Annotated in this window: 209 protein-coding genes, 3 tRNA genes and 5 pseudogenes (2 of these 217 only partly in view); 112 read left to right on the top strand and 105 right to left on the bottom strand. The window is 66.1% G+C overall.

Annotated features, from left to right (window positions below; genetic code table 11):
* The 4 genes from HNP02_RS27300 to HNP02_RS27285 form a co-directional block, all read right to left on the bottom strand.
* Positions 1-325 carry the 5' portion of a nucleoside deaminase gene (locus HNP02_RS27300; protein ID WP_184443746.1) on the bottom strand. Its footprint begins 122 nt before the window's first position, so 325 of the gene's 447 nt are visible here — the first part of the coding sequence; its start codon is at positions 323-325; its stop codon lies beyond the left edge, outside the window.
* Entirely contained in the window at positions 322-1,716 is a 1,395-nt protein-coding gene (locus HNP02_RS27295; protein WP_184443745.1) for a cytosine permease, read from the bottom strand. Before HNP02_RS27295 ends, HNP02_RS27300 begins: the two co-directional genes overlap by 4 nt.
* 45 nt (positions 1,717-1,761) lie before the next feature.
* Positions 1,762-3,009: a threonine/serine exporter family protein gene (locus HNP02_RS27290; RefSeq protein WP_309241705.1), complete on the bottom strand. Its 1,248-nt coding sequence runs from the start codon at positions 3,007-3,009 to the stop codon at positions 1,762-1,764.
* A 90-nt stretch (positions 3,010-3,099) separates the two neighbouring features.
* Complete coding sequence (locus tag HNP02_RS27285; RefSeq protein ID WP_184443744.1) at positions 3,100-3,732, bottom strand: DsbA family protein; 633 nt, start codon at positions 3,730-3,732, stop codon at positions 3,100-3,102.
* A 97-nt stretch (positions 3,733-3,829) separates the two neighbouring features.
* Here HNP02_RS27285 and pepN point away from each other — a divergent pair, with 97 nt between their 5' ends.
* Positions 3,830-6,412 (top strand): aminopeptidase N, encoded by a 2,583-nt coding sequence (gene pepN, locus HNP02_RS27280; RefSeq protein ID WP_184443743.1) that lies wholly within the window; start codon positions 3,830-3,832, stop codon positions 6,410-6,412.
* Between the two features lie 93 nt (positions 6,413-6,505).
* Positions 6,506-6,868: an HNH endonuclease gene (locus HNP02_RS27275; protein WP_184443742.1), complete on the top strand. Its 363-nt coding sequence runs from the start codon at positions 6,506-6,508 to the stop codon at positions 6,866-6,868.
* On the opposite strand, the gene HNP02_RS27270 is transcribed toward HNP02_RS27275, so the two are convergent.
* The 3 genes from HNP02_RS27270 to HNP02_RS27260 form a co-directional block, all read right to left on the bottom strand.
* Positions 6,861-7,682 carry a hypothetical protein gene (locus HNP02_RS27270; RefSeq protein WP_184443741.1) on the bottom strand — a complete coding sequence of 274 codons (822 nt, stop codon included), beginning with the start codon at positions 7,680-7,682 and terminating at the stop codon, positions 6,861-6,863. The two genes, HNP02_RS27275 and HNP02_RS27270, sit on opposite strands and share 8 nt — an antisense overlap.
* Positions 7,683-7,727: 45 nt before the next feature.
* A complete protein-coding gene (locus tag HNP02_RS27265) occupies positions 7,728-8,426 on the bottom strand; it encodes a hypothetical protein (RefSeq protein ID WP_221318063.1) in 699 nt (232 codons plus the stop codon).
* Between the two features lie 128 nt (positions 8,427-8,554).
* Positions 8,555-10,888: an EspA/EspE family type VII secretion system effector gene (locus HNP02_RS27260; protein WP_184443740.1), complete on the bottom strand. Its 2,334-nt coding sequence runs from the start codon at positions 10,886-10,888 to the stop codon at positions 8,555-8,557.
* A 365-nt stretch (positions 10,889-11,253) separates the two neighbouring features.
* Here HNP02_RS27260 and HNP02_RS27255 point away from each other — a divergent pair, with 365 nt between their 5' ends.
* Complete coding sequence (locus HNP02_RS27255) at positions 11,254-11,394, top strand: hypothetical protein (RefSeq protein WP_184443739.1); 141 nt, start codon at positions 11,254-11,256, stop codon at positions 11,392-11,394.
* A gap of 86 nt (positions 11,395-11,480) precedes the next feature.
* On the opposite strand, the gene HNP02_RS27250 is transcribed toward HNP02_RS27255, so the two are convergent.
* Genes HNP02_RS27250 through HNP02_RS27240 form a run of 3 tightly spaced genes read right to left on the bottom strand, consistent with a single transcriptional unit; the run spans position 11,481 to position 12,845 of the window.
* Positions 11,481-11,951 (bottom strand): DUF5130 domain-containing protein, encoded by a 471-nt coding sequence (locus tag HNP02_RS27250; protein ID WP_184443738.1) that lies wholly within the window; start codon positions 11,949-11,951, stop codon positions 11,481-11,483.
* The gene (locus HNP02_RS27245) at positions 11,938-12,168 is read right to left on the bottom strand and encodes a hypothetical protein (protein ID WP_184443737.1); all 231 of its coding nucleotides are present in this window, start codon (positions 12,166-12,168) and stop codon (positions 11,938-11,940) included. The genes HNP02_RS27250 and HNP02_RS27245 overlap by 14 nt, the downstream gene beginning before the upstream one ends.
* Positions 12,169-12,194: 26 nt before the next feature.
* Complete coding sequence (locus HNP02_RS27240; protein ID WP_184443736.1) at positions 12,195-12,845, bottom strand: HNH endonuclease; 651 nt, start codon at positions 12,843-12,845, stop codon at positions 12,195-12,197.
* A gap of 142 nt (positions 12,846-12,987) precedes the next feature.
* Between HNP02_RS27240 and HNP02_RS27235 the strand changes: the two genes are divergently transcribed.
* The 3 genes from HNP02_RS27235 (at position 12,988) to HNP02_RS27225 (ending at position 15,226) form a co-directional block, all read left to right on the top strand.
* Positions 12,988-13,383 (top strand): globin, encoded by a 396-nt coding sequence (locus HNP02_RS27235; RefSeq protein ID WP_184443735.1) that lies wholly within the window; start codon positions 12,988-12,990, stop codon positions 13,381-13,383.
* A 19-nt stretch (positions 13,384-13,402) separates the two neighbouring features.
* Positions 13,403-14,971: a glycoside hydrolase family 13 protein gene (locus tag HNP02_RS27230; RefSeq protein WP_184443734.1), complete on the top strand. Its 1,569-nt coding sequence runs from the start codon at positions 13,403-13,405 to the stop codon at positions 14,969-14,971.
* Between the two features lie 96 nt (positions 14,972-15,067).
* The gene (locus HNP02_RS27225; RefSeq protein WP_184443733.1) at positions 15,068-15,226 is read left to right on the top strand and encodes a hypothetical protein; all 159 of its coding nucleotides are present in this window, start codon (positions 15,068-15,070) and stop codon (positions 15,224-15,226) included.
* On the opposite strand, the gene HNP02_RS27220 is transcribed toward HNP02_RS27225, so the two are convergent.
* From HNP02_RS27220 to ssb, 5 genes are all read right to left on the bottom strand, one after another.
* A complete protein-coding gene (locus HNP02_RS27220; RefSeq protein WP_184443732.1) occupies positions 15,223-15,912 on the bottom strand; it encodes a hypothetical protein in 690 nt (229 codons plus the stop codon). The two genes, HNP02_RS27225 and HNP02_RS27220, sit on opposite strands and share 4 nt — an antisense overlap.
* Positions 15,909-16,322 (bottom strand): thioesterase family protein, encoded by a 414-nt coding sequence (locus HNP02_RS27215; RefSeq protein WP_184443731.1) that lies wholly within the window; start codon positions 16,320-16,322, stop codon positions 15,909-15,911. Before HNP02_RS27215 ends, HNP02_RS27220 begins: the two co-directional genes overlap by 4 nt.
* Positions 16,319-21,181, bottom strand: coding sequence for an NAD-glutamate dehydrogenase (locus tag HNP02_RS27210; RefSeq protein WP_184443730.1), 4,863 nt, complete (start codon positions 21,179-21,181; stop codon positions 16,319-16,321). The genes HNP02_RS27215 and HNP02_RS27210 overlap by 4 nt, the downstream gene beginning before the upstream one ends.
* 136 nt (positions 21,182-21,317) lie before the next feature.
* The gene (gene ettA / locus HNP02_RS27205; RefSeq protein ID WP_184443729.1) at positions 21,318-22,991 is read right to left on the bottom strand and encodes an energy-dependent translational throttle protein EttA; all 1,674 of its coding nucleotides are present in this window, start codon (positions 22,989-22,991) and stop codon (positions 21,318-21,320) included.
* Between the two features lie 75 nt (positions 22,992-23,066).
* On the bottom strand, positions 23,067-23,534 hold the full coding sequence (gene ssb / locus HNP02_RS27200; protein ID WP_184443728.1) for a single-stranded DNA-binding protein: 468 nt from the start codon (positions 23,532-23,534) through the stop codon (positions 23,067-23,069).
* 169 nt (positions 23,535-23,703) lie between these two features.
* On the opposite strand from ssb, the gene atzF reads away from it, so the two are divergent.
* Positions 23,704-25,329: an allophanate hydrolase gene (atzF, locus tag HNP02_RS27195; protein WP_184443727.1), complete on the top strand. Its 1,626-nt coding sequence runs from the start codon at positions 23,704-23,706 to the stop codon at positions 25,327-25,329.
* An 89-nt stretch (positions 25,330-25,418) separates the two neighbouring features.
* Here atzF and HNP02_RS27190 read toward each other — a convergent pair whose 3' ends face one another.
* From HNP02_RS27190 to HNP02_RS27175, 4 genes are read right to left on the bottom strand one after another with little or no spacing between them, the layout of a single operon-like run.
* On the bottom strand, positions 25,419-27,434 hold the full coding sequence (locus HNP02_RS27190) for a cytochrome c oxidase assembly protein (protein ID WP_184443726.1): 2,016 nt from the start codon (positions 27,432-27,434) through the stop codon (positions 25,419-25,421).
* A 34-nt stretch (positions 27,435-27,468) separates the two neighbouring features.
* Positions 27,469-29,811, bottom strand: a complete 2,343-nt coding sequence (locus HNP02_RS27185; RefSeq protein ID WP_184443725.1) for a glycerol-3-phosphate 1-O-acyltransferase — start codon at positions 29,809-29,811, stop codon at positions 27,469-27,471.
* A complete protein-coding gene (locus HNP02_RS27180; RefSeq protein WP_184443724.1) occupies positions 29,808-31,496 on the bottom strand; it encodes an HAD-IB family hydrolase/lysophospholipid acyltransferase family protein in 1,689 nt (562 codons plus the stop codon). Before HNP02_RS27180 ends, HNP02_RS27185 begins: the two co-directional genes overlap by 4 nt.
* Positions 31,493-32,980: a wax ester/triacylglycerol synthase family O-acyltransferase gene (locus HNP02_RS27175; protein WP_184443723.1), complete on the bottom strand. Its 1,488-nt coding sequence runs from the start codon at positions 32,978-32,980 to the stop codon at positions 31,493-31,495. The genes HNP02_RS27180 and HNP02_RS27175 overlap by 4 nt, the downstream gene beginning before the upstream one ends.
* A gap of 134 nt (positions 32,981-33,114) precedes the next feature.
* On the opposite strand from HNP02_RS27175, the gene HNP02_RS27170 reads away from it, so the two are divergent.
* The 4 genes from HNP02_RS27170 (at position 33,115) to HNP02_RS27155 (ending at position 36,780) form a co-directional block, all read left to right on the top strand.
* Positions 33,115-33,804, top strand: coding sequence for an HAD family hydrolase (locus tag HNP02_RS27170; protein ID WP_184443722.1), 690 nt, complete (start codon positions 33,115-33,117; stop codon positions 33,802-33,804).
* An 83-nt stretch (positions 33,805-33,887) separates the two neighbouring features.
* Positions 33,888-33,960 (top strand) — tRNA-Arg (locus HNP02_RS27165).
* 664 nt (positions 33,961-34,624) lie between these two features.
* Complete coding sequence (locus HNP02_RS44135; protein ID WP_184443721.1) at positions 34,625-36,229, top strand: exonuclease domain-containing protein; 1,605 nt, start codon at positions 34,625-34,627, stop codon at positions 36,227-36,229.
* Entirely contained in the window at positions 36,226-36,780 is a 555-nt protein-coding gene (locus tag HNP02_RS27155; RefSeq protein WP_184443720.1) for a hypothetical protein, read from the top strand. The genes HNP02_RS44135 and HNP02_RS27155 overlap by 4 nt, the downstream gene beginning before the upstream one ends.
* Before the next feature lie 148 nt (positions 36,781-36,928).
* Here HNP02_RS27155 and HNP02_RS27150 read toward each other — a convergent pair whose 3' ends face one another.
* Positions 36,929-37,165 (bottom strand): hypothetical protein, encoded by a 237-nt coding sequence (locus HNP02_RS27150; RefSeq protein WP_184443719.1) that lies wholly within the window; start codon positions 37,163-37,165, stop codon positions 36,929-36,931.
* 344 nt (positions 37,166-37,509) lie between these two features.
* On the opposite strand from HNP02_RS27150, the gene HNP02_RS27145 reads away from it, so the two are divergent.
* Both HNP02_RS27145 and HNP02_RS27140 read left to right on the top strand, forming a co-directional pair.
* Entirely contained in the window at positions 37,510-37,830 is a 321-nt protein-coding gene (locus tag HNP02_RS27145; protein ID WP_184443718.1) for a hypothetical protein, read from the top strand.
* A 773-nt stretch (positions 37,831-38,603) separates the two neighbouring features.
* Positions 38,604-39,329, top strand: a complete 726-nt coding sequence (locus tag HNP02_RS27140) for a chitin-binding protein (protein ID WP_184443717.1) — start codon at positions 38,604-38,606, stop codon at positions 39,327-39,329.
* A gap of 82 nt (positions 39,330-39,411) precedes the next feature.
* Here HNP02_RS27140 and HNP02_RS27135 read toward each other — a convergent pair whose 3' ends face one another.
* Positions 39,412-40,893: a cytosine permease gene (locus HNP02_RS27135; protein ID WP_184443716.1), complete on the bottom strand. Its 1,482-nt coding sequence runs from the start codon at positions 40,891-40,893 to the stop codon at positions 39,412-39,414.
* Between the two features lie 141 nt (positions 40,894-41,034).
* Between HNP02_RS27135 and HNP02_RS27130 the strand changes: the two genes are divergently transcribed.
* The 5 genes from HNP02_RS27130 (at position 41,035) to HNP02_RS27110 (ending at position 47,225) form a co-directional block, all read left to right on the top strand.
* The gene (locus tag HNP02_RS27130) at positions 41,035-42,291 is read left to right on the top strand and encodes an MFS transporter (protein ID WP_184443715.1); all 1,257 of its coding nucleotides are present in this window, start codon (positions 41,035-41,037) and stop codon (positions 42,289-42,291) included.
* Between the two features lie 107 nt (positions 42,292-42,398).
* The gene (locus tag HNP02_RS27125) at positions 42,399-43,193 is read left to right on the top strand and encodes a DeoR/GlpR family DNA-binding transcription regulator (RefSeq protein WP_184443714.1); all 795 of its coding nucleotides are present in this window, start codon (positions 42,399-42,401) and stop codon (positions 43,191-43,193) included.
* Complete coding sequence (locus tag HNP02_RS27120) at positions 43,193-44,623, top strand: FGGY family carbohydrate kinase (protein WP_184443773.1); 1,431 nt, start codon at positions 43,193-43,195, stop codon at positions 44,621-44,623. The genes HNP02_RS27125 and HNP02_RS27120 overlap by 1 nt, the downstream gene beginning before the upstream one ends.
* The gene (locus HNP02_RS27115) at positions 44,575-45,990 is read left to right on the top strand and encodes an NAD(P)/FAD-dependent oxidoreductase (protein ID WP_184443713.1); all 1,416 of its coding nucleotides are present in this window, start codon (positions 44,575-44,577) and stop codon (positions 45,988-45,990) included. The genes HNP02_RS27120 and HNP02_RS27115 overlap by 49 nt, the downstream gene beginning before the upstream one ends.
* Positions 45,990-47,225: an NAD(P)/FAD-dependent oxidoreductase gene (locus tag HNP02_RS27110; RefSeq protein ID WP_184443712.1), complete on the top strand. Its 1,236-nt coding sequence runs from the start codon at positions 45,990-45,992 to the stop codon at positions 47,223-47,225. Before HNP02_RS27115 ends, HNP02_RS27110 begins: the two co-directional genes overlap by 1 nt.
* A 95-nt stretch (positions 47,226-47,320) precedes the next feature.
* Here the strand turns inward: HNP02_RS27110 and HNP02_RS27105 are convergent, their stop codons facing one another.
* Entirely contained in the window at positions 47,321-47,557 is a 237-nt protein-coding gene (locus HNP02_RS27105) for a hypothetical protein (RefSeq protein WP_184443711.1), read from the bottom strand.
* Between the two features lie 136 nt (positions 47,558-47,693).
* Here HNP02_RS27105 and HNP02_RS27100 point away from each other — a divergent pair, with 136 nt between their 5' ends.
* Both HNP02_RS27100 and HNP02_RS27095 read left to right on the top strand, forming a co-directional pair.
* Positions 47,694-47,945, top strand: coding sequence for an epoxide hydrolase N-terminal domain-containing protein (locus HNP02_RS27100; protein WP_184443710.1), 252 nt, complete (start codon positions 47,694-47,696; stop codon positions 47,943-47,945).
* 5 nt (positions 47,946-47,950) lie between these two features.
* Complete coding sequence (locus tag HNP02_RS27095; protein WP_184443709.1) at positions 47,951-48,349, top strand: salicylate esterase; 399 nt, start codon at positions 47,951-47,953, stop codon at positions 48,347-48,349.
* Here the strand turns inward: HNP02_RS27095 and HNP02_RS27090 are convergent.
* Positions 48,315-50,048, bottom strand: a complete 1,734-nt coding sequence (locus tag HNP02_RS27090; protein WP_309241704.1) for a hypothetical protein — start codon at positions 50,046-50,048, stop codon at positions 48,315-48,317. The two genes, HNP02_RS27095 and HNP02_RS27090, sit on opposite strands and share 35 nt — an antisense overlap.
* 379 nt (positions 50,049-50,427) lie before the next feature.
* On the opposite strand from HNP02_RS27090, the gene HNP02_RS27085 reads away from it, so the two are divergent.
* Both HNP02_RS27085 and HNP02_RS27080 read left to right on the top strand, forming a co-directional pair.
* Positions 50,428-50,754, top strand: a complete 327-nt coding sequence (locus tag HNP02_RS27085) for a sugar-binding domain-containing protein (RefSeq protein ID WP_184443708.1) — start codon at positions 50,428-50,430, stop codon at positions 50,752-50,754.
* Positions 50,755-50,777: 23 nt separating this feature from the next.
* Positions 50,778-51,539 carry an SDR family oxidoreductase gene (locus HNP02_RS27080; protein ID WP_184443707.1) on the top strand — a complete coding sequence of 254 codons (762 nt, stop codon included), beginning with the start codon at positions 50,778-50,780 and terminating at the stop codon, positions 51,537-51,539.
* 6 nt (positions 51,540-51,545) lie between these two features.
* Here the strand turns inward: HNP02_RS27080 and HNP02_RS27075 are convergent, their stop codons facing one another.
* From HNP02_RS27075 to rhaI, 5 genes are read right to left on the bottom strand one after another with little or no spacing between them, the layout of a single operon-like run.
* Positions 51,546-52,544 (bottom strand): LacI family DNA-binding transcriptional regulator, encoded by a 999-nt coding sequence (locus HNP02_RS27075; RefSeq protein WP_309241708.1) that lies wholly within the window; start codon positions 52,542-52,544, stop codon positions 51,546-51,548.
* A gap of 11 nt (positions 52,545-52,555) precedes the next feature.
* A complete protein-coding gene (locus tag HNP02_RS27070; protein ID WP_184443706.1) occupies positions 52,556-53,791 on the bottom strand; it encodes an alpha-hydroxy acid oxidase in 1,236 nt (411 codons plus the stop codon).
* A 1-nt stretch (position 53,792) separates the two neighbouring features.
* Complete coding sequence (locus tag HNP02_RS27065; RefSeq protein WP_309241703.1) at positions 53,793-55,235, bottom strand: rhamnulokinase family protein; 1,443 nt, start codon at positions 55,233-55,235, stop codon at positions 53,793-53,795.
* Positions 55,236-55,257: 22 nt separating this feature from the next.
* Positions 55,258-57,306: a bifunctional aldolase/short-chain dehydrogenase gene (locus tag HNP02_RS27060; protein ID WP_184443704.1), complete on the bottom strand. Its 2,049-nt coding sequence runs from the start codon at positions 57,304-57,306 to the stop codon at positions 55,258-55,260.
* 1 nt (position 57,307) lies between these two features.
* The gene (gene rhaI, locus HNP02_RS27055; RefSeq protein WP_184443703.1) at positions 57,308-58,456 is read right to left on the bottom strand and encodes an L-rhamnose isomerase; all 1,149 of its coding nucleotides are present in this window, start codon (positions 58,454-58,456) and stop codon (positions 57,308-57,310) included.
* A 238-nt stretch (positions 58,457-58,694) separates the two neighbouring features.
* Between rhaI and HNP02_RS27050 the strand changes: the two genes are divergently transcribed.
* Positions 58,695-59,540 carry an oxidoreductase gene (locus tag HNP02_RS27050; RefSeq protein WP_184443702.1) on the top strand — a complete coding sequence of 282 codons (846 nt, stop codon included), beginning with the start codon at positions 58,695-58,697 and terminating at the stop codon, positions 59,538-59,540.
* Positions 59,541-59,588: 48 nt separating this feature from the next.
* Here HNP02_RS27050 and HNP02_RS27045 read toward each other — a convergent pair whose 3' ends face one another.
* Positions 59,589-59,984 (bottom strand): tautomerase family protein, encoded by a 396-nt coding sequence (locus tag HNP02_RS27045; RefSeq protein ID WP_184443701.1) that lies wholly within the window; start codon positions 59,982-59,984, stop codon positions 59,589-59,591.
* 159 nt (positions 59,985-60,143) lie between these two features.
* On the opposite strand from HNP02_RS27045, the gene HNP02_RS27040 reads away from it, so the two are divergent.
* From HNP02_RS27040 to HNP02_RS27010, 7 genes are all read left to right on the top strand, one after another.
* Entirely contained in the window at positions 60,144-60,464 is a 321-nt protein-coding gene (locus tag HNP02_RS27040; protein WP_255506982.1) for a hypothetical protein, read from the top strand.
* A 643-nt stretch (positions 60,465-61,107) separates the two neighbouring features.
* Positions 61,108-62,706 carry an iron uptake transporter permease EfeU gene (gene efeU / locus HNP02_RS27035; protein ID WP_184443700.1) on the top strand — a complete coding sequence of 533 codons (1,599 nt, stop codon included), beginning with the start codon at positions 61,108-61,110 and terminating at the stop codon, positions 62,704-62,706.
* A complete protein-coding gene (gene efeO / locus HNP02_RS27030; protein WP_184443699.1) occupies positions 62,666-63,937 on the top strand; it encodes an iron uptake system protein EfeO in 1,272 nt (423 codons plus the stop codon). The genes efeU and efeO overlap by 41 nt, the downstream gene beginning before the upstream one ends.
* The gene (locus tag HNP02_RS27025; RefSeq protein WP_184443698.1) at positions 63,937-65,241 is read left to right on the top strand and encodes a Dyp-type peroxidase; all 1,305 of its coding nucleotides are present in this window, start codon (positions 63,937-63,939) and stop codon (positions 65,239-65,241) included. The genes efeO and HNP02_RS27025 overlap by 1 nt, the downstream gene beginning before the upstream one ends.
* 60 nt (positions 65,242-65,301) lie before the next feature.
* On the top strand, positions 65,302-65,742 hold the full coding sequence (locus tag HNP02_RS27020; RefSeq protein ID WP_184443697.1) for a DUF6653 family protein: 441 nt from the start codon (positions 65,302-65,304) through the stop codon (positions 65,740-65,742).
* Between the two features lie 173 nt (positions 65,743-65,915).
* Complete coding sequence (locus HNP02_RS27015) at positions 65,916-67,232, top strand: HAMP domain-containing sensor histidine kinase (RefSeq protein WP_184443769.1); 1,317 nt, start codon at positions 65,916-65,918, stop codon at positions 67,230-67,232.
* On the top strand, positions 67,229-67,603 hold the full coding sequence (locus HNP02_RS27010; RefSeq protein WP_184443696.1) for an EthD domain-containing protein: 375 nt from the start codon (positions 67,229-67,231) through the stop codon (positions 67,601-67,603). The genes HNP02_RS27015 and HNP02_RS27010 overlap by 4 nt, the downstream gene beginning before the upstream one ends.
* Positions 67,604-67,948: 345 nt before the next feature.
* Here HNP02_RS27010 and HNP02_RS27005 read toward each other — a convergent pair whose 3' ends face one another.
* On the bottom strand, positions 67,949-68,365 hold the full coding sequence (locus HNP02_RS27005; RefSeq protein WP_184443695.1) for a hypothetical protein: 417 nt from the start codon (positions 68,363-68,365) through the stop codon (positions 67,949-67,951).
* A gap of 170 nt (positions 68,366-68,535) precedes the next feature.
* Here HNP02_RS27005 and HNP02_RS27000 point away from each other — a divergent pair, with 170 nt between their 5' ends.
* The 13 genes from HNP02_RS27000 (at position 68,536) to HNP02_RS26940 (ending at position 80,375) form a co-directional block, all read left to right on the top strand.
* Entirely contained in the window at positions 68,536-69,777 is a 1,242-nt protein-coding gene (locus tag HNP02_RS27000; protein ID WP_309241701.1) for a DUF1116 domain-containing protein, read from the top strand.
* A gap of 34 nt (positions 69,778-69,811) precedes the next feature.
* Complete coding sequence (locus tag HNP02_RS26995) at positions 69,812-71,167, top strand: glutamine synthetase family protein (RefSeq protein WP_184443694.1); 1,356 nt, start codon at positions 69,812-69,814, stop codon at positions 71,165-71,167.
* Positions 71,164-71,844, top strand: a complete 681-nt coding sequence (locus HNP02_RS26990) for a gamma-glutamyl-gamma-aminobutyrate hydrolase family protein (RefSeq protein WP_184443693.1) — start codon at positions 71,164-71,166, stop codon at positions 71,842-71,844. Before HNP02_RS26995 ends, HNP02_RS26990 begins: the two co-directional genes overlap by 4 nt.
* Positions 71,845-71,871: 27 nt before the next feature.
* Positions 71,872-73,389, top strand: coding sequence for a cytosine permease (locus tag HNP02_RS26985; RefSeq protein ID WP_184443692.1), 1,518 nt, complete (start codon positions 71,872-71,874; stop codon positions 73,387-73,389).
* 59 nt (positions 73,390-73,448) lie between these two features.
* Positions 73,449-74,465 (top strand): LacI family DNA-binding transcriptional regulator, encoded by a 1,017-nt coding sequence (locus HNP02_RS26980; protein WP_184443691.1) that lies wholly within the window; start codon positions 73,449-73,451, stop codon positions 74,463-74,465.
* Positions 74,466-74,526: 61 nt separating this feature from the next.
* Positions 74,527-75,222: a flavodoxin family protein gene (locus HNP02_RS26975; protein WP_184443690.1), complete on the top strand. Its 696-nt coding sequence runs from the start codon at positions 74,527-74,529 to the stop codon at positions 75,220-75,222.
* Between the two features lie 157 nt (positions 75,223-75,379).
* Complete coding sequence (locus HNP02_RS26970) at positions 75,380-76,393, top strand: phosphotransferase (protein WP_184443767.1); 1,014 nt, start codon at positions 75,380-75,382, stop codon at positions 76,391-76,393.
* 32 nt (positions 76,394-76,425) lie between these two features.
* On the top strand, positions 76,426-77,157 hold the full coding sequence (locus HNP02_RS26965) for an HAD family hydrolase (RefSeq protein ID WP_184443689.1): 732 nt from the start codon (positions 76,426-76,428) through the stop codon (positions 77,155-77,157).
* A 185-nt stretch (positions 77,158-77,342) separates the two neighbouring features.
* On the top strand, positions 77,343-77,588 hold the full coding sequence (locus tag HNP02_RS26960) for a hypothetical protein (RefSeq protein WP_184443688.1): 246 nt from the start codon (positions 77,343-77,345) through the stop codon (positions 77,586-77,588).
* 80 nt (positions 77,589-77,668) lie between these two features.
* Positions 77,669-78,394 carry a Crp/Fnr family transcriptional regulator gene (locus HNP02_RS26955; RefSeq protein WP_184443766.1) on the top strand — a complete coding sequence of 242 codons (726 nt, stop codon included), beginning with the start codon at positions 77,669-77,671 and terminating at the stop codon, positions 78,392-78,394.
* A gap of 149 nt (positions 78,395-78,543) precedes the next feature.
* Entirely contained in the window at positions 78,544-78,780 is a 237-nt protein-coding gene (locus HNP02_RS26950) for a hypothetical protein (protein ID WP_184443687.1), read from the top strand.
* A 60-nt stretch (positions 78,781-78,840) separates the two neighbouring features.
* Entirely contained in the window at positions 78,841-79,863 is a 1,023-nt protein-coding gene (locus HNP02_RS26945) for a cupin domain-containing protein (protein WP_184443686.1), read from the top strand.
* 101 nt (positions 79,864-79,964) lie between these two features.
* Positions 79,965-80,375: a nuclear transport factor 2 family protein gene (locus tag HNP02_RS26940; RefSeq protein WP_184443685.1), complete on the top strand. Its 411-nt coding sequence runs from the start codon at positions 79,965-79,967 to the stop codon at positions 80,373-80,375.
* A gap of 17 nt (positions 80,376-80,392) precedes the next feature.
* Here HNP02_RS26940 and HNP02_RS26935 read toward each other — a convergent pair whose 3' ends face one another.
* From HNP02_RS26935 to HNP02_RS26925, 3 genes are all read right to left on the bottom strand, one after another.
* The gene (locus HNP02_RS26935; protein WP_184443684.1) at positions 80,393-81,064 is read right to left on the bottom strand and encodes a response regulator transcription factor; all 672 of its coding nucleotides are present in this window, start codon (positions 81,062-81,064) and stop codon (positions 80,393-80,395) included.
* On the bottom strand, positions 81,057-82,589 hold the full coding sequence (locus tag HNP02_RS26930) for a GAF domain-containing protein (RefSeq protein WP_184443683.1): 1,533 nt from the start codon (positions 82,587-82,589) through the stop codon (positions 81,057-81,059). Before HNP02_RS26930 ends, HNP02_RS26935 begins: the two co-directional genes overlap by 8 nt.
* A 196-nt stretch (positions 82,590-82,785) precedes the next feature.
* The gene (locus tag HNP02_RS26925) at positions 82,786-83,523 is read right to left on the bottom strand and encodes a VIT family protein (protein WP_184443682.1); all 738 of its coding nucleotides are present in this window, start codon (positions 83,521-83,523) and stop codon (positions 82,786-82,788) included.
* Positions 83,524-83,925: 402 nt separating this feature from the next.
* Between HNP02_RS26925 and HNP02_RS44130 the strand changes: the two genes are divergently transcribed.
* On the top strand, positions 83,926-84,579 hold the full coding sequence (locus HNP02_RS44130; protein ID WP_375373714.1) for an MIP/aquaporin family protein: 654 nt from the start codon (positions 83,926-83,928) through the stop codon (positions 84,577-84,579).
* Positions 84,576-85,175, top strand: coding sequence for a glycosyltransferase (locus tag HNP02_RS26915; protein WP_221318061.1), 600 nt, complete (start codon positions 84,576-84,578; stop codon positions 85,173-85,175). Before HNP02_RS44130 ends, HNP02_RS26915 begins: the two co-directional genes overlap by 4 nt.
* Before the next feature lie 504 nt (positions 85,176-85,679).
* Here HNP02_RS26915 and HNP02_RS26910 read toward each other — a convergent pair.
* Positions 85,680-86,405, bottom strand: coding sequence for a response regulator transcription factor (locus HNP02_RS26910; protein ID WP_184443680.1), 726 nt, complete (start codon positions 86,403-86,405; stop codon positions 85,680-85,682).
* A 267-nt stretch (positions 86,406-86,672) separates the two neighbouring features.
* A complete protein-coding gene (locus HNP02_RS26905; protein WP_184443679.1) occupies positions 86,673-87,305 on the bottom strand; it encodes a TetR/AcrR family transcriptional regulator in 633 nt (210 codons plus the stop codon).
* An 87-nt stretch (positions 87,306-87,392) separates the two neighbouring features.
* Here HNP02_RS26905 and HNP02_RS26900 point away from each other — a divergent pair, with 87 nt between their 5' ends.
* The 3 genes from HNP02_RS26900 (at position 87,393) to HNP02_RS26890 (ending at position 89,688) form a co-directional block, all read left to right on the top strand.
* Entirely contained in the window at positions 87,393-88,334 is a 942-nt protein-coding gene (locus tag HNP02_RS26900; RefSeq protein WP_184443678.1) for an oxygenase MpaB family protein, read from the top strand.
* On the top strand, positions 88,331-89,092 hold the full coding sequence (locus HNP02_RS26895) for an O-methyltransferase (protein ID WP_184443677.1): 762 nt from the start codon (positions 88,331-88,333) through the stop codon (positions 89,090-89,092). Before HNP02_RS26900 ends, HNP02_RS26895 begins: the two co-directional genes overlap by 4 nt.
* A gap of 101 nt (positions 89,093-89,193) precedes the next feature.
* The gene (locus tag HNP02_RS26890) at positions 89,194-89,688 is read left to right on the top strand and encodes a YceI family protein (RefSeq protein ID WP_184443676.1); all 495 of its coding nucleotides are present in this window, start codon (positions 89,194-89,196) and stop codon (positions 89,686-89,688) included.
* A gap of 242 nt (positions 89,689-89,930) precedes the next feature.
* On the opposite strand, the gene HNP02_RS26885 is transcribed toward HNP02_RS26890, so the two are convergent.
* The gene (locus tag HNP02_RS26885; protein ID WP_184443675.1) at positions 89,931-90,599 is read right to left on the bottom strand and encodes a TetR/AcrR family transcriptional regulator; all 669 of its coding nucleotides are present in this window, start codon (positions 90,597-90,599) and stop codon (positions 89,931-89,933) included.
* A 56-nt stretch (positions 90,600-90,655) separates the two neighbouring features.
* On the opposite strand from HNP02_RS26885, the gene HNP02_RS26880 reads away from it, so the two are divergent.
* The 5 genes from HNP02_RS26880 to HNP02_RS26860 are packed head-to-tail and all read left to right on the top strand — an operon-like array spanning position 90,656 to position 95,074.
* Positions 90,656-91,261 (top strand): pyridoxamine 5'-phosphate oxidase family protein, encoded by a 606-nt coding sequence (locus tag HNP02_RS26880; protein ID WP_184443674.1) that lies wholly within the window; start codon positions 90,656-90,658, stop codon positions 91,259-91,261.
* On the top strand, positions 91,258-91,935 hold the full coding sequence (locus HNP02_RS26875) for a class I SAM-dependent methyltransferase (protein WP_184443673.1): 678 nt from the start codon (positions 91,258-91,260) through the stop codon (positions 91,933-91,935). The genes HNP02_RS26880 and HNP02_RS26875 overlap by 4 nt, the downstream gene beginning before the upstream one ends.
* Positions 91,935-93,071, top strand: a complete 1,137-nt coding sequence (locus HNP02_RS26870; protein WP_184443672.1) for a VOC family protein — start codon at positions 91,935-91,937, stop codon at positions 93,069-93,071. The genes HNP02_RS26875 and HNP02_RS26870 overlap by 1 nt, the downstream gene beginning before the upstream one ends.
* A gap of 31 nt (positions 93,072-93,102) precedes the next feature.
* On the top strand, positions 93,103-94,041 hold the full coding sequence (locus tag HNP02_RS26865; protein WP_184443671.1) for a fumarylacetoacetate hydrolase family protein: 939 nt from the start codon (positions 93,103-93,105) through the stop codon (positions 94,039-94,041).
* A gap of 13 nt (positions 94,042-94,054) precedes the next feature.
* Positions 94,055-95,074: an enoyl-CoA hydratase/isomerase family protein gene (locus tag HNP02_RS26860; RefSeq protein WP_184443670.1), complete on the top strand. Its 1,020-nt coding sequence runs from the start codon at positions 94,055-94,057 to the stop codon at positions 95,072-95,074.
* Positions 95,075-95,088: 14 nt separating this feature from the next.
* Here the strand turns inward: HNP02_RS26860 and HNP02_RS26855 are convergent, their stop codons facing one another.
* The 3 genes from HNP02_RS26855 to HNP02_RS26845 form a co-directional block, all read right to left on the bottom strand.
* Positions 95,089-96,207 carry an FAD-dependent monooxygenase gene (locus tag HNP02_RS26855; protein WP_221318060.1) on the bottom strand — a complete coding sequence of 373 codons (1,119 nt, stop codon included), beginning with the start codon at positions 96,205-96,207 and terminating at the stop codon, positions 95,089-95,091.
* A 442-nt stretch (positions 96,208-96,649) separates the two neighbouring features.
* Entirely contained in the window at positions 96,650-97,582 is a 933-nt protein-coding gene (locus HNP02_RS26850) for an alpha/beta hydrolase (RefSeq protein WP_184443669.1), read from the bottom strand.
* A gap of 146 nt (positions 97,583-97,728) precedes the next feature.
* Entirely contained in the window at positions 97,729-99,369 is a 1,641-nt protein-coding gene (locus HNP02_RS26845) for an NAD(P)/FAD-dependent oxidoreductase (protein ID WP_184443668.1), read from the bottom strand.
* A 529-nt stretch (positions 99,370-99,898) separates the two neighbouring features.
* Here HNP02_RS26845 and HNP02_RS26840 point away from each other — a divergent pair.
* The 4 genes from HNP02_RS26840 to pcaD all read left to right on the top strand — a co-directional run bounded on the left by HNP02_RS26840 (position 99,899) and on the right by pcaD (position 104,145).
* Positions 99,899-100,990 carry an alcohol dehydrogenase catalytic domain-containing protein gene (locus HNP02_RS26840; RefSeq protein WP_184443667.1) on the top strand — a complete coding sequence of 364 codons (1,092 nt, stop codon included), beginning with the start codon at positions 99,899-99,901 and terminating at the stop codon, positions 100,988-100,990.
* A gap of 27 nt (positions 100,991-101,017) precedes the next feature.
* On the top strand, positions 101,018-102,427 hold the full coding sequence (locus HNP02_RS26835) for an aldehyde dehydrogenase family protein (RefSeq protein WP_184443666.1): 1,410 nt from the start codon (positions 101,018-101,020) through the stop codon (positions 102,425-102,427).
* Between the two features lie 153 nt (positions 102,428-102,580).
* The gene (locus tag HNP02_RS26830) at positions 102,581-103,366 is read left to right on the top strand and encodes an enoyl-CoA hydratase-related protein (RefSeq protein ID WP_184443665.1); all 786 of its coding nucleotides are present in this window, start codon (positions 102,581-102,583) and stop codon (positions 103,364-103,366) included.
* A complete protein-coding gene (gene pcaD / locus HNP02_RS26825; RefSeq protein ID WP_184443664.1) occupies positions 103,351-104,145 on the top strand; it encodes a 3-oxoadipate enol-lactonase in 795 nt (264 codons plus the stop codon). Before HNP02_RS26830 ends, pcaD begins: the two co-directional genes overlap by 16 nt.
* 24 nt (positions 104,146-104,169) lie before the next feature.
* Here pcaD and HNP02_RS26820 read toward each other — a convergent pair whose 3' ends face one another.
* The 5 genes from HNP02_RS26820 to HNP02_RS26800 form a co-directional block, all read right to left on the bottom strand.
* Entirely contained in the window at positions 104,170-105,405 is a 1,236-nt protein-coding gene (locus HNP02_RS26820) for a CaiB/BaiF CoA-transferase family protein (protein WP_184443663.1), read from the bottom strand.
* Complete coding sequence (locus tag HNP02_RS26815) at positions 105,406-105,597, bottom strand: ferredoxin (RefSeq protein ID WP_375373711.1); 192 nt, start codon at positions 105,595-105,597, stop codon at positions 105,406-105,408.
* Positions 105,598-105,652: 55 nt separating this feature from the next.
* The gene (locus tag HNP02_RS26810) at positions 105,653-106,849 is read right to left on the bottom strand and encodes a cytochrome P450 (RefSeq protein ID WP_184443661.1); all 1,197 of its coding nucleotides are present in this window, start codon (positions 106,847-106,849) and stop codon (positions 105,653-105,655) included.
* A 20-nt stretch (positions 106,850-106,869) separates the two neighbouring features.
* Positions 106,870-107,658, bottom strand: a complete 789-nt coding sequence (locus tag HNP02_RS26805; protein ID WP_184443660.1) for an SDR family oxidoreductase — start codon at positions 107,656-107,658, stop codon at positions 106,870-106,872.
* A gap of 99 nt (positions 107,659-107,757) precedes the next feature.
* Entirely contained in the window at positions 107,758-109,422 is a 1,665-nt protein-coding gene (locus HNP02_RS26800; protein ID WP_184443659.1) for an FAD-dependent monooxygenase, read from the bottom strand.
* A gap of 212 nt (positions 109,423-109,634) precedes the next feature.
* On the opposite strand from HNP02_RS26800, the gene HNP02_RS26795 reads away from it, so the two are divergent.
* From HNP02_RS26795 to HNP02_RS26775, 5 genes are all read left to right on the top strand, one after another.
* Positions 109,635-110,702 carry a cupin domain-containing protein gene (locus tag HNP02_RS26795; protein ID WP_221318058.1) on the top strand — a complete coding sequence of 356 codons (1,068 nt, stop codon included), beginning with the start codon at positions 109,635-109,637 and terminating at the stop codon, positions 110,700-110,702.
* On the top strand, positions 110,699-111,577 hold the full coding sequence (locus HNP02_RS26790; RefSeq protein WP_184443658.1) for a fumarylacetoacetate hydrolase family protein: 879 nt from the start codon (positions 110,699-110,701) through the stop codon (positions 111,575-111,577). The genes HNP02_RS26795 and HNP02_RS26790 overlap by 4 nt, the downstream gene beginning before the upstream one ends.
* A 23-nt stretch (positions 111,578-111,600) precedes the next feature.
* A complete protein-coding gene (locus HNP02_RS26785) occupies positions 111,601-112,725 on the top strand; it encodes a PrpF domain-containing protein (protein WP_221318057.1) in 1,125 nt (374 codons plus the stop codon).
* A gap of 32 nt (positions 112,726-112,757) precedes the next feature.
* Positions 112,758-113,957 carry an NAD(P)/FAD-dependent oxidoreductase gene (locus HNP02_RS26780; protein WP_184443657.1) on the top strand — a complete coding sequence of 400 codons (1,200 nt, stop codon included), beginning with the start codon at positions 112,758-112,760 and terminating at the stop codon, positions 113,955-113,957.
* Between the two features lie 93 nt (positions 113,958-114,050).
* Entirely contained in the window at positions 114,051-114,839 is a 789-nt protein-coding gene (locus HNP02_RS26775; RefSeq protein WP_184443656.1) for a FadR/GntR family transcriptional regulator, read from the top strand.
* 58 nt (positions 114,840-114,897) lie between these two features.
* Here the strand turns inward: HNP02_RS26775 and HNP02_RS26770 are convergent, their stop codons facing one another.
* From HNP02_RS26770 to HNP02_RS26760, 3 genes are all read right to left on the bottom strand, one after another.
* Entirely contained in the window at positions 114,898-115,737 is an 840-nt protein-coding gene (locus HNP02_RS26770; protein ID WP_184443655.1) for an oxaloacetate decarboxylase, read from the bottom strand.
* A gap of 33 nt (positions 115,738-115,770) precedes the next feature.
* Complete coding sequence (locus HNP02_RS26765; protein WP_184443654.1) at positions 115,771-117,114, bottom strand: amidohydrolase family protein; 1,344 nt, start codon at positions 117,112-117,114, stop codon at positions 115,771-115,773.
* 62 nt (positions 117,115-117,176) lie between these two features.
* Positions 117,177-117,746, bottom strand: a complete 570-nt coding sequence (locus HNP02_RS26760) for a flavin reductase family protein (RefSeq protein ID WP_184443653.1) — start codon at positions 117,744-117,746, stop codon at positions 117,177-117,179.
* 243 nt (positions 117,747-117,989) lie between these two features.
* On the opposite strand from HNP02_RS26760, the gene HNP02_RS26755 reads away from it, so the two are divergent.
* Positions 117,990-118,745 (top strand): FadR/GntR family transcriptional regulator, encoded by a 756-nt coding sequence (locus HNP02_RS26755; protein ID WP_184443652.1) that lies wholly within the window; start codon positions 117,990-117,992, stop codon positions 118,743-118,745.
* A gap of 81 nt (positions 118,746-118,826) precedes the next feature.
* Here the strand turns inward: HNP02_RS26755 and HNP02_RS26750 are convergent, their stop codons facing one another.
* The 4 genes from HNP02_RS26750 to HNP02_RS26735 all read right to left on the bottom strand — a co-directional run bounded on the left by HNP02_RS26750 (position 118,827) and on the right by HNP02_RS26735 (position 125,471).
* Complete coding sequence (locus tag HNP02_RS26750) at positions 118,827-120,293, bottom strand: aldehyde dehydrogenase (protein WP_184443651.1); 1,467 nt, start codon at positions 120,291-120,293, stop codon at positions 118,827-118,829.
* A 131-nt stretch (positions 120,294-120,424) separates the two neighbouring features.
* Positions 120,425-121,681, bottom strand: a complete 1,257-nt coding sequence (locus tag HNP02_RS26745; protein ID WP_255506973.1) for an oxidoreductase — start codon at positions 121,679-121,681, stop codon at positions 120,425-120,427.
* 251 nt (positions 121,682-121,932) lie between these two features.
* Positions 121,933-123,180, bottom strand: coding sequence for a zinc-binding dehydrogenase (locus tag HNP02_RS26740; protein ID WP_184443650.1), 1,248 nt, complete (start codon positions 123,178-123,180; stop codon positions 121,933-121,935).
* Positions 123,181-123,878: 698 nt separating this feature from the next.
* The gene (locus HNP02_RS26735; RefSeq protein ID WP_184443649.1) at positions 123,879-125,471 is read right to left on the bottom strand and encodes a FadD7 family fatty acid--CoA ligase; all 1,593 of its coding nucleotides are present in this window, start codon (positions 125,469-125,471) and stop codon (positions 123,879-123,881) included.
* A 254-nt stretch (positions 125,472-125,725) separates the two neighbouring features.
* Between HNP02_RS26735 and HNP02_RS26730 the strand changes: the two genes are divergently transcribed.
* From HNP02_RS26730 to HNP02_RS26720, 3 genes are all read left to right on the top strand, one after another.
* The gene (locus HNP02_RS26730) at positions 125,726-126,949 is read left to right on the top strand and encodes a S1C family serine protease (protein WP_304611019.1); all 1,224 of its coding nucleotides are present in this window, start codon (positions 125,726-125,728) and stop codon (positions 126,947-126,949) included.
* 80 nt (positions 126,950-127,029) lie between these two features.
* Complete coding sequence (locus tag HNP02_RS26725) at positions 127,030-127,422, top strand: DUF202 domain-containing protein (RefSeq protein WP_184443647.1); 393 nt, start codon at positions 127,030-127,032, stop codon at positions 127,420-127,422.
* Positions 127,419-127,742 carry a DUF202 domain-containing protein gene (locus HNP02_RS26720; protein WP_184443646.1) on the top strand — a complete coding sequence of 108 codons (324 nt, stop codon included), beginning with the start codon at positions 127,419-127,421 and terminating at the stop codon, positions 127,740-127,742. Before HNP02_RS26725 ends, HNP02_RS26720 begins: the two co-directional genes overlap by 4 nt.
* A gap of 211 nt (positions 127,743-127,953) precedes the next feature.
* Here the strand turns inward: HNP02_RS26720 and HNP02_RS26715 are convergent, their stop codons facing one another.
* From HNP02_RS26715 to HNP02_RS26705, 3 genes are all read right to left on the bottom strand, one after another.
* On the bottom strand, positions 127,954-130,302 hold the full coding sequence (locus HNP02_RS26715) for an FdhF/YdeP family oxidoreductase (RefSeq protein ID WP_184443645.1): 2,349 nt from the start codon (positions 130,300-130,302) through the stop codon (positions 127,954-127,956).
* A 17-nt stretch (positions 130,303-130,319) separates the two neighbouring features.
* Complete coding sequence (locus tag HNP02_RS26710) at positions 130,320-131,168, bottom strand: aldo/keto reductase (RefSeq protein ID WP_184443644.1); 849 nt, start codon at positions 131,166-131,168, stop codon at positions 130,320-130,322.
* Between the two features lie 121 nt (positions 131,169-131,289).
* Entirely contained in the window at positions 131,290-131,814 is a 525-nt protein-coding gene (locus HNP02_RS26705) for a tat pathway signal sequence (protein WP_184443643.1), read from the bottom strand.
* A 176-nt stretch (positions 131,815-131,990) separates the two neighbouring features.
* On the opposite strand from HNP02_RS26705, the gene HNP02_RS26700 reads away from it, so the two are divergent.
* Both HNP02_RS26700 and HNP02_RS26695 read left to right on the top strand, forming a co-directional pair.
* On the top strand, positions 131,991-132,143 hold the full coding sequence (locus HNP02_RS26700) for a hypothetical protein (RefSeq protein ID WP_184443642.1): 153 nt from the start codon (positions 131,991-131,993) through the stop codon (positions 132,141-132,143).
* Positions 132,140-133,408 (top strand): FAD-dependent monooxygenase, encoded by a 1,269-nt coding sequence (locus HNP02_RS26695; protein ID WP_184443641.1) that lies wholly within the window; start codon positions 132,140-132,142, stop codon positions 133,406-133,408. Before HNP02_RS26700 ends, HNP02_RS26695 begins: the two co-directional genes overlap by 4 nt.
* 43 nt (positions 133,409-133,451) lie before the next feature.
* Here the strand turns inward: HNP02_RS26695 and HNP02_RS26690 are convergent, their stop codons facing one another.
* Positions 133,452-134,276 (bottom strand): MarR family transcriptional regulator, encoded by an 825-nt coding sequence (locus HNP02_RS26690; protein WP_184443760.1) that lies wholly within the window; start codon positions 134,274-134,276, stop codon positions 133,452-133,454.
* A gap of 102 nt (positions 134,277-134,378) precedes the next feature.
* Here HNP02_RS26690 and HNP02_RS26685 point away from each other — a divergent pair, with 102 nt between their 5' ends.
* The 5 genes from HNP02_RS26685 (at position 134,379) to HNP02_RS26665 (ending at position 138,255) form a co-directional block, all read left to right on the top strand.
* Positions 134,379-135,524: a dihydrodipicolinate reductase gene (locus tag HNP02_RS26685; RefSeq protein WP_184443640.1), complete on the top strand. Its 1,146-nt coding sequence runs from the start codon at positions 134,379-134,381 to the stop codon at positions 135,522-135,524.
* Positions 135,525-135,580: 56 nt separating this feature from the next.
* Positions 135,581-136,018, top strand: a complete 438-nt coding sequence (locus HNP02_RS26680) for a cupin domain-containing protein (protein WP_184443639.1) — start codon at positions 135,581-135,583, stop codon at positions 136,016-136,018.
* Between the two features lie 146 nt (positions 136,019-136,164).
* Positions 136,165-136,770, top strand: a complete 606-nt coding sequence (locus HNP02_RS26675; protein WP_184443638.1) for a M15 family metallopeptidase — start codon at positions 136,165-136,167, stop codon at positions 136,768-136,770.
* 102 nt (positions 136,771-136,872) lie between these two features.
* A complete protein-coding gene (locus HNP02_RS26670) occupies positions 136,873-137,493 on the top strand; it encodes a bifunctional 2-polyprenyl-6-hydroxyphenol methylase/3-demethylubiquinol 3-O-methyltransferase UbiG (protein WP_184443637.1) in 621 nt (206 codons plus the stop codon).
* 9 nt (positions 137,494-137,502) lie between these two features.
* Positions 137,503-138,255, top strand: coding sequence for an enoyl-CoA hydratase (locus HNP02_RS26665; RefSeq protein WP_184443636.1), 753 nt, complete (start codon positions 137,503-137,505; stop codon positions 138,253-138,255).
* Between the two features lie 74 nt (positions 138,256-138,329).
* Here the strand turns inward: HNP02_RS26665 and HNP02_RS26660 are convergent, their stop codons facing one another.
* The 4 genes and pseudogenes from HNP02_RS26660 to HNP02_RS42995 all read right to left on the bottom strand — a co-directional run.
* Positions 138,330-139,475 carry a dihydrolipoamide acetyltransferase family protein gene (locus HNP02_RS26660; protein WP_184443635.1) on the bottom strand — a complete coding sequence of 382 codons (1,146 nt, stop codon included), beginning with the start codon at positions 139,473-139,475 and terminating at the stop codon, positions 138,330-138,332.
* Positions 139,472-140,515 carry an alpha-ketoacid dehydrogenase subunit beta gene (locus HNP02_RS26655; RefSeq protein ID WP_184443634.1) on the bottom strand — a complete coding sequence of 348 codons (1,044 nt, stop codon included), beginning with the start codon at positions 140,513-140,515 and terminating at the stop codon, positions 139,472-139,474. The genes HNP02_RS26660 and HNP02_RS26655 overlap by 4 nt, the downstream gene beginning before the upstream one ends.
* A 1-nt stretch (position 140,516) precedes the next feature.
* The gene (gene pdhA / locus HNP02_RS26650) at positions 140,517-141,614 is read right to left on the bottom strand and encodes a pyruvate dehydrogenase (acetyl-transferring) E1 component subunit alpha (RefSeq protein ID WP_184443633.1); all 1,098 of its coding nucleotides are present in this window, start codon (positions 141,612-141,614) and stop codon (positions 140,517-140,519) included.
* A gap of 100 nt (positions 141,615-141,714) precedes the next feature.
* Positions 141,715-141,840: pseudogene (locus HNP02_RS42995) on the bottom strand (CoA ester lyase); the annotation flags it as partial.
* 277 nt (positions 141,841-142,117) lie between these two features.
* Here HNP02_RS42995 and HNP02_RS26645 point away from each other — a divergent pair.
* Both HNP02_RS26645 and HNP02_RS26640 read left to right on the top strand, forming a co-directional pair.
* Entirely contained in the window at positions 142,118-142,432 is a 315-nt protein-coding gene (locus tag HNP02_RS26645) for a hypothetical protein (protein WP_184443632.1), read from the top strand.
* 44 nt (positions 142,433-142,476) lie between these two features.
* Positions 142,477-142,827 carry a heme-binding protein gene (locus tag HNP02_RS26640; protein ID WP_184443631.1) on the top strand — a complete coding sequence of 117 codons (351 nt, stop codon included), beginning with the start codon at positions 142,477-142,479 and terminating at the stop codon, positions 142,825-142,827.
* Here HNP02_RS26640 and HNP02_RS26635 read toward each other — a convergent pair.
* From HNP02_RS26635 to HNP02_RS26615, 5 genes are read right to left on the bottom strand one after another with little or no spacing between them, the layout of a single operon-like run.
* On the bottom strand, positions 142,824-143,642 hold the full coding sequence (locus HNP02_RS26635) for a CoA ester lyase (protein ID WP_184443630.1): 819 nt from the start codon (positions 143,640-143,642) through the stop codon (positions 142,824-142,826). The genes HNP02_RS26640 and HNP02_RS26635 overlap by 4 nt on opposite strands.
* A 2-nt stretch (positions 143,643-143,644) precedes the next feature.
* On the bottom strand, positions 143,645-144,136 hold the full coding sequence (locus tag HNP02_RS26630) for a MaoC family dehydratase (RefSeq protein ID WP_184443629.1): 492 nt from the start codon (positions 144,134-144,136) through the stop codon (positions 143,645-143,647).
* Positions 144,133-145,335, bottom strand: a complete 1,203-nt coding sequence (locus tag HNP02_RS26625; protein WP_184443628.1) for an acyl-CoA dehydrogenase family protein — start codon at positions 145,333-145,335, stop codon at positions 144,133-144,135. The genes HNP02_RS26630 and HNP02_RS26625 overlap by 4 nt, the downstream gene beginning before the upstream one ends.
* A 12-nt stretch (positions 145,336-145,347) precedes the next feature.
* Positions 145,348-147,324, bottom strand: coding sequence for an acetyl/propionyl/methylcrotonyl-CoA carboxylase subunit alpha (locus HNP02_RS26620; RefSeq protein WP_184443627.1), 1,977 nt, complete (start codon positions 147,322-147,324; stop codon positions 145,348-145,350).
* Between the two features lie 5 nt (positions 147,325-147,329).
* Complete coding sequence (locus tag HNP02_RS26615) at positions 147,330-148,913, bottom strand: carboxyl transferase domain-containing protein (RefSeq protein WP_184443626.1); 1,584 nt, start codon at positions 148,911-148,913, stop codon at positions 147,330-147,332.
* Between the two features lie 90 nt (positions 148,914-149,003).
* Here HNP02_RS26615 and HNP02_RS26610 point away from each other — a divergent pair, with 90 nt between their 5' ends.
* On the top strand, positions 149,004-149,621 hold the full coding sequence (locus HNP02_RS26610; RefSeq protein ID WP_184443625.1) for a TetR/AcrR family transcriptional regulator: 618 nt from the start codon (positions 149,004-149,006) through the stop codon (positions 149,619-149,621).
* Here the strand turns inward: HNP02_RS26610 and HNP02_RS26605 are convergent.
* Both HNP02_RS26605 and HNP02_RS26600 read right to left on the bottom strand, forming a co-directional pair.
* A complete protein-coding gene (locus tag HNP02_RS26605) occupies positions 149,618-149,773 on the bottom strand; it encodes a DUF6131 family protein (RefSeq protein ID WP_184443624.1) in 156 nt (51 codons plus the stop codon). The genes HNP02_RS26610 and HNP02_RS26605 overlap by 4 nt on opposite strands.
* Positions 149,774-149,812: 39 nt before the next feature.
* Positions 149,813-150,022, bottom strand: a complete 210-nt coding sequence (locus tag HNP02_RS26600) for a hypothetical protein (protein WP_184443623.1) — start codon at positions 150,020-150,022, stop codon at positions 149,813-149,815.
* Between the two features lie 178 nt (positions 150,023-150,200).
* Here HNP02_RS26600 and HNP02_RS26595 point away from each other — a divergent pair, with 178 nt between their 5' ends.
* The gene (locus tag HNP02_RS26595; RefSeq protein WP_184443622.1) at positions 150,201-150,959 is read left to right on the top strand and encodes an MmpS family transport accessory protein; all 759 of its coding nucleotides are present in this window, start codon (positions 150,201-150,203) and stop codon (positions 150,957-150,959) included.
* Here the strand turns inward: HNP02_RS26595 and HNP02_RS26590 are convergent.
* Complete coding sequence (locus HNP02_RS26590; protein WP_184443621.1) at positions 150,956-152,266, bottom strand: MFS transporter; 1,311 nt, start codon at positions 152,264-152,266, stop codon at positions 150,956-150,958. The genes HNP02_RS26595 and HNP02_RS26590 overlap by 4 nt on opposite strands.
* A 33-nt stretch (positions 152,267-152,299) precedes the next feature.
* Here HNP02_RS26590 and cmrA point away from each other — a divergent pair, with 33 nt between their 5' ends.
* Positions 152,300-153,106 (top strand): mycolate reductase, encoded by an 807-nt coding sequence (cmrA, locus tag HNP02_RS26585; RefSeq protein ID WP_184443620.1) that lies wholly within the window; start codon positions 152,300-152,302, stop codon positions 153,104-153,106.
* Here the strand turns inward: cmrA and HNP02_RS26580 are convergent.
* A complete protein-coding gene (locus HNP02_RS26580) occupies positions 153,103-154,680 on the bottom strand; it encodes a helicase HerA-like domain-containing protein (RefSeq protein WP_184443619.1) in 1,578 nt (525 codons plus the stop codon). The two genes, cmrA and HNP02_RS26580, sit on opposite strands and share 4 nt — an antisense overlap.
* A gap of 80 nt (positions 154,681-154,760) precedes the next feature.
* Here HNP02_RS26580 and orn point away from each other — a divergent pair, with 80 nt between their 5' ends.
* Together orn and HNP02_RS26570 are read left to right on the top strand one after the other, a co-directional pair.
* A complete protein-coding gene (orn, locus tag HNP02_RS26575; protein WP_184443618.1) occupies positions 154,761-155,408 on the top strand; it encodes an oligoribonuclease in 648 nt (215 codons plus the stop codon).
* A gap of 40 nt (positions 155,409-155,448) precedes the next feature.
* A tRNA-His gene (locus HNP02_RS26570) sits at positions 155,449-155,524 on the top strand.
* A gap of 576 nt (positions 155,525-156,100) precedes the next feature.
* Here HNP02_RS26570 and HNP02_RS26565 read toward each other — a convergent pair.
* The gene (locus tag HNP02_RS26565; RefSeq protein ID WP_184443617.1) at positions 156,101-156,748 is read right to left on the bottom strand and encodes a hypothetical protein; all 648 of its coding nucleotides are present in this window, start codon (positions 156,746-156,748) and stop codon (positions 156,101-156,103) included.
* Between HNP02_RS26565 and HNP02_RS26560 the strand changes: the two genes are divergently transcribed.
* A complete protein-coding gene (locus tag HNP02_RS26560) occupies positions 156,738-156,959 on the top strand; it encodes a hypothetical protein (RefSeq protein ID WP_184443616.1) in 222 nt (73 codons plus the stop codon). The genes HNP02_RS26565 and HNP02_RS26560 overlap by 11 nt on opposite strands.
* A gap of 77 nt (positions 156,960-157,036) precedes the next feature.
* Here the strand turns inward: HNP02_RS26560 and HNP02_RS26555 are convergent, their stop codons facing one another.
* Positions 157,037-158,257, bottom strand: a complete 1,221-nt coding sequence (locus HNP02_RS26555; protein WP_184443615.1) for an Ig-like domain-containing protein — start codon at positions 158,255-158,257, stop codon at positions 157,037-157,039.
* A 161-nt stretch (positions 158,258-158,418) separates the two neighbouring features.
* Between HNP02_RS26555 and HNP02_RS26550 the strand changes: the two genes are divergently transcribed.
* Together HNP02_RS26550 and HNP02_RS26545 are read left to right on the top strand one after the other, a co-directional pair.
* Positions 158,419-158,491 (top strand) — tRNA-Lys (locus HNP02_RS26550).
* A gap of 1,047 nt (positions 158,492-159,538) precedes the next feature.
* On the top strand, positions 159,539-159,709 hold the full coding sequence (locus tag HNP02_RS26545) for a hypothetical protein (RefSeq protein WP_184443614.1): 171 nt from the start codon (positions 159,539-159,541) through the stop codon (positions 159,707-159,709).
* A 9-nt stretch (positions 159,710-159,718) separates the two neighbouring features.
* Here HNP02_RS26545 and HNP02_RS26540 read toward each other — a convergent pair whose 3' ends face one another.
* Positions 159,719-159,946: a DUF3618 domain-containing protein gene (locus HNP02_RS26540; protein WP_184443613.1), complete on the bottom strand. Its 228-nt coding sequence runs from the start codon at positions 159,944-159,946 to the stop codon at positions 159,719-159,721.
* Positions 159,947-160,042: 96 nt separating this feature from the next.
* Here HNP02_RS26540 and bcp point away from each other — a divergent pair, with 96 nt between their 5' ends.
* Positions 160,043-160,516: a thioredoxin-dependent thiol peroxidase gene (gene bcp, locus HNP02_RS26535; protein ID WP_184443612.1), complete on the top strand. Its 474-nt coding sequence runs from the start codon at positions 160,043-160,045 to the stop codon at positions 160,514-160,516.
* Here the strand turns inward: bcp and HNP02_RS26530 are convergent.
* The 4 genes from HNP02_RS26530 to HNP02_RS26515 form a co-directional block, all read right to left on the bottom strand.
* On the bottom strand, positions 160,513-161,841 hold the full coding sequence (locus HNP02_RS26530; protein WP_184443611.1) for a dipeptidase: 1,329 nt from the start codon (positions 161,839-161,841) through the stop codon (positions 160,513-160,515). The genes bcp and HNP02_RS26530 overlap by 4 nt on opposite strands.
* A gap of 102 nt (positions 161,842-161,943) precedes the next feature.
* Entirely contained in the window at positions 161,944-162,339 is a 396-nt protein-coding gene (locus tag HNP02_RS26525) for a holo-ACP synthase (RefSeq protein WP_184443610.1), read from the bottom strand.
* A gap of 30 nt (positions 162,340-162,369) precedes the next feature.
* Positions 162,370-171,603 carry a type I polyketide synthase gene (locus HNP02_RS26520; protein WP_184443609.1) on the bottom strand — a complete coding sequence of 3,078 codons (9,234 nt, stop codon included), beginning with the start codon at positions 171,601-171,603 and terminating at the stop codon, positions 162,370-162,372.
* A gap of 525 nt (positions 171,604-172,128) precedes the next feature.
* Positions 172,129-172,863: a glycoside hydrolase domain-containing protein gene (locus HNP02_RS26515; protein WP_184443608.1), complete on the bottom strand. Its 735-nt coding sequence runs from the start codon at positions 172,861-172,863 to the stop codon at positions 172,129-172,131.
* 182 nt (positions 172,864-173,045) lie between these two features.
* On the opposite strand from HNP02_RS26515, the gene HNP02_RS26510 reads away from it, so the two are divergent.
* Genes HNP02_RS26510 through HNP02_RS26495 form a run of 4 tightly spaced genes read left to right on the top strand, consistent with a single transcriptional unit; the run spans position 173,046 to position 177,038 of the window.
* Positions 173,046-174,155 carry an ABC transporter ATP-binding protein gene (locus HNP02_RS26510; protein WP_184443607.1) on the top strand — a complete coding sequence of 370 codons (1,110 nt, stop codon included), beginning with the start codon at positions 173,046-173,048 and terminating at the stop codon, positions 174,153-174,155.
* Positions 174,156-174,178: 23 nt separating this feature from the next.
* The gene (locus HNP02_RS26505) at positions 174,179-175,369 is read left to right on the top strand and encodes an ABC transporter substrate-binding protein (protein ID WP_184443606.1); all 1,191 of its coding nucleotides are present in this window, start codon (positions 174,179-174,181) and stop codon (positions 175,367-175,369) included.
* Positions 175,348-176,238 carry an ABC transporter permease gene (locus tag HNP02_RS26500; RefSeq protein WP_375373710.1) on the top strand — a complete coding sequence of 297 codons (891 nt, stop codon included), beginning with the start codon at positions 175,348-175,350 and terminating at the stop codon, positions 176,236-176,238. Before HNP02_RS26505 ends, HNP02_RS26500 begins: the two co-directional genes overlap by 22 nt.
* Positions 176,238-177,038: an ABC transporter permease gene (locus HNP02_RS26495; protein ID WP_184443604.1), complete on the top strand. Its 801-nt coding sequence runs from the start codon at positions 176,238-176,240 to the stop codon at positions 177,036-177,038. The genes HNP02_RS26500 and HNP02_RS26495 overlap by 1 nt, the downstream gene beginning before the upstream one ends.
* A gap of 28 nt (positions 177,039-177,066) precedes the next feature.
* On the opposite strand, the pseudogene HNP02_RS26490 reads toward HNP02_RS26495, so the two are convergent.
* Positions 177,067-177,336 (bottom strand): annotated as a pseudogene (locus HNP02_RS26490) (MerR family transcriptional regulator); the annotation flags it as partial.
* Between the two features lie 165 nt (positions 177,337-177,501).
* Between HNP02_RS26490 and HNP02_RS26485 the strand changes: the two are divergent.
* On the top strand, positions 177,502-178,761 hold the full coding sequence (locus HNP02_RS26485) for a nitrate/nitrite transporter (protein WP_184443602.1): 1,260 nt from the start codon (positions 177,502-177,504) through the stop codon (positions 178,759-178,761).
* Between the two features lie 7 nt (positions 178,762-178,768).
* On the opposite strand, the gene HNP02_RS26480 is transcribed toward HNP02_RS26485, so the two are convergent.
* Positions 178,769-179,980 carry a low temperature requirement protein A gene (locus HNP02_RS26480; RefSeq protein WP_184443759.1) on the bottom strand — a complete coding sequence of 404 codons (1,212 nt, stop codon included), beginning with the start codon at positions 179,978-179,980 and terminating at the stop codon, positions 178,769-178,771.
* A gap of 132 nt (positions 179,981-180,112) precedes the next feature.
* On the opposite strand from HNP02_RS26480, the pseudogene HNP02_RS26475 reads away from it, so the two are divergent.
* Together HNP02_RS26475 and HNP02_RS26470 are read left to right on the top strand one after the other, a co-directional pair.
* Positions 180,113-181,093: pseudogene (locus HNP02_RS26475) on the top strand (NAD-dependent epimerase/dehydratase family protein); the annotation flags it as partial.
* Positions 181,094-181,292: 199 nt separating this feature from the next.
* Positions 181,293-182,003 carry a 2-C-methyl-D-erythritol 4-phosphate cytidylyltransferase gene (locus HNP02_RS26470; RefSeq protein WP_184443601.1) on the top strand — a complete coding sequence of 237 codons (711 nt, stop codon included), beginning with the start codon at positions 181,293-181,295 and terminating at the stop codon, positions 182,001-182,003.
* Here HNP02_RS26470 and HNP02_RS26465 read toward each other — a convergent pair.
* From HNP02_RS26465 to HNP02_RS26450, 4 genes are read right to left on the bottom strand one after another with little or no spacing between them, the layout of a single operon-like run.
* Entirely contained in the window at positions 181,991-182,659 is a 669-nt protein-coding gene (locus HNP02_RS26465) for a 2-C-methyl-D-erythritol 4-phosphate cytidylyltransferase (RefSeq protein WP_184443600.1), read from the bottom strand. The two genes, HNP02_RS26470 and HNP02_RS26465, sit on opposite strands and share 13 nt — an antisense overlap.
* Complete coding sequence (locus HNP02_RS26460) at positions 182,659-183,663, bottom strand: patatin-like phospholipase family protein (RefSeq protein WP_184443599.1); 1,005 nt, start codon at positions 183,661-183,663, stop codon at positions 182,659-182,661. The genes HNP02_RS26465 and HNP02_RS26460 overlap by 1 nt, the downstream gene beginning before the upstream one ends.
* 44 nt (positions 183,664-183,707) lie before the next feature.
* Positions 183,708-184,307, bottom strand: coding sequence for a twin-arginine translocation pathway signal (locus HNP02_RS26455; protein ID WP_375373713.1), 600 nt, complete (start codon positions 184,305-184,307; stop codon positions 183,708-183,710).
* A gap of 2 nt (positions 184,308-184,309) precedes the next feature.
* Complete coding sequence (locus tag HNP02_RS26450; RefSeq protein WP_184443597.1) at positions 184,310-185,209, bottom strand: hypothetical protein; 900 nt, start codon at positions 185,207-185,209, stop codon at positions 184,310-184,312.
* A 403-nt stretch (positions 185,210-185,612) separates the two neighbouring features.
* Between HNP02_RS26450 and HNP02_RS26445 the strand changes: the two genes are divergently transcribed.
* Together HNP02_RS26445 and HNP02_RS26440 are read left to right on the top strand one after the other, a co-directional pair.
* Entirely contained in the window at positions 185,613-186,038 is a 426-nt protein-coding gene (locus HNP02_RS26445; protein WP_184443596.1) for a hypothetical protein, read from the top strand.
* A gap of 123 nt (positions 186,039-186,161) precedes the next feature.
* Entirely contained in the window at positions 186,162-186,545 is a 384-nt protein-coding gene (locus tag HNP02_RS26440) for a hypothetical protein (RefSeq protein WP_184443758.1), read from the top strand.
* A gap of 43 nt (positions 186,546-186,588) precedes the next feature.
* Here HNP02_RS26440 and HNP02_RS26435 read toward each other — a convergent pair whose 3' ends face one another.
* Positions 186,589-186,963: a hypothetical protein gene (locus HNP02_RS26435; RefSeq protein ID WP_184443595.1), complete on the bottom strand. Its 375-nt coding sequence runs from the start codon at positions 186,961-186,963 to the stop codon at positions 186,589-186,591.
* A 77-nt stretch (positions 186,964-187,040) separates the two neighbouring features.
* On the opposite strand from HNP02_RS26435, the gene HNP02_RS26430 reads away from it, so the two are divergent.
* Complete coding sequence (locus HNP02_RS26430; protein WP_255506967.1) at positions 187,041-187,574, top strand: hypothetical protein; 534 nt, start codon at positions 187,041-187,043, stop codon at positions 187,572-187,574.
* Between the two features lie 49 nt (positions 187,575-187,623).
* On the opposite strand, the gene HNP02_RS26425 is transcribed toward HNP02_RS26430, so the two are convergent.
* Genes HNP02_RS26425 through HNP02_RS26390 form a run of 8 tightly spaced genes read right to left on the bottom strand, consistent with a single transcriptional unit; the run spans position 187,624 to position 197,145 of the window.
* Positions 187,624-189,258, bottom strand: a complete 1,635-nt coding sequence (locus HNP02_RS26425; protein ID WP_184443594.1) for an MCE family protein — start codon at positions 189,256-189,258, stop codon at positions 187,624-187,626.
* On the bottom strand, positions 189,258-190,565 hold the full coding sequence (locus HNP02_RS26420) for an MCE family protein (protein WP_184443756.1): 1,308 nt from the start codon (positions 190,563-190,565) through the stop codon (positions 189,258-189,260). The genes HNP02_RS26425 and HNP02_RS26420 overlap by 1 nt, the downstream gene beginning before the upstream one ends.
* A 5-nt stretch (positions 190,566-190,570) precedes the next feature.
* Entirely contained in the window at positions 190,571-192,067 is a 1,497-nt protein-coding gene (locus HNP02_RS26415; protein ID WP_184443593.1) for an MCE family protein, read from the bottom strand.
* The gene (locus HNP02_RS26410; RefSeq protein WP_184443592.1) at positions 192,064-193,158 is read right to left on the bottom strand and encodes an MCE family protein; all 1,095 of its coding nucleotides are present in this window, start codon (positions 193,156-193,158) and stop codon (positions 192,064-192,066) included. The genes HNP02_RS26415 and HNP02_RS26410 overlap by 4 nt, the downstream gene beginning before the upstream one ends.
* Positions 193,155-194,183 (bottom strand): MCE family protein, encoded by a 1,029-nt coding sequence (locus HNP02_RS26405; RefSeq protein WP_184443591.1) that lies wholly within the window; start codon positions 194,181-194,183, stop codon positions 193,155-193,157. Before HNP02_RS26405 ends, HNP02_RS26410 begins: the two co-directional genes overlap by 4 nt.
* Positions 194,180-195,463 (bottom strand): MCE family protein, encoded by a 1,284-nt coding sequence (locus HNP02_RS26400; protein WP_184443590.1) that lies wholly within the window; start codon positions 195,461-195,463, stop codon positions 194,180-194,182. The genes HNP02_RS26405 and HNP02_RS26400 overlap by 4 nt, the downstream gene beginning before the upstream one ends.
* A 9-nt stretch (positions 195,464-195,472) precedes the next feature.
* Positions 195,473-196,330, bottom strand: a complete 858-nt coding sequence (locus tag HNP02_RS26395; protein ID WP_184443589.1) for an ABC transporter permease — start codon at positions 196,328-196,330, stop codon at positions 195,473-195,475.
* Positions 196,331-196,335: 5 nt separating this feature from the next.
* Positions 196,336-197,145: an ABC transporter permease gene (locus tag HNP02_RS26390; protein ID WP_184443588.1), complete on the bottom strand. Its 810-nt coding sequence runs from the start codon at positions 197,143-197,145 to the stop codon at positions 196,336-196,338.
* 681 nt (positions 197,146-197,826) lie between these two features.
* Between HNP02_RS26390 and HNP02_RS26385 the strand changes: the two genes are divergently transcribed.
* Positions 197,827-198,714 (top strand): alpha/beta hydrolase, encoded by an 888-nt coding sequence (locus HNP02_RS26385; protein ID WP_184443587.1) that lies wholly within the window; start codon positions 197,827-197,829, stop codon positions 198,712-198,714.
* Positions 198,714-199,111, top strand: a pseudogene (locus HNP02_RS26380) (NAD(P)-dependent oxidoreductase); the annotation flags it as partial. The gene HNP02_RS26385 and the pseudogene HNP02_RS26380, both read left to right, overlap by 1 nt.
* A gap of 52 nt (positions 199,112-199,163) precedes the next feature.
* On the opposite strand, the gene HNP02_RS26375 reads toward HNP02_RS26380, so the two are convergent.
* From HNP02_RS26375 to HNP02_RS44125, 3 genes and pseudogenes are all read right to left on the bottom strand, one after another.
* Complete coding sequence (locus HNP02_RS26375; protein ID WP_184443586.1) at positions 199,164-200,312, bottom strand: acyl-CoA dehydrogenase family protein; 1,149 nt, start codon at positions 200,310-200,312, stop codon at positions 199,164-199,166.
* A gap of 33 nt (positions 200,313-200,345) precedes the next feature.
* Positions 200,346-201,491 carry a thiolase family protein gene (locus tag HNP02_RS26370; protein ID WP_184443585.1) on the bottom strand — a complete coding sequence of 382 codons (1,146 nt, stop codon included), beginning with the start codon at positions 201,489-201,491 and terminating at the stop codon, positions 200,346-200,348.
* Between the two features lie 100 nt (positions 201,492-201,591).
* Positions 201,592-201,702: pseudogene (locus HNP02_RS44125) on the bottom strand (hypothetical protein); the annotation flags it as partial.
* A 7-nt stretch (positions 201,703-201,709) separates the two neighbouring features.
* On the opposite strand from HNP02_RS44125, the gene HNP02_RS26360 reads away from it, so the two are divergent.
* Positions 201,710-202,285: a transposase gene (locus HNP02_RS26360; RefSeq protein ID WP_309241706.1), complete on the top strand. Its 576-nt coding sequence runs from the start codon at positions 201,710-201,712 to the stop codon at positions 202,283-202,285.
* Between the two features lie 266 nt (positions 202,286-202,551).
* On the top strand, positions 202,552-203,268 hold the full coding sequence (locus HNP02_RS26355; RefSeq protein ID WP_184443584.1) for a TetR/AcrR family transcriptional regulator: 717 nt from the start codon (positions 202,552-202,554) through the stop codon (positions 203,266-203,268).
* A gap of 70 nt (positions 203,269-203,338) precedes the next feature.
* Here the strand turns inward: HNP02_RS26355 and HNP02_RS26350 are convergent, their stop codons facing one another.
* The 3 genes from HNP02_RS26350 to HNP02_RS26340 form a co-directional block, all read right to left on the bottom strand.
* Entirely contained in the window at positions 203,339-204,736 is a 1,398-nt protein-coding gene (locus tag HNP02_RS26350; protein WP_184443583.1) for an NAD-dependent succinate-semialdehyde dehydrogenase, read from the bottom strand.
* A gap of 108 nt (positions 204,737-204,844) precedes the next feature.
* Positions 204,845-205,153 (bottom strand): hypothetical protein, encoded by a 309-nt coding sequence (locus HNP02_RS26345; protein WP_184443582.1) that lies wholly within the window; start codon positions 205,151-205,153, stop codon positions 204,845-204,847.
* A gap of 20 nt (positions 205,154-205,173) precedes the next feature.
* On the bottom strand, positions 205,174-206,886 hold the full coding sequence (locus HNP02_RS26340; protein WP_184443581.1) for a sodium:solute symporter family protein: 1,713 nt from the start codon (positions 206,884-206,886) through the stop codon (positions 205,174-205,176).
* A gap of 173 nt (positions 206,887-207,059) precedes the next feature.
* Here HNP02_RS26340 and HNP02_RS26335 point away from each other — a divergent pair, with 173 nt between their 5' ends.
* The 3 genes from HNP02_RS26335 to HNP02_RS26325 are packed head-to-tail and all read left to right on the top strand — an operon-like array spanning position 207,060 to position 210,072.
* Positions 207,060-207,863, top strand: a complete 804-nt coding sequence (locus tag HNP02_RS26335) for a DeoR/GlpR family DNA-binding transcription regulator (protein WP_309241700.1) — start codon at positions 207,060-207,062, stop codon at positions 207,861-207,863.
* Complete coding sequence (galT, locus tag HNP02_RS26330) at positions 207,860-208,960, top strand: galactose-1-phosphate uridylyltransferase (protein ID WP_184443580.1); 1,101 nt, start codon at positions 207,860-207,862, stop codon at positions 208,958-208,960. The genes HNP02_RS26335 and galT overlap by 4 nt, the downstream gene beginning before the upstream one ends.
* Positions 208,961-208,965: 5 nt before the next feature.
* Complete coding sequence (locus HNP02_RS26325) at positions 208,966-210,072, top strand: galactokinase (protein WP_184443579.1); 1,107 nt, start codon at positions 208,966-208,968, stop codon at positions 210,070-210,072.
* On the opposite strand, the gene HNP02_RS26320 is transcribed toward HNP02_RS26325, so the two are convergent.
* Positions 210,069-210,272, bottom strand: a complete 204-nt coding sequence (locus HNP02_RS26320) for a hypothetical protein (protein ID WP_184443578.1) — start codon at positions 210,270-210,272, stop codon at positions 210,069-210,071. The two genes, HNP02_RS26325 and HNP02_RS26320, sit on opposite strands and share 4 nt — an antisense overlap.
* Before the next feature lie 127 nt (positions 210,273-210,399).
* The gene (locus HNP02_RS26315) at positions 210,400-211,308 is read right to left on the bottom strand and encodes an enoyl-CoA hydratase (RefSeq protein WP_184443577.1); all 909 of its coding nucleotides are present in this window, start codon (positions 211,306-211,308) and stop codon (positions 210,400-210,402) included.
* Between the two features lie 70 nt (positions 211,309-211,378).
* Between HNP02_RS26315 and HNP02_RS26310 the strand changes: the two genes are divergently transcribed.
* Positions 211,379-211,681: a hypothetical protein gene (locus tag HNP02_RS26310; RefSeq protein ID WP_184443576.1), complete on the top strand. Its 303-nt coding sequence runs from the start codon at positions 211,379-211,381 to the stop codon at positions 211,679-211,681.
* Here the strand turns inward: HNP02_RS26310 and HNP02_RS26305 are convergent.
* Together HNP02_RS26305 and HNP02_RS26300 are read right to left on the bottom strand one after the other, a co-directional pair.
* Complete coding sequence (locus tag HNP02_RS26305) at positions 211,664-213,094, bottom strand: FAD-dependent oxidoreductase (RefSeq protein ID WP_309241699.1); 1,431 nt, start codon at positions 213,092-213,094, stop codon at positions 211,664-211,666. The genes HNP02_RS26310 and HNP02_RS26305 overlap by 18 nt on opposite strands.
* 88 nt (positions 213,095-213,182) lie before the next feature.
* Entirely contained in the window at positions 213,183-214,079 is an 897-nt protein-coding gene (locus HNP02_RS26300) for a hypothetical protein (RefSeq protein ID WP_184443575.1), read from the bottom strand.
* A 127-nt stretch (positions 214,080-214,206) separates the two neighbouring features.
* Between HNP02_RS26300 and HNP02_RS43815 the strand changes: the two genes are divergently transcribed.
* The 7 genes from HNP02_RS43815 (at position 214,207) to HNP02_RS26265 (ending at position 222,906) form a co-directional block, all read left to right on the top strand.
* Positions 214,207-214,800, top strand: a complete 594-nt coding sequence (locus HNP02_RS43815; RefSeq protein ID WP_221318055.1) for a TetR/AcrR family transcriptional regulator — start codon at positions 214,207-214,209, stop codon at positions 214,798-214,800.
* 55 nt (positions 214,801-214,855) lie between these two features.
* On the top strand, positions 214,856-215,299 hold the full coding sequence (locus tag HNP02_RS26290) for a hypothetical protein (RefSeq protein WP_184443574.1): 444 nt from the start codon (positions 214,856-214,858) through the stop codon (positions 215,297-215,299).
* Between the two features lie 229 nt (positions 215,300-215,528).
* On the top strand, positions 215,529-217,367 hold the full coding sequence (locus HNP02_RS26285; protein ID WP_184443573.1) for a sulfatase-like hydrolase/transferase: 1,839 nt from the start codon (positions 215,529-215,531) through the stop codon (positions 217,365-217,367).
* 3 nt (positions 217,368-217,370) lie between these two features.
* A complete protein-coding gene (locus HNP02_RS26280) occupies positions 217,371-218,024 on the top strand; it encodes a TetR/AcrR family transcriptional regulator (RefSeq protein ID WP_184443572.1) in 654 nt (217 codons plus the stop codon).
* A gap of 67 nt (positions 218,025-218,091) precedes the next feature.
* A complete protein-coding gene (locus HNP02_RS26275) occupies positions 218,092-218,559 on the top strand; it encodes a cupin domain-containing protein (RefSeq protein ID WP_184443571.1) in 468 nt (155 codons plus the stop codon).
* 78 nt (positions 218,560-218,637) lie between these two features.
* Positions 218,638-220,422 carry a penicillin-binding transpeptidase domain-containing protein gene (locus HNP02_RS26270; protein WP_184443570.1) on the top strand — a complete coding sequence of 595 codons (1,785 nt, stop codon included), beginning with the start codon at positions 218,638-218,640 and terminating at the stop codon, positions 220,420-220,422.
* A 108-nt stretch (positions 220,423-220,530) separates the two neighbouring features.
* Positions 220,531-222,906 (top strand): lysylphosphatidylglycerol synthase transmembrane domain-containing protein, encoded by a 2,376-nt coding sequence (locus HNP02_RS26265; protein WP_184443569.1) that lies wholly within the window; start codon positions 220,531-220,533, stop codon positions 222,904-222,906.
* A 7-nt stretch (positions 222,907-222,913) separates the two neighbouring features.
* On the opposite strand, the gene HNP02_RS26260 is transcribed toward HNP02_RS26265, so the two are convergent.
* Entirely contained in the window at positions 222,914-223,780 is an 867-nt protein-coding gene (locus tag HNP02_RS26260; protein ID WP_184443568.1) for an LLM class F420-dependent oxidoreductase, read from the bottom strand.
* A 132-nt stretch (positions 223,781-223,912) separates the two neighbouring features.
* Here HNP02_RS26260 and HNP02_RS26255 point away from each other — a divergent pair, with 132 nt between their 5' ends.
* Complete coding sequence (locus HNP02_RS26255) at positions 223,913-224,359, top strand: MarR family winged helix-turn-helix transcriptional regulator (protein ID WP_184443567.1); 447 nt, start codon at positions 223,913-223,915, stop codon at positions 224,357-224,359.
* Here HNP02_RS26255 and HNP02_RS26250 read toward each other — a convergent pair.
* Together HNP02_RS26250 and HNP02_RS26245 are read right to left on the bottom strand one after the other, a co-directional pair.
* Positions 224,275-225,579: an MFS transporter gene (locus tag HNP02_RS26250; RefSeq protein ID WP_184443566.1), complete on the bottom strand. Its 1,305-nt coding sequence runs from the start codon at positions 225,577-225,579 to the stop codon at positions 224,275-224,277. The two genes, HNP02_RS26255 and HNP02_RS26250, sit on opposite strands and share 85 nt — an antisense overlap.
* A 93-nt stretch (positions 225,580-225,672) precedes the next feature.
* Positions 225,673-226,770: a diacylglycerol kinase gene (locus HNP02_RS26245; RefSeq protein ID WP_184443565.1), complete on the bottom strand. Its 1,098-nt coding sequence runs from the start codon at positions 226,768-226,770 to the stop codon at positions 225,673-225,675.
* Between the two features lie 189 nt (positions 226,771-226,959).
* Between HNP02_RS26245 and HNP02_RS26240 the strand changes: the two genes are divergently transcribed.
* On the top strand, positions 226,960-227,547 hold the full coding sequence (locus HNP02_RS26240) for a TetR/AcrR family transcriptional regulator (protein WP_184443564.1): 588 nt from the start codon (positions 226,960-226,962) through the stop codon (positions 227,545-227,547).
* On the opposite strand, the gene HNP02_RS26235 is transcribed toward HNP02_RS26240, so the two are convergent.
* Positions 227,544-228,890: a cytochrome P450 gene (locus HNP02_RS26235; protein ID WP_184443563.1), complete on the bottom strand. Its 1,347-nt coding sequence runs from the start codon at positions 228,888-228,890 to the stop codon at positions 227,544-227,546. The genes HNP02_RS26240 and HNP02_RS26235 overlap by 4 nt on opposite strands.
* A gap of 103 nt (positions 228,891-228,993) precedes the next feature.
* A complete protein-coding gene (locus tag HNP02_RS26230) occupies positions 228,994-229,599 on the bottom strand; it encodes a TetR/AcrR family transcriptional regulator (protein ID WP_184443562.1) in 606 nt (201 codons plus the stop codon).
* Between the two features lie 119 nt (positions 229,600-229,718).
* Here HNP02_RS26230 and HNP02_RS26225 point away from each other — a divergent pair, with 119 nt between their 5' ends.
* Positions 229,719-230,686: the 5' portion of an acyl-CoA dehydrogenase gene (locus HNP02_RS26225; protein WP_184443561.1), read on the top strand. It continues 1,156 nt past the right edge of the window; only the first 968 of its 2,124 coding nucleotides appear in the window; its start codon is at positions 229,719-229,721; its stop codon lies off the right edge, out of view.

Here is a 230,686-nt window from a genome sequence, read left to right as displayed (position 1 = left end):
GCCCGCCGTGGAACGTCGCGGCCTCCCCGATCACGATCGCGCCGATGTTGAACTGCCGCACCAGGCCGCTGCAGTACCAGCACGGCGAAAGCGTCGTCACCATCACGGTGGAGCGGTAGTTCCGCTGACGGCCCGCCGCCCGGAAGGCGTCGGTCTCGGCGTGTATCGACGGGTCGTCCTGCTGCACGCGACGGTTGTGCCCGCTGCCGAGCAGGGTGCCGTCGGCGGAGAACAACGCAGCCCCGATCGGAATGCCGCCCTCCGCCAAGCCCTTCCGCGCCTCGTCGACGGCGACCTCAAGAAGGTCTAGCGCATCTGGCCTCATACCAGGGCGCGCTCGGCGGTGATCTTGGAACGGCACAGCAGCAGGTAACTGCCGCCGGCGAGCAGGAAGCCGACGAAGAAGGTGATGTCACCGAGCTGTGGAACTGCTTTGTAGAGGTAGCCGGGGAACTTGTCCTGGGCGGAGAACAACAGCACCGACACGGTCAGGCCAACGACGAAGGACGCCAGCCCGCCCCAATTGGCGTACGAGCGGTCGTAGAGGAATCCGGCGATGGTCTGGCCACGGCGCAGATACTGGTCGGCGAACACCACACCGAGCCATGGCCCGATCCAGTAGGCGATGATCAGCAGGAACGCCTCATAGTTCGCAGCGGCATCGGGCAGCGCCCACCAAGCGATAAGGAAGCCGGCCACGCCGAAGAACACCGTGACCAGTGCACGGGCGATGTGGGCGGGCAGTTTGATCCCGATCGTCACGAAAGCCATTGCGCCGGAATAGATGTTGATCGAGTTGGCCGCGATCGCACCGATCGCGATGGCCAGCAGCGTGGCCTTGGCCAATGGCGACGCCAGTTCACTGGTGAACGACCCGGTCGGATCGCCGAGGTTGGCCTCGCCGGTGGTCACCGAGGCAGCGCCGACGACCTCCAACACGAAGCACGAGATGAACAGGCCGGCCGAGGCGAACAGACCCGTGCGGGCAGTCGACACCGTCGACGGCAGGTAGCGGGTGTAGTCAGCGGCATACGGCGTCCACCCCGCGGCGTAACCGAACGCGGTGCCGACGGTGAGCAGGAAGCCGCCCAGTCCCCCGACCCCGCCAGCCCCGACGGGTGCAGCCAGATCCGCGTGTATGAAGATCGCCACCGAGGCGGCGGCGAAGACGACGGCCAGCACCGGGAACGAATACTTCTCGAAGGCCTGCACCAGGTTGTGCCCGAAGAAGGCGAATCCGGTCTGCAGCAGCACGATGATGATCAGACCCACCAACGGCCCGAAGCCGAACAGCGTCGACAGCGCGAAGGCACCGCTAACGCTGTTGGTGGCGAACCAGCCGACGCCCGCCGTCACCGACATGAGAACCGAGGGCACGGCATTGCCCTTGAACCCGAAGGCCATCCGGCCCAGCACCATCTGCGGCACGCCATGCAGCGGCCCGCGTGCGGACAGGAAGTAGTGCGCGACGGCCCCGAGCCCGGTGCCGATCGCGATACCCGCGACGGCCTGCCAGAAGCCCATGCCGAAGGCGAGGACGGCCAGCATGCCGACGAAGATCGTCGCGAACTCGAGGTTCGGCGAGGTCCACGTCCAGAACAGCTGACTGGGCTTGCCGTGCCGGTCGGCCTCGGCGATGAACTCGTTGCCGCCGGGTTCGACGGCAACGATCCGGTCGCGATAGGTGCCGTCGGTGGTGGGCTCGGTCGCTGTCATGGGTACACCGTGGTCTGCGGTGCCCCCGCCCGCAACCGGAATCGGTTATTTCGCGCTGCGCGGCGGCCTACTGAAGGCGTGGAAGACGCTGAACCCGGCGAGCGTGCCAAGGGCGATCGAGAAGATCGCGGCCACCGTCGTGGCGAGGGTGTTGACCGACGCGGGACCGCCGGTAGCGGCCTGGCTCAACGACACGAAGCTCAGGGCGCCCGGCACCAGCGCCCAGAACGACGCCAGCATCATCACGATCGCCGGTGGCGAACTCCTGATCCGCGAGGCCAGCATGGCGAACGGCACGACGAGGAAGGCGCCGACGGCTCCGCTGTAGGAGGCAGGCAGTTCGAGCCCGCCGACCTGCTGACCGATGAGTGCCACACCGATGGCGGCGATCAGCCAGAGCAGGGAGCCCTTCGGCGCAGACAGGTACACGTACAGACCCAAGGCAACCACGACGATCGCCACGTACAGCGCCCACGACCCCATCTGCGGCGACGGATCCTGCGGCGCAACCCGGCCTGCGACGTGCATGCCCAGTGCGACACCGAAGACCAGCAGCATCAACTGGGTCACCCCGTAGATGAGCCGGCTTGCCCCAGCGACGATTTCGGAGCTGGCCAACTCCATCGAGCCGATCGTCAAGGCCATGCCGGGGAGCATCGCGACCAGCGGCGGGCTGATCACCCGCAGCAGTCCGTCGTTGGCCGCGTCCGCCACGAACCACGTCGCGAGGATGGTCACCAACGCCGCCGACATCGTAGGCAGGATCGGGCCGAGGGCGGGGAACGGTCGACCCAGGAGGACCACCGCGCCGACTACCAGCCCGAGTAATGCGTAGCCCTGGAGCGCCGCCCAGGTCGGATTGATCACCATGCCGAAACCGACGGTGGTGAGCGCATAGGCGGCGACGGTCGGAATCGGACCGAAGCGAGGTTGCATGGTGCGCGCGGCCGCGACCGCCGCGACCGCGTCGGCCGGGGTGATCGCGCCGACCGATGCGAGCTCGGCGATGTCGTCGATCCGCCCTGCCAGATCCAGCTGGATCGTCGACCGGTTGGACACCTCGACCTCGTATCCGATCGAACCGACCTGCACGACCAACGCCGTCGGGAGCGCGACCACACGGACCTTCTCGCGGGTGTAGTGGGCCCCGATGTTGACCAGCCGTCCCGCGACCAATTGAGTGGGCTGCTCGACCTCCAGCAGCGCGATGCCCAGTTCCCGAAGCATCGCCGCCACTTCGAGATCATCGTGGAAGTCGGGACCGCCCAGCGCCTCGGGCACTTCCTTGCGCACCGATTGCCACATTCGGCGCGCTCTACCGCCATCCGCTTCGGTCACAACCGCTGATTGTCGTCTACGGCTATGGCGCGACGGCCGCCGACGTCAGTCGAACTCGGGCGCCTCGTGACGCGTGCGCTTGAGCTCGAAGAAGTGGGGATATCCGGCGAAGATCACCGAGGCGTCCCACAACTTGCCTGCTTCCTCGCCGCGCGGGATGCGCGAGAGCACCGGGCCGAAGAACGCCGTGCCGTTGACGTGGATGGTGGGGGTGCCGACGTCGTCGCCGACCGCGTCCATGCCCTCGTGGTGGCTCTTGCGCAGCGCCTCGTCGAACTTGTCGCTGGTGGCTGCCTCGGCCAGCTCGGCGGGCAGTCCGACCTCCTCGAGCGACTCCCTGATCACCTGGGTGAAATCGGGGTCGAAGTCTCGATATCCCTGGTTGTGGATCCGGGTGCCCATCGCGGTGTACAGCGGGGCGAGGATCTCGGGGCCCTTGGCCTGCTCCGCGGCAATGGCAACGCGGACCGGACCCCAGGCCTTCTTCAGCCCCTCGCGGTACTCCTCGGGCAGGTCGCGGCCTTCGTTGAGGACGGCGAGGCTCATCACGTGGAAGTCGACCTCGATGTCGCGGACCTTCTCGACCTCCAGAATCCAGCGGGAGGTGATCCAGCACCACGGGCACAGTGGGTCGAACCAAAAACCGGCTGTGTCTTTTTCGGCGGACTTCTCGGCCATTGACAGATCCTCTCGGCAGGCAGCGGGACAGAGCTCCGTTCAGCACAACTTCGCACGCCCGGACTATGTTCCCGACCGGCGTCTAATGTTGGTCGACGTGGCACTTCCCAACCTAACCCGCGACCAGGCCGCCGAGCGCGCGGCACTCGTCACCGTCGATGCCTACCGCATCGTCCTCGACCTCACCGATGGCGACGGCGCCCCCAGCCAACGCACCTTCCGGTCCACCACCACCGTCGAGTTCTCCGCGCTTGCAGGCGCGGACACCGTCATCGACATCGCCGCCGACGCCATTCACTCAGCGACGCTCAACGGCGTCGACATCGACGTCTCGGCGTACGACGAGTCCACCGGCGTCCCGCTCGTCGGGTTGGCCGAGCACAACGTCGTCGTGGTCGACGCCGACTGCCTGTACTCCAACACCGGTGAAGGCTTGCACCGCTTCGTCGATCCCGTCGACGACGAGGTGTACCTGTACTCCCAGTTCGAAACCGCCGACGCCAAGCGGATGTTCGCGTGCTTCGACCAGCCCGATTTGAAGGCGACGTTCGACGTGAGCGTCACCGCACCCGCGCACTGGCAGGTGATCTCCAACGGCGCCGTGGTGTCCGACGAGCCGTCCGGCAACGAGTCGGTCCGTACCTTCGCGACCACGCCGCGGATGAGCACCTACCTGGTCGCTCTCATCGCGGGGCCCTACGCGCGCTGGGACGACTTGTACTCCGATGGGCACGGCAAGTTCCCACTTGGCATCTACTGCCGCGGGTCGCTCAAGGAGTTCATGGACGCCGAGCGGCTGTTCACCGAGACTAAGCAGGGTTTCCGGTTCTATCACGAGAACTTCGGCGTGCCATACGCTTTCGGCAAGTACGACCAGCTCTTCGTGCCCGAGTTCAACGCGGGCGCGATGGAGAACGCCGGTGCTGTGACGTTCCTGGAGGACTACGTCTTCCGGTCGAAGGTCACGCGATACAGCTACGAGCGGCGCTCAGAGACGGTGCTGCACGAGATGGCGCACATGTGGTTCGGCGACCTGGTCACCATGCAGTGGTGGGACGACCTGTGGCTCAACGAATCGTTCGCGACGTTCGCCTCGGTGTTGTGCCAGGCCGAGGCCACCGAGTACAAGCAGGCGTGGACGACGTTCGCCAACGTCGAGAAGTCGTGGGCGTACCGGCAGGATCAGCTGCCGTCGACCCATCCGATCGCTGCCGACATCCCCGATCTGCACGCCGTGGAGGTGAACTTCGACGGCATCACCTACGCCAAGGGTGCCAGCGTGCTCAAGCAGTTGGTCGCGTATGTAGGCCTCGAAGCCTTTCTCGCCGGGCTGCGTGATTACTTCCGTGACCACGCCTACGCGAACGCCACGTTCGGCGATCTGCTTGGCGCACTGGAGAAGTCGTCGGGCCGCGACCTGTCGCAGTGGGGCAGGCAGTGGCTCAAGACCACCGGCCTGAACACGTTGCGCGCCGATTTCGACGTCGACGGCGACGGGAAGTTCACCCGCTTCGCGGTCAACCAGAGCGGTGCGGCGCCGGGCGCCGGTGAGACCCGCGTGCACCGGCTGGCCGTCGGCATCTACGACGACGACGGCTCGGGCAAGTTGGTCCGCGTGCACCGCGAGGAACTCGACATCGACGGGCCGTCCACCGAAGTTGCTGCGCTGCAGGGTGTTACGCGCGGCAAGCTGATCCTCGTCAACGACGACGACCTGACCTACTGCTCGCTGCGCCTCGACCCGGAGTCACTGCAGACGGTCCTGACGCGCGTCGCCGACATCGCCGATTCGCTGCCCCGCACCCTGGCGTGGTCAGCCGCATGGGAGATGACCCGCGACGCCGAGATGAAAGCCCGCGACTTCGTGGCACTGGTCGAGGGCGGCGTGCACGCCGAGACCGAAGTCGGTGTGGCACAACGCCTGCTGCTGCAGGCGCAGACCGCGCTGAACTCCTACGCCGACCCGGACTGGGCGTGCTCGCAGGGCTGGCCCGCGTTCGCGGACCGGCTGCTGGAACTGGCGCGCGGCGCCGAGGCTGGCTCCGATCACCAGTTGGCCTACGTCAACGCGCTGTGCACCTCGGCGCTGTCGTTGCGGCACACCGCCGTTCTGGCGGCGCTGCTGGACACCGACCCGGCCGAACTCGGCCTGGCCGGCCTGACCGTGGACACCGATCTGCGGTGGCGCATCGTCACCGCGCTGGCCGGCGGCGGCGACATCGACGAGAAGGACATCGCGACACCGTTCATCGACGCCGAGGCACAACGTGACCCGACCGCGGCGGGCAAGCGCAGCGCCGCGGCGGCATCGGCGGCCAGGCCGCAGCTCGCGGTGAAGGAAGCTGCCTGGCAGCAGGTCATCGAGGACGACACGATCGCCAACATCACCACCCGCGCGATCGTCACCGGCTTCGTGCAACCCGGCCAGGCCGCGCTGCTGGCCCCGTTCACCGCGAAGTACTTCGACGTGATCGCCGCCGTGTGGGAGCGACGGTCCAGCGAGGTCGCGCAGACCGTCGTGATCGGCCTGTATCCGTCGTGGGACGTCAACCAGGCCGGCCTGGACGCGGCGGACGCGTTCCTCGCCGGGGACGTGCCACCTGCCCTGCACCGGCTGGTCATCGAGGGCCGTGCGGGTGTGGAGCGGGCGCTGCGGGCGCGGGCGTTCGACATCACCTGACCCGCCACCCGACTACCGTGACCGTGCGCGTCTGCTGGCGACACGCCGTCCAGATGCCAGCATTCGTGCACGCTCGCGCCACAAACTGGTGCCATGGCTGCCACGAATAGTCGAAGGGCGCGCGCTGCCCGTCGGCGGAAGCGCCGCGTCGCGGCCGTCGTCAACGACCTCACCCCCGAGGAATGGGCGGCGATCAAGGTCGCGTGGGACGGCTGTGCGTACTGCGGTGCGAGCGACAGAGCGCTGCAACGCGACTGCGTCATGGCCATCTCGCGCGGCGGCCGGTACACCCTCGACAACGTGGTACCCGCCTGCGCCGCATGCAATGCGAGCAAGTGCAACGACGAGGTGACCGGCTGGCTGCGCCGCAAGCACCTCGACGAGCGGGCCTTCCTGGAGCGGTACGTCCGGATCCGGGCGGAAATGTTGGCGCTGAAGTCGAGCGAGGTCAGCTAGCCGGCTTGGCTGGCCATCCAGGAACCGCGGGCAGCATCGGGAAGTCGGAGAGGGGGTATGGCTTGCGTGGGATGAAATGCCGGCTCTCGGGCGGGCCGTCGGCCTTCGCGATACACCCCGCCAGGTCCGCATCCTTCTCCGGCCAGGACCTCGGCTGGGACAGATAGTCGAACAGGAAACTGGTGATCTTCCAGCCACCGAAGACGTTGTCGTACGGCGCCTTCGACGGCCCCGCCTGTGGTGATCTCGACCCCGAATCGGGCGGTGCGCGCAATCCGATCCGCATCGGGAAGATGCCGGAATTGAGGTTGTCGGTCATCCCCACATTCGCGGCGTATCCGTCCTGGTTCGGAACCTCCCGCGCCGTCCCGTACATGTACGCACACGCCGTCACGGTCATATCCCTGTCGGACCGAGCGATACTCAGCACGTGATGTCGGACGGTGCCGACCCAGACATCCGGATCGGACAGTCCCAGACGCGGATGAAGTTCGGACGTTCCGGGTGGGCCCCCGGGTTGGTCGGGGCTGACCGCGTCCGAGAAACCCGGGTACAAGTAACTCTCGTCTTCCGTGATCGACGCCAAGTAGTACGACTCCACATATGCCCGGGCGGCGATCGCGGCGGCGTCCGTGACGAGGTTGATTCCGGGTTCTGTGGTCCAGGTGATCGTCAAGTCGTTCAACGAGGTTGGCCATCCGGCGGCGGGAGACTCGGGAACCTTCGGGGGTCTGTCGGGTGTGCACCCGGTGATCGCCAGCAAGGTGATCGCCACGACGCCCAGAAGCAGCCTCGGTGCAGATGACAAAGTCATACGTCCTTTATGCACGTCAGGATTCTTGGGTACGGGCATTCGATATCAGTTCGCCGGCTTGGCTGGCCAACCCGGTGTCGCGGGCAGCGTCGGGAAGTCGGAGAACGGATAGGGCTGATGCGGCTTGAAGTCACGACTCTCCGGCGCCCCCTCGGCCTTCGCGATACACGACGCCCGGTCGCGGTCCTTCTCCGGCCACTGGGCTGGCTGGGCTAGGTAGTCGAACAGGAAGTTGGTGATCTTCCAGCCACCGAAGACATCATCGAAAGGCGCCTTCGACGTCCCTTGTTGCGCAGTCGATTTCGCCTGCCCGCTAGCGGGTGCGCGCAACCCGATCCGTATGGGGAAGATGCCCGAGGGGTCCGCGTAGGTCCCGACGTTGGCGGAGTAGCCGCCACGATCGGACAGCTCCATTGCCGAGCCGTACATGTATGCGCAGGCGACTACGGTGGCATCACCGCCGGACCGGATGATGCTCAGTACGTGGTGCCGGACGGTGCCGATCCAGATGTGAGGCTCGGAGTAACGGAGGTCCGGATGCAGGTCAGACGTTCCGGGCGGCCAGCTGGGCGAGGGTTGGTTGGGTTCGACAGCGTCGTTGAAACCCGGATAGAGATATTTTTCGTCCGCTGTGATCGTGGCCAGATAGTAGGACTCCACGTATGCCCGAGCGGGGATCGCGGCGGCGTCCGTTACGAGATCGATTCCGGGTTCGGCCGTCCAAGCAATGCTGAAGGAGTCCAACGAAGTCGGCCATCCTGCGGGCGGTGGTGGCGGACCGATCGGAGCATCGCGCGCACATCCTGCGGCCGCAAGCACGACAAAAGCCAAGAGAAGGGCGAGCCGACCTCTCATCCGTTGGCCACCCATCGTCATCCGTGCGGATTGGGGTTCTTGGTCACCCCGTTGTAGGTGGCTACCATGCCTTCGATTGCGGAGTAGCCGCCTATCGCGGGTCCGAGAAGATCCCCTGCCGCTTTCACGACTGCGGCCTGGTGTTCGGCGTAGCTGACTCCCGGCGGGCACACGATCTCGCCGTTGACCACGACTGCATGCGCTCCCGAGGGATAGACGAGATTGTGGTGCGCATCGTAATGAGCTTGTGGCAGCGGAACATCCCCTCCGGTCAGCGCCACGGTCGTCAAGATTCTGTTGCTGGCAGTTTGGGCACTCATGTCGTTGATCGGATCCTTGGGGTCGATGGCGTCCGTCGATCCCAGGATCTCGTCCTTCAGTGCGCCTCCAACCCGATCGATCGCCTCGCCTGCGATCGGTCCGGCTCCCGGAAGTTCACCGCCGCCCGCCACCAGGGTGCCGAGTGCGGCGTCGTAACCGAACTCCTTCCACTCGCGCTCGGTGGCCCCGATCTGGTTCTGATTTTGGGCGAAGGCGTCGAACGCACCCACCGTTCCGGCGTCGACCAGCCCGCGCAACATGGCGGATGAGGTGAGGTGAGCATCGGCGCCGAAGTTGGACGGATGCTGAGCGAACACCGTCTCGTGCAGCAGTGCCTGCTTGTAAACCTCGGAGTTCCACAACGTCGCCGTGGTCTGCTCGCTGTTGAGCACGGCGAATAGGCCTTTAGTGTTTTCCATCGAGTAGGTGTCGAACTGGCCTGAGCCGTCTAGAGGATCGAAACCCGTTATCTCAGAGGGTAATCCGGCGATGTTGTTGATGTACGGCGTGAGCCCTTCGGCGACGGCGTACGTCAGGTGGGGGTTCACGTCTCCCAGGGTGTGGACGCCGTCCAGGCCGATCACTTTGCTCCCATCGAGATGCATGAGGTCATTCGAGTGCGAGCCGATGTAGTCCGCGTAGGCGTGCGCAGTTGAAGCCGCGATGCCATTCTCCGTTCCCGTGGCGGCAGAATGGGTCCAGTCGAACAGAGAACCGGCGGCGGCGCCGTCGTCGTCCCACTCCTCGTGGGTGAGGTTGTACAAGAAGTGCTCATGATCGACCTTGGACTGTTGGCCGAACTCGTTGTCCTTCTCCACATTTCCGGTGATGGCGTCGTGCACGACCTGATGGTCATGGGACACGGCGTCCATCGCAGTGGTGGCCGCCCGCTCGAGGTCGGCATGAGGCGGGGGCGGATCCGACTCCCATGGCATCTGCAAGTCAAGCGGGTTGTCGAACGCGGGATCCCCGTTCCGCCACTCCGGCGACTCCATCATGTCGGCGACCTTGTGGATCATGCCGCGGTCGAAATCGGTGTCCCTCTGCAAGTTTTCGTGACCGGTGTTGGTGATGTCCGCGATCTTCTGCAGATTCGCGCTCTGCTCGATACCGGGCGACTGGAGGGTGGACTTGATTCCGTCCGGCAACTGGTCGAAGCCACCCTTCACCGTGGCGTTCCCCTCGAGAGCTCCGTCGCGTGACTCGGTCTTCGGGAACTCGAGTTTTGGGTTGCTCATCAACTGCCACGAGTCGGCCATGATGTCGCCGGCGCCCTTGTCCGCCGCTTCCTTCAATTGGTCGACGTTCCTGAGCTTCTGCTGCGCCTGCATCTGGCTGAGGTACGAGGCCTGTTCGGGGCTGAGCTTCGTAGTACCGCCCACTTGCTCCGGCCCGATGGTGTTGAGGACCTCCCGCACGCGCTGCTGAGCGTCCTTGTCACCCTTCAGCGCCAAGTCGACGTCCCTCTGGGCGTTCCTCTTTCGCTCCTCTTCGAGCTTTGCGGCGACCTCCTTGTCGCCGCCTTCGTCCTCCTTGAAGCCACCAGCGAGCGCCTGATACTCACTGCCAAGGCCACGCATCCGCCCAGCGATGGCATTGAGGTCACCGTTCGACTTCTGCAGGATCTCGGCGATCTCGCCGGCGCCCTTGCCCACGATGGGATAGAGCATCCGCTCGCCTTGCGGCGTCTGCGGCACGGTCGACGCCGCGCTGACCACCCACTGCCGTACCGCATCGAGATCGCGCCGGCCCGCGGCTACGACTGCAGCCGATCGGTCGACCTCGGCCCGAAGTTTCTGATCCAGCGCCGCCGCCTCGCCGAGGACACGGCCCTGCTGCTGGTTGGCTACGTCGTAGGTGTCCGCACCCGCACCGGTCCACTTTGATCCCGGCTTGGCCGATTCGACGTTCGACTGCATCTGTTGCAACTGAGGACTGCTGTCGAACTGGGCACCATCTTGTGGCGTGCCCTCGCCGAACGTCGTCCTGGCCTTTGACCACGTCGTCATGAATCCGTCGAGCACGCCCACCGTCGGCCCCTCCCTCAAAACGGCTGCCGCAAGCTTAAGTGCTGTTCGCGCGGTTCCGACGCAGCAGTTCGGCCGCCGCGTCGCGGCGTCGTCGACGGCCTCGCTAGAAGTAATGAACCTCAGTCCGGCGGCCATCACCAGCAAACAATTTCGATGCCGATGCAACGGGTTTTCGGTGTTTGATTTTCAGTAACGGCGACCCAGTCATCGCGTCGGACGTGAGCGCAATCTCACACGTCACAGCTTGATTTACATCGAATTAACACGAACAATTAAGCAGTCTTCCGAATGGGCGATCCCCGTGTCGGCTAGCGCACAGCAACCAAAGCTCTGTGATCCAGAGCACAACATAGGAGAAAGTAAAGATGTCGATCACGCAGTTCCGCGCGGACCTGACGCGCACCATCAGCCGGCGCCGCCTCTACGCGCGGATCAACGCCCTTCCCGATTCGACGATGCGTGAAGAGCTGCTGGCCATCGCCCAGCGGCAAGACGCGGATCAGTGACGCGGCGGCTCCGAGAGCCGAACCCCGCGCAAAAGTAGTCCCTGTGGTCATTGACGACAGGGACTACTTTTTTGCGTGAAAGGGCTTTAGGCCGGTGAGACGCCAGCGGACAATACGCGCACGGCGCTGATCAGCCCGTCGATGAGGTTGCCCTCCTTGAACGACGCCGCGGCCGCCGAGACGCCCAGCGGGGCCGCCTCCTCGATACCGCGACCCTTGACCTCCGCGCCGTAGACGACCTCGATCGCCTTCTGGTTCGGCGAGACCGCGAGCAGCACCGCGTTGTCGGGCGTTGGCACCTTGGCCAGGATGTCGCGGGCGGTGGCGGCGGTGTCCTCACCGAGGTCGCCGAGGTACACCGCGAAGCGGGCCTTCGAGCCCCGCGACCCGTACTTCAGGGCGTCATCGAGGACGACGAGTTCCTTGACCGAGAACGGGTAGTGCACCGACAGCTCGCCGGGCTCGGTGACACCGGAGACCCGCCCGCTGTTCGTGACGGCGTAGCCGTACGGCAGGTTGGCCGGATCGACGACCTTCGCGACCTCACCACTTGCCACTTGCGCCACCTCCCACGGTCAGATGCGAACCGTGGCCACCATGGCCGTGGTCCGCGGGCTCGTCGGCCGCCCACAGGATCGGGGCGTGCGTCCACTCTTCGGACAACTTGTACGACGCCGGATGCGGACCCTTGCGGGACCAGATCAGGGCGATCAACACCAGCAGGAGTAATAGCGGAACGCCGCCCAACAGCGAATGGGCCAAAGCTGTGCTCACGACGGAAACCGTATCGCAAACACCGCTCAGGCCGCGCCCTCACCCAGGTATCGCACCCAGGCGGGGTCGAGCTCCTTGACCGACGACAGCAGCCGCCAGTGTTGTCCCTTGGGCGGCAGCGGCACCGACCGCAGCGACCAGCCCAGGTCCGAGAGCATGTGGTCGGCCTTGCGGTGGTTGCACGTCGCGCAGGCAGCCACGCAGTTCTCCCAGGAATGGTCGCCGCCGCGGCTGCGCGGTACCACGTGGTCGACGGTGTCGGCCTTGCCGCCGCAGTAGGCGCAGCGGAACCGGTCGCGGTGCATGAGCGCCGCTCGTGTCATCGGGACGCGGGCGCGGTAGGGCACCCGGACGAAGGAACGCAGCCGGATCACCGAGGGCACGACGATCGTGCGGGTGGCTGAATGGATGATCGGACCGGACGGGTCGTCGTGGACGACGTCGGCCTTACCGCACATCAGCATGATCACGGCACGCCGGACGGGTAAGGCGGTCAACGGTTCGTAGGTGGAGTTGAGCAATAGCACCCGGCGACGTCCCCAGATGGTCGCCTGGTTGCTGGGTGGACCCGGCTCTGCACTGTGCAGAGGCGGCGTCTGAGCAGGACCGATCGACGGGCCTGTTAGGCCCACCGCGGTCCCGAGTTGTCGGTGGCCGCGACTCTTTCGCTGCGACATACGTCCTCCGAGGAAACAGTCCACCACGGATCGGTGCCGACTGCACGATAATTCCTACCGTGTTCGCTGGTCAGTCTGGTGAACGCCGAGTGACGGATACCGCCTTTGCCGAGGCCACCCTCGTTGAGGGGACAATGGTGTGGTGACAGACGTTCAGCGGTCGTTCTACGAGGAGATCGGTGGCGCCGAGACGTTTCGCGCCATCGTGTCGCGGTTCTACCAGCTGGTGCGGGAGGACGAGATCCTGCGCCCGATATACCCGCCCGACGACTTCGACGGAGCCGAGGAGCGGCTGCGGATGTTCCTCGAGCAGTACTGGGGCGGGCCGCGCACGTACTCCGATCAGCGCGGCCACCCCCGGCTGCGGATGCGGCACGCGCCGTTCACGATCGGCTTCCTGGAGCGCGACGCCTGGCTGCGCTGCATGCACACCGCGATCGCCGAAATCGACGCCGAGACCCTCGACGACGATCATCGCCAGGCCCTGTTGCAGTACCTGGAGATGGCCGCCCAATCGATGGTCAATTCGACCTTTTGATTTGGCATGATGTGCGGCCGTGACCTATCCCCGCGAGGCGTGGTGGTCCCGCGCCGTCTTCTACCAGGTGTATCCACGATCCTTCCGGGACAGCAACGGTGACGGTGTCGGCGATCTCGACGGCGTGACGGCCGGACTCGACTATCTGAACGATCTCGGCGTCGACGCGCTCTGGTTGAACCCAGTGATGGTGTCGCCGATGGCCGACCACGGTTACGACGTCGCCGACCCGCGTGACGTCGACCCGCTGTTCGGCGGCATCGGCGCCCTGGAACGCCTGATCGAGGCGGCGCACGCCCGCGGCATCAAGGTCACCATGGACCTCGTCCCCAACCACAGCAGTTCGCAGCATCCGTGGTTCCAGGCCGCGCTGGCGGCCGGCCCGGAAAGCACCCAGCGCGAGCGCTACATCTTCCACGACGGCCGGGGCCCCGGCGGTCTGCATCCGCCCAACAACTGGGTGTCGGTGTTCGGCGGCCCGGCGTGGACCAGGGTCGTGGAGCCCGACGGCAACCCTGGCCAGTGGTACCTGCACCTGTTCGACGCCGAGCAGCCGGACCTCAACTGGGACAACCCCGAGGTCTTCGACGATCTGGAGAAGACCCTGCGGTTCTGGCTCGAGCGCGGCGTCGACGGGTTCCGCATCGACGTCGCCCATGGCATGGCCAAGCCGCCGGGCCTGCCCGACATGAAGAACCCCAACCTGCCGATGCTCACCCTCGATGACGACGATCCCCGGTTCAACCACGACGGGGTGCACGATATCCACCGCAGCATCCGCACCGTGCTCAACGATTACCCCGACGCCGTCACCATCGGCGAGATCTGGGTGTTCGACAACGAGGACTTCGCCAAGTATCTGCGTCCCGACGAGCTTCACCTCGGATTCAACTTCCGGCTGGTGCGGGCGAAGTTCGATGCGGCCGGAGTTCGGGCGGCCATCGAGAACTCCTTGGCGGCAGCCGATCTCGCCGCCTCAGCGCCGACGTGGTGCCTGTCCAACCACGACGTCGAGCGCGAGGTCAGCCGCTACGGCGGCGCAGCGGTGGGCCTGGCGCGGGCCAAGGCGATGGCGTTGGTGATGCTGGCCCTGCCGGGGACGGTGTTCGTCTACAACGGCGAGGAGTTGGGCCTGCCGAACGTCGAGCTGCCCGACGAGGTGTTGCAGGACCCCACCTGGGAACGATCCGGACACCAGGTGCGCGGGCGCGACGGCTGCCGGGTGCCGATGCCGTGGTCGGGCGAGGCTCCCCCGTTCGGATTCTCCGACACCGAGAACACCTGGCTGCCGATGCCGCCGGACTGGTCGGCGTTGACGGTCGAGAAGCAGGACGGGATGCCCGGTTCGACGCTATCGCTGTTCCGACGCGCCATCGAATTGCGCCACGGCCGAGGCGATCTCGGCGACGCCATCGAATGGTTGGAGACATCGGAGGGCGTGCTCACCTTCAGCGGCGTCGACGGCATGGTGTGCGTGCTTAACGCCGCAAACGGGCCGGTGCCTCTGCCCGCCGGCGAGCTGTTGCTCGCCAGCGATGCGGTGGCCAACGGCGCACTGCCGCCCAATGCCGCAGCCTGGATTCGCTAACCTCTCAGTCCGACACAGCGGAATCGTCATGTCGGTGCAGCGTCGGAAGCATGTCCCAGCGGTGGAGGGTCTGCCTACATTGGCCGCCTGAATGACATGACCGACGCACTGAACAAGATCGACCCGACTGCGGCGTCGAACCCGTTGATCAACCCGCCGAAGGAGATCATCGACCGCGTCAAGCAGTGGCCGTCGCTGACCGACGAACAGGTCAAGGAGTTCAACGCCGCCTACGTCGCACTCACGGGCGGTTAACGCAACACCACGGCCGGGTCGCCGCGGCGCCGGTACACGGTGCCGAACCGCGCGTCGATGCGCAGCCAGGCCGGCAGTACCCGCACCCGCACCACCTCATCGGCCGCCACCGATTCCGGCGCGAACTCATCGCCCGTGGTTCTCGATTGCGGCAGGAATCCCATTGCAGTCAGGGCGAATACGCATCGCATCGGTATGCCGACTTCGGTATCGCCGGAACGGACGGCGACGACCTCCTGCTCCAGCAACGACGCAGGCGGGCCGTGCGCGCTGCTGTGCTCCCTGGCCAATGCGACCCCGCGTTGCGCGAGGTCGAGAACCGCACGGGCGGGCACGTCGTCGAGGTGGACGAACCCGTTGTCCGGTGGCAGTGCGCCGCGCCATGCCGAGTCCATCGCGAAGCCGGGATCGACGTAACCCGAACGGTCCATGTGGGGCAGCGCACGGGCCAGCGCATCGGCCCCGGCGGAGAGGTCTGCCGGGCGCACTCGGCCGCCGACGACGCGGCTGGCGAGCACGTCGAATCCGGTTGCGAGCCAGGCGACCACCAGCCCGCCAGGTCGTTCTCGCAGCCGAATCACGCTGGAGTCGTCGAGACGCAACGCGGCGTCGACGAAGGTACTCAGGTCTTCTCGGTGTGCGGCGTCCTCGAGCCACAAGCCGCGGTCGCGCTCGGGCTGGGTCACCGTTGGTAACGCTGCAGATACTCTCGGTGGTGCGGGGCCAACCGCACCAGCTTCTGCTCCTCGATGTCGAACGCCGCCAATTGACTCTCCCCGATCACCGCCGGCTTGGAGTCCGGATCAGCCAAGACCGAGCGCACCTCGTAGCCGAGCGTGAAGTCGACCGCACGCAGCCGGCTCACCCAAATCGTCACCTGCAGAGGCGAATCCCCAAGCCGAAGCTGACCCTTGTAGGTCACCTTGACCTCGGCGATCAGCAGACCGGTGGTGACGAAGTCATCGGCGAACGGCTTGGCCAGGAACGGGACGCGGGCCTCCTCCAGGATGGTCACCATCGTCGCATGATTCACGTGCTGGTACATGTCGATGTCCGACCAGCGCACCGGCACCGGCGTCACGAACCGTTGGGTCACCCGGTCGTGCCCGTTCCGCTCGTCCTCGTCATGCTCCGGATCTGGCGTGCGGCCACCGACAGAGTCGCCAGGTCCTTCTCGCCGTCCTCGGCGATCTCGCCGAGTGTGCGGCGGGCCCGCGTCACGCGGGAACTGTTCGTCAGCTCCCACTCCTCGATCTTCTGCTCGCCGGTCTCGTCGGGTTCGCCGACGGCGAGCACGTCGAAGCACAATGCGCGCAGCGACCCGTAGATGTCGTCGCGAATCGCCAAGCGGGCCAACGAATGCCAACGGTCGTCGCGGGCCAGCCGCGAAATCGCCGTGAGCAGGGCGTCGGCGCCGAGGTGGTCCATCAACGTGAAGTACGTGTCCGCCACCTCGGCGGGATCGCGGTCGGCGATGTCGGCGATGTCGATGACGTCGAGCAGGCTGTACTGGTACAGCCCGGTCGCGACCATCATCGCCAGGTCCTCGGGGACGCCCTGTGCGATGAAATCACTTGATTCCTTGGCGACGATGGCCCGGTCGTCGCCCCGCAGCCACTCCGACATCCGCGGCGTCAGGTCGGCCACCTTCGCGGCGAACCGGTTGACCTCCGCGCCCACCGCAAGCGGCTGCGGACGGTAGTTGAGCAGCCAACGCCCGGCGCGGTCGATCAGGCGACGCAGATCCAGCGTCAACCGGTCGGTCACCGCGACCGACGCTCCGGCGTTGCCCACGGCCCTGATCTGCCGCCAGACGTCACCGACCTTGAAGATCTCGTCGGTGGCGACATACGCGCGCACCGCATCGACCGGTCCGACGCCGACGTCCTCGCAGACGCGGTAGGCGTAGCTGATCCCCGCGGTGTCGACGAGGTCGTTCACGAGCATGGTCGTGACGATCTCCCTGCGCAGCTGGTGCGTACGGATCTCGGGACCGAAGCGGTCGCGTAGCTGACGCGGGAAGTATTCGGGCAGCCGGGCGGCGAACACCTCTTGATCGGGCAGTTCGCCGGCGAGCAACTCGTCCTTCAGCCGCAGCTTCACGTGTGCCATCAGCGTCGACAGTTCGGGTGAGGTCAGGCCGACGCCCACCTCGGTGCGCCTGCGGATCTCCTTGTCCGCCGGGAACGCCTCGAGTTCGCGGTTGAGGCCGCGCTCGACGACCAGACCCTTGATCTGACGGGCGTGCACGGTGAGCAGGCTGGCGGCATTGGCCCGGCTGGTGCCCATCAGGTCGTTCTGGGCGGCGTTGTCCTCGAGCACCAGAAGCCCGACCTCGTCGGTCATCGACATCAACAGATCGGTCCGCTCCTCGGCGCTCACCTTGCCCGCGGTGACCAGCGAATCGACCAGGATCTTGATGTTGACCTCGTGGTCGGAGCAGTCGACGCCAGCCGAGTTGTCCAGTGCGTCGGTGTTGACGTGTCCGCCGGCCAACTCGAACTCGATGCGCCCGCGCTGCGTCACACCAAGGTTGCCGCCCTCGCCGATCACCTTGGCGCGCAACTGGTTTCCGTTCACCCGAATCGAGTCGTTGGCGCGGTCACCGACGTCGGCGTCCGATTCGGTCTCCGCCTTGATGTAGGTGCCGATGCCGCCGTTCCAGAACAGGGCCGTCGGCGCCAGCATGATCGCCTTCATCAACGCGGGCGGCGTCATCTCCTCGACGTCGTCTGCCAGACCGAGTGCCTCACGTACCTGCGCGCTGATCGGGATCGACTTCTGCTCCCGGCTGAACACTCCGCCGCCCTCGCTGATGAGCGCGCGGTCGTAGTCGTCCCAGCTGGAGCGCGGCAGCTCGAACATCCGCTTGCGCTCGACCCACGAACTGGCGGAGTCGGGATTGGGGTCGAGGAAGATGTGGCGGTGGTCGAACGCCGCGACCAACCGGATGTGCTCGGACAGCAGCATTCCGTTGCCGAACACGTCACCACTCATGTCGCCGACACCCGAAACGGTGAAGTCCTCGGACTGGGTGTCGATGCCCATCTCGCGGAAGTGCCGCTTCACCGATTCCCAGGCGCCCTTGGCCGTGATGCCCATCGCCTTGTGGTCATAGCCCACCGATCCGCCGGAGGCGAACGCGTCACTGAGCCAGAACCCGTAGGACTTGGCGACGTCGTTGGCGATGTCGGAGAAGGTGGCGGTGCCCTTGTCCGCGGCGACGACGAGGTAGGCGTCATCCCCGTCCCGTCGGACCACGCGGTCCGGCGCGACGACTGCACCGCTGGCGGTGTCGACGTTGTCGGTGATGTCGAGGAGACCGCTGATGAACAGCCGGTAGCAGGCCACTCCCTCGGCGCGCTGCGCGTCGCGGTCGACAGCCGCGTCCCCGGTGGGGGCGGGCGGCGACTTGAGCACGAAGCCGCCCTTGGCGCCGACGGGCACGATGACGGCGTTCTTCACGGCCTGTGCCTTGACGAGCCCGAGGATCTCGGTGCGGAAGTCCTCGCGACGGTCCGACCACCGCAGTCCGCCGCGCGCCACGTAACCGAACCGCAGGTGTACGCCCTCCACTCGCGGTGAGTACACGAAGATCTCGAACTTGGGCCGGGGTAGCGGCAATTCGTCGATCAGGCCGGGGTTGACCTTGACCGAGAGCACATTCTGCTCGCGTGCCGAACCGGCCCTCGTCACGAAGTAGTTGGTGCGCAACGTGGCCTGGATCATGGAGGCGAACGCGCGCAGCACCCGGTCGGTGTCCAGGCTGACCAACGCGTCGATGTCGGCGGCGACGGCGGCCGCCGCGGCGGATGCGTCGTGCTCGGCGTCCTCGGACGGGTCGAAGAGTGCCTCGAACAACTCGACGAGGGAGCGAGCCGTGTGGGGGTTGTCGTTCACCACGGTCTCGACGAGCGACTGACTGTACGGAAAACCAGCCTGCCGCAGGTACTTTGCGTAGCTGCGCAGCACGGTCACCTGCTGCCAGGTGAGTCCCGCGCGCAGCACCAGCTCGTTGAACCGGTCGATCTCGACGCGGCCCTGCCAGATGGCGGTGACGGCATCGGCGAACCGGGCGGCGGTGGCCGCGCGTCCCGCAACGTCATGCTCGTCGGCAATCGCCTGCCGTAGGGCGATCTTGAACTGGTAGATCCACACCGGCAGGCCGTCGGGCCGGGTCACGGTGAAGGGCCGCTCCTCGAGCACCACGACGCCCATCGACTGCAACATCGGCAGCAATTCGCTCAGGGATGCCGATCGTCCACCCAGGTACCAGGTGAGCTGGGCGGCCTGGCCCTCACCGCCCTCGGAGAACACCAGCTTGACCGAGTTGTCTTGCAGCTCTTCGATGATCGCGATGTCACCGATGGCGTCCGCAGGGGCGAAGGCCTGCTTGTAGACCTCCGGGAACGCAGCGGAGTAGTGCTCGGCGGCGGCCTGGCCGATCGATCCCGTCTTCACCGCGCCGATCAGGCGATCGCCCCAGGTACGGGCGGCCTCGGTCAGCAGGTTCTGGATCCTGGACTCGTTGACCAACGACGTGTCGATGTCGGCCGGTCGCGATCCCGCAGCCAGTCGAACGGTGAAGTGCACTACCGCCCAAGGGGATTCGCTGACCCGCGCGGTGTACTCGATGCTGACGCCGCCGAGCTCGCGGACCAGGATGTCCTGCATCTCAAGCCGGACCGCGGTGGTGTAGCGGTCGCGTGGCAGATACACCAGGCAGGATACGAAGTGGGCGAGCTGGTCGGCCCGCAGGAACAGCAGCGCGCGCCGCCGCGAGCCGAGATCGACGACCGCCCTTGCCATGTCCAGCAGATCGCGGGCGCTGAGTGCGAAGAGCTCCGAGCGAGGGATGGTCTGGATGATGTCGAGCATCAACTGGCCAGGGTGGCTGGGGTCACCCTGCGCCAATGCGAGGGCTTCGTGGACGCGCCGCGAGATCAGTGGGATCTCGAGCACGTTGGCGTTCGTCGCGGCCACGGTGAACAGGCCGACGAACCGGTGCTCCACGGCCTGGCCCTGCCCGCCGTGGTTCTCGCGGACGACCACGATGAAGGGGTAGGCGCCGTAGCGCAGGAAGCTGGGCATCGTGGCCTGCGCGAGCACCAGCAGATCGTCGGGACCGGTCAGCTGCGGGAACGCGTCGGTGCGCAAGCGGAGCACACCGAGACGGCTGGCCGGGTCGACCGACGCCTCTCCGTCGCGCACCGCGCAGCGCTGATAACCCAGCAGGACGAAGTGCCCGTCGGCCAGCCAGCGCAGCAGCGCGGCGACGTCGCGACGGTCATAGCTCGGGAAGAGGCCGGTGCGGTCGGCGTCGAGAGTGTTCGCCAGACCGACAAGGGTGGCGTTGAGCGCCGCCGAGTCATTGGCCACCTGCCGCGCGTCGGCGAGCACGTTGGGCAGCGTTTCCGCCGCCTCGGTCAGCTTTCGGGTGTCCACCGACGGGGACAGCGCGACGTGGATCCACGTCTCGTCGACGCCGTCGCGGGGTGCGTCCGGGTCGGCGGCAGGCCACATGTCGACGAGCTGACCCGACGTGTCACGGCGGACCCGGAACGAAGGATTCATGATCGCGGAGTACGCGACGCCCAGCCGGTGCAGCAATACCGTGACGGAGTCCATCAGCATCTGGCTCTGGTCGGTGACCAGTTGAAGTGCGGGCCCGAAACCGCCGGCGGCGTCGGCGCCGTACACCGCGACCTTCGTCTCGCCGATCCTGCGATGTGAGCCCAGACGGCTGTGGGCGGTCAGCAGCGCAGGCGACACCAGTCTGCCCGCGACCGACTGGTCGACGGGTGCAGTAATCGCCGAATCGGCGGACGGCGCATCACCGTGCGGCCCCTGATAGGTCTGCAGATACGCGCGGGCGAGTTTGGCGTTGGCGTCCTTGTGCAACACCGTCGTTCTGGCTGATCCGTCGAAGTCGTCGCCGCTCGGATTCACCGTCATGCCTTTTGCTCCTGACTCACACCCGCGTACCGACGCTGGCACGCAGGAGCGACACTAATCTTTCCCCGGGTCGCTTCGCTCCTACCCCGCCGGATTGATCTTTCCCCGAGGGTCGTCTGGATCGTCCCCTGAATAATTAGTCGCGCGTCAGCCTTCGGTGGGTGACCCGGTGCGGACGAGCGGCATCGGCACCGAGCCGCTGCAGCTTGTTCTCCTCGTAGCCGCCGAAGTTGCCCTCGAACCAGAACCACTTGGCTTCGTTGTCGTCGTCGCCCTCCCACGCCAGGATGTGCGTGCAGGTGCGGTCCAGGAACCAGCGATCGTGGGAGATGACCACCGCGCACCCCGGAAACTGCTGCAGGGCGTTCTCCAGCGAGCTGAGCGTTTCGACGTCCAGGTCGTTGGTGGGCTCGTCGAGCAGGATCAGGTTCCCGCCCTCCTTCAGCGTCAACGCCAGGTTCAGCCGGTTGCGCTCGCCGCCGGACAGCACGCCAGCCGGTTTCTGCTGATCGGGGCCCTTGAACCCGAACGCCGAGACGTAGGCCCGTGACGGCACCTCGTTTTGGCCGACCTCGATGTAGTCCAACCCGTCGGAGACGACCTGCCAGACGTTCTTCTTCGGATCGATCCCGCCGCGGTTCTGGTCGACGTAGCTCAACTTGACGGTTTCACCGACCTTGACGATCCCGCTGTCGGGCTCCTCGAGCCCCACGATCGTCTTGAACAGCGTGGTCTTGCCGACGCCGTTGGGGCCGATGACACCGACGATGCCGTTGCGCGGCAGCGTGAAGGACAGGTCCTTGATCAGGATCCGGCCGTCGAAGCCCTTGTCGAGGTTCGCCACGTCCACGACCTGGCTGCCCAACCGCGGGCCCGTCGGGATCTGGATCTCCTCGAAGTCGAGCTTGCGGGTCTTCTCCGCCTCGGCAGCCATCTCCTCGTACCGACCCAGGCGGGCCTTGTTCTTGGCCTGCCTGGCCTTGGCTCCGGAGCGCACCCAGGCCAGCTCCTCCACCAGACGCTTCTGCAGTTTCTGGTCCTTGCGACCCTGCAGGGTGAGCCGCTCGGCCTTCTTCTCCAGGTAGGTGGAGTAGTTGCCCTCGTATGGGTAGGCCCGACCGCGGTCGAGCTCGAGGATCCATTCGGCGACGTTGTCGAGGAAGTACCGGTCGTGGGTGACGGCGAGGATCGCGCCCTTGTAGTCGGCCAGGTGCTTCTCCAGCCACAGCACGCTCTCGGCGTCCAGGTGGTTGGTCGGCTCGTCGAGCAGCAGGAGGTCGGGCTCCGAGAGCAGCAGCTTGCACAGCGCCACGCGGCGCTTCTCGCCACCGGACAGGTGGGTGACGGGCTCGTCGGGCGGCGGGCAGCGCAGGGCATCCATCGCCTGCTCGAGCTTCGAGTCGAGGTCCCAGGCGTCCGCCGCGTCCAACTCCTCCTGCAGCTGACCCATCTCCTCCATCAGCTCGTCGGAGTAGTCGGTGGCCATCAGCTCGGCGACCTCGTTGTACCGATTCAGCTTCGCCTTGATCGGCACACCCTCCTCGACGTTCTCGCGGACGGTCTTGCTCTCGTCGAGTTGCGGCTCCTGCATCAGGATGCCGACGCTCGATCCGGGCGAGATGAACGCGTCGCCGTTGTTGGCGATGTCCAGACCGGCCATGATCCGCAAGACGCTCGACTTGCCCGCCCCGTTGGGACCGACGACGCCGATCTTCGCGCCTGGAAGGAAGTTCAGGGTGACGTCGTCAAGGATGACCTTGTCGCCGTGCGCCTTGCGGACCTTCCGCATCGTGTAGATGAATTCGGCCATGCCGTGTTGTTGCCTTTCGTGGACTGGTTCGTCGCGTTCTTCGCCGCGAACCATCCTAGGCGTGGTCCGTCGGCGCTAAGCGGTCAGTGGTAGTCCGTCGACCGCTTCATCGGTATCGGGATAGACCCCGTCGTCATCTGGTGAGTCGACGACGTCGTCGGACACCTCGGCCGGCTGCTCCTCGCTCGATCGCCTGAGCCGTTCGAGCCGGACCGTGCTGCGAGCGAGGTCCGGCCCCACCGCGGTGGCGCGCACTTCGACCGAACTGCGTCGGACGCCTTCGCGGTCGTCGTACTCGCTGGTGTGGACCTGTCCCACGACGATGACCGGATCACCCTTGACCAGGGATGCCACGCCGCTGACGAGCCGGTTCCAGCAGCTGACCGAGACGAACAACGACTCGCCGTGCTCCCAAGTTCCTTCGGCGGTGCGTCGACGCGAATTGCTCGCCACGCGAAACTTGACGACGGCGTGCTCGCCGACGCGGCGATGCACGGGATCGGTCACGATGTTGCCGACGATGGTGAATGGGGTCTCGAACATTGGTGCTTCCTCTCGTACTGCGGCGACGCGGTGTGCACCGCCGGTACGACCAATCCACCGCTCGGCGCCGACGGCGGAACCTCACCCGATGCCAGCCGCGGCTCGGCCTGTGGATGAAGTTCGGTCTGTGGAGTCGCGGTGATACCTGTCGACCGCTAGGTTTGGCGCCATGACGGTGTGGATCAACCGCCGGGACGAGGCCGACGTCCAATCCGACCTGGCCGCGAGCACGCGCAGCGGCGGCGCCCTCGCCGGGCTCAGGCTGGCGGTCAAGGACAACGTCGATGCCGCCGGGCTGCCGACCACAGCTGGTTGTCCGGAGTTCGCCTACCGCCCCGACCACGACGCGGCCTCGGTGGCGGCGCTGCGCGCAGCGGGCGCCGTGGTCGTCGGCAAGACCAATCTCGACCAGTTCGCCACCGGGCTCGTCGGCACCCGGTCGCCCCACGGCGCGGTGCCCGACAGTCGCCGCCCCGACTACATCAGCGGCGGCTCGAGCTCGGGGTCGGCGGTGGCGGTAGCCAGCGGCGAGGCCGACATCGCCATCGGCACCGACACCGCGGGATCGGGTCGGGTACCTGCCGGCCTGCAGGGCATCGTCGGCATCAAGCCGACCGTCGGCGTCGTCGGCACCGACGGCGTCGTCCCGGCGTGCGAATCCTATGACTGCGTCACGATCTTCGCCCGCGATCTGGAGGTCGCCAACCGCGCGATGGGCGTAATGGCTGCAGGCGCGCCACAGCGCCCGTGGCCGGCCGACGTGAAGCTGGCGGCCCCGCCCCACCCCGTCGTCGCCGTGCCCTCAGAGCTGCCCGGCCTCGACGCCGAGTGGCGCGCCGCGTTCGACACCGCGGTCGGCGCGTTGACCGACGCAGGCGCCCGCATCGTCACCGTCGACTTCGCGCCGTTCCTTGCCGCCGCCAAGCTGCTCTACGACGGCGCCCTGGTCAGCGAAAGATATGCCGCCGTAGGCGAATTCATCGATGCCAACCCAGATGCCACGGTCGACCCCACGGTGGGCAGGATCGTCACGGGAGCGCGCGACATCCCGGCACACCAGCTGGTCCGCGACCGCCGCGAGGTCCAGCGGCTGCGCACCGTCGCCTTGGCGTCCCTCGATGGCGCCGACGCGTTGCTGGTGCCGACGGCGCCGATGCACCCGAGGCTCGACGAGGTCGCCGCCGATCCCATCGGCGTGAACTCCCGGATGGGCACCTACACGAACTTCTGCAACCTGTTCGACATGTGCGCGGTGTCGGTGCCCGCTGGTAGGGCGGGTGACGCCCAGTTCGGCGTCACCGTGCTGGCACGCGCGTTCGAGGACGCGGTCGCACTCGACGTCGCAGCGCTGGCATCGGGAGTCGAAGCGCCGGAGGACGTTTGGCCGCTGACCGCCGCGGACGCCACCGAGCTGGTGGTGTTCGGCGCGCATCTGGCGGGCGGCCCACTGGTGCATCAGCTCACCGACGTCGGCGCCCGCTGGGCGGGTGAGCTGACCACGTCCGCGCGCTACCGGATGACGCTGCTGCCGACGACACCGCCCAAGCCGGCGATCACGCGGGTGCCCGACTCCGGTGGTACCGCATTGACGGCACATCGGTGGCTGCTCTCCCCCGCGGCGCTCGGCCGGTTCCTGGTCGCGCTACCCGCCCCGATGCAGCTCGGCAAGGTCGAGTTCGACGACGGCACGTGGCGGACCTCGTTCGGGTGTGACGGCGGCGCCGCCGACGCGGGCGTGGACATCAGCCACTTCGGTGGCTGGGCCGCGGCGGTCGCTGCGGGTGCGGTCGGCTAGCGCGCCAACCGCACCCAACCACCCCGCCGAAAGTTCGGTTGTTTGCAGGGCCCACTCGCGCGATGCGTACAACAAGCGTGCGCTCGGCGTCAGCGCGAACCCGCGTCGCGTTTGGCCATCTGCGCCAACATCGCGTTGTAGGCCGCCAGGTCGGCGTCGTCGTCGCGGTCGGCGGCACGGTCGAGCCGTTTGGCGTCGCGCCGATCGCTGCGGGTCCACTGGATCAACAGGGCGATCAACACCAGCACCAGCGGGATTTCGCCTGCCGCCCAGGCGATTCCGCCGCCGAGGCGTTGGTCGCCGATGAGATCGGTGTGCCAGTAGAGCTTCAGCGACTCGTAGAAACTGCCGGCAAGCACGGTGTCGCTGCCCATCAGCAGCACGCCGAAGAACGCGTGCAGCGGCAGCGATGCGAACACCACGCCCAGCTTCGCCAGCGGCGGGATGGGCCGTGGCGTCGGGTCGACCCCGATGACCACCCAGTAGAAGAGGTAGCCGGTCAGCAGGAAGTGCAGGTTCATCGCGAGGTGCGCGGAGTGGCTGCCTGCCACCGCGTCGAAGATGCCGCCGAAGTAGAGGCCGTAGAAGCCCGCGACGAACAGCACCGTCGCGACGATCGGGTTGGTGAGGAATTTGGATACCCGGCTGTGCAGCGCCGCAAGCAGCCATTCCCGAGGGCCCGGCGGATCGTTGCGCCCCGCGGCGGGCAACGCGCGCAGAGCCAGGGTGACGGGCCCGCCAAGCACCAGCAGCACGGGCACCAGCATCGAGAGCAGCATGTGGGCCGCCATGTGCATGCTGAACATGGCTGGCATGTAGCGGCCGATGCCCGACGACGTGGCGAACAGCAGTGCCGCGCATCCGCACAGCCAAGAGACGATCCGGCCGGTCGGCCAGGCGTCCCCGCGGCGGCGCAAGCGGCGTACCCCGAACAGGTACAGCACCGCGAACACGATGGCGGCGGTACCGAAGATCAGGTCGAACCGCCAGTCGAACAGGACGCGTGCCAGCGTCGGCGGACCGGCGAAGTCGTAGCCGATCTCGATCGCCGGAATCGACGGGTTGAAGATCGGCGGCGGAGGAGGCGGCGTGCGCCCGAGCGCGACGGCGATGCCGAATGTCAGACCGAAGACCAGCGCCTCGATCAGCGCCAGCCGGATCAGCGGCCGCCGGTCGTCGGGGTTGGCCACGAGGGCGGCGATGCCACGGCGCCGCTGCTGCCAGCCGATGACGCCGAGCGTGCACAGCGCGACCGTCTTGCCGATGATCAGCCAGCCGTAGCTGCTGCTCACCAGGTCGCCGGGCCTGATTCGCACGAACGCGTTGACGACGCCAGAGAGGGCCATCGCCACGAAGCACCACAGGGCGATTGCGGAGAACCGGCGCGCGGCCAGGTCGGCATGGGCGCCGTCACGCATGGCGTGCACCAATAGCGCCAACAGGCCACCGGCCCACACCGCGCCGGCGATCAGGTGGATGAGCAGGCTGTTGGTGGCCAGATCGTGCGACCCGCCAGCCGACGAGTGACCGCTCAGGGCGAGCGGGAGCAGGGTGGTGAGTGCGCCTGCGAACAGCAGCGGCGTCCACGACCAGCGCAGCACGGGGATGCTGATCACCGTGACGATGGCCGCGAGTAGCGCTGTCCACCGCCAGGTGCCCGCGGCCTCGATCAGACCGGCCACCGACCAGACGTCCGCCGGGCTGAGCCTGCTCGCCAGCGGCTGGCCGGTGACGTCGGAGACGGTGAGCGGTACCAACATCGCCGCGCACACCGCCCAGACGCCCGACGCGAAGGTGCCCACTCGCAGCGCGCGGTAGCCCGACACGTCGAGGACGCCGTTGGACTGCGGCGGCACCAGGAACGCCGCAAGGAGGAAGGACCCGACCGCCACGACGGCCGCGATCTCACCCGCAGCCCGGAAGAACGGCAGCCCGTAGCTGGTCACCGGTCCGGGATTGGGCAGTCCGGTGGCGGTCAGCGCGTCGGCGACCGACAACCCGGCGATACCCGCGGCAGTGATGCCCGCCAGCAGTCCGACCCCGACGAGCACCGGCCACACCGTGGCGGTACGGGCGTTGCGCACCGGAGACGCGACCGTCGTCATGACAACAGCGTATTGCGGCGCGACTTGCGCCCCGTCAGCCGCCGCCCGCTGAGCGCCTGGCCAGCTCGCGTTGGGCGAACTGCTCCCGCGAGATCTGCTCGACTTCGGACATGTCGTGCAGGATGCCGCGCAGTTCGGCGACGAAGATCTCCCGCCGTTCGTCGAGGTCCGCCGACGGTTCCAGTAGGTGCTGGTCGGCGGCCACCTGCCGGGCGGTGGCGAACAGCAACGCGGACACCGCTTCGTTGCTGCGCACGCGGTCCTGCGCAACGTATTGGCGGCCGACGCCAAGGGCGAGTTTCGTCAGCTCCTTCTCGCCGATGTCGGGAGCAGCGCCCCTGAGCACGTCGGCGACGATCTCATAGGCCTCGAAGAAGGGCCTAAGCATGGCACCGGCGATCAGGGGGCGCTTGGCTCGCAAGATGGTGGTGATCCGCTCGCCTCCGGCCGCGACGTTGTCCTCCCAGTCGTCGAACCACGACATCTCCTCGGCGACGTGCTCGCGGAACGCCGCCGAATCGGCGAAGTAGAAGTCGAACTTCAACAGGTCGCGCAGCCGCATCGCCTGTGCCCAGAACGCCTCAAGCCGATCACCATCGGCGTGCTCCGCGTGAACGAGTGACAGGTCGACGATCGAGGTCTCCAAGAAGGCGTCGATCAAGGTGTTCCGGTAGAAGGCCGCCTCGTGTTCGTTCTCGGGGGCGATGCGCCACACCGGTTCCCGCCCGCCGTCCACCCTGGTAATGGGGTGACCGTTGGACAACGCGTCAACGGCGGCGCGTACTCCGTCGAGGGTGCGCAGCCGCAACGCGCTGTTGGTCATCGGGGTCTGCTTGCGCTCCAGGTAGTCCAGTGAGTCCTGAAGCGTGTGGTGCAATTGGCCCAGGGTCAGCGCGACGCCTCGCGCGGTCAACAACAGCGCCGACACCAAACCGGTCGCGTTGACAGGGGTGGCTCGAAGGATGCGCCAAGCGACCTCGAAGGCCATCTTCTGCATCGCAAGGCGTTTGGCGGCCTGGTCTTCTGTCATCGACCCGTGCGGCTCGCCGAGGTACTCGCGCATCGACACAGCTTCGGGGAACCGGACGTAGATCTTGCCGAAGTTCCTGTCGCCCTGCGCCTTGATGAAGTTGTACAGCCAGGAGACTCCCTCGGGCGTCTTCTCGCCGCCGCGGGCATACGCGGCGTACTCGGCGGTCTCGTGCAGCTGGTCGAAGCTGATCGACACCGGCTGCAGCAAGATGTCGTTGCTGCGGCCGTCTAGGTAGGCGTCGGCGACATAGCTGAGCAGTCCGAGCTTGGGCGGCAACATCTTTCCGGTGCGAGAGCGGGTGCCCTCGATGGACCAGCTGAGGTTGAACCGCTTCTCCACGATGTAACCAACGAACTGTCTGAGCACGTACTTGTACAGCGGGTCGTCGAGCTTGCGGCGGATGAAGATCGCGCCCGAGCGGCGCATCAACGGCCCCATGAAGCCGAACGACAGGTTGATTCCGGCGAATGTGTGGACCGGAGGCAGCCGGTTCTCCTGCATCGCGACGGGCACGATCACGCCGTCGAGGTAGGACCGGTGCGAGAACAGCAACACTGCCGGATGATCCTCCAGCGCAACACGCATCGTCTCGACTTCAGCTTGGTCGTAGTCGACCTTGGGGTCGAAGCCCCTGCTGAAGATCGCACGGCCAAGTGTGGGAATCAGGTCGACGGAGAACCGACTCCAGCCGGTCGCGAGCTCGTCGAGCATCGCGCCGGCGTCTTCCATGGTGGCGCCCGGAATCTGTTCGAGGCCTTCACGAAAACGGGCTGACGCGAGCATCTCCGGCTTCACCAATCGCGGCGACTTGTACTCGGGCCCGAGGAGGCGCAGCTCCACCCGCTCGATGGCAAGCTCGGCGCGACGCATGACGAATCGCGCGAAGTCACGCGGGTTCTCGGCGACGGTGGTGTCGCTCCAGTTTTGCCGGAGTTCGGACACCTTCGCCGGCTCACCCGCCACCACGCGGGCGCGCGCGGGGTCCTTGCGCAAGATGCCGCGCTGCAACAACTTCGGGGGGCGATAGGTGTCCCGGCCGGATAGAAGCGCCACCACTTTGGACCGGGTAGGCAAGCCGCCAGGAATCCAGAACACACGAACGGGTACGACGGACCGGTCCTCGTCGACGTCGAGGAGTTCGACGAGCCGGGCAAGGACGGCCGGCGGCGGATCGTCGTCGGTGGGAAGTTGCAGCACCTCGATGCGCGCGTCGGGGTGCTCGCGCCGCTGCTGGCCAAGCCAGTCGTCGAGCATCTGGACTTCGGCTGGCGAGTCCACCGACGCCAATACGAGGGCATCATCCGTGGGTATGAAGCTGTGGAGCGACTCGGCGGTTACCTTCACGGCCGACCCTTCGTGGTTCGGGTGGTCTTGGCCGGGTTCGGCTGTGCGGCAGCCTTCTTCGCGGGAACCTTCTTGGCGGGAGTCTTCTTCGCAGGCGTTTTGGCGACGGCTTTCTTGGCGGGCGCCTTGGTCGCTGGCGTCTTGGCAGCGGCCTTCTTTACCGGTGCCGTCTTGATCCTGGCGTAGAGGGCCACGTCGGGCAGTTCGTCGTGCGGCCAGTCCTTCAAGGTGTCGAGGTAGAGCTGGCGCACCTCGGCGATGCGCTCCTCCAGGTTCTCGGTCGTCCAGTCGTCGGTCGGGATCGGCGGGAACACCGCGACGTCGACGGTACCCGGATTGAACGTGCTGGAGTTGCGCTCGGCGATCACTTCTGCGTTGCGAATCACGATGGGCACGATGGGAATTCCGGCCGACATGGCGATCCGGAATGGTCCCTTCTTGAACGGGCCGACCTCAGTGGTGTCCAGACGCGTACCCTCAGGCGCGATGAGGACCGAAAGGCCCTTGCGCGCAAGCTCTTCGATCTTGCCAAGACTTTCGATGGCGGCCTTCGGATCGTCCCGATCGATGAACGCGGTGTCCATCAACTTTCCGAGGGTCCCCGCAATTGGGTCCTTCTCGAGTTCCTTCTTGCCCACCGAGGTGAAGTTGTCGCCGATCAGCCTGCCCGCGATGAAGGGGTCGGCCTGGTTGCGGTGGTTGAAGATGAAGACGGCAGGCCGCTGGGCGGTGAGGTTCTCCTCACCAAGAACGTTCAGGTCGATGCCGACCGTCGTCATCAACAGCCGACTCCACTGCGAGGTGAAGAAGTTGACGCCGCTGCGCCGGTTGCGGGTCAGCAGCCCAACTCCGAGGGCGCCTGCAGCCACCGGCACCATCGATGCGATGCCTGCGACGGTGCGCAGCTGCGATACGGGGCTGCTGCCGCTCCGACTGGTGAACCGCAGGATGGGCCATCCGCGCTTGGCGGCGACGGCGGCCAGCTTCCCGGCCGGGTTGGTCGGCCGCGGGTGGCCGACCAGATACATCAACGCGACGTCCTCGTCGCCGTCGGCGTAGAAGTAACTGTCCGCCAGATCGATGCCGTTCTTGGCGGCGAACTCCTGGACGGCCCTCGCCTTGCCCGCCCCCCAGATGATCGGCCTGGCAACCTCACCGGTGATCAGGCCGTCGTCGTCGGTCTCGAACTTGTTGGACAGCACATTGTCGATGCCAAGGAACCGGGCGACGGGTTCGACCTGAACGGTCAGCGCCGACGAACTGAGGACGACGGTGTGACCGCGGGCCATGTGAGCACGCACCATGGCCCGCATCTCGGGATAGATACGACTCTGGATGTCCTGGACGAACAGGCGCTCACCGAGTTCGTCGAGATCGCTGAGGGAGTAGCCGCGCAGCATGCGGGCGCCCTTGCCGATCAGGTCTTCGAACTCCGAGCGGCCCAGCTGATGGTTGAGTCCGGCCTGCACCATGCCGATGAACTCGCCGACGCTCATCTGCCCGCGGCGCAACCGATCCCGTGTCATCAGGACGCCGGTGAACCCGGCGACCAGTGTGCCGTCGAGGTCGAAGAAGGCGCCCACCTCCGGGCCCGGCGGGCTGGCCTCGATCTCGGCGATCGAACCGGGCAGGCGGGCGGTGCGCCTGTCACCGCGACGCGCGGGCTGTCCATTCTGCGAACTCATTGCGCGGCACTCCCATTGGGCGAGGTGGACGACGATTCGCTCGGGGCTTGGTCGAACGACGCCGGCGCCGACCGTCCGTCGCCGCCGAGCGCAAGCACCTCGTCGAAACCGGCCAGCAGACAGCGGGCGAACAGTTCGGCGTCGGTGATGGCTGCCCTGTCGTAGCGGGTGGTGATGGTGCAGTACCCGGCACGCGAAATCAGCACCGCCATGATCGCGACACCCGGCAGCGGCCCAACTCCGTAGTGCCGCAATATCTTCGCACCGGCGACGAACGTATCGCCCTGGTAGAGAGCCACATTGCTGGCTTGGACGTCGGAGTTGACGATCGACCCGGCCACGCTCTCGAGGATCGCGTCGGGCAGCAGGCTGATCACCGGCGCCATGACACCGACCATGTCCATCGCGCGTTCCTCGCGCTTGCTGGTCATCTGCGCACGGGCCTTCTGGATGCGCGTGGTGGGGTCGACGACGCCCACCGGCGCAGCGATGTTGATGCCGACGAACCGATTGCCTCCCGCGGGATCGGAGTCCGAGCGCGTGTTGACCGGCACGGCCATCGGCAGCGTCTCGATGGGGATGCCCTTGGCGTCGTGGTAGAGCCGAAGCGCCCCGCACAGACCGGCGAGGTAGGCGTCGTTGATCGAGCCACCGGCCGCCTTCGAGGCCTTGTGCAGATCGCTGAGCTTGATGTCGATCGCCTCGGTGCGCGTGGTCAGGCTGCGCCGGCGCAGCAGCGGCGACGACTCGGCCGCAGGCGACATCACCCTGGCACTGGACTTCGCGTAGTCGATCACGCCGCCGACGGCGGAGACGGGGTCGCGGACCACCCGTCCCGTCACGCGCGCCGCTCCCCCGAGCGCCCCGAGGATGCTCCCGGCGATGGAGCCGGGCAGCCGGTTGAAACCCTGTCGCATGAGGTCGTTGGGCGAGAGATCCTGCGGGATGGGCAGCGGTACGGATTCGGTGGTGGGTGGGGGGTCACGTTCGAGGTCGTAGATGTTGGCGAACATCTCGACGGTGCCGACGCCGTCGGTGACTGCATGGCTCAGGTGCAGCATCGTGGCGGCGCGGCCGTCGGCGAGGCCTTCGACGAGCGTCGCCGTCCACAGCGCGCGGGAGATGTCCATCGGCGATTGGAGGGCAAGCTCGGCGAGGTCCAACACCTCGCGCAGTGTGCCGGGTTCGGGCACCCGGACGCGGCGGACGTGGAAGTCGAGGTTGAAGTCGGGGTCGACCACCCAGCGCGGCGCTGCGGTCGGCAGTGTCGGCATGACGACCTTCTGCCGCAGCCGAAGCACCTTGCGCGAGGCCTTCTCGAACCGGCCGCGGAAGCGGTCCCAGTCGGGTGTGACGTCGAGCAGCTCGATGCCCATGATCCCCGAACGGGTGCGCGGATTGGCCTCCCCGCGGTGCAGCAACTGGTCGAACGGAGTCAGCTCCTCGGGGAGTCCGGCCGCATCCAACTCCGGCACGTTGCTCATACTTTGTCGCTCTCCTCCAGGTCGCCAAAATGCTGTCTCCACGCTAGTCCGCTGCCCGATGGCACGTGGCTTTATATTCACGTGGCTTCGGATAGCTGGTCGAGCGCAGCTGGAACTCTGGTAGCACTAGCTGAATGACTCCACTGTGCGGAGTGTTGTTCGACTGGCGCGGCACGTTGGTGACCGTGCTGGACCCCCACGATTGGGCCCGCGAGGCGCTGAACCTTCTCGGTCGGGCCGCTGACGACGATGCGACCGCTGTCCTGTGGGATGCGATCAGAAGCGCTGCGGGACATCCCGATCGGCTCGCCTCGCCGGACTGCGATACCAGCATCGCAACACACCGGCGCACTTACTACGACGTGTTCACCGACGCGGGTTTGGATGGCGAGCTTGCCGATGCGTCGTACACCGTCGAATCGGACCCGTCCTACAACGAGTTCGCCCTCGACGTCGCGCCGACCATCCGCCGACTGGCGGGCGCTGGCATCACGGTCGGTGTCATCAGCGATATCCACTTCGACCTTCGGCCAGTCTTTGCCGCTCAGGGACTCGATACCTCGATCGATGAATACGTTCTCTCCTACGAACAGGGTGTCCAGAAGCCCGATCCTGCCTTCTTTGAGATCGCGCTCGAGAAACTGGGCACAACGCCGCAGGAAACGCTGATGGTCGGCGACCGTGCCTCTCATGACGGCGCCGCGGTCGCCCTGGGCATTGCCACACTGCTCTTACCGCCCCTGACCGACGTCCACCAAACCCGGTTACATCTTGTCGAGGGCATGGTCGTCGCGAACTCGGTCGGGCAACAGCCTGGTCATTGATCGATCAGTCTCCGTCGGCGTAACAACCGTCATGGATGACCCATCCATACGTTGGCGGGGTTTTGGCTAAAGTGTGTGCGCTGGCCCCCGTAGCTCAGCGGATAGAGCAACCGCCTTCTAAGCGGTTGGCCGCAGGTTCGATCCCTGCCGGGGGCGCTCTTAGTAATACCTCTGGCGATGTTTGACATTCCGGCTTCGGGTGATGGCTGACGTTCGGCTGATCCTTGACAGGTCGTGCCGGTGCGTTCGGAGTCGGGGGCGCGTCGAGCCGTTCCTGCCCTCAGAGACAGTTAAACCCCTACGGTTTGCTGTGCAGCGATACTTGCTACGGGGAGATCTGCGATGAAGGCCAAATTTGTCGTCCTTGGCACCGCGCTTGCCGCAACGGGCATTGGCTTCGCCGCACCAGCGTCAGCGGGCTGCGAAGCGCAGGTGTTCGCTCAATACTGTGACGGTCCGATCCGCCCGGATGGCACTGGGACCGCTGTTTTCAATCCGCCCCACAGACCACGTTCGGCCAGTTCGGTCAGGTCACGGGCTATGTGCGTCCGTGGGACGTTGCTACCCCATTGACCCAAACGCATTTCCACCTACCCCGCTTGGTCAACCGCTATATCACATCGATCCGTAACGACCCACCAAGCCGGATTTTGGAGGCAACGGGTCGATGGAGCCATCTCAGTAACGACTCTGGGATGACGCCACCTCCAAGCTGTGCCGCACGTCGATTACCGCGCGGACGGTATGGAATTTGCTCCGAAGTGCTCCGCTATGTCACAGACCTTCTGTAGGTTGGCGTTGCCGAGAGCAGGGGGACGCTGTGGGGATAGCTGCGGGATGGTACGAAGATCCGTGGGCTGAAGCTGACATTCGATGGTGGGATGGACAACAGTGGACTAGGCAGACGTCGACGCCGTCTCCAACCGGTGGTGCTCCGCGAACCATGGCTGGCCTTGAACACATAATCGGACGTGACGGCCGCATCGCTGTCGTTGATGTCGAGACGACGGGTGTTTACAACGTGGACCGAGTCGTCGAGATCGCCATTCTGACGGTCGACTGCGATGGCAGGATTCATGACGAATTCGAGACACTGGTGCAGCCGCAGAGAGATGTCGGCGCTACCTGGATCCACGGTATCGATGTAGCGATGCTGCGAGGCGCCCCCACCTTCGACGATGTGGCACATCACGTGGCGTCACGCCTCGACGGCGCTGTAATTGCCGGTCACAACGTTCAATTCGATATGCGGATGATCGGCAACGAACTGACCCGCGCCGGGATCGACATCGACTGGGGTGTTGGTTTGGACACGCTTCGGGCGACCCGCTGCAAGCTCGCTCAGGCGTGCGAGGACCACGCCATCGCGCTCGACGACGCTCACCGTGCGATAGCCGATGCGCGTGCGACCCAGCGCTTGTTGTTCGCCACCCGCCATCACTATTCGGACACCTGCAGTCCCGCGATCGCCCGCCCATTGCATGTCACGCCGCTCCGCGTGCAGCCCCGGGAAGGACACATCGAAGTCCTTCCGCCGGCACCCTATCTCGCCGCGCTTGCGCGTGGCGTGCACACCAACGCAGACGTCGCCCCTTACGTACTGCTCCTCGATACCGCGATGGCGGACCTTTGCATCACCTCCGATGAGCGGCGAGAACTGCGTGCCCTTGCCAGCGATCTGGGGCTTGATGACAGAGCAGTCGCGCGGGCGCACCGCGAGTTCATGAACGGTCTCGTCGAAGCCGCGGTGGAGGATCAGGTCGTCACCGACGATGAGCACAACCATCTGTGTCGCGCTGCAGCGCTCTTGGACATCGACGTCGAAACAGTGAGCAACCGCATCGATCCATTCCGTGCAGCAGTAGGCAAGGTGGTCTTGGTCGCAGGCGTCTCGGTCTGCTTCACCGGCCAGGGCATGCTCGACGGCGAGTTGGTCGGCCGTGACATTCAGGAGACCATGGCGAAACAACAGGGTCTCGTCGTGGCTCGCTCAGTCACCATGAAGGGGCCCGATTTGGTCGTGGCAGCTGACGGCGATTCCCGCTCGGCGAAGGCCCGCAATGCCCGCAAGTGGGGGATCCCTGTCTGCACGTTCTCCGAATTCGTGACTGCGCTTGAAACTGGCACCGGCGTGAAGTCGACATGTGTCGCTTCCAGCGGCGTGGCCCTCGTATGCGTCGATTGCGGGAGTTCGTGGATGGCACCACGGCGGACTCAGCGCTCCGTATGCGTTGAATGCTCGCGGAGTGCCCTTCTTCAACCTGAGACGAGTGGCGAGACGGCGACGGAACGCCCTGTCGGACCACAGATATCGGTCGTGGTCTTGATCTGCGTCGACTGCGGTACGCAGTGGGAACGCCCCCGAACGCGCGGCCGCCGTCCGGTGAAATGCCCTGACTGCACGGCGAAGGAACACGCGTCATGAACACCACCTACCAGTCCATTGCGATCGTCGACGCTGCCGCCACCGACACCATCGTGCGGCAGGTCGATGTGAGCGCAGACCCGGGTGGGTTGAGTCGAATGTGCGGGGCGTGGGTTTTCAATGCCGACGAAGGTGAGAAGCTGAAACTGCTCACTCAGGCCCGGTATTTGGTTGCGACGCCGACGGGAAATCGTGAGTGCTCCAGAGCTGCCGCTCGGACGCACCTCGGGCATGTCGATCTTGCCCAGACTGTCGCGGCCGTCGAATCCGAAATCGTTTGCTTGCAAGCTCTTTTTGAGCTGGAAGCGGCTAAATCCAAATCAAAACTTGTCGCCCCAGCTTGGCCACGTACGCCGAAGGCTATCGATCTTGCGCATCCGCCAGTGGATGCACTTGCGCCAAAGAAGGTTGCACCGGCGCTCAGTATCGCAAGGTGGCTCGAAGCGATGGCACTCATTTGGGAGTCCATCGAGGGACAACGTCTCATGCGCAGAGACGAACTCGACCAGCGCCCGTTCCCATTGGTACTTCGAGACCGCCGCGAAAGCTAGTAGCCCTGTTCGATTGCTAGCGTCCACGTCCGCACGGCGACTACGGCCAGCTCAAGGCTGCGACGATGTAGTGCGCCGCCCTGGGTCGGACCCGAGACGCGGGAGCAGCGGATCCGCGACGAGCTGGCGCGTCGACGCACTGATCCGTTCAGCAGCCGCCACTTTGAGCGAATCCGCAGGGTGCCGCCGCCTTCTCCGCCGGCACGAACGAGGCGGTGTCCAGCGTGGTCGCATCGGGGCTCATCGTGATGGTTTCTCCAGCGGTACCGCCGCTGCTGTAACTGCTGGTGGACGAGCCCGACCCTTCCGTGGCGACGCCTAGTCCCAGTGCCAGCAGTGCGGCAACGCCTACTCCGGCAGCGATTGGCTTGATGGACTTGTACATTTCGACCTCCGAGAATTTCCATCGCGATTGGCGGGCAACGCAATTGCCGTCTCTTCATGCGGGGACGGCAACCGTCACCCACCGACCACGACCGGCCGATGACGGCCGCGCTATGGGTTGCGGCGTCACGAGCTCACGCAGAGCTGCCAGACCCGCCGCTATTGGTCTTTTCTTTCAATGGTATTACCACCAGGTTCGACAATCACGGAGTCCGGTGCCGTGAGCCAGGTCACAATGTAATGACGTAGGTCACACCACGCCAGGAAGCAACGTGACGGCCCCGTCGTGCTCACCGAGAACTCCAATGCCACGCGGTTCCAGGGCCGTTGGTAGCGTGCGGTCACATGCCCGACGATCAGCCAGACCCCGATGACGATCTAGCAGAGTTGGTTTCGGACCGAGAGATCACTGACGATGAAGTGGAGATGTCCGAACACGACATCAATGCTCATACGCTGTCGATCCGCCGCGCCGACGGCACAGAAGTCGTGACCGTCGCGTCCGCCCTGGGGTCCGGAGAGCAGTGGTCGGTGTACATGCAACCGGGAGGCGGCTTGCAGAACGCATACCTAGGCGGACAGGACGATCCCCGCGTTTGGGTCAACACAGATGAGTCTTCGGTATCGCGCGACGAAGACGGCACGTACGTCATCTACGTCGACTGAACAGCTCTTCCAGCGGCGCTGGCCACTACGTGATGGTGCCGGGACCGCTACGCATCTTCGTCAGAGTGAACGAATCGGGGCCAGTCTGTGGGCACGCGGCGGGGTCCGTGGAAACACCGCTGACTTGGCCGGTAAGCGCTGCAGCGTCCCACGACCATGTCTGTGACTCCGAGTGACGAGTGCCGTCGGGGCAGCTTTGGCCGTCGGGTCTGTCGACCGTCATCGTCCAACGATCCCCCGCGAGCTGCGCGTCGCCGCTCCATCCGCTTGAACTGGTGATGTGCGCGACGCACCCGCCCGAAGGTGCACACGTTGAACTAGCGATCCAACTGGTATGAGGTCCCGGGGTGGCGCCGAGGAGGTTCAACGCATACGTGCCGCTCAAGTCGTCAGCAGATGCCGGGCTAGCAAGCCCCAAGGAAACCCCAGCGGCGACTACGGCTGCGGTCAGTCCGCGGTTCACGATCATCGTGCCCTTCCGTTCCGTGCGGTCGTAAGTGTCTTCTCCGACGCTTGGCATCTTCGCAGCACGAGGACGACTATGCCGTCCATTCGGGCCCTGGGCATCGTGATCGGACTCTGCGAATCAAAGAGCTCGGATGAGCGCTGCCCGACGGGCCCAATCCGGAGGGCGAAAAGGGCTGTTCAGCAGCAGGTTAACTCCGCGCACAGCCCGCGCACAGCAGACACATGGATCAATCTTAGATTGGCTACATAACGTCGAGCCGTCGGGATGAATCGGAGTAGATGCCTCCGGGCTTAGGAGTAGCACGATGAACCTGAAGACAGCCGTTGCGGGAGTTTCACTCGCCGGCGGCGTAGCACTGGCCCTCATCGGGGGCAGCTCGGGAGTCGCATACGCGGCACCGGGCGGAGGAGGCGGCGGAGGCGGCGGAGGCGGCGGCTGCGTGCCGCCGATCTGCCAAGGTGGAGGACAGGGGCCCGGCGGCCCACATCAGGGTCCCGGTGGCCCGCCGCAGGGTGGTCCCGGTGACAACCGCGGCCCGGGTGGACCAGGCGGTCCGCCACAGGGTCCCGGTGGCCCGGGCGGCCCCGGCGACTTCCGCGGTCCCGGCGGACCGGGTGGTCCTGGCGGACCCGGCGACGACCGTGGCCCTGGCGGACCCGGCGGTCCCGGCGACTTCCGCGGGCCCGGCGGACCGGGTGGTCCCGGCGACGACCGTGGCCCCGGTGGACCAGGCGATTTCCGCAGTCCGGGTGGCCCCGGCGACTTCCGCGGACCCGGTGGACCCGGTGACTTCGGACCACGACCCGATGACGCCTACAGAGGCTTCCATGGCCAACCGTGGGGCGATGGAGCAGCGCCGTGGGGCTGGGGAGCACCCCCGCGCGCCGGGTGGGGCGGACCGTTCCCTCCCCCGGGCGGACAGTGGAACCAAGGCCCGATCAACTACTGGGGCTACGACGAGAACCCAATATGGGATTGGAACCAAAATGGTTGGGGCTTCTACTTTTTCGGAATCTGGATCCCGCTGTAACGAGCGTGCAGAGTAGGGCGGTCGCCACGCATGTGCGGGGCGACCGCCCGCTCGTACAACCGTCGAGGCTGCCCGTCACTGTTCATCCCGCGCTGGCAGCGTCCTCCTCAGGACGCTGGTGAGCACGAGCCAATCGCTCCAGCTCCGCGGCCTCGGCCTGCGCGACCTTCGTCTCGGCCTCGACGTCGACCGACTTGGCCAGGATCCAGTACAGGATGCCCGCGACCGGAAGACCGATGAACATCGAGATGTCGGCCCCGCTGAGCTCGGTCGCGACGAACCCCGTGTACTTGCTGGTGCTGAGGAACGGGAGCATCGCCGCGAACCCCACCAGATACGACGCGATACCCCGCCAGCCCCAACGCCCGTACATGCCATGGGGATTGAATATCTCGGCGACGGCGTAGTGCCCGCGTCGCACGATGTAATAGTCGACGAGGTTGACCGCGGTCCACGGGACGAACAGGTAGAGCACCAAGAGCAGGAAGTCCTCGAAGTTGGTGAGGAAGTTCGCACCGATGAGCAACGCCGGGATGAGGGACAGAACCGCGGTGAAGGTGATGGTGACGATGCGCACCCGTGCTGTCGGGAGCACCTTCTTGAACGAGTCGAGTGCGCTGATCAAGGTGAGCGACCCGCCGTACATGTTCAATGCGGTCACCGAGATGAGGCCGAGCGTGGAAAAGACGAGGGCGATGGTTCCGAAGCCCGGGAACATGTGATCGCCAGCCTCCTTCAGCGAGGCGATCGTGTCGAAATCTGCTCCTGCCCACGCGGCCAACGCCGAGCCCAGGCACATCAGCCAGATGGCGCCGAGCGCAGAACCCCAGTACGTCCATAGGAAGGTCTTGCGAACGGTGACCGACGGGGGAAGGTACCGGGAGTAGTCCGAAACATAGATGGCCCAGCTGATCTGGTAGCCGGCCACGGCGCCGAACTGGATGAGGAAGGGAGTCCACTTGAAGCCGGCGAGGTCGAACGAGCCCGCCGGATAGCCGAGCGTGCAGACCGCGATCGTGAGGAGCCCGAAGATGACGAGGAAGCCCGCCGTCAGCCAGCGCTCGACACCGTGGATGAGGTCGTAGCCGATCAACGCCACGACCGCTGCCACCACGGTGGCAACGACGATCCACATCTTGCTCGGGCCATGAACCGTCGCGTGCAGGGCGTCGCCGGCCAGGATCGTGTTGAAGATGTTGAAGCCCGAGTACTGGAGGTATGCGAACGCCCAGACCAGCAGTGCGCCCACGTAGCCGAACTGCGGGCGTGACTGAATCATCTGGGGCAGCCCCAGCTGTGGGCCTTGGGCCGAGTGGAACGCCATGAAGAACGTGCCGAACAGGACTCCCCCGATGATCGCAAGCAACGACCAGATCAGATTTCCGCCGCCCGTGACCGAGAAGGTGCCGACCGCCATCGTCGCGATCTGGGCATTGCTCATGAACCACAAGGGGCCCTGACTCCATACCTTGCCGTGCCGTTCGTCGAGCGGCACGTAGTCGATCGAGCGCACCTCGATTCCCCCGACGCGTCGACGGTTGGCAGGCAACGTTTCACCGGACATATGCGGCCTCCTTGTTCGAAGGAAATGACTGAGGTGCACGCAAGCACGGGCAACGGGAGCGAGTCCGGCGAAGTGGAGGATCGCGCCAGATTCACAGGAAACTGACAGGTAGTCCGGCCGTCCGTAGGGAACCCCCCGAGAGTGGCTCGTGCACCGCTGACGTCCGACCAGCGCAACTCGTTCGTGGCTGCCCAACTCGGCTGGACGATGGATGCGTTCGACTACTTCATCGTCGTTCTGGTCTATGCCGACATCGCCAAGACGTTCCACATCTCCACCACCGAAGTCGCATTTCTGACCACCGCCACCCTGTTCATGCGCCCGGTCGGCGCGTTCCTGTTCGGCCTGTGGGCAGACCGAGTGGGTCGACGCATCCCGCTGATGGTGGACGTCGTCTTCTATTCGGTTGTCGGCTTCCTCTGTGCCTTCGCACCCACCTTTACGGTCCTGGTGGTGTTGCGCCTGCTGTACGGAATCGGCATGGGCGGCGAGTGGGGCCTGGGTGCGGCGCTGGCGATGGAGAAGATTCCCGTCGAACGGCGCGGGTTCTTCTCGGGTCTGCTGCAGGCGGGTTACTCGATCGGCTACCTGCTTGCGACCGTAGCGTCGCTGGTGGTCATCGACTGGCTCGACCTCTCCTGGCGCTGGCTGTTCGGCCTGTCGATCATCCCCGCCCTGATCAGCCTGATCATCCGATCGCGAGTGCGTGAATCGGAGGTGTGGGAGGCCGCGCAGGATCAGATGCGTGTGACCCGCACCAGAATTCGCGACGTGCTGACCAACCCCGTCATCGTGCGGCGGTTCATCTACCTGATCGCGCTGATGACCGCGTTCAACTGGCTGAGCCACGGCACCCAAGACGTATATCCGACATTCCTGCAGGCCACCCACAACGGTGGTGCCGGGTTGTCCAGTGAGACCGCAAAACTGATCGCCGTGATCTACAACGTCGGTGCCATCATCGGCGGAATGGTGTTCGGCACCCTGTCAGGGCGATTCGGCCGCCGCTACATGATCGTCTTCTGCGCCATTTTGGGTCTGCCCATCGTGCCGCTCTTCGCGTTGTCCCATACGGCGGCGATGCTCTGCCTTGGGTCGTTCCTGATGCAAGTGGCGGTGCAGGGCGCATGGGGCGTCATCCCCGCGCATCTGACCGAGATGTCGCCTGACGCGATCCGCGGCTTCTATCCCGGCGTCACCTACCAACTGGGAAACCTGTTGGCCGCCTTCAACCTTCCGATCCAGGAGCACTTGGCTGCCACGCATTCCTATCCGTTCGCTCTGGTCGCCACCATCGTGCCGGTGCTGCTCGCCGTCGCCGTGCTGACGTGGTTCGGCAGGGACGCCACGGGACTGCGGTTCGGTACCGAGGCGACCGCGTACGCCCCGTCGCGCTGACTCCTACTGGCGACTGTCCAATATTGGGGACCATGCTTGACTGCTGTCAGTCAATAATCCACACTTACGGGCATGAACAGGCATCGATCCACAAATCGGTCTGATCCGTGTTACCGGTAGAACGCCATCGGGCCATCACCGACGCGGTCACCGCCACGGGCGTGGTGAGCACGGAAGCCCTGGTGGCACTGCTCGCCGTGTCGGCCGAGACGGTACGCCGAGACCTGGCAGTCCTCGAGGAACGCGGCGTCATCCACCGGGTGCACGGCGGTGCGGCCACCGCAGCCACGCGGGGTTCCGGTGAAGAGCCATCGTTCACCGTGCGGTCGACGACAGAACGCGACGCGAAGACCACGTTGGCGCGCGTCGCCGTGGAACTGCTGCGAAACGGGCAGACGGTGGTGATCGACATCGGCACCACCGCCGTGGAGGTGGCCCGAGCGATCCCGCACGACTTCCGCGGCACCGTCGCCACCCCATCGCTGCTCGTCGCCACCGAACTGGCTGACCGGCCAGGGATCGAACTGCTGGTGTGCGGCGGTCGGGTACGAGGAGGCGACCTCTCCTGCGCCAACGGCCACGCGAAGGCATTCTTCGCCGACCTGTACGCCGACATCGCCTTCCTCGGATCCGGCGGCGTCGCAGCCGATGTCGGCCTGACCGACTTCCACCTCGACGAGGTGGAGGTCAAGACGACCATCATCGCCAACAGTGCCCACAGCTACGTCCTTGCCGATTCCTCCAAGCTGGGCCGCGTGTCGCCGCACCGGGTGTGCGCGCTCTCCGCTCTGGACGGAATCATCACCGATTCCACTGTCCCCGACGATCTTTCCCGCGCCATCGCCGATGCCGGAGGCATCATCGCGTCGCCCGAGATCACCGACGACGTGCGTGGCGCGTGATGGCCGTCCTCGCCATCGATCAGGGCACGTCGGGAACCAAGGCCGTGGTGCTCGACCCCGAAGACGGCATTGTCGGGGTCGCCGAGACCGCGATCAACCCCCGCTACCTACCAGGCGGCGGCGTCGAGCAGGACCCCGCCGACATGCTCGAATCGGTGTTGGACGTCGGTCGGCGGGCGATTGCCATGGCCGCCAGACCAATCCGCGCCGTGTCCCTGGCAAACCAGGGCGAAACCGTCATGGCGTGGGACAGGGACAGCGGGCGCCCGTTGACCCCCGCCATCGTGTGGCAGGACCGCCGCGCGGAGGGCATCTGCGCGGACCTCGCCGCCCACACCGAGTTCATCGCCGAGCGCACCGGGCTAGTGCTCGACCCATACTTCTCGGCGCCGAAGATGGCGTGGCTGCGCCGCAACCTCGAGACGGCCGGGGTGGTGACCACGTCAGACACGTGGCTGATTCACCAACTGACCGGGGCGTTCGTCACCGACGTGTCCACCGCCAGTCGATCGCTCGTCATAGACATCGACGAACTGCGCTGGAACAGAACGCTTCTCGAGTTGTTCGGCCTGGAAGACGAGCCGCTGCCCGACATCGTGTCCAACGATCAGATCGTGGGGACCACCAACGCCTTCGGAGCAGACATCCCCGTCGGCGGTCTCGTCGTCGACCAACAGGCGGCGCTGCTCGCAGAAGGCTGCCTGACGCCGGGGATGGCCAAGTGCACCTTCGGAACCGGGGCGTTCCTGCTGGCCAACACCGGCACCGAAGCGGTCCGCTCGCAATACGGCCTCACGTCCTCGGTGGCCTGGCGCACCGCTGGCACGGCCGCGTACTGCACCGACGGGCAGGTCTACACCGCCGCGTCCGCGGTCAGGTGGCTGACGTCGCTGGGGGTGATCGACGGCGCCCAGGACCTCGACAAAGTGGCCGCTGCCGACAGCGACGGCGTGTTGTGCGTGCCCGCACTCGCCGGCCTGGCCGCGCCGTGGTGGCGATCCGATGCCACCGCCGCTCTCTTGGGAATGACGCTGTCCACCGGACGCGAGCACCTGGTGCTGGCCGTCCTGGAGGGCATCGCCGCTCAAGTCGCCGAACTGGTTTCGGCTGTCGCGCGCGACACCGGTGCGCCGTTGACACGGTTGCGCGTCGATGGTGGCCTGACCCAGTCCAGAGTTCTCATGCAGGCCACCGCCTCCATCCTGCAGATGCCGATCGACGTGTACCCGTCCCCGCACGCCACCGCCCTCGGCGCGGCGGCACTGGCCGAGTTGAGTCTGGATCCTGGCCGCGGAATCGAGGACGTCTCGCCGCCATGGCAGCCGTCGTCGACCTATGAACCGCAGTGGAGCCCTGACCGCGCAACGGAATTCCGCGCAGCATGGCGCACCCTGGCATCGGCAACGTTCGCACCGCGGGAGACACGGTGACCTACGACGTCGTCGTCGTCGGCGCCGGCATCGTCGGATCGGCCGTCGCGCGCGACCTCGCGGGCTGCCAACTGTCGGTCGCACTGCTCGACGCGCGCTCCGATGTCGGCGACGGCACCAGCAAGGCGAATACCGCCATCCTGCACACCGGGTTCGATGCCAAACCCGGGACGCTGGAATCACGCATGGTCAGCCGCGGCTACCAATTGTTATCCGACTACGCCGTGCAGGCCGGCATCCCGGTCGAACACACCGGCGCGCTGCTTGTCGCCTGGGACGCCGAGCAACTCGACGCGCTACCCACCTTGAAGGCCAAGGCCGAGGCCAACGGCTACCAGCACTGCGAAATCGTCGACGCCCCAGCGGTGTACCGACAGGTGCCCGATCTCGGCGACGGCGCCCTTGGCGGGCTGACGGTGCCCGACGAGTCCATCATCTGCACCTGGACCACGAACCTGGCACTGGCGACGGACGCCGTAAACCGCGGCGCCACTCTGCTGCTGAACCACGAGGTCCGCAGCATCGAGGTCGGCGACGCCACCACCACCATGCACACCAGCGCGGGCGCCGTCGAGGCGCGGTGGGTCGTCAACGCGGCGGGCCTCGGCGCCGACATCCTGGACCGCGAGTTCGGCTTAGAACGCTTCACCGTGACGCCACGCTGCGGCGAGTTGCTCGTCTACGACAAACTGGCCCGCCCGCTCGTCGACAAGATCGTCCTTCCCGTCCCGTCTGCGCTAGGCAAGGGAGTGCTCGTCAGCCCGACCATCTACGGCAACGTCATGCTTGGGCCCACAGCCGAAGACCTCGACGACCGCACCGCCACAGGCACTTCCGAGGCCGGCTTCGAGTTCCTGCTCTCCAAGGGCGCCAAACTGATGCCGAAACTGCTCGCCGAGGAAGTCACTGCCGCATACTCCGGGCTCCGCGCCGCGATCGACCACGGCGACTACCTCGTCGAGGCCGACCCCACACAACGCTATCTGCTCATCGGGGGCATCCGTTCGACGGGCCTGACCGCAGGGATGGCCATCGCCGAGCACGTACACGGCCTGCTCCAGGACGCCGGCGTGCCCCTCGCCGCCAAGCCGGAACTGCCCGACCCGCCCCGGATGCCGAACATCGGCGAGGCGTTCACCCGGCCCTACCAGGACGGCGACGCCATCGCCGCCGATGCGGCCTACGGCAAGATCGTCTGCTTCTGCGAGCGGGTCACCGCCGGGGAGATCCGCGACGCATTCGCATCGGTCATCCCGCCATGCAACCTGGAAGGCCTTCGACGGCGCACCCGCGTCATGAACGGCCGCTGCCAAGGCTTCTACTGCGGAGCCGACGTACAGAACCTCGTGGACAGTCGAGGCCATTGATGAAGACCGACGTCGCCATCATCGGCGGCGGGCCGGCCGGACTGACCGCCGCAGCCGAGCTGGCCAAGGATCACAGCCTCGACGTCACCGTCCTGGAACGTGAGGCCGTTGCCGGTGGAATCCCCCGCCACAGTGACCATCTCGGCTACGGCATCCGCGACATGAAAACGTTCATCACCGGACCCGCCTACGCACGCAAGCTGGTGAGCAGGGCCGGCGCGGCGGGCGCACACGTCCTCACCGAGGCCATGGTGACCGGATGGCACGGCGACCGATCCCTCGCGGTGACGTCGCCGCACGGCCGCCTGCGGGTGGACGCCCGCGCAATCGTGCTGGCCACCGGCGCGCGCGAACGGCCAAGGACCGCCCGGCTGATCCCGGGTGACCGCCCCTCAGGGGTCTACACCACCGGCCAGCTACAGAACCTCGTGCACCTGCACCACCGAACCGTGGGCAGGCGAGCCATCGTCGTGGGTGCCGAACTGGTCAGCTGGTCAGCGGTGCTGACACTCAAACACGCCGGCTGCCGAACCGAACTCATGACCACCACCTACCCGAGCCCGGAGTCGTACGGCGTGTTCAACATCGCCGGGAAGTCCCCGCTGCTCGGCGTGGACGTCGCCACGCGCACCCGACTGGTGCGCATCATCGGCAAGCCCACGCTGCAGGCCGTCGAGATCGAGAACCTCGATACCGGCAACCGCCGAATCGTGGAGTGCGACAACCTGATTCTGACCGGCGACTGGATCCCGGACCACGAACTCGCCCGATCCGCCGGACTTCCCATGGACGACCAAACCTTGGGGCCCCTCGTCGACACCGCCCTGCGTACCGGACACGACGGGGTGTTCGCCGCGGGAAATCTGTTGCACCCGGTCGACACCGCCGACATCGCCGCACTCGATGGCGCGCACGTCGCACACGCCGTGCGCGACTACCTCAACGGAGCGCAGAATGTCGCCGAAGGTGTTCGGCTACAGGTGGAATCGCCACTGCGGTGGATCTCGCCGGGCATCCTGCGACCCCACGACCGTGCGCCTGCCCGAAACCGGCTGCTGTTGTGGACCGACGCGTTGGTCCGCATCCCGCGGGTCGCGGTGCGCCAAGAAGGTAAGACGATCGCCACCAAGACTCTGCCGTGGCCGGCATCGCCGGGACGGGTGTTCCGCGTTCCTGCCGGCGTGCTGACCCGCGTCGACACGACGGGCGGCCCGGTCACCATTTCCCTCGTCTAACGCTCTGCACGCCTGCGTTGAGATTGCGCCTAGGGCTGTGGTCGTCGACGGATCACAGCCCTGAGCACAATATGAACGACCGCAATGGCCGAGGCCTAGCTGCAATCGCTCTTGGTTTCCGGCCCCGGGTCTTCGGACTCTGAAGTGCGGGCAGCGCGCCGCTTTGACCGCCGCCGTTGAGATCGGCGCGTGAGAATGGTCGCGAGAAGGGTCCAGTCGGGACTGGTCAAAGGATGGGTGCCGTCATTGCGAACTCTGTCGAGGGCCCAGATCAGTGCGCTGACGATCGCCAACGCGACCACTATCAGGATGATGGTGACGAGATCCGACATCGTGTCAAGTGTCTCACCACGACGTTGAATAAACCGAAGAAACGAACGTCGAACCTGATGTCGTTTTTCCGCCAGCCGCGAGCCAGCGTGGGTGCCATGGTCGAAGGGAAGTCCTTCACCCCCAAGGAGAAAACCCGTGACGCAGCCACGACCGTTCCGCAGCGAGACCACCGAGGAGCAGCTCGCCGATCTACGCAGCCGCCTCGCCGGGACCCGGTTCGCGCCCGCGTTGTCCGGCACGGACTGGACCCACGGCACACCCCCGGGCTACCTCGCCGAACTGGTGGACTACTGGCGCAACGAGTTCGACTGGCGCGCGGTCGTGCCTACGTCCTCAACGACGGCGAGACCGCGCTCGAGATGTTGCCAGACAATGTCGATTCGCTGACGCAGATGGCTGCCGAATCGACTGACAACACCTTCACGATCCCCTTCGACATGTGGCGCGACGTGTTCATCAACGACGGCGATCCTGATCTCGTACAGCGTGCCTATGACCAACTGTCGTCCGAACCCTTCGGGCGGTGGGTCGAGCCGTTGAACATGACGAAGTTCCACTCGTTACAGACTCCACGCAGCTTCCTGGTTGGCGCGGCCGACCTGGTGATGCCGGCCGGCGACTCGGGCGATTCGGGCTGGCATCCCCGCATGTCGAGCCGTCTCGGGGAGTTCCGGTTGGTCCAGATGCCGGGAAGCCACGAAGCGGTATTCACCGACCCATCGGCCTGGCCGACAAATTCGTCGAAGCCGGGCGAGACTAGCGGGTTACGGCCCCGCCGAGTCCCCCGATGATCCCGAGGAGAAACGCCAGCACCGCGCTTATCGGGTTCTGCTGATCTGGCTGTCCCGGGGTCGTCGTCGGGGTTGTCGGCCCACCCGGGGTCGTCGGCGGGGTTGTCGGCCCACCCGGGGTCGTCGGCGGGGTCGTCGGCGTACCCGGGTTCTGGCCATTCTTGAAGGTCACCTGTGCGCCGCCGAATGGCGACCACGAGATGGTGCCGTTCTCGAACTCGCACTGACTCCCGAGTCCGCCACCAGTCATATCGGAGATCGCCAGGCCGAGCGCGGGGGTCCACGCGTCGTAGATCCCCTTGCGCGCCGAATGGGCACCGGTGGCCGGTGAGTACCAGACCCTCAATCCGTCGTACATGTCGAAGTCCTGATAACCGTTGGCGAACGGCGTGGTCGGCACCGTGCCGTAGAGGCCCGCCTTCCGCGCGACCGGCGTTGGCGAAGTGACGAAGCCCGAGGCCGTTTCGTACACGGTGGCAACGGTTCTGATCTGAGCCCAGTTCTGCGCATTGACCTTGTAGACCGGGCTCAACGGCGTACCCAGATTGGGGTCGTTGACAGTCGAAAAGCGCTGAAATTCAGCAGACTTGGCGAGGCTGCCGCTCGCCGCGGCCTGGACGGTCTGCAATACCGGTTTGGGAGTCCAGTCGGCGCGCAGTACGCCGAAGGTGTCGACGGCATTGAAACCGCCCGACTGCCCATCGCGTGTCGTGTAGACGAACATCGGACCGGTGTAGGGCAACTCCTGCCATTTGGTCAGGATGTCGGTGACGAACGCGTTCTGCACCGCGTCCCCGCCCTGTGACGAGGGTTCGCCGTACTCGGTCGACCAGATCTTCTTATCGCCATCGCCGTTGGCCACCATGGTGTTCCGCATCGCCATCAACTGCAGAAGAGGCGAGCCTTCCAGTTGCAAGCCGTCGGAGAACTTCAGGCTGTAGTGGTAGGGATGGAATGCCAGCGCGTCGAAGTACCCTTTCGCCCCCGCGGCGTACATCTGGGTCAAGAAGTTCGGTGGGCTGATTGCCGCGCCGCCGTAGTCGAGGATCGAGCCCATCGACCCCCCGAGAACGACGATCGACGGGTCGACCGCCTTGATCTTGGCGTAGCTCGCCTTCAGGAGGTCGACGTACCCCGCAGGATCGGGTGCCGGTGTGTAGAACTGGATTCCGTTGGGTTCGTTCCAAATCTCCAGGGCGGCAATCTTTCCCTGGTATCGCGAGGCAACCTTGGCCACGAAGTCCCCGTACGTGGCTGGCGACGCGGGCCGGCCGCTCAGATACTGCCCACCGGGCGCGACCGCCCAAATCGGCGAGGAGTTCACGACGCCGACAACGGATAATTGTCGGGCCGCGGCGGAGTTCACCGTCTTGTCCACCACGCTCCAGTCGAGCTGGCCTTGCGTGGCCTCCACCCCGGCCCACGGAATCAGAAGTCGGACCGACCGGACATTGGCCGACCGAATCGCATCCATCGTCTTGTCCACGTCGGCCTGCGCCATCCCGTAGACGTCCGAGTCGGCGATGGCGGTCGTCGTCGGCGCCGGGTCGATGGAACCTGCGACGACCGCGATGACTTCGCGCGGTCGGGAGCTCAAGAGCTCGGTGCTGACCGCGGTAGTGCACGCCAGGGCGACCACCGTCGCGGTGGCGACCGTCCACAGGCGGCGGCCACGCCGCCGACGTCTTCTCTGGAGCACTCGCTCATCCCCAGGTTCGTGTCGGAAAACAGCTCGCAGTCTGCGCTGCTACAGATACTGACCGACGAGACGAAGTTTCCTGGGAGGCGCTCGGCGTGTCGAATTTGCCGTCGCGGCCGTCAATTCGGCACCTGCCAACAATGGCGCTGTAATGCACATTTGGACTCAGAGCCCACTGGGTGCGCACTGAGGAGCGATCACTGAGCAAAGGGTGCGATCTTAGCCTCGGGCCTCACCGACGAGTGTGGGCCTCGTGCACAAAGGCTCTGACGTGGATCATGCAACCCCTATGCTCATGTGTCGATGAGCGCGCACATACGTGCAGCAGCTCGGCGCGGGCGCCAGAGAAAGGAGAGGATCCGGCGTGGGACCAGATTAGTTGTTTCAGCGGGCGGTGATCGCGCGGCGTTACTACTTGGAGGGCCGCACCCGGATCCAGATCGCCGACGAATTCGGGCTGTCCCGTTTCAAGGTCACCCGCATGCTGGACGAGGCGATCGAATCCGGCATGGTGGAGATCAAGATCCACAATCCGGGGTCCATCGACGTCGGACTGTCGACGGCACTGCAAAAGCGGTACGGACTCGAACACGCCTACGCCGTCACCGGTGTCGACAAGATCGCTGCCACGCGTGCGGTACTGCGTTCGGGCTTGGTGTCCTCCCTGGTCACCGACACCGTCATCGCGGCAGCGGTGCTCAACTAGCCCGAACGGAGAGGATCGACGACGTGTCAGGGCCCAAGGTGGACTTCGACTTCCGGCTCGACGGCAAGGTGGCGCTGGTGACCGGCGCGGCGTCGGGCATCGGCGCGGCCATCGCCGGGGCCTACTCGACCAAGGGCGCCACGATCGCCGCGGTCGATCTCAACGAGGACGGCGCAGCCGAACTGGCCTCCCGACTCCCCGGCAGCCGTGGATTCGCCTGCAACGTAGGCGATCCCGACGACATCACCAGAACGGTCGATGCGGTCGTCGACGAGTTCGGTCGCATCGACGTACTGGTCAACAGCGCCGGAATCGCCAGGCTTGCCCCTGCCGAGGACCTGTCGCTGTCGGACTGGGACTCGACCATCGCGGTCAACCTCAAGGGCACGTTCCTGATGCACCAGACCGTGGGACGGCACATGCTCGCGGCGGGCGGCGGGGTCATCGTCAACATGGCGTCGCAAGCCGCCACCGTCGCGATCGACCAGCACGTGGCCTACTGCGCATCGAAGTTCGGTGTCGTCGGGCTGTCCAAGGTGCTGGCTGCCGAGTGGGCACCCCGCGGGATCCGCGTCAACACCATCTCCCCCACCGTGGTGCTCACCGATCTCGGGGTAAAGGCGTGGGACAACCCCAAGGGCGACGCACTGAAGAAGCTGATCCCCACGGGCAGGTTCGCCTACCCTGACGAGATCGCTGCTGCCGCAATATTTCTCGTCTCCGATGCCGCGGCGATGGTGAACGGCGCCGACCTCGTGGTCGACGGCGGCTACACCATCAAGTAGCGACCATCACGTAGCGGTCGACGCCCGCGCCACCAACTCCGGCCGGAACACCACGTGGCGCGGCGCGGCCGCCGGCGCGCCGGCCGCGGCGATCAACAGCTCGATCGCCGTCGTGCCGATGTCACTGCTGGGCTGCCGGATCGACGACAGCGGTACCCCCGAGGAACGCGCGAAGTCGATGTCGTCATAGCCGATGAGCGCCACGTCGTCGGGCACGCGCAGCCCGCCACCCGTCAAGCCCTGCAGCAACCCGATCGCCAGCAGGTCATTGGCGCAGAACGCCGCGTCGGGCCGATGCCCAGGCGCGCACACCGAAAGCCGCTCTCCCGCAGCGCGTCCGGCCAACACGCTCGGCTCATCGGTCGGGATCACCTCCAGGGACACGCCCGGGAACTCCGCCACAGCGGCGCGCGCCCCTGCGAGACGGTCGGTGATCTGACGAAGCCCCGAGGGACCGCCCACGTAGGCCAGGCGACGGCGACCCCGCTCGCACAGATGGCGCACGGCCAGCCTGCCGCCCGCGACGTCGTCGACCGCCACCGACGGAAATGGGGTTCCTGTGCCATCGCGATCCAGCAGGACCACGGGGACGCCGCGGCCGTGCAGCGCACGGACCCGGTCCAGATCGTCGCTCACCGGCGAGATCAGCAGGCCGAACACCCGCTGCTCGTCGAACGTGTCCAGATAGGCCCGCTCGCGCTGTGCATCGTCGTCGGAGGTGCCGAGCAGCACCACCAGATCATGTCCCGCGGCGCGTCTTTCGGCGGCCCGGGCCACGTCGGTGAAGAAGGGGTTGCCCACGTCGAGTACCAGCAGGCCTACGCACCTCGACCGTCCCGCACGCAACTGACGAGCCGCGTCATTGCGGACGAAACCAAGCCGCTCGATGGCCGCATGGACGCGGGCCACCGTGGCAGGCGCGACCCGCTCCGGCGCGTTCAGCACGTTGGAGACCGTCCCCACCGATACCGACGCCTCCGCCGCCACGTCACGGATCCCCACGATCGCCAACGGACCTACGACCTCGGTCGCGGCGGCAACCGCGTCAACTGCGTGACGTGCGCCGGGGTCAGCTCCTGGAGGCACGTGACCCCGAGGAGCCGCATGGTCCGCTCCACCTGGCCGGACAGGATCTCGATGGCGCGATCCACACCGGTCTCACCCCCGGCCATCAACCCGTACAGGTACGCGCGGCCGATCAGCGTGAACCGCGCACCCATCGCGATCGCCGCCACCACGTCGGCACCCGACATGATCCCGGTGTCCAGCAGGATCTCGACGTCACTGCCCACCTCCGCGGCGACCGCGGGCAGCAGGTGGAACGGGATGGGGGCTCGATCAAGTTGCCGCCCACCGTGATTGGACAACAGGATGCCGTCGACGCCCAGGTCGGTGACCGCACGCGCATCGGCCACCGTCTGGATGCCCTTCACCACGAACTTCCCCGGCCACTGCGACTTGAGCCAGGCCAGGTCGTCGAACGTGACCGTCGGATCGAACATGGTGTCCAGCAGTTCGGCGACCGTTCCCGACCACCGGTCCAGCGATGCGAACGCCAGCGGCTCGGTGGTGAGGAAGTCGATCCACCATTGCGGCCGGGGCAGGGCATTGGCGATGGTGCCCAGCGTGAGTCCCGGCGGGATCGACATGCCGTTGCGCTTGTCGCGCAGCCGCGCGCCGGCCACCGGGACGTCGACCGTGACCAGCAGGGTGTCGTATCCCGCGGCGACGGCGCGCTCGACGAGCGCCATCGAACGGTCGCGGTCCTTCCACATGTACAGCTGAAACCAGTTGCGGCCAAGGGGGTTCGCTGCCTTGACGTCCTCGATGGACGTGGTGCCCATGGTCGACAGCGTGTACGGGATGCCGGCCCGTGCGGCGGCCCGGGCGCCCGCGATCTCGCCTTCGGTGTGCATCATCCTGGTGAACCCGGTGGGCGCGATGCCGAACGGCATGGCGACAGGGGCGCCAAGGACGTCCCAGCCGGTGTCCACCGTCGACACGTCGCGCAGGATGGCCGGGTGGAACTCGATGTCCTCGAACGCCTGCCGGGCGCGGGCGATGGACAACTCCGCCTCCGCCGACCCGTCGGTGTAGTCGAAGGCGGCACGGGGGGTGCGTCGCTTGGCGATGCGGCGCAGATCCTCGATCGTCAGCGCCTTGTCGAGCCTGCGCTTCTTGGCGTCGAACTCCGGTTTCTTGAACTGCACGAGCGGCGCGAGGTCGTGCCTGCTCGGTAGTCTTCGCTTCATGTCAGGCCCTTCCCGCCGGGGTCCGTTGCGGCTCAAAGCGTTCAGTGGGCAACGCGGTCGCCATGGTGCCGCGCAGCTGGTCCAGATCGCCGCTCAGCACGCCGTGCGCCCGGGCTTGGATCAGTACGTTACCGATCGCCGTGGCCTCCACGGGACCGGCAACCACTGGCCTGCCCATGTGATCGGCGACCAGCTGGCACAACAACCGGTTACGGGCCCCGCCGCCCACCAGGTGCACGGTATCCACCGGAACCCCCGACAGCGCCGCTGCCTGCTCCACCCCACGGGCGAACCCCGCCGCAAGACTGACCACGATCGCGCGGGCCATCTCGGGCCTGCTCTCGGGAGCGCGCAACCCACGCTCGGCGTACCAGCCGCGGATGCGGTCGGGGACGTCACCGGGATCGATGAAGCGTGGGTCGTCGGCTTCGAACACGTCCATCGGCGGGCAGGCGGCAGCCTGCTCGAGCAGCAACGGGAGGTCGACGGGTGACCCGTCGCGCTCCCAGTGCCGAACCGTCTCGCTCAGCACCCACAGCCCCATCACGTTGCGCAGGAACCGGATTCGCCCGTCGGCACCCACCTCGTTGGTGAAGTTCGCGGTACGCGCCGCCTCGTTGACGATCGGGCGATCCAGTTCCACCCCGACCAGGGCCCACGTGCCACAGGAGACGTAGGCGGCCGACTCAGCGCGCATCGGTACCGCAACAACGGCCGAGGCGGTGTCGTGCGATGCCACCGTCGTCACCTTCAGCCCATCGTGCAGGCCGGCCCGTGCGGCTAGCTCCGGTAGTACCGTCCCGAGTTCGGTGCCCGGTTCCGTGAGCTGGGGGAAGAGACCAGGAAGGCCGAGCATCGTCTCGAGTTCGTGGTCCCACCGCCCGTCGATGCCCAGCAGACCGGTGGTCGAGGCGTTGGTGCGTTCGGTGGCGCTGCGGCCGGTCAGCCAGTAGCCGATCAGATCGGGCACCAGCAGCGCGGCGTCTGCCAGGTCCAGAAGACCGGCGGCGCGGTCGGCCGCCAACTGGAACATCGTGTTGAAGTTCAGGAACTGCAGACCGTTTCGGGCGAAGATCCGCTCCTGGGTGAGCGTCGCGTGCACCGCGTCGGCGCCGAATGCGCACCTGGCGTCGCGGTAGTTGTGGGGCAGCCCGAGCAGCCTTCCCTCCCGCAGCAGGCCGTAGTCGACGGCCCACGAGTCAACTCCAACGCTCGTCAGGTCGTCGGCGGCGCGCTGCCCCTCGGCGAGCCCCGTGCACACCTGAGCGAACAGTCCAGGAAGATCCCAATGCATGGCGGTGCGTTCCCCGTTCCACAGGTACACCGGATCATTGGAGAAGCGGTGCAGGGAACGCAGTTTCAGCGAGCCGGGACCGATGTCGGCGAGGATGACCCGGCCGCTGGTGGCGCCGAGGTCGACCGCGACGAACCGAGCCGATGTCACCGTCGGATCCTCGCGAAGACGCTCATCGGAGGAATGCGGCCGCCACACCCGCGTCCACCGGCACGTGCATGCCGGTCGTGTGGGAGAAGTCCGACGTACACAGCGCGAAGGCGGCATTGGCGATGTTCTCCGGCAGCACTTCACGTTTGAGCAAGGTGCGCTGCGCGTAGTACTTGCCGAGGTCCTCCTCGGGGACGCCGTAGACGGCTGCCCGCTTGGCGCCCCAGCCGCCAGCGAAGATGCCCGAGCCACGGACCACCCCGTCGGGATTGATCCCGTTGACCTTGATGCCGTGCACGCCGAGTTCGGCAGCCAGCAGCCTCACCTGGTGGGCCTGGTCGGCCTTGGTCGCCGAGTAGGCAATGTTGTTGGGCCCGGCGAACACCGAGTTCTTGGACGAGATGTAGATGATGTCGCCGCCGAGCTTCTGGTCGATCAGCGCCCGTGCCGCGGCCTTGGACACCAGGAACGATCCTCGGGCCATCACGTTGTGCTGCAGATCCCAATCCTCGGCAGTGGTCTCCAGCAGCGACTTCGACAGAGACAGGCCTGCGTTGTTCACGACGATGTCGATGCCGCCGAACGCGAGCACGCACGCATCGACCGCGGCCTGGATCGCGCACTCGTCGGTCACGTCGGCGGCGATGCCGACCGCGATATCAGCGGAGCCGATCGCATCTCTGATTTCTGAGGCAGCGGCCTCAGCCTTCCCGGCATCGAGGTCGGCGATGACGATGCACGCCCCCTCGGCGGCGAGGCGCGTCGCGATGGCCTTGCCGATCCCGGAGGCGGCGCCGGTGATGAGCGCAATGCGCGTGGCCAACGGCTTCGGCTTGGGCATCCGGGCAAGCTTCGCCTCCTCCAGCGCCCAGTACTCGATGCGGAACTTCTCCGCTTCGTCGATCGGGGCGTACGTCGAGATCGATTCGGCGCCGCGCATCACGTTGATGGCGTTCAGAAAGAACTCACTTGCCACGCGCGCGGTCTGCTTGTCCTTGCCGTAGCTGAACATCCCGATACCGGGGACCAACACGATCGCCGGGTCGGCGCCCCGGATCGCCGGGCTGTCGTCGGATGCGTGCCGGCCGTAGTAGGCCTGATAGTCCGCGCGATACGCCTCGTGGAGCGCGGCCAGGCGCGTGCGAGAGTCGTCGACCGAGGCGTCGGCTGGCAAGTCGAGCACCATCGGCTTGACCTTGGTACGCAGGAAGTGGTCGGGGCAGCTGGTACCCAGCGCCGCGAGCCGGCGATGCTCGGTGCTCGCCAGGAACTCCAGCACGCGGGGATCGTCGGTGAAGTGCCCCACCTGTGGGCGGTCCGTCGATGCGAGGCCGCGGATGAACGGCGCCAGTTCGGCGGCCTTGGAGCGACGCTGCTCGTCGGGTAGGGCGCCGAAGCCGGCGAGTGGCGCGCCGAACGGTTGCGGACGCCCGTTGGCGTCGATGTAGCGTTGCGCGGTCTCGATGATCTCCAGCGAGTGCGCCTCCGCCGCTGCCGACGTGTCGCCCCACGCGGTGATGCCGTGCCCGCCCAGGATGGTCCCGATGGCCTGGGGGTTGCGCGCCTTGATGTCCGAGATGTCGCGCCCGAGTTGGAATCCGGGCCGACGCCACGGCACCCAGACCACGCGATCGCCGAAGATCTGTTTGGTCAGCGCCTCCCCGTCGGCCGCGGTCGCCAGCGCGATTCCGGAATCGGGGTGCAGATGATCGACATGCGCGGCGTCCACCAGGCCGTGCATCGCGGTGTCGATCGACGGCGCGGCGCCTCCCCTGCCGTGCAGGCAGTAGTCGAACGCCGCCACCATCTCGTCCTCGCGCTCGACGCCGGGGTATACATCGACTAGAGCCCGCATGCGGTCCAGCCTCAGCACCGCGAGGCCGCCCTCGGTCAGGGTGCCCAGGTCTCCGCCGGATCCCTTGACCCACAGCAGATCCACTGGATCACCGGTGACGGGGTCGACCTCGATGCCCTTGGCCGAGGTGTTGCCACCCGCGTAGTTGGTGTTGCGCGGATCGTTGCCCAGCCGGTTGGACCGGGCGATCAGCTCGGCGACGGTCGGGTTCGTCATGTCATGCTCCCCAGGAGGACTGTGTACCTCCGACGCGCTCGGCGTCGATGGCCTGCTGATATCCGGATTCGGCGAACGCCCGCATCGGGTACTCGGGAAGGCCGCGCTCGGCGCGCCACTGTGCCATCGCGGGACGGACGTCGGTATAGAAGGCGTCCATGAAGATGCCGTTGGCGCTCAGCACGTCGCCCGCGTCCTGCGCCGCGGCCAGCGCGGCGGTGTCGACCAGCAGCGCGCGAGCGGTCATCTCGGCGACGTTCAGCACCGAGCGGATCTGACCGGGAATCTTGGCCTCCACGTTGTGACACTGGTCGAGCATCAACGCCAGACCCGATCCGGACTCCAGCCCGCCACCGCGGATGACCTCGAACATGATGCGGAACAGTTGGAACGGATCGGCCGCACCGACAATCAGGTCGTCGTCGGCGTAGAAGCGCGAATTGAAGTCGAACGACCCGAGCCGGCCCAACCGCAGCAGCTGCGCGACGATGAACTCGATGTTGGTGCCCGGTGCGTGGTGCCCGGTGTCCAGGCAGACCATTGCCCGGTCACCAAGGGCGGAGACCTGGGCATAGGCGGTGCCCCAGTCGGGTACGTCGGTCATGTACGTCGCCGGCTCGAAGAACTTGTACTCCAACACCATCCGTTGGCCTTCGCCGATGTGCTGATAGATGGTGGACAGCGATTCGGCCAACCGGTCTTGCCTGCCGCGGATGTCGCCCTGGCCCGGGTAATTGGTGCCGTCGGCCAGCCAGATCTTCAGGTCCCGCGATCCCGTCTGGTCCATGATCTCGATGCAAGCCAGGTGGTGGTCGATCGCCTTCTGCCGAACGGCCTTGTCGGTATGGGTCAGACTGCCGAACTTGTAGTCGTCGTCCTGGAAGGTGTTGGAGTTGATGGTGCCCAGCTCGACACCGTGCTCGCGGGCGTAGGCCCCCAGTGCGGCGTAGTCGTCGACGCGGTCCCACGGGATGTGCAGCGCGACGGTGGGAGCCATGCCGGTGAACCCGTGCACCGTTGCGGCGTCGGCAATCTTCTCCTGCACCGTGCGCGGAGTCCCGGGCGTGCCGAACACCTTGAATCGGGTGCCGGAGTTACCGAACGCCCACGACGGCAGCTCGATGGCGAGGTCGTCCAGCAGCGCGTTCATCGCTCTATCACCTCCATTGCGGTGCCGCCGGGCTTGCGGCAACGCCCGTGCCGATCCGCATTGAAACGTTTCAATAAGTGATCTGGACCATAGACACCTTTACAATGCGAAGTCAACACCGACGTCGCGGCTCGACGTGCGCCATCCAAACCGTCCCCTGCGACACTCCACCTGGACCCCATTCACTGACATAGATTCGAGTGAGACACCGCCAGTCTTCGCCGAGGGAGATCCGAACATGAGTGTGTGGTTCATTACCGGCGCGTCCCGCGGGTTCGGTGCCGAGATCGTGGACAAGGCCCTCGCCGCGGGCCACGAAGTCGTCGCGACGGCCCGCAACACCACCGGCATCACCGACCGATTCCCAGATGCCGGCGACCGCGTGCTTCCCGTCGCCGTCGACGTCACCGACGAAGCCCAGATCGCCGAAGCGGTCGCCGCGGCCGTCCAGAAGTTCGGCCGGATCGACGTCGTGGTCAACAACGCAGGCCGAGGATTACTGGGCGCCGCCGAGGAAGCATCCGACGCGGCCGCGCGTTCCGTCTACGACACGAACGTCTTCGGTGTTCTCAACGTCATCCGAGCCGTGTTGCCGACACTGCGGGCGCAGCGGTCCGGCCGGATCATCAACATCTCCTCGATCGGCGGGTTCGGCGGAGCGGCCGGCTGGGGCGTCTACTGCTCAACGAAGTTCGCCCTCGAAGGGTTCTCCGAAGCCCTCGCCGCCGAGTTGGCACCGTTGGGGATCGCCGTCACCATCGTGGAACCCGGCTATTTCCGGACCGACTTCCTCGACGCGTCCAGCCTGCACACCGAGGCGGCGATCATCGACGACTATGCCGAGACCGCAGGCGCGACGCGCACCACCGCGACGGACGTGAACCACGCCCAGCCGGGCGATCCGGTCAAGGCAGCGGCAGCGATAGTCCACATCGGGGACGTTGCCGAACCGCCGTTGCGCCTCCAGCTCGGCCGCGACGCCTATGCCGCGGTTGCGAAGAAGCTGCAGGTGGTCGCGGCCGAGCAGGCCGCCTGGCATGACCTGTCGGTGTCGACGGATCATGACGACGTGACGTCGGGCTGAGACTCAAATCCTTTGACTACCGCTCGTGACCGAAGGGTCAGTGAGCGTTCAGGGCCGCACCTCGACGGGCTGAGCTAGACGCCCGCCTCCGAAGGAGCTACTGGCACGGTCGATCTCGCCGAAGAAGACAATGACGTCGTTGGGATCCGATCCTGCCGCCTGTAGTCGAGTCACGATCGCCGACAGAAGCAAGCGCTTCCTGTCGTCAGCAGTCCCCGACGAGACCAAGACCTCGATCATCAGGACGTGCTCGCTGCGAGGCTTCTGCAGATCGGGATAGCGAGGGCTGACGCGAAAGTCGGCCTCGTCCAAGGAGATGAACCTCTGGAAGTGATCGTCCTCGGGATAGCCAGCGCTGACGCTGGCTTCGTGAATGGCGGCGGATATTGCGTCCTTCTCCGTCACCGTTCTGCCGGAACGCATGGTGACGGTGAAGAGTGGCATGAGATCCCGATTTTCGGGGAGTAGGAGGCGGTCCATTCATGGCAGGTGTTGATCTCATCGTAGCGCTGGCGGGTCGCCTGCCCCCTGACTCAACCGTCCGCACACCGACCCCCGGATCCGTACCCTGGGGCTACACGCCCAAGCAGTTTGGAGGGCCAAATGTCGCTGAAGCCGGCACACCTCGCACCGTTGATGTTGATCGCCGCCGCCATTGCCGCTGCGCCAGTGGCTGCCGCCGAACCGGTGCCTCACGGATCTGCCGACACCGTCATCAATGAATTGAAGAGTGAGGGTTACATCGTTCAGATCAACTGGGTGAGTGGCTTCAACACCGAACCGCTCGACGTGTGTCAGGTGACCGGGGTCAACATTCCAGGCGACTCCCCCGAAAGCCGCACCACTGCATACGTCGACGTGTCATGCCCGAATCATCCGGACGAGGACAGCGGCTCGTTTGGCATCGGAGTCGGGCTCGGCTGAATCGGATCCAGGCTGAGATTCAATTCCCTTGACTACCAAGGTGGTGCTCGAACCAGCTTGGAGTGTTCTGCGATTGTTGGTGGCACGGTTAGATCCGTACGACGTTCTCCCTATCGTCATGAGATGGCACGTCTGGGTTCCGAACGAGCCGCACCGACCGCCAGTGTGGGCTCGCTGGAGCGTTCGTTGGAGTTGATCGGCGCGCGCTCGGCGATGACCCTGCTCCGTGAGGCGTTCCACGGCGCCCGGCGATTCGATGACCTGGTGAGCCGGGCGGGCTTGTCGAGCATGGCCGCATCGGCACACCTGAAGGAGTTCGTCTCCGCCGGGGTTGATCGTCAGGCGGCCGTACCAGTCCCCCAACGGCACTCGCTGCGAGTACGTGTTGTCCGATCTCGGCAACGAATGCCTTCCGGTCGTGCTAGACGTGATGCGCGTCGCCGTCGAAACTGCTTCGCAGACAGCCGAACTCCTCGCCGACCACGGCTGACCTCGCCAACGTTTCGCCGAACCGGCGGACTCTGTGAGGATCGCTGTGAGTTGCCTGGGCAAGTGCCCACGAGCCTGTCACGCCCGCACCGGTAAGCCTAACCTTACCCAGAGCTGGGTTCAGCGGCCGGTGGCCTGAGGTGACGGGAGAAACGTGCAGGGCATCTTCGTTGGCACGTTCCTCATCGGGCTGCGCGAGGGTCTCGAAGCCACGCTCATCGTCAGCATCGTCGGCGCCTTCCTCAAACGCAACGACAAGCCCGTACGCCCCATGTTCATCGGCGTCGGATTGGCCGTCGCCATCAGCATCGCGGTCGGCACGGGCTTGGAGGTCGTGTCCGCATCACTCCCCCAGCGCCAGCAGGAGATGCTGGAGACGGTCATCGGCGCGATCGCCGTCGTCTTCGTGACGACGATGATCATCTGGATGAACCGCTACGCCTTTCGCATGAAGGGTGAGCTGGAACGGGAAGCGGCACAAGCGATCAACAGCGGCGGTGCGTTCGCACTTGCGGTCATGGCCTTCCTCGCCGTGCTCAAGGAGGGATTCGAAACCGCGGTCTTCCTGCTTGCGGCCGCCCAGGCGACGCATGGCAGTCGGTGGTTCGCCGTGCTCGGCGGCCTGGCAGGCATCGCCGTGGCGATCGCCTTGGGCGCCGGAATCTACTTGGGCAGTCTCAAACTCGATCTGGGCCGGTTCTTCCGCATCACCGGAGTCTTCCTGGTGTTCATCGCCGCCGGTCTCGTGATGAGCAGTCTGCGGACGGCGCACGAGGCGGGCTGGATCAGCATCGGTCAGCAGCGTGCGTTCGACCTCTCGGGCTGGATGCCCACGAAATCCGTTCTTGGGGCGTTGATCACGGGAATGTTCGGAGTTCCTCCCGATCCCCGCCTGATCGAAGTACTCGGCTGGCTCCTCTATGCCGTGCCCGTCCTGATCGTGTTCCTGTGGCCGGTACGGCTCGCCCCGGCGCCCGTCGCGAAACGCCGAATCCTGGTGTGCACCGCGGCGGGACTCGCGGCGGCCGCGGCGGCGCTGGCCGTGTTCGTCCCGGCCGTCGGCGCCGATTCGCCGGGGCCGACGCGTGCGGTCACCACCGCCGGCGGACGCGCCGCGACCGTCACGGTCGGCACCGACGGGCCGTTTCGCACACTAACCGTCACCGGCCCTGGCGATGAGGACCAACATATCCGGCTCGACGACGCGGGTCAGCAGGCGGTCGATGGCGTCGACGTCACCGTCTTGCAGGCAAAGGTCTCCACCGACCCCGGCGTCACCACGACCCCGATCAACCTCGGTGAGTTGGCGCACCTGACCGGGGGACGTCTGCCTGTCGGGTTGGGAAGCGCACGCACTCCCGGACCGTTCGACGCCACCTGGAGCGCCAGCACCGTCTACACGGTGCGCGTCCATGGCGACGACGTCGTCGCGGCCGAGGGCGCCAGTACGCGGGTGGCGACTCTCAGTGGTGGCGGTCTGGTCACCCCCAAGGTCGTCAGTCTCGGCGGCCTCGACACCGATTGGGCCACCGCGACCTCCGACGACGACGCGGCCGCGGCGCAGATCACCCAGGCCGACAACGACGGAAGGGAACGCACGCTGTGGACGGTGTGGCTCCCGATCGTGCTGGGCGCGGCCGCCGTGGCCGTTTCATGCGTCGCGGTCCGCAGCGGCCTCAAGACTCCGAAAACGGAAGGTAAACAACAACATCATGGTGAACAGCCGAAGCGAGACGAGATCGTTGTCTCGTAACATCTGGCTGGTCGTGCCGGCCGCCGCTGCAGCGCTGGCCCTTTCGGCCACCGCGTGCAGTCCGAGCAACGATGCCGCCAAGAGCACCCCGGGCAGCGCAGGCACGAGCTCGAGTGCCGCCAACGGCGTCAAGGCGGTGAACGTCACGCTGGCCAACGATGCCGGGAAGGACACGTGCTCACTGGACTCCGCCACGGTGCCCGCCGGGCCAGTCACCTTCAACGTGACCAACACCAGTGCACCCGGTATCACCGAGATGGAGTTGTTGAAGGACCAGCGCATCGTGGGTGAGAAGGAGAACCTCGCGCCCGGCCTCGATCCGGTCTCGTTCACCGTCACCCTCGACGGCGGAAAGTACAAGGTGTACTGCCCGGGTGCGGGATCGGAGTACCTCGACTTCACCGTCACCGGCCAGGCCCCATCGGCGCCCACCGGCACCGTGCAGACGATCCTGAGCCAAGGGACCAAGGACTATTCGGCCTACGTGGTCGACCAGGTCAACCAGCTGAACACGGCGGCCAAGGCGCTCGACACGGCCGTACAGTCGGGCAACGTCGAGGCCGCAAAGACCGCCTACGCCACGGCGCGGCCGTTCTACGAGCGGGCCGAGTCGAGCGTTGAGGGTTTCGTGATCCCCGGCTTCGCGGTCGACGACAACGCAGGCAACCTCGACTACCTCATCGACATGCGCGAGTCGACCCCGGTGGACGACAAGGTGGGCTGGAGGGGCTTCCACGCCATCGAACGTGACCTCTGGCAGGGCAATGCCATCACGCCCGCCACCAAGGCGCTCAGCACCGAATTGGTCGGCAACGTCGGCAAGCTCGTCGGCGTCGTCGGGCCATTGCAGTACAAGCCGGAGGATCTCGCCAACGGCGCCGCCGATCTGATCGAAGAGGTGCAGAACACCAAGATCAACGGTGAAGAGGAAGCCTTCAGCCACATCGACCTGGTGGACTTCGCAGGCAATGTCGAAGGCGCACAACAGGCTTACGCCTCCCTCCGGCCGGGTCTGCAGAAGATCGACGCCAACCTGGTGACGCAGCTCGATCAGCAATTCCAGACGGTACTGACGACGCTCGACGGCTACCGGGATGCGAAAGCGCTCGGCGGCTACCAGGTGTACACGCCTCAGGTGCGGGCGGCCGACGCGGCCAAGCTCACCGCGGTGATCCAGCCGCTGCACGAAAGTCTGTCCACCGTCGCGCAGAAGGTGGTCTCAGCCACCTGATGACGGCCGACGGCATTGAACCGGACACCCCTCGAGAGGCGGCCCCACAGGTCGCCTCACCGGGGGTGTCCCGGCGCGGAATGCTTTCCGGCGCACTGTGGGCGGGACTTGGCGGAGCCGCCCTCGGTGGGATCGCCGGGGGCGCCGCAGGTATGGCGATGGCGTCGTCACCCAACGTTGACGACGTCGTCGACCTCCATGGCAGCTACCCGTTCTACGGACAGGGCCACCAGGGCGGCATCGAGACTCCGCCGCAACGTCACAGCGTCTTCATGACGTTCACGTTCGCCGACGCGGCGACCCGAAGGTCGTTGCAGACCCTGCTGGCCCGGTGGTCGGCCGCGGCTGCGGTGCTGCAGCAGGGCGCGCCCGTGGGCTCGGTGCAACCGGGCGTCGAGGTTCAGCCTCCCGGCGACACCGGTGAAGCCTTCGGGCTGAGCCCGGCGAGCCTGACCGTCACGATCGGGCTCGGCCCTTCGGTGTTCGGCGAGCGGTTCGGTCTCGCGTCGCACAAGCCGGCACTGTTCTCGCCGCTGCCGCCGCTAAACGGCGACACCCTCGATCCCAAGTTCACCGGTGGCGACCTCAGCGTGCAGGCCTGTGCCGACGACCCGCAGGTCTGCTACCACGCGGTGCGCAACCTGGCGCGGTTCGGGCGCAGCATCGTGTCTCCCTCTTGGGCGGTACTCGGCTTCGGCCGCGCCTCGGCAGGCCCCGGTCAGCAGACACCACGAAACCTGTTGGGGTTCAAGGACGGGACCCGCAACATCGCCACCAGCGACGAGTACTCCCGCTACGTCTGGGTCTCGGGCGGCGACCAGCCGTGGATGAACGGCGGCACCTACCAAGTGGTCCGCAAGATCAGAACGCTGCTGGAAACGTGGGATACCGACCGCGTCGGCAATCAGCAGCAGATCTTCGGGCGGCACAAGCAGGAGGGCTCGCCTCTGACCGGGAGCGCTGAATTCGACACCCCCGACTTCGCTGCCCACGACGGGGCAGGCGCACCAGTCATCGACCCGCTGTCGCACGTCGCCCTCGCCGCACGGGAGAACAACGACGGCATCATGATTCGGCGCAGGAGCTACAACTACACCGACGGCCTGGACGCCGACGGCGAGCTCAATGCCGGGCTGTTGTTCATCTCCTACCAGAACGACCCGCAACACTTCATCCGTCTTCAGACCCGTCTCGGCGCGCACGACCTCCTCAACGAGTACATCCGCCACATCGGCTCGGCGATCTTCGCGATCCCTCCCGCACCCGAAGAAGGTCACTACATCGGCCAACCGCTATTCGCCTGACCGCCTGGACCTCGCGGGTTCGTCGCTGGCAGTGTGGCCCATACGCGGAAGGAGATCCCCATGGGCGACGCTTCGACGGGCACGGTGGCGCGTCTTCGGCACGCGATGTTCGAGCGGCACTCGAATCCGTGGAGTGCGTGGACGCGCTGGGCGAGTACCCCACTGGTCCTGGTTCCGGTGTGGACACGGCGTCGGCGCGATGCGGCGCTGGTCGCCGGCTGGCTCGCCGTCAACCCGGTGTTGTTCCCCAAGCACGACCACGACCGGGCGTGGGCGACACGCGCGATACTCGGCGAGGAGCTCTGGATCGTCGACCGCCCGCGCGACGCGTCGATGGTCCCCTCCGCCGTCACGGGAGCGATCTCGATCGGTGCACTCGTCGCCGCCAGGCACCATCACCTGCGCGCCGCGGTCGTCGCGACCGCAGTCCAGATGGCGCTGGTCCTGGTGTACTGGGAGCTGATGGCGCGCTTGTTCGACCGGCGCCGATCTCCCCGTTGAGATTGCGTCCAGGGTCGTGATGATCGAGTGGTGACAGCCCTGGACGCAGGATCAACGGGAGACGTCAGGCACCATGGACTCATGGACGATACGTCAACGACCAGCGCCGGCTTCGCGCTTTGAGCTTGGCATTGGAACCAGAGGGTGGGGTGTATCGGCTGCTGAGGCTGCCGATGCGGGTGCTGTCGCTGCGCACCATCGTCGTCATCTCGGCGCTCGCGGTCGTCATTCTCGTCATCACGCTCGGCACGTGGGTGTGGATCGGCGTCACCAATGACCAGTACAGCCAGCTCGACCGGCGCCTGGACTCGGTGAGCGGCCTTGGCGACATCAGTTCGCTGCTCAGCACCGCACAGCGGACCAGTGCCGCGGAACCCATGCCCGACGGCAGCCTGGTACGCACCGCCCGTGTGGCCGGAACGACCGTGTCGGTGCCAAGCGACATCACGCTGCCGGAGTTCGACAGCGGTTACGCCAACACCACCATCAACGGCGTGGAGTACCGGGTGCGGACCTTCACGGCGGGTCCGGCCTCGATCGCGCTCGGTGCGCCGGTGGCCGAGACCCAGCATCGAATCAACGAGCTGCACCTGAGGGTGCTGCTGATTTGCGGCGGCGTCATCGTCGGCACCGTCTTGGTCGGCTGGGTGATGTGGTTGATCATGATCAACCCGTTCCGGCTGTTGGCCCAGCAGGCGCGCGCCATCAACGCCCAGTCCAATCCCGACGAAGTTCAGGTGCGCGGGGTGCAGGAGGCCGTCGAGATCGCCGAAGCGGTCGAGGGGATGTTGGCCCGCATCGGCAGTGAGCAGCAGCGCACCAGAGCGGCGCTGGAATCGGCCCGTGACTTCGCTGCGGTCGCCTCGCACGAACTTCGCACCCCGCTGACGGCCATGCGCACCAACCTGGAAGTGCTGGCCACCCTCGACCTTCCCGACGAGCAGCGCAAGGAGGTGCTCGGCGACGTCATCCGCACCCAGGGCAGGATCGAGGGCACCCTGACGGCGCTGGAGCGCCTGGCGCAGGGCGAACTGACCACCGTCGACGACTTCGTCCCGTTCGACATCACCGAGCTGCTGGACCGCGCCGCTCACGACGCCCAGCACACCTACCCCTCCCTGCACGTATCACTGGTGCCCTCGCCAAGCGTGCTGATGGTGGGACTGCCTGCAGGGCTGCGACTCGTCATCGACAACGCCATCGCCAACGCCGTCAAACACGGCGATGCGACCGAAATCCAGCTCAGCGCAATCAGTTCCGCCGATGGTGTGGAGATCGCCGTCGACGACAACGGCGCTGGAGTACCAGAGGAAGAGCGCGACGAGGTCTTCGCGCGGTTCTCTCGAGGGACGAATGCTTCCCGGTCCGGCTCAGGGCTAGGGCTCGCACTCGTCGCACAACAGGCCGAGCTGCACGGCGGCACGGCATCCTTGGGGGCCAGCCCGTTGCGCGGTGCGCGACTGCTGTTGCGGCTGCCGGGAACACGATGATCAAGCTCGTCTTCTGCCTGCGGCGACTACCGACGCTCTCGGTTTCGGAATTTCACCATTACTGGGTTGAAAACCATGCGGAACTGGTGCGTCAGCATGCTCCAGTGCTGCGGATTCGCCGCTATACCCAGAGCCACACCCTCTCGGACCCACGCCTCTCTCCGGTGATCAAGGCACGCGACGGACAGGTCGATTCGTTCGATGGTGTGGCAGAACTCTGGTGGGACAGCATCGAAGACATGGTCGAGGCAGGCTCCTCGCCCGAAGGACGGATCGCCGGGCAGGCGCTTCGTCGCGACGAACAGACCTTCATCGACCTTCCAAATTCTCCGCTGTTCTTTGCAAGAGAGCACCTGATCGTCTCGACATGACGATCGTTCGACGCGCGAGCAGGGCTGCCCCTTCATGGTTCCCTCAGCCGAGCAGTAGCGCGTCGCGGCGAGGGGCGAAGGACCCAACCCGGTTCGACCTCTTCGACGGGGTGACCGCCTCGTCGGAAGTTAAGTGAGCACACCGGAGCCTCGATCTACGAGGAATTCATCAACCGACTAGGCGTGCCTGTCGAGACGGTCACATTCAACGATGACCTACCCGAAAACCTGCGGCCCGCAGCTAGACTCGGCATTCGCCCGATACTCTCCCATGCTCGACGAAGTCGCTCAGTGCGTTGACGACGATCGGCGCGCTGAGGACGACGACGCGCTGACCCGGAACCGCTACAACAGATCGAGCACACTGTGGCAGTCGGGCTCGACCTGCAACTCGCTGTCGCCTGCCGCTAAGTGCTTGCGCCACAACCCTTCAGCGTCCTGAGCCGCTCCTGCGGCAACGAACTCGACGAAGCGAATGTGCGCGCGATGCGCGTCCACGACGCCTGCGAGGACGGCGGCCGTATTGGTGTAGATCATGCGGCGGTACGCCAGCGCGCGGTAGTTCGTCCACATGGCGGCGAGATTCCGCTCGGCCAGGCCGTGCTCCCACGGCGATGGATGGGCCAGGTCGAGGAAGTCGCCGTCGATCAGGCAGTGCCATACCTCTGCCGCTGACAACTGGGCATGAATCTCGTTGCCGACGCTGCTCTTCCCCGTTCCAGATCGGCCCCCGACGAGCAAGGCCTCGCTTCGACCGCTCATGTTTCCGACCTCCTGCGCTCGACATCTGGGAAGGTAATCGGCGCTCGACACCCCACCACGAATGGATCACTTGACACCCTTGAGTGTGAGGTGCATCATCTGACAAAACGTTTTATCAATCAGTTCTGACCCACTCGCCATCTGCCAAAACCTTTTAGCTTAGGAGACTCGTGCTCACGACCGCAGCACCCGAGAACGCGACAGATGCCGCCAACGACCTCGCGCTCGAACGCTTCTACGCGGCCCAACCACACCTGGTCGACATCGCCCAGGCGCTGGACGTCATCCCCGGCATGCGCCGCGATCTGGTGCTGACCTCGGGTCCCACCATGCCCTGGTCCGAGTACACCGGCGGCCAACGCACGGCGATCCTCGGCAGCGTCGTCTACGAGGGCCTCGCGACCGACCTCGCCACTGCAGCCCGCGCGCTCGAGAGCGGCGAGGTCACGGTCGAGGGGTGCCAGGACCACGACTGCGTGGGCTCGCTGTCCGGCGTCACCTCGGCGTCGATGCCCGTCGTCGTCGTCGAGGACGCCGCCGACGGTCAGCGGGCGTTCTGCACGCTCTTCGAAGGCGAAACGCCAAGCCGGCTGAACTACGGCGTCTGGGACGAAGCGGTCCGCACCAATCTGCACTTCCTCTCCGACACCATCGGGCCGGCTCTCGGCCAAGCGGTACGCCGACGCGGACCCATCAGCCTGCTTCCGATCATGCAACGGGCGCTGCGTCAGGGCGACGAGCTGCACAGCCGCAACGCGTCGGCATCGTTGTTGCTGCTGCGCGAGATCGTGCCGGCCATCGCCTCCGGCGGGAAGGCCGTCGCCGAACTGGTTGCCTACCTGACCGCAGGCGACTACTTCTTCCTGCGTCCCGCAATGGCTGCGGCGAAGGTCCTGTCCCTTCGCATGGCGAACATCGAAGGATCGTCCATCGTCACGTCAATGGCCATGTCGTGCAGCCAGTTCGGCATTCAGGTCTCCGGCCTTGGCGATCAATGGTTCACCGGTCCCCTGCCCCGATTCGAGCACTACAAGCTCACCGACGGCCACACCATCGACGACGCCCAGTTCATGGGCGGCGAGAGCATCATCACCGAGGTCTGCGGCCTCGGTGCCTTCGCCCAGACTGCGGCGTTCACCCTGCAGGACTACCAGGGCGGCGTCGAGAACATGATCCGGTTCAACACGCAGATGTACGAGATCACCCGCTCCGAGAGCCGGCTGTTCACCCTGCCGTTCCTCGACTTCCGTGGCTCCCCAACCGGTATCGACGTGCACGCCGTCGCGCAGACCGGCATTACCCCCGTAATGGACATCGGCATCGCAGGAGCCCACGGCGGTCAGATCGGCGCCGGACTGGCCCGCGCCCCACACCAACCCTTCGCCGACGCAAGCGCCGCTCTGCGCGCCTGAACCACCCCACCCCCCTCTAGAAAAGAAGGTAGCAATGGACACCGTCACGCCCCTCTCCGAAGATCACGCCGGAATCGCCGACGGCCTCGCCAAGCAGGGCGTCAAGTACGCCGTCGGATGCTGGATCGACGTGCAAGGCCGACCGAAGTCGAAAATCGTTCCCATCGACCATCTTCCGAATCTACTCGCCGGATCGGAGCGCTACACCCCGCGGGGAATGGGCGGGATCGGCCGGATGAATCCGGTCGAGGACGAGGTCGTCGGCATCGCCGACGCGAGCACCCTGCAGGTGCTGCCGTGGGACGCCCGCTTCGCCTGGATGGTCGCCGACATGTCGATGGGCGGACGGGAACCCTTCGCGCTCTGTCCTCGATCGATACTCAAACGCCAGGTCGCCGAAGCCGCCGAGATGGGATACGTCTGCCAGCTCGGAATCGAACCCGAGTTCTACGTGTTCAAATCCGAGTCGATCGCATCGGGTCGTCTCGAGCCCATCGACATCAGCGGATCGCTGCAACCCACGCCCGCTTATGATCTCGAGGTCGCGCTCGACGCCATGCCCTTCCTCGATCGCGTCGTCGACTACATGAACCGGCTCGACTTCGGCTTGTTCAGCTTCGACGCCGAAGGCGGTGAGGGTCAGTACGAATTCGACTTCGCACACGCCGAGGTGATCGAAGCGGCCGACAAGATGACGTTGTTCCGCCTGCTCGTCAAGCAGGCCGCCAAGGAGACCGGCCTGCTGGCGACCTTCATGCCCAAGCCCTTCGCCGAACTGTGGGGCTCCGGCTCGCATTTCAACATGAGCCTCGAAGACCGCAACACCGGCGAGAACGTGTTCAAGACCGGAAGCGGCAACACCGGGTGGCGTAAGGAGGCCTTGCACTTCGCAGGCGGCATCCTGAAGCACGCCCGCGCACTGGCGGCGCTGTCGAACCCCACCACGAACTCGTACCGACGGTTGGTGCCCCGGCTCGCCGACGGGAACTTCTCTTGGGCCCCAACCAAGATCAGCTACGGACACAACAACCGGTCCTGCATGCTGCGCCTGCCCGCCAACCGCCCCGCCATCGAGAACCGCAGTGTCGACTCGGCGGCCAACACCTACCTGACGGCGGCATTCATGCTCGCCGCGGGACTGGAGGGCATCCGCGACGGTATCGACCCTGGTAAACCCGAAGACGTGGTGTCCTACACCGACGATTCCATCGACGTGCTGCCGCGCACCCTCATAGACGCGATCGAAGCGTTCGACGCAGATCCCCTGACGCGTCAGGTCTTTCACGAAGCCTTCGTCACGGACTACGTCGAGATGAAGAAGGCCGAGTGGCAGCACAGCCATGGTCAGGTGAGCGACGCCGAACGCGACGCCTACCTGCTGAACCTATGACCGTCATCGGTATCACCACTGGCCCGACCGAGCGCCCGGAGGTGGTGTCGGCCTTCACCGCGGCGGTGCTCGCCGCCGGCGGCGTGCCCATGCTGCTGCCGACGGTTCTCGGTGACTCGGCGGGCGTCGACGAGGTACTCGGCCGCGTCGACGCGCTGCTGCTCTCGGGCGGCGGAGACGTCCACCCCTCGGAGTACGGCGAGAGCGTACGCACGACGCTGGACGCCGTCGACCGCCAACGCGACCGCATGGAACTGCGGGCCTTCCGGGCGGCACACCACGCGGGCAAACGGGTCCTCGGCGTCTGCCGCGGAGCCCAGCTCATCGCGGTGGCCACCGGTGGCTCACTGATCCAGGACCTGATCGCCGAGGGCCATCACGGCCACCTCGACGAGAGCCACGACCGCGGTTACGCCACGTTGCGTCACGGCATCAAGGCCGACGTCGGCTCGGTCGCCGAGGCAGCACTGGCCACCGTGTGCGACGTCAATTCCCATCACCACCAAGCGATCCGGGACGTCGGCGCGCTGCTGACCGCCACCGCGTGGGCCCACGACGGCATCATCGAGGCCGTCGAAGCCCCCGGGGTGCTGGGTGTGCAGTGGCATCCAGAAGCACTCATCGCCGGCGATGACCGCCACCTCGAGCCATTCCGCTGGCTCATCAACGGTAACTAACCTGAGGCAACCAACATGAACCCGAGCATGCGAGCCAAAGTCGCGTCCCGCGTCGACACGCCGACGACGCCATCCCCCGTGAACAAGGACCGGGCAGGCCGGATCGAGCAGTACGGCGTGGAGTACATCCCCGAAGACGAGCGCCGATCGTCACCGCGAAACCTCGGCAACATCCTGTTCGGCGGTTCACTGACGTTCAGCGTGATCATCATCGGCTGGTTCCCCGTCAGTTTCGGACTGAGCTGGTGGCAGGCGGCGAGCGCGGTCGTCGTCGGCTCCGCGATCGGCGCCGCACTCCTGGCGCCGACCGGACTGATGGGTCCGCGCAGCGGCACCAACAATCCGGTGTCGTCCGGCGCGTTCTTCGGTGTCGCAGGACGGCTCATCGGATCGATCCTGGAGGCGTCCGCATCGGTAGCCTTTGCGGCGCTGAGTATCTGGACTGGCGGCGACGCCCTCGCTGGCGCCCTCACTCGTTATCTCGGCTTCACCGACACCGGTCCCGTCCGGCTGATCGCCTACGGAATCCTCTCGGTGGTCGTAACGGTGGTCTCGGTGCTCGGACATTCGAGCATGGTGTTCTGTCAGAAGATCATGATTCCCACCGCAGGGGCGTGCCTCATCGTCGGATTGTTGGTCTACGGCCCACATTTCGACCCGAGTTACCCGGGGACGGGCACCTACGCCCTCGGCTCGCTGTCGGCGGCGTGGTTGTTGTCGGCCCTGTTGTGCGCCTCGACGGTGGCGTCCTACGGCCCGTACGCAGGTGACTGGACTCGGCACATCTCCCCCAAACTGCATCCGGACGGATCGATCCTGCGGGCGCTGTTCTTCGGCGGCATGTTCGGTATGGGCGGCCCGTTCATGTGGGGTGTGTTCACATCGGTGGTGTTGTACTCCAACGCGATTCCCGATGCCGATACCTCGTACGTACTGGCATTGGTGAACGCCGCACCACTATGGTTCATCCCGGCCCTGATCTACGTCGGGCTTGCCTCTGGCATGGCGCAGGCCGTGATCAACACCTACGGAACGGGTTTGGACACCTCGGCAATAATCCCGAAGCTCAACCGGGTGCAGGCCACGCTGCTGGCCTGCCTCATCGCCACCGTCCTGGTGTACATCGGACACTTCTACTCGGCGATCGCAGGCGGGGTTGCGGTGTTCCTCGCGCTACTGGCCTGCTCGTCGATCCCCTGGATCGTCATCTTGACCATCGGTCACTTTCACCGGCGCGGCTACTACCACACCGACGATCTGCAGGTGTTCAACCGAGGCGAGAAGGGCGGTGTGTACTGGTTCACCGCCGGCCTCAACTACGTCGGCGTCGGAGTGTGGGGCATCGCATTCGCCTGCGGGCTGCTGTTCACCAACAATGGGTGGTTCACCTCGCCCGGCGCCAGACTGCTCGGCGGACTCGACACCGGATTCCTCGTCGCAGGCATCGTCGCCGCCATCCTCTATCCCGTGACCCTGCGGGTCTTTCCCGAGCCAGCCGAGCTGTTCGCCCCGCGCCGATCCGACCCGTCGACGCGGCGGGTCTGACGATGGTCACTGCGCTGCGTTCTGACATCATGGAACGGCAGGTCATAGAGGAGGTCGAGGTGGCTGTCACCATCCGCGACGTCGCCGCGGCCGCCGGGGTCTCCCTCACCACCGTCTCCCACGCCCTGAGCAACCAGGGCCGGATCGGTGAACGAACACGCCAACGCGTGCTCGAAGTCGCCACCGAACTCGGGTACCAGGCCAACGTCCACGCCCAGCAACTGGTCACCAACAAGAGCCGCACGCTGGCGATTCAGATCGCCCCGTTCGACTCGACCAGCCAATCGAGCATGCTGATCCCGAATTCCGAGTACTTCCTCGAGGTGCTCAACGGCGCATCAGAGGAAGCGGGCAAACGTGGCTACGCCCTGGTGCTCACCCCGCCAGGCATCGCACCCGCCGCCATCAACGCCTTCGCCGTCGATGGCGCCATCATCGTCGACCCCCACGGCGACGAGGGCCTGCTGGACCCGAGCTGGGTCAAGGCGCACCCGGTGGTCACCGCGGGCCGCACGGCAGGGGTGAACCCGAACCGCTACGTCGTCGACAACGACCACCGCGCCGCGGCACTAGTTGCGCTGGAACACCTTTGGGCCCAGGGCTATCGCCGTCCTGCAGCGATGATCACCGACCGCGCCCGGTCCTACACCCGCGACGTCATCGATGCCTACACCACGTTCGCGCAGACCCACGGCATCCCGGTGCGCACCGTGGAGACCGGCACCGGAGACTCCGCGAAGGCCGCGTTGCGCACCCTGCTTTCCGAAACCGACCCGCCCGACGCGATCTATGCGGGCTCGGAGGACATCGCGCTCGACGTGCTGCACGAGGCAAGCGCGCTTGGGCTGGATCTACCGCGCGATCTGGGTCTGTGCAGCTGCGTCGACAGCAGCATCTTCAGCCTCACCACCCCCGAGGTGACCGGCATCGTCTGCCACCCCAGGACCATTGGCGGCATCGCCGTCTCACTGCTCATCGACCTGGTCGAGGGCCGCAAGCCCGCCCAAGACGCCGTCGTCGTGCCCACCGAGTTGAACATCCGCCGATCAACGCTGCGCGGCGGCGCATCCGCCTGACGGCCAACCCACCACAGCCCCTTGCCGCCAGGTGAAAAAACCTTTTATCATGGAGAACAGAATGAAGACACTGGTCATCAGCGCAAGCGCCAGGGACGACGGCAACTCCGACCTGCTCGCCCGTGCCGCCGTCGACGGCGCCCGCTCGGCCGGCCACGACGTCGAACACGTCTACCTCGCCGACTACGTCGAGCGGATGCTCGACAACTGCAGGCGATGCCGGCGCGTGTCCGATCGCCTCTGCTCCCTCGATGATCGCTACGCCGAACTCCTCCTGGAGAAGATGCTGCCCGCCGACGGCATCGTCTACTCCATGCCGCTGTACTTCTACGGAATGCCGGGCCGGCTCAAGACCGTGTTCGACCGCCTGTTCTGCTACACCGCCAACAGTGCACCCCAGCAGGAGCTGGTCATCGACGGCATCATGAACAAGAAGGTGGCCGTGCTGATCTCCTGCGAGGAGAGCTACCAGGGCGCCACCGTTGGCGTGGTAGCTCAGTTCCAGGAGTTGGCGCGCTACCTCAACCAAGACCTCGTCGGCGTGGTCGTCGGCAGGGCCAACAGCCGCGGTGAAATCGCGCTGGATCCAGGCGATCCCGTCTCCGCTGCCAGTCGCCTCACCGAGCGGCTCTACGACACCCGCGTCACCGACTACCGCCTCGACACCGTGCGATCCAACAAGGTCTGGGAACACCTCCGGTCGGTGCCACCGGTTGCCGACGCCGAGACGGACCTCTCCATCGGCGGCGCCCGGTAATCAGCGGAGACTCCACCGCAGCCGTGGTCGCTTGCTCGGCAGCCCCGCCCGGCATCACGGGATCTGACGCGCCGATGAAACACCCAGCATCTACTGTGTGAACAGTTGGTAGCCATCCGGCGTACGCGATCTCGTCGTCCCATGGCTTCGAGGAGGCATCGTTATCGGCAAGTACGTCGGCTACGTCCATGGCGACGACCGACTCCACGGCTTTCTCGCCGGCATCGCCCGCGATCAGCTCGGTGTTCATGGGCCGACGCCGGCCTTTCGCGCGTTCAGGCTGCGCGGCAGCAACGAGGTCTACGCCTACGAGGAGAAGTACAGTCACGCCAGGATCATCTGCAAGTTCTACGGCCCAAGATTCGGCTGGGACCGCGACCGCGCTGCCGGAGTCGCCTACCGGGAGTATGAAGGCCTGCAACGACTGCGCGGCTACGACCTGGTCGGCTCCCCGCACCATGTGATCCGTCCGCTCGGCATCGATCCGGACATCAACTGCGTTCTGGCGCTGGAGTTCTACGCCGGAGAGCAGTTCAGCCAGGCGATCTCGCGGTCCATTCACGAGCGCGACGACGCCCATCTGTTCTGGCGACTCAAGGCCTTGGGCTATTTCCTTGCCACGCAACACAATCGGACAGCGAACGGCAGATCCGTCGACTTCGACGCCGACTGCACCTATTTCGAGCAGCTGGTAGCCCAGCTGCAACGCAGGCGGCGGATCGGGATATGGGATACCGACGAACTGCTGTGGCTCCAGGGCCTGTGGCGGGATCGTCCCACGATGTGGCAGGACCGACAGGTATGGCTGCACGGGGACGCCACACCTGCCAACTTTCTCTTCGGGCACGGCCTGGACGTGGCCGCAATCGACCTGGAGCGGATGAAGCGCGGCGATCGGATGTTCGATGTCGGCCGGGTCGCCGGCGAACTGCAACACGCGTTCATGGCCGCCACGGGGGACAGTCGGCGCGCCGAGCCATTCATCGGTCACTTCCTGTGGGAGTACAGCTGCCACTTCCCAGACCGGCAAGGCGCGTTCGCATCGATGACCTCGCGGTTGCCGTACTACATGGCGCTCAATCTGCTGCGCGTCGCCCGCAACGACTACATTTCCCCGGAGTACGGCGCGAAACTGGTCCGCAAGGCCAAGCGCCTGCTCCAGGCCTGCTAGCGCTTCACCAGACGAGAGGGTGCACCCGCATCATGGATGTCGCCGCGATCGCCTTCGACGTCAACGGCACGTTGATCGAGATCCGCACCGAGGACGATCGCGAGGACGCCTTCCGCGCGGTCGGGCACTTCCTGACCTATCAGGGCATCGATCTGCGCCGCCACCAGATCCGCGACCTGTACTTCCAGCGCCTCAAGGACCAACAACGCGAAAGCGCCGAGCAGTACCCGGAATTCGATGCGGTGCGGATCTGGCGGTCCATCATCGAGGACCACGCCAGCGACTACACCAGGGCCAAGGCGCCCGAACGGCTCACGCAGCTGCCACTGACGTTGGCCGAGATCTACCGCGGCGTGACGCGCCGGAAACTCAAACTGTACCCCCACGTCCGGTCGACGCTCAAAAAACTGCGCGAGCGCTTTCCCCTTGCGATTGTTAGTGACGGGCAGAGCAGCTACGCCCGCGGCGAACTGCACAAGGTCGGTCTGACGGAGTACTTCGACCCCATCGTCGTCTCCGGTGACCACGGCTTCCGAAAGCCCGATCCGCGGCTTTTCCAGCTCGCGCTCGACGGGATGGGGATACCGGCCGAGAAGGCCCTCTACGTCGGCAACGACATGCATCGCGACATCTACGGGGCGCGCGAGATCGGGATGGGCACAGTCATGTTCGACTCCGATCAGGGCACCAAGCACCACGAGGACTGCGTGCCCGACCACCGGATCACCGATTTCCGCGACCTGCTGGACATCGCCGGTATCTAGGCGTCCGGATCTTCCAGCCGCCCCGGCATCCTGGCAGCACCTCCAATTCGCCCGGTAGCGGTAACGAACGGATACCAGCTAGCACCCATCTCGAATGGCCGTCAGCCGTGGTGACGTCGACGTGCCTCGTGCGCAACCCTTGTGACACGGCCGAATCCGGCCACCCCGCGACCAGGAGGGACGCCATGAGAGCAGCGATCAAGTACGCCGCACCGTGGCTGGCCGCGGCCGCCATTGGAGCAGCGGTTGCCCTATCCCCCGCCGCCAGCGCCGCTTCCGGCCACACGCCCGTCACACCGACTCCGTCGGTCCATGGTTCGACCGCACCATCCGCGCCCGCACAGCCCTTCCAGACTGGAGAAGATCCGCTGGTGCCGACGGGTGTCGACCCCTACGTCCCTGCCTACCCCGGCATGGGCCGGCCCTTCTGAGAGCCAGCGACGTGGACTTGGGGGTGACCGGTACCCGCAACCGGGCATGGCCGGGGCGGTTGTTGGATCGCATCCGCACGCTGGAGGCCGAGCCCGAGGACGCAGTCCCCCAGCCGTCGGAAACCGAAGACGAGGAGCAGGTCCTAGCCAGGGCCGGGATCTTTCAGGGTGTGCCGCCGACGGCCGTGTCCGCACTCATCAAGCATCTGCGGCGCGCCGAATTTCCGCCAGGGCGAACGATACTCGCGCAAGGGGAACCCGGCGATTACCTGTACATCATCATCGCGGGCAGGGTCAAGATCGGGCGGCGCGCTGCCGACGGCGGTGAGAGCCTGCTGACGATCATGGGACCGTCGGACATGTTCGGTGAGCTGTCGATCTTCGATCCGGGGCCGCGCACCCTGAGCGCAACTGCCATCACCCAGGTGCACGCGGTGACGATGGATCGCGAGGCGTTACTGGGATGGATCGCCGACCGACCGGAGATCGCCGTGCAGCTGCTGCGCGTCCTGGCCCGACGGCTGCGGCGCACCAACGACGACCTGGCCGACCTCATCTTCACCGACGTCGCGGGTCGCGTCGCCAAACGGCTGCTCCAGCTGGCGCAGCGTTTCGGCGTCCAGGAGGACGGCGCCATGCGCGTCACACACGGCCTGACCCTCGACGAGATCGCGCAGCTGGCAGGAGCCGCACCGGAGACCGTGGACAAGGCGTTACGCGACTTCACCACTCGCGGATGGATTCGGATGCAAGGCAAGACCGTGGTGATCACCGACTCCGAGGGCCTGGCCGGGCGAGCGCACTAAACGATCGCGCGTGGGTGCTGGCAGGCATCCGTTGACTCCTGTTGGCGTCAGGTGCGGATTGGCATCAGCCGTGACGACACCCGTTCGGGGGACCGCAATCCTGGAAGCAAGCCCCAACCGGGGCCTCACCTCGTGAAGGAGGATCGAACATGCGAACCAAAGTCAAGGCAATCACACTCCTGCTGGCGGCAGGTGCTGGCGCCGTTGCGATCTCCTTTGCGCCGATAGCGGCTGCCGATACGCCGGGTTGCAACGCCGTCGGCCCGAACACCGTATGTCAGACCCCCGGCAACGTCCAGATCAATGATTCCGCGCCCATTCAGTACGCGCCGGAATACCCCGAGTTCGGCATCATGGGCTACCCCATGACCGCCGGCCATCGATAAGCGTCGCTGACTCACGACGTCAATGCCGTGTTCCCCAACACGAGAAGCGAGAAGGAAGTCATGACTACGGACCTGGTGATCGCCGACAACGGTGGCGGGGATGCGATCGACACTGTCATCCCAGCACCGATGACCGATGTGGCCGAGTACGGATTCGAGGGGCGATTCGACCATTGGGCCGACGACGCTCGATACTTCGAGTATTCGAAGGCGGCGAACCCCATCGGATCGGGGCACACGTCAGCGGTCCCGATCACATCCTTTGGTCGAGAACTGTATGCCGAAGGCCCCACCCGAATAGTCCCACTGGATCTTTCGAACGAACTCGACCTGAGCGACGGCCCCGCCACCAGCCCGGCACTGGTCGCGAACTTCATGCGCATTCAGTGGGGCGAGCAGGTCGAGACGAGCCCAAATGCCACCTCCCAGCTGTACTACGTCATCAGCGGACACGGGGTCAGTGCCGTCAACGGCCGGCTCGTGCACTGGGAGGAGGGCGACTTCCTGACGATGCCCGCCGCCACCCGTGCCACGTTCCGTGCCGAAACCGACGCGACGCTGTACTGGGTGCACGACGAGCCGCTGCTGCGCCATCTGGGGGCGCGAGCTACCGAACCGCGTTTTCGCGCAACGAAATTCCGGCGGGCCGACGTGGTCGCTCACCTGGATCAGATCGCATCGCGGCCTGACGCAAACGACAAGAGCAGGGTGAGCGTTCTGTTGGCCAACGCCGCTCAGGAGCAGACGCTGACCATCACCCACGTGTTGTGGGCGATGTTCGGTCTGTTGCCGCCGAATCAGGAACAGCGTCCGCATCGTCATCAGTCGGTGGCGCTCGATCTGATTCTCGACGCCAAGCCAGGGTGCTACACCCTGCTGGGCACCCATTTGGACGAGCGGGGCAACATCGTCGAGCCGACCCGCGTCGACTGGGAGGCGGGAGGCGCGTTCGTCACGCCACCGGGCCTTTGGCACGCTCACTTCAACGAGTCCGCCGCTCCAGCGCACCTGATTCCGATTCAGGACGCCGGACTGCAGACCTACTTGCGGAGCCTGGACATCCGCTTCTCCGACCGCCGGTGACGGGCACCCCTCAAGTGCGGAAGACTTTCAGATCCTCGACTCCACTGGGGTGCAGTCGCTAGGCTCCGTCTTCACGAGCTGGACGGCGAATGGGGACGCTGATGAGACCTGGTACTGAGCTCGCGGCCATTCACCCGGCTGTCGAAGCAGGGGTGAACAACCAGGACATCGACGGCCTCGTAGCGCTGTACGCGGAAGACGCCAGCATGGTCCTCGCCGACGGGACCATCGTCACCGGGTTGTCCGCCATCCGCGAGCAGTGGTCGGGGCTTCTCGCGATGAACGGCCACATGACGGTCCGCAGTCGCTATGCAATCGCCACCGGGGACCTCGCAGTGCTGAGCAACGAATGGACGTTCGAGGTGGACGGAGAACGGATGTCCTCGGTGACGGCTGAGGTGGCACGGCGCCAGCCCGAGGGTTGGCTCTACGTCGTCGATCATCCGTTCGCCGGTTCGGAACCCGAAGAACTGGCCGCGATCGCAGCCTCGATGGGCACCACCGATACCTGAGCCCGACGAGCTAACGGTCAGCGTGACTCGAGGAAGGTGATCACGGCGAGGACGCGGCGGTGGGCGTCGTCGGTTGCCGGAAGGTCCAGCTTGCTCAGAATGCTGCTGACGTGTTTGGCCACCGTGCCCTCGGTGACCCAAATTCGATGGGCGATACCGGCATTCGAGAGGCCCTCGGCCATCAGCGCCAACACTTCAAGCTCTCGCGCGCTCAGCGCGGAGAGTGGGTCGGCGCGTCTGCCGACCGACACCAGCTCGGAAACCAACGCCGGATCCACCACCGACGCCCCCTTGGCTACGCGCTGCAGGGTGTCGACGAAGTCGGCGACATCGGTGACCCGAGACTTCAACAGGTAGCCAATGCTGTGTCCACTGCCGAGCAGCTCCATCGCCTGCTCGACGTCGACGTGGGCAGAGAGCACCAAGATGGCGGTGTCGGGCAGTTCCGCGCGGATCACCCGCGCCGCGTCGAGTCCCTCGCTGGCGTTGCTCGGTGGCATCCGGATGTCGGTGACGACCAACTCCGGTGTCGTGGCCCGCACCATAGACACCAGCTCGGGGCCGTCGCCAGCTTGTCCGACAACCTCGAAACCGGACTGACTCAGTAGGCTGACCAAACCCTCGCGAAGCAAGACGTCGTCCTCGGCCACGACCACGCGGACCGGAGCCGTCGCAAGCTGATTACTCACTGCAGCGCAGCGGGATCGTCGCGACCAGTGACGTGCCGTCGCCGACCGGGCTGGACACCAGCAGGCGTCCGCCGAGCGCCTCGACACGGTCTCGAAGACCGATGAGTCCGGATCCCCCACGTGAATCTGCCCCGCCCGCCCCGTCGTCGCGAATGCACAGGCGCAAGTCAGTGCCATCGGTATCGACCTTCACCGTCACCTCGGAGGCCTGCGCATGCTTGGCAGCGTTGGTCAGCGATTCCGCAACGACGTAGTACGCGGCGACCTCAGCGGAGTCGGGCAGCCGGCCCTCCACGCCGAGATCGAGCGCGACGGGAACGGTCGAGCGGCGAGCAAGTGTCTTGAGCGCAGGTGCCAACCCACCTCGCGACAGGACCGCGGGATGAATGCCGCGGGAGATGTCCTGGAGGTCCTTGGAGACGTCCACCAAACCGTCGACCATCTCCGACATCTGCACTCGAAGCGACTCGAGTTCGGTTGGCACAGCGGATTCTGCGGCCCGCAGTTTGAGGCCCAGCGAGACCAGCCGCTGTTGGGCGCCGTCGTGCAGATCGCGTTCGAACCGACGTCTGGCCTCATCGCCTGCGGAAACGATCCGCGCGCGAGACGCGGTGAGCTGAGCGCGGGTCTCGGCGTTGGCAATCGCGGTCGCCACCAGATCTGCGAAGTCCCCGAGCCGCGACTCGGTGTCGGCAGGCAACCGATCGCAGTGCGGCGTACCGACAATGGCAGCACCCCACAAGCGTCCGTCCACGACGATCGGCGCCCCGGCGCCCGATTCGATGCCGACCGCACGAACCATCGCCGCAGCCGGACCTGACGCATCGTCGTGGCTGTCCAAGCGTGCGGAGCGGCCTGTACGAAAGACCATCGCCGCGACGTTCTCGCCTTCGGGCGGAAACCTCGTGCCAAGCGGCATCTCCGGCTGACGATCGTCGTAAGTGGCTAGCAGGATGGAGCCGCCGTCGGCATCGAACCGGACGAGCGTCGAGTGAGGCACACCCAGGCAGCGCGCCAGCTCACCGGCCACCGCGCAGAACACCTCGGACGGGGTGGCGCCGCGAGCGACCAATGTCGCGACCCGTCGCAATGAGGACTGCAGTTCTGCGAGCGCCCGAAGTTGGTCACGGCTGCGCTCGGCCTCGCCGCGACGCAGATCCGCCTCGACCGCCCGCGTCCGCACCAGAGACGCCAGCGTGTTCGCCACCAAGGCCACCATCACGAAGACGCCTACCACCGTCCAATCGTCGGCGCCAAAGTCGAACGGGCCCGGCCAACCTCGGAAGTAATCGAAGGCGAGAGCGCTGGCCACCGAGGTCGCCGTTGCGAGCCCGAATCCCCACACCGTGGCCACCACCAGGACACCGAGCAGGTACACGGTGCCGAACGCATCGCCAGGAGCGACATGCATGCACAAGAGGACGGCACCCGTCTCCGCCACGATGAACGAGACGGCGACCACCAGTCCCAGCCATACGGGCGGGGTCGTCGGGCGAAGCAGCAGAGTGATCAGGCGGGCGCGCATCGGTAGCCGACCTAGTTCTTCATCATCGTGGCCGGCGCCGACGGCGACATCCGCCGCGCGTGACGGCGAGCGAACCGGCGTCGAGGTGCTCCGCAGTTCGTCGCCGGTTCGGACCGATCGCTCAGGACTTGACCGCACATGTGAGCGTAATTCTCGAAGATGTGGAGTTCCTGGGAACGAACGCCGCTCGGCGTCGTCACCGTGGAGCACCCACCATCTGACCGATGCCGTAGGTGACGACCATTGCAACCGCTCCACCGAGCACGACGCGAAGGATCGCACGAGTCTTGGGAGCGCCGCTGAGGGCGCTACTGACCGTTCCGGTCAACGCCAGTGCCAACAACACCGAGACGAATGCGACGGGGACGCGGGCGCTGGCCGGCGGGAGCAGGATCGCGATGAGCGGAATGACCGCTCCGGCGGTGAATGCGACGGCGGATGACAAGGCGGCCTGCCAGGGGTTGGACAGATCGTCGGGGTCGATGCCCAATTCCACGTCGAGATGGGCAGCGAGGGCGTCGTGTTCAGTGAGTTCCTCAGCGACCGCGCGTGCGGTCCGTTCGCTCAGACCCTTCGCCGCGTAAAGCCCAGCCAGTTCCCGCAGTTCGGCCTCGGGGGTGTCGCGAAGTTCCTGGCGTTCCTGCTCTAACAGGGCCTGCTGACTATCCCGTTGCGTGCTGACCGAGACGTATTCGCCGAGGGCCATCGACACTGCTCCGGCGACCAGGCCGGCCATACCGGCGGTGAAGATCACCTCCCTGGCTGTGGTAGCCCCCGCAACGCCTACCACCAGGCCAGCGGTGGACACGATGCCGTCGTTGGCCCCAAGGACCCCGGCGCGCAACCAGTTCAGTCGGCCTGCCACGTTGAGTGCGTGCGGTTCCGTCGCGGGATGCTCAGCACCGCTGTGCAATTCGATATCGCTCGTCGTCATGGCATGCCAACCGTCGGGCGCGTACCTGGCGGTGACGCGGCCGTGACGGCCAACGTGGTGGTCGTCACGTCGTCTGCTCCAATCCGTCGTCCTACGCTTGCCATGTTCGCGGTCGAACCGCCCGATGTCGCCACCGCTGACACCAGTTACTGGCTCCTGTCAGCAGTACTCTCGGCGTTGCTGCCAGCTGTAAATGCGCAGCGTGTCGCCTCCTGCTGCGCGATGGGGCCGTGCCCATTGCAGCTGGCCGGTATATGGGAGGTGGGGATGGCGGGGGTCGGTAGATGGGCACCAGCCTCGAAGACGCAGCCCGCCGTCGTGGTGATCGTAGAAGCCATGCAAATAACCACGCAAGAACCCGCAGTCGGTGGCGTCACCGGCGACACAGCAGCCGACGCAGTGATCGGTCCCCGGCCAATTGTGAAGTACGCCGTCGAGGCGATCGGAACCTTCTTTCTTGTCTTCACCGTCGGCGCCGCCGTCGGAAGCGGAAGCACGCTCGCGCCGTTGGGCATCGGGGCGGTCCTGATGGTGATGATCTACGCAGGCGCTCACCTCTCCGGCGGTCACTACAACCCGGCGGTGACCATCGCCGTCCTGGTGCGTGGGCGGATCACCTTCCACGAGGCAGCCGGCTACTGGGTCGCGCAGCTCGGTGGAGGACTACTCGCCGCGGCGGTGGTACACACGGTCATCGATCCGGCCCACGCGGCGGTCGGCTCGACGTTGTTGCTGAACGACCGAACGATGTTGGCGGCGTTCGTCGTTGAGCTGCTGTTTACCTTCGCCCTGTGCTACGTAGTGCTCAACGTGGCCACCAGCAAGGACCACCGGGACAATTCGTTCTACGGCCTGGCGATCGGATTCACCGTCGTGGCAGGCGCGGTCGCGGTCGGAGCCATCTCTGGCGGTGCCTTCAATCCGGCGGTGACGCTCGGGGCCGCCGTGATGGGCATGTTCGCCTGGTCGACGCTGTGGGTATATCCGGTCGCGCAGGTGCTCGCCGGGATTGCCGCAGGACTCGTGTTCCGCGCACTCAACCGGGCAGACCGATGAGCCGCCTGATGGCGGGGGCCGGGTCGCTGAGCTGCCGCCTGTCCAGGTCTACGGCCAGCGTGCCCGAATTGGCCACCATCGTCGCCGCCGGCCCGTTCGACGATCTCGAGCATGCCCAACAACTGGCCGCGATGTTCACCCGCGTGCAGCAGACGTGCCAGACACGAATGGTGTTGCTAGGCGAGGGGGCGCGTCGCAGCCTCGTCGTCAGGCGCGCGGCCGAGCGCAGGCTGCAGACACGATTGGTTCTTGTCGACGACTGCGCCGGGCCGCAGCGGTCGGATCTGCTCGCCACCGCGGACCTCGTGATTCCAAGTCCCGCGTCGACGTTGAGCGCGCTTGAGGAGACGATGGCCGCAGGCCGAGCCGTCGTGGCATCCGCCAGTCCTGCCACCGCTCAACTGGTCATGCCCTACAGCGCCGGACTGCTCTACGCGCCCGGTGACATCTCGGCGATGACCGCCGCGGTGGTGCGGCTGCTGGTACATCCCGAACTGCGCGACCAAATGGGCATCCGAGCAAGCCACGTCGCGCGGGATCACCGTTTGCAGCTGCTCAGCCGGCAGTGGCCGGACGACCTGAAGAAGTATGCCTAAGAGTTGACCTGTTGTGGGTCATGCAGCGCCAATCAGCCTGGGGGCTGGTTGTTTTCGGCTGGTCCCGCGACGTCCAGGCTTTTGGGCTGGTCTGTTCGGGGGTGCGCCGGGTGCTGCTCGTTCAGCAGAGGCCACCGGGTGGTGGCTGCCGGTCCTGGCCGATCCGTCATCGGGTGATGGTGGTGGCTGGTGCCGGTTGACTGAACCCTCCCACTCTTGCTGGGAGACCAGCCCATCGCCCACGGCGCCCGGCCAAGCCATCAACCACAGCCTCCAAACCATCGCGGGACCCTGGAACTTCCAGACTCACAATTAATTACGGGTCAACTCTGAGCCTCAGGTCGTCCGAGCCAGTCCTGGAACGCGCCTTCGACTACTTTCACAACGCAGACGTGGACCTGGGCAACCGCGTCCAGGGGGGCGTCCGGGCCGGGTAGTCCGATTCATTGAGCCGAAGGGGAACTGCGATCCGAGTATCGGAAGCGGCGTAGCCGACATTGCCTGTCAGCGGGCCTCGAGGAATGCGACAACCGCGAGGACGCGGCGGTGGCCGTCGCCGGTCTCTGGGAGGTCCAGTTTACTGAGGATGCTGCGGACATGCTTTTCCACAGTGCCCTCGGTGACCCAGATCCGTTGGGCGATACCGGCGTTGGACCGCCCCTCCGCCATCAAGGCCAGCACGTCCCGCTCCCGCGCGCTGAGCACGGCGAGTGGGTCATTGCGCCTGCGGGCCGACACCAGTTCCTGTACCAGCGCGGGGTCCACCACCGATGCCCCCTTGACGATCCGCCCCAGCGTGTCAACGAAGTCGGCCACGTCGGTCACCCGGCTCTTCAGCAGATAGCCGACGCTCCGCCCAGTCGCCAGCAGCTCCATCGCGTGCTCGACGTCGACGTGCGCCGACAACACCAGAATGCCGACGCCGGGGAAGTCTTCGCGGATCACCCGGGCTGCGTCGAGCCCTTCGGTGGTGTGGGTCGGCGGCATCCGAATGTCGGTCACCAGGAGCTCAGGGTTTTGGTCACGAACGATCGCGTGCAATTGCGCAGCGTCACTGGCCTGTCCGACGACGTCGAAACCGGAGCGGTCCAACAGGCTGGCCATCCCCTCACGAAGCAGGACGTCGTCCTCGGCCAAGACCACCCGCACCCTTGGCAGGCGGGAAGACACCACATCTGGTTGATCGGTTTGCCGGCGGGCGAGGCCCTGCGCGGTCTCGCCTACGGTCATTGGCCGTTCCTCATCCTGTCTAGATGCTGACGTTGGGTTGGTAGATCCAGCGTGGCGTCGGACACCGTAAGCCACATCACCGCCAACGTCCGTCCTGCTCTACCGGTGCCGGTAATCCGCGAATACCTGCTGGCCGGTAATGAAACCTCAGCGCTGGGTCGATCACGGTGGCGTCGCGCACACCACGACTCGATTCGCGAAATACTTCGCAGTTGATTTCGGTGGCTTCGTGGAGCATTTGGCCGTAGTGCGGAACCGGTGCGTGCCCTAGGACGGAGCGATTCCGGAGATTCGGTAGAACATGTCGACGAGCTGGTCGATGACCTGGTCCATGGTGAGCGGGAGCTGGCCGTCCAACCATGCCACGCCGATCTGTTGCGCGGCTCCGATGAATCCGTACGCGTTGAGGCGCATCTCGTCCGGTGGGGGTAAGGCGTCATCGGCGGCGGCGAAGGCGAACCAGAGTTCGACTGCGCGCGTTGGGAATTCATCGCGGTGTTTCTTGAGCGGACCGGACTGGGACTCGATGCCAAGGAACCGTACGACCCGTGGATCGCTCAACAGGGCGCGCGCGTAGACGGTGAGGGCGGGACGGGGGTCGCGGCCGCCGCCGGCCGCGATCGCGGGAGCTACCGCAGCGACGATGTTTCCGGTGACGTGCTCGAACACCGCATCGACGAGCGTGTCGATCGACGCGAAGTTCTCGTAGAAGTACCGCTTGGTCAGTCCGGCCTCGGCGCAGACGTCCACGATGCCGACCGCCGCGATTCCCCTCGTCCCGAACAGCTCCAGGCCGGCCTCGATCAGCCGCTGACGGCGCGCCTCACGCCGATCGGTGGCACTGACGCCACGGTACGGGCGCGATACGACCGCATCCGACGAGTTCGCTTCCTCCGCCATGATTCCTCACTGTTGACACGCCTGCGTATCAGATATTACTGTACGGCCATATCTGATACGTCACCGAATCAGTTTTAGGAGCCACGGATGACTGAGACGGCAATCCCGCCGTTGGACCCCGACGGGTTGGTCTGGGAGCACTTCGGTCGCCTTCCGGTGCATCGCTTGTCCAATGGGCTGCGCGAGGCGATGTTGCAGAACATGCATCCCGGACTCGCCGCCGGCGTCGAGCATCATTCGGTGTTCTTCGAGGATCCGCTCGCACGCGGTCAACGATCGATCGGGCCGATCATGTCGGTCGTCTACGGCGGACCCACGTCGCACGAGTGGGGAAAACTGGTGCGAGGTTTCCACGGACCCATCAAGGGCGTCGACAAATACGGCCGCCGGTACAGCGCGCTCAACCCCGAGACCTTCTTCTGGGCGCACGCAACGTTCGTCGAGGACATCGTGACGGGACACGAGCTCACCGGCTATCCGCTCTCAGATGCCGACAAAGAGGCCCTCTATCTGGAGTCGGTCGACTGGTATCGCCTCTATGGCGTCAGCATGAAACCCGTCCCGCCGGATTGGGATGCGTTTCAGGAGTACTGGGAGCACATGATCAACGATGTGCTCGAAGACAGCCGCGCCGTCCGTGAAGGCTTTCACATGTACCGGACCATGCCGGCGCCGACCAGCAAGCGCCTGCCCGATCGTGCCAACGCCGTTGTGGGACCACTGATCCTGAAACCGTTCGTGCAGACACCCCTGGTGAAATCGATGCTGTGGATCACCACCGGCGCACTACCACCGATCATCCGCGAACGACTGTGCCTGGACTGGACACGGTTGGACGAATTGCGATATCGCCTGCACCTCAAGGCAGTTCACGAAGCGATCAAGGCGATCCCGACACAGTTCCAATACTTTCCGCTCGCCCGAGACCAGCGAGCCCACTACCGGCGCACCGGGACCGTCGCGCCGCTACCACTGCCAACCCGCAACCCGCATCAAGACCCTTGTACCCATGAGGATTCAGTGCGATGAGTCGAAATAGGACGTTGCGGCAGAAGCTTCCATTCCTTAGGTACTCCTTCGTGCGAGGGGCTCTCGGCGGCCTGAGCGTCTTGCGGACCGGCCAGATGGGTGACGGCCGGGAGGACGCAATGGCCGAGTACGTCATTGCCAACGCGCCGGCGGGCGATGTCGACGCCGCCATCGACGCCATCGACGAATTTGCCTACGACAAGTCGATCCTCATGAACGTCGGCGACGAGAAGGGACAACTGCTCGACGCTGCCGTCAAGCGCGCGAATCCGGAGCTCGCCATGGAACTCGGTGCCTACTGCGGATACAGCGGGCTGCGGATAGCCCGAGCCGCACCGGCTGCCAAGGTGTTCTCGATCGAGAAGTCCGGTGCCAACGCCTCGGTGGCCCGCCGCGTGTGGGAGCACGCCGGCCTCGCTGATCGCGTCACGTGCATCAACGGCACCGTCGATGACGCGACGACGGTCGAGGTTCTCGCCAAGGACTACGGATTCACTGACGGCTGTTTGGATTTCGTGTTCCTCGACCACTGGAAGGACGTGTACCTGGCCGACCTACAGCGCCTGGTCAGCCAGGGCTGGCTGCATCCGGGAACGATCGTGGTCGCCGACAACGTCGGCATCCCCGGCGCACCCAAGTACCGCGCCTACATGAAGGAACAACAAGGCAAGCAGTGGCAAACCATCGAGCACGAGACCCACGTCGAGTATCAGACGCTACTCAAAGACCTGGTTCTGGAGTCGGAGTTCCTGGGCTGACCCGCTGGGCTTGCGGTCGAAAGGTCGATCATCCGGCATGGAATAGGCACGCAGATCCACAGGTACGGAACGGGTACTAGTCAAGGAGAGGATGGTTTGTGGTGGACTCTGAATTGAGCTCGGGCGAGTGGACTTTGGATACCGCGGCGACGTCGATCGGCTTTCAGGCCAAGGCGGCCTTCGGCATGAAGGTGAATGGCCGGTTCGTTCAGTATGACTCGGCGATCACGGTGGGTGCATCGGTGGCTGAATCCGCGGTCTCATCCGTCATATGGACCGACAGCGTGGATACGGGCAGCAAGCTGCGCGACGAGCACCTCGGGGCCGATAACGTGTTTGCCACAGCACGGTTTCCCACCGCGGAGTTCCGCAGCACGTCCATCGTCCAAACGCCCACCGGGCTCAACGTCACCGGCACCCTGCGGGTTCGAGACGTCAGCCGGCCGGTCACCTTCCAGGCGACTCGGTCTGTCACAGCGGGACCACCCCACTACCACGCCACGGTGGTCGTGTCACCGAAGGAGTACGGGATCACCCGGTGGGGCACCACCAAGCCTGTCAAGGTAGTCCTCGACGCCACATTGAAACGAGTCTGACTGGAGCCGGGCCTGTCAGGTTCGCCGTGGCTGTCCCACGTTGCGCCGGATCACTCTCGCCGTCCCGGGGTCGGGTCCTCACCGGCCGATAGCCGAGTAAGCCGGCGCGGCACACATTTTCGATGAACACCATGGCGTTCAGGCCATATCGGTAGTCATTCGCTAGCCGAATGGCAACAGGTATTCACTGAGGGAAATCGAGGTCAGCACCAATGGCAACTGGTGCGGGCCGGGTGACGAAATCAGACTGTGCCGTCGGCCAATCCGGGCAGGAGGATGGCCACCATTCCATCGGCGTGAGCGTCGATCCAGCTGGGATTCTTCGGATCTCGGCCGGTGAGCAGGCGAAATTCGGGTGCGTTCACATACGGCAGTGATGCCGCGCCGATCAACACGTAGTAGAAGACCTCGCTGTCGATGGGGGCGGCGATACCGGCGTCCCGCAGGATCTGCCACCCCGGCCGGATGCCGTCGAAGAACGGCTTCACGTGGGTCTGAGTCATCCACGTCAACCGATCGCTGACCGAGGTGCCCTCGTGCACCATGATCTGGTTCAGCTCGGGGTGTTTGGCCGCGAAGGCCACGAATCGCCGTATCCCATCGGCAAACCCCACAGCGAGCGCCGAGGCATCGATCACGGTCGGGTTCGCGGGTATGGCGCCGTCGAATGTTTTCCACAACAGCCCGAAGAGGTGATCCACCGCGGCCATCCACAGGGCCGTCTTCGATTCGAAGTGATAGTTGATCTGCGGCTGGTGCGCCTGCACGCGCGCCGCGATCGCACGCGTCGACGCGCCGTCGAAGCCCTTCGCCCCGAACTCGACCAACGCCGACTCCAGCAGCGCCTCTCGAATATCGGTCCTGGTCCGGCGAGCGCGGACCTTGGTCGGCGTCGGGGTCTTGCGTTCCATCGTTCGGAGTGTACCCTTATTATCAATCGATAATATCAATAGAAAGGAACGAGGCCATGAGCATCACCCCTGACACCACGAATCAAGACCGCGCATCGGCGCGACTGCTACCCCTGTCCAAGGATCCGTTCCAGGCGCCAACGGATCGCGACATGCTGCCGTCCGAACGGCGACTGTTCGTTCAGACCCACCGCACCTGCGTCTTCGGCTACGGCCGCAAATCGGACGGCCCGGCGATGTCGATCGTCTACTACGTCCCAGACGACAACGGCGACCTGCTGGTGGCCACCATGGGCGAGAGGGCCAAGGCCAAAGCCGTTGCCCGCAACGGCAAAGTCAGCCTCTGCGTCCTCGACGAGACCTGGCCGTTCGCCTACCTTCAGGTCTACTGCGACGCCGTGATCGACGACGACGACGAAACCCTGATCGACGTGATGATGGCAGTGGCCGAACGCATGTCGGGACAGCCAGTGCCCGCCGAAATGCGCCCCGCGGTCAAAGCCATGGCAGAGCAGGAAGGCCGGGTGCTGATGCGCTGCCGGCCCTACGCGACATTCGTCACACCGCCACGACACCTGCACAGCAACGACCAGCAGGAGCTGACCCACTGGACATCGGGATCGATGCCCTGGGACGCCACGGATACACAGGTGAAGTCATGACCGACGTCACCGAGCGGTGGCGCTCCGAGCGTCTTGTGGCCGCCATGTACGAGACCGGCGTGAAACACGACGGCGTCGCCACGGTCGGCGCCTGGGCGATGTGGGGCGCCGACATGCGATGCATGTTCACCGACGTCGAGAGAGTCGCCGACGCCCCGGCGGGAAGCGCCGTCCTCGACATCCCGTGCGGTGGCGGCTTCGCCTTCCGCGGGTTACGTCCCGGCCAGGACGTGCACTACGTCGCGGCCGACATCTCCCCCTTCATGCTCGGCCAGGCGCGCGCAGCAGCGACCCGACGCGGAGTGCAAGACGCGATCGAGTTCGTCGAAGCCGACGTCACCGCACTTCAGTTCGCCGACAACAGCTTCGATCTCTGCATCACCTACAACGGGCTTCACTGCCTGCCCGACCCGCGTGCCGCGCTCGCCGAACTCGCTCGCGTACTCAAGCCAGGAGGGACGCTACGGGGCACGTCATGCGTCACCGGTCGAGGTCCCCGCCAGGATGTTCTGATCACAATGGCGCGCCGCGCCGGGGTGTTCGGAAACACCCCACACACAGGCGACATCGAGACGTGGCTGACGGAATTCGGCCTCGACGTCGTGACCGTCGAACGCAGCGGAGCGATCGAGTTCTTCGAGGCGCGATTGCCGCTTGGAGAGAAGACGGACTGATGAACGGCCATGCAGTCGGCGCCCACAACGAGCTGCACAGTGATCAGGGCGCTCGCAAGGAAGAGCATCCTGGGCGCTCACGCGACCCGATCATCAAGGTTCACGATATCGCCTGGTTGGAGTTCGAGAAGCCGGATCTGGCTCGGGCCGAAGCATTTTCGTCTGCGTTCGGGTTCGACACCGCTATGCGCACTGCCGACGAGTTGCACTTGCGAGGCACCGACTCCGGCTCGCCCTGCGTGCTGATCCGGCGAGGTCCCCGGTCGAAATTCATCGGAACCGCCTACACCGCACAGGACCACGCCGACGTGCTGCGGCTGGCCGAGGCGACCGGTGCCAGAATCCGTGCACTGCCCGACTCGCTCGGCGGCGTGGCGGTCGACCTCGTCGACCCCAGCGGTGTGACGGTCCGGGTCGTGGCAGGCACTCACCAGTTGGAGGGCCTGCCGACGCAGACCCAACATCAGTTCAACTTTGGGCACGACGTCCAGCGCGTCAACACCACCCAGCGCCCGCCGCGCGTGCCGACGCGGGTGCAGCGACTCGGGCACGTGGTGATGCAAACGACCAAGTACCGCGAAGCGCTCAACTGGTACCTCGATCACCTCGGAATGATCGTCAGCGACTTCCTCTACTACCCGGGGCGCCGTGACCGCGGACCGGTCATGAGCTTCATCCGCTGCGATCGCGGCCAGACTCCGGCCGACCACCACACCCTGGCGATGGCCCTCGGCCCGTCCAACCGTTACGTCCACTCGGCCTACCAGGTCAGCGACATCGACGCGATGGCCGCCGGTGCACGCTACCTCGCCGAGCTCGGACATCACCGCTCCTGGGGAATCGGCCGCCACATCCAAGGAAGCCAGATCTTCGACTACTGGCGCGATCCCGACGATGTCATGGTCGAGCACTTCAGTGACGGTGACATGTTCGACAACACGCTCGAACCGGGTTGGGCTCCCTTCACCGCCTCGGGACTCTCACAATGGGGCCCACCCATCACCAAGGACTTCCTCGGGATCGCGCCAGGCCGCGAATCCCTGCGCGAACTTCGCTCGATAATCAGCGCGCTGCGCACCGACAACGAATTCGACATGGCCAGCCTGCGCGGCATGCTCGCCGTCGCCAACTCCTGAACCCAACCGCCCGAGAATCCAAGGACCCAAGATGACCGTCTCCATCCTGCGCACCGCCGACGCGTGGTGGGTGCAGACTCCGACCGGCGCCGCCCGAATCACCACCGCGGCCGCCACCACACGCGAGCTGCTGGCCGACCGAGCCGCCATCGAAGCCGTCGCCCACAGCACAGACACCGTACCCGTGGACAGCCTGCACCTGCTGTCCCCGATCACTGCCCCGTGCCGGGTGGTGGCGCAAATGACCAACTACGCCTCCCACGTCGAGGACGCCGGGCGGGACCCAGCTGCTACCCCACTGGCCTTCTTCCGCAAGGCATCCGGCTCCATCAGCGGCCCGTTCGACGACATCGTCAAACCCAATCATGTCCGACTGCTCGACTACGAGGTGGAGATCGGTCTGGTCCTCGGCCGCGAGATGCCCGTCGGCACCACCATCACCGAAGCCACCCTGTCGGACTATGTCTGCGGGCTGGTGGTGACCAACGACGTCTCGGCGCGCGACGTGCAATTGACCAAAACGCAGTTCTACGAAGCGAAGTCGTATCCAACATTCACTCCGGTCGGTCCCGCGCTGGTGCTGCTGGACGCCGACGAGCTCAAGCGCTTCGGTGATCTGCGGGTGCGGCTGCGCGTGAACGGTGAAGTCCGCCAGAACATGCTCGTCGAAGGCGACATGATCTACCCACCCGTGCAGGCACTGCAGGCGCTGTCACGTTTTCAGCGTCTCGATGCCGGCGACCTGGTCTTGACCGGCACGCCGGTCGGCACGGCGATCAGCGCACCACCCAAGCCCGTCGAGGTGATTGGGTCGCTACTTCCGGATCAGCTGAAGTGGAGGGTCTTCTTCTCGAGGCAGGCCAAGAACCGAAAGTATCTGCGCCACGGCGACATCGTCGAGGCCGAAGTGGCGACCGATGACGGGGCGATCGAGCTCGGCGTGCAGCGCACCGTCGTCAAGTACGCGTGAGGGGCAGCGACCGATGACGACAACGCCTGCCCGCGACCTCGCGCTGGACACCTTGACGGTCGAGCAGGAAGACCGAGTACTCACCGTCCGGTTCTGCGATCCGCCGCACAACTTCATGACGGCTCGGATGCAGAATGACCTCGACACACTCACCGCAGCCGTCGACGACGACGACACCGTGGGCGCGGTCGTTCTCACAGGAGGGGTGCCGAATCGCTACATCACTCACTTCGACATCGCCGAGATCCTCGCCGCCGCTTCACGCGTCGGGCGGCCGCTATCGGGTCAGGCCCTGCTGAAGCTCCTGCAGAGCGTCGACGTCGTCGGTGCCGTACCCGGCGGCGAACAGGCCCTGGAGCGCACCCCCATCAGCCAATTCCTCACTGTCCCGCGATTCAATCAGGTCGTGCTGCGCGTCATGCGATCGCCCGCGGTCTACATCGCTGCGATCGGAGGGCCATGCGGCGGTGGAGGATTGGAGATGTCGGTCTGCTTCGACGTCCGTTTGGCCGCCGATGACGAAACAGTGGGCTTCATCCTCCCCGAACTCCTCATCGGTTTGACCACCACCGTCGGAGGTCAACGCCTGGCCCAGCTCATCGGACCCGCCAGGGCACTGGAGATGATGCTCGAGGGCAGAATGTACTCGGCACGGGAGGCACATCAGATGGGCCTGGTGAATCGGCTGGTGCCCCCGGATGACCTCATCGGCGAGGCCCAAGAACTTGGCGCGCGGTACGCCCGCCGGAACCGGGACACCATCGCGGCACAGAAGAAGGTCTTCAACGAAAACCTGGTCCTGGCGCCTGCCGAGAGCCTTCTGCGTGAAAGCGCAGCCAACGTATCCACCATCCTGTCCGGCCCGGCCCCACGAGCGCTGCAGAAGTGGCTTGAGATGCAGCGGGCCGGGAATGGCGATTCCGTATTCCTGACAGACCTCGAGCCATGGATCCAGGGCGAGGTGGTCCAGCTCAATGCCGGCGACAGCTGGAGTTCCGCTGCAAATCAGGTCGCCAGGGGCGGCGGCGACTAGGTCACTAGCCCGCTTCACGAAGCGGCGAGGGCTTCCCGTTCCACGTCATAGTCCCGCACCCAGGAATGGTTGAGGCTCACGGGTTGCCCGGAGTCGAACCCAAGTCCATTCGCGCGTGCACTCCGTTGGACCCGTGCGGTGTGATCGCGCCGCACTGTCTGGTAGCGCATCAATGCTGCTGGGGCGTCGGCGGCGGTGACGCCGCGCAGCAGAATGGCCAACGCCATCGCGTCCTCGATGGCCTGATTGGCGCCCTGGCCCATGTGCGGCAGCATGGGATGGGCCGCATCGCCGAGCAGGGCCAGCCGGCCGTGCGTCCACCGCAGGAGCGGCTCCCGATCATAGAGGGCCCACTTGAACGTGGTCTCAACGCGCGCGAGCAGGTGGCGAGCCTGCTGGTCCCAATCATCGAACTCAGCGGCCAGCACGGCCGGATCACCTGGTGCAGACCATGATTCGCGCATCTGCTCGTCGGCGGAAACGAACCCCACGAAGTTGATCAACTCACCGGCGCGCACGGGGTACGCAACCACGTGTTTGCCGTCGCCGCCCCAGGTCACCAAGTCCTTTGGCCAGTCGGGCAGGCGCGCTGCCGGGATCAGGCCGCGATAGGCCATCGTGCCGGAGAACACCGGGTCGGTAGGCTCCACGACGTAGCGTTGTAGCCCGGAACGGATTCCGTCGGCCGCGACTACGACATCAGCATTCACGCTCACCCCGTTCGCGAAGCTCACCACCGCAGACCCGTCGCGCTGAGTCAATTGCACGCAGCGATGTCCGGTGTGCACGACCGCGGTCGGCAGAGCGGCGGCCAGGACCGCCACCAGATCGGCGCGACGTAGCCCGAGCGTCCCGGTCTCGGGGTCGTACGTTTCATGCGACACCAGGGTCCCGTCCGGCGTGAAGAGCCGGAATCCAGGCAACCGCGCGCCAAGTCGGACGACGCGCTGGCTGAGGCCCAGCCGGTCCAGGACTCTCTGACTGTTGTGCTGGAGCGCCACTCCTGCGCCGACGTCGCCCAACTGACGCGCCTGTTCGTAGACCCGGACCTGGGCCCCAATCCGGTGAAGCGCGACGGCTGTGGCCAGTCCCCCGATGCCGCCGCCGATGATCGCTACTCGCAACTTCTTCATCACTAACCCTTTCCAAGGGATCGAGATTGGGCCGGCCGGACGCCCGTCGGCCGGGCAGGGGCGGTATCGGCGTTTTCCTCGAGCGGGGTGAAGAGCGCGTACTACGTCCTGAGTCCAGAATCGCGATCCGGCGCATCAGGGCCATCACCGGTGGCACCCATCGACGCGCCGCTAGCCGGAAGTGGTGCATACCCGTTAGCGTCCAGCGTCGCCGCATCGAGCGGGCCCCGTCCAAGGTGCCACGGCCGACGTGTCCGGATTAACAGGGTGTGAGCGATCGGACTGCCTGCCAAATCGCCTGTCCCACTGAAGTAATCATCGTGAGCTCATAGGCGATCCTTAGGTGGGCGCGCTCGTCATCGAGGGGTTCGTCAACAAGAAGCTGATCCACGCGCCGCAGGGTGGCTGAGGCGATGGGGCTGCGCTGTCCCCAGGGAGCGGGTCATCCAGACCGCGTGTCGCGCAACGCCGCGACACGGATGGCCTTCGCGAGCACCTCGAGCGCCTCACCGGCTTCCCGTACCAGCTGCGCGAAGGCGAGGAACCCGTGGGCCATCGTCGGGTAGGTGACCAGTTCCACCGGCACACCCGCGCCGCGCAGCGCTCGCGCGTAGTCCAGCCCTTCGTCGTGCAATGGGTCGTGCCCTGCTAGGACGACCGTCGCCGGGGGCAATCCAGCGAGGCTGGACGCCCTCAACGGACTCGCATCGGGATGAGTCCGCATGGCCTCGTCAGGGAGGTAACGGTCCCAGAACCACGCCATGTCGGCCGACCGCAACAAGAGCAGGTCGTCCTGATTCGTCAGGTACGACGTCCGGCTGAAGTCACAGTCGGTCACCGGATAGGCCAGCAGTTGCGCGGCGATCCGCGGGCCCCCACAGTCCCTGAGTCGGCGCGCGCACGCCGTCGCGAGATTAGCGCCCGCGCTGTCCCCTGCCACCACCAGCGAAGCGTCCGGGAACGCCCCGGCGGCCCACCTGACCGCTGCCTCCACATCGTCCAGACCAGCCGGAAAGACATGATCGGGCGCGAGCCGGTAGTCGACCGACACCACGCGACACCGTCCAAGGACAGCAATCGTGCGACACAGATGGTCGTGGGTGTCGAGATCGCCGATGACCCACCCTCCGCCGTGACAGAACACGACTACCGCGTCGGCTCGTTCGGCGACGTACAGCCGAACCGGTACGTGGTGGCGACCGGCCAGGACCGCGAGATCGACGACCTCCGACAGGTCCGGCCCAACCGGAGCCTGCGCAGCGCGGGCACCCATCTGCTCGCGCGCGGCATCGGGGGTGAGGTCAGCGACTGGTTTGCGGCCCTGCCGGACCAATTCGGCGAGAATCGCCCGTAAGCCGCTGTCTAGGTCGGCCACGCGATGCCTGACTCTGGCCCGTCGGATCCCGCGGCAGTGTCGTCCGCCCGCCCGCTCCCGCCCTTCGTCATGATGTCGCCTCGCTCCTTGTCGGCCGGCTAGATGCCGTCCGGACGCGATACCGCACGCGGCCGGCCGGCGCTTGCCTACGAGGAGAGGACAAAGCCCTCGTACCCGCGTCGGGAGACTTCGGTGCAGCGCAGGCAGTAGGCCGGGAAGCCGTCGACGTAGAGCATGAACATGCGGGGCTTCCCCTCGATGTTCGCGCCGTTGTACCACGACTCGGCACGCTTGTAGAGCGTGCGATCGGCTGCAGCATCGACTTCGCGTGCCCACGCCGACTCCGCCTCGGGCGTGGCGTCGACGCAGCGGTATTCGTGATCGCTCATGTACGTGATGAGGTCGACAACCCAATCGACCTGCCATTCGCCGGCCATGATCATCTGCGCGAGCACGGACGGGCTCCCGGGGCCGTGGATCATGAAGAGATTGGGGAATCCGGACGCCATGAAACCCAGGTAGGTCGTCGGTCCGTCAGCCCACTTGTCCACCAGGGCGCGACCGCCGACGCCCTTGATATCGATGCTGGTGAGTGCACCGGTCATCGCATCGAATCCCGTCGCATAGACGAGGACGTCCAACTGGTGCTCCCCTGCCGTCGTCCCCACCCCGGTCGGCGTCATGCGGACGATGGGGGTGGCGCGCAGGTCAACCAGGGACACGTTGTCGCGGTTGTAGGTCTCGTAGTAGCCGGACTCGAGACACAACCGCTTGGTTCCCAGCGGATGGGAGCTCGGACACAGTGCCTCCGCGACGTCCGGATCGCGGACGATCTCGCGGATCCGTGCGCGCACGAACTCGGCGACGAGGTCGTTGGCGTCGATGTCCGTGAGCACATCACTGAACGCGCGCTGGAAGTTGAAGCCGCTACGCGATTTCCAGGCTTGCATGAGGATCTTCTCGCGCTCGGCGTCGTCGACGGCCAGCGCCGACGGCGGCACGATCGGATCCAGGGCCGTGCCGGATTTCGAGGCCCACAGCTTGCGCCGCCGCTGCGGATAATCGGCCTTGTACTCCCGCTCGTAGTCGGGATCGAGAGCGCGGTTGCGCGACGGGATGCTGAAGTTCGCCGTCCGCTGGAAGACAGTCAGGTGCTGCGCCTGCTCGGCGATCATCGGGATGAGTTGGATCCCCGTCGATCCCGTTCCGATCACACCCACGCGACGCCCGCGCAGGTCCACGCCCTCCGCGGGCCAGCGCGCGGTGTGGAACGAGCTACCCGCGAACGACTCGGCGCCGGCAATTGCCGGGACGTTGGCGGTGCTGAGGCTACCGGTCGCCGCGATGACGTAGTGAGCGGAGATCACCGCGCCCGCGTTGGTCCGCACCTGCCACCGGCACCTCGTCTCGTCGTACTCGAGCGCGACGACCGTGGTCGAGAAGTTGATGTACTCCGCCAGCCCGAAACGGTCCACGACGTGCTTGGCGTACGCCTCGATGTCGGCCTGTGGGGAGAAGTGCTCCGGCCAGTGCCATTCCTGCTGCAGGTCGTCGTCGAAGGAGTACGAGTAGACCATGCTCTCGACGTCGACCCGCGCCCCCGGATAACGATTCCAGTACCAGGTGCCGCCGGGGCCCTCCCCGCTCTCGAGACATGTCGTCCGTAGGCCAAGGCCGATCATCCGGTGCAACGCATATAGGCCGCCGAAGCCGGCGCCGATGACGACCACGTCGTAGTCCTCGCCCGCGAAGCCGTCGTCGGCACCTGTGCCCGCCGCGTCGCTCATCTGCGCCTCCGATTCTTCACTGCGCTGGTCGCCAAGGCCGGGGGGCCTGCAGGCATCGCCACTGCGTGCGCCCCTCGGCCGAGCCATGATTGTGGTCCAACCATTGATATTCCTAACGCGTGCCATCCAGGATGTCAATAGTCGGTCCGTTAGTCGCGTAGATCGGTCATTCGCCGGATGACGCCGACGCCCCGGCGCCACACCACTCGCACGCGCGCCTCACCAATGCTTGACCGACTGGGGCCACGCATGCAGAATGGCAATGTCACCGGGCCTGACCTGTTGACATGGCGGCCGCGTCGACCGAGCTGATCGCCGCGCTGAACTCCGTGCAGCCCAGCGGCCGTCGGCGCGCCGCTCTCCCGAGTCGAGATCGAGTACCCCCTCTCCGGGCCAGTAGACAAGGTAAACGCATTGGTCCAACTTTTGTTTCAGCGATCGAGAACTTGTCTGACTCGCCGCATTTCATCCGAAACGGCGCAGGCTCGGGCCGCGCACGATCCGGCATCGAGGACACGGGAGTGAGCGCATGAAAGCAGCAGTGCTCGACGCGATCGGCGCCGACTTCGACATCAAGGACATCGAGGTCGACGACCCCGTCGGACACGAGGTGCTGGTCGAGGTCCGCGCATCCGGACTGTGCCATTCCGACCTGCACCTCGCACACGGCGATTACGGAATCCCGGTTCCTTCGGTCATGGGGCACGAACTCGCAGGAGTGGTCGCCGAGGTCGGCCCTGCCGTTCGCGACTTCCGACGCGGAGATCACGTCGTCGGCTCGCTCATGCAGTACTGCGGCAGCTGCCCCCGCTGCATCAGCGGGCGCACCTGGCTGTGTCCTCGCCCGGAAGCGACGTTGCGGGAACCCGGCTCGGCGCCGCGTCTTCGGAACGCGGAAGGTGCGCTCACGCAGGTCTTCGGTGTCGCGGCGTTCGCCGAGCTCGCGCTGGTCCACGAGAACCAGCTGGCGCCAGTACCCGCCGATGTCCCGTTCGCACAGGCCGCACTGCTCGGCTGCGGCGTCGTCACCGGCGCTGGTGCTGTCATCAACACCGCGCGCGTGCGCGTCGGCGAGACCGTCGCCGTGATCGGGGTCGGAGGGGTGGGGCTCAACGCGATCTGGGCCGCGCGACACTGCGGCGCGAGCCGGATCATCGGCATCGACACACAGCCCGGCAAGGCAGGGGTGGCCGAGAGGTTCGGTGCGACCGACTTCATTGACGCGAGCCGGGCGAACGTCGTGGACGACGTGCTCGCGATCGCGCCACAGGGGGTCGATCACGCCTTCGACGTAGTCGGCGCGACCGGCACGTTGCGACAAGCGGTGCTGATGACGCGAAAGGGCGGCGGCATGTACATCGTGGGTCTGCCCAACCCGGGAACCGAACTACGCGTCGACGTCCATTCGCAGCTCATCCGACCGCAGATCAGCGTCACGGGCGTCTACATGGGTTCGACGAACATCCGGCAGGACATCCCGATGTACGCCGAGCTGTACCGCCAAGGGCGGCTCAACCTGGATGACCTTGTCTCACAGGAGATCTCCATCGAACAGATCAACGACGCGTACCGCGACCTCGCGGGCGGGCACATCGCGCGCAGCGTCATCACCAGGTTCTAGCTTCGGCACGATCGGGAAAGGTTTGCAATGACGTTTCGGATGCTCATCGACGGGCAGCTGCGCGACGGCGCCGCCACTTTGGCGGTCATCAACCCGGCGACCGGCCGGGTATTCGAGTCGTGTGCGCGCGCGGACCGGGCCCAGGTCGACGAGGCGATCGCGGCAGCCAAGCGCAGCTGGGTCGAATGGCGCGGCCTGGATCAATCGGCGCGCGGCGCGTGTCTGACCGCGCTGGCGGACCTGGTCACGCAGAGAGCCGACGACCTGGCACGCCTTCTGACGCAGGAACAGGGCAAGCCTCTGGCACAGGCCCGCGCCGAGATCAACAGCGGATTGGCGCGGTTGCGCTTCTTCGCCGAACAGCACCTCGCGCCGGTGGTCCTGCGGGACACCGACCACGAGTTGATCGTCGAGTATCGGCGGCCCCTCGGCGTGGTTGCCGCGATTACCCCGTGGAACTTTCCCTTCAGCTTGCTCATCGGCAAGGTGGCACCCGCGCTTGCGAGCGGGAACACCATGGTCGCCAAGCCGGCGCCGACGACCCCGCTCACAACCTGCCTGCTGGGAGAGCTGGCGGCCGAGGCCCTACCGCCCGGCGTCCTCAACATCGTCGTCGACGACAACGATCTCGGGAACTACCTGACCTCGCATCCGGACGTCGCCAAGGTCGGGTTCACCGGTTCCACGGCGACCGGGTCGAAGGTGATGGCGAGCGCGGCGCCGACCCTGAAGCGGCTGACCCTCGAACTCGGCGGGAACGACGCGGCCCTCGTACTGCCGGACGCCGATGTGCCCACGGTGGCCGGCAAGGTCTTCGCCGGAGCGATGCTCAACGCGGGTCAGGTCTGCCTGGCCACGAAACGGGTCTACGTACCTCGCGCCGTGTACGAGCCGTTCTGCGACGAGATCGCGAAACTCGCGATGGCGGCCGTGGTCGGCGACGGGATGGACGAGACCACCCAGATCGGGCCGGTCCAGAACCGCACGCAGTTCGAGAAGGTGCTGGCGATGATCGATGGGGCCCGACGGGACGGCGAGGTGATCGCGGGCGGGACCCCGCTGCAGAGCGACGGATACTTCATCGCGCCCACGATCGTCACGTGCGTCGACGACGACGACGAGATCGTGCGCGAGGAGCAGTTCGGGCCCGTCCTGCCGATCCTCGCGTACGACTCGATCGACGACGCGGTGGCCCGTATCAACGACAGCCGTTACGGGTTGGGGGCCACCGTGTGGGGAGCCGACCAGGAACGCGCCACCGCAGTGGCGGCGCGGATCGTCGCCGGAACGGTGTGGGTCAATCGGCTCATCGACCTTCCCCCGGACATCCCGTTCGGCGGCGCGAAGCAGTCCGGCATCGGCCGCGAGAACGGGATCGAGGGGATGAAGGAGTACACCCAGGTGCAGATCGTCAGCGTCTCGAAGACCTGCGCTTGACGCCTGCCTCACAGGTCGGTCTTCCTTTGGATCAGCCTTTGAACATCAAGAATGTCAGACGACGCGATTCAGCTTTTGACGTCTTGATTTAAAGGCCCAACCATTTATATAATTGCCTGGTCCTGTTTGGCACAGTCGTATGAGGAGCAACCCGTGACCATAATCGGCGACCCGGTGGAGAGCGCTGTCCGACTCGATCGTCAGGGGCACGTCGCGACGATCACGATCGATCGTCCGAAGGTGCGCAACGCGCTCGACCTCGCCTCCGCCATGCAGCTCATGGCTGCCGTCGACGAGATCGAGAACGATCCGGAGACCTGGGTGGGCATCGTCACCGGCGCAGGTTCGGTGGCGTTCAGTGCGGGCGCCGATCTCGGCGCCCGGCAACGGGGTGAGCCGCGTGCGGTCATCGAACCCTTCGGCTTCGGCGGCTTCGTCCGCAAGCAGCGCAGTAAGCCGTTCATCGCAGCGGTCAACGGGTACGCCTTTGGCGGCGGTTTCGAGATCGCGTTGTCATGCGAGATCGTCGTCGCCGCACCGAATGCCAAGTTCTCGCTACCCGAGGTCAAACGGGGGCTCATCGCTGGCGGTGACTGCCTTCCGTTCGCGGCTCGTGCGTTGCCGCCCGCCCTCGCCGCCGACCTCGCGCTGACGGGGCGGCAGATCACCGCCGACGAGGCGGTCCGGCTCGGTCTGGTCAACGCGGTGGGACCCGACGTCCTTGCCCTCGCCCACGAATACGCAGCGCGGATCTGCGAAGGTGCTCCCCTCGCCGGCGCAGCCACCCTCGCGCTGCTGCGCACCTTGACCAGCCCGCCGCCGGCCGGATATTACGCACTCGCCGACGCCATCCAGGCCCGGCTGCAGGCGACCGAAGACGCCGCCGAAGGCGCTCTCGCGTTCAAAGAACGTCGTCCCCCGCAGTGGACCGGTCGGTAGCAGCCGTGCAGGTGCACCACGTAGTCGACGGTCCGGACGGCGGCCCCACCGTGGTTCTGCACACCTCACTTGGATGCGCACTGCGGATGTGGGATGCCCAAACGGGACCACTCGTCGCCGCTGGCGCACGGGTCGTGCGCTATGACTACCGTGGTCACGGGCAGTCGGCCAGCGTTGCGGGTCCATACACCTTGGACGATCTCGGTGGCGACGTCATTGACATGATGGACTCGCTGGGAGTGGCCGACGCGATCCACGTGGGGCTCTCGCTCGGCGGCATGGTCGCGATGTGGCTGGCCGAGCACGCGCCGACCCGGGTCACCGGCCTCGTGCTCTGCGCGACCTCGGCCGAGCTCACACCGGCCGAGGCGTGGCGCGAACGTGCTGCCGAAGTGCGAGAAGCCGGCAGCATCGGCAGGATCGCCGACGCCTTCCTGCCCCGCTGGTTGAGTCCGGAGTTCTCCGCGAAACATCCCGATGTCGTCGAGTGGGTACGCGGGCAGATCATCGAGACCACGGCCGACGGCTTCGCCGGTGGGTGCGAAGCGATCGCGGCGATGGACCTGCTGCCGAAGCTCGACCGCATCGAAGTCCCAACGTCGGTTGTCGTCGGACGCCAGGACCCGGGCACACCACCTGAGCATTCGGAGCGAATCACGGCGACGATTCGCGGCGCGACGGTGACGATCCTGGATCCCGGCGCGCATCTGATCAACGTCGAGCGACCCGAACCTGTGACCGAGGCGATCCTGACTCTGATGAGCCGGCTCGCCCCTTAGGCGCCGCGGGTCACGCCGTGCGCTCTAGACCGTGCCGTCTTTCCGCAGTGGCGCAACGGCTTCGGGTGTCATGCCGAGGACCTCGCACAGTACGGCCTCGGTGTGCTCGCCCAGCAGCGGCGGCGAGGTGATGACCGGACTCGGAGACGCGCTCATGCGCACCGGCCAACCCGGCAGGACTACGGGTCCACGGACCGGGTGCTCGACGGTATTGAGCATGCCGCTGTCGTAGAAGGTCGCGTCGTTGATCAGGTCACCGCTGTCGAACACCGCACCTGCCGGGACGCCTGCCTTGTTCAGCAGTTCCATCGCCAATCGCTTGTCGTGCAGCGCGGTCCACTCCCCCAGGATCCTGTCGACCTCGTCCCGGTGGCCGAACCTCGCCTCCGGGGTGACGAAGCGAGGGTCGTCGTCGAGGTCGGCGCGCCCGATGGTGTCCAACAGGCGCCGCCACTGCTGGTTGCCGCTGACCTCGTCTCGAGCGGTGTAGATGAACACGTAGTCGTTGGGACCACCTCCGAGGCACGGGTACAGACCGGACGGGGCCGAGGTGCTGCTGGGCGAGCCGTTGCCCACCCGCTCGGCCGGTCGGCCGGTCATCTGGTGACGACCGTAGGTCATGCGGCAGAAGTTCATGACTGCGTCCTGCATGGCCACCTCGATCTGCTGGCCCTGACCGGTGAACTCGCGTTGGTAGAGCGCCGCGCACACGCCCACCGCCAAATGCAACCCGGCGCCGGTGTCTGCGAAGGTCGGACCCGGTTTGAGTGGGGGCCCGCCCGGCTCGCCCGTGAACGCCACCGCGCCGCCCACCGACTGCGCGATCGCGTCGAAGGACCTGAAGTCGCGGTACGGGCTGAACTTCGAGAATCCCTTGACGGAGGCGAAGATGACGCGTGGGTTCAGCTCGCGCAGGCGGTCGTAGCCGAAGCCGAGGCGTTCGATCGTTCCCGGCGCGAAGTTCTCCACGAATACGTCGGCGTGCTTGACCAACTGGGCCAGGAGTTCGCGGCCCCGCTCGGTGTGCAGGTTCAGGGTGACCGAACGCTTGTTGGAATTGAGGACGAGAAAGAAGAGCGAGTCGGCATCGGCGCTGTCGACCGAGGCGATGCGAGCCGAGTCGCCGACGCCGGGCCGCTCGACCTTGATCACGTCCGCACCCATGAACGCCAGTGACTGCACGCACATGGAACCGGCCTCCCACTGCGTGAGGTCGAGCACGCGCACCCCATCGAGGGCGCGCGCGGTTTCGGTGGCCACTCAGTCCTCCCCGAGGGTGATGACTTCGGCCGGGCACAGGCGGGCCGCGAGACGAGTGGCCTCGTGCTGCGCCGGCGGCGGGTCGTCGTCGAGCAACTCGACGATGCCGTCCTCCTCACGCTGGTCGAACACCGCGGGCGCGTTGAGCACGCACTGCCCGGCGGCGATGCACCGTTTGTCGTCGATGGTCACGTGCACTGTGGTCTCCTGACTGGATCGAATGGCGAGCGAGGTCCGGCGGGCCGGCTCACCACGTGAGGGAAAGCTCGTGGACGCCGTAGACGAACATGTCGTGGCGGAAACGCAGCTCCTCGAACGGAACCGCGAGCCGCAGGCCGGGGATGCGGGTGAACAGGGTCCGCAGCACGATCTGCAGCTCGGCACGGGCGAGCACCTGGCCGAGGCACTGGTGGATGCCGTAGCCGAACGCCACGTGCGGAGCGGCGTCTCGCTCGATGTCGAACCGGTCGGGGTCCGGGAACAGGTTCTCGTCGCGGTTGGCCGAGGGAATGGGGCAGATGACGCCCTCGCCCTTCCGCACGAGGTGACCGTTGACGTCGATGTCCTCGAGCGCGACGCGGCGGGCGCCCACGTGCAGGATGCTCGAATAGCGCAGCAGCTCCTCGACCGCGCCGCGAATCAAACCCGGGTCCCGCCTGATCGCCTCGAGCTGCTCCGGGTGCTGGAGCATGGTGAGGACGCCGAGGGCGGTCATGTTCTGCGTCGTCTGATGTCCGGCACTCAGCAGCAGGCGGGTGATGTTGAGCATCGCACCGCGGTCGAGGTAACCGGGCTCGAGCTGCTCCACCACGAGACGGCTGAGGATGTCCTCCTTCGGCTCGCGCTGCTTGCGGGAGATGAGCTCGTCCAGATAGCCCATCAGTTCCGAGAGCGAGGCGCGTACCTCCTCGGGGGTCGAGTTCGAGCCGAACTGCGTTCGCGTGGCCCGGTGGAAGACGTCGTGATCCTCGTACGGAACACCGAGCATTTGCGTGATCACCTCGGTCGGCAACGGCTGAGCGAATTCCTCCACGAACTCCACCGGGCGCGGTCCGTCCAGCATTCGGTCGATCAGCCTGTCGACGATGCCCTGGATGAACGGGCGGTGGGCCTCGACCCGCTTGACCGTGAACTCCCGCGTGACCATTCGGCGCAGTCGGTCGTGTTCGGGCGCGTCCAGCCGCAGGAAGGACTTGTCGGCCTTGTCGGCCACCATCCGTCCCTCGAAGACGTGCGGGTATCCCTCGCGCAACGGCTCAGCACTGAACTTCGGGTGTGATAGCGCCACCCGCATGTCGTCGTAGCGCGTGAGCAGCCACGGTGTGCTGCCGTCCCAGAGCCGGACGCGAGTGAACGGATCGGCCTCACGCAACTCGGCGTACGCCGGTGGCGGGTCGAACGGACAGGTCCGGCTCATCGGGTAGTGCAGTTCGACGTCGGTCATCGATCCTCCATTTCGGTTCGTCACGTGGGCACCCGGGCTGCCAGCCGTCGCATACCGGCCAGCCAGCGTTCGCGGTCGCCCGTGCGCCGGTGCTCGTATGACGCGACCTCGGGGTGCGGCAGAATCAGAAAGGTCCCCTCGGCCAGCGCCGCGAAGGTCGCAGCGGCAACCTCGCGTGGCTCGAGGTAGTTCGTCCCCGACCCAGTCCGGCCGTCGCGGCGGGAGCTGTTCATCGCGGTCCGGACGCCCTGGGGGCAGAGGCAGGACACGCCGATTCCGTCGGCGTCGTGCCGGATCGACAGCCATTCCGCGAGTGCGACGGCTGCGTGCTTGGTGACTGCGTAGGGCGCCGATTCGACGTCGCTGAGCAATCCTGCCGCCGACGCCGTCACCAGAATCCAGCCACGGCTGCGCTCGACCATGCGTGGTAGGACGTGCCGTGCCACGTGGACGTGCGCGCGAACGTGGACGCCGAGCGAGACATCCCAGTCGGCCGCCGCACCGAGCCCTGCACCGCAGTGCACACCGGCGTTCGAGCACCACAGGTCGATGGGCCCGATCTCGCGCTCGATCTGTTCGACGGCCGCGGCGACCGCGGCCTCGTCCGAGACGTCCATGCCGATCACACGGGGCTCGGTGACGGCAGCCACCAGCTCGGCGGTGGCTCGGGCGTCGTCCTCATCGCGGTCGACGACGACAACCGCGCGTGCGCCCTCGGTCGCCGCGTGGACGGCAAGCGCGCGGCCTATGCCGCTGCCGGCGCCGGTCACCACCACCACGCGGTCGACGGGACGAAATGAATGAGGCACGAAACTTCCTTCCGAAGGAGGCTCTTTAATGGTCCAACCAATGATTTTTGTTGTCAAGTCCGTAGTTCAAGGCAGGACCAACGAGTGTTTGCACGGCACTCAGGCCACCACCCCGGCAGGCGCCACGTCGCTGTCGCTCGTGGCGCCACAGGCCACGCGGAGCACCGCGCGCGCATCCTCAGGCAACCTGTCGCCCCGCCAGGCGACCGAACCGTCAGGACGGACGAGCACATAAGCCGCGGCATACAGTGCCGCGGCCTCGGCGTGGTCCACCTCCAGGACCCGCAACGGCATACCGACCTCGTCTGCGGCCGCTACGAAGCCGTCCGTGCCGGCGGCGCCAGCGAAGCTCACTAGCACGAACTCGGAGCCATACTCATCCAGAATGCTGTACTGCTCCCCCAGCCAGACGTGCGGCGCCCGTGAGCCTGGTCGTGCCGTCTGGATGTAAGTCGATACCGTGATCTCCGGTGCCGCAGATCCATCCGGCACGACGATCGGCGAGCCCTCGTACACATAGCCGAGGTGGATGCCGATGCTGAACCACTCGCGCTTCATCGTCTCGGTGTAGTGCTCGCCGTACTCACGACGGGCGCACTCGGCATCCGCACCGTCGCCGCTGAAGATCAGGGGATCTGGCGTGGCGATGTCCGGAGAGAGCATGCGGTCGAGGTTCCCACCCGCCTCGTTCACATTGCGGATCGCGACGGGGCGTTGCTCGATCTCGTAGCTGTCCAGCAGCGTCTGGCCACCCCAGCCTTGCACGACGGCGGCCAGCTTCCACGATAGGTTGACCGCGTCGAGGACACCAGTGTTCATGCCGAAACCACCGGTCGGCGAGGCCAGGTGAGCCGCGTCGCCTGCGATGAACACGCGGCCATCGCGGTAGCGGTCGGCCACCAGCTGGCGACGCACCCACGGCAGGATGGACAGGATCTCGAAGTCGAACTCACGTCCCACCGCTCGGACGATCGCGGCGTGGATGTCCGCCTCGGTCGGCTCCTTCTGGGTGCTGTCGCCGATCAACGAGAACCGCCACTCATCACGGCCGTTGATCGCGACGAGCGTTGCCCACGTGCCTTCGGGACCAATGAAGATGTAGCGGTATGCGGGCGAGAGACGGTGCAGTCGCTCGAGGCCGTCGTAGCGGAAGATCGCGTTGGTGGTGTAGCTGAGCACCCCTTTACCCGACATCTCGATGCCGAGCGAAGTGCGAACCAAGCTGTCACTTCCGTCGCAGCCGACGAGGTACTGGGCCTCGACGGTCGTCACGTCGCCGGTCTCGGTCGAGCGCAGGTGCGCGACGACCTTGTCACCGGCGTCCTCGAAGGACTCCAGCTCGGTGCGGTAGCGGATCTCGGCCAGCCCGCTCCGCCGTGCGAAGCGGGTGAGCACCGGATCGAAGTAGTTCTGCGGACAGCGCTCACGCTTCTGCGGACTCTGCGGCGGCAGCGCCTCGTCCTGCGGCGCTGGGAACGGCTCTCGGCCGAACTCGTAGCCGTTGAGGCTGGTCATCCACGCGCAATCCTGTGGGTAGGCACGGTTGTAACCGGCGGATTCGACCCAGTCGACGATTCCCCAGCGCCGGCAGAACTCCATGGTGCGAACACCGACCATGTCCATCTTGGGCTGGGCGATGCGCCCGGACCGCTTCTCCACGAGCAAGGACGGCACTCGCCGCCACCCGAGATCCCCGGCCAGGGCGAGCCCGACCGGGCCTGCCCCGGCGATCAGGACAGGGACCTCGACGGCTTTGTCAGTCATGACCTCACCTCACTTGAATCCTCGCTATGACTGGAGCTGTAGCGAGCTTCTGCATCGTCGAACGGGGGTTTGCGAACCACGCGCTGACGCTCGGCCGCAATGGAGTTCGACAATATGGTCCAACCAATGACCTGTCAATAGCGCAAGCTGTTTGACAGTGGACGTTGCGCAGCGTAGAAAATCCCTATGGCCCAACCTTTTGGCAGTAGGGCGTGACGCAACAAGCCGGTGCCAACGCATCCGTCGCCGACGGCCCCGAGCCCGATCCGGCTTACTTTGAGGCGCTGTCAGCACTGAACGTTCGCATCCAGACCCCAGCCGACCGCCCGTTGTTCACCTCGACGCCGTCCTCCCCCATGCGCCCGGTGCACTGGCGCTGGAGCGACCTGGAAACCGTCGTCGACGAACTCGACCAGCACCTCGCTCTCGAGAAGGGCGGCGGGCGGCGCACCCTCAAACTCGCCAACCCGGGACTCGAGTTCGGCACCACACCCACGTTCTGGGTCTCGATCCAGTACATCCAGCCCGGCGAGGTCGCGACGGCGCACCGTCACACTGCGACGGCGTTCCGCTTCATCATGCGCGGCAGCGGCTGCTGGACCACCGTCGACGGCGAGACCTACGAGATGAATGCGGGTGACCTCGTCCTGACCCCCGGCTGGACGTGGCACGACCACGTGCATCGCGGCGACGAGCCGATGATCTGGATCGACGTACTGGACATTTCCCTGGTCCGGTCCCTGCACGCGACGTTCTTCGAACTCTACGACCGCGACGTCCAGGACACGCTGCCGGTGCCCGACCCGTCGTTCCGTGCCTTCGGCAGCGGTCTGCTGCGCGCGGGGCGGCAACTCCCGCCACAACCGGTGAACCCGCTGCTCGCCTATCCGCAGGCCCGGGCGCTCGAGGCCTTGGAGCTGGCGAAGGGGCTGCCCGCCGACCCTGTCGATGACGTGCTCACCGAGTACGTGAATCCGACCACGGGCGGGCCAGCATTGGTGTCTCTGGGTGCCAAGCGGCAGATCCTGCGCCCAGGCTTCCGTGGAGCGCGGCAGCGGCACACCGGCAGCAAGGTGTACTGGGTGATCGCCGGCTCCGGTGTCACCGTCGTCGACGGCGAGCAATTCGAATGGACCGCGGGCGACTTCTTCAGCGTGCCTCCGTGGGCGCGACACCACCACGAAAACCCCTACGACAGCGAAGCTTCGCTGTTCCGTGTCGACGACATCCCCGCGCTCGACAAGCTGGGGCTGTACCGCGAAGAGAACGGCAACGCATGAAACTCGCTGTCTACGAAGACTATCGCGTCGGCGTCGTGGAAAACGACTCGGTCCGCGACGTGACGGGCGCTCTTCCCGCCGAACTGGACCTCGTTCCCCGCGAGCGCATGAACTGGCTGATCGAGCACTGGAGTGATCTCGAGGATCCTGTCGCCTCCTGCCACGGCGCCCGTTCCCCGCTGGCGGATGTGCGGCTTCGAGAGTGCTCCCCCTCGCCGCGGCACGTGTTCGCGCTGCCAGGAAACTACCGGGAGCACCTAGGCGAGATCGGCGCGATGACCGTCAGCGGCAAGCGCACCGCCAACGAGATGGGCTTCTTCCTGAAGGCACCGGGCAGCCTGGCCGGACCGGGCGACGAGATCACGCTGCCGCACGGGTCGCGGCGCCGCTTCGACCACGAATGCGAGCTGGCCGTCGTCATCGGTGCAAACGCCTTCGAGGTTCCGGCCGCGGAGGCCGAGCGAGTCGTGTTCGGCTACACCTGTGCCGTCGACGCCACGATGCGGATCGATCCGGACGGCAGGCAGGAGGACCGCTCCATGCGGAAGTCCTTTCAGACATTCACGCCGATCGGCCCGTACCTGGTGACCGCCGACGAGGTGGGCGACCCGCACGATCTCACCAGCCGCCTGTCGGTCAACGGCGAGGTACGCCAATCGGTCCACACCAGCCAGATGATCGTCGACGTCTGGCATGCGATCGAGATCATCTCCTCGGTCGTGGCATTGCGGCCCGGCGACGTCGTCCTCACCGGTACGCCGTCCGGTGTCGGGCCGATCACCGCCGGCGACAAGCTCGAGATCGCGATCGACCGGATCGGCGCCATGACACTGCCGGTCATCGAGCGCGCCCACGCGTCGCCGCGGACCTTCTGAGCCGGCAACGGGACGAAGCACTCGTGACCGGTACTCTGCCCGCGACCTTCATGCGCGGCGGCACCAGCAAGGCGCTGATGTTCCGGCGCGACGCCCTGCCCGACGACCGAGGCGAGTGGGATCCGTTGCTGCTCAACGCAATGGGCAGCCCAGACCCCTACGGCCGCCAACTCAATGGCATGGGTGGCGGCTTGTCCTCGCTATCGAAGGTGTGTGTCGTCGGCCCTTCCGAGCGGACCGGGGCCGACGTGGACTTCACCTTCGCCCAGGTTCAGATCGGGCGCGGTCTAGTGGACTACTCGGGTAACTGCGGGAACATGAGCGCAGCGATCGGGCCGTTCGCGTTGCACGCCGGGCTGATCGAACGGCCCGACGGCGACGCATCGGTCCTCGTGCACAACACCAACACTGCCAAACTCGTGCGCGCGGAGTTCACGGTGCGCGAGGGGCTGGCCGTCGAGCACGGTGATTTCGCGATCCCCGGCGTTGGCGGCACCGGCGCCCCGGTCCGGCTCGACTTCCTCGACCCGGGCGGGGCGGCGACGGGGATGCTGCTGCCGACCGGCTCGCCCACCGACGAGCTGGTGACGCCGCTGGGCACGTTCACCATCTCGATCGTCGATGCGGGCAACGTGTGCGTGTTCGTCCGGGCCGCGGATCTCGGTCTCACCGGGACGGAGCCACCCGAACAACTCGATGTCGACGCGGACGCACTCGCGGCGCTCGGCAGGATCCGGACTCACGCCTCGGTCGCGATGGGACTGACCGGATCGATCGAAGAGGCGCTCAACCGCCCGCTGACACCGTTCATCGCCGTGCTCGGTCCGCCAGGCAGCTACACCACATCGGACGGGCAGACCGTCGACGGCGGCGCCTACGACCTGTCGGCCCGTTTCGTCTCGAACGGCCAGCCACACCGCGCCGTCCCCGGCACCGGCGCACTGTGCCTCGCCGTGGCCGCGCGGGTGCCGAAGACTGTGGCCGCCACGCTGTGCGAAGCGTCGGACTCCGGGCTGCTGGTCGGGACGCCCGCGGGCATCGTCCCCGTCGAGGCGGACGTGGAAGCCCGCGACGGTCAGTGGCACGCCGTGTCGGCCACCTCGTTCCGTACTGCCCGCCGCCTGTTCACCGGCCAGGTGTTCGTTTGATTCATCCATCTTCAGTCGTATAGGAGCTACGCGTGAGCACCAGAACCGTCATCGTCGGTGGCTCGGTGGCCGGCATCCGCGCCGCGACCGAGCTGCGGCGTCTCGGCTACCAGAGCCCGATCGTCGTCCTCGACTCGCAGGCGGCAGTCCCCTACGACCGCCCTCCACTGTCCAAGGGAATCCTGACCGGCGCTGACAATGTCGAGGAGATCGCCTTCCACCCGCCCGAGCACTACGCCTCGCTCGATATCGAAGTCCGGACTTCCGCCACGGCGATGCGCCTGGATACCGCCGCGCGGCGCGTCGAACTCACCGACGGGGAGGCGCTCACGGCCACGCACATCGTCATCGCGTCCGGCGCGCGCGCCCGGCCGTTCCATGCCGACGCTTCCAGCGGCCGGATCCACACGATCCGTGAGCTCGCCGACGCGGTCGAGCTCGCCCGCGCTCTCGCCCGCGCCGAGCGCGTCGCGGTCATCGGCGCCGGCTTCATCGGCGCGGAGGTGGCATCCAGCGCACGGGCTCTCGGCCGGTCCGCCGTCGTCATCGAAGCGGCGCGAAAACCGTTCGAGGCCTTACTCGGCTCCGAGGTCGCCTCGCTCCTCGCCGGCCTACACCACGAAGCCGGCACCCACCTTCGGTGCGGCACCGCCGTCACACGGGTGCAACAGCTGGCTTCAGGCCAGCGGGTACACCTCGCGGACGGCACATACGAGGACGCCGACGTCGTCGTGGCCGGACTCGGCGCGGTCCCGGCAGTGGGCTGGCTGGACGGGACCGGGCTCGTGGTCGACGGCTCGGTTCGTTGCGACTGTGTCGGCCGTACCGCCGTGGACGGGATCTACGCCATCGGCGATGTCGCCACCTGGACGGACAGGACCGGCGCCGCACATCGCCACGAACACTGGACGAGCGCGCGCGAGCAGGCGGGCATCGTCGCCGAGCAGATCACCGGGACCGGCTGCGACACCCAGGCTGCGCCGGTCCCGTATGTATGGTCGGACCAATATGGCAAGCGAATTCAGGTACTGGGGCGGCCGGGCGGGGCGGACTTCGTCAAGGTCGTCGGCCACGATCCACGGCGCGGATCGTGGCTTGCGCTCTACGGGCGAAACGCGCAGCTAGTCGCTGTCGCGGGCTGCAACGCCGCCGCGCGTGCCACGCGTTACCGCTCCCAGCTGGTCGCCGGCGACGTCTCGTTCGATGAAGCCTGCGCGGCCGCGGCGGGCTGAGGGTCCCCGCGGTGGCAATGGCGCTACTATTGCACCATTGCGTACTCAGCGTGCGAGTCAGTCGGCCGGAGTGAGAAAGCAGGGGTACACCAGGTGACTTCCGACCCAACCGCCATTCTGTTCAGGCCCGCTCGGCCGCGCCGGGTCTATGACGAGATCATCGCTCAGGTACAGGAGCTGATCAGCAGTGGGCAGCTCTCGTCGGGCGACCGGTTGCCGTCCGAGCGCGAACTGGCCGAGCAGTTCATGGTCAGCCGCAACACGGTGCGCGAGGCATTTCGCATGCTCGAGGTAAGCGGAGTGATCACGCTGCGCCGCGGTCGGCAGGGCGGGGCGTTCATCACCCGGCCGGGCTCCTCGGCCATCGCGTCGACGATCAGTCAGAGCCTGTCGCTGACGGACTTCTCGTTGAAGGATCTGACAGATTGCATGCGGTGGCAGTGCGGGCTGGTCGTCCGGGTCGCCGGACCGCGCCTCACTCCCGAGGACTTCGACCGGCTCGTCGCCAACACCGACGCCGGGGCCGCACTGAGCGCGGAGGCCGACCGCGTGGAACGCAGCCTCGTACTAACCGAGTTCTACACCCTGCTCGCACAAGCCGCGGACAACCCCGTGCTGATGGTTCTGGTCGAGTCGCTTACTTCGATCCTCCGCGGCGTCGTCCCGCACCTGGAGACCCCCGACCACACCTTCGTCATCCGCGCCCGGCGCCGCCTCATCACGCTGCTGCAGAAGGGCGAAGTCGAAGCTGCCGCGGCCGAGCTCGACAAGTACCTCGTACGACTGCACCGACGCTGGCTCAAGTCAGACGACGGCCGCGCCATCCAGACGGTGCCCTTCAGTCTCCATGCGGGTGAGCGGAACCCGCGCGAACTTCCGTAACCATCGCAATCCCTCGATGTGATAGTTGTTCCGGCGCACGCATTCCACTAGTGCGAGGTCAACCCTCGAGCAGGCCCCAGCGAGCCGCGTCTGCCCTGGCTGCTTCGATGCCCAGGAAGGAGTCGAAATCAGCCATCGTGGTCGTCGTGCCTTCGAGCGCAACGCTCGAGCCGTGGTCGACAAGCTGGCTCAACGCCGAGTGCATGGCGCTCTGCGCTACGAAGTGTGCCAAGGCGTAGTAGAGAACGACATCGGCACCAAGAACTCCCAACTCCTTGGCACTCATTCTCGGTTGGTTGAGATAGATGACCGGCACATGGACCTCGCCCACGAGGACGTTCCAGCCGTCGTCGTCGAGACGACCGGGCACCATGACAGCGTCAGCCCCGGCATCCTGGAACGCGAGTACACGTGTGAGCCCCTCATCCTGGCCGAGGGAACCGATCGCATCCGTTCTGGCGATGACAAGGAAATCGGATGAATTCTTCGCATCCAACGCGGCCTTGATTTTGTCCAAGGCCAGGGCGACGGGAAGTACGCGCGGCTCCGCGCTGATGTGCTTACCGAAATCGTGGTCTTCGATGTGCATCGCACTGGCACCGGCCCGCTCGAGTAGCCGGGTAGTTCGAGCTACCTGAAGAGGATTTCCAAAGCCGCCCTCACCATCGACGATGATCGGCACATCGACAAGGTCTGCGATCCGTCGCACCTGATCTGCCATGTCCTCAGCCCCGATGTACCCCAGGTCAGGCAGTCCGTATTTGGTGGCGCCGGTTGCGTAGCTCCCGATGTAGACGGCATCGAAGCCGAGGTCCGCCGCTATCCGGGCAGAGATGCCGTCATAGACACCGGGAACCACCAACGGCTTGTTGGCCGCGATGGCGGCACGGAGATTCACTGACATTGCCTCCTCTTTCTCGAAAGCCCTCATTTACGAACGAGGCCGGGCGAAGCCTTGAAAGGTAGTCGGCTCGTCCAACTCCGTCGGCTCGGAAGCCCACATCGTTCGGAGACTCGCGCGATCAACGGCAGAGCCTTTGAGGTAGACCGCCGCAATGTCTCGGGTGTTGGCAATGTTCTCGATGGGGTTGCTGTTCAACACGATGAAGTCGGCCTGCTTGCCCCGCTCCAGCGTGCCCCGGTCGGGCAGCTCGAGAATCTCGGCGGGCACCTGAGTCGCCGCGCGAATCGCCGCCAAAACCGGCATGCCGGCGTGAACCATGGCCTCGAGTTCGCGATGTTCGGCGAAGCCGACGAACTGGGTCAGCAGTCCGGTGTCCGCAGAGAGCACGATCCGTACCCCGCCATCGAGGTACTCGCGTAACCCTTCTTCCAGTCGGACATATGAGTCCTGGCGCTCTCGCACGTCTTCAGGTGAACGAGATCTGATCGCCTCCTTTGCCCGTTCGATGACCGGCAGCGATACCGTCTCTGCCAGCGCCGGATCGTCCAGCCACGCTTCGCCGTCTGGTCTTTGGATACTCAGCGACGTGAAAGCGAAGATGTCGTTCGCGTTGAGAAGGTCGATGAGCTCAGGGGTGGTGCCTGGGCTCCGAACCATATGCGCAATACCGTCGACACCGGCTCGCGCGACGACCATTGCGTCTTCGAGAGTGTAGATATGGGCAATGGCTTTGACGCCAAGCGTGTGGGCTTCGTCGATGATCGCGGAGCAGACGTCCGGCGACGGCTTGGCCCTCGTTCCCCAACGATCGTCGACCCAGAACTTGATGGCATCCGGCCCCTTGGCCACGAGTTCGCGGACACGTTGACGAGCGGTCCCGGAATCCGACACTTCCACGACGACGTCGGTGGCGAAGAACGGTCCGCCATTGGGGGATCCGTCGCCAGCCGCGACCAGGCCGGCACCGGCCGTCAGCAGCGTAGCGAGATCGGTCTCCTCGAGCGTTCCTGCCCGCTGCTCGTCGCGCAGAGTCAGCTCCATGTCATCACGGTCTGTGCCGAGTGACTGGAACACGCCGACCCCGTAATAGGCGAGGCGGCGAAGATGATCCAGGACATTCGCGCGGGAGTAGTACGCCTTGTCTGCGACCCCATTCTTCATGTATCCGATGTGCCCATGGGGATTCACGATCGTAGGCATGATGGTCTTGCCAGTCAGGTCGACGAGGTGCGAACCGGCATTGATATCCCCCGAGATGGCCGGGCCGGCATATTCGATACGACCGCCCCGGACCACCAGTTCGGAGTTCTCGACGGGTTGCGCACCGTTGCCGATAATCAGGCGCGCACCGTGGTACAAGGTGTCTTTCATCAGGATTTCCCGTCTACGTGAAGGAAGCAGGTCGTGTGGCGAAGCGCTGGATTGCTAGCCGCCTACTCGATCTCCGACAGACCGCTCAGTGCATGCCAATGCCGGTTGTGGTACACGAGCGGAGCCGCGTCTAGGACGGGCACTTCCTCCAGCGGCTCGGATACGAGTCGCGAGGCGTGTGCAATGACGATCGTCGCTGCCCCTGCTCGAACCTCGTGGACGATTCGGCACAAGATCCGTATGGGAGCGGCATGAAAATAGGGTTCACCGCTCTCGAGCTGCGACCAGGCGGAAGCGTCGGCGAAACGATCGACTCCCCCGGTGGCGCCCAGCTTCGCCAGCTGGACGCGGGCCGAATCGAGCAGGTGCACGACGATCGTTTCCGCCTGCCTGATGGTGGCTGAGCTCCTGGAGAGGTCCGACAGGGAAAAGGCCAGGAGCGGCGGTTCGGCACTGACCGACACCAGCGAACTCACCGTCATCGCAACGGGCCCCTCCTTCCCGCGCGCCGTGACCAGAGCCACTCCGCCCGGATGGTTGCGGAACGCCGCCTTGAACTCACTTGCTGACAGACCCGACCCAGAGGCGAAGTCTTCGTTCGCGACCGAACTGCGCTCGAGTTGAGTGTGCATGGACGCTCCTATTCATTATATTCATCATTATGATTGTGCTCCATGATAGATTAGTTAGTCAAGGGCTCGTGTCGGCGCAGCAGGCTCGCCGGCATTCACTGGCCGACCCGCCAGCCTGTGCGGAAGCGGCGGTTCCCCGCGGCCCGCGACGGAGGGAGCTGATCGAGGCCCTGTGTCGCTCGCTCATGTCCTTCGACTCAAGGGGTGCAGCTCGGTTATGGAACACAGCGATACGGATCAGCGATGACAACTCAGGACGAGCCGGCATGGGAGCGGGAGCTGTGGCGCAAAGTCGCTGCGCCGCCGAAGCAACGCGCGGAGATCGTGCTGGAACAGATCACGAAATTGGCAGCGTCGCGTCCGTCAGGGCATCGCCTCGGCAGCAAGGAAGAACTCCGGGTCAAGAGCAATGTCTCGGTTGGAACATTCAACGAGGCTCTGCGACTGCTCCAATCACGAGGAATCGTTGCGGTCCGCCGGGGCCCTGGCGGCGGGGTCTTCGTCGCGGAACAGTCGGTGCTGACCAAACTCCGTAACGACGTGATTTCTCCTGATGGTCCCCCACCCAACCCGGTCGAGGTCGACAGCATCGCGCAGGCACTCACCCCACTTCTCGTAGCCGACGCCGCCCGAAGCGGGACCGCCGAAGACGGTCGGGAATTGCGAGAGCGGCTGGCTGCTCTCACGGAGGCCGCCGACAGACGTCAGGCCGAGCACATGCACGAGGCGAGCGTCGAACTCTACGTGGCCATGATCGGAATTTGCTCCGGACGGACTCTGCGCTCATTCATGAAGATCATCGTCGAAATGTATTTGGAGCGTCTCAGTCACGAAACGCCTTTCGTCCCGGCCGATTCGGTACTCCGCGCGTTCCTCGACGATGTGACGAACCTTGTCGAAGCCATTGCCACGCACGACCTCGCTCGCGCCAGGAGCGCCGTCAACACCGGTAATCCCTTCCAATTCTTCACCAGAGTCGAATCCGGCCCAGATAGCTGACGAGCTGGGCTCGGATGCTGCCACCCCGCCAAGGTGCCGGCCCGCGTCCCGGAAGGTTGCGGGCCGGCACCTTGCTCCGAGTCAGCCGCCGACGAAGACGCTCTTCGGGTGCAGGAACTCCTGGAGGCCGGTCCAGCCGCCTTCCGAGCCGATGCCGCTTCGCTTCACTCCGCCGAACGGTGCACCTGGCGAGATCCTGTTGGCACCGTTGATGCCGACCTGGCCGGACTCCAGCTCGCGGGCAACGCGGTGCGCACGACCCAGGTCATGGGTGTGGACGTAGGCCGCCAAGCCGTACTGATTGTCGTTGGCCTTGGCGATGGCTTCTTCCTCCGTGCTGAACCGAAGCATGGACAGCACCGGTCCGAAGATCTCCTCGCGAGCGAGCGGGCTGTCGTTGTCGACATCGCTGAAGAGCGTGGCGTTGACGAAGTATCCCGGTCGGTCGGGCCGGTCGCCGCCGTAGACCAGCCGACCGGATCCGTCGTTCTTGGCTCGGTCGACCACTCCGAGGATGCGGTCGCGGTGTCCCTCGGACACGACCGGCCCCAGTTGCGTGGCCGGGTCGAGCGGATCGCCTGGGGGGAAGGCGAGGCTCGTCTTGGTGAGCCGGGCCTCGACTTCGTCGAAGATGTCGTCGTGGACAAAGAGGCGAGTGGCGAGAATGCAGCCCTGCCCGGACGCGGCGGTCGAGCCCATTACGAAGGAGAACGGCACCGCGAAGTCGAGGTTGGCATCCGGGAAGACGATGTTCGCGGACTTCCCGCCGAGTTCGAGGGTGACCGGCTTGTTCAGCGCTGCCGCGGAGGTAAGGATCTTCGTCGCTGTGGCGGTTCCTCCGGTGAAGCTGACCTTGGCCACGTCCGGATGACGGACCAGGTGGTCTCCTTCTGCGGCTCCGCCGGTCACGACATTCAGGACACCGTCCGGCAGTCCGGCTTCCAGTGCGAGTTCCGCAAAGGCGATCGCCGTGAACGGGGTGAGTTCGGCAGGCTTGACGACCACGGTGTTTCCGGCCACCAGTGCAGCCGGAACCTTCATTCCTTGGCTCATCAGCCCAACGTTGTACGGCGTGAGGGCGGCGACGACGCCGTACGGCTCGTACAAGACGTAGTTGAGCCCGCCAACGCCCGCCCGCGTGGAGACAACGCGCCCATCGATCTTGTCGGCCCAGCCCGCGTAGTACCGGGTCCAATTGATCGTGATCGTCACATCGCCAGCTGCTTCGGTGATCGGCCTGCCGGTCTCGTAGGTGATGAGCGCCGCCAGGCGCTCGCTGTCACGCTCGAGAAGATCTGCCAGCTTGTAGATGATGTGCCCACGCTCATCCGGCGACGTGTTCCGCCAGGCCGGAAAGGCGGCGCGAGCCGCTGCCACTGCCTGATCGATTTCGGGGATGCCCGCCTGTGGCATCTCGGCCTGTACCTCGCCGGTGCCGGCAAAGTGCATCGGGAGTGTTCCGGCACCGGTCCGGGTAACCCGGGCGTCTCCGATGATCAAGCCGCGTTCGGCGATGGGCAGGACCGGGTTTGCAAATTTCACGGACATGCGTGTTTCCTGTTCTGTTCGTCTTTCTTGCTTCGGATGGTTCTTGAGGATTTGTCGTGCGTTTCGGAGGTATCGAGGCCGGCGGAACCTCTTCCGGCCTGATTTCCTTGCTGGGCGCCGGGAGCCCCCCGTCAGACCAAGGGTGAGATCTGCTCCTCGATCCCCAGCAGGGCCTTTCCGTAGGTCTCGTAATTGACCTCCGGCAACGAGAAGGCATGCCGAGCAACGGCATTGGAGTCCCGCCAGATCCGCTGCAACGGGTTGGATTCTGCGAACGAACCCGCGCCATGAGCGAAGAGGAGCATGTTGATTGCCTCATTCGTGCTCTCGAGCGTCGCGCTCACATGTGTCCTGATCGACGCCCGCTCGAGGAGATTCGGATAGTGGTCCTGCTCAGACCACTCACCGAGGCGTTCCGCCGCCCGGTACGCGTGCAGACGGGCTGTCTCGAGCAGTGTCGCCGCTCGCGCGATCTGGATCTGAAACCCGGTCGACTCGGACTGCGCCTGGAAGTGCGTATATGCGATGGCTTTGCCGACCTTGGAGACCACGAACTCCAGCGCGGCCTTGCCAAGTCCCAGCTGCGGCCCCAGCATCAGGGTGAGCAAGACTGACGACAAGGGAGCGCGGTAGAGCACTTCGTCCTTGAACGGCGTCGGATAGTCCCCCTCGATGAACCTGGCCATCGGAGACATGCGATTCGCCGGCACGAATACGTCGTCCCACACCGCACAGTTGCTGGCTGTTCCGCGCATTCCGGAAACGAACCAGGTGTCCTCGATCGTCACGTCCTGGATCGGCGTGCGGAGCGTGCCCAACCCCACGACCTCACCGGCGTCGTCGAGCAGGTAGCTATTGACCGCGATCCAGGTGGCATGCGAGCAGCCGGTGGCGGAGTAGCCGCGACCGGTCAGCCGCCAGCCCCCGTCGACCGGAGTTGCTCTGGCCGAGGGCGAGAGTATTCCACTCATCCGCGCGTCCGGGTCGGCCGCGAAGACCTCGTGCTGGTCTTCCTCGGACTCCGTCCCCATCGTCCACGCAGACTGGGCGTACAGCACCGTCACCCACGCCGCGCTGCCGTCAGCCTCAGCGATTGCGGCGATCACGTCGAGTTGATCGCGAACGCTCAACTCGAGACCACCGAGCCGAGCCGGCACAGCGATCTTGAAAGCTCCCACCTCCTGTAGGGCGTCAACGGTGGTCTGCGAGAGTCGGCGATTCCTCTCGCCATCCGCGGAGTTGCCCGAGATCAGCGGGTGCAGGTCCCTGATCCGTTCAACGACATCCGCGGCCGCACACCTGGGTGCGAGAACAGGAGAAGTCCTGGTCATGTCCACTACGTTGGGATTCATCATGATGAATATATTGAACATGCTGGTCTCTGTCAAGACCAATGAGCGTCGACGTTGAATGGGAGTTGAGCGAGGTGGATCGGCCAGCCGCTCACGAGCAATCGACCGTTTCGCAGCGTTTCGCTCATATGTCCGGTCAAACTCAATTGGCGAACTGGAATGTGTCCGGCCCGTCCATGGGGGAGGCCACCAGGACCCGCGACGGGCATTCGTCCGTGTTCCGGGAGTCCTAGCGACGCATGCGATTTCGGGCCGCACCGCCTATCGGTACGGTGGGCCTCTTGGGGCTAACCCCTAGGATTCATGTGGGCCCCCACCCGACCGAGCTCACTGACGGAGCCCCGGGTCATTCCGTGATTTGAGTGGTCGTCCGCGCGCACGGTTGCCCGCGCCAACTCGGCGTTGCGCACCGCGACGACCACCTTGATCGCGTCGTCGATGTGTTCGCCGGCGTAGCGCAGGGCCGTCGGGAGATCGTGGAGACCGAATGTATGCGTGTGGATCTTGTTGGCGTCGAAGCGTTTCTGCGACATCAACGCCGCCGCGCGGCGGGTCGCGCTCTTGCCCTCGCCGCGGATGCCGTAGAGGTAGATGTTGTTGCGCACGATATGGGCGACGTCGATCGACGCCGGCTCGTGCGGGAAGGCGGCAAGACAGATGCGGCCACCGCGGTTCAGCATGCGCGCCGCCTGGTTCACGGCATCGGGTGCGCCAGAACACTCCAGTACGTAGTCCAGTCCGTTGCCGCCCGTGACACGGCGCACCGCCTCCACGGCATCCTCATTGCGCACGTTGATCACGTGATCCGAGCCCAGTGCGCGGCCGATCTGCAGGCGGTTGTCCCGGGTCCCGGTCAGAATCACCGGCGATGCCCCCAACGCCTTGGCCACGGCGACGCCGAGCAATCCGATCGGTCCCGGCCCCAAGACTGCGATACCTTCTCCGGCCACCAGCCCGCCGAGTTCGGTCAGTCCGTACATCGCGGTTCCTGCCGTCACCACCAGCGTTGCCTCGGCGTCGGACATGCTGTCGGGGATGGGAATTAACGTGTTGACGTTGTTGACGGCGTATTCTGCGAATCCACCATCGGTGGTGAAACCGTTGGCGCGATGGCCCTTGTCGACGTCGCCGTAGTTCAGGCCGTAGTAGAGGCAAGCGGTGTACATGCCCTCGCGGCAGCGCTTGCACTGCCCGCAGCCGGCATGGACTTCCACGGTGACGCGCTGTCCGATGCGGTATTCGTCCACACCCGGTCCGAGCGCCGCGACCGTGCCCATGTATTCGTGGCCCGGGGTGAACATCTTGTTGAACGGTCCACCGCCATGGATCATCGCCGGTGGGCCGCGGCGGATGATCTCCAGGTCCGTCGCACAGATCCCCACCGCGTCGACGCGCACCAACACCTCGGCGCGTCCCGGCATCGGGATTGGCTTGTGTACCAGGCTGAGCTGGCCGGGATCGCCAAGCACCCAGGCCCGCATGTGCTCGGGCAGCGGATACGCGGCGTCGGTTTTGACCTTGGCTTGATGACTCATGGGCGTCTCTCCTTGTGTCGCGACCGGGCCGGCCCGGTCGTAGCGATCACGCATCCCCGGCTGGTGAACACCTCAGCGCGGCAAGGGTCAACGGTCTACGCGACAGTCAGTCGGCGCGGGCAGGTTCTTGATCGAGATCATTCCCCGGGATCCTGTTCTCAGCCATCGGCACTCAGCGCGTTGGGAGTCACGGGTGTTCTCCGATGAGGGTATTCAGAATTGCATGGACGCAGTCCTCTTTGCACGGCCAGCAGTACCAGTCCTCCCAGCTTCTCATCCACTGAAGTGTCCGCTTGGTGGTGCCGCACACCGAGCACTTGCGCCTTTGGTCGGATGCGGATTTGCCGACGGTCCGCCAGATGCCGTAGACGAGGAGCCCCATCACGATGAGGACGACGATTCCAATCATGATCCCTCTGCAATACAACGACTTTCACCGATTCGGCTGACGGGCATCTCGCGCGCTTCCGGCGGATCTCACCCCGATCTGCGAACCGCCTGATCTCAGAATGGCAGTCGTGAAGGCGGATGTCATCAGGGCCAGCCGCCATCCGCGCTTCCTGCCAGCCGGTGATGAGAACTACCTGCTACCTGGAAGCACGCAGAATGGCTTGCCATCTGGGCCAAGCGAATCCTCGCCGAGCAGCAGGCGTCCAAAGCGGAGGTCGCCGCCGTCCAGTCGCGTACCACCGGCGATGTCAGTGCGCGTATAGGTGTTCCACCGCGCGCCGGTCGAGTGCGCCCTTGGCCGTATGCGGCAGGGCAGCAACGACTTCCAGATGGTCGGGTACCTCGAAGGGAGCCAACTGGGTGCGGCAGCACTGCAAGATCTGTTCGGGACCGACGTTCTCGGCCTCGCCGACGACGATGGCCGCGCCGACGCGTTCCCCGTAGGTCGCGTCGGGGATGGCGAACACGGCTGCCTCTGCGACGCCTTCACACGCGGCGAGAGCAGCCTCGACGTGCTCGGGCGAGATCTTCTCGCCACCGCGGTTGATGATGTTCTTGATGCGCCCGGTCAGAGACAGGTACCCGTCGGAGTCCAGTGAGCCCAGGTCACCCGTGCGGAACCACCCGTTCAGAAAGTTCTGCGCCGTCGCGGTGGGGTTGTCGAGGTAACCGCGGGCCACAGTCGGGCCATGCACCCACACCTCGCCCTCGGTGCCGACTGGGCAGGTGTGCCCGTCGTGGTCGACGACGCGAAGGCTCACTCCTGTGGCCCGGCCGACCGATCCCTGCTTGACGGGCGCGCGCTGCGGCAGCGGTTGGCTGGTCGCCTGGTGCGCAGTCTCGGTCATCCCGTACGCGGACAACACCGGCGCGCCGAAGGTGCGCTCCACCGCCTGGGCGGTGATCACGTTGAGTGGAGCGCTGCAGCTGCGCACGAACCTCAACGGCACGACCTGCGGACCCGGGTACTCGCGCGCTGAGCGCTGCAGCAGGATCTCGTGGATGGTGGGAACGGCGGTGAACCAGGTGCCCGCCACCGCCCGCATATCGCCCCAGAACGTGCTGGCCGAGAACCGTCCCCGCTCGGGCAGCAGCACGCATCCCCCGCTGGCCAGGGAGGCCAGCAGCACCGCGAGCAACCCGTGGCCGTGAAACAACGGCATGACGGCGACTGTCGCGTCGTCGAGTCCCAGTTCGTAGCTCTCGCAGATGCTCTGCACGGACGCGGCGACGTTGACGTGCGTCAGCGGAACCATTTTGGCGCTGTTCGTAGTTCCCGAGGTGAACAGCACGAGGGCGTCGTCATGCGTGAGCTCGTGCGCAGCGCCACGGGCGTGCCGCACCAGACGGGTGCCGGTTTCGATCACGACCGTCGCCTCCGTGCGTGTGGCGATGTCCACTCGGACTTGCCATGCGGGAATGCCGAACCCCGCGACGGGCGCGCCGCCCTCCGAGGTTGGGCCGACGAGTACCGCCTGTGCGCCCAGACCGTTCAGCCGGGCGGACATTTGCGACTCGGGCAAGGTGGGATCCAGCGGAGCCACCACCAACCCGGCGGATGCCGCGCCCAGCATCGCGACGACGAACTCGATGGTGTTGGTGCAGACGAGGCCGACCGCGTCACCTCGGCGCAGCCCCGTGCTGCCAAGACGGACGGCCACGTCCTCGACCAACCCGCCAAGGGCGCCGTATGACACAGTCGCCCGATCCCCGGTGACGACAAGGGCCCGAGCCGCCGGACGATCGCGCACGTGGCGATCGAGGAGATCGGCCAGTCCTGTGATTGCTGGCGGCAGATACGGATTCGCGTCGCGAACGGATGCCTCGGAGGGTGCGCCCATGACCACCACCTCCTCTCACTCGGTTGGCATGGTCGCCATCCCCAAGGCTGATACGGCACAGCGGCCACGTCCAATACCGACTGACGAACGTCCGATAACCAGCTTCTATCGACTGCTACACAGTGTGCGACCCGACCCGACGAAACGTCTATGCAGCTAGCCGGTATGGCGGCTTTCATGCTGGCTGCAGGGGGTTGGCGGGGTCAGCGTTAAAGACATCTGAGCGCCAGGACGCGATTCTAGGAGCCATGGTCATGTTCCCGCCCCACGAGCCCTACCGCGAGGGAGCGCACGCTCCGGTTGAGTTCGACCAGGTATACCCGGCGCATCGGAAGCAGCACACGCCTTCTCGCCGCGGCCCGTTGGTGGTCGCCGGGCTGGCGGTGGCGGTGATGTCTGCATCCATCGGCGGAGTTGCCGCTGTGGCCGTGCAGCCATACCTGTCCACACTCGGCACGACGGCGACCGCCACGGCCGCCGTGCCGCTGCCGGCGGCCGGAGTGTCCACGAGCTCGATCGAGCAGGTCGCCGCGAAGGTCGTGCCCAGCGTGGTTCAGCTACAGACCGATGTGGGCAACGAGAGCGAACAGGGTTCGGGCATCGTCTTGACCGCCGACGGGCTGATCATGACGAACAACCACGTGGTGGCGGCCGCTAACCACGAGGTGTCGGCCGCAGCCAACACCGCCGCAGCGGGCCCGGCCCCAGCGCACACCGTGGCGATGTTCGCCGACGGCCGTACCGTGCCCTTCACCGTCGTCGCCACCGATCCAACGAGCGACATCGCAGTGGTCCGGGCGCAGGGGACGTCTGGGTTGACGCCCATCGCGATGGGATCGTCGAGCGATCTTCGCGTGGGACAGCAGGTGGTGGCGGTCGGATCCCCACTGGGATTGGACAGCACGGTCACCACGGGCATCGTCAGCGCGCTCGACCGCCCGGTGTCCACAGTGGATGCCGGGTCAGGGAATCAACCAACGGAGATCAACGCCATCCAAACCGACGCACCGATCAACCCTGGAAACTCGGGTGGAGCACTGGTCAATGCGAATGGCCAACTTGTCGGCATGAACTCGGCGATCGCGTCACTAGGCAATTCACCTGGCACACAGGGTGGTTCGGTCGGGCTTGGCTTCGCGATACCCGTTGATGAGGCCAAGCGCATCGCCGACGAACTGATAGCAACCGGCAAGGCATCGCACGGTTCCTTGGGCGTGCAAGTGGGTACCGACGCGAGCATCCACGGCGCGCCCATCGTCGGAGTTACCAGCGGGGGCCCTGCCGCGGCGGCAGGCCTGGCCCCTGGCTCGGTGGTTACGAAGGTCGACCACCAGGTGATCGACGACGCCGACGCATTGGTTGCGGCAGTGCACACGAAGGCGCCCGGCGACACCGTCACCCTGGACTATCGCGACTCCCTGGGTGTAACCCGGACCGCCCACGTCATGCTCGGTGCGGATCACGGTGAGCAGTCGTAAGAAGCCGATGCGCCTCGGCGGGAGGGCATACGAATCGCGGCGGCAGCGGTCGGTGTGATGGGTAGCGTCCGCGGTGTCCAGTGACAGTTGACGAAGACAACAAGGGCAGCGAGCGCGGCCCGGACGGCGATTCCGAATTCGAGCCCGACTACCGGTTCACCCTCGCCAACGAGCGGACGTTCCTTGCCTGGCAGCGCACGGCACTCGGGCTACTGGCCGCGGCGGTTGCGGTGGTCCATCTCGTCCCCGAGACGACGATGCCAGGAACGCGCCACGTCCTCGGCATCTTGCTCGCGGTGCTGGCAACGGCTGCCGCTGCTGTCGGGATGCTCCGGTGGCAGCAGATTGATCGCGCAATGCGCCGCGGCACGCCATTGCCCCGCCAGCCGACACCTGCATACCTAGGAGCAGGACTCATCGTGATCGGGCTGCTCACGCTCGCGATGGTGATCAGCAAGGCGGTTGCCGGTTGACCAACTTCGGGCCACGGGATGGCGGACTAGCGGCGGAACGAACCGCCTTGGCCTGGACCCGAACGGTGCTCGCAGTCCTGGCCAATGGCGCACTCCTCATGGTGAGAAGCGTCCACGGCTACAACGGATCGATCCGCCTTTTCACAATTGGCCTCGCCGTCACCCTCGCGCTATCCACTTGTCTGATGGCCAGGCGTCGCCAACGGGCACTCGACCATCGTCCACTCCCACAACGGATTACGCCGCGCCGCGAGGTGTATCTCGTTGGGGTCTCGATGCTCGTCCTGATCCTCGTTGCGGCCGTCGCCCTACCCGTTTGACGAACGGCGCTTCCTAGGGTGTCGTGTGCGAATAGGCCATCACATGATCGTGCGCGAGCGGTGGCCGTTCAACGCTGAGCCGCCGGCCGCGACCAGCCGGTGGGCGGCGTCGCACAGCCGGAATCGCCTGCTCCGCTGTGGAATCCGCGGAGATACGGCAACAACGCCTGGACACACATCAACGTGTCTGCGGGATGACGCACTAGCAGTACTACATGGCGGCGGCTGGGGTGACCTCCACGATGATCTGTTTGGTCAGTGGTTGGCCACTCTGCTGGCTGTAGTCGGCGATCGCGCACAACACGTTCAATTCGGGCATGTAGCCGAATACGCTGCCACGCGGGGTGTCATAGCCCACGGCACGGTATCCGTACACCGATCGGGTGCTGCCGTCGCGGGCGAAGCTGGTGATGTCGATGAGGTCGAATTCCTCAAGTCCGCGGTCGCGCATGTCTTCGGCACTCATGAACAGAGCGGTGCGCAGGTTCTTTAGGCCGCGGTAGCGGTCGTTGTCGGAGTAGATGGTGGTGTTCCACTGGTCGTGGGACCGCACGGTGCTCAGCGTCAACCGTCCCGGCGGCGGCACGACGTCGGGCATTGGTGCGGCAGAGAACTCCGCCCTTTCAGACGGGGTGAGAAAAACCCGCTCGCGGGCGGGCTGACGAATCCGAAACCCCAGCGGGAGTCGTACCCGACGGTTGAAGTCCTCGAAGCCGTCGAACACCTTGGCCATCACGTCGCGGATTCGGTCGTAATCCTCGATGTAGAACTCCCACGGCGTGGCGGAGGCCGGGAGGGTTGCCCGGGCCATGCCGGAAAGGATCGCGCACTCGGACTTCAGCTGCGCCGAAGCAGGCTTCTTCATTCCAAATGACAAGTGCACCATACTCATCGAGTCCTCGACCGTGACGCCCTGCTCGCCAGAGCGCTGGACGTCCTTCTCGGTGCGACCCAGGCACGGCAGGATCAGGGCCTTGCGGCCATGTACCAGATGGCTGCGGTTGAGCTTGGTGCTGACCTGAACGGTGAGCTCGCAGTTAGCGAGCGCGGCGAACGTCGCCGCGGTGTCCGGCGTCGCAAGGGCGAAGTTCCCGCCCAGGCTGACGAACACCTTCATTTGGCCGTCGAGCATCGCCTTGATGGTGCCGACGGTGTCCAGTCCGTTCTGACGCGGGGGCGTGATCGAGCACACCGCTTCCAGCCGTTCCAGTAGCTGCTCGCTGGGACGATGATTAATGCCGCAGGTGCGGTTGCCCTGGACATTGCTGTGGCCGCGCACCGGCGACGGGCCGGCCCCCTCGCGGCCGATATTGCCGCGCAGCAGAAGCAGATTCACGATTTCGCGGACCGTGTCGACCCCGTGTTCCTGCTGGGTCAAACCAAGACACCAGGCGACGACCGTGCGGTCGGCCCCCAAATAGACCTCGGCCAGGCGCCGGATCGCATCCTCGGCGACACCCGACTGGTGCACGATGTCAGCCCAGTCGGTCTCCTCGACCAGCGACCGGTAGTCGTCCACGCCTGTCGTGAAACGCGCCAAGAACTCGTCATCGATGGCCCTTGGGTCGGTGTGAGCGCGTTCGAACACGACCTTCGCGACCCCGCGCAACAGAGCCAGGTCCCCACCGACGCGGGGCTGAACGTCCATCGTGCCGATCTTGGTGGCATGGAATGCAGCCATCGCGAGGATCTCGTGCGGCACGATGGTGCGCCGACTGGCGGCCTCGATCAGCGGGTTGACGTGCACGACCTGCGCCCCCCGGCGGTAGGCCTCGGCCAACGATGTCAACATCCGCGGCGCGTTGGATGCGGCATTGACGCCCATCACCAGCAGCAGGTCCGCCTTCTCCCAATCGTCCAGATCGCAGGTGCCCTTACCCGTCCCCAACGACGCCGTCATCGCCCGGCCGCTGGCCTCGTGGCACATGTTCGAGCAATCCGGCAGGTTGTTGGTGCCGAACTCGCGCGCCCACAGCTGATACAGGAACGTCGCCTCGTTACTGAGCCGTCCAGATGTGTAGAACGACGCCTGATTCGGGCTGCCCAACCCCTGGAGCGTGGAGCCCACCACCTCGAAGGCCGCCGACCAGGAGATCGGCACGTACTTGTCCGAATCGGCGTGATAGATCATCGGTTCGGTCAGTCGGCCCTGGTCCTCCAGCGCGAAATCGGTCCATCCTGACAGCTCGGTCACCGTGTGACTCGCGAAGAAGTCCCGGTCCACCCTCTTTCGGGTCATCTCCCAGGTGACGTGTTTGATGCCGTTCTCGCAGATGTCCAGGTGCAGACCCTTGGTGTCATCCGGCCAGGCGCACCCCGGGCAGTCGAAGCCGCCGTTCTCGTGGTTCATCCGCTGTATTGCCCGCGAGCCGGCGACAATCTCTCGGCTGTCTACCAAAACCTTCGCCACGCTGCGTGCGGCGCCCCAGCCGGCAGCGGGATGGTGATAGTCCTGCTGCGAGTACTCACCGCCGGTGTTCGGACCACGGCCTACCGCGGGGCGTCCTGGTTCACCTTGCCCGAGGAGACCACCCGCAGTGGGTGTCGCATCACTTGTCATCGGGGTGCCCTTCGTCGCTACTTGGGGATGTAGTCGAACTTGTCGGGGTTGGGGCCAGTTCTCCCGGCTTCGCCCTTGTCGAGCCCGGTGATCGCGTCCATGTCGGAGCCGTCCAGTTCGAAGTCGAACAACGCGAGGTTCTCCTTCACCCGCTCCGGTGTCACCGACTTGGGAAACACGATGTCCCCCCGCTGAATGTGCCAGCGCAACACCACTTGTGCGGGTGACTTGCCGACCACATCGGCGACCTTCTTGATCACCGGGTCGTCGAGCACCTTGCCCTGGGCGATCGGCGACCACGCCTCGGTCGCGATGCCGTGCTCCCTGCCGTAGGCGCGGACGGCGTCGTTGGTGAAGTACGGATGGGCCTCGATCTGGTTGGCTGCAGGGACGGTGCTGGACTCCTTCGCCAGTCGCTCGAGATGCGCGACCTGGAAGTTGGACACCCCGATGCTGCGGGCGCGTCCGTCGGCTGCGAACTCCTCCAGCACATTCCACGTCGAGACGAAGTCACCGCCGTAGAGCGTCGGCAGCGGCCAGTGGATCAGGAACAGATCGACGTAGTCGGTTTCGAGCGCGCTCAGCGTTCCGTCGAAAGCCCGTCGTGCGTCGTCGGGCTCGTGGAAGCCGTTGTTGAGCTTGCTGGTGATGTACACGTCGGAGCGGTCCAGACCGGCGTCACGAACACCCTGGCCAACTTCCTTCTCGTTTCCGTACATCTCTGCCGTGTCGATGTGCCGGTAGCCGATGTCGAGTGCCGTCCTGACCGCCTTGGCAGTCTCCTTGGGCGGGATCTGGAAGACGCCGAAGCCGAGCTGTGGGATACGCGCACCCGTGTTCAGTTCGATTGCTGGAACGTCGCTCATGGTTTCTCCTAGTCCGTCGTTGCCATTCGGTCCTTGCCGTCCACAATGGTGCTTCGGCTGGCCCCAGTCGTTGCCGGTGACATCCAGCGGACACCCCCGCTAGCAGCAAACTGGGCGCCGGTCACACTTGCCGCCATGACGGCTTCGTCGCGTCGACCAACTGAATGTCAACGGGGCCGAGCCCGAAGATGGCGATGACGGCCGCATCGGTTTGACCGTGCGGCACGCCATCGTAGTGCGGAGTTCGAGCAGTACGTTTCACGAATCCGCCCGGGCCAACGGGCGCCGCGTCGGCGGGCGTGAAATCGTCTCCACTGTTTACCCACCACGTGCCTGCCACGACGACGCAAATCCGATCAGTTGCATACGTGTGGGGAGCACTGAACCAGCCAGGATTCCATCTCATCATCACGAGGTAGGGGCCGGGCGCATTGAGATCGCCGTAGAGCGCGGCCATTTCGCCGCTACCCGGCGGCAAGCCGCCCCACGGCCCGAACGATATCTCGTCGAACGGTAGGACGTATGTGTCGTGTGGATCGGGAGGGTCGGCGTGCGCGATGGCCGGGAAGCCGATGCCCGGCGCGGTCGCCGCCAACAGGAGTGGCGCGACCAATAGGGAGCGTCTGTCCAAATCCACGAGACCCATCGGACACCCTCCAACACATGGGAACTGACGCTACTTGAACTGACCAGTTCGCACCTTTCAGACTGCGCCCCATCTGGCCGTAGATCAAGCATGGGTCCCTGAGTTGCCCTCCGCCATATACGCCAGCGGGAATCCACGATTAGTTGCTGACGGTAAGGCGCCGATGGACGCCAGCATTGACGACATCTGGTCACGCCGCGGACATCCTGGAACTCGTGATCACCCTCAAGCTCGATAGCCGTCGCGTCGGCAGGCGTCGGGCCGCCGCGCCCACCGACATGGGGGCCAATCCCTGGTGGACCCTCGCCGGCAACGCAGACCTCGTATGAATCGGGCCGTCGTGGTGGGGGGATCGCTCGGCGGGCTCACGGCCGCGCTGGTTCTCAGGGACCGGGGATGGGACGTCGACGTTCTGGAGCGCAGTGCGGTGCCGCTGGAAGGGCGCGGCGCCGGCATCGTCGCGCACCCGAGCACCATTCGTTATCTGGTGGAGCGGGCCGGCCGGGCGATCGGCGACATCGGGGTGTCGGCCAGCAGGCTTCGGTATATCGGAGATGACGGCGCCATCGCTGACGAGCGACCCTGCGCATACCGGTTCGCGTCGTACTTCGAGTTGTATCGAGGCTTGCTGGACGCCTACGGCCCCGAGCATTACCACCTGTCGACTGAGCTCGTGCACCTCGAGAACCGGGGCGATGAGGTCGCGGTGTCATTGACCGACGGTCGGACGTTGACGGCCGATCTCGTGGTGTGCGCCGATGGCATCCGTTCCACGGGGCGCCGGATTCTGTTGCCGCACAACGAACCACGTTATGCCGGGTATCTGGCGTGGCGCGGCACCATCGACCGCGATCAGCTGAGCGCCCGCACGGCGGACGTCTTGCGCGACGCGGTCACCTACCGGATCCTCCCCCGCGGCCACCTGCTGACCTATCCCATTCCGGGCCCGGACGGGTCCGTGCTGTGCAACTGGCTCTGGTATCGGAATGTCGCGGAGGGCGAGCACCTGGCCAACCTGCTCACGGATCGACATGGTTCCAGAGCCCAGCTGACCGTGCCACCCGGTGCGGTCCAGACTCAGCATGTCGAACAGCTGCATTCGGCGGCGGACACCGAACTCCCGGCGCCCCTCGCCGAGGTCGTCCGACAAAGCGCCGATCCGTTCATCCAGGTGATCGTCGACCTAGGGGTTCCGCAGTTGGCCTTCGGTCGAACCTGCTTGATAGGCGACGCGGCATTCGCGCTGCGGCCACACATCGCTGCGGGCACCGCCAAGGCGGCCGACGATGCCTGGCAACTGGGCGAGGCTCTGCTCGGCGCCACTCCGCGGCACGTCCCACTTCGGTTGAAGGGCTGGGAAGCTCGCCAGCTACCGGTGGCCCGGCGTGCCATGCAACGGGCCCGCGTGGCCGGTCGGAGCTTGCAGATCGACGGCACCTGGCGGGTCGGCGACCCGGCACCATTCGGGCTGCGCGTAGCCGGCGACAGCACGCTGCCGGCCGGTGACGACCACAACGGAGACACCGATGGGCACGTTCGAGCCGAAGTGCCAGCGGGTTGGCTGACCCGATTCCGGAAAAGGAATTCTCGATGAGCGCGGCACCGTCGCACCCCGTTGCCGACGGAAGGGTCCCGCGTCAGGCCACCCCGGGGGCCAAGAGATCCTGGGCGGACCGAAGGGCGGCATCGAGCTCATCGAGGGTGAGCCCGTCTGTGCGGGCGAGATGGATCTCGATTTGGTACTCCGGCTGGCCGGTGGTTCCGAAGATCGGTAGAACCACGAATTCGGCTGTGACGAGCTCTGTTTCCAGTGTCCGAGTCACCGACTGCAGCGTGACCATGGTCATCAGGGTGCTCAGTTGGCGCGTCACTGACGTGGCAGGTTCCAGCGAAGCGAGAAGACCGACGAGGCGATCGTGCAGCGACACGGAGGCGTCGTCGAAGCGCCACGCTCCGTAGCCTCGCCGCCGGATGTCGCCGAGCACCCGGCGATGGTCCTCGATGTCGGTCTGGGTCAACCGTGGCGTGACGCGTTGCAACCAGTCCGCAACGGCCACGTCATCACGCCACGCCATCGCCACCAGACCGAACGGCGGATCGATCGGGAAGCGATGACCGACCGCGTGCTCACCGTCGGTGGCATGTCCGACGGTGTCGACGGTGGTCAGATGCCGGTCGCCGATCTTGGACATCGAGCAGCCCGCACCGAGGCGCTCGTGCAGCTCCACTAGCGCGTCGCGGCCGCGATCGAGCAGCGGGAACTGCCTGCGCAAACCGTGCACCACGCCGAACAATCCGCTGCCCAGCCCGTATCGGCGGTCGTCGTAGCGGGCCACCCAACCGCCTCGCTCCAGCTCGGCCAACACCAGTGCACACGTCGACGTGGTGATGGCACACCGCCTGGCCAGTTCGGCTGACGTGTAGCCGTCGATCGAATCCGCCAGTGCCGCAACCACGTCCATCGCGCGGCGGGTCGGTGGCGACTTCGGCGTTGACTTGCCCACGATCACCTCCCTACTATGCGTCCAAATACTCAATATTAATGTCCTAATAATAGGAGATAAATGACAATCAAGGTAGCTGTCTGGGGACCGGGGTCCATGGGCGTCATCGCACTGCGCGCGGTGATCGATCACCCCGAGTTGGAACTGGTCGACCTCGTCGTGCACAGCGACACCAAGGCGGGCCGCGACGCAGGCGAGCTGTGTGGGATCGATCCGGTGGGCGTGCTCGCCAGCCAGGATCCGGATGAGCTGCTCACCGGCGACGCCGACGTGGTGGTCTACGCAGCGGCAGGCAACCTCCGCGTCCTCGAGGCACTCGGGGACATGGTGCGGATTCTGCGGGCGGGTAAGAACGTGGTGTCCTGCTCGGTGGTGCCGCTGGTCTATCCCGACGCCGTCGACGCGGCCTTCACCGATCCGCTCCGGGACGCCGCACTGGCCGGTGGGAGCTCGTTCTTCACCACCGGCATCGACACCGGCTTCGCCAACGACGTTCTGCCGCTCGCATTGTCGGGAATCTCCCGCAACATCGACACGATTCGCGTCACCGAGATGTTCAACTACGCGACCTACCCGGACCATGACGCCGTCTACGAGATCCTGGGCTTCGGCAAGCCCCCGGAATTCACCGCCATCGCCGCGATGCCGGGCGTCTTCACCTACGGCTGGGGACCCGTCCTGCACCAGCTGGCCGCAGGGCTCGGCGTCCAGATCGACAACCTCGCCGAGGACAACGCGCGCATTCCCACCGACGAGGCATTCGACACCCCGACCGGTCACATACCGGCCGGGACCATCGCCGCGATGCGCTCGACGCTGACCGGATACGTCGACGGCGAGCCGACATTCGTCGTCGACCATGTCACCCGCATGCGCGACGACATCGCACCCGAGTGGCCGCAGCCCAGCATCGCCATCGCTCCCTTGGACCTCGGGTATGGCGGCGCCTCCGGCCGTGGCGCCTATCGCGTCGAGATCGAGGGATCACCGAGCATTCGCTGCGAACTCGAACTGGCCGAGAACCACGACCACGACCTGGGAGCCCGCATGGCAGGAGCATCCCGCATGGTGAATGCGATCCCGGCGGTCGCCGCCGCCGCGCCAGGCCTGCTGTCAGCGCTGGATCTCCCGCTGATCACGGGGAAGGGTCTACTCAAGCCGGTACCCGGTCCGTCACCGGACAGCCGGGTAGTAGGTATTCGCTGACGAAACTGCGGTCAGCACCAATGACACTGGCGCCATGAAGCGCGATCCTGGGAACCATGGTCGACAAACCTTCGGTCCGCGTCGTTCGGCGTGACCAACTCTCGAACGACACCCCGCAGACCTCGGGGCTGTTCCGGCAGGTCGCATTCGATAGCCGCAACCCAGACGCCAAGGTGCTGAGTGCCTTCCTCACCACCGTGCAACCCGGCGCCGCGACCGGCGCGCACCATCACGGCGATCAAGAGACGATCCTGTACGTGCTCGAAGGCACGGCCAGATACCGATGGGGCGACCATCTGGAACACGTCGCCGAAGCGGGCCCGGGAGACTTCGTCTTCATTCCCGCGCACACCGTGCACCAAGAGATCAACGCATCCGCTGACAACCCGACCGTCTGGGTTGTCACCCGTTCGGACCCGGACCCGATCGTGGTCAACCTTCCGGAGCTGGACGAATTCGCCGAGTCGGCCACCCGCGAGTACCCCCACCCCTGATCTGGCGACGCCCGAATTGGGTCGGGCGACGAAATCTGAAACCACACAGCGCAGGACCTGCCGACGCCACCGACCGCGGTCGTCGGGGAGACTAGACACGAGACGCCGATCGCCGGCGACTGCTGGCCCACCAGGAGGCGCGCGCCGTGACCCGCCGGTCGTTCGTCGACGTCGCTGTGGCCACGGCCAGCACCGTGCTCTTGGCTTCCGTCACGTCGGGAGTGGCCGCAGCCGAGCCGACGACCGATCCATCATCGACCGCCGCGGCGTCGCCCCCCACTGACGAGGCGCTTTCCGTCGGCGGCGGGGCGACCGACTCCTGGAGCGGTTACCTGCCCGACAACACGACGCTCAGCCCGTTCGACACGTCGAGTCAGATCCTGGCGCTGCTCGACCCTGCGCTGCTCAGGGCCATCCAGGACGCCGCCCGTAGTGCGCAGGCGCAGGGCGTCGGCATCACGATCACGTCGGGGTGGCGGTCGAAGGGATTCCAGCAGCGCCTGTTCGACGACGCGGTTCGCCGGTACGGCAGCGTCGCGATCGCCCAGCAGTTCGTCGCCTCACCCGAGACGTCCAGGCACGTGGTCGGGGAAGCGGTGGACATCGCAGGCAACGGCGCATCGGAGTGGCTCATCCGCAACGGCGCGCAGTTCGGCTTGTGTCAGATCTACGCCAACGAGAACTGGCACTTCGAACTGGCCACGGACGCCGACGGCCGTTGCCCGCCGCTGCGGCCCAACGCGGCCGGCTGATCAACCCCCGCCCCCTTCCGATTTCGGCACAGAAACCCGCGCTGACCGCGGGTGCGCGTGCACGAATCGCGTTGGGGGAAGCACGGCTGGCACAGTCGAGGCATGTGGACCGAAGCCGTCGGCGACTACTGGAACCACAACACCGCCTACCACCCGTGGTTAGTGGGCCTCGCGGCCAAGCACCGCGGCGACGTCCTCGACGTGGGCTGCGGGGACGGGCTTCTCGCGCAACGCCTCGCTCCGGTGTCGCGGTCGGTGACGGGCATCGAGCCCGATTCTGAGACGACCGACCGGGCACGTGGACGCATCGGCGACCTCGAGAACGTGCAGATCTCGCGCGCGTCCTTCGAGGAGTTCGATCCGGGGACGCGGCGGTTCGACCTCATCACCTTCGTGGCGAGCCTGCATCACATGGACCTGCGCACGACGCTGGCGCGAGCCCGCGACCTGTTGACGCCATCCGGCGAGATAGCCGTCGTCGGACTGTCCGCCAACGAGTCGGCGTGGGATTGGGTGTGGTCGGCGTGCTGCGTGCCCGTGGCAGCGGTGGGCGACCGACTGCACGGGGACACCCCCGACATCGGCGTCACTCTTGCCGACCCGCGCGAGTCACTGCGCACGATCCGCCGCGTGACGGCCGAAGTCCTCCCCGGAGCGGTAATCCGCCGCAAGCTCTACTACCGCTACCTGCTTCGGTGGTCCAGCGGCCCGTCCGGACGCTAGCCTCGACCCGTGTCCGATCTGGTACTGACGCAGGTCGAGGACCGCGTCGCACTCATCACCGTCAACGATCCCGACCGTCGCAACGCGGTCACGGCCGAGATCTCCGCGGCGCTCCGCGCGGCCGTCGACGCCGCTGAGGCCGACCCCGGCGTGCACGCGGTGATCGTCACCGGCGCCGGCAAGGCGTTCTGCGCAGGCGCCAATCTCACGGCTCTTGGCGAGGCGGCCGAGGACGGCCTCCGCGTGATCTACGACGGCTTCCTCGCGGTCGCGCAATGCTCGCTGCCGACCATCGCAGCGGTGAACGGTCCCGCCGTCGGCGCCGGGCTCAACCTGGCGCTGGCCGCCGACGTGCGCATCGCGGGCCCGACGGCATTGTTCGACCCGAGGTTCCAGAAGCTCGGCATCCACCCCGGCGGCGGCGCGACGTGGATGCTGCAGCGGGCGGTCGGCCCTCAGGTGGCCCGTGCTTCGCTGCTGTTCGGCATGCGGTTCGACGCAGACGCCGCGGTACGGCACGGCCTAGCGCTGCAGGTGTCCGACGACCCGGTGGCGGCCGCGCGCGAGCTGGCGGCCGGCCCCGCAGCGGCACCGCGCGACGTCGTGATCGCGACCAAGGCGTCCATGCGGGCCACCGTCAACCCGGGCACCGTCGATACCGAACAGCACCGGATCGCCGTCGACGTCGAGATCGGCCCGCAGGCGACCTCCATCGAATCGCCCGAGTTCGCCGCGCGGTTGGCCGCCGCCCAGCGCCGCTAAAACCCCGCGATTAGTGCACCCGCGGTTGCGGAGGGCGCCACGCGCCACCACGGGGTGCACAAATCGCCGGATGGTCAGAGGTCGAGGAGGGCTAGCTCTGGCGACTCGATCAGATCCCGCAGCTCACCGAGGAAGGCAGCCACCTGGGCGCCGTCGGCGACGCGGTGATCGAAGGCGCACGTCAGCGTCATCGTGGGACGCGCGACCACGGCACCGTCGACGACCACCGCATGCGGTTTGAGCGATCCAATGCCGAGGATGGCGGCCTCGGGATGGTTGATGACGGGAACGCCCTCGTCGAGGCCGAGCGCCCCGAAGTTGGACACCGTGAACGTCGAACCCTGCAGCTCCGTGGGTTTGAGCGTGCCTGCCCGAGCATCCGCGACGAGCCGGTTCACCGCGGCGGCGAGTTCGCGGGTGGTCTTGGCCGGTGCATCGGGCACGACGGGCACCAGCAGGCCTCTTGGCGCGGCGACGCCGATGCCGAGGTGCACGGTGGGGTGGACGTGGATGCGTGGGCCGTCGACGGTGTCGATCCAGGTGGAGTTGAGCACCGGGTGATGACCGAGCGCGACCGTCAACAGCCGCAGCGTCAGCACGAACGGCGTGATCGGCTCGGTGCTTGCCGCGTTCAGCCGGTCCCGTAGCCGCAGCAGTGCCGAACAGTCGACCTGAACGGATGCGTGGGCATCGGGGATCTCTCTGCGCGACAAGGCCATTCGTCGGGCCATCTCCAGCCGGACGCCCGACACGCGCGCGTCGTCCTGGCGAGGCGGTTCTACCGCGGCGAGGACGTCATCGCGGGTGACGATGCCGTCGGGGCCGGAACCCGGTGCGACGGAGGCCATGTCGACGTGCAGTTCGGCCGCGAGTTTGCGCACCGGCGGCTTGGCCTTTGGGCGCCGCCGGGAACCGTCCATCGCGTCGTCGGTGCCGTAGCCGACGAGCACGGGCTTGCGTGCGACGGGGTCGGAACTGGCGATGCGCACCAACGGTGCTCCCACGGACAATGTCTCGCCCTCTGCGCCGCCCAGTTCGACGATGCGGCCGGCATACGGGCTGGGGATCTCGACTTCGGCCTTGTTGGTCTCCACCGTGCACAACACCTGGTTGAGCGCCACCTCGTCGCCGACCGCGACGTGCCAGCTGGTGATGGTGGCGTCCTCAAGTCCCTCGCCGAGGTCGGGCACTGTGAACTCCAGCACGCCGTCGCCGGTCATGGTTGACTCATCGCCGTCTCGACGCAGTCCAGTAGCCGGTCGACGCCAGGCAGCCAGAGTTTCTCCAGTCGGGCAGGCGGGTACGGGGTGTCGAATCCCGTGGCGCGCAACACCGGTGCCTCGAGGTCGTAGAACAATTCCTCGGAGATGCGGGCGGCCAGTTCGGCGCCGAAGCCCAGCGTCCGCGGACCCTCGTGCATCACCACGACGTGACCCGTCTTGCGCACCGACGCCGCGATCGTGTCGAAGTCGAGGGGGTTCAGCGATCGCAGGTCGACGACCTCCAGGTCGTATTCGGTCGACTCAGCTGCGCTCAATGCGGTGGCGACCAACGAGCCGTAAGTCACCACCGTGACGCCTTCGCCGGACCGACGGATCGCGGCCCGCCCGATCGGCTCCCCTGGCACGGAGGTGTCGACGAGCCCCCGTCCCCAGTAGCGTCGCTTGGGCTCGAGGAAGATCACCGGGTCCCGCTCGGCGACGGCGTATCGCAGCAGCCAGTAGGCATCCGACGGCGTCGACGGCACCACCACCTTCAACCCCGCGGTGTGTAGCCAATAGGTCTCGGTCGATTCCGAATGATGTTCGACCGCACCGATTCCCCCGAACGACGGGATGCGGATGGTCACCGGCATGTCGATGTCGCCGCGAGTCCGCATCCGGTACTTGGCCAGGTGACTGACGATCTGGTCGAACGCAGGCGCCGCGAAGCCGTCGAACTGAATCTCGGGTACCGGCACGAATCCGCGGATCGCCATGCCGATGGCGATGCCGATGATGGCGGACTCCGCCAACGGTGTGTCGAAACATCTTCCGTCGCCGAATGTCTCGGTGAGTCCCTCGGTCACCCGGAAGACTCCGCCGAGTCGGGCGACGTCCTCGCCGAACACCAGCACCCGGTCATCGGCGGCCATGGCGTCGTGCAGCGCCCGGTTGATCGCCTTGGCCATGGTCATATCGGTGGCGGTCGGGACACTGGTCGCGAAGGGTTCCTGGGAGTCGTCGCCGTTCAACGATGGTCGCTCGACGATTTGAGTCATCTCACGCCTCCTTCGCCAATTCCGCTGCCAATTGGTCACGTTGGCGCGCGAGTTCTGGCGTGATGTCGTGGTACACCGTGTCGAACATCTCGGCGACGTCGACGTCGGGAGTGTTGATCATGGCGTCGCGCAACTCGGCCCGCATGCGCTGCGACCGAGTCCTGACCCGCTCCTCGAGCCGCTCCGTCCACACTCCGGTGGTCTGGAGGTAGACGCGGTAGCGGTCGATCGGATCCCTTGCGCGCCAATGCTGCAGCTCTTCGTCGGAGCGGTAGCGCGTCGGGTCGTCGGACGTGGTGTGTGGCCCCATCCGGTAGGTGATCGCCTCGATCAGTGTCGGACCACCGCCGCGGCGGGCTCGCTCGGCGGCATCCGCCATCACCGCGTAGCAGGCCAGCACGTCGTTGCCGTCCACCCGAATCCCTGGCATTCCGTAGCCGATTGCCCGGTGCGCGATCGACGGCCCCGCCAGCTGACGGGTCACGGGCAACGAGATGGCCCACTGGTTGTTCTGCACGAAGAACACGCAAGGCACGGCGAACACCGTCGCCAGGTTCAGTGCCTCGTGCACGTCGCCCTCCGACGTCGCGCCGTCGCCGAGGAACGCCACGGTGACGGAATCCTCGCCGAGGCGCTGGGCGGCCATCGCCGCGCCGACGGCGTGCAGGCCGTGGGTGCCGATCGGAATCGCGATGGGCGCACAGCACTTCTTGGTGAACTCGAGCCCGCCGTGCCATCGGCCTCGCCACACCGCACCCATCTGGGCGGGGTTGATCCCCCGCACCAGCAACGCGCCGAGTTCGCGGTACTGCGGGAACAGCCAATCGGTCTTGCGCAGGCACGCCGTCGCACCGATCTGTGCGGCCTCCTGGCCGCGGGACCCCGCGAACAACGCCAATTCGCCCTGGCGTTGCAGGTTCACGAACTCCGTATCCAGCTCGCGGGTCACGACCATCGACTCGTAGAGCCAGGCCAGCGTCTCGGGCGGGAGGTCTCGGCGGTATCGGGTTTCGGCGGTGGGCGTCCCGTCGGGGGCGACGAGTTGGATCGGCTCCAGCTCGACGCTCATCGCCGAGGGTGCCGCAATGGTCCCAGCCATACCGCCTCCTTGGGTCACCGGCGGCATGTTGCGCCGCCGGACGACTGAGGTGCTCAGCGCGGTGGCGCTCAGAGCAAACCTCTGGTGGGAGGCCTGTCCGTTAGCTGCCGGGGTGAGGCGCTAACGCGACGATTCGCTCTGCACGCCGCAGCACTGGGGCAACTACCATTATGCCCTCGAACTGGAAGACACCGCGTGCACTTTGGGCCATATCGAGCACGTGTCGCCGACAGTAACCACCCGATTGCGCGCCCACAGTGGGAAGTTGGCAGCGCCCGACCGATCCGGAATACGACCAAGCGCGTGGGTCAGTACACCAGGTATTTCAATGAATTCGCCTATCCAGCTGTCGAATTCCTTCCCGTTGCAACAAGCTGCGATCTTGAAATTGGCGAATCTGCCGCGCGTTCACAGACGTGGACTTACGCTCCGCCGATAACGGTTCCGGTGCGTTGCCCGGGCAGCGTGCACGAGGCGGGCAACCACACAGAGGAGGAGTTGCCATGCAATTGAGACAGCGCAACCTGATTTTGGGAATTGCCATGGCGGTCACGCCCATCGCCGTCACCGTCGCTTCACCCGCCTCGGCGGATTGCTCGGGCGCAGGCGCAGCGACCGTGTGTGCCCAGGGCACGGTCCGTGGTGGCGGACCCGATGCCCCGATCGCTGGACCGGCCTACCCGGGTTACTGCGCCGACCCGTGGTACTGCGACGACGGCTGGGGTATCGATATCGACCTCAACCCCCGACCTCCTGGCGGAGGCGGCGTCTTCCCAGGGCGCCCCGGCGGCGGCGGAGGCGGCATCGGACCGCGTTGACCGTATTCACTGTGTCGGAACATCATTCAACGAAGGAGCTGACCATGTTGAAATCAGTACGAGGCGTCATGGTTGCCACCGCGATCATGGGCTCACTGCTCGCGGGCAGCGCGGCGACCGCCACTGCCGACCCGCCGAACTGCACGGCCGCCGACCTCGCAGGCGTCATGTCCGGCGTGTCTGCAGGGACATCGGCCTACCTGTTCACCCATCCCGACGTGAACAACTTCTTCACCGGCCTCAAGGGCAAGTCCAGGGATGAGATGCGGTCGGACGTCGCGGCATACATGCAAGCCAACCCACAGGTGCGCGACGAGCTGAAGGGCGTCAGGCAGGCCGCGGCCGACTTCCGGGATCGCTGCAACGCGCCGCTGCCCGACATGCCCATGGGCTAGCTTTCAGGGTGTGGCGCCAACGCGACGATGCGCTCCGCACGACGCAGTACCGGCATGTCCACCATCTGACCATTGAACTGGAACACTCCCCGCTCCGAGCGTGCCGCCTCGAGCACGTTCCGTGCCCACCGCACCTGATCGTCGGTAGGGGCATAGCCGGCGCGAATGACCGCGACCTGAGTGGGGTGAATGGCCACCTTGGCGTCGAATCCCACGGCCACCGCATCGTCGGTCTCGGCCCGTAGACCATCGAGGTCCTTGATGTCGAGGTACACCGAGTCCAGGGCCATGCGCCCATACGCCCTGGCCGCCAACAACGTCTGCGACCGCACGTGCTTGGCCACGTCGCGGTAGCTGCCATCGGCATTGCGGTTGGCGGTGCCCCCGAGCGCCGCGAACAGGTCCTCGGCACCCCACATCGCGCCGAAGGCGTTGTCGACCCGCACCAGTTCGGCGACCACCAGCGCGGCCAACGGCGTCTCGATCAACACCACCACGTCCAGCGGAGCCAGGGCGGCAACCTGATCGGCAGACTCGGCCTTGGTCAGCATCACGGTGGTGTACGCCGTGCGCGCCAACGCCTTCAGGTCGAGTTCGTGGTCGGGCGTGGTGGCCGGGTTGATCCGAACCACGGTTGTGCCGGGGTCGAGCGGCGTGTCGATCAGCGCGGCGCGTGCGGCCTCCCGATCCTTGGCCGCCACTCCGTCCTCCAGATCGAGGATCACCACATCGGCTGCCGCGGCTGCCTTTTCGAAGCGCTCCGGACGGTCGGCGGGGCAGAACAGCCAGCCGGGGCCGGTCTGGGTCAGCGACATCACTACTCCTGGACGTCAGCGGGGCGCTTGCGCACCATCGTCTTTCGGGACGCGGTCGCCACGATGTCACCGTGCTGGTTGCGCCCGGTGTGGGCGAACGTGACGATACCCTCGCCGGGACGGCTCTTGGACTCGCGCTTGTCGGTGACCTCGGTCTCGGCGTACAGCGTGTCCCCGTGGAATAGCGGCTTGGGGAACGCCACCTCGCCGAAGCCGAGGTTGCCGACGATGGTGCCCTGGGTCAGTTGTGCCACCGAAAGACCGACCAGCGTGGACAGCGTGAACATCGAGTTGACCAGCCGCTGATGGAACGGCGGCTGCGCGTCGGCGAATGCGGCGTCCAGGTGCAGGGCCTGGGTGTTCATCGTCAGCGTGGTGAACAACACGTTGTCGGCCTCGGTGATGGTGCGGCCGGGGCGGTGCTGATAAAGCACGCCGGGCTCGAGCTCCTCGAACCACAGGCCGCGCTGGACGATCACCCGCTTTTCGGTCACAGGCCAGCTTCCCGCGCGATCAGCATCAACTGCACTTCCGTTGTCCCTTCGCCGATCTCGAGGATCTTGCTGTCGCGGTAGTGCCGCGCGACCGGATACTCGTTCATGAAGCCGTAGCCGCCGAACACCTGGGTGGCATCGCGGGAATTGTCCATCGCGGCCTCGCTGGCCACCAACTTGGCGATCGAAGCGGCCTTCTTGAACGGCTTGCCGGCCAGCATCAACGCGGCGGCGTCGTAGTACGCCGTGCGGGCGACGTGCGCGCGGGCCTCCATCCTGGCGATCTTGAACGCGATGGCCTGGTACGTGCCAATCGCCGCGCCGAACGCCTGACGTTCCTTGGCGTACTTGACGCACTCGTCCACGCAACCCTGGGCGACGCCAACGGACAACGCGGCGATCGCGATCCGGCCCTCGTCGAGGATCCGCAGGAAGTTGGCGTAGCCGCGGCCACGCTCGCCAAGCAGGTTCTCCTGCGGTACGCGGACGTCGTCGAAGCTCAGCGGATGGGTGTCCGAGGCGTTCCAGCCGACCTTGTTGTACGCCGGTTCGGCGGTGAATCCCTCCGTCGGCACGGGCACCAGGATCGACGAGATCTCCTTCTTGCCCAGCCCATCCCCCGAGTCGCTTCGCTCCTGCCCCCTGGAACCAACGTCTCCGGTGACGGCGGTGACGGTCACCAGCTTGGTGATGTCGGTGCCGGAGTTGGTGATGAACTGCTTGGAGCCGTTGATCACCCAGTGGCCGTCGTCCTCGAGCCGGGCCGTGGTCTTGGTGGCACCTGCATCGGTGCCGCCGCCCGCTTCGGTCAAGCCGAACGCGCCGAGTGCCTTGCCGCTGGCGAGCAGTGGCAGCCACTCCTCCTTCTGTGCCTCGTTGCCGAAGCGGTAGACCGGCATCGCACCCAGCGATACCCCTGCCTCCAACGTGATCGCGACGCTCTGGTCGATCTTGCCCAGTTCCTCGAGCGCCAGACACAGTGCGAAGTAGTCGCCGCCCATGCCGCCGTACTCCTCCGGGAACGGCAGACCGAACAGCCCCATGTCGGCCATCCCCGAGACGACCTCGTACGGGAACGAGTGCTCGGCGTCGTGCTTGGCGGAGACCGGCGCTACGACGCTCTTGGCGAAGTCGCGGACGGTCTTGGCCAGCTGCTCGTAGTGATCGGGCAGGGTGCCGGTGGACAAAAAGTCGCTCATGACGGGGACTCCTTAAACGGTGATTCGGGCCAACGTCTGACCCACCTTGACCTGGTCGCCGACGGCGACGAGTAGTTCGACGGCGCCGTCGACCGGCGCGGAGAGTTGGTGTTCCATCTTCATCGCCTCGACGGTGACGACGACGGTGCCGGCTGTCACCATCGACCCGTCCTCCATGCCGATGGCCACCACCGAGCCGGGCATGGGGCTGACCAGCTCGGCGTCACCGGTGTGTTCGTCGTCGGGCCGCACCGGCGGCTCGTACACCTCTTCGAGAAGAGCGACGCCGTCGTCCTCGGCAAGCCAGATCTGGTGGCCGGAATCGGCGACCCGGTACGGGGCTCGCAACCCGTCCAGCGTGACCGTCAGCGCGTCGCCATCGAGAATGGCTGTCAGTGAACGGGTTTCACCACCTTCGACGGTCACGGTGGCCGATCGAGGGGTACCGACGATGCTGACGTGGTCGGTGCGCTCCCCCGACCGCAGACGTAACACGGTCGCCGCGGAATCCCCCATCCGCCACCCCGTCGGCGCCGACCACGGGTCATCCGTGGCCGTCTTCCAGTACCGCAGCCACCGGTATGCCGCCGCCGCGGCGAACTCGTCGTCGCCTGCCGTCGGCGGTGTGAAGTCGCCGACCCGACGGTCCAGCAGGCCGGTGTCGAGGCGGCCTTCGGCCACGTCGGGGTCGGCGAGCAGGAAGCGCAGGAAGTCGACGTTGGTGACCACACCGAGCACCGCGGTCTGCGCGAGCGCGCGGTCCAGACCCCGCAACGCCTCGGCACGGTCGGCGCCGTGGGCAATGACCTTGGCCAGCATCGGGTCGTAGTCGCTGCCGACCACGGTGCCCGCGTGGATACCCGAGTCCACACGGACACCCGCCCCGGACGGATTGATCACCTCGAGCACGTCGCCACCGGTCGGCAGGAAGTCACGTGCGGGGTCCTCGGCGTAGACCCTGGCTTCGATGGCGTGCCCCGTCATGACTACATCGTCCTGCGCGATGGGCAGCTTCTCCCCCGCTGCGATGCGCACCTGGAGTTCGACGAGGTCGACGCCGGTCACCATTTCCGTCACGGGGTGCTCGACCTGCAGCCGGGTGTTCATCTCCATGAAGAAGAATTCGTCCGGGTTCTCCGCGGAGACAATGAATTCGACGGTGCCGGCGCCCGTGTAGTCGACGCTGCGGGCGGTGTCGCAGGCAGCGGCTCCGATGCGGGCCCGGGTCGCCGGGTCCAGCAGTGGCGACGGCGCCTCTTCGATGACCTTCTGGTGGCGGCGCTGCAGGCTGCACTCCCGCTCGCCGAGGTGGACGACGTTGCCGTGGCCGTCGGCGAGCACCTGCACCTCGATGTGCCTGGGCACCAACACGAACCGTTCCAGGAACAGCGTGTCGTCACCGAATGCCGCGGCCGATTCGCGGCGCGCAGAGACGAGCGCAGCGGGTAGGTCGGCGGGCCGTTCGACCATGCGCATGCCCTTGCCACCCCCACCGGCCGACGGTTTGACGAGCACCGGGTAGCCCACCTGGTCGGCGCCGTTGATCAAGTCGGCGTCGGTGAGGCCGGGCCGGGAGATGCCGGGCACCACGGGCACGCCGAACGCCGAAACGGCTGCCTTGGCGGCGATCTTGTCGCCCATGGTCCGGATTGCGGCCACCGGCGGCCCGATGAAGACGATGCCTGCCCGCTGCAAGGTGTCAGCGAATTCGGCGTTCTCGGCGAGGAATCCATAGCCGGGGTGTACCGCCTGCGCGCCGGTGCGAACCGCAGCGCCGACGACCGCGGGGATGTCGAGGTAGCTCTGCCGGGCAGGCGCGGGACCCAGCAGCACGGCCACATCGGCTTCCAAGACATGCCGCGCGCCCGCGTCGGCCTCGCTGTACACGGCGACGGAACGAATGCCCATGTCCCGCAACGTGCGGATCACCCGCACGGCGATCTCGCCACGGTTGGCCACCAGAACGGTGTCGAACCCATTGAAGGTCATCGGGGTCACATCCTGAAGACGCCGTAGGCCACCGACTCCAGCGGAGCCTGTGCCACAACCGAAAGTGCCAGCCCCACCACGGTTCTGGTGTCGGCGGGATCGATGACACCGTCGTCCCAGAGCCGTGCGGTGGAGTAGTACGGGTTGCCCTGGTGCTCGTACTGCTCGCGGATCGGCGCCTTGAACGCCTCTTCCTCGTCCGCGGTCATGTCGCCGCGGACCGTCGCGAGAACCGATGCGGCCTGCTCACCACCCATCACCGAGATCCTGGCATTCGGCCACATCCACAGGAACCGCGGCGAGTACGCCCGGCCACACATCGAGTAGTTGCCCGCACCGTACGAGCCGCCGATCACCACCGTCAGCTTGGGCACGCGCGCGCACGCGACGGCGGTGACCATCTTGGCGCCGTGCTTGGCGATGCCACCTGCCTCATAGTCGCGGCCCACCATGAAGCCCGCGATGTTCTGCAGGAACAACAGTGGTGTCTGGCGTTTGTCGCACAGCTCGATGAAATGCGCGCCCTTCATGGCGGATTCGCCGAACAGCACGCCGTTGTTGGCGACGATGCCCACCGGGTGGCCGTGGATGCGGGCGAAGCCGGTCACCAAAGTCGATCCGTACTCGGCCTTGAACTCGGCGAAGTCGCCGCCACCTTGGGCAAGCGAAGCGCCGGGAGAAGGACCATCGATGATGCGGGTGATGACCTCGTGTACGTCGTAGGGCGTCTTCGAGTCGATGGGCACCACGTCGTACAGTTCGGTCTGGTCGGCGATCGGCTCGACGGTCGGCGTGACATCCCATGGCGTCGCGGTCCGCGGCCCCAGCGTCGAGACGATCCGTCGCACGATGCGCAATGCGTCGCGATCGTCGTGCGCCAGATGGTCGGTGACGCCGGAGACCTTGGAGTGCAGGTCGCCGCCGCCGAGGTCCTCTGCCGTCACCACCTCGCCGGTCGCGGCCTTCACCAGCGGGGGCCCACCCAGGAAGATGGTGCCCTGGTTGCGGACGATGACGGCCTCGTCGCTCATGGCGGGAACGTATGCGCCACCCGCAGTGCAGGATCCGAGCACGGCGGCGATCTGCGGAATGCCCTGCGCGCTCAGGTTGGCTTGGTTGAAGAAGATCCTGCCGAAGTGCTCGCGGTCGGGGAACACTTCGTCCTGACGGGGCAGGAAGGCGCCGCCGGAGTCGACGAGGTAGATGCAGGGCAACCTGTTCTGGCCCGCAATCTCCTGCGCGCGAAGGTGTTTCTTGACGGTGATCGGGTAGTACGTGCCGCCCTTGACCGTCGCGTCGTTCGCCACGACCATGCATTCGCGGCCCGACACCCTGCCGATGCCTGCGATCAGTCCGGCGCCTGGGCACTCGTCGTCGTACATGCCGTTCGCAGCCAACGGTGCCAGCTCGAGGAACGGGCTTCCCGGGTCGAGTAGGCCGTCGACCCGGTCGCGCGGCAGCAGCTTGCCGCGGCTGACGTGGCGCTTCCTCGAGCCTGCCGACCCTCCGAGCGCGGCGGCGGCGAGCTTGGAGCGCAACTGCTCCACCAACACCAGATGCTGCTCGCGATGCGATACCCGCGTATACATCACAGAACCCGTCCGTTTGAGTTAATCACGACTAACTGGTGGTATGTTAGTGACGATTAACCGAAATGTCCACCATCGGGAGGGGCGGGAATGGGGACGTCGACTCCTGCCGAGACGCGACGGAGCAGGGCCAAGTCGGATCGTCGGTCGCAGCTCATCGCCGCTGCCGAGCGGTTGGTTGCCGAACGCGGATTCCTCGCCGTCCGACTCGAGGACATCGGGGCCGCTGCAGGCGTGAGCGGGCCCGCGATCTACCGACACTTCCCCAACAAGGAAGCACTTCTGGTGGAGCTACTGGTCGGCATCAGCACCCGGCTGCTGGCGGGCGCCAGGAACGTCGTCGACCACGCGGAAACCCCCGCCGCCGCCCTCGACGGACTGATCGACTTCCACCTGGACTTCGCGCTCGGCGAATCGGACCTGATCCGGATCCAGGACCGCGACCTTGGTCATCTTCCTGTTCCTGCGAAGCGCCAGGTCCGCAAGTCGCAGCGGCAATACGTCGAGATCTGGGTGCAGGTCCAGCGCGACCTCGACCCGACGCTCGGGGAAGGGGACGCCCGCCTCGTGGCGCACGCCATCTTCGGGCTGCTGAACTCCACCCCGCACAGCGTCAAGCAGGTCACTGCCGCCGAGACGGCACGGTCATCGCGTGCGGTTCTGCGCGCGATGACCGTGGCGGCACTCGGCTCTGCCGCACGAGGTTAGTACCAGACTTTCCTGCCGCCGACCGCGTGCCCGGCCGCACCCAGCAGCCAGAACACCGCACCGACGACGAGCGCGACCACACCGATGTATGTGAGGATCGGGACGCTGAAGACGAGTCCCAGGATGAGCAAAATCGCTCCAATGGCAATCATGATGACCTTCCTTCGTATTTCGGATTCAGAACCGGGCGGTTACTGACTCGGTTGGGGAATGTTGCAGCTGGTGACCTTCGGATTGACCCCGGCATAGTTCAACGGACCGGCAATCACGGTCAGAGCAATGGTTCCGGCTGTGGCACAGTTGTTCTCAGACGTGTCGAAGTACTGCCGCTGGTACGCGGCAACCACGCCGATCAACAACCAGACCAGTACGACGACTCCGATGATTCCGCCACCTCGCATGTCGGCCTCCTTGGTTGAGGGCGCCCCTGCGGGCGTGATCTTGAATTACCCCGGCGATAATTTGGCTAAACCCTCCGGGCAGAATTTGCTCGCCACGGGCGCACGGCCGAGAGGCGAGGCCCGTCGCGTACCCGCGGCCCTGGCATTCGCGCGGGTACCCTGCAGCCATGAGGTGGGAATGACCGATTCGCAACACCGCGATGTTCCGGATCCGACGCAGCCGCTGCCCTACGGCACCCCCGGCTACACGGATCCGGCGTATTCGGACCAGGCGCCGATGGGGTCGTACTATCAGCCGCTGCCGTCATCGAACCCCACCCAGCAGCTGCCCCCGTACGGCTATGACCCCAGCGCGGCGGACCGGTACGGACGGTCGTATCCCCCTGGCGGCGCGCCCCCCGAGCCGCCCAGGCCGAACGGCCGCGGTCCGCGGAAGTGGCTGTGGGTGCTTGCCGCGATCTCGGTGGTGGTCGTCATCGGACTGGTGATCGCGCTGGTGATCGTGAACAGCTCACAGCAGGACACCGTGATGGCGCCACCGCCCGCACCGCTTGAGCCCAACTTCCCCAGCCCGTCCACTACGACCACCCGGACGCCGACCACCACGCGCAGCGTCGCTCCGGCACCGCCGTCGGCCACCATCCCTCCCGGTGAGTCGACCGCACCGGGCGAGACCGAGACGGTGGTCTACGACGTGGCAGGGTCGGGCCGGGCCATCAACATCACCTACGTCGACGCAGGCGGCCTACTGCAGACCGAGTTCAACGTGATGCTGCCCTGGAGCAAGGAAGTCGAGTTGGCCAAACCGGCCAACCAGTCGGCGAGTGTCAGCATCATCAACGTCGGCCGTGAGGTCACGTGCTCGATCACGTTGGGCGGCACACAGATTCAGCAACGCACCGGATCGGGCCTGACGATCTGCAGCGCGCTGGGCTAGACCGAATTTCGGCGCGGCGTCCGCACCGCGATCATCCCCACCAGACCGATGGCGAGCACGGCGCAGATCCCGCCCAACCCCGCGCGGTCCGCTCCGAACACCGCGATGAACGTCCCGAAGAACCACGGCGCGAGGAATGACGCCGCGCGCCCGGTCGTGGTGTACAGCCCGAACGCGACACCCTCCTTGCCCTCGGTCGTCAGGCGCAGCATCTGCGTCCGCGCCGCCGACTGGGTGGGTCCGACGAAGAGGCACAGCAGTAGCCCGCAGATCCAGAACGATGTCGCTCCGTCGAGGGTCAGCAGGACCAGTGCGGTGACGATCAGGGCGCTCAAGGATCCGACGATGACGGGCTTGGATCCGAGGCGATCGTCGAGCAGGCCACCGATCACCGCGCCGATCGCGGCGATCACGCAGGCGCACACACCGAACAGCAGGACGTCGGCCGGTGACACCCCGTACACCGTCACACCGACCACGGCCCCGAACGTGAACACGCCCGTCAGCCCGTCGCGGAACACCGCACTGGCAGCCAGGTAGTAGACGATGTTGTGGTCGCGGCGCCACTGGTCGGTGAGCTCTGCCCACAGGTTGCGATACGCGCCGAAGAAGCCGATCCTGGCGCGGACTTCCTCCCGCGGAGCAGACCGTCCGGTGACGAGCAACGGCAACGCAAACAGCGCGAACCAGGCGGCGGCGAGCAGCATCGCCGAGCGAACGGGCCGACCGTCGTCGGCCGGAATCTCCAGCAGGCCACGGGTGGCACCAGCCCCGGAGATCAAGCCGAGGTAGACCAGAAGCAAGAGCAGCACACTGCCGAAATAGCCTGCTGCCAAACCGGATCCAGAGATCCGCCCCGACGTCGCAGGCGTCGACAGATCACCGAGCATGGCGTTGTAGGGCACCGTGGCCAGGTCGCTGCACGCCGCCGTCGAGGCAAGCAAGATCAAACCGGGCCAGAGGTAGTCGGCGTCGGCGCGGATCAAGCTCATCGACGCGGTCATGACCACCACGACGCCGGTCAGGACGGCCAGCACCGGGCGTCGGCGGTGGGAGGCGTCGACCCACACCCCCGTCGCAGGGGCGAGCACCGCGACCACAAGCCCGGCGCCCGTCAGCGCGTACCCGAGCAAGGCCGTGGGCGTTGTGGGCCCTGGCATGCCCGCACCGACCTGGCCGGTGAGGTAGACGGAGAAGACGAACGTCACGACGATGGCGTTGACGCCCGTGGCGCCGGTGTCCCACAACGCCCAGGCGACCACGCGAGACCGCCCCCGAGTCTGGGTGTCCACCCCGGGGCTGCTCATGTCTGCACTCTATTGGTCCTTACGATTGGCCCTATGCCAGTACCCGCTCCCAGCCCCCACGCCCGCGCGGTGGTCACCGGTGCCTCGCAGAACATCGGCGAGGCACTGGCCACCGAGCTCGCCGCCCGCGGGCACCATCTGATCCTCACCGCGCGCCGCGAGGAGGTGCTGGCCGCGCTGGCCGTCAAGCTGACCGAGCGCTACGGCGTCACCGTCGAAGTCCGGGCCGCCGATCTTGCCGACCCCGACGACCGCGCAAAGCTGTGCGACGAGCTGGCCACCCGCAACGTCTCGATCCTGTGCGCCAACGCAGGCACCGCCACGTTCGGTGCGGTCGCCAGCCTCGACCCGGCCGACGAGAAGCAGCAGGTTCAGCTGAACGTGTTGGGCGTGCACGACCTCGTCCTCGCCGTGCTGCCGGGCATGGTCGCGCGACGGTCCGGCGGGATTCTGATCTCGGGCTCGGCGGCCGGTAACTCGCCGATCCCCAACAACGCCACCTACGCCGCATCCAAGGCGTTCGTCAACACGTTCAGCGAGTCGCTGCGCGGCGAGGTGAAGAGCCAGGGCATCCACGTGACCGTGCTGGCACCGGGTCCGGTGCGCACCGATCTGCCCGACCCTTCGGAGCAGTCGCTCGTCGAGCGGATCATCCCCGACTTCCTGTGGATCTCAACGGAGTACACCGCGAAGATCTCGTTAGACGGGCTGAACCGCAACAAGATGCGGGTGGTCCCCGGCGTGACGTCGAAGGCGATGTCGGTCGCCAGCGGGTACGCACCACGGTCGATCGTCTCGCCGATCGTTGGCGCCGTCTACAAGAAGTTGGGCGGCGACTAGCGGCGGCGTCGACCCGTACCGAAGATGCTGCGGGTGATCTCGCGGCCCGCGACCGTCGCGGCCGATCGCAGGAAGCTCTTGAACGCCGTGCTCTGCAACGCCTCGGCGACCATTCCAGGACCTTCGACGGCGTCCTGCGTCTTCACCCGACCCTGGACCTCGAGCCCGCCGGTGGACACCGGCGGTGGCAGCGCGTCGGTCGGCGCCGGGGCGGCCGCCACCTTGGCGGTGAGTCGCTCGTAGGCGGACTCGCGGTCGACGGTCTGGCCGTACTCGGCCTGCAGTGGCGACGCCTTGGCCGCCGCTGAGATCGCTGCGTCGCCGATCGTGCCCATCAGTGACCGCGGCGCACGCATCCTGGTCCACGCCACCGGCGTCGGCGCACCGGTCTCGGAGAGCACCGTCACGATGGCCTCGCCGATGCCCAGTGACGTCAGGGCCGACTCCAGGTCGTAGACGTCGGTCTTCGGGTAGGTGCGCACCGTCTTGGTCAACGCCTTCTGGTCGTCGGGCGTGAAGGCGCGCAGCGCGTGCTGGATCCGGGCACCCAGCTGTGACAGCACGTTGTTGGGCACGTCGGTCGGCAACTGGGTGCAGAAGAACACGCCGACGCCCTTGGACCGGATCAGCTTGACGGTCTGCTCGACCTGCTCGAGGAACGCCTTCGAGGCATCGGTGAACAGCAGGTGGGCCTCGTCGAAGAAGAACACCAGCTTGGGCTTGTCGACGTCACCGATCTCCGGCAGTTCGGTGAAGAGGTCGGCGAGCACCCACATCAGGAAGGTCGAGAACATCACGGGCCTGGCGGCCTGCGCGCCCAGCTCGAGCAGCGTGATGACGCCGCGGCCCTGCGCGTCGAGCCGCATCAGGTCCTTCGGCTCGAGTTCCGGCTCGCCGAAGAAGGTGTCCGCGCCCTCGGCCTCTAGGTTGACCAGTGCACGCAGGATGACGCCCGCCGTCGACGGCGACACGGCGCCCAGATTCTTCAGCTCCGGCTTGCCCTCGTCACTGGTCAGGAACTGGATGACCGCGCGCAGGTCCTTCAGATCGAGCAGCAACAGCCCCTTCTGATCCGCCCAGTGGAAGATCAGCCCCAGCGTCGACTCCTGAGTTGCGTTGAGCCCCAACACCTTCGACAGCAGAATGGGGCCGAAGCTGGTGATGGTGGCGCGCACGGGAACGCCGACGCCCGAGGTGCCAAGCGACAGGAACTCCACTGGGAACGCGGTGGGCGTCCAGCTGTCGCCGGTGTCGGTGGCGCGCTGGGTGGTCTTGTCATTGGCCACACCTGGTTGGGCCAGTCCGGACAGATCGCCCTTGACGTCGGCCATGACGACGGGGACCCCGGCGGCCGACAGCTGCTCGGCGATCACCTGCAGGGACTTCGTCTTGCCCGTGCCCGTGGCGCCGGCGACCAGGCCGTGGCGGTTCACGGTGGCCAGGGGGATGCGAACCAAGGCGGTCGGGTCGACGACGCCGTCAACGACGACGGTGCCAAGCTCCAACGCCTGGCCTCCGACCGCGTAACCAGCGGCGATCTGCTGCGCGGGAGTAGCTGTCGATTCGGTTGTCATGCGGCAGAGACTACTTGCCGAGCCCTGTCCCGGTGGGTGTGGGGAGCCGCTTGTCGGCACTGCGAATACTGTTTAACGCTGTGCGCGACGAACTGGTGTGGATCGACTGTGAGATGACTGGCCTGGACACTGGGTCCGATCGACTCATCGAGATCGCGGCGTTGGTCACCGACGGTGAGCTGAACATCCTTGGCGACGGCGTCGACGTGGTGATTCACACCGATGACGCGGCGTTGGACGGCATGGCGCAGGTGGTCGCGAAGATGCACTCCAAATCGGGCCTCACCGAGGAGGTGCGGGCGTCGACCGTCGAGCTGGCAGAGGCCGAACAGCTGGTGCTCGACTACATCCGCACCCACGTCAAGCAACCCAACACGGCGCCGCTGGCGGGCAATTCGATCGGCACCGACCGCGGATTCATCGCCCGTGACATGCCTACGCTCGACAACTACCTGCACTACCGGATGATCGACGTCAGCTCGATCAAGGAACTGTGCAGGCGGTGGTACCCGCGGATCTACTTCGGCCAGCCGGAGAAGGGCCTTGCCCACCGGGCGCTCGCCGACATCCACGAGTCGATCCGTGAGCTGAAGTACTACCGGCGCACCGCGTTCGTTTCCCCGCCCGGGCCCTCGACCAGCGACATCGGCGCGGTGGCTGCCGAACTCGGCCCGCCACGCGAAGACCCGGAGACAATCGATTCGGCCACGGACGGTCCGACCGGCTAAGATCGACGACGCTGCAAAGCCCACCGGCTCGGCAGCAATGGTGGCTGTAGTTCAGCTGGTAGAGCACCAGGTTGTGATCCTGGATGTCGCGGGTTCGAGCCCCGTCAGCCACCCCACGGTTCAGGGCATGTTGCTGCGCTTGTCGCTTGCGCCCGGCTCGGCGTGCGCCCTTAAGTCGTCTGCGTCGTCACCCGTTTGTCCCGGGCGGCCCTGGAAAGTCGGTTGTTTCCTGGGGGAATGCGCGATGCGATGTTGGATGGACGCTATTCGGTGGCGGCGGAGTGCTTGAGTGGGTGGCCGTGGTTTCTGGGGGCTTCGGCGATGGCGTCACGCTGGGTGCAACGGTCGATGGGACGGTCCCCGGCGCGCGGGACGGGGCTTGCGTCGGCGAGGGCTGACTCGCGCTGGCCGTAGGTGGGTTCGCTGTCGTCGACGCAGTGGCTGGTTGTGTTGGTATGACGGCACCGGCTGGTTGGACTGATTCGCGGGACACGACGAGGATCGCAGACATCGCGATACCGACCGCAAGAGCAGCGGCAGCGCACAGCGCGGCAACGACCGGCACCGTGGAGTACCAAGAGCCACGCGGACGCTCATCGCTTGGGCACGCACAGTCGAGATCTTCATCAGGCCCGGGGTGGAAGAGCTGACGCTGGCTTCCGACGTCCACCGATGCCTGGGGCATGGCGGCGTCAGAACTTCTCGACTGCGATGGCTTCTTCGCGGTCGGGAGCGCCGGTCACCTGCACAGTGAGAATGAGTCCGATGCCGCGGGCGTAGTACTTGTTTTCGGCAGGGGCGGAAGGGTCGAGGAGGTCGGCGTCCGTGGTGACCAACAGATCCTTTACCCGTCCAGTGAGCTTGGTGGTCTCAGTGCCGGTCAGCCCGATCACCTCGCCGGTGTCCTCCGCGATTCCCTTGGCGTACTCCTGGCGATACTGGTCGCCGACCTGCGGGTGACCGGGCATGATGATGCCGGGTAGCGCGCTGTTTACGCCGGCCTCGAACGATCCCGAGGTGTTGACCTTGTCGCCGTCGATCTCCTTGGTAGCTTCGCCGAAGTACCAGACGTTGCCATCGTGGTCCTGGGCATACCAGTCGATTGTGTCTTCGTGGAGGGTGCCGTCGATGCTGACGGCGTCGTGTACTGCGACGGTGTTCACGCCCATGATCTGCTTGGTGTCCCGGGTCACCTCGGTGGTCGTCCGCTGAAGGCCGTCGGCGGTGGTTACTTCATAGATGGAGCGGGTGCCCGGGACGAGGGGGAAGTATGGGTTGTCGATCTTGGTCGAGAAGACGGACGGGGCAATCGTCGGCGAGTACGGATCAGTGATCTTCATTGGCCCGGCCGTGGGCGCGCCAGCCGTTGACGTTGAGACGGTCGGCGGCGCGGCGGATGTGCCGGGTGCCGACGACGGGCCGCCGCTGCACGCTGCGGCGAGAGGGATCAACGACACAGCCGAGGCGACAGCGGCGATGAGCCGAGTTGGCGCGTACTCGATCTGGATCATGCCGCCCAACGGTAGAGAAACCTGGCTGAACGCGCGCTGAAGTTCCGTTGCCGCCAAATGACGAAAGAGGCGTGGATTCCGAACACGCGCAACGAGCGGGTCTCGCCGCCATTACGGTCAGACGTTGGCGTTGCCGGCCTTCCACTGATCCCACGGCACGTTCCAGTCGCCGAGACCATCCGTGCCGGGCAGCGTCGAGCCGACGGTGTTCGCGACGAGAACGATGTCGCCGCGCTTGGTGTTCTCGTAGAACCACTGCGCGTTGCTGGTGCTCACGTTCAGGCACCCGTGGCTGACATTGCTGTACCCCTGACTGCCCACCGACCACGGCGCCGCGTGCACGTAGATGCCGCTGTAGGACATCTGCGTGGCGTAGTCCACCTCGGTGCGATACCCGTTGGGCGAGTTGGACGGCACACCATAGGTCGAGGAATCCATCACCATGTGCGAGAGCCGGTCCCCGATGATGTAAGTGCCGTTGTTGGTCGGAGTGCTGCTCTTGCCCATCGAGATCGGCATGGTCTTGATGACCTCGCCGTTGCGGCGGACGGTCAGCGTCTTGGTGTCGTCGTCCGCGGTCGCGATGATCTCGTCACCGATCGTGAAGTGCGTCGTGACGTTCTCCTGGCCGAACAACCCGTCGCCCAGATCGACGCCGTAGGTGTTCACCGCCACGTCGACGGTGGTGCCCGGCTTCCAGTAAGCCTGTGGGCGCCAACGCACTTCGCGGTTGCTCAGCCAGTAGAACGCGCCGTCGACGGGCGGGTTGGTGGTGACCGTGATCGCCTTCTCCGCTGCCAGACGGTTCGGAATGTTCTCGTCGAACCTGACCGCCACGGGCTGTCCAACCCCGACGACCTCGCCGTCGCCGGGAAGCAGGTAGGGCATCGTCAGGTTCTCGGGCGAGTGGGTCTCGAACGTCATCGACCGGCTGGCGATGCCGCCGAGGCCGAGCGACTGCGCGTTGAGCGTGTATCGCTGGTTGTAGCCGAGGGGGTCGATGGTGGTCCACGTGAGCCCATCTGGGCTCAGCCGGCCCACGACGGGCGTGCCTTCGTCGTCGGTCATCGTGACGGCGCCGAGGACGCCGTCCTCGGCGCCTACGGTGACGGGTGCGTCGACCGTGACGCCGACCGCACCGTCGGTGACCGAGGCGGTGAGTTTCGGCACCAACAGGTCACCGAACGGCGTGCCCTTGTCGGTGATGGTCTGGGGTTGTGGCGGAGCGGCGGGCGCACTGTTGCAGGCGCTGATGCCGAAGACCACTGCGGGGACTAATAGCAGCGCCGCCACCACGGACTTCCGACGCGGACGGGCCATCCCGTTGACCTGCCACATGCTTAGCTCCACCTCACACCTAGGTCTCATCGGGATGATCGACTACTTGCCGGTAAGTCTAAGGGCAACCTGTGTGTGCAGCACGACCACTCGGCGCTGCCCGTCCCCCTCCTAGCGCGGGATTTCATCTGCGCTGCGGGGGCTGTTATTGTCTCTCACGCGCGCCGTTAGCTCAGTTGGTAGAGCAGCTGACTCTTAATCAGCGGGTCCGGGGTTCGAAACCCTGACGGCGCACTCGACTTTTGTACTGGCTCGGCCGGCGGCGATCGGGCCGCCGACCATCGGGTTTTCGGCCTCGCGGTCGGCCCTGACTGCCACATCCGGGACCGAGCCGGCCGTCACCGCCGCCGCTTTCCACGGTGCATTGACGCGGATGCACCCCCTGGGCGACGGAATGGCCACACCCACGGGCAACGCGCGTCGTGCAATGCATTGCAATCGAGCTGCATTCGAGGCGAGTTGCACCCAGTTGACGACGCGCCCGCCACTCCACCGACGACGCTCGCCGATTGTTCGGTGATCTTGATCGCCGCATACGGCACCGTCAAACGGCGTGGTGTAGGTGGCGAGTTCGGCGGAGTCGAGGAATGGCTTTGCGTGCGGGTCATTCAAGATCGCCCAAAAGTAACCCTGCCCTAATTGCCGATAACGATTGCAGCCATCCAGGTCGCGGATCGGGCCAGTCGAGCCCGTCGTTGGAGGTGAGGCCCGTGGACACCACTTCGAGAGGTGCCGATTTCAGCGTTGCGACGATGAATTGAGTCACACTCGGCGCGCGGTATTCACGTCACCGGGACGGCCACGCTGAGCCGAATTGTCAGCCCCTGATCAACCCGGCCGGGAATTTAGTTGCGACGACTAACGATCGACTAGTGATCGCTGTCACATTCATTGCATCAGAATAAGAATTGACGTAATCGACAGTAATTCATTCGGCCTTCCGCCCGCGGCCTCCGCATGGGTGACACTCGCCGCTCCGACGTCGAACTCCCGAACGAATGCGCAGTTTTAGCAAACATTACATCGGTATGATTGACGGAAAAGTTAATATCGATCGAGATTCGCCAGCGGGCCGCCCGACTATGTGCTGAAATCGGCGCTGGTGTCAGTTTGGCGCTTGCCTCAAGTATCGAAACCGCCGGTAGCGGAAGGTTCAAAGATCGAGGCCCGCCAAGTTTCGACCAGTGCAAATCGGGGTACAGCTGCTAACATCTGATTAGCTAGCGAACGACGAACGCCAGCCCGCCCAGGCGACGAGGAGAGGAACGGAGGTCTTAGCTGATGACGATCACGAGCGCATCGCTTACCGCGACCTCACCCAGCCTGGACGACGACGACGAGGCAACTTCGCAATGTGTCGTGACGGTCTACAGCTGCAGCAGGCTCGGCCGCACCGCAAACCCGCCCAGCCGGTGGTCCACCGACTGGTTCCGGCCCCGCCGCCGTCGCTGACGGAGCGGCTCAGCGCCGCCTGATGCGGCGGATCACCAGCACGACCATCAGGGTGCCGATGCCCGCCAGGGACACTGCCACGGCCGGCTTCTTGACGAACTCCACCACGCCCGCCTTGGCATCGTCGGCAATCCTGCGCGGATTAGCCCGCTCGGCCAGGGCATCCACGGTCGACGCCAACTGATCGCGAGCCTGGTTGATGTCCTGCTTGATGCTGTCCGGATCTCGCTCCGCCACGTCAACCCCTCCAACTCACGTCACTGCCTTGCCGAACTACCCTAGTTCAGGCCAGCAGCGATCCGGCGCGCCGGCCGACCGAAGGGACACATACGCATGCCACCGACCCCTCGTCTCGCAGTGGGCGACAAAGCGCCCGCCTTCAGCCTGCCCGACGCCGACGGCAACACGGTGAAGCTGAGCGACTTCAAGGGCCGCAAGGTGATCGTCTACTTCTACCCCGCCGCATCCACCCCCGGTTGCACCAAGCAGGCCTGCGACTTCCGGGACAGCCTGGCCCCACTCAACGAGGCGGGCCTCGACGTCATCGGCATCTCGCCGGACAAGCCTGCGAAGCTCGCCAAGTTCCGCGACACCGAGGGGCTGACGTTCCCGCTGCTGTCCGATCCCGACCGCGAGGTACTGACCGTCTGGGGCGCCTTCGGCGAGAAGACGATGTACGGCAAGACCGTTCAGGGCGTGATCCGCTCGACGTTCGTGGTCGACGAGAAAGGCAAGATCGAGGTCGCACAGTACAACGTCAAGGCCACGGGCCACGTCGCCAAGCTGCGCCGCGACATCTCGGTCTAACCGCCCAGCTTCTCCAACAGCAGCGCCTGGCTGATGGCCGCGCGTTCCAGCACGCCGAGGTGCAGGCTCTCGTCGATGCTGTGCGCCTGCGTTGCGGGGTCCTCTACGCCGGTCACCAGGATCTTGGCCTCCGGGTAGGCGTCGGCGAACGCGGCGATGAATGGGATGGATCCGCCGACCCCCATGTCGATGGCGTCGGTCCCCCACGCCTGCCGGAACGCGGCGCGCGCGGCGTCGTAGACGGGTCCGCTGGCGTCGATGGCGTACGGCTGGCCGACGTCGCCAGGCGTCACCGTCACCCTGGCGCCCCACGGCGCGTGCGCCTCGAGGTGCCGCGTCAGCGTGTCCAGATGTGCCCGTGCGTCCCCGCCGGGAGCGACGCGCATGCTGACCTTGGCCCGCGCCCGCGGAATGAGCGTGTTCGACGACGACGCGATCGACGTGGTGTCGATGCCGATGACGGTGATCGACGGTTTCGCCCATAGCCGTTGCGGAACCGACCCCGAACCGATCTCCGCCACACCATCAAGGAGGTCGGTGTCTTCTCGCACCCGTTCGGCCGGGTAATCGACGTCGGCTGCCGTGCCCTCGTGCAGACCAGCCACCGCGACGTTGCCGTCATCGTCGTGCAGGCTGGCCAGCACTCGCACCAGAGCGGTCAGCGCGTCGGGCACCACGCCGCCCCACATGCCGGAGTGCAGCCCGTGGTCGAGGGTGGCGACCTCGACGACGCAGTCGGCAAGGCCGCGCAGCGATACGGTGAGCGACGGGATCTCGGTACTCCAGTTGTCGGAGTCGGCGATCACGATGACGTCGGCCGCGAGCAGGTCATGATGAGCCCCCAACAGTGCGCCTAATGATGGCGACCCGGACTCCTCCTCGCCCTCGACGAACACCGTCACACCGACCGGCGGATTGCCGCCGTGGGCCCGGAAGGCGGCCAGATGCGTTGCGATGCCCGCCTTGTCGTCGGCGCTGCCCCGGCCGTACAGCCGGCCGTCACGCTCGGTCGGCTCGAACGGCGGCGACGCCCACTGCGCCGGGTCGCCTTCGGGCTGCACGTCGTGGTGGGCATACAGCAGCACGGTCGGCGCGCCAGCAGGCGCGGGGTGCCGTGCGATCACCGCAGGCGCCCCACCTTCGCTGACGATGCGCACGTCACCGAAGCCCGCCGCGGACAACAGCTTTGCCACCGCGTCGGCACTGCGCCGCACCTCGTCGTGACGGGCCGGATCCGCCCATACCGATTCGATGCGGACGAGATCCTCGAGATCGGCGCGGACCGATGGCAGCAGTTCCCGGACACGGGCAACGAGATCACTCATGCCATCGAGGGTAGTGCCCGCTCGCCGCGCGCGAACGTGCGCAAAATACAGTCTCGGACCGGCGTGTCTCGGAACAGACACGCACGCTCGCGCAGAGGGTGGTTAGCTCGCGGACTCCAGCACTGCCACCGCCGCGGCGGTGTCGCCGTCGTGGGTCAGCGACAGGTGGATCGTGATGTCCTGCAGGTGCTCGCCGATCGCACCGGAGAGGCGAACCCGCGGGCGTCCCCACATGTCCGTGACGATCTCGATGTCGCGGTGGATGCCCTCGGGCAGCATCGGGCGCTTCGAGAACCGCGATCCCGACCAGGCCTTGATCACGGCCTCCTTGGCCGCCCACCGCGCCGCGAGGTGCCGCGCCGCCGACGAACTCTTGTCCGCGGCGTCGCGGCGCTCACCCGGCGTGAACGTCTCCGCGAAGACCGTCCCCGGTTGGTCCACCTGCTCGGCGAAATCCGAGATGGATACCAGGTCAATGCCGACCCCGACGATGCTCATGGGACGAACGCTAACCCACGCCCCATCCGCTCATCGCGAGTACCGGCCGTCCTCGCCGAGCCGCGACGATGCATCGAGCAACATGTCGGCTTCCTGTCGCTTCTCCGGTGAATCGTGGTTGAAGCGCCTGTCCGCCGGCTTCACGTAGAGCGCGGGCCCACCGGCGATCGCCGACGCGAACCTGCGCTGGCCCTCCAGCACCCTGTCGTTGGCCCGGCGTTGGTAGTCCTCGCGCTTCGCCGGATCCAGCGCCGCCAGGAGCGCCTGCGGGTGCACTAGCGCCACCAGACCGGACACGTGACCGAAGCCAAGGCTGGTCACCAGACCGGCCTTCATCGGGAACTTCTCCCCCAGATGCAGGGTCTCGCGCACCCACACGAAGTGCGACGCATGGGCGAGCTCGTCGTCCACGCAGTCCAGGCTCCGGTTCGGCGGAATGACGCCGTCACGCAGCATCTGGCACAGCCCCATCATCTGGAACGCCGCCGCACCGCCCTTCGAATGCCCGGTCAGGCTCTTCTGACTGACGATGAACAGCGGTGCACCTGGCGACCGACCCATCGCGCCGGCGAGCCGCTCGTGCAACTCCGTCTCGTTGGGATCGTTGGCCAGAGTCGACGTGTCGTGCTTCGAGACCACGGCGATGTCGTCGGGCCCGACGCCGAGCTGGGCGAGCGACTTCACCAGTTGCGACTCCTTGCCGCCGCGGCCCGCGCCAAGAGCACCAAGGCCCGGCGCGGGAATCGACGTGTGCACGCCGTCGCCGAACGACGAAGCGTAGGCAACCACGGCCTGCACGGGAAGACCCATCTCCACCGCCAGATCACCGCGGGTCAGCAGGATGGTCCCGCCGCCCTGCGACTCGACGAAGCCAAGCCGACGCCGGTCGTTGGCCCGAGAGAACTTCGAATCGCTGATGCCCTTGGCACGCATGACCTCGGTCTCGGCGGTCGCCGACATGTCTCCGAAGCCGGTGACGGCCTCCAACGTGAGGTCGTCATAGCCGCCCGCGATCACGAACTCGGCCTTGCCGAGGCGGATCTTGTCGACGCCCTCCTCGACGGACACCGCCGCCGTTGCACACGCCGCAACGGGGTGGATCATCGCGCCGTAGCTGCCGATGTACGACTGAACGACGTGGCCTGCGAAGACGTTCGGCAGCACCTCCTGCAGGATGTCGTTTGGCTTGTTCTGGCCAAGCAGGTTGCCGTGGAACATCGTCTGCATGGACGTCAGTCCACCCATACCGGTGCCCTGGGTACTTGCCACCAAACTGGGGTGCACCCAACGCATCAGCTCGGTCGGGGAGAACCCGGCCGACAAGAATGCGTCGACGGTCGTGACCAGGTTCCACAGCGCAACGCGGTCGATCGAGCTCATCATGTCCTGGCTCACGCCATAGACGGTCGGGTCGAAACCGGTCGGAATCTGAGCACCGACGGTGCGCGACATCTCCACCTTGCGCGGCACCCGGATCTCGGTGCCCGCCTTCCGCGTGACCTGCCAGTCGGCGCTGTCGGCCACCGGCGTGATGACGGTGTGCTCGGGATCGAACTGCACGAATCCGCGCGCGTCCGCCTCCGACGACACCACGAAGGTGAAGTCCTTGTCGAGGAAGACCGAAACCAGCAGCGGCGCTGTGTGATCGGCGTTGATCGCGCCATCGTCGACGAACTCGCGGATGCCGACCCGTTCGATCACGATGTCGTGGTAGCGCTCGACCAGCTCGCCCTCGTCGACCAAATCGCCGGACTGCGTGTCGTACCAACCCGGCTTGGGGTCGTCCTCCCACTTCACCAGACCTGTGGTCCAGGCGAGCTCGAGCACCCCGGCCGCCGACAGCTCGCCGGAGACCTCCATCTCGAAGCGGGTGCGCGACGAACCGTAGGGTCCGAGCTCGGCGCCGCTGACGATGACCACCAGGTCGGCGGGGTCGACGTCGAGGTCGTTCCACGCCGGCGGCGGCGCCGCCGAGTAGCCACGCGGAGGCGACGGCAGCGCCCGGATGGTGTCGAGGTCGACCTCGTCGTCGGCAGGAGCCTCTGCGGCCATCTCCTCGCGAGCCTTGGCGGCCAATTCGCCCATGTCGATGTCGATCTCGCCGAGGCCGCCGGTCAGATCCTTGCGCAACGGTTCACGCGCGGCCGCCACCTTGGATTCGATGTCGCACAGATCGAGCAGCATCGATGCCATCTGCTCGGTCGTGTAGGTGGTCACGCCAGCCTCTTCGACGGCGCCGACGATGGCGTCGTTGTGGCCCATCAGCCCGGTGCCCTTGGTCCAGCCGATCAGCGCGTGTGCCAGCGAGACACGCTGTGCCCACGACGATTCGGCCTTCCAGCGGGTGACGACTGCGTCCAGCGCAGACTTGGCCTCACCGTAGGCACCGTCGCCGCCGAACATGCCGCGGTTCGGCGAACCGGGCAGCACGACGTGCAGCCGTGAGGCGATGTCTCGCTCGGAGCCGATGTGCGAGAGGCCACCGATCAGCCGTTGCACGGCCCACAGCAGCACCTTCATCTCCATCTCGGAGCGCGAGCCCGCCTCCGAGAGATCGCCTGCCACGCGCGGCGCCGCGAACGGGAACAGCAGCGTCGGCGTCAGGGCGTCCTTCAGGTGAATCGATTGCGGTCCAAGGCTTTCGGACTGCTCATTGCCCACCCATGCGACCAGCGCGTCGATGTCGCTGTACGACGCCATGTTGGCGGGCACCACCCACAGCTGGCCGCCGAACCGGGCACTGTCCCGGTAGAGCGTCCGGTAGAACGCCAACCGGTCGTCGTCCAGCTTGGACGTGGTGGCGATGACGGTCGCGCCGCCTTCGAGCAACTGCGCCGTGACCGACGCGGCGATCGAGCCCTTGGAGGCACCGGTCACCACTGCGATCTCGTCGGCGTAGCGGCCCTTGTCGGGGTTCTCCGCACCGGCTGCCGCGCGTCCATACAGCGACGCGTGGACGTTGCGGCCTGCGGCAAGAGCCCTGCCCTGCCACCAGTTCGCCTGCGTGGCGACGACGTGCCCGGCACCCTCGAAGCGCTCCGAGAGCCGCGGCCAGTCGGTATCGATCTCGCCGTCGTCCATCAACCACAGCCGGGCGAGATCTTCGCGGGCACTGGCCCAGCGGTCGTCGAACAGCACCGCCTTGCGGCCGTCGAACGTCGGAGCCACCAAACGCGGCCAGTCCGAACCCAATTCGGTGGTGACGAGGTCGATCAGCTCGGCGTCGTTGACCGTCTCGGGCGCACTGACCTGGTTGTCGAGGCCCAGCTGGCCGAGGATCATCCTGGCGGTCGAGGCGAGCACGCCCTCGGGCCCTGTGACCTGCTCGGCGAACTCGGTCAGCGCAGCGGAGTCCACCACGCCGCCGCCAGCGGCGCCCGACGATGGCAACGAAACCGCGATGCCCTTGCGGGCCCCGACCGCTGCGACCGCCCCGTCGACGACCTTGTCCACCGTGGCCGCGTCGGCCAGCGCACCCTCGTGCAGCCCGCCGAGCGCACCACCGCGCACGCTGGTGCCCTCACGGGTGCCAAGCGCGACCTCGACGACGACGTGCTTCGCCCAGCCCTCGCCCAGTTCCCACGTCTTGGTGACGCGTTCGGCGATGGCGGCGGGCCGCTTGCCGGAGGGGCCGAGCACCGTGCGCAGCTGATCGTTGATCGCGTCGGAAAGCACGGGGCCATAAGGCTTGTACGTGCGGGCCAGCTTGGTCACCTGAGCCTTGAGCCCGGCCAGGTCGGCCTCGGCCGCCCCATCGATCGCGCCGAGGTTGAGCTCCGAACCCAGGTCCACCAGCAGCTGGTTGCGCCGTGACGACGCACCGTCGGTGATCGACTCGATGGAGTCCAGCAACTCGATCTGGTCGATGCGCATCTTCGCCGAAAGGGCGACGAGCGCGAGCGTGGCGTCGGCAGCGTCGAACCCGATGTCATCCGGACGCGGGCCGCCACTCGGTGCAGCCTGAGCGGGAGCCGGCGCAGCGGCCACGGCAGCGGCCTCGGCGGCCGGTGCCGGCGTGTCATCGCCTCCTGCGTCGTCGGCCTCGGGTTCCGGATCGGTGTCGGTGGCGAACAGCACGGCGGCGTCGCGCTCGGTGTTGAGCACCTCGGTCGTGTTGTGCGAATACTCCGGCAGCTTCAGCGTATTCGTGGCCAGTCCGGCGACGGTCGGCGCTGACTTCACGCCGATCTCGACGAACCGCTCGATCCCGAGCCCGCCCGCGGCCTCCTCGATGAACAGCAGGTCCTGGGTTTCGATCCAGCGCACCGGGCTGGCGAACTGCCAAGCCAGCAATTCGATCACGATCTTGCGGCATAGCTCGCTGGGCTTCTCGTTGCGCCACGTGTCGTAGTCGGCGAGCACCTCGTCGAGCGGCTCGGCGGGCACCAGGTCGCGAATCTCCTGGATGAAGTCGCGGTCCAAGGTGAACGGCCGCGGCACCAGGTTCGGGACGTAGCGGCCGACGAGCAGATCGGGATCCGCGTCGCGCGGCATGACCCGCTCCAGCGAGCGCCGGAAGTCGGCGACCCCGACCCGCAGCACCGAGGAGTGGAACGGCACGTCGATACCGGGCACCAGGATGAACGACCGCTTGCCGCCGGACAACTCGCGGCGCTTGTCGACCTCCTCCTCGAGCACCTCGAGACCGCGCACCGTGCCCGCGATGGCGTACTGCGAGCCACGAAGGTTGTAGTTCACGATCTGCAGGAATTCGCCAGTGCGCTCAGCGATCTCGTCGATGAACGCAGGCACGTCGTCATCGGGGAGGTCGATCTGCGACGGCCGGATCGCGGCCAGTCGGTAGTTGGAGCGGCCGTGCTCGTCGCGCGGGACGATGTCGTGCATCTTGCTGCCGCGGTGGAAGACGACCTCTAGCAGTGCCTCCAGCGGGTATACGCCGGAAACGCATGCCAGCGCGGTGTATTCACCGACGGAGTGGCCGCAGGCGATCGCATCCTCGACGAACGCGCCCTGCTCGCGCATCTCGGCGACCTGCGCAGCGGCCACCGTCGCCATGGCGACCTGAGTGAACTGTGTCAGGTACAACACGCCCTCGGGATGGTGGTAGTGCACGCCGCTGGCGATCAGGCCGGTCGGGTTGTCACGGACCACGTGAAGCACCGAGAAACCAAGGGTTTCGCGGGTGAACTTGTCGGCCATGTCCCACACCTTGCGGGCGGCCTTGGACCGGCTGCGGACCTCCATGCCCATGCCCTTGTACTGAATGCCCTGGCCCGGGAACGCATACACCGTCTTCGGGGCGGCCAGCTGCGCAGTCGCCGACATCACCAGGTCGGCACCGACCTTCGCGGTGACCTCGACGATCTCCGCACCGCGGTCGATGCCGACGCGGTCGACGCGGAAGTCGATGTCGTCGCCTGGCAGGACCATGCCGAGGAAGCGGGAGGTCCAGCCGACCAGTCGCGCGGGCGGGGTGGCCCGGCCGTCGGTGGCGGTGACGACGTGTTGCGCGGCGGCAGACAGCCACATGCCGTGCACGATGGGCGATTTCAGCCCGGCGAGCAGTGCGGCGGCACGGTCGGTGTGGATCGGGTTGTGGTCACCGGACACCACGGCGAACGCGCTCATGTCGGTCGGCGCGGCGACGGTGACGTCGCGGCGCCGGCGGCGCGGCGTGTCGGTGGCGTTGTCGGTGATCGCTCCGCCGGCGCGCGCCGGATCGGACAACGCGACGGCACCGGTGCGGCCGCGAATGGCGAACCGCTCCTCCAACTTCACCAGCACGGTGCCATCTCCATCGGAGATGGTCACCGAGACCGGCACAACGCGGCCGACCTCGGTGTCGACGGCAGGCGAAGCCGTTGCGGTGACGGTCAATTCAGCCGCAGTCTTGGGCATCGGCGCGAGCAGGTGCGCCGCGTGGTCGAGGTGCACCAGGCTCAGCAGGCCCTCCACGATCGGGAAGCCGGCGTCGGTGACGGCCGCACCGATGACGGAGAACACGGCGGGCCAGCAGCGGCCGACGAGTGCGTCCGGCACCAGGGTCAGGCCGGGGGCCAGCGGCGCGCCGAACGTCGCGGTGACGCCGGTGTGGTCGGCGACCTCTTCCGGATCCCAGGAGACCGTGACGGTGGTGCTGTCGTTGGACACCGGCGGCAGGGCTTCTGGGCCCTCGACACCCGCGGCGATCGCCAATACGGCGCGCATCGCGGCCGACGCATCCTCGGTGGTGACGACGGGCATGCCGCCGTCGACCGTGGCGGTGGGCAGCGTGAAGCGGATGGTGATCCAGATGTCGGACAGCGGAACCGACAACACGACCTGCTCGCCGGCCAGCTCCAGACGTGCACCCGTGGACGGGTGTGTGGCCGAACGGTTTTCGTTGACCTGCCACTCGCTCGGCTCACCGATGCGGTGCACCGGGTTGATCGCGGTGCGGCCTGCCCACAGCACGTCGGGCGAATCGAGCACGACGGCCAGCGGGCCGGTGACGTCGACGCGGGCCTGACGGCGCGACACCACGGCGACGGCCTCGGCACCGGATGCGATCACCTCGTCGATGGACGCCTGCTCGAACCGGTCGAGCAGCTCACCGACCGGCTCGTCGACGCGGGTGATGCCTGCGACGGCCTCCGTGCCGGGAATGATGCACACCTGGTCGGCCGTGTAGCGCGCGTCGTGCGCCTGCCACAGCGAGTCACTGCGCCACCAGCGCCGAACGTCCTTGTCGATGACGGGGACGAAGTTGACCGGCTTGCCGAGGGTCTTGCACAGCGTGACGAAGAACGGCAGGTCGGCGGGATGCAGCTTGACGGTCTCCGCGTCGGGGTAGCGCGCCAGCAACTCCGCGACGGCCCGTTGCGGATCCTCGAGCAGCGCCTCACCTTCGGCGCTCACGCCGTACAGCGTCTCGATCGGGCCCGAGTCCGCGGGATTCAGCCGGGCCTCGGCCCGCTTGAGCATCTCCTCGAACCGGTCGCGCCAGGTGTCGGCCAGCCACTGGCTGCCAGGTGCGGCGGTGTCAGCGGTGCTGTCGCCGTCGCCGATCGCCAGCTCGACGTAACGCTGCAGCCACTGCAGGTACGTCATGTCGGCGACGTCGCCGAAGTACGGCTTGGCGGTGTCTGCCATCGCGGCGATGATCTCGTCGCGCCGTTCGGCGACAGCGTCACCATCGCCTGCGACCTCGTCGAGCAGCCGGCCGCAGCGTGACGCGGAGTTGTCGATCTCGTGGATGTCGGCGCCCAGCTGGCTGCGGCTGGAAGCCATGCCGCCCTGGGCCTTACCGGCGCCGATCCATTGATCGGTGCCGTTGGTCTCGACCAGCAGCTGCTTGACCGCGGGCGACGTGGTCGACTCGAGAGCGGCCATCGCCGCGGTGCCGACCAAGATGCCGTCGACCGGCATGTCGGGGAAGCCGTAGCGTGCGGCCCAGCGCCCGGACAGGTACTCCGCGGCGCGTTCCGGAGTGCCGATGCCGCCACCAACGCACACGGTGATGTTGGCGCACTTGCGCAAATCGCCGTAGGTCGACACCAGCAGGTCGTCGAGGTCTTCCCAAGAGTGGTGTCCGCCTGCGCGGCCACCCTCGATGTGCACGATGACCTCGCGGGTGGGGACCTCCGCGGCGATCTTGATGACGGACTTGATCTGCTCGACGGTTCCCGGCTTGAACACCACGTGGGTGATCCCGATCTCGTTGAGCTCGTCGATCAGGTCGACGGCCTCCTCGAGCTCGGGGATGCCCGCGCTAACCACAACACCGTCGATCGGCGCGCCGGACTGACGGGCCTTCTGCACCAAGCGCTTTCCGCCGACCTGCAACTTCCACAGGTACGGGTCGAGGAACAGCGTGTTGAACTGGATGGCACGGCCCGGCTCGAGAAGTTGGGTCAACTCCTCGATGCGCGCGTCGAAGATGGGTTCGGTGACCTGGCCGCCACCGGCGAGTTCGGCCCAGTGTCCTGCGTTGGCCGCAGCGGCGACGATCTTGGCGTCGACGGTGGTCGGCGTCATGCCGGCAAGAAGGATCGGCGAGCGTCCGGTGAGGCGGGTGAACTTGGTCGACAGCTTCGTCGACCCGTTGGGCAGCGTGACGATCGACGGCGCATAGCTCGACCAGGCGGGCGCGACCTCGGGTGCCGCACCGACGGTGAACAGGTTGCGCTGTCCGGCGCGGGTCGCCGCGGCGACGATGCCGACGCCGAGCCCGCGAATGACGGGGGCCGTGACGCGGGTGATGGTGTCGCTGGGGCCCAGATCGATGATCCAGCGCGCGCCTGCCTGGTGCAGCCGCTCGACCTCGGCGACCCAGTCGATGGGCCGCACGAAGATCGACTCCGTCATGTCGTGGGCGAGCTCGGCGTCGATACCGGTCCTGGCAGCCCAGCGGTCGACGAGATCGACGCCGTCCGCCAGCCGCGGGGTGTGGAAGCCGACCTCGACCTGCACGCTGTGGAAGACCGGTGCGAACACGGCGCCACCGCGCAGCTTGTTCTTGCGCTCGGCTTCTTCCTTCTCGGTGATCTTGCTGCAGTACAGCTCGAACCGGGCCAGCTGTTCCGGGGTGCCGGTGATGACGACCGACCGGCGGCCGTTGCGGATCGACAGCACCGGCGGCAGCACGGTGCGCACATCCGTTGAGAAGTCCTCGAGGAGTTCGGCGATGCGATCGGGATCGGCATTGGTGACGGAGACCATCGGCGACTTGTCGCCACGCCCGACCATGCCGCGACGTCGCGACACCAGCGACCCTGCCGCGCCGATCAGCTGCAGCAGCGCCAGCAGTTCGGCGTCGCGGGTCCCGTTGGCCTTGAGCGATTCGCAGGCCATGGTGCCCTGTGAGTGACCGGCCATGGCCACCGGAGGCGTGCCATCAAGATCGAGCCCCTGACGCTTCACGGCGCGAATGGCGGCCATCTGCGCCAGCAGGATGCCGGGGCCGGAGATCGCGGCGGTCGTGAGCTGCTTGGAGGTGGGCAGCGGCTCGTCGGCCGCCAGCGCGCGCACCCACTGCATCGGCTGGAAGCCAATCGGCCGCACGACCACTAGCTCGCGGGCGACGGGCTCCAGCAGTAGTTGAGCCTCGCCGACGACCTCGCTCAGCTCGGATTCGATGCCGGCCGAGCTGATCAGCTCTTCGAGGTTCTCCAGCCAGTTGCCGCCCTGCCCACCGAACGCGACGGCATACGGTTCGCCGGCGTTGAGCAGGTCGACCAGCGCATGCGCGCCGGTCAGGGTCGACGAATTGTCGCCTGCGTCGTTGCGGCCGGTGGAAACTCTGTTCTGCTCGTTGATCGTCACGTCTTGTCCATCTCCTCGGTGCGCTGGGCGCGTATCGCTCGTCGTCAGGCTTGTCTTCTCGGCGGCTCGGCCCCGCTCGCATGCGGGGTCCTGCGATTCGGCGTCGAATCTCGCTGGCTCCGGTCTCGTCTCCTCGGGCGTTGAGGAGTGCGGCCGGACTGCCCTCCCGGGCGGCCCAGCGGACGGGCCAGCCCCATAAGAGTGTCATGAGAGCCAGGACCATTTTCTGCCCTCAAATGGTTACTGGCGAGTTCTACGCACGGGTAACCACATATTGCGTAACGCGGGCTTGCGGAAGGCCACGAGTCTTCCGGGACAAACGTCCTGCATGCGCGTGGTTACGGTCGAGTAGCAACAACAGCGCAGATCAAGGCAGTATTGTTACCGAATCGTTATGTACGAATTCTGGGTAACCGACGGGATCGTCGCCGCCTCACACGAGGCGACAACATCGACCAATGTGTCTACCCAAGAGACCGGCGGCAGCCCAATAGTTTGCTGCCAAATATTACCGGTCAGTAAGTCTTAGTCCCACTGCCCGAATTGCGGCTTGAGGACCTGATTGATGTCGACGCCGACACCACCGACACTCTGCTTGTCGATCTCTACCTGGTGCAGGTGCGCTGCCGGATGCGTGAATCCCTTCGGCGATCCCCAGTTGTGTTGCCAAAAGTACGAGCCGATGCCGTCCTGGAGTGCCCAGTCGATCGTCTTCGAATTGGCGTAGACCCCGACCCGCTGGCGTCCGAGGACCGACTCCCAGGCCTTCAGATAGGGCACGACCTGCTGCTTGTACTGGTCCAACGAGGGGTCGTCGTCGATCGAGGCGTAGATCGGCGCGCCGTAGGACCCACCTGCGGCGACGTGCAACTGCCAGCCCCGCTTGGCGTGCTGCACGCCGGCGTTCTGGCCGCCGAGCCAGTCGGCCGTGTCCTCCTTGCCGTACTGGTAGCAGGACACGATCTTGAGGCCGCTGTTGTACAGGTCACGAGCCTCCGGTAGCAGGATGGGCTTGCCAAGCATCCACTGACCCCCTGGGCGGCGGTCGGAGACGTACCTGATGGCACCCGCCGCTCCCGCCGCGCGGATGTCGGATGCCTTGATCACCCCTGCCGCGTAGTCGAGCAGGATCCCTAGGGGCGCCGCCGACGCCGACGGTGCAGCCGTCGTTGCGGAGATCGCTGCCAACGTGCCGCCCAGGCCGAGCACGGCAGGCGCGGCGGCGGCGTACTTGAGTACGTCGCGCCGGGAAATCGACATGCACCCCAGGGTATGACAACTACCTCAATATTCTCATCAGCGCCACTGGCCACAGAGGTATCAAGATTCTGGCCGGCGGCCCGAAGTAGCCGACGGACGGAAACAGTCGGTGAAACACCGATTCCATTCGAAATCCATACTTTGGGCTGCAGTTCGACCCACCGATCCATACGATTCTCGCCATGCCTGCTGGGCCGGATTCCGGGACCGCCACCGTGTCATCTACGGGGCCACGTCCGAACCCGACCGCCCAGGGGGAACCGCAGATCGAGTTGATCGGCGTCCGCAAGGTGTTCCACGAACGCGGCACCAACGGCGTCGTCGCGGTCGACGGTGCCGACCTCACCGTCGAGGACGGTGAACTGTTCGCGATCCTCGGCCCCTCCGGATCCGGCAAGACCACCGTGCTGCGCATGATCGCCGGCTTCGAGCAGCCCACCGCGGGGACGATCCGGCTCGGCGGGGTGGACGTCACCTCTTGGCCGGCCCGCACGCGCGACGTCAACACCGTGTTCCAGGAGTACGCGCTGTTCCCCCACATGACGGTGGCCCAGAACGTCGAATACGGACTGAAGGTGCGCGGCGTGGCGAAGGCCGAACGGCGGCGCCGCACCGCCGACGCGCTCGACATGGTCCGGCTCTCCGCTCAGGCGCCGCGCCGCCCTGACCAGTTGTCGGGAGGACAACGTCAACGCGTCGCATTGGCCAGGGCCCTTGTCGGTCGGCCGCGCGTGCTGCTGCTCGACGAACCCCTCGGCGCACTCGACCTCAAGCTGCGCGAGCAGATGCAGGTCGAGCTGAAGGCCATCCAGCGCGAGGTCGGCATCACCTTCGTCATCGTCACCCACGACCAGGACGAGGCGCTCACCCTGTGCGACCGCCTCGCCGTGTTCAACGATGGCCGCATCGAACAGGTGGGCCGGGCAAGGGACGTCTACGAAAAGCCCGCCAATCGCTTCGTCGCCGACTTCGTCGGGACGGCGAACGTACTGGACGGCACCGCAGCCGACGCACTCGTCGGCAGGCCGGGCACGTTCGCCATCCGACCCGAGCGCATCGCCGTGTTCGCACCCGACACCGATGCCGTGCCAGGTGTGCGAACGGTCGACGCGACGGTGTCCGAGGTCATCTACGCCGGACCAACGACCCGGATCGTCGCGAACGCCCCACCCGGTGTCACCCTGACCGCCACGGTCCTCACCGCGAGCACCTGGCTACCCCCGAACGTCGATCACGGCGCGCCAATCACATTGGCGTGGAAGGAAAGTGCCGTACACGACCTGGACGGCTGATCCAACTGACAGGAGCACCAACCATGAAACCCACACTCGCGCGACTCGGTCTCACCCTCGCCGCATGCGCGGCCCTGGTGGTCGCCTGTTCGAGCTCGGATACTTCCGGCGGGACCGGTCAGGCTCCGCCGAAGCTGGAACCGCTGAGCGCGGTGGGCAACGGCGAGGGCGAACTCAACCTCATCGCATGGGCCGGTTACGCCGAGAACGGGTCCAACGACCCGAAGGTCGACTGGGTCACCCCGTTCGAGAAGGAGTCCGGCTGCAAGGTCAACGTCAAGCTCGGCAACACGTCCGACGAGATGGTGCAGTTGATGAGAAGCGGCCAGTACGACGGGGTTTCGGCCTCAGGCGACGCCACCCTTCGGCTGATCTACGCCGGTGACGTCGCGCCGGTCAACACCGCGCTCGTGCCCAACTACGCGTCGATCTCGCCGTTCCTCAAGGACAAGCCGTGGAACTCGATCGACGGCAAGATGTACGGGATTCCGCACGGCTGGGGCGCCAACCTGTTGATGTACAACATCGGCGTCGTGCACGACGCCCCGAACTCGTGGGCCTCGGTGTTCGACGGGGCAAGCGAGTACAAGGGCAAGGTGACGGCCTACGACTCGCCGATCTACATCGCCGACGCCGCGCTCTATCTCTCGAAGACGAAGCCGGAGTTGGGCATCAAGGACCCGTACTCGCTGACGAGTGCACAACTCGACGCCGCCGTCGAGCTGCTCAAGGCGCAGCGGGAGAACATCAGCGAGTACTGGTCGGACTACACCAAGGAGGTCCAGGCGTTCGAGTCCGGCACCTCGGTGATCGGTACGACGTGGCAGGTGATCGCCAACACGATCGGCACCGAGAACAAGGTCCAGGTGAACACCGTGCTGCCAAAGGAGGGCTCCACCGGGTGGTCGGACACCTGGATGGTCGCGGCCAAGGCCGCCCACCCCAACTGCATGTACAAGTGGATGGACTGGATCACCTCGCCGAAGGTGAACGCCCAAGTGGCCGAGTACTTCGGCGAAGCGCCTGCCCAGACGAAGGCGTGCGAGTTCACCACCGAGAAGGACTTCTGCGACATCTACCACGCGACCGATGAGACGTACGCCGCCCAGATCCACTACTGGACAACGCCCCAGAAGCAGTGCGTCGACGGCAGCGGGGACAATTGCACGGCCTACGACGAGTGGGTCGACAAGTGGCAGCAGATCAAGGGGTGACGGTTGCGGCCCCGGACGGACTGACCACCGAACCGCCCGCGGGGTCGCCCCGTAGGCGGTTCGGCCTGGCATTCCTGCTGGTGCCGCCGCTCACCTGGCTGGTGGTGGCGTACCTGGGTTCGCTTGTCGTACTGCTGGTCTCGGCGTTCTGGACCACCAACTCGTTCACCGGCGCGGTGGTGCACACCGTGACCGGAGACAACATCACCAGGGTGTTGACCGACGAGGTGTTCCGGACGGTGACGCTGCGGACCGTCGGGGTGGCGCTGGTGGTCACGGTCCTCTGCGCGGTACTGGCGGTGCCGCTGGCCCTGTACATGGCCAAGATCGCGTCGCCACGCATGCGTCTGGCGCTCGTGGTGGCGGTGACGACCCCGCTGTGGGCCAGCTACCTTGTCAAGGCGTACGCGTGGCGGATGTTGTTCTCACCGGCGGGCCCGCTGGCCTGGGCCACCGGGTACAGCCCTGGCTACGGCCTGATCGCGACCGTCGTCACGCTGACCTATCTGTGGTTGCCGTACATGATCATTCCGGTGTTCGCGGCGTTCGAGCGCGTCCCCGACTCGCTCATCGACGCAAGCTCCGACCTCGGTGCATCCGACGTGTCGACGTTGCGAATGGTGGTCGCGCCGATGGTGTTTCCCGGCATCGCCGCCGGGTCCATCTTCACGTTCTCGCTGTCACTCGGTGACTACATCGCCGTCACCATCGTCGGCGGCAAGACACAGCTGCTCGGCAACATCATCTACGGGCAACTCGTCACTGCCAACAACCAGCCGTTGGCCGCCGCGCTGTCGATCATCCCGTTGGCCGCGATCGTGCTCTACCTGCTTGCGATGCGGCGCACAGGCGCGCTGGAGAACGTCTGATGCTTTCTGCCGGCGTACGGCGCATGGCTCGAGCCTGGACCGTGCTGGTGTTGGTGTTCCTCTACGCGCCAATGCTTCTCGTCATCGTCAACGCCTTCAACGCGTCGCGTACTTTTGCGTTCCCGCCGACCGGGTTCACCCTGGACTGGTGGGCGGACGCCGCGGGCAGCAGCGGGATGTGGAAGTCATTGGCGAACTCCGCACTGGTCGGTGTTGGCGCCACCACGATCGCACTGCTGCTGGGCACCATGGCAGCGTTCGCGGTGCAACGGTATGACTTCTTCGGCCGCAACACCGTCAGCTTCCTGGTGGTGCTGCCTATCACGTTGCCCGGCATCGTCACCGGCATCGCGCTCAACGCGACGTTCACCTCGGCGCTCGGCATCACGCTCGGGCTGGCGACCGTGATCATCGGACACGCCACGTTCTGCATCGTCATCGTCTTCAACAACACCCAGGCCCGACTGCGCAGGCTCGGCACTGCCCTCGAGGACGCCTCCGCCGACCTTGGCGCGTCGTCGTGGCAGACGTTCCGCTACGTGACGTTTCCGATGATGCGCGGCGCACTGGTCGCCGGTGCGATCCTGGCCTTCGCGCTCAGCTTCGACGAAATCGTCGTCACCACGTTCACCGCGGGCCCGACCGTGCAGACCCTGCCGATCTGGATCTTCGGGAACCTATTCAGGCCCAATCAGGCCCCCGTGATCAACGTGGTCGCGGCCGCACTGACCGTGCTGGCGATCATTCCGGTGTGGCTCGCGCAGCGGTTCGGCGGCGACCCGGCCACGACGAGGGTCTGACCGGTCATGGCTCCCGGTCGCCACCGCGGCCGAAGAGTGCCGCCCGCACGCCGAGATGGTCGGCCAGGTCGCCGCCGTCGCGCACGGTGGCGAAGAACTCGGCGATGTGCGCGGAGTGGAAGCCTCGTCGCAGCAGATCGCTGATGACCGTCAACTGATCCAGGTGATGGTCGCCGTAGAAGGCCGACCGTCCTTCGTGGCGCGGAGGATCGAGCAGACCACGCTCGCGGTACGCGCGAATGTTGCGGACGCTGACTCCCGACGCCTGCGCGAGCGCCTCCAGGCGGTACTCAGCCATCACAAAGCTCCCACAAAGGCCCGGTCAGGGCCCTACTCGTGCGCGGTTCACGACACCGCATAGCCACACTGTAGACCCGGCTCGAAGTTTGCGAGAGTTCATCGTTCGTGCAACTCCCGGAAATCGATTGGCCTTCGGAGGCTGCCGTACGCGACGATTGATCGAGTGCGTGCCTGGATCATTTGGGGGACGGGGCTGCTGGCCTACGTCGTCGCCGTGCTTGACCGCACCACGCTCGGCGTCTCCGGACTGAACGCCGCCGAGCGGTTCGGTGCCAGCCCGGGCATGCTGTCGACGTTCGTCGTACTGCAGGTCGTGGTGTATGCCGCCGCTCAGATTCCCGCCGGTGTATTGCTCGACCGCTTCGGGTCGCGGGCGCTGATCGCCGCAGGCGCCGCGCTGATGGCCACCGGCCAACTCATCCTCGCGCTGACGGCGTCGCTGCCCGTGGCGATCGGGGCGCGGGCCGTCGTCGGACTGGGCGACGCCTTCACCTTCATCTCCGTCATGCGCCTCGTCCCGCACTGGTTTCCGCCAAAGCAGGTGCCGCTGCTGAGCCAGTTCACCGGCATCTGCGGCCAGCTCGGTCAGGTGCTCTCCGCGCTTCCATTCCTGGCCCTGCTCACCGGGACCACCTGGGGGACGGCGTACGTCTCGGTGTCGGCGTTCGGCGTACTAGCCATGGTGCTGGTGCTGATCGTGGTCAAGGACGGTCCGCACGGCCGTATCGTCGCGACCGAAACGATGTCACCGCGCGCCACCCTCACCAGCCTCAAGACGGTGTGGCTGCGGCCAGGCACCCGGCTGGGCTTCTTCACGCACATGGGCACCCAGTTCTCCATCACGGTCTTCGCACTGATGTGGGGTGTCCCCTACCTGACGGTGGCTCAAGGTCAGCCCATCGCCGTCGCGGGCGCATTGCTGACCATCTCCGTCGTCGTCGCCATCTTCGCCGGCATTGCGATCGGCATCTTCACCGGGCGCCAGCCGCACCGGCGGTCATGGGTGGTGCTGTCGATCATCGCGAGCAACGCCCTGGTGTGGACCGTGGTGCTAGCCCTTCCCCACCGCGCGCCGCTCTGGTTGCTGATCGTCCTCGTCGTGATCATCTCGATCGGCGGCCCAGGGTCGATGGTGGGGATGGACTTCGCAAGGACGTTCAACCCCAGCGCCACGCTGGGTTCAGCCCAAGGCATGGTCAACATGGGCGGATACCTCGCCTCGCTCTTCGTGATGCAGGCAGTCGGCGTGATCCTCGGCGTGGCAGGCGGATATTCGTTCGAGTCGTTCCGGCTGGCCTGGACCGCGCAGTACGTCATCTGGATCGTGACCGTCGTCGGAATCCTGATCACCCGCAAGAAGGCTCGCGCCCTGATGAAGGCCGAGCAGGAGCGCTCCCTCCTTGAGACCTTCGAGGCGAGCTGAGTCGCGGCTACGAAGTGTCGGCGATGCGTTTCGCGAGCGCCGCTTGGGCGTGTTGATGCCCGCTCACCTCGAAGCCGACCACGGTGACCGCAGGTGCCAGCGTGACGACCAGGAGGCACAGCGCCATGGACACGCCCACCCACGCGAGCAGGACGGCGATCACCAGCACGGCCGCGGTGAGCACCAACAGCCATAGGTGGAGCACGTCCCAGCTGCGCACCAGCATCCCGTAGATCAGGTAGATCAGACCGACGTACACCCCGACGGGAACGGCCACCGCGAACACGGTGCCCATCTCGCCGAGCTCGGAGTGTCCCTCGACGTAGTAGGCGGCGGTGTGCAGTCCCGCGCCGGTGGCCACGATTGCCGCGAACACGGCCATGTGCACGTAGCCGAACGGGAAGGACGCCTCGCGGCGGGCGTGCAGGAGGTCCGCGGCGGGCACCACGAAGTACACCCACCACATCCCGAAGGTAAGGCCGGTGCCTGCGATGACGAGCAGGATCGCGTCGGTGGTCCAGCCGTGTTCGCCGACCACGGCGCTCAGTGACGCGACGGTGCCGACGACGCCCTCACCGAGCGCGATGATCGCCAGCAGGCTGTACCGCTCGGCGATGTGGTGGGCATGCCAAGGTGTGCCGCCGCGGCTCTCGGCCAGCCACGGGCCAAACATCTCCGCGCCCACCAGCACTACCCAGATCGCCAAGGAGATCACCACCGGCGCGTGCACGAAGATGGTGCCGATCCAGCCGACCTGCACGGCGCTCACGACGGTCGCATACGTCAGGCAGGCCGCGCGATGTTCGGGATCCTGGTGGGCGGCTCGTAACCACTGCCCCACCAATGCGATTCGCATCACTACGTACCCGGCGACCAGGACGGTGTTGTCCACGTGCTCGCCGTGCTCGATGGAGGCGAAGAACGGCGGCAGGCCCAGCGCGAGGATCAGTACGCCGACCATCTGCATCATCGTCATGAGGCGATAGATCCAGTCGTCGGTGTCGTACGCCGACGCGAACCAGGTGAAGTTGATCCACGCCCAGCAGACCGCGAACGTCGCGAACAGGAAGGCCGCGAGGCCGGCACCGACGTGGCCGGTGACGAGCAGGTGGGAGAACTCCGAGGCCGAGATGCCGAAGGCGATGACGAACGTCAGGTCGAAGAGCAGTTCCAGCGGTGTCGCCACCCGGTGCTGTTCGTGTGGGTCGCGGCCCGTCATGCGGCGCAGGCGGTGCGCGCGCACCGCTGGCCGTGGGGGCTCGGGCTGCTGTTCAGGCTCGTTCACGGGCCCCGTCCTTTCTCGACGGCGGTGACCGTACCGGCTCGACGATAAGCCCGCCACATTCGCGCCATGTCAGGTCCGAAGAAACTGGTGATCGGCGCGAGCGGCTTCCTCGGCTCCCACGTCACGAGGCAACTCGTGCAGCGCGGAGACATCGTCAGGGTGCTGGTGCGCCGGACCAGTTCCACCGCGGCGCTCGACGGCCTCGACGTCGAGTATCACTACGGTGACGTCTTCGACGACGACGCGCTGCGCACGGCGATGTCAGGCGTCGACGACGTCTTCTACTGCGTGGTCGACACCCGGGCATGGCTACGCGACCCGGCACCGTTGTTTCGCACGAACGTCTAAGGGCTGCAGCACGCCCTGGATGCGGCTGTGGATGCGGACCTGCGACGGTTCGTGTTCATCGGCACCATCGGCACCATCGGCATCCCCGGCGACGATCGTCCGGCGACCGAGGACGACGCGATGAACTGGGCGGACAAGGGCGGCAACTACATCCAGTCCAGGGCGGACGCGGAGAACCTGGTGCTGCGCTACGCCGCCGAGCATGGCCTGCCCGCGGTCGTGCTGTGCGTGGCCAATACATACGGCCCCGGTGACTTTCAGCCGACGCCGCACGGCGCGCTGCTCGCGGCGGCCGCGGCGGGAAAGATGCCGGTCTACGTCAAGGGCACCGCCAGTGAGGTGGTCGGCATCGAGGATGCGGCGACCGCCCTACTGCTGGCCGCCGAGAAGGGCCGCAATGGCGAGCGGTACATCGTCTCCGAACGCTTCATCACGGCGCGCGAACTGTACGAAGCGGCGGCCGCAGCGGGTGGCTCGCGACCGCCGCGGTTCGGGATTCCGCTGTCCCTCGTGTATGTGATGGGTTACGCCGGCGACGTGGCCGGACGGGTGTTGAGGCGCGACATGCAGTTGTCGAGCCTGAGTGTCCGCCTGATGCACGTGATGCCGCCGATGGATCACGGAAAGGCCGAACGCGAATTGGGTTGGCGGCCGGAGCCGATTCACGACGCGATCCGACGAGCGGTCGACTGGTATCGGGAACTTCGGCGTCGCAGGCGTGAGGCCCATTTAGCGCTCACACGTTTGCACGCGTGCCGCGAACGTGCACGAAATGCTGACATTCCGCGGCGTGTCGCCGACAAACACGCACGCTCGCGGGGAGGGGGTGCACACCGTCGAACGTAGCGATCGCCGCCCATCCGTAGGGCGCTTCGTGAGGGGGCGCTAGCGTGAGCGGATGCCTGTAGCGGTCGGTGTCGTGCTCGCCGCGGGTATGGGCACGCGGGTCGGCGCCGACGGAAACAAGGCGTATCTGCCGCTGGCAGGCCGGAGCATGGTGTCGTGGTCGGTGGACGCCGTCGCGCGCACGCAGGAGATCGACCGCACGGTGCTGGTCTTCCGCCGCGGCGAGCGCGACCTAGCCGAACGCATGCTGCACACCGAGCTCGGTTGGGCCACCGTGGAACTCGTCGAGGGCGCCGACACCAGACACGGTTCGGAGCTCAACGTGCTGCGGTATCTGGCGGCCGACATCGAATCGGGCGCCGTCGACGTGGTGCTGATCCACGACGCCGCGCGGCCGCTCGCCGGACCGGATTTGATGCGCACCGCGTTGGCGACGGCGCGCGAATTCGGCGGTGCGGTGCCCGCACTCCCCGCCGGCGACGTGGTCAGCGCTGACACGGACGGCCGCATCTCGACGGCAGGCGACAGCATCCTCGCGCGGGTGCAGACCCCGCAGGCGTTCCGCGCGATACCGCTACTCACCGCGTATCTCGCGGCCGAGGAGAACGGCTTCGACGGCACCGATACCTCGTCGTGCATCCAGCAGTTCACCGACGTCGACGTTCACGTGTTCCCCGGCGCACTGGCGAATCTGAAGGTCACTTTCGCCGACGACGTGCGCGTCGCCGCACGCCTGCTTGCGCGATCCGATCAGCCGGGATGATGCGTCGCGCTGATCGCGTCGAGTAGCGGTGCGTCGGTGGGCAATTCGGCAGCGAAGGCGTCGGCGTCACCGTCCACCGTGGCGATGGGCGTGCCCGCGGCCAATGCGGCGACGAACTCGTCGGCGTCGCCGGTGATCGATTGGGCCAGCACCGCACTCTGATAGCCGCGGGGGTATTGCACTGTGCGCAGCGCGGTGCGATCGACCGTGCCGACCACCGCGCCGCGGTCGTCGACGACCTTGACCGTGTCGGTCATCGGGAGCACGGGCGCGACGACGGGATGGCCGGCACGCAGTCCGGCGATCACGCGCTCGGTCACGTCGACGGGGGCGAGCGGATGCCGGTGATCGTGGACCAGCACGTGCGACGCCGGATGCGCTTCTCGGCCAAGGTGTTCGACGGCGGCCGCAAGACACTGACGCCGCGTGCCAGGTGCCCAGGAGGTGATTACCGATACCGCTGACAGCCCCGCCGAGTCGAGGCAAGAGCGGGCCTCCGCGACGAGCGATTCGTCGGCGACGACGATGATCCCCGACGTGGGCACCGGCCCGAGCAGCGCGCGCACGACGCGGACGAGCGCCACCTCCCCCGCCACGGGCGCGAAGGCCGCGGCGTGCACGGTTGCGGGCAACGGCACGATCGCGGCCAGTTCCATCAGCGGAACCTACGCAGATATGCCGACCAGTTCCAGGTGGCGAGGAATCGTTCGGCCGCCGCGTAGCCGTTCGCGTAGAGCGCCTCCACTTGGTCGTCGGTGATGTCGAAGTCGAGGAACCCGACCTCGGTCGAGTCGACCCGGATGGCGCGGGCATTCACCCATGGCTGATTCAGGTATGTCTGATCCCGCCCGACCAGCGCGGTCGTGATGATGTCCTCCAGCAGATGCGTCGGCCCGAGCAGTCGCAGCGCAGCGAGCGCGGGGATCACCTTGTCGTTGCCGTCCGGCAGGTTGGGCAACACCGTGACGCCGAAACTCGGCCAGCGTGGCGCTTCGCCGTCGTTGCGGTCGAGTGAGTCGATCGGGAAGTTCGACAAGAGCCCTCCGTCGACCAGCGTCGAGGTGCGTCCTGCGGTGCTGGTGAGCGGGACCGGGCGGAAGTAGAACGGGATGGCCATCGAAGCGCGGACGGCATCGGCGACGGACTGTTCGTCGGGGTCGAGGTCGTAGACCCGTCGGTAGTCCCACGGCAGCCGCACCAGTTGGCCGGTGGTGACGTCGGCGACGGTAACCACCAAGCGGTAGCGCTGCTCTTTTGGCAGTTCGTCGTCGTCGATCGCGAGGTCGCCGAACGTGCTCACGCCGAGGCTGCGCAGCTGGCTGCGGACCCAGTCGTGGGCGTAGTCCCCCTTGTAGATGCCCGAGCCGCGGACCAGGGCCAGTGACGGACCCAGTAGGGGCACGCGTTCTATCACGCCGGGATCGAGGAACTTCCGGTAGTCCAATTGCAGCGCAAGCTCTTTCACCTGCGCGCCGGTCATCTCATCGGTCTGGGCCGCAGCAGCGACGACCGCGCCGACGATCGAGCCCGCCGACGTGCCCGATACCCGCTGCGGCCGGTAACCGGCGTCCATCAATGCGACGACCGCACCCACCAGACCGACGCCCTTGACGCCGCCGCCCGATAGGACGAGGTCGGCGGGCTTCGACGAAGGTGCCATGGTGCGATTCTGCAACCAGCGCCCCGAGGAGGCCGACGCCGGGGTTACACGGGGTCGAATGCCGAGATCAGCCAGGCGCCGTTCACCTTGGTCAGACTCACCTTTACTGCGCTCGCGGTGAACGAGCCGTCGACGTTCTCCTTGCTGGTGGTGGACTGGTTCAGGAAGACCAGCACCATCGCCGAGTCGGGCTTCAACTCGGCGACCGCTGCACGGACGACCGCCGCCGACGTCTTGACCGACTTCTGCTTCGCCGCTGGGGTGACGACGTCCGTGGTGAACTTCGTGTAGTAGTCCAGGAAGTCCCCGGTGAGGTGCGCCTTGGCGGTGGCGAAGTCCTTGTCCAGAGTCTCCGGCGTGTACGACAGCAGCGCGACGGTTCCGTCGGAGGCCGCCTTGATCGTTTCGGCGGCCACGGCGGTGTCGGTCTGCTGGTCGGGACGGAACTGGGTCAGGTACGCCCAAGAGGCCAGCCCGGCAGAGCCGAGGAGCAGCACCGCAAGCACTATCGGCACCAGCAGGCGCTTGAGTACCGGGCGGCGTGGCGGTGTCTCGTCGACGTCCTCGGCTTCGTCCTCAGCACTGGTGTCGTCGTCGGTCACTTCGGCGGTCACGTCGTCGGTCACGTCGTCGGTCACTTCGATGGTCACGGCACGAACTCGACTTTCGCCAGCTTGATTTGGCCGCCATCGCGGGCCACGTCCACGCTGAGCCGCCAGGACCGGGGACCCTGCTCCTTGCTGGCCACGTTGGACACGCGGGTGGTCACGGCCACCAGGACGGTGGCGGTGTCCCTGGTCATCGACTGCACGGCGGTGGAGTTCACGGTGGCCTCGGTGATCACCTTCGAGTCCTGAGCCACCTTGGTGAAGTCACCGGCCTGACCCTCGAAGTCCTTCTTGAAGTCGCCCGTGGTGTTGTCAATGATGCGCTGCACGTCATCCTTGGCGTGACTGAAGTTCAGCGACATCAACGTCACGACACCCTGCCGCGCGGCGGCGGCGAACTCCGCCGAACGTTGCTGCTCAGCGACGGTCTGGTGGTGTTGCCACATCATCCATCCGCTGACGCCCAGCAGCCCAAGCGACAGCACGATCACCAAAGCCGCGGCGATTGCCTTCAGTCCGGGTCGCTTGAACCGACGGCGCCGACCGGGGTTCTCGTCGACATCGTCGGGCTGGGACTCGGGCTCGTCGGCATCGGAATCGCCGTTGTTGGAGACGGTCTCCGCGACGACGTCGTCGGCGATGTCGGGTGCCGTCGGCTCGTCGAGTTCGACGGCTGCGGTCTCCTCGATCTCGGCCGGCTCGGCGACGGTCGCCGCTTCTGCGGCCACCCTCGCCTGCCTTCGCAGCCGGATGGCTCGCGCCCTGGCGCGGGCGGCGGCGGCGATGGCCTCGGCTTCGGCGGCCTCCGCCTCGGCCTCGGCCTCGTCGGCCAGTGCGAGAGCCTCGTCGCGGGTGGTTGCCTTGTCAATGTCGATGTCGCTCGGGTGATCCCTGGCATCGCCGTTGAGCACCGACGAGGTTCGCTGGCTAGGCGACATGCGACCTCCTGTCTATCCGTGAAGCACTGCGCATGGTGAGAATGGCATTTTCAGTTTTCGGTATTCGCCGACGATACCCCATGTGTAAATAGGTTCACGTAGCTCTGTTGCCTGTGGAAATGCTGATCTGATCTGAGCAGGCGCTTAGCGCGGCCGGTCGTCCACAACTAGGCCCGGGATCAGCTGCCGGCCGACGGATCGAGCTTCTGACGCCCCAGTCCCTGAACTGCACCGTGCACGAACGGGCCTGTGCCGTAGACCTCGACGAACAAGGATGAGCGCCGAGCTTCGCCAGTAATCCGATTGTGCAGTTTCGGAGAATGTTGTTTCCGAACCGTATGATGCTCATAGCACGTGCCGCGTGCGGAGCTGATTCTGATGGCGGCGAACGGAGAGCGAGCGGATGAAACTCTTGGCCTTGGGCACGGCGCTCGCGGCAGCCGCGGTGGCGATGGCACCGGCGGCCGAAGCCGACATGACGCTCGGCAACTACCAAGTGCTCACCAACCGGTACACCGATGCGTCGTGGATATGGTTCGTCACCACGTGCACGGAGACGAGACCCGGTTGTTTTCAAGTGCGGGCGCGGCCAAGTCCGCGTTTCGGCGCGTACTACAACGGCGAAGCGATACTGGCCAACGGCCGCTACACGTTGGTCACCGACGTACCCGACGGCCTGCGGTGCTTCGGCCAGGCGCTGCCCGCACGCGAAACGTGGTCATGGGATGCGATCAGCCTGGCGGGGACGATCGAATCGGCCTACGACGTGGGCTGCTCCAACGGCCCGCCCGGGGTCAACACGTGGACGTTCGCCTTGACGCGTTTCTGAATTGGGCCGCCGACCGCGTCCTCGCCCGTTACCGCCCACTAGTCGCAAATATTGTTCTAGTATCTGAAAATAATGTTTCCGAGGTCGCGTGGCACGCTGGTGACAATCCTGCCGGTCGCAGCGATGGTGCTCGGCTGCCTCGCGGCCGGCGCACCGGTGGCCACGGCTGACGAACCGGTACTCCATCACGTGAAGTACACCGTCTTCACCGAGCGTCCGTTCCCCAACGCCGAGATCTACTACCGCGACGTCGACCCGCCGTCATTCGCCGAGTACAGCCACAATCCATATGTCTTCAGCCCCAACGTGGAGGCCAACCTCGGGCCGGACAGCATGTGGACATTGGACGTCACGTTGGCCAACCCCGATCAGTGGGCCATGGTGACGGCCACCAGCATGCAGTCCCCGCAGACCCCGAACTTCCACTGCGTCATCGCCATCGACGGTCAGGTGGCAGTCACCAACCAGGGCCCAAAGGGAGCGCTCTGCTCGCTGCGGAACTGGTAGCGCCACTCATTGACTTCGACTGTGCCAGTGCGGACCTCGCGGCTCAGAGGTCGCCGCGCTCCCATGTGGCCGCGCCGTTCTGGGCGACGCAGGTCAGGAACAGTCCGTCGGGCGCCTGGGCGACCTCGCCCTCCAACGCCGGGCAGAGGGCGTTCTCGTCCTTGACGCCGTGCATCTCCGGCGACCGGAACCATCGCGGTTCGTAGCGGCGCGGCGAGCCACAGAACACCAGCCGCCCCCACGACGTCACGCCGAACGAGTAGTACGTGGTGTTGTCGCAGTAGGAGCCAAGGACGATGTTCGGAGCAATGCCAGGGGTGCAATTGGGGTCATTGCACTCGGCCTCGTCCGCCGCGGCAGGCGAGGCCAGCAGCAGAGCGGCGGGCAGGACCGCTAGGGCAGCAACCAGTGAACGCACACACTCACTCTCTCACAGGCGATAATTATGTTCTCCTTTTTAGCGAACACTGCTTTGCGAGGCACTAGACTCACAGAATGACGTCTGCTGGAGAAGCGGTGACTGGCATGCGGGTGTTCACAGGCGCGGCGGCAGTGATGACGACGGCAGCCGCCATCGGCATCGCCCCACCGGCCAACGCCGCCTACGGCATCGAGATGAACGGCACCTACTCAGTGCTGTCGAACGGTGACTGGGCCAAGACCGGCGACGTCTTCATGTCCGAGAAGACCGTCCAGGCGACCTGGACGGTGTCGACGAGTTGCACTAGCCCTTGGGAATGCACCGGACAGGTGACCAGCGACCAAGGCTGGAGCGCGCCAATCAGATTCGACGCGGACCGGTGGATCCTCAAACACGACATCCCCAACTGGGCACCCTGTCCCCAAGGCCCACCGGCCACCGGCCACCAGCAGTTGATCTTCTGGGGCACCGACCCCCTCAACTCCATGGTCGATGCCACCAGCACCACCTTGATGACGGGCTGGGACGAGACGACAACTGACAGCGGTTCGTGTGGCGTCAACCGCCCGCTCGTCATCCGGCTGCCACTGAAACTCACGAAGATCTAAGGCGTCGACGCACAACGGCCGTGCCCGATCTGGGCACGGCCGTGTCACGTCAGGTCGGCAGCAGGTCCTGCCACGACTTCGGCGCCGCTCCCGCAATCAGATTCGTCTGCTGCTCCAGGCGACCGTCGGGCGTCATGTACTTGCCGGTGGCCGGGTCGTAATGCGCGACGGCGACCGTGCCCCGCGACGGGTTCCCGCTGTAGGCACTCGGCGCCGCGGGCACCGCACCGTCGACAGGTGGCGGGGGCTCGGCCGGCGGCTGTGCTTCGATCGGTTGCCCGTTCAGTGAGTTCCCGGGAGGAGGCGGCGCCAGTAGTGCAGCTGCCGGCGGCGGCGGTCCGTCCGGAGGTGTGCCCGCGGGCACGGCACCCGGCGGCAGCGGCGTGCCCTCGACCGGCGCATAGAGCCGGTCGCTGAAGTCCACCCGGTCGTCGGGTGGGATGCCCTGTGACACCAGGTTCGGATCGAACGGGTATGGACCCAACACGTGCTGGCGCGTAGCCAATGGCTCGAACGGCTTGTCGCTGTCGCAGATCTCGACCGTCGGCGCGCGCTTCCCTGGATGGCCCATGCACGGAAAGTTGCGTGCCCCGCGTACCGAGATCGGCGAGTCCTGCGGCAGCTTGCAGTACAGCCCGTCCGGCGTGTCGATCACGGTGGTGTCCGCTGGGTTACGCCACTGCGAGGGCGGCAGGAAGCCCACTGTGCACGGCGGTGGGTCACCCAGGGTCAGGGTGAAGTCACCCGACGCCAAACCAGTGGGGTTGTTCTGCGGCAAGCCGAACGCCTGCTGTGCCGCAATGTATCCGGGGAACAGCAACAGGGTCTGCTCCAACGACGGGTTGTAGGTGACCAGCGTCTGGCCGAGCGTGGTGAGGTTCGCCAGCAGCACCGGCAGGGTGGGCTTGAGGTCGGTCAGCAGTCCAGACACCTCCTGGGCGAACCCTGGCCCACGCTCCAGGATGGTGCGCACCTGCGGGTCGTTGTTCGCCACCTGCTCGGTGATGCCGGCCAGGCTGCGCGCCCAGGTGCGGATCGAATCGGTGGTCTGCGCCTGGGTATCCAGAAGAGGCCCACTGTCGTCGATGAGCGATTTCAACTGATCCGACACCGAGTTGGTGTCGGCCGTCAGCTTGCTGCCGGAGTCGAGGAGTGACCCGAAGTCGTAACCCGCGCCGTTGAACGCCGTGTACGCCTCGTCGAGAAGCTGGCTCAGCTTCTCCTTCGGGAAGCTGTCCACCAGCGTGCTCAGCTGATCCAGCATCGGTCCGACCGCCTGCGGAATCGTGGTGTCCTGCACCGAGATCACCGAACCGTCGACCAGGAAAGGACCCGAGTCGGTCCTTGGCCGCAGGTCCACGTACTGCTCGCCGATGGCCGATACGCTGAGCACGTTGGCCTGCAGGTCGCTCGGGATCTTCGGCGAGGTGTCCAGTGTCAGCGTGGCCTCGGCACCCGCGTCGGTCAGCTTCACGTCCGTGACCTTGCCGACCTCGACACCACGGTAGGTGACGTTGCCGAAGCGGTACAGGCCGCCGGTGGCGGGCAGTTCGAGTGTCACTTCGATGCGGCCGAGGCCGCGCAGGGTCTGCACCTGGATGTAGCCGAACAGCATCACGGCAACGCCGATCACCGACGCGATCGTGAAGAGGATCAATTGAATGCGGACAAATCGCGTCAACATCAGTTGCCACCTCCTGGTGCGGGCGCGACGCCGTACGGACCGGCGAAGATCTGCGACGCCGACAGGTCAACCGGAGCCGGGGCTCCCATGGGCGCCGGCGGCGGTGAAATCGGAAGCACCGGCTCGGTCACCAGCGGTAGCGGCCCGGACGGAGGCGGTGTCTCGTCCAGCACGCCCAGGGCATCGGGTGCGGCCGGCGGCGGTCCCGTGCCTGCAAGCTTCAGTGGGTCGTACGAGTAGTTCAGATACCAGGGATCGCCCGGCGCCGGTACGAGTTTGGCGTCCTCTTGTCCCCAGCGGGTGCCGGCGAACAGCGTGCGCTTGAGCCGTGGGTAGGTGAGATCGAGAATGACGAACAGGTTCATGTAGTCGCCCTTGATCGCGCGGTCGATGAGCGACTGGCTGTATGGGAAGGTGGTGGCGTACGCGAGCGATCGGCCCAGATCGGGCCCGACGTCGCTGAGCGACTTGAGCGCAGGCTCGAGGTTGGCCAGGTTGCGCACCAGATCTGCTTGGGTGTCGTTGACGAGTTGGGTTGCGGTGTCGCTGAAGTCGCCGAGCCGCTCGAGTGCGGTGGTGATCCGTGGCCGCTCCTGGATGAGCGTGTCGAGTGCGGGCGGAATCCTCTTGAGCGCTCGCTCGATGACGTCGCGCTGCCCGGCGAACGTGCTCGCGACCCGGTTCAATTGCTCGATGGCCGCGATGATGTCGTCGTGCTGGGCATCGAGTACGCCGACGAAGTCGTCCAGCCGGGTGAGCAGTTCGCGGATCTGCGGCTCGCGGCCGGACAGCGTCAGGTTGAAGCTGTGGATGACGTCGCCGATCTGGCCAAGCCCGCCGCCGTTGACGATCGTCGACAGCGACGAAAGCGTCTGTTCGGTCGACGGATAGGTCGACGACTCATTCAGGCTCAGCGTCGAACCGGGCGCCAACGTGCCGCTGGGTTGCTCACCAACGGGCGGGTTGAGCGCCAGGTGCATCGAGCCCAACAAGCTGGTCTGGCCCACGGAGGCTACCGCGTTCGCAGGCACCACCACGCCGGGCTTCACCCTGATCTCGACGTTGGCATGCCAGTCCTTGACGTCCATCCTGCCCACACTGCCGACCACCACGTCGTTCATCATCACCGGCGAATTCGATTCGAGCGTAGCGATGTTGGCGACTTCGACGTGGTAGATGGTGGCATCCGAGCCACGCCCCACCGCACCAGGCAACGGCAGGGAGTTCAGACCCTGAAACGCGCAGCCCGTCACCGTCATCGCGACACAGGAACCGATGACGACGAACCGTCGCACAGTGTTCGTCATCGTGCTCATGGCGTCCCTCCAGCTTCGGCGGGCAGCGGCTGGCCATTGAGTGAGTTACCGGCCGGGGGTGGTGGCGGAACCGGCGGACCTGACGGTGGACCTGGGGCCACCCCTCCGGGAAGGAGCATGCCGTTTACGTCCACTTGGGGCCAGTTGGGGATCGGTGCGCGGGGGAACAACGGCGGCAACGGATCCCCGGCTACTTCTCGCTGAGGCGAATTGGGACCCGGGGCGATGAGAGGCGGAGCGCCGTATCCGAACGGTGGCACGTTGTCGCCGAGTCCCGTGTACGCCGATACCGCGGGGGGCGGCTCCGGTGGATCGCCCGCTCCTTCACCGCCGGGTGCCAGCTTCGGATCGGTATAGATGATCTTGTCAGGGTCGGCCGACGGCATCAGGTACGCGTTGACCGGGAACGGCAGGAGATTGTTCACGCTGAGCAACCGCAGCGCGGGGCCCAGGTATTGCTCGCACAACTTCGCGGTCTCGGGCGCGGTGGTGTTCTCGATGCCGCCGATCATGCCGCAGACGAACCACACGGGATTCGAGAAGTTGTTGAGCACGAACCCGCCGTTCACCGCTCCGCTGGTCGGGTTGTAGATGTTCTCGGTATTGGCAATGGAGTTCGGTGCGAGGTGCAGCAAGTTCTCCAGGGATGTCTTGTGTTCGACGAGGTTCTGGGTCACGCTGCCGAGGCTGCGAATCTGTTCGGAGGTCTGCGCGCGCGTGCCCGAGACGAATCGCTGGACGTCGACGATGGCGACCGACAGGTTGTCCAGTACTCCGTCGAGCGAAGAACGACTGTCGTCCACCACGCTGGTCAGCGTTGCCAGCCGATTGTTGAACTGCACGATCTGGGTGTTGCTGTCTCGCAGCGCCGTCACGAAGGTCGCCAGGTTCTTGATGACGTCGACGATGTTGCTGCTGCCATCGGCGAGTATCCGTGCCACGCCGGAAAGTTCGGCCAGCGTCTGGCGCAGCTTCGCACCATTTCCGTCCATCGCGTTGGCGGCGCTGTCGATGAACCGTCCGACCGACGTGCCCGACACATCACTCTTGGGACCCAATTCGGTTGCCAGGCGCATCAACTGGGTCTTGACCTCGTCCCATTCGACGGGTACTGCGGTCCGATCGGATGGAATCTCGGCACCGTCGGCCATCGTCGGGCCCTGGTTCCGATACGACGGCGTGAGCTGCACGTAGCGCGCCGAGATCAGGTTCTGGGCGACGATGACTGCCTTGGCATCGATCGGAATCGAGATGCCATGGTCGAGGCTCATGACGATCTTGGCGTGCGTTCCCAGCGGCTCGATGGCCTCGATCTTGCCGACTCTCACGCCCGCGACCCGCACCTCGTCGCCGGGGTAGATCGACGTGGCCGTGGAGAACAACGCCGAGATCTTGGTCGGCCCGAAGAACACCTGACGGACAAGGAAGGCCGCGCCCGCAACGAGCGCCACGGCCAAGGCGACCGCTGCAGCGGTGATTAGTCGTTTCCTCATCGTGGTGGCAGATCTCCTGGCTGAGGGATTCCGTTGACCGGGAACGGCAACTCGGCGCGAGGGCCGGCATTGTCTGGCGGCTGTCCGGCGTCGACGCCCCGCCTGAACCCGAAGGCGTAGTCGAAGAACGGCTGAAACAGCTGAGACGGCTGGATGTTGGGGATGTACGCGTTGTAGTACGCGCCGTTGGACACCGTCTCGCCTTGAGTGAGCGTGAATTTGGCGAAGCCCGGAATCGCCTCGGCGATGTTGTCGCGGTTCTTCTCCAGCATGGCGTTGACGTCGTTGAGCCGCTTCAGTGTCGGCGCCAACTCGGCTTCGTTGTCGGCTACCAGGCCGGACAACTGCCGCGACATGGCCGAGGTGCTCGCCAGTAGCCCGACGATCGCATGGCGCCTGTCGTCGAGGACCCCGATCAAGTCGTTGGCGTTGAGGATCAACGTGTTCACCTGTGCGCTGCGCGCCGACAGCACGCCAGTGACGTCGCCTGCCGTCCGGAGCAGCTCGCCAAGGCCGGCGTTGCGGTCGTTCAACGACTTCGAGAACCGGGCCAGCCCGTCGAAGGTCGGCCCCAGTTGCGGCGCGATCTGATCGAGGGTCTGCGACAACGTGTCGAGGGACTGGTTGAGCTGACCCGTGTCCGTCGCGGCGGTGTTGGACGTCACCTCGCTCACCGCATCGGTCAGCGAGTATGGCGACGAGGTGTGCGAGACCGGGATGGTCTCCCCCGGGTTCATCGTGGCGTCGCCTGCCGAGTCCAGTGTCACCACGCGCTCGCCCAGCAGTGTGCCGGTCCTGATGTGCGCGGTGGTCTCGGTGCCGAGCGGGTACCTGCCCTCCAGGGTGAATCTGACCAGCGCGTCGCCATTCTGCAGCGAAATAGTGGACACCGCACCGACTTTGATACCGGAGATCGTCACCTCGTTACCGACGTCGAGGCCACCCGCTTCGGCGAACAACGCCTGGTAGCGGACGGAGGTCGCCCAGTGCAGGATCCGCTCGGGCTGCAGTCCGACGGCGATGACCAGGACGATCAGGACGACGCCGATGAAGCCTGCCCTGATGAGTTGAGACCCGCGGTACTTGATCATGAGTCTTCAGCGCACCTTCCGGTCTCTTGCTTGATCCAGGGGAACTGCACTGTGCGCCCCTGAAGGTCGCTGGCGCGGAAGGAGATTCCACAGATGTAGTACTGGATGAAGCTGCCGTAGGCGCCGAGTCGTGCGAGCTTGCGGTAGTTGTTCGGTGCCCGTTCGAGTGCGGCGGACAGGCGGTCCTTGTCATCGTCGAGCAGCGGGGCGAGACGGTTCAGCTGGTCCACCGTGCCAGCCAACGGCCCCCTGGCCTCGGTGAGCAGATCGGAGAGTGACGCGGTGCCGTTGCTGAGCGAGACGATGGCATGCCCGATTGGGTCACCATCCTTCGACAGCCCGGTGATCAACTGCTCCAGGCGATCGATGGCGCCGGAGAATTCGTCGCCGTTCTTGGACAGCGTGTCCAAGGTGTTCTTGAGGTTCTCGATGAGTTGACCGACGACTTCGTTGTTGTCGGCAATCGAATTGGAGAATGACGAGGTCTTGGAGAGCAACGATTCCAGCGTCCCGCCCTCACCCTGCAGCACCTGGATGAGCGAGGCGCTCAACGCGTTGACGTCTTCCGGGTTCAACCCCTGAATGACCGGCTTCAGCCCACCGAGCAGAAGGTCGAGGTCGAGAGCGGGGGCGGTGCGGTCCTTCGGGATCTGTGCACCCGCAGGCATCACCCGCGTCGATCCCGGCCCGTCCACCAACTCCAGGTAGCGGTCACCGACCAGGTTGAGGTATCGCACCGCCGCCTTGGTGCCGGTGGTGAGCACGATGTTGCGGTCCGCGTCGAAGTCGACGATCACGTTCTTGTCGGACTGCAACGCGACGTCCCTCACGGTGCCGACCCTGATGCCTGCGATTCGGACGGTATCGCCCGTCTTCAGCCGTGACGCGTCGGCGAACACTGCGGAGTAGCCGTTCGTCGATCCGGTCCGAACCTGCGCGAAGGTGAAGAAGAGGAACACCGTGAGCAGCACCATCACCACGGCGAAGATCCCGAACTTGACGATCATGCTCCGCGAGCCGGTCATCCTGGCTCTCCAACTTGTGCGGAGTTGCGCGCCGGGCCGTCGATGGGCCCGAACAGGAACTGCTTGAGCCCGTCGGAGTTGAGCACGATGCCCCGGTTGCCGTATTGCCAGGGATTGGAACCGCTGTCGCCGATGATGGACGGCGGGTTCCATTCTGGTGGCACGACGGGCAGCCCCAGTTCCTGGCAGTACGGGCGGCCCTTTGCGGCGACCTTCGGCAGGTCCTTCGGGTAGCGGTAGCGTTCGATGCCCAGGTTGAAACTGGAGGACACCACGACGCCCGGCAATGGCAGCGGCGGCGACTTGGTGAACTGCCCAAGGCCCCCGATAGCGCAGTACAAGGTCTCGTGGTACTTGTTCAGCAAGTCAGTCGTGGGCACCAGCAGGTGCATGACGTCGGTGATGGCTTGGCGGTTGCCGCCGACCACGTCATTGCCTACGTCGGCCAAACCGATTGCGCTGACCAGGAATTCGTCCAGCTGTTGCTGTTGGTCGACGATGGTCTGGCTCACCCGAGTCGAGTTGTCGACCGTCCTGATCAGATCGGGTGCCGCGTCGCCATAGGCGTTGAGCACCGGCACCGCACTTTCGATGTCCCGCGCGAGATTCGGCAGGCTCGGCTCGATCTTGGCCAGCAGGGCGTTGAAGTCGGTCAGCGTCTGGCCGAACTTCTCGCCGCGGCCGCCGACTGCCGAGGAGATGGCTCCGAGCGTCTCGTTGAGCTTGGCGGGGTCGATCTTCGACAGCACGGAGACCAGCTGCTGGAACACGGTGTTGATCTCGACGGTGACGTGTTCGCCGCGCAGCACCTGCCCCTCGCGCAGCGGCTGCCCAGACGGGTCCGGCGGTGCCTGCAGTTGAACGAACTTGCTGCCGAAGACCGTCGATGATGCGATGTCCGCCTTGACGTTCCCTGGAATCAGGGGCAGCGCAGTTGGATCCATCGCGAGGCGCAGAGCGGCAGTCCCGTCCGGCTGGTAATCGATGGAGGAGACCTTGCCGACCTCGACGCCGTTCATCTTGACCTTGGCATCGGGGTTCATCACGAGGCCTGCGCGATCCGCGATCACCGTGACGGGCACGGTCTTGGTGAAGTCGCCCCGGAACAGGGCGACCGCCAGTGCGAGGATCAACACTATGGCCGCCACCAGGCCGAAACCCGCCAGTGGCCGTGCGTAGGTGCTCACTCCGAAATGGCGTCCCGACGACGCCGCCAACGGCGTTGCCGCGCTGGCGGTCTCGGATCTCTCGGCCGGGCCGGGACCGAAGTTCCTAGTCAAGTCTTCTCCCTATCCCGAAAGGTTGAAGTTGCCATTGGCGCCGTAGATCGACAGCGACACCAACAGTGTCACCGAGACCACGACGACCAGTGAGGTCCGGACGGCGTTGCCCACCGCAGCGCCGACACCCGATGGGCCGCCCGTCGCGAAGTAGCCGAAGTAGGTGTGGATCAACAGGACGGCCAACGCCATCAGCACCGCCTGCAGGAACGACCACAGCAGGTCGATCGGGTTGAGGAAGGTGTTGAAGTAGTGGTCGTACAGACCAGCGGACTGGCCGAACAACACCACGGTGGTGAACTGCGAGGCGAGGAACGACAGGATCACCGCGATCGCGTACAGCGGGGTAATCGCGATCATTCCCGCCACGATCCGTGTACTCACCAGGTATTCGATCGGACGGATCGCCATGGACTCGAGGGCATCGATCTCCTCGTTGATCCGCATCGCCCCCAGTTGCGCGGTCACCCCGGCACCGAACGTGGCCGCCAACCCGATGCCTGCCACCACTGGGGCGGCGACGCGCACGTTGATGAACGCGGCCAAGAAGCCGGTGAGCGCTTCGATGCCGATGTTGCCCAGTGAGCTGTACCCCTGGATCGCCAGTACGCCGCCGGTGGCCAGGGTGAGGAATCCGACGATCACCACGGTGCCGCCGATCATCGCCAACGTACCTGCGCCCATGGAGATCTCGGCGATCAGCCGGATGACCTCCGTGCGGAAGTGGATCATCGCGTGCGGCACCCCGCCCAACGCACGACCGTAGAACAAGGTGTGATCGCCGATCCGGGACAACACCCCGACAGGTTTGCCGAACTGTCGGGTGAACCGCGGATAGGCGCCCCGCAACGTCGCCAATGTGCCCATGCCGCTTAGCCCGTGGTCAATCGGATGCCGATGGCCGTGACGACCACGTTGATCACGAACAACGCCATGAACGCGTACACCACCGTCTCGTTGACCGCGTTACCCACCGCCTTGGCCCCGCCACCGGAGATCGTCAACCCCCGATAGCACGCCACCAAGCCGGCGATCAGCCCGAACAGCGCCGCCTTCACACACGAGATGATCACCTCGGGCACCCCGGTCAACAGCGTGATCCCGGCAGCGAACGCACCAGGATTGACGTCCTGGACGAACACCGAGAACACGTAGCCGCCCAGAATCCCGATGATCACCACCAGGCTGTTCAGCAGCAGCGCGACCAAACCCGACGCCAACATCCGCGGCGCCACCAAGCGCTGCACCGGGTTGATGCCCAAGACTTCCAGCGCGTCGATCTCCTCGCGGATCGTGCGCGACCCCAGATCGGCACACATCGCCGTCGCCCCCGCACCCGCCACGATTAGCACCGTCACGACCGGGCCCACCTGGGTGACCGCACCGAACGCCGCACCAGCCCCCGACAGATCCGCCGCCCCCAACTCGCGCAACAGGATGTTCAACGTGAACGACACCAGGACCGTGAACGGAATCGCCACCAACAGCGTCGGCGCCAACGACACCCGCGCCACGAACCACGACTGCTCCAGAAACTCCCGCCACTGAAACGGCCGCACGAACACGAACCTCACCGCGTCCAACCCCATCGAGAACAAGCCGCCGACCGCGCCCATCGTCCCCGCCAGTCCGTTGGGCAGCACAATCCCCGTGGACCAGCGCTCCGGCCCCTTAACTGCCATCGGTTCCGGGTCCTTCCAGGATGGTTACGGCCGGCATGGTTACGGCTGGCATTGACTGTCGCGCCAACAATGATGTGCGCCAGTGCGATTCAGGTCGGCCTCCCAGTACCAGGTGCCGGAGGCATTGCGGGTCGCGCTTCCGGCAACGCCGTCCGAGACGAGTCGGAACCCATATCCGCGTGCCCGCCACTCGTGCTCGTCGACGACGCCGACATCCACACTCCTTCGCTGTACTGGAAATATCATTCTCATTCTTCGCGAATCATACATTCGATGGTCGAGAACACAAGGAAGCGTAGATGGCCTAGTCATATGGGCTGTGGGTGTTGAGGCAACTTTTGTTCGCGGCGCCTTTGCCAGGGTCCGGACGCCCCAGAATTACTCCATCTGACGTATCTATTCTCGTCATCGAGAATGCTATTCTCAGTACCGAAGGCAGCCTCGTGACGTGCGCTAATCACGCAAACGAGCACTTGTCGCTCGATGACTGGGCTGTACGTCGTCGATCGGCACCGGCGTCGTGTTTCAATCGGATCAGGATGCCGTGATCGCACGGTGTCGACGATGCCCCACATCGCCAACGGCGCAACGCCTTAGCAAACCAGGGAGCCAATTTGTCCGACGTGCCGGGATTGACGCCGAGTGAAGCGATACTGCTGCGGACCGGTTCGTGAGCACCCCATGAGCACCGCAACCCCACACCCCCGGGTGGTGATGGTCGGCGCCGTACCGATGTCCGGGCTGGTGGCCGAGGTGCCCGATCCACGTGCCGTCATCGTTGCGATCCACGGCGGTGGCACGTCCGCGGTGTACTTCGACTGTCCCGGCCACCCGCGATTCTCGTTGCTGCGCAGTGCCGCATCTTTGGGATTCACCGCGATCGCCCTTGACCGACCGGGCTACGGCGCGTCGGCGCTGTACCAGGACGAGCTGATGGCGCCCGAACGACGCGTCGAGTTGGCCGTCGGCGCGGTCGACAAGATCGCCCCGCCGGGTGGCCGCGGGGCGGGAGTGTTCGTCTTCGCGCACTCGGCTGGCTGCGAACTCGCCATGCGGGTGGCGGTCGACGACCGCGGCACCGACGTGCTCGGCATCGAGCTGGCCGGTACCGGGCTGACCTTCCAAGCAGGCGCGAAAGCCGTTCTCAGCCAGGCAACCACCACGAAGCGCCCCGATGGGCTGCGCGATCTGCTGTGGCAGCCCACCAACCTCTATCCGCCCGAGGTGTTGACCGGTGGGCTGTCGGCACCCCGCGCCGACTACGAGGTCGAGTCGACGTCGAACTGGGCGCAGCGGGACTTCCCGGCGATCGCGGCCAGGGTACGGGTGCCGGTCGAGTTCAGCGTCGCCGAGCACGAAAGCGTTTGGGAGTCGTCGCCTGCGGCCAGCGCCGACGTAGCGGCACTATTCACGGCCTCACCCCGTGTCGTGGTCAACGAGGTGGCAGGCGGTGGGCACAACCTCAGCGTCGGTCTGACGGCGGATGCCTACCACCAGCACGTGCTGTCGTTCGTCGAAGAATGCGTGATCGCCTACGAGGGCACGGATGTCGACGTGGAGGCGGGTTGATGCGCGTCGGTTTCATCGGACTTGGCAGGCAGGGCGCGCCGATGGCGCGGCGAGCGATCTGGTCTGCCTGTGCGTCGTCGTCGGCGACGACGACGTCAAGCACGTCCTCGAAGGCGATAGCGGCGTGCTGGCGGGGCTGGCGCCGGGCGGCGTCGTCGCCATCCACAGCACCGTGCATCCCGACACCTGCCGGGAGATCGCCAAGGGGGTTGCGGACAAGGGCATTTCGGTGATCGACGCACCGGTCAACGGCGGAGCGCAGGCAGCGTCCGATAGCGCGCTGCTCGTCATGGTCGGCGGAGACGCGGACGTCGTCGCAAGGGCCCGTCCCGTATTCGAGACCTATTCTGATGCGATAGTGCACCTCGGCCCGGTGGGCAGCGGCCAGGTGGCGAGGGCGTCGTCTTCACCGCGGCGGACGCCGCTCTGACGTCGATGGACCACCCCCGCTAGAGGCCGAGCGACTTGGCGATGATCACCTTCATGACCTCGCTGGTGCCTGCGTAGATGCGCGCCACCCTGGCATCCGTGTACAGCCGCGCGATCGGGTACTCCATCATGTAGCCGTAGCCGCCGAAGAGCTGCAGGCAGCGATCGATCACGCGCTGCTGCATCTCGGTGCAGAACAACTTCACCCGTGCGGCGTCGGCGGGCGAGAGCTCACCCTCGACGTGCAGGCTGACTGCCCTGTCCAGCATCGCCTGGGCCGCCTCGACCTCCGTCGAGCACGCGGCGAGTTCGAACTTGGTGTTCTGGAATGACGAGACAGGTGTGCCGAATGCCTTGCGGCCCTTGGTGTACTCGATCGCCGCAATGATCGCAGACCGTGCCTGAGAGACCGACCCGACGGCCACGGTGAGGCGTTCCTGCGGGAGGTTGTGGCCGAGGTAGCCGAACGCCTCGCCCTCCTCGCCAAGCAGGTTGGCCGCAGGCACGCGTACGTCGACGAACGACAGTTCGGCGGTGTCCTGGACCTTGCAGCCCATCTTCTCCAGCTCGCGACCGCGGGTGAAGCCCGCCATGCCGTCCTCGACCACGAACAACGTGAGTCCCTTGCGACGGTTGTCGGCATCGGTGGATGTGCGGGCGACCACGATCACCAGGTCGGCCTGCATGCCGCCGGTGATGAAGGTCTTGGATCCGTTGATGATGAAGTCGTCGCCGTCACGCACCGCGGTGGTGCGCATGCCCGCCAGGTCCGAACCGGTTCCTGGCTCGGTCATCGCGATGGCCGTGAGCAGCGTCCCCGCGGCGAGGCCAGGGAACCAGCGTTGGCGCTGTTCGGCGTTCGCGTAGTGCAGGAAGTACGGCAGGATCACCTCGAGCTGGGTGCGGACCGTGGAGAGTGTGACCAGTGCGCGCGCAGCCTCCTCCTGCATGACGACGTTGTAGCGGTAGTCGGGCATGCCGCCACCGCCGTACTCCTCGGGGATCGCCACGCCGAGCATGCCGAGCTCGCCCATCTGCTTGAACACCTCGCGGGGCATCCGTCCGCCCTTCTCCCACTCGGGATAGTGCGGAACCACCTCCTTGTCGACGAAGTCGCGGGCGAGCTCGCGGAACGCCTCGTGGTCCTCGGTGAACAGATCGCGGCGCATGGCGCCTCCTTTCGAAGGTTCTCTACGGTCGAGCTAGCTCATGAGCTCGACGAGCGTGGCGTTGGCGGTGCCGCCACCCTCGCACATGGTCTGCAGGCCATAGCGAATTCCGTTGTCGCGCATGTGGTGAATCATCCGGGTCATCAGCACCGCGCCAGAGGCGCCGAGCGGATGGCCGAGCGCGATCGCCCCGCCCAGCGGGTTGAGCCGTGCCTCGTCGGCGCCGGTCTCGGCCAGCCAGGCCAACGGCACCGGCGCGAATGCCTCGTTGACCTCGAATACGCCGATCTCGTCGATGCCAACGCCCGACTTGTGCAGCACCTTCTCGGTGGCGGGGATGGGACCGGTGAGCATGAGCACCGGGTCGGCACCGGTGACCGCGCCTGCGCGGTAGCGGACCAGCGGCGTCAGACCCAGTTGAACCGCGTTCTCGGTCGTCATCACCAACAGCGCGGCGGCACCGTCGGAGATCTGCGATGAGTTGCCTGCGTGGATGACGCCGTCGTCGGCGAAGGCAGGCTTGAGCCCGGCGAGCTTCTCGACGGTGGTGCCGCGACGGATGCCCTCGTCGGTCGTCACCACGTCACCCGCGGTGAAGACCGGGACGATCTGGTCGATGAAGGCTCCCGCGTCCTGCGCGGCGGCGGCCCGTTCGTGTGACTGCGCGGAGTACTCGTCGAGACGGGTCCGGGACAGGTTCCACTTCTTGGCGATCATCTCAGCCGAGATGCCCTGGTTGAACGCGAAATCATCATACCGGGCAAGGACTTTCGGTCCGTACGGCATACCGGTGGTGCGCGCCGCGCCGAGGGGCACCCGGCTCATCACCTCCACCCCACCCGCGACGACGACGTCCTGCTGGCCGGACATCACCCCCTGCACGGCGAAGTCGAGTGCCTGCTGGCTCGATCCGCACGCCCGATTGATCGTGGTGCCGGGGATGTGTTCTGGCCAGCCCGCGGCCAGCACCGCCCAGCGGCCGATGTTGCTCGACTGGTCGCCGACCTGCGAGACACAGCCCCACACCACGTCGTCGATCACGTCGAGATCGATTCCGGTGCGTTCGGCGAGCTCGGAGAGGACTACGGCGGACAGGTCGGCGGCGTGCTGGTCGGACAGGCCGCCGTTGCGTTTGCCGACGGGGGTTCGCACTGCTTCGACGATGACGGTTTCACGCATGATCTCGCTCCCATCTGGTGCTGTCCCCCGAGTCTGCCGTGGCGAAGTCAGCCGGCTGTGGGCGGGCCCGAGTTGGCCGTCTGATCACCGTCGATGGCCGTCAGTAGCTCCTCGGCAAACCCAGCACGTGGAAGCCAAGGAAGTTCAGGATCATCTCCTGACTGATCGGCGCGATCTTCATCAGACGCGCCTCACGGAAGAACCGGGAGATGGAGCACATCGACAATCCCCGCTGGGGCCGCCGCGCGGCGGACAAGCTGACTGCCGCCCAGCAGCGGCTACAACGCGCTCGCCGCGGCGGGCGTAACCGTCAGGCCAAGCGGGCAACGGTCGCGGCGCGGCACCGCAAGATCGCCAACCAGCGCAAGGACTTTCACCACAAACAAGCCCGCGGCCTGGTTGAGGTTTATGACCTGTCGGTGGTTGAGGATTTGGCGATCGCCAACATGGTTCGTCGTGCCAAACCGGTGCCCGACCCCGACACGCCCGGTCAGTTTCTCCCCAACGAGGCACGGGCGAAGTCCGGGCTGAACAGAAGCATCTATGACGCGGGCTGGGGCGGTTTCCTCGCTATGTTGCGCGCCAAAGCGGAAGACGCTGGGCGGGTATGGATCGAGGTCGACCCCCGGCACACCTCCGATGGCTGCGAGAAATGTGGACATGCAGCACGGGGGAATCGTGTCAGCCAAGCAGAGTTCGTCTGCCAACGGTGCGGGCATCGCGCCCAGGCCGACGAACACGCTGCGCGCAACATCCTGCGGGCTGGACTGGCCCTTCACACCCAAGCGGCGTGAAAAGAAGCTGACGGCTACAGCCGCCAGAGAAGTCACCGAAAAACAGTTGCACACAGCCGGGTTCGCCGGCGGGTTCTCCGAGGAACCGTGCAGTCGTGTCCCTTCGAGGGTGACACCCAGGTCCAAGCCCATCAGGGGTGTCGACGGAAGCGTGGAGTGCGCCATTTCTCGCAGGTCTTCTGTAAAGGCGAGAATGAGAATAGTATTCTCGCAGTGAGGAAGTTTTAATCTCAAATAGGGTGACTGCAAGGGGGTCTAGGACCGCAATGCCAAGGCGTTCTCCGGTACAGTTCATCCATGTTCTCCCCAATCGGCCTGCATCCGAGCAGCCGGTGAGCAGCCCCAGCGAAGAACCCGCATGGAAGCAACGCGCGGTCGAACGGTCGATCAAGACGGCGAAACTACGTGCCGCGCAACGTGTGCAACGATTCCTCGACGCGGCCCAGGCGATCATCATCGAAAAGAACAGCACGGACTTCACCGTGCAGGAGGTCGTCGACCGCTCGCGTCAGTCGTTGCGAAGCTTCTACCTGCAGTTCGACGGTAAGCACGAGCTGCTTCTCGCGTTGTTCGAGGACGCGCTCAGCCGGTCGGCCGATCAGATCCGCGCTGCGACGGCGGGCAAATCCGATCCCATCGAGCGGCTGAAGATCGCCGTCGAGCTGCTCTTCGAGTCGTCGCGTCCGGATCCCGGGGCAAGGCGGCCGTTGTTCAACGACTTCGCGCCGCGCCTGCTGGTATCGCACCCGTCCGAGGTCAAGATCGCCCATGCACCGCTGTTGGTGCTGCTCACCGAACTGATGGTGGACGCCTCCGAGGCCGGCAAGCTGCGCCCCGGCCTCGACCCCAAGCGGATGGCAGTGATGACCATGCAGACGGTGATGTTCGTCGCGCAATCCAGCGGTTCGGATGATGCATCCGTCAAGCTCATCTCGGCCGACGAAGTGTGGGACTTCTGCGCCAACGGCTTCGCCGCCAGCTAGCAGAGAATCGCATTCTTACTCCGGGAAATCGCCTGCACTCGCAGCGCAAGCGATCTCCCGGAGAACGCCGTCACTCGGCGACGTAGTACAGCCGCTTGTTGACGAATTCATCCATCCCCAGCGGCCCCAGCTCACGCCCGAACCCGCTGCGCTTCACGCCGCCGAAGGGCACCTCTTGACCTTCGTTGGCGGGGGCGTTGACGTTCGACATGCCCGACTCGAGCCGCTGCGCGATCTTCTCCGCACGCTCGCGATCGGTGCTGAACACCGCGCCGCCAAGGCCGTAGTCGGAGTCGTTGGCAAGCGTCAACGCCTCCTCGTCGCTGGTGATGGAATACACCACGGCGACGGGACCGAACAACTCTTCGCGATACGCGCGCATCTCGGGGGTGATGCCCGTCAACACCGCAGGCGAGTAGTAGGCCGCCGGGCCGTCGGCAAGAACGCCGCCGGCGTGCAGTGTCGCGCCCTTGGAAACGGCGTCCTGAACCTGCTCGTGCAAGATCTCGGCGGCCTTGCGCGACGACAGCGGCGAGAAGGTGCCGTCGGCGGCTTCGGCCGGGTCACCCGGCTTCAGGTCCTTGGCGCGTTCGACGAGCCGCCCGACGAAGCCGTCGTAGATGGCGCTGTCGACGATCATCCGCTTGTTCGAATTGCACGCCTGCCCGGTGTTCCCAATCCTGGTGTCCCACGCCAAGTCTGCTGATGCCTTGACGTCATCGGAATCCAGCACCACGTACGCGTCGGATCCGCCGAGCTCGAGCACGCACTTCTTGAGATTCTTGCCGGCGATGGCCGCCACCACCGACCCGGCCCGCTCCGAGCCGGTCAACGAGACGCCGACGATGCGGCGGTCGCCGATGATCTGCTCCACCTGTGCGTATGACACGAAGATGTTCTGATACACGCCCGACGGCACCCCGGCCTGGTCCATGAGTTCCTGGACGGCCAGCGCCGACTTCGGCACGGATTCGGCATGCTTGAGGAGGATCGTGTTGCCCAACACCAGGTTTGGCGCAGCGAATCGCGCGATCTGATAGAAGGGATAGTTCCACGGCATGATGCCAAGCAGGGGTCCGATCGGGAGCTTCTGCACGTAGGCCTTGCCGGCGGAGAACGTCTTGATCTCCTGCGCGGATGCCAGTCCTGGCCCCTCGGTGGCGAAGTAGTCGAAGATGTCGCCGCAGAAGTCGGCCTCGCCGACCGCCTCGGGAAGCGGCTTGCCCATCTCCTCGGTCGCGATGGCGCCGAGCCGGTCGGCGTGCTCCTTGAAGAGCTCCCCCACCCGCGCCACGACCTTCGCCCGCTCGGCGATCGGCACGTCCCGCCATGCACGATATGCCTCGGCGGAGGCGGCCAGCGTCGCCTCGACCTGGGCGTCGGTGTCGAAATCGAAGGCTTCACCAGCGGCGCCGGTCGCCGGGTTGACGACTTGGTACATGGGTTGAGCGGAAATGGTGGTTGTCATGAAGTGGCTCCCTTGACGTCTGTGTGTCCAATCTAACCGCGGATGAATCGGCCGAAACAGACAACCTCATTTTCCGGGAGTCGGACGGTTCTCGGCCGTCCCGTTGAGCTAACCCTCCGGCGCCGCGGGTGCCTCGTCGGATGCCGGCACCTCGGGTCGCAACGGACGCAGCAAGGCCCATGCGAAGAAGCCGATCCCGATGGCTAGCAGGATGAGCCCCACCCACCAGTTGGCGTCGGTGCCGACGTAGAGGTCGGTGCGGTCGGTCGCGGCGGCCGAATCGTCGTGGTCGCCGAGGATCGCTGGCACGAATCCGGCGATGGTGAGTAGCACGCCGTATATGGCGAGCAACGCACCGACGATGTTGCGAATGTCGAACAGGTGCAGCAACACCGGATGGGGATGTGGTCGAGTCATGGTGGCTCCTCGCAGAGATCTCAGTGGAAGACGATGTTGAGGGCGATGACGAGGACGAGCGCCACCGAGGCCAGCGGAACCGGCCGCTGGAACCAGGGTCTGCCCGCGTCGGCCGGATCGGAACGCATGTGCACCGGCGTCTCGGAGTAGACGAAGCCGGCCAGTTCGGCCGCGGGTTTGGGCGTGGTCACCATGCTGACGGCGACGCTGACGACGATGTCGACGACGAACGCGGCGGTGGCTGCCAGGAAGGGCATGCCCTGTCCTGGCAGATCGATGACGCCGACCTTGGACAGGATGAACACGACTATCGCGGCCAGCGTTCCTGACACCAAGCCGGTCCAGCCTGCGGTGGCGGTCATTCTCTTCCAGAACATGCCGAGGATGAAGGTTGCGAACAGCGGTGCGTTGAAGAACCCGAACAGGGTCTGCAGGTAGTCCATCAGGTTGGAGTAGCCGGCGGCGATCAGCGCGGTGAAGATCGCCAGGATCGTCGCGACCACCGTCGCGTAGCGGCCCACCTTGATGTAGTAGTCGTCGGATCGGTTCTTGACCACGTACTGCTGCCAGATGTCATAGCTCAGAACGGCATTGAACGCCGAGATGTTCGCGGCCATGCCCGCCATGAACGACGCCATCAGGCCGGCGACCGCCACGCCGATCAGACCGTTGGGCAGGATGTCGCGGATCATCAGCAGCATGGCGTCGTTGTAGGTGACCCCGCCCTCGCCGGTGGTCTTCAGATGGATCATGTCGCCGATCGCCGCGGCGGCGATCATGCCGGGCACGACCACCACGAAGGGGATGAACATCTTCGGGAACGACGCGATGATCGGCGCGCGCCGTGCCGCCGACATCGAATCCGAGGCCATGGCGCGCTGCACCTCGACGAAGTTAGTCGTCCAGTAGCCGAAGGAGAGCACGAATCCGAGCCCGAACACGATCCCGATCACCGACCAGACCGGGCTGCTGAAACCGCTGAGCGCCTGGCCGGGCCACGAGTTGAGCTGCTCTTGCACCGACGCGGTCACCGAGCCGCCGGACTTGGTCGTGTCGATCACCTTGTCCTTCAGACCGCTCCATCCACCGACCTTGATGAGCCCGAACACGGTGAGTGGGATCAGCGCGGCGAGGATCACGAAGAACTGCAGCACCTCGTTGTAGATCGCCGCGGACAGGCCGCCAAGCGCGGTGTAGGTGAGCACGATCGCGGCCGCGATGATCAGTGACACCCAGCGTTCCCAGCCGAGCAGCACGTTGATGACGGACGACAGCAGGAACAGGTTGACCCCTGCGATGAGCACCTGGGCGGCGGCAAAGCTGATGGCGTTCACCAGATGTGCGCCGGTGCCGAAGCGGCGGCGCATGAACTCGGGAACGCTGCGCACCTTGGAGCCGTAGTAGAACGGCATCATCACCACGCCGAGGAACAGCATCGCCGGGACGGCGCCGATCCAGTAGTAGTGCACGGTCGAAAGCCCGACCTGCGCGCCGTTGGCCGACATGCCCATGATCTCGACGGCACCCAGATTGGCCGATACGAATGCCACGCCAGTCACCCAGGCGGGCAGTCGGCGCCCGGACAGGAAGAAGTCCAGGCTCGAGGAGATCTGGCTGCGGGCGATGTATCCGATGCCGAGAACGAACACGAAGTAGACCGCGATCAGCACGTAGTCGAGTACTCCCGCGTTGACCCGCAATACGTTCTCAGCTGCCAGCACAGTGGCCGTCATCGATGGCACTCCTTCATTGGGTGATGCGGATCACGTAACATGTTCTTACTTTAATAAACAGAAAGCAACACCCATCTACCGCATTCGGCCCTCGATCACGGGTCGCTATGTTTGTTATTGTTCGTTTCACCTGGAACAGTGCCGCACACGCCTCCGGGAAGAGCACGGGAAGGATGGCCCCGACGATGCTTGCCGACGAGCGACGCAGCCTGATCCTGCGTGTCCTGAACTCCGCCGGTGCGGTCCGGGTGGCCGACCTGGCCGCCGACCTCGACGTGTCCGAGATGACCGTCCGTCGCGACCTCGATGCCCTCGACGCACAGGATCAACTGCGCAAGGTTCACGGCGGCGCGGTGACGCGCCACAAGCGGGGCGAGGAACCGTGGTCGGCGGTGAAAGCGGGTCAGCAGCGGGCGGAGAAGGCGGCGATCGCCGCTGTCGCGGCCGCGACGGTCGAGGATGGCATGACGATCGCGATCGGCGCGGGCACCACCACCACCGAGCTGGCGCGCAGCCTGAGGCAGCGACCGTCCATCACCGTGATCACCAACTCCATCAGCGTCTTTCGCGAGATGACCGATCCCGCCGGTGCAAGCGCCGACGGACCGCTGGTCTATCTCAGCGGTGGTGTTCGCACCCCGTCGGATGCGTTGGTGGGACCGGTCGCCGATGCGGCGATCGCCTCGTTCCGAGTGGACGCCGCCTACCTTGGCGTGCACGGATTCGACCGCAAGGCCGGCCTGACGTCCCCGAATATCGCTGAGGCGCAGACGAATCGGGCATTGATCGAGATCTCCGGCCAGCTGGTCGTGCTCGCCGATCACACCAAGTACTGCGAAGTCGGCACCAACGTGTTTGCGCGGCTGGCGCAGGTCAACACGCTCATCGTCGATGACGGTCTTGCCGGGGACGATCGGGCCGCCGTCGGCTCACAGGTCGGCGACCTGCTGATCGCCGAGGTGGGGGTAGCACGATGACCGACCGTACGACCACACCAATGCGCTGGACTCTGGCAGATGGCCGCGATCTGCTGTTCTTCGCTCTGGCGGGTCACCTGCCGGCACCCGTGCAGGACCGACGACCGCTGCCACAGCAGGCAAATGGGCAGTCCGAGTTGCGTTTTGACCGCCAAACCGGTCAGTGGGTCATCATCGCGGCGCTGCGCCAAGACCGCACCTACAAGCCGCTGGCCGGCGACTGCCCACTGTGCCCGGGCCCGTCCGGGCTGACCGGCGAAGTGCCCGCGGCCGATTACGACGTCGTCGTCTTCGAGAACCGGTTCCCCAGCCTCGCCGGGACGGATGGACCCGCGGCCATGCCGCCCAGTGTCGACGGCACCGGATTCGTCACGGCGCCCGGTCATGGCCGCTGCGAGGTCATCTCGTTCTCCCCCAGCCACGACGCATCGTTCGCCGAGCTCGCCCCCCGGCATGCCCGCCTGGTCGTGCAGGCGTGGCGACACCGCACCGCCGACCTGATGAACCGGGAGGGTATCGAGCAGGTGTTCTGCTTCGAGAACCGAGGTGAGGAGATCGGGGTCACGCTGACCCATCCGCACGGACAGATCTACGCCTACCCCTATCTGGCCCCGCGGACCGCGATGATGCTGCGCCAGGCCACTACACACCGGGAACTCAACGGCACCAACCTGTTTGCCGACCTGCTTGCCCACGAGATCGCCGACGGTAGGCGCGTCATCGCCCAAACCGCACTCTTCACCGCGTTCGTCCCGTTCGCCGCGCGCTGGCCGGTGGAAGTGCATGTCTATCCGAACAGATTCGTCCACAACCTCACCGAGCTCGACGCCACGGAGTTGGACGGGTTCGCCGACATCTACCTCGACGTCCTGCGCCGGTTCGACCGGATGTATCCCACACCGCTGCCCTATATTTCGGCGCTACATCAGTACGCCGACACCGATGCGCAACGGGACGGCTACTTCCACGTCGAATTGATGTCGGTGCGCCGCAGCGCCACCAAGCTGAAGTTCCTTGCCGGCTCGGAGTCGGCGATGGACGCCTTCATCAGCGACGTAACACCGGAGAACGTCGCCGCGCAGTTGCGGGAGGTGTGAACGCCATGGACGCCAACCGCACGATCACGTACTCCGCACCGGGCCGGATCAACCTGATCGGTGAACACACCGACTACAACCTGGGTTTCGCCTTGCCCATCGCGCTGCCGGAGCGCACGGTGGCGACCTTCCAACCCGGCGACGGCGATGCGATCACGGTGCGCAGTGATCGCGACGACGGTGAGGCGAGGATTCCGCTCGGCACCTCCCCCGGCGAAGTCACCGGCTGGGCGGCCTACGCCGCGGGGGTGGTGTGGGCGCTGAGCCGCGCCGGGCACCGGATTCCCGGCGGCGTCCTCGACGTCACCAGTGGGGTGGAGATGGGATCGGGGCTGGCCTCGTCGGCGGCGCTCGAGTGCGCGGCCCTCGGCGCACTGGTCACCGCCGCCGGCGTCGACGTGGACCGCATCGACATGGCACGGATCGCGCAGCACGCCGAGAACGACTACGTCGGCGCCCCAACGGGTCTGCTGGACCAACTGGCGTCGCTGTTCGGTGCGCCGCACCACGCCATGCTGATCGACTTTCGCGATACCACCGTCGCGCCAGTGCCGTTCGATCCCGACGCCTCCGGCATCGCGCTGCTGCTGATCAACTCCCGCGCCCCGCACCGCCACGCGGGCGGCGAATACGCCGAACGCCGCAAGGCCTGCGAACGTGCGGCCGCCGATCTGGGATTCTCCTCACTGCGGGAGGCACAGCCCGGCGGTCCGTCGGCCCTGGCGGCGGTGCACGACCCGGTCGATGCCCGCCGCGCCCGCCACATCCTCACAGACAACCAACGGGTTCTCGATGTCGTTGCAGCGCTGCGGGATTCCGACTTCACCCAGGTGGGCCAGATCTTCACCGCCTCGCAAGCATCGATGCGCGACGACTTCGCCATCACCACGGACCACATCGATCTCATCGCCGACACCGCGGTGGCGGCCGGGGCACTCGGAGCGCGCATGACCGGAGGCGGCTTCGGCGGCTGCGTGATCGCCCTGGTGCCGGCCGCCAAGCAGGACGCGGTCACCGACGCGGTACGCCGGGCAACCCGCGACGCCGGCTTCGTCGATCCGGCCATCACCCGCACTCACGCCGGCGCGGGCGCAGGCCGGGAGGGGCGTTAGGGCGGCGGTGGTGGCGGCACTAGGAAACAGTTGGTGCCGCCGATGCCAAGCACGTACACGGTGACGCAGCGCTGGAAACTTCCGTCCTCATAGAACGGCCCGTCGCATTGACCGCCGCCATTGCCCCATACCACCACGTTCCCGCAGCCGTCAGCGGCGGCCGGCGGTGCCGTCGAGAGAGCCCCCGCACCCAAGATCAATAGTGCTGCTGCTGCGGCGGTTGCCGCCTTGACGGGCAAAGGACCGCGAACGGCGTTGAGATAGCGGTGATGGCGCGCCGCTCTCGAACCTCGTGTGCGTGAGTGCTACCTCAACGGGAAGGAACCGTCAGCCGTCCGCTCTTACCTTGTCCTTGACCGCGTTGACCACCGGCGGCGCCTCGCGCCAGTTCGGAATGCCGTCGGACTCGTTGGCGACCGGGAAGCCGCCACCGTGCACCTGCGTCCAGTGGCCGTGATTGAGCTGGTGCAGCGTGAAGCACGCGTTCAATGAGTTGTGAAAGCCCTGGTTGTCCTGGGTCTGGTTCACCGATTCCTTGATCAGCAGCGCCGCCATCGTGGGCACCTTCGCGATGCGGCGGGCGAACTCCAACGTGCGGTCGGTCAGCTCGTCGGCGGGGAACACCTTCGACACCATCCCGAGCTGATAAGCCTCGTCGACCGACAGGGAATCGCCGGTGAGCATGAGCTCCTTGGTCTTTCGCGCACCGAACTCCCACGGGTGGGCGAAGTACTCGACGCCGCACATGCCCAACCGAGTACCGACCACGTCGGCGAAGCGGGTGCCTTCCGCTGCCACGATCAGGTCACAGGACCACATCAGCATGAGCGCGGCGGCGTACACCTCGCCGTGGACCTGCGCGACGGTGATCTTGCGGAGGTTGCGCCACCGGCGGGTGTTGTCGAAGAAGTAGTGCCACTCCTGAAGCATGAGCTTCTCGGCGGCCTCACGTGTCGCTCCGTTCACACCGAAGCTCGGATGCTGATCGGGGCCTGGCGCGTACTCCGACATCGATTGCTTCGACCCCAGGTCGTGGCCGGAGGAGAACATCGGCCCGTTGCCGCCGAGGATCACGACGCGGACCTTGTCGTCGGACTCCGCCTCGAGGAACGCTTCGTTGAGCTCGACGAGCAGCCCGCGTTGCTGCGCATTGCGCTGGTCCGGTCGGTTGAGCATGATGCGGGCGATGGTGCCCTCGTCGAGGGTCTCGTACGTGACGAAGCGATAGTCGGCCATGTTTCGCACGTTATTCCGTTGGTAGGGGTATTGCGGCAGGGGGTGTGGGATTCACGACCGAGGAGCCAGCATGATCAAGAACGGCAGCCGCCTGCAGAGCCAGGTGTGCGACACACAGGTGATCGTGGTGCGCAGTGCCGAAAGCCTCGACGACCTGCGTGCCGGTGGTGCGCCCATGGTGCCGATCGGCGCAACGGTGGCTTCGGGCCCGACGCTCGACCCGGCACTGTCCGAGGGCAACCTGATGGGCAAGCGCTACGTCGACGACACCGGCGCCGAGGTGCTGGTGACCAAGGCGGGCAAGGGCACGCTGAGCGTCGGCTCGACCCCGCTAGCGATCAAGGAAGCCAAGCCCCTACCCGCCAGCGATTAGCCCGCGGGGCCCTGGTCGACCCTGCGCGCGTTCGACCGGCCGTGGCAGGCGCGGAGCGAGCGTGTGCGCCGGGTCGGCCCGCCCGCGCCGCATGTTGCCGAGGACCGCTCGCCCTAGCAGGGCCGGATCTCTTAGCCTGCTGGGCGGGTCGACGAGGTTGACCACCCGCAACAAGCGTTCAGTGAGCACGATGTCGTTCTCGGCGGCCTTCATCGTCTGGTTCATGCTCCAGTTCCTAAGGCGCGACTTCAGCGAACGACGACCGTGCACGGGCGTCGACTCGCGATCGTTGGCCTGATTCATCGCCCACGTCGGCCCGATGTGCTTGACGGCGTCCTTGAAGAATTGCTGCGGCGTCGCATCGGGATGGAGTAGATGCTCTTGCAACGCAACGGCTTCCAAAGCTGCCATCGTCATGCCCTGCCCGTAGATGGGATTGAGGCTGCACAAGGCGTCACCGACGACCAGGAGTCCCTCGGGGAAGCGGGGCATCTGGTCATAGCGTCGCCACACGGCGCCGGAATAGCGGAACACGGACACGTCACTCAGGGGTTGCGCAGACCGGAGCGCGTCCAGGACACGAGGCGGCGCGCTCTGCTCGACGAGCCCGATCATGCCCGCGAGGTCGGTCGGCGGATCGGTGTCGATGGCCAAGCGGCCCGCCGTGAGCATCCACGCACCGTCTTCGTAGGCAGCCAACCCACCGCGCGTCGACTTGCCAGGAAAGAACGTCATCTTCTCGGCGATCATGCCTTCGGGGATGTGCAGCAACTGACTCGAGTAGGTGGCGTTGGCGGTGGACCGCCGTTCTTCCGGTCGGCCGTAGCCGAGCTTCTCGAGGAAGGCCGGTGTGCGTGCGGCCCGTCCCATGGCGTCGACCACCAGATCGGCTTTCAATGGCGTGTCATCGCCGGTGGCGCGGTCGACCAGTCGGACGCCCGTGACGCGGTCCGGGATGGCGGCGATCGGTTCCACCACGTCGTGGTCGTCGAGGAATCTCACGTTGCCGAGAGCCTGGACGCGGCGGCGGACGTGGAACTCCACGAATGGCCGGCTCGCCAGGTACATGACCAGCGCCTCGGGATCTGCGAGCTTCTGTGAGCGGTTGAATCCGTACGGACCGAAACGCGCGTCGATGCGCGACAGGTCGCCGTCGTCGAGGACGTTGGCGCCGTCCGCGACGAGTTCGTCGAGAAGCCCGGGAAAGAGGTATTCCAGTGTGTGCGTGCCGCGGCTCAACAGACTGTGCAAATGCTCGCCCTGTCGAATTCCCTTGCGCTGAAGGGGGCGACCGGGCAATTGGTCCCGCTCGACCACGGTGACCGTGTTGTAGAACTCCGAAAGCACGCCGGCGGCAAGCAGACCGGCCATACCGGCCCCCAGAACAACCGCACTATCGCCGAGCTGTCGCACACGCACCTCCTCGTCGCGAGGTCGCCGCAGTCCGCTGGAGCGACCTCCGATACGACTGTACGCCAAAAATAAGAAACCTAAGGGTTATCTAAGCTGATTCTAAGGCTTCTTGGCGGCTCAACCGCCAGTCCAGCGAGACGTAGGCGGCAATGAGCGCCGCGATGACGACGCACTGGAAGGCGATGTTCGCGCGGTTTCCGTCAAGGGCGACCAGCAGCAGCCCGAAGAGCGCGGCCGACATCTCTGCGCCAAAGCAGAGGACGAGCTGGTGTCGCGGAGTCCATTGCCGCCTTGTCCACCGTCGCAGCACCAGCGCCACCGCGGCGGCGAACGACAGAGCCCCTGCGGTCCACCACACGAATGAGACTGGACCGCCGATGAAGGCGGCCAGAAACAACACGAACCAGCCGATGCCCGCCACCAACCCGAACAGTCCCACGACCATGCGGCCCGGTGCGCGTGCAGCCGAGGCGGCACGGCCACGGTCCTTGCACGTCGTTGCCGCCAAGACCAGCCCCGCCGTCACGACGATCGTGGCTGCAGCTTGCACCCAGGACAGCCGGAAGTCGGATCGCAGAAGCGAAATCACCACGAATATCGCCGTCCCGCAGGCGAATACCGCGGTGAGCGCGCCAGCGGCGCGCCGGGACACCCACGGCGAGCGGCGGCTGTGCGGAAACGCTAGATGGACCACCACGATCGGTATCAGCACGCTCCACACGACGTGATACCCGGACACGACGACCGCCCAGAACCAGTTGACCCCGAAGGCGTTTCCACACACCGCCTCCCCGTCCATGCCGATGGGGTTGAAGATCGTCTGCAGGGCAAGGCCCTCCTCGACGAGAGCGAAGGCACATCCGAGCAACACGACACCCCACCCGGACAGACGCAGCCGTTGTGTGATCTCGCGGATCAGCACCACCCCGGCACCGTAGAAGCACACGATGCCCAAGACACGCAGCGGTTCAGCGAAGGAGTTCAACCGTTACGACGCGCCGACGACCTCCCCCATCACCGGGGCAAGGACGAAGAGTGCGACGGCGGCTCGCCTGGACGAATCCACGCCGTAACATTATCAGAGTAGCCACTCCATTAACTAGGATGTAGCGGTGCCCCGTCCAGTCGACCCGCAGCGATATCGCGCCCGCCGCCTCGTGATCATCGACGCCGGTCTGACCGCCTTCGCCGAGCACGGCTACGCCGGGGCCACCACCGCGGTCATCTGCCGCGCCGCGGGGATCGGATCGGGCACGTTCTTTCACTACTTCCCCACGAAGGACGCACTGCTGGTGGCGATCCTCGAACATGGCACAGGAGAAACCCGCGAGTTCTTCGAGCAGGCGGCCGATCCGCCCGATCCTCTGCGCGTGGTCTTCGACTACGTCGAGCACGCCGCATCCGGTCTGCGAGACCCCCGGGCCGCTGGATTCATCTCCGTCGTCGGCGGGCTCACCCATCGGCCCGAGATCGCCCGCGCGCTGCGTGCCGACGACGAAGCCGCCCGTGCCGGGCTGAGGTCCAACGTGCGTGCCGCGCAACGGGATCAGCGTGTCCGTGTCGACATGGACGCCGAACGGCTCGCCGAGTGGATCCTGCTGCTGCTCGACGGTTTTGCAGGCAGGGTGGCCGCCAGCGACGACTTCGTCGCCGAACGGGAGACGCGAACACTGAACGAACAGGTGGCATCCCTGCTCGGCAATTGACCCCAACGCGACGAAGACACCGTGGAGCGCTCTCGAGCCGACTAAGTTGGCCGGCATGATCCGGGTGTGGCTAGTGGCGACGGTCTTGGTCGTCGTGTTGATGGGCTGTCAGCACGCCCGGGAGGCACGGGCCGACGACGTCGAGTTCCATCTCAATGAGGCGTTCGCCCTAGCTGGCGGGCAGGACGCGGTGATCACCGGCGAGAACCTGCGTCTGCACTTTGACGAGGTGTTGGAGGACTCTCGCTGTCCAGCGCAGGTCGAATGCGTGTGGACCGGGCAGGCGCGGATAGCCGTCGTCGTCCAAGCGGCGGGAAGCACGCCAATCACGGTGGCGTTCAACACCAACCCAGCTCCCGGTCAGAATGCGCAGACCGCCCAGGTCGGTGAATACGAGATCACGCTGTTGTCACTCGAGCCGTACCCACAGACCCCCGAAGACGCCATTGCCCTCGAGCAGTATCGGGCCACGTTGGAGGTAAGTAAGAACGCGCCGTAGGCGACCGCGGTCTTTCGCGCCGAGGTTCAGGTCGATGACATCCCGACGGTCGAGAATTGATCTCGGTGTCGGCAGAGCGGGAGACGTTCAGATTGCAGTGAGGGTCGTGGTCCGCGCCGCATCACGACCCTCAGCTCAATCTCGACGAGATCACCTGAGCTGACGTTCCGTTGGCGGTCGGTGAGACTACCGTAATGACGGTGACCAGCACCGTCGACTGGAGGACTCCGTGACCGAACACCCGGACATCGTCATCGTCATGACCGACGAGGAGCGTGCGGAGCCGCCGTACGAGTCTGCCGACGTGAAGGCCTGGCGCGACCGCACGTTGACCGGTCGCCGCTGGTTCGACGAGCACGGGGTGACCTTCGGCCGTCACTACACCGGCTCGCTGGCCTGCGTGCCCAGCCGTCCGACGATCTTCACCGGCCAGTACCCAGACCTTCACGGCGTCACCCAAACCGACGGCATCGGCAAGCGTTTCGACGACTCCCGGCTGCGCTGGCTGCGGGCCGGCGAGGTGCCCACCCTTGGCAACTGGTTCCGCGCCGCCGGGTACGACACCCACTACGACGGCAAGTGGCACATCTCGCACGCCGATCTCCAAGACCCGGCCACCGGCGAATCGCTGGCCACCAACGACGACGACGGCGTGGTCGACCCGGCGGCGGTGAAACGGTACGTCGACGCGGATCCGCTTGCCCCGTACGGCTTCTCCGGCTGGGTCGGGCCCGAACCACACGGAGCGTTGCTGTCCAACAGCGGTTTCCGCAGGGACCCGTTGATCGCCAACCGGGTGGTGGCTTGGCTCGAGGACCGGTACGCGCGACGCCGCGCCGGTGACCAGGACGCGCTGCGACCCTTCCTTCTGGTCGCCAGCTTCGTCAACCCGCACGACATCGTGCTGTTCCCGGCGTGGCTGCGGCGCAACCCATTACAAGCCTCACCACTGCATCCGCCGCACGTTCCCGCGGCGCCAACCGCCGACGAGGACCTCGCCACAAAACCGGCCGCGCAGATCGCGTTCCGCGAGGCGTACTACTCCGGTTACGGCCCAGCGCGGATCGTCAGCCGCAGCTATCGGCGCAACTTGCAGCGGTATCGCGACCTGTACTACCGGCTGCATGCCGAGGTCGACGCGCCGATCGACCGGGTGCGCCGGGCGGTCACCGACGGCGGATCGGAAAACGCAGTATTGGTGCGCACCTCCGACCATGGCGAGCTGCTCGGTGCGCACGGCGGGCTGCACCAGAAGTGGTTCAACCTCTACGACGAAGCCACCAGGGTGCCGTTCACCATCGCCCGCATCGGTGATGGCGCCACCGGGCCTCGGCTGGTGACCGCGCCGACATCGCACGTCGACCTGGTGCCGACGCTGCTCGGGGCGGCCGGAGTGGACGTCGACGCCGTGGCCGCCGAGCTTGCCGAGTCCTTCTCCGAGGTACACCCGCTGCCGGGGCGCAACCTGATGCCGGTGGTGGATGGGGCGTCCGCCGACGAGGGTCGGGCGGTTTACCTGATGACACGCGACAACGTGCTCGAAGGCGACACGGGTGCTTCGGCGACGGCACCTCAGCTCGGCCGTACGGTGAATCCGCCTGCGCCGCTGCGCATCAAGGTTCCCGCCAACGTCGCAGCCAACTTCGAGGGGTTGGTGCTGCGGGTCGAGGAGTCCGAAGCGCCCGGCAATCCCCCGTCACTTCGCTCGACCCAAGGCGGTGCGGGGCATCTATGGAAGCTGGTGCGTACCTTCGACGATCCGGCCACCTGGACCGAGCCTGGCGTGCGCCATCTGGCCGCCAACGGCAGGGGCGGCGACGCCTACCGGACCGATCCGCTCGACGACCAGTGGGAGCTCTACGACCTCACCGCCGATGCGATCGAGGCGGACAACCGATGGACCGATCCCGGCCTGCACGAGCTGCGTCAGCACCTGCGGACGGAACTCAAGCAGGCACGAACCTCGGCGGTGCCGGAGCGCCATAACCCATGGCCGTACGCCGATCGGCGGCCGCCGGTGGATGAGCCGGGTTTCGTGCGCCGGGTGCTGGGGCAGTTTGGGTTGTAGGCGATGCCGTCTCGTTCCGAACAGTCGCCCGACCGCCGTCGCGCGGTGCGCAGCGATGCCCTGTTCAACCGCGAGAGGATCCTGGCCGCCGCGGCGGACACCATCGCTACGCGCGGCCCCAACGTGCCACTGGCCGAGATCGCCCATGCAGCAGGCGTTGGCGTGGGAACTCTCTATCGCGGCTTCCCGGATCGCACGGCGCTGATGCACGCGCTCGCGCTCCGGGCATACGAGCTCGTGATCGGGGTTCTCACCCGCATCACCGAGAACGGACGCACGGGCGCGGACGCCGTCGAGCAGTTCTTGCTCGAGAATCTGGAGTTGGGTGACCAGCTCGTGCTTCCGTTGCGCGGGGCGCCGCCGCTGACCGACCCGGCCGCCGTCGCCGCCCGCAAGCAGATAAACGACGCGCTGGAGCGGTTTCTCGACGAGGGGCGCATCGCAGGAACGGTTCGCGCCGACGTCAACGCGACCGACGTCATCATGTGTGGCGCCATGTCGACTCAACCGCTGCCCCATGGTCCGAACTGGGCGGTCGTGGCGAAACGACACATCGCCTTGTTCATGGGTGGTGTGCGCACCTTGACCGAACCTCTGCCCGGGCCCGCCGTGACCAGCCGCGACATCGAGACCCACTTCACGAACCACAATCGCTGAGCTCACACTCTGGCACATCCGCGCTACACTTAAGCGGAATATTTCGTCCGATTAAGCGAGGGCCCAGATGAGCATGGCCTACCTTGCCCAACCCGACCAACAGCAACAGCTGGAGTGGCTGGACGGCGGCACCCTGGCGATCCTGTTGGACGGCAAGGCAACCAACGGACAGTTGATGATTGGGCGGTTCGACGTGAGCGAGGGCGAGGCTCCGCCGTACCACAAGCACACCCGTGAAGACGAGGTCTTCATGCTCATCAAGGGCACGGCGCTGCTGTGGTGCGATGACGAGGAGATGGAGCTGTCCGAGGGCGGAATCGTCTACCTGCCCAAGGACGTTCCCCACGCCTACCGCATCACCTCGAAGCGGGCCGACCTCCTCATGATCAACACCCCGGCAGGCATCGAGGGCATGTTCCGCTTTGCCGGCCGCGACAAGGCAACGCCGCGTCCGGAGGGCTTCGAGATATCCACCGACCGAATGACAGAGGCCTCGGAGAAGTTCGGCAACGTGATCCTCGGACCACCGCGCTAGCCGGTCCGAACCGCACGACACGCTGATCACCACGACCGTTGGCACCGAGAACGCCATTCGTGGTTACCTCGAGATGACATGACTCGACGTTTCACGCTGTCCGTTCTGATCTGTGCACTGGTTCTCGGCTCCACCGGTTGTTCGCTGTTCTCCAGCAGTGGACCCGACGACGCCTTCCATGCGTTTGCCGACGCCCTGCAACGCCGGGACGGCAGCGCCGCGGCGACGAGCACCACTGACTCCGCCTCCGCCACCCCGGTGATCACGGCGATGTTCGACGGCATGGGCAAGGACGCGACGGTGGCCGTCAACGTCGTCACAGCGGGCGACGACGACAACCCCACCGCCAAGCTCGACTACTCGTGGTCGTTCGGGCCGGGACGCACCTTCGCCTACGAGGCCGACGCGACGGCCGTCAAGGCCGGCGACGACTGGCACGTCCAGTGGTCGCCGAAGGTGTTGCACCCCAAGTTGGCGCCCGGCATGACATTTCAGTTCAGCGACGACAAGAACTTCCTCACCCCGGTCCTCGACCGTGATGGACAACCGCTGCTGTCCTGGCAGACCATCGGCGTGGTCAACCTCGCGCGCGCTCACCTCGCCTCCGCCGACGCACTGGCAGAAGCCGTCCGGCAATTCGACGACACCACCACGGCTGCGTCGATCAACGACCAGTTCAACGCCACCCAGGACGACACCGTCACGGTGATCAAGCTGCGGGACCAGGACCTGGCGCAGGTCAAAGATCAACTAGCGCAGATTCCCGGCGTCACGGTGAACGAGCAGGGTGCATTGCTCACCGCGAATCCCGACCTCTCCTCGCCCGCCATCGACGGCCTACAAGCCTTGTGGCAGAAGGCGATCGACTCGACCTCGGGTTGGTCGGTGAACCTGGTCGACGACAAGGGCGCGCCGACCGAGGCGCTGGCCACGACACCACCCGGCGACACCAAACCGATCCGCACGACCCTCGACAACCGGCTGCAGTTGCTCGCACAGCAGGCCGTTGCGACCGAACCCCGTCCGACGGTGCTCGTTGCCATCTCCCCCGCCACCGGCGGCGTTCTGGCGGCTGCGCAGAACGCGGCCGCCAACGCACAGGGACCCATCGCGTTCACCGGCGTCTACCCGCCGGGCTCGACCTTCAAGACCATCACCACCGCCGCCGCGATGCAGGCCGGACTGGCCACACCCGACACTCCGGAGGCATGCCCGGGCCGAGTCACCATCGAGGACCGAACCATCCCCAACGAGGACGAGTTCGACCTCGGCACGGTGCCCTTGTCATCGGCGTTCTCGCACTCGTGCAACACGACGATGGCGGCGCTGGCCGACAAGCTGCCAGCCGACGCCCTTCCGAACATGGCGAAGCTGTTCGGGATCGGCGTCGACTACGTGATCCCCGGCCTCACCACGGTGACCGGCCGGGTACCGAACGCGGACACCCCGGCGCAGCGGGTGGAGAACGGGATCGGGCAAGGCACCGTGACCGTCAGTCCGTTCGGCCTCGCCGTCGCCGAGGCCAGCCTTGGGCACGGATCGACGATCGCACCGACTCTGGTCGTCGACGAGAAGACCACCATCGACACCCCGTCGGAACAGATTCCGCCCGCGGTCGTGGACAACCTGCGCGCCATGATGCGCCAGACCGTGACCGACGGAACGGCGACCGAACTGCGCGACATCGACGGCCTCGGCGGAAAGACCGGAACCGCCGAGTTCGGCGACAACACCCATTCGCACGGCTGGTTCGCCGGGATCGTCGGCGACATCGCCTTCGCGACGCTCGTCGTCGGTGGCGATACGTCCGAGCCTGCGGTCAAGGTGTCCGGCGAGTTCTTGCGCCCAGCGCTCGCGGGCTGACGTCACGTGCCGGTCAATGGCCGTGTTGGCGCCCTTCAGCGGCGTTGTCCCGATAGGTTGACCCGAACCGTCGCGCAGACGCGACGCCGATCCGGAGATCCTTGATACATGCGAGTCGACGGGCGCGAAGTCGCCGTTTCGGGCAGCTTGCTGCAACCGCTCGCCCGGCGGACCAACGACATCCTGCGCCTGGTGTTCGCGACCGTGTTCCTCGCGGCCGTCATCACGAGCTCGCTGATCACCCGCAACGACTGGGTCGCGCTGGAGAAGTCGATATCCGACATCGTCGGAGTGCTGACGCCCACCCAGTCCAACGCGGTGTATCTGGTGTACGGCATCGCGATCCTTGCGCTGCCGTTCGCGATCCTCATCGGCCTGATCATGGGCAGGCAGTGGAAGCTGCTCGGCGCGTACGCGGCGGCCGGGCTGAGCGCCGTGCTGGCGCTGTCGATCACCGCCAACGGCATCGCCGCGCCGCAGTGGCACTTCGACCTGTCCGACCGGCTCAACACGTTGCTTTCGCAGTTCCTCGACGATCCCCGATGGATCGCAATGCTCGCCGCGGTCCTCACGGTGTCGGGCCCCTGGCTGCCCGCTCGATGGCGGCGGTGGTGGTGGGCGCTGTTGCTCGCCTTCGTACCGATTCACCTCGTCGTCAGCGCCGTCGTACCCGCGCGCTCACTGCTCGGGCTGTCCGTCGGCTGGTTCCTCGGGGCGCTGACCGTCCTGCTGGTCGGCACCCCGGCTCTGGAAGTGCCGCTCGCCGGGGCGGTACGGGCGTTGGAACGCCGGCGGGTCGCCGTGTGCCGGATGGCGGTGGTGCGGCCCGCTGGCCCCGGTCCGCTCATCCTCTCGGCGGAGACCGACGGCGACGCATCGGATGTCGTCCTCGAGCTCTACGGACCCAACCAACGAAGTGGCGGGGCCCTGCGGCAACTCTGGCGAAAGCTGTCGCTGCGCAACGACGAAACCGCTCCGCTGCAGACCTCCATGCGTCGCTCCGTCGAGCACCGGGGACTGATGGCCATCGCAGTCGGGGACGCCGGCGTGGCCAACACCGATACGGTGACGGTGACCACGCTCGACCGCGGCTGGATGTTGTACGCCCACAGTCCCGCGAGCGGAACGGCCATCGATGAGTGCTCGCAGCAGACGCCCGTCGACCAGGTCTGGAAGTCACTCGGCGTCCTTCACGATCACCTGATCTCCCATGGCGATCTGCGCAGCCGCGAAATCACCGTCGACGACGGCAAGGTTCTGTTCGGTGGCTTCGGCAACGCCGAATACGGCGCGTCGACCATCCAGCTGCAGGCCGACGTCGCCCAGTTGCTCATGACGACGAGCTCGATCTACGGCGCCGGACCGGCGGTGGCCGCGGCGATCGAGACCTTCGGTAGGGATGCGGTGCTCGCTGCATCGAGCAGACTGACGAAATCAGCCATGCCGCAACGGCTCCGGGAGTCACTCAGCGACGCCAAGACCGTCATGTCGGCTACCCGCGACGAGGTGAAGCGGCAGACCGGTGCCGACCAGATCCACGCCGAGACGATCACCAGGTTCACCCGATACCAGCTCATCCAGCTGGTGCTTCTGGTCGCGCTGGTCTACGTCGCGTACCCGTTCATCAGCACCGTACCCGCGTTCTTCGTCGAACTGCGCACGGCGAACTGGTGGTGGGCCCTGCTGGGGCTTACGGTGTCGGCGTTGACGTATGTCGGTGCGGCAGCAGCACTCTGGGCATGCGCGTCGGAGACGGTGAGCTTCAGGAACCTGACCATCATGCAGGTGGCCAACACCTTCGCCGCCACCACCACACCGGCCGGCGTCGGCGGTCTGGCGCTGAGCACCAGGTTCCTGCAGAAGTCCGGGTTGGGTGCGCTGCGCGCCACCGCCGCGGTGGCTCTGCAGCAGACAGTGCAGGTGATCACCCACGTCGCGCTACTGATCTTCTTCACCGCTTTCGCCGGTGCGTCGGCCGACCTGTCGCACTTCGTGCCGTCGACCACCGTGCTCTACCTGGTCGCGGGCGCAGCACTGGGAATCGTCGGTGCGTTCACGTTCGTGCCGAAGGGGCGCCACTGGCTGGGGACGGCCGTCCGTCCCCGGTTGAAGGAGGTGGGCGGCGACCTCGTCACGCTGGCCCGTGAACCCAAGCGACTCGGGCTGATCGTCCTTGGCTGTGCCTCAACGACTCTCGGCGCAGCCTTGGCGTTGTGGGCCAGTATCGAGGCGTTCGGCGGCAATACGACGTTCGTCACGGTGACGGTCGTCACGATGGTCGGCGGGACACTCGCCTCGGCGGCACCGACCCCAGGCGGCGTCGGCGCGGTCGAGGCGGCGTTGATCGGTGGCCTGGCAGCCTTCGGATTGCCCGCAGCGATCGCGGTGCCCTCCGTGCTGCTCTACCGCGTGCTGACCTGCTGGCTGCCGGTGTTCATCGGCTGGCCGGTGATGCGCTGGTTGACCAAGAACGACATGATCTAACCGGCAGTTAGCCTTTCGGTAGGGCTTCGGCCACCGCCGTCAAGGCGGCCAAGTGGTCGTCGACCGTCTCCAGACCCGCGCCCATGGTGTTGATCGAGATGTGGGATGCGCCGCCGTTGACCCACTTGTCCACCTTGGCGAGAACGTCGTCGGCGCTGCCCTGCCACTTGACCCACGCCTCCATGCCGAGGTCCTTGGGATCCCGGCCCGCGTCCACGGCAGCTTGATCCACCACTTCGCGCGCTGCGTCGAGTGCCGGGCCGGGCACGACCATGGGGAACCAACCGTCGGCGATCCGGCCCGCACGCTCGTAGCCACGTGTCGAGCCGGCGCCGATCCACACCGGAATCGGACGTTGGACGGGCAACGGCGCAAGCCCGGCTCCGGTGACGGTGTGGAACTTGCCGTCGAACGTCACCGACTCTTCGGTCCACAGCCGGCGCATCAACTCGATCTGTTCCTCTGACCGCTTGCCGCGATTTCCGAAGTCCTCACCGAGCGCTTCGTATTCGACTTTGTTCCAGCCGATGCCGACGCCAAGTCGAAACCGGCCCGATGACAAGAGATCGACCTCGGCGGCTTGCTTCGCGACTAGGACGGTCTGGCGTTGCGGAAGGATGATGACGCCTGTCACGAATTCGAGCGAGCGCGTGATACCGGCAAGGAAGCCGAACAACACCATGGGCTCGTGGAATGTGGTCTGCACGTCGTAGGGGCCGTTCCAGCCGGTGTGCACCAACGGGTCGGCGCCGACGACGTGGTCGAACGCCAGTACGTGTCGATATCCCAGCGCCTCGACTTGTTCGCCGTAGGCGCGCACCGCACCGACGTCGCCACCCAGTTCCGTCTGGGGGAACACCACGCCAACCTGCATCCGCCGACCTCCAGTCGCGTAGGGAAGAACTGTAGCTGCAAACTCCCAGCCGCGATCAGGCATTCCGTTCGCCACTCTGGGCTGGGTAGCCGAATCCTCGAAATGGTTGCACGACCGTACTAGTCTGTGAAGGTGTCAAACCCCATGCAACCGGCCGCGGTAGTCCACGCAGACGAGGTCGCCGCGCTTCAGGACGTCAGCCTCCGACTGACGAGGAAGTTGCGCAAGAGGTCCCAGACCGAGCTCACGATGTCGCAGATCTCGGCGCTGTCCACCATCCAACGACACGGCCCGCTGCGGGTCGGCGACTTGGCGCGGCGCGAGCAGATCAGCAAGTCCTCGGTGACCCGGCTGGTGGCGAGGCTGGAAGAGACGGACTATCTGGAGCGCAGGGTCGACCCGGAGGACGGTCGTAGTTTCGTGGTGGTCATCACCGCCCACGGTCATGATCTACTGGCCGCGTCCCGCCAGCGTGCGAACGAGTTCCTGGCCCATCAGGTCGGGCGGCTCTCCGAGGACGATCGGCATGCCATCTTCGCCGCGTTGCCATCGCTCGAGCGGCTGGTCACGCTCTCGTAATCCTGTTCCGCCACCGAGCGTTTCGCTTGCAGGTACACGAAGCACGCCAGCGCGGCCAGGGCGGTGCCGAGCCCGCCGACCATGCAGGCGACGCGCGGGCTCGAGTGCTCGCAGATCCAACCGATGATGGGGCCTCCGATCGGCGTGGTACCCGCGGTGGCCAGGACGAGCAGAGAGATGACCCGCCCCCGCATCTGAGGGTCCGCGTAGAGCTGGAGCAATGCGGTGGCGGTCGCCCGGAACGTCACGCTGAACGCGCCAACCCCGAACAGCAAGACGTAGGCGACGCCGAGGGTGGGTGCCAGTCCGAGGAGGACCAGGAATGCGGCGAAGACGCATCCGTTGATGATCAGCCTGCGCGAGCCCGGCTTGAGGAAGCCGGCGAGGGCCACTCCGCCCAGCACGGCGCCAAGACCCATGCTGGTGAAGGCGAACCCCACGATGCGCGCATCGCCGTGGAACACGTCACGGGTCAGCGTCGGCAGCAAGACGTTCCAGTTGTAGGCGAGTAGACCCGCCACGGTCATCAGCGCCAGGGCGGCGGCCAGTTTGGGGCGCCCGGCGACGTAGCGCAGCGTGCCGGTGAGGTTGCCCATGGCCTTGAAGGTGGCGACGGGGCCGACGGGTACGTGCGGCTTGATCAGCAGCAAAGCCACGACCACCGGCAGGTAGGAAAGTGCGTTGATGAAGAACGCCGCCGAGATGCCGACCGAGGAGATCAGAATCCCAGCGATCGCGGGACCGGCGACCTTGCCACTGTCCTGGATGATGCCGTTGAACATGACGGCGTTGGTCAGCGTCGCGGGAGTGGCGATGTCGTTGACGACGGTGAGCCGGGCAGGCTTCTCCACCGCGTCGAACAGACCTTGAATCAGCGCTGCCAGCAACACGATCCAGACCTGAACGAGGTGCAGCTGGACGAGCACTCCCAAGGCGAGCGCAGGCAGCGTCGCTCCGATGGCCATCCACAGCAGAATCGTGCGCTTGTCGAATCGATCGGCGAGCGCCCCGCCGACAGTGGTGAACAGCAGGGTCGGGAGCTGCTGCATGGCAACCGTGACACCGAGCAACACCGGCGAGTTCGTCAGCTCGAGCACCAGCCATCCCTGGGCGAGTTTCTGCATCCAGGTGCCGCTGACCGAGATCGCCTGACCGACCGCGAACCGGCGATAGTCGCGTACGCCGAGAGCCGAGAATGTTGAGGTCAGGTAGCGCTTCACCGCGACCCCAGACTCAACGACCCTGCCTCCTAGTACGCTTACTCAACTAATGTACTACGCTTAGCGTACTAATTGGTAAGCGGGTGGGCGGCCTCAGCGGATGGCCGGTGCAGCGCGGGGCGTCGCGTAGACACCCTTCCCCGTGACCAGCGGCAGGTCGAGCGTCGTCCTGATTCCTGCGGGCGCGGCGACCACGGCGGGAATGGCGTTTACGATCCGCCCCGCTGCGGCCACGATGGCTGCATGGTTGTGGTCACCCTTGCGGCTGGTCGGGCAGATGTGCACGGCGTAGGACGGCTCGCCGACGATCTCGACGCGATATGAACCGCCGGGCTGCGCGGGTTGAAGCCAGTCCGGGCGCAGGTCCTGCCGCAGGCGGGTGACGTGCTCGACGACGATCGCGGGGTGCGCCCCGACCATGCCGCGGATTTCGAAACGCAGCGCGGCTTGACTCCCCTTGGGGATGTGGCCGGCGGCGACGTCGAACGCCACTGGCGCGGGCTCGCGTTCGTAGGATTCGGCGATCTCGTCGAGCTCGATGCCGAGTCCGGCTGCCAACTGACGGATCGCCGAGCCCCATGCCATCCCCAGCATGCCCGGCTGTAGCTGCAGCGGAACCTCGTCGAGTGGTTTGCCGAACCCCATCACGTCGAACATGACGGTGGCGCCGTCATAGCTGGCGTAGTCGGCGATCTCCGTGCAGCGCACCTGCTCGATCCTCTGACAGGTGGAGGCAAATGCAAACGGGATCAGGTCGTTGATGAACCCCGGATCCACACCCGTGATGAACAGGCTCGAGTTCGCCTGGCGTGCCGTGTCTTCCAACGGTGCGATGTACTCGTCCGGCAGGACGTGCCACGGATACTGCAGCGGTACCGGCGCAGAACCGACCACGTTGATACCTGCGGCCAAGATGCGTTTGACGTCCTTCATCGCCCGGCCCATTCGGTTGTCGGCCATCGCGCAGTACACGACGCATTCGGGGTCGGTCGCCAGCACGGCGTCCAAGTCCGTCGTGGCCGTGATCCCGGTGGAATCATCGAGCCCGGCAAGCTCGCCCGCGTCCTTGCCGACCTTGGCCTCCGACGACACGCAGAGGCCGGTGAGCTCGAACTGCGGATTGTCGATGAGTCCGGCCAGTGCCAGCCGCCCGACGTTTCCGGTACCGATGTGAGCGACTCGGATTGCCATGGAGAGCTCCTCGTGAATCAATTTGGACAGTTGTCCACTCATGCTATCCGCCAGGGATGTGGCGAAGCACTGCTATCCCTTTTTGCTTATGGTACTGGCCTATTGAGCTTCAGTTGGCGCCCGCGAGCGGTGTGCCAGGAGCTTCTCCGCGCCCTTGTACGGCGTTACTGATTCGACTATTCTGGACAGGTGTCCATTCAGATCACCGACGTCGCCCGCCTGGATGCCCCACTGCGAGGCCGACAGCAGGGCGATACGGCGCGCAGAGTCATGGACGCAGCCATCGATCTGTTGCACGAGGAGCCGCGGGTTCGGCTGACGATGCGCGCCGTAGCCGCCCGTGCCTCTGTGCCTGCGGCGACGGCGTACAACTACTTCTCATCGAAGAATGCGCTCATTGCCGAGGTGTACCTGGAGATGCTGCGCACCGTTCGGCCGTGCACCGATCCCACCCTGAGCCCCGCGGCGCGAGTGACCGTGGTGCTGCGCCGGATAGCGTCGCTCGTCGCCGAGGGCTCCGACATGGCCGCCACGTGCGCAATCGTGACGCTGGCCAACGAGCACGATCTGGCGTGGACACGGACCGAGATCGAGGATCAAATCCATCGGCTCGTCAGCTCGGCACTCGGCCCGAAGGCGCCCCCTGGCGTTGCGTACACGTTGATGTCGGCGTACGCAGGAGCACTGCTGCACCTGGGAATCGGTGCGAGGCCGAGAGCCCAGCTGACCGATCGTCTCGAGAAGGCAATCGCCCTCATCGTCGATGACACGCTCTAGCGCCTGCGGTACCGGACACGAGCCGGTCGAGCGAGTTGCACCACCATCTTGGAATGGTCGTTGCGGTAGCCCTCCGACGGCTGAGCCATCTCGAAGGCGAACTCACGCAACAAGACCGAGAAAATCGCCTTGATCTGCATGGTGGCGAAGGCGGCGCCAACGCAGCGATGCCGACCGGCCCCGAACGGGATCCAGGTCCAGCGGTTGATCAGGTCTTCCTGACGGGGCTTGTCGTAGCGGTCGGGCAGGAAGTCGTCCGGCTCGGGGAAGTCCGCTGCGATCCGGTTGGAGATCGCCGGCGAGGCGGCAACCATGTCGCCTTCGCGGATGGGAAAGCCGCAGACCTCGAAGTCGCCCTTGGCTACGCGCATCAGGATGATCAGCGGCGGGTGCAGCCTCAGCGTCTCCTTGAGTACGTTCTCGAGTCGCGGGATCTGACGCAGCGCATGGAAACTCACCGACTGCCCGTCGCCGTAGAGCTCTTCGAGCTCCTCGAGCACTCCGGCGTACACCTCGGGGTGGCGCAGCAGCTCGATCAGCGTCCAGGACGAGGTGCCCGAGCTGGTGTGGTGCCCGGCGAACATCATCGAGATGAACATGCCGGTGATCTCGTCGGCGGAGAACCGCGGATCGCCCGCCTCGTCCTTGACCGTGATGAGCACGTCGAGCATGTCGCGGTCGCTCTTGTCCGCGGGCGGGCTGGCGATCCTCGATTCCATGATGCCCTCGACCAGCGCCACCAACCCCTTTCGCGCCTCGTCGCGGCGGCGGAAGCTCTCGATCGGAAGATACGGGTCCACATAACACAGCGGATCCGTGCCGCGCTCCAGTTCGTGATAGAGGTAGGCGAACCGGGAGTCGAGCTGCTCGCGGAACTTCCTGCCGATCAGGCAGGCCGACGACGTGTAGATGGTCAGCTCGGCGAAGAAGTCCAGCAGGTCGATCTCGCCTTCGTCACCCCAGTTCGCGGTTATCCGGCGGACTTCGTTCTCGATGGTGGTGGCGTGGCCCTTCATCTGCTCACCGCGCAGGGCGGCGTTGTGCAGCATCTCCTTCCGCCGCTCCGGGCTCGCGTCGAAGTTGACGCCCTTGCCGAAGATCGGCGTCATGAACGGGTACGCCTCGGCCTGATCCAGATCCTCATCTGGCGAGCGGAAGAAGAACTCGTTGGCTTCCGTGCCCGACAACAGGACGACCTGCTTGCCCGCCAGCTGGAACATGCCGACGTCACCGCATTCATCGCGCACCCGTTGCATCAATGCGATTGGGTCGGTGCGGAACTCCTCGAGGTGTCCGTGTTCCTGTTCACCACCCGATACCCGGGGGACAACGGCTACAGCCATGAGGGCAGCCCTTCTTCGTGGAGCCGGTGCATGCACCGACACGTGTTAAACAACGGTGTTGTTTAACCTACCGCTGCCGCATCCCCTGCGCAACAATGTGAAGTTACCGCCGCGACCGCGCAGGCTTGGCGGTATGGCCCGCAGGTGACGCCGTCTGCGCATCGACCCCGTCCACGATCCAGCCAATGGTCATCGGGAAGTTCGCGGCGATCTTGGCGGCCTCGGCGGCGTTCTCCGGCGACAGTTGCGGCTCACGCAGGGCCCGGACCTCGATGATGGTGTGGTTGATCGTGACCGTCACCAATGCGCGGCAGCACTCCACCGCGACTGCGCGTGGAATTCCTGCCCGCAGCATGCTTTCGAACAACTCGTCGACGTACGACGTGACCGCGTCACGATCGGCAATGGTCATGAGCTCGGTCAGGAAGGGATGCGCGCGCAGCGTGTCATGCAGGGCAAGGCACCACTGCAACGCCGTCGACTTCCAGTCGTCGTGCTCGTGGAAATCCAACTGCAGCTGAGAAAAGTGCTGCGCCACCAACGTTCGGATGAGCTTCTCGCGGGTGCCGACCTGCTGATAGAGCGTTCTGGTGGAGATCCCGAGATCCGCGGAGAGCGTTCGCGCGCTCAGCGCATCGACCCCCTTGGCGTCCAGCAGCTCGAGCGCGCGCGCGTGGATCACCTCAACGGGGATCAGCGGCCTCGGCATCCCGGCATCCTACAAGCCGTTGCACTTGGACGGACAGGCTTGCTACGTTGTAGAACAACGTAGAACAACACTGTGGTTATATGAAGGGGTCAGCCAGTGCTTGGCAGTCGGTGCATGGATTGACGGTCGCCACGACCGCCGAGCAGGTGGCCGCGCAAGAGGCGGTACGGGCCTTCGCGCGTACCTCCAACGTGATCGAGGACGCGCGCGACGAGACCGGCACGGCGTGGCGTCGAGTGTGGTCGCCGCTGGCCGATCTCGGTGTGTTCGGGGTCGCCGTCCCCGAGGACGCTGGTGGCGCCGGCGGTACGTTGGCCGATCTTGCGGCCATGTTGGAACAGGTTGGCCACGAGCTCATCCCGGGCCCCGTGGTCACGACTACAATCGGTGCTCTGCTGTGCAGTACCACTGGGGTCCCGTCATCATTCGTCGACGCGATGGTCACGGGTGCACGGCCCGCCGCGATCTCGTCGCCCCAGTCCGATGCGGTCGTCAGGACCGGAGACGACGGGCGTCTGTACCTCACCGGGACCTACCCCAGCGTCCACGGCGCGTGTGCCGAGTCCCTACTGATCCTGTCGGCACACCACGATGCCGAGGCCACCTGGGTGCTGGTGGAACCCGACCAAGACGACGTCGACGTGACGCCGTTGCCCGGCGTCGACTTCGCGTCCCCCATGGGGCGAGTGGTGTGCCGCGACGTTCCCGTCGTCGCCGAAATCCGTTGCACGCATGGCTCGGTCGATGACCTCCACGTGGCAGGCATGGTCGCCGTCTGCTCGGGTATTGCGCGCAAATGCCTCGACATTGCGACCTCGTATGCCAAGCTGCGCGAGCAGTTCGGCGAGAAGATCGGCCGCTTCCAGGCGATCAAGCACCTCTGTGGCGAAATGCTCTGTCGTGCCGAGCAAGCCGCAGCACTCGCGTGGGACGTCGCGTCGGTCGATGCCGAAGATCGCCCACTGGCCACGGCGGCCGCCGCCGCCATCGCACTCGATGCCGCCGTCGACAACGCCAAGGACTGCATTCAGATTCTCGGCGCGACCGGTTTCACCTGGGAGCACGATGCGCACCTCTATCTGCGGCG

It is taken from the genome of Mycobacterium sp. AZCC_0083 (genome assembly GCF_014202335.1).
Taxonomy (GTDB): domain Bacteria; phylum Actinomycetota; class Actinomycetes; order Mycobacteriales; family Mycobacteriaceae; genus Mycobacterium.
The sequence above is the reverse complement of the archived record's forward strand: the minus strand, read 5'-3'. Positions and strand labels throughout refer to the sequence as shown.

Bases quoted from the DNA above. Each gene is read 5' to 3' on its own strand.
- HNP02_RS26430 (WP_255506967.1), top strand. From the start codon at position 187,041: ATGACGTCTGCTGGAGAAGCGGTGACTGGCATGCGGGTGTTCACAGGC.
- HNP02_RS27180 (WP_184443724.1), bottom strand. From the start codon at position 31,496: ATGAGTTCGCAGAATGGACAGCCCGCGCGTCGCGGTGACAGGCGCACC.
- cmrA (WP_184443620.1), top strand. From the start codon at position 152,300: ATGCCAGTACCCGCTCCCAGCCCCCACGCCCGCGCGGTGGTCACCGGT.
- HNP02_RS26660 (WP_184443635.1), bottom strand. From the start codon at position 139,475: ATGACCGGCGACGGCGTGCTGGAGTTCACAGTGCCCGACCTCGGCGAG.
- HNP02_RS26690 (WP_184443760.1), bottom strand. From the start codon at position 134,276: ATGGACGTGGTTGCGGCACTGGCGGATTCGATCGACGGCTACACGTCA.
- HNP02_RS26800 (WP_184443659.1), bottom strand. From the start codon at position 109,422: ATGACTGACAAAGCCGTCGAGGTCCCTGTCCTGATCGCCGGGGCAGGC.
- HNP02_RS26730 (WP_304611019.1), top strand. From the start codon at position 125,726: ATGTTCCCGCCCCACGAGCCCTACCGCGAGGGAGCGCACGCTCCGGTT.
- HNP02_RS26900 (WP_184443678.1), top strand. From the start codon at position 87,393: ATGACTGAGACGGCAATCCCGCCGTTGGACCCCGACGGGTTGGTCTGG.
- HNP02_RS27270 (WP_184443741.1), bottom strand. From the start codon at position 7,682: ATGACTTTGTCATCTGCACCGAGGCTGCTTCTGGGCGTCGTGGCGATC.
- HNP02_RS26345 (WP_184443582.1), bottom strand. From the start codon at position 205,153: ATGACTCGACCACATCCCCATCCGGTGTTGCTGCACCTGTTCGACATT.
- HNP02_RS26870 (WP_184443672.1), top strand. From the start codon at position 91,935: ATGAACGGCCATGCAGTCGGCGCCCACAACGAGCTGCACAGTGATCAG.
- HNP02_RS27120 (WP_184443773.1), top strand. From the start codon at position 43,193: ATGGCCGTCCTCGCCATCGATCAGGGCACGTCGGGAACCAAGGCCGTG.
- HNP02_RS26840 (WP_184443667.1), top strand. From the start codon at position 99,899: ATGAAAGCAGCAGTGCTCGACGCGATCGGCGCCGACTTCGACATCAAG.
- rhaI (WP_184443703.1), bottom strand. From the start codon at position 58,456: ATGAACGCGCTGCTGGACGACCTCGCCATCGAGCTGCCGTCGTGGGCG.
- HNP02_RS26450 (WP_184443597.1), bottom strand. From the start codon at position 185,209: ATGTCGCCTAGCCAGCGAACCTCGTCGGTGCTCAACGGCGATGCCAGG.
- efeO (WP_184443699.1), top strand. From the start codon at position 62,666: ATGGTGAACAGCCGAAGCGAGACGAGATCGTTGTCTCGTAACATCTGG.
- HNP02_RS26705 (WP_184443643.1), bottom strand. From the start codon at position 131,814: ATGGGTCTCGTGGATTTGGACAGACGCTCCCTATTGGTCGCGCCACTC.
- HNP02_RS26580 (WP_184443619.1), bottom strand. From the start codon at position 154,680: ATGACAACCGAATCGACAGCTACTCCCGCGCAGCAGATCGCCGCTGGT.
- HNP02_RS26510 (WP_184443607.1), top strand. From the start codon at position 173,046: ATGCCTGCTGGGCCGGATTCCGGGACCGCCACCGTGTCATCTACGGGG.
- HNP02_RS26265 (WP_184443569.1), top strand. From the start codon at position 220,531: ATGCGAGTCGACGGGCGCGAAGTCGCCGTTTCGGGCAGCTTGCTGCAA.
- HNP02_RS26645 (WP_184443632.1), top strand. From the start codon at position 142,118: ATGCAATTGAGACAGCGCAACCTGATTTTGGGAATTGCCATGGCGGTC.
- HNP02_RS27020 (WP_184443697.1), top strand. From the start codon at position 65,302: ATGGGCGACGCTTCGACGGGCACGGTGGCGCGTCTTCGGCACGCGATG.
- HNP02_RS27005 (WP_184443695.1), bottom strand. From the start codon at position 68,365: ATGAGCGGTCGAAGCGAGGCCTTGCTCGTCGGGGGCCGATCTGGAACG.
- HNP02_RS26965 (WP_184443689.1), top strand. From the start codon at position 76,426: ATGGATGTCGCCGCGATCGCCTTCGACGTCAACGGCACGTTGATCGAG.
- HNP02_RS26420 (WP_184443756.1), bottom strand. From the start codon at position 190,565: ATGACGAACACTGTGCGACGGTTCGTCGTCATCGGTTCCTGTGTCGCG.
- HNP02_RS26375 (WP_184443586.1), bottom strand. From the start codon at position 200,312: ATGCGCCGCGATCTGTTCACCGAGGACCACGAGGCGTTCCGCGAGCTC.
- HNP02_RS26385 (WP_184443587.1), top strand. From the start codon at position 197,827: ATGAGCACCGCAACCCCACACCCCCGGGTGGTGATGGTCGGCGCCGTA.
- HNP02_RS26990 (WP_184443693.1), top strand. From the start codon at position 71,164: ATGACCGTCATCGGTATCACCACTGGCCCGACCGAGCGCCCGGAGGTG.
- HNP02_RS26910 (WP_184443680.1), bottom strand. From the start codon at position 86,405: ATGACCGTAGGCGAGACCGCGCAGGGCCTCGCCCGCCGGCAAACCGAT.
- HNP02_RS26530 (WP_184443611.1), bottom strand. From the start codon at position 161,841: ATGAGTGATCTCGTTGCCCGTGTCCGGGAACTGCTGCCATCGGTCCGC.
- HNP02_RS27240 (WP_184443736.1), bottom strand. From the start codon at position 12,845: ATGTCGCAGCGAAAGAGTCGCGGCCACCGACAACTCGGGACCGCGGTG.
- HNP02_RS26735 (WP_184443649.1), bottom strand. From the start codon at position 125,471: ATGGGCGCACCCTCCGAGGCATCCGTTCGCGACGCGAATCCGTATCTG.
- HNP02_RS26505 (WP_184443606.1), top strand. From the start codon at position 174,179: ATGAAACCCACACTCGCGCGACTCGGTCTCACCCTCGCCGCATGCGCG.
- HNP02_RS26390 (WP_184443588.1), bottom strand. From the start codon at position 197,145: ATGGCAGTTAAGGGGCCGGAGCGCTGGTCCACGGGGATTGTGCTGCCC.
- HNP02_RS26405 (WP_184443591.1), bottom strand. From the start codon at position 194,183: ATGACCGGCTCGCGGAGCATGATCGTCAAGTTCGGGATCTTCGCCGTG.
- HNP02_RS27115 (WP_184443713.1), top strand. From the start codon at position 44,575: ATGGCGCACCCTGGCATCGGCAACGTTCGCACCGCGGGAGACACGGTG.
- HNP02_RS27145 (WP_184443718.1), top strand. From the start codon at position 37,510: ATGCCCGACGATCAGCCAGACCCCGATGACGATCTAGCAGAGTTGGTT.
- HNP02_RS26445 (WP_184443596.1), top strand. From the start codon at position 185,613: ATGAAACTCTTGGCCTTGGGCACGGCGCTCGCGGCAGCCGCGGTGGCG.
- HNP02_RS26395 (WP_184443589.1), bottom strand. From the start codon at position 196,330: ATGGGCACATTGGCGACGTTGCGGGGCGCCTATCCGCGGTTCACCCGA.
- HNP02_RS26610 (WP_184443625.1), top strand. From the start codon at position 149,004: ATGGGGACGTCGACTCCTGCCGAGACGCGACGGAGCAGGGCCAAGTCG.
- HNP02_RS26565 (WP_184443617.1), bottom strand. From the start codon at position 156,748: ATGAAGATCACTGATCCGTACTCGCCGACGATTGCCCCGTCCGTCTTC.
- HNP02_RS27110 (WP_184443712.1), top strand. From the start codon at position 45,990: ATGAAGACCGACGTCGCCATCATCGGCGGCGGGCCGGCCGGACTGACC.
- HNP02_RS26895 (WP_184443677.1), top strand. From the start codon at position 88,331: ATGAGTCGAAATAGGACGTTGCGGCAGAAGCTTCCATTCCTTAGGTAC.
- HNP02_RS27015 (WP_184443769.1), top strand. From the start codon at position 65,916: ATGCGGGTGCTGTCGCTGCGCACCATCGTCGTCATCTCGGCGCTCGCG.
- HNP02_RS26325 (WP_184443579.1), top strand. From the start codon at position 208,966: ATGGACGCCAACCGCACGATCACGTACTCCGCACCGGGCCGGATCAAC.
- HNP02_RS26350 (WP_184443583.1), bottom strand. From the start codon at position 204,736: ATGACAACCACCATTTCCGCTCAACCCATGTACCAAGTCGTCAACCCG.
- HNP02_RS26670 (WP_184443637.1), top strand. From the start codon at position 136,873: ATGTGGACCGAAGCCGTCGGCGACTACTGGAACCACAACACCGCCTAC.
- ssb (WP_184443728.1), bottom strand. From the start codon at position 23,534: ATGTTCGAGACCCCATTCACCATCGTCGGCAACATCGTGACCGATCCC.
- HNP02_RS26995 (WP_184443694.1), top strand. From the start codon at position 69,812: ATGGACACCGTCACGCCCCTCTCCGAAGATCACGCCGGAATCGCCGAC.
- HNP02_RS26915 (WP_221318061.1), top strand. From the start codon at position 84,576: ATGAGCCGCCTGATGGCGGGGGCCGGGTCGCTGAGCTGCCGCCTGTCC.
- HNP02_RS26710 (WP_184443644.1), bottom strand. From the start codon at position 131,168: ATGAGCGACGTTCCAGCAATCGAACTGAACACGGGTGCGCGTATCCCA.
- HNP02_RS27225 (WP_184443733.1), top strand. From the start codon at position 15,068: ATGACCGACGCACTGAACAAGATCGACCCGACTGCGGCGTCGAACCCG.
- HNP02_RS26440 (WP_184443758.1), top strand. From the start codon at position 186,162: ATGGTGCTCGGCTGCCTCGCGGCCGGCGCACCGGTGGCCACGGCTGAC.
- HNP02_RS26410 (WP_184443592.1), bottom strand. From the start codon at position 193,158: ATGATCAAGTACCGCGGGTCTCAACTCATCAGGGCAGGCTTCATCGGC.
- HNP02_RS26620 (WP_184443627.1), bottom strand. From the start codon at position 147,324: ATGACCTTCAATGGGTTCGACACCGTTCTGGTGGCCAACCGTGGCGAG.
- HNP02_RS26905 (WP_184443679.1), bottom strand. From the start codon at position 87,305: ATGGCGGAGGAAGCGAACTCGTCGGATGCGGTCGTATCGCGCCCGTAC.
- HNP02_RS26945 (WP_184443686.1), top strand. From the start codon at position 78,841: ATGACTACGGACCTGGTGATCGCCGACAACGGTGGCGGGGATGCGATC.
- HNP02_RS27040 (WP_255506982.1), top strand. From the start codon at position 60,144: ATGTCGCTGAAGCCGGCACACCTCGCACCGTTGATGTTGATCGCCGCC.
- HNP02_RS26695 (WP_184443641.1), top strand. From the start codon at position 132,140: ATGAATCGGGCCGTCGTGGTGGGGGGATCGCTCGGCGGGCTCACGGCC.
- HNP02_RS26595 (WP_184443622.1), top strand. From the start codon at position 150,201: ATGACCGATTCGCAACACCGCGATGTTCCGGATCCGACGCAGCCGCTG.
- HNP02_RS26335 (WP_309241700.1), top strand. From the start codon at position 207,060: ATGGCCCCGACGATGCTTGCCGACGAGCGACGCAGCCTGATCCTGCGT.
- HNP02_RS26590 (WP_184443621.1), bottom strand. From the start codon at position 152,266: ATGAGCAGCCCCGGGGTGGACACCCAGACTCGGGGGCGGTCTCGCGTG.
- HNP02_RS26930 (WP_184443683.1), bottom strand. From the start codon at position 82,589: ATGCGCGCCCGCCTGATCACTCTGCTGCTTCGCCCGACGACCCCGCCC.
- HNP02_RS27025 (WP_184443698.1), top strand. From the start codon at position 63,937: ATGACGGCCGACGGCATTGAACCGGACACCCCTCGAGAGGCGGCCCCA.
- HNP02_RS26280 (WP_184443572.1), top strand. From the start codon at position 217,371: ATGCCGTCTCGTTCCGAACAGTCGCCCGACCGCCGTCGCGCGGTGCGC.
- HNP02_RS26640 (WP_184443631.1), top strand. From the start codon at position 142,477: ATGTTGAAATCAGTACGAGGCGTCATGGTTGCCACCGCGATCATGGGC.
- HNP02_RS26750 (WP_184443651.1), bottom strand. From the start codon at position 120,293: ATGTCCGTGAAATTTGCAAACCCGGTCCTGCCCATCGCCGAACGCGGC.
- HNP02_RS27045 (WP_184443701.1), bottom strand. From the start codon at position 59,984: ATGCCACTCTTCACCGTCACCATGCGTTCCGGCAGAACGGTGACGGAG.
- HNP02_RS26495 (WP_184443604.1), top strand. From the start codon at position 176,238: ATGCTTTCTGCCGGCGTACGGCGCATGGCTCGAGCCTGGACCGTGCTG.
- HNP02_RS26600 (WP_184443623.1), bottom strand. From the start codon at position 150,022: ATGCGAGGTGGCGGAATCATCGGAGTCGTCGTACTGGTCTGGTTGTTG.
- HNP02_RS26235 (WP_184443563.1), bottom strand. From the start codon at position 228,890: ATGGCTGTAGCCGTTGTCCCCCGGGTATCGGGTGGTGAACAGGAACAC.
- HNP02_RS27190 (WP_184443726.1), bottom strand. From the start codon at position 27,434: ATGACGACGGTCGCGTCTCCGGTGCGCAACGCCCGTACCGCCACGGTG.
- HNP02_RS27095 (WP_184443709.1), top strand. From the start codon at position 47,951: ATGGCTGCCGAATCGACTGACAACACCTTCACGATCCCCTTCGACATG.
- HNP02_RS26635 (WP_184443630.1), bottom strand. From the start codon at position 143,642: ATGTCGCTGACCCAGACCGGCCCCGGCTGGCTGTTCTGCCCCGCCGAC.
- HNP02_RS26525 (WP_184443610.1), bottom strand. From the start codon at position 162,339: ATGAGCATCGTCGGGGTCGGCATTGACCTGGTATCCATCTCGGATTTC.
- HNP02_RS26835 (WP_184443666.1), top strand. From the start codon at position 101,018: ATGACGTTTCGGATGCTCATCGACGGGCAGCTGCGCGACGGCGCCGCC.
- HNP02_RS27255 (WP_184443739.1), top strand. From the start codon at position 11,254: ATGTCGATCACGCAGTTCCGCGCGGACCTGACGCGCACCATCAGCCGG.
- HNP02_RS26465 (WP_184443600.1), bottom strand. From the start codon at position 182,659: ATGGAACTGGCCGCGATCGTGCCGTTGCCCGCAACCGTGCACGCCGCG.
- HNP02_RS26845 (WP_184443668.1), bottom strand. From the start codon at position 99,369: ATGAGCGACGCGGCGGGCACAGGTGCCGACGACGGCTTCGCGGGCGAG.
- HNP02_RS26370 (WP_184443585.1), bottom strand. From the start codon at position 201,491: ATGCGTGAAACCGTCATCGTCGAAGCAGTGCGAACCCCCGTCGGCAAA.
- HNP02_RS26860 (WP_184443670.1), top strand. From the start codon at position 94,055: ATGACGACAACGCCTGCCCGCGACCTCGCGCTGGACACCTTGACGGTC.
- HNP02_RS26960 (WP_184443688.1), top strand. From the start codon at position 77,343: ATGAGAGCAGCGATCAAGTACGCCGCACCGTGGCTGGCCGCGGCCGCC.
- HNP02_RS26790 (WP_184443658.1), top strand. From the start codon at position 110,699: ATGAAACTCGCTGTCTACGAAGACTATCGCGTCGGCGTCGTGGAAAAC.
- HNP02_RS26950 (WP_184443687.1), top strand. From the start codon at position 78,544: ATGCGAACCAAAGTCAAGGCAATCACACTCCTGCTGGCGGCAGGTGCT.
- HNP02_RS27010 (WP_184443696.1), top strand. From the start codon at position 67,229: ATGATCAAGCTCGTCTTCTGCCTGCGGCGACTACCGACGCTCTCGGTT.
- bcp (WP_184443612.1), top strand. From the start codon at position 160,043: ATGCCACCGACCCCTCGTCTCGCAGTGGGCGACAAAGCGCCCGCCTTC.
- HNP02_RS26245 (WP_184443565.1), bottom strand. From the start codon at position 226,770: ATGGCAATCCGAGTCGCTCACATCGGTACCGGAAACGTCGGGCGGCTG.
- HNP02_RS26260 (WP_184443568.1), bottom strand. From the start codon at position 223,780: ATGCAGGTTGGCGTGGTGTTCCCCCAGACGGAACTGGGTGGCGACGTC.
- HNP02_RS26355 (WP_184443584.1), top strand. From the start codon at position 202,552: ATGCCAAGGCGTTCTCCGGTACAGTTCATCCATGTTCTCCCCAATCGG.
- HNP02_RS26985 (WP_184443692.1), top strand. From the start codon at position 71,872: ATGCGAGCCAAAGTCGCGTCCCGCGTCGACACGCCGACGACGCCATCC.
- HNP02_RS26230 (WP_184443562.1), bottom strand. From the start codon at position 229,599: ATGCCGAGGCCGCTGATCCCCGTTGAGGTGATCCACGCGCGCGCGCTC.
- HNP02_RS26765 (WP_184443654.1), bottom strand. From the start codon at position 117,114: ATGAAAGACACCTTGTACCACGGTGCGCGCCTGATTATCGGCAACGGT.
- HNP02_RS26415 (WP_184443593.1), bottom strand. From the start codon at position 192,067: ATGAGGAAACGACTAATCACCGCTGCAGCGGTCGCCTTGGCCGTGGCG.
- HNP02_RS26685 (WP_184443640.1), top strand. From the start codon at position 134,379: ATGACAATCAAGGTAGCTGTCTGGGGACCGGGGTCCATGGGCGTCATC.
- ettA (WP_184443729.1), bottom strand. From the start codon at position 22,991: ATGGCCGAATTCATCTACACGATGCGGAAGGTCCGCAAGGCGCACGGC.
- HNP02_RS26270 (WP_184443570.1), top strand. From the start codon at position 218,638: ATGACTCGACGTTTCACGCTGTCCGTTCTGATCTGTGCACTGGTTCTC.
- HNP02_RS26810 (WP_184443661.1), bottom strand. From the start codon at position 106,849: ATGACCGACGTCGAACTGCACTACCCGATGAGCCGGACCTGTCCGTTC.
- HNP02_RS27175 (WP_184443723.1), bottom strand. From the start codon at position 32,980: ATGAGCAACGTGCCGGAGTTGGATGCGGCCGGACTCCCCGAGGAGCTG.
- HNP02_RS27170 (WP_184443722.1), top strand. From the start codon at position 33,115: ATGACTCCACTGTGCGGAGTGTTGTTCGACTGGCGCGGCACGTTGGTG.
- HNP02_RS26865 (WP_184443671.1), top strand. From the start codon at position 93,103: ATGACCGTCTCCATCCTGCGCACCGCCGACGCGTGGTGGGTGCAGACT.
- HNP02_RS26310 (WP_184443576.1), top strand. From the start codon at position 211,379: ATGATCAAGAACGGCAGCCGCCTGCAGAGCCAGGTGTGCGACACACAG.
- HNP02_RS27275 (WP_184443742.1), top strand. From the start codon at position 6,506: ATGGCTGCCACGAATAGTCGAAGGGCGCGCGCTGCCCGTCGGCGGAAG.
- HNP02_RS26480 (WP_184443759.1), bottom strand. From the start codon at position 179,980: ATGACGGGCCGCGACCCACACGAACAGCACCGGGTGGCGACACCGCTG.
- HNP02_RS26940 (WP_184443685.1), top strand. From the start codon at position 79,965: ATGAGACCTGGTACTGAGCTCGCGGCCATTCACCCGGCTGTCGAAGCA.
- HNP02_RS27060 (WP_184443704.1), bottom strand. From the start codon at position 57,306: ATGACGAACCCGACCGTCGCCGAGCTGATCGCCCGGTCCAACCGGCTG.
- HNP02_RS26925 (WP_184443682.1), bottom strand. From the start codon at position 83,523: ATGACGACGAGCGATATCGAATTGCACAGCGGTGCTGAGCATCCCGCG.
- HNP02_RS27140 (WP_184443717.1), top strand. From the start codon at position 38,604: ATGAACCTGAAGACAGCCGTTGCGGGAGTTTCACTCGCCGGCGGCGTA.
- HNP02_RS26615 (WP_184443626.1), bottom strand. From the start codon at position 148,913: ATGTATACGCGGGTATCGCATCGCGAGCAGCATCTGGTGTTGGTGGAG.
- HNP02_RS26855 (WP_221318060.1), bottom strand. From the start codon at position 96,207: ATGAAGAAGTTGCGAGTAGCGATCATCGGCGGCGGCATCGGGGGACTG.
- HNP02_RS26655 (WP_184443634.1), bottom strand. From the start codon at position 140,515: ATGACTCAAATCGTCGAGCGACCATCGTTGAACGGCGACGACTCCCAG.
- HNP02_RS26975 (WP_184443690.1), top strand. From the start codon at position 74,527: ATGAAGACACTGGTCATCAGCGCAAGCGCCAGGGACGACGGCAACTCC.
- HNP02_RS26555 (WP_184443615.1), bottom strand. From the start codon at position 158,257: ATGTGGCAGGTCAACGGGATGGCCCGTCCGCGTCGGAAGTCCGTGGTG.
- HNP02_RS26605 (WP_184443624.1), bottom strand. From the start codon at position 149,773: ATGATTGCCATTGGAGCGATTTTGCTCATCCTGGGACTCGTCTTCAGC.
- HNP02_RS26885 (WP_184443675.1), bottom strand. From the start codon at position 90,599: ATGGAACGCAAGACCCCGACGCCGACCAAGGTCCGCGCTCGCCGGACC.
- HNP02_RS26680 (WP_184443639.1), top strand. From the start codon at position 135,581: ATGGTCGACAAACCTTCGGTCCGCGTCGTTCGGCGTGACCAACTCTCG.
- HNP02_RS26515 (WP_184443608.1), bottom strand. From the start codon at position 172,863: ATGTCGATTTCCCGGCGCGACGTACTCAAGTACGCCGCCGCCGCGCCT.
- HNP02_RS26470 (WP_184443601.1), top strand. From the start codon at position 181,293: ATGCCTGTAGCGGTCGGTGTCGTGCTCGCCGCGGGTATGGGCACGCGG.
- HNP02_RS26545 (WP_184443614.1), top strand. From the start codon at position 159,539: ATGACGATCACGAGCGCATCGCTTACCGCGACCTCACCCAGCCTGGAC.
- HNP02_RS26340 (WP_184443581.1), bottom strand. From the start codon at position 206,886: ATGACGGCCACTGTGCTGGCAGCTGAGAACGTATTGCGGGTCAACGCG.
- HNP02_RS26275 (WP_184443571.1), top strand. From the start codon at position 218,092: ATGAGCATGGCCTACCTTGCCCAACCCGACCAACAGCAACAGCTGGAG.
- HNP02_RS26715 (WP_184443645.1), bottom strand. From the start codon at position 130,302: ATGACAAGTGATGCGACACCCACTGCGGGTGGTCTCCTCGGGCAAGGT.
- HNP02_RS27070 (WP_184443706.1), bottom strand. From the start codon at position 53,791: ATGAAGCGAAGACTACCGAGCAGGCACGACCTCGCGCCGCTCGTGCAG.
- HNP02_RS27155 (WP_184443720.1), top strand. From the start codon at position 36,226: ATGAACACCACCTACCAGTCCATTGCGATCGTCGACGCTGCCGCCACC.
- galT (WP_184443580.1), top strand. From the start codon at position 207,860: ATGACCGACCGTACGACCACACCAATGCGCTGGACTCTGGCAGATGGC.
- HNP02_RS27050 (WP_184443702.1), top strand. From the start codon at position 58,695: ATGAGTGTGTGGTTCATTACCGGCGCGTCCCGCGGGTTCGGTGCCGAG.
- HNP02_RS27295 (WP_184443745.1), bottom strand. From the start codon at position 1,716: ATGACAGCGACCGAGCCCACCACCGACGGCACCTATCGCGACCGGATC.
- HNP02_RS26625 (WP_184443628.1), bottom strand. From the start codon at position 145,335: ATGAGCGACTTTTTGTCCACCGGCACCCTGCCCGATCACTACGAGCAG.
- HNP02_RS26315 (WP_184443577.1), bottom strand. From the start codon at position 211,308: ATGGCCGACTATCGCTTCGTCACGTACGAGACCCTCGACGAGGGCACC.
- HNP02_RS27150 (WP_184443719.1), bottom strand. From the start codon at position 37,165: ATGTACAAGTCCATCAAGCCAATCGCTGCCGGAGTAGGCGTTGCCGCA.
- HNP02_RS26460 (WP_184443599.1), bottom strand. From the start codon at position 183,663: ATGGCACCTTCGTCGAAGCCCGCCGACCTCGTCCTATCGGGCGGCGGC.
- HNP02_RS26875 (WP_184443673.1), top strand. From the start codon at position 91,258: ATGACCGACGTCACCGAGCGGTGGCGCTCCGAGCGTCTTGTGGCCGCC.
- HNP02_RS26755 (WP_184443652.1), top strand. From the start codon at position 117,990: ATGACAACTCAGGACGAGCCGGCATGGGAGCGGGAGCTGTGGCGCAAA.
- HNP02_RS26425 (WP_184443594.1), bottom strand. From the start codon at position 189,258: ATGTTGACGCGATTTGTCCGCATTCAATTGATCCTCTTCACGATCGCG.
- HNP02_RS26760 (WP_184443653.1), bottom strand. From the start codon at position 117,746: ATGCACACTCAACTCGAGCGCAGTTCGGTCGCGAACGAAGACTTCGCC.
- pdhA (WP_184443633.1), bottom strand. From the start codon at position 141,614: ATGGCTGGGACCATTGCGGCACCCTCGGCGATGAGCGTCGAGCTGGAG.
- HNP02_RS27285 (WP_184443744.1), bottom strand. From the start codon at position 3,732: ATGGCCGAGAAGTCCGCCGAAAAAGACACAGCCGGTTTTTGGTTCGAC.
- HNP02_RS26880 (WP_184443674.1), top strand. From the start codon at position 90,656: ATGAGCATCACCCCTGACACCACGAATCAAGACCGCGCATCGGCGCGA.
- HNP02_RS26290 (WP_184443574.1), top strand. From the start codon at position 214,856: ATGATCCGGGTGTGGCTAGTGGCGACGGTCTTGGTCGTCGTGTTGATG.
- HNP02_RS27210 (WP_184443730.1), bottom strand. From the start codon at position 21,181: ATGACGGTGAATCCGAGCGGCGACGACTTCGACGGATCAGCCAGAACG.
- HNP02_RS27105 (WP_184443711.1), bottom strand. From the start codon at position 47,557: ATGTCGGATCTCGTCACCATCATCCTGATAGTGGTCGCGTTGGCGATC.
- HNP02_RS26740 (WP_184443650.1), bottom strand. From the start codon at position 123,180: ATGAGTCATCAAGCCAAGGTCAAAACCGACGCCGCGTATCCGCTGCCC.
- HNP02_RS27135 (WP_184443716.1), bottom strand. From the start codon at position 40,893: ATGTCCGGTGAAACGTTGCCTGCCAACCGTCGACGCGTCGGGGGAATC.
- atzF (WP_184443727.1), top strand. From the start codon at position 23,704: ATGACGGTGTGGATCAACCGCCGGGACGAGGCCGACGTCCAATCCGAC.